This window comes from Alphaproteobacteria bacterium US3C007 (genome assembly GCA_034423775.1).
Lineage (GTDB): Bacteria > Pseudomonadota > Alphaproteobacteria > Rhodobacterales > Rhodobacteraceae > Thalassovivens > Thalassovivens spotae.
The window spans coordinates 1,384,118-1,614,803 of record CP139918.1 but is presented as its reverse complement, the minus strand read 5'-3'; the positions used below and the strand labels follow the sequence as shown (position 1 = coordinate 1,614,803).

215 protein-coding genes, 3 tRNA genes and 1 riboswitch (1 of these 219 only partly in view) are annotated in these 230,686 nt (G+C 51.3%); of the genes, 105 read left to right on the top strand and 113 right to left on the bottom strand.

Translation table 11 applies throughout. The annotated features are described in order from the left end of the window. Positions 1 to 78: 78 nt before the first annotated feature. On the bottom strand, positions 79 to 1,524 hold the full coding sequence (gene pyk / locus UM181_07795; GenBank protein ID WQC64499.1) for a pyruvate kinase: 1,446 nt from the start codon (positions 1,522 to 1,524) through the stop codon (positions 79 to 81). Positions 1,525 to 1,832: 308 nt separating this feature from the next. On the opposite strand from pyk, the gene UM181_07790 reads away from it, so the two are divergent. After that, positions 1,833 to 2,147 (top strand): DUF1244 domain-containing protein, encoded by a 315-nt coding sequence (locus UM181_07790; protein WQC64498.1) that lies wholly within the window; start codon positions 1,833 to 1,835, stop codon positions 2,145 to 2,147. 33 nt (positions 2,148 to 2,180) lie between these two features. Here UM181_07790 and gltX read toward each other — a convergent pair whose 3' ends face one another. Further along, a complete protein-coding gene (gene gltX / locus UM181_07785) occupies positions 2,181 to 3,506 on the bottom strand; it encodes a glutamate--tRNA ligase (protein ID WQC64497.1) in 1,326 nt (441 codons plus the stop codon). A gap of 141 nt (positions 3,507 to 3,647) precedes the next feature. Here gltX and UM181_07780 point away from each other — a divergent pair, with 141 nt between their 5' ends. Continuing rightward, positions 3,648 to 4,901, top strand: a complete 1,254-nt coding sequence (locus tag UM181_07780; protein WQC64496.1) for an FAD-binding oxidoreductase — start codon at positions 3,648 to 3,650, stop codon at positions 4,899 to 4,901. A 27-nt stretch (positions 4,902 to 4,928) separates the two neighbouring features. Here UM181_07780 and UM181_07775 read toward each other — a convergent pair whose 3' ends face one another. The 7 genes from UM181_07775 to UM181_07745 form a co-directional block, all read right to left on the bottom strand. Further along, entirely contained in the window at positions 4,929 to 6,146 is a 1,218-nt protein-coding gene (locus UM181_07775) for a phenylacetate--CoA ligase family protein (GenBank protein ID WQC64495.1), read from the bottom strand. A gap of 108 nt (positions 6,147 to 6,254) precedes the next feature. After that, positions 6,255 to 7,079: an ABC transporter ATP-binding protein gene (locus UM181_07770; protein WQC64494.1), complete on the bottom strand. Its 825-nt coding sequence runs from the start codon at positions 7,077 to 7,079 to the stop codon at positions 6,255 to 6,257. Positions 7,080 to 7,134: 55 nt separating this feature from the next. Next, positions 7,135 to 8,418: an ABC transporter substrate-binding protein gene (locus tag UM181_07765; protein ID WQC64493.1), complete on the bottom strand. Its 1,284-nt coding sequence runs from the start codon at positions 8,416 to 8,418 to the stop codon at positions 7,135 to 7,137. A 76-nt stretch (positions 8,419 to 8,494) separates the two neighbouring features. Further along, complete coding sequence (locus UM181_07760; protein WQC64492.1) at positions 8,495 to 9,571, bottom strand: branched-chain amino acid ABC transporter permease; 1,077 nt, start codon at positions 9,569 to 9,571, stop codon at positions 8,495 to 8,497. 3 nt (positions 9,572 to 9,574) lie between these two features. Next, positions 9,575 to 10,561 (bottom strand): branched-chain amino acid ABC transporter permease, encoded by a 987-nt coding sequence (locus UM181_07755; GenBank protein WQC64491.1) that lies wholly within the window; start codon positions 10,559 to 10,561, stop codon positions 9,575 to 9,577. A 66-nt stretch (positions 10,562 to 10,627) separates the two neighbouring features. Beyond that, entirely contained in the window at positions 10,628 to 11,446 is an 819-nt protein-coding gene (locus UM181_07750) for an ABC transporter ATP-binding protein (GenBank protein ID WQC64490.1), read from the bottom strand. Positions 11,447 to 11,457: 11 nt separating this feature from the next. Beyond that, on the bottom strand, positions 11,458 to 13,428 hold the full coding sequence (locus tag UM181_07745) for an AMP-binding protein (protein WQC64489.1): 1,971 nt from the start codon (positions 13,426 to 13,428) through the stop codon (positions 11,458 to 11,460). A gap of 194 nt (positions 13,429 to 13,622) precedes the next feature. Between UM181_07745 and UM181_07740 the strand changes: the two genes are divergently transcribed. Both UM181_07740 and UM181_07735 read left to right on the top strand, forming a co-directional pair. Continuing rightward, positions 13,623 to 15,539, top strand: a complete 1,917-nt coding sequence (locus UM181_07740; protein ID WQC64488.1) for a PAS-domain containing protein — start codon at positions 13,623 to 13,625, stop codon at positions 15,537 to 15,539. Next, the gene (locus UM181_07735) at positions 15,536 to 16,258 is read left to right on the top strand and encodes a response regulator transcription factor (protein WQC64487.1); all 723 of its coding nucleotides are present in this window, start codon (positions 15,536 to 15,538) and stop codon (positions 16,256 to 16,258) included. The genes UM181_07740 and UM181_07735 overlap by 4 nt, the downstream gene beginning before the upstream one ends. On the opposite strand, the gene UM181_07730 is transcribed toward UM181_07735, so the two are convergent. Both UM181_07730 and UM181_07725 read right to left on the bottom strand, forming a co-directional pair. Then, on the bottom strand, positions 16,255 to 17,046 hold the full coding sequence (locus UM181_07730; GenBank protein WQC64486.1) for an SseB family protein: 792 nt from the start codon (positions 17,044 to 17,046) through the stop codon (positions 16,255 to 16,257). The two genes, UM181_07735 and UM181_07730, sit on opposite strands and share 4 nt — an antisense overlap. Beyond that, positions 17,043 to 17,642 carry a uracil-DNA glycosylase family protein gene (locus UM181_07725; protein ID WQC64485.1) on the bottom strand — a complete coding sequence of 200 codons (600 nt, stop codon included), beginning with the start codon at positions 17,640 to 17,642 and terminating at the stop codon, positions 17,043 to 17,045. Before UM181_07725 ends, UM181_07730 begins: the two co-directional genes overlap by 4 nt. A gap of 36 nt (positions 17,643 to 17,678) precedes the next feature. Here UM181_07725 and UM181_07720 point away from each other — a divergent pair, with 36 nt between their 5' ends. Beyond that, positions 17,679 to 17,933, top strand: a complete 255-nt coding sequence (locus tag UM181_07720) for a hypothetical protein (protein WQC64484.1) — start codon at positions 17,679 to 17,681, stop codon at positions 17,931 to 17,933. A 119-nt stretch (positions 17,934 to 18,052) separates the two neighbouring features. Here UM181_07720 and UM181_07715 read toward each other — a convergent pair whose 3' ends face one another. Both UM181_07715 and UM181_07710 read right to left on the bottom strand, forming a co-directional pair. Then, complete coding sequence (locus UM181_07715) at positions 18,053 to 18,385, bottom strand: hypothetical protein (GenBank protein ID WQC64483.1); 333 nt, start codon at positions 18,383 to 18,385, stop codon at positions 18,053 to 18,055. Between the two features lie 184 nt (positions 18,386 to 18,569). Next, the gene (locus UM181_07710; GenBank protein WQC64482.1) at positions 18,570 to 20,831 is read right to left on the bottom strand and encodes an adenosylcobalamin-dependent ribonucleoside-diphosphate reductase; all 2,262 of its coding nucleotides are present in this window, start codon (positions 20,829 to 20,831) and stop codon (positions 18,570 to 18,572) included. 163 nt (positions 20,832 to 20,994) lie between these two features. Here UM181_07710 and UM181_07705 point away from each other — a divergent pair, with 163 nt between their 5' ends. Then, on the top strand, positions 20,995 to 21,426 hold the full coding sequence (locus tag UM181_07705; GenBank protein WQC64481.1) for a DUF1489 domain-containing protein: 432 nt from the start codon (positions 20,995 to 20,997) through the stop codon (positions 21,424 to 21,426). On the opposite strand, the gene hisG is transcribed toward UM181_07705, so the two are convergent. The 3 genes from hisG to hisS are packed head-to-tail and all read right to left on the bottom strand — an operon-like array spanning position 21,423 to position 24,672. Beyond that, positions 21,423 to 22,115 carry an ATP phosphoribosyltransferase gene (gene hisG, locus UM181_07700; GenBank protein WQC64480.1) on the bottom strand — a complete coding sequence of 231 codons (693 nt, stop codon included), beginning with the start codon at positions 22,113 to 22,115 and terminating at the stop codon, positions 21,423 to 21,425. The two genes, UM181_07705 and hisG, sit on opposite strands and share 4 nt — an antisense overlap. After that, a complete protein-coding gene (locus UM181_07695) occupies positions 22,112 to 23,200 on the bottom strand; it encodes an ATP phosphoribosyltransferase regulatory subunit (protein WQC64479.1) in 1,089 nt (362 codons plus the stop codon). The genes hisG and UM181_07695 overlap by 4 nt, the downstream gene beginning before the upstream one ends. Continuing rightward, positions 23,200 to 24,672 carry a histidine--tRNA ligase gene (hisS, locus tag UM181_07690; GenBank protein ID WQC64478.1) on the bottom strand — a complete coding sequence of 491 codons (1,473 nt, stop codon included), beginning with the start codon at positions 24,670 to 24,672 and terminating at the stop codon, positions 23,200 to 23,202. Before hisS ends, UM181_07695 begins: the two co-directional genes overlap by 1 nt. Before the next feature lie 120 nt (positions 24,673 to 24,792). Here hisS and UM181_07685 point away from each other — a divergent pair, with 120 nt between their 5' ends. Further along, a complete protein-coding gene (locus tag UM181_07685) occupies positions 24,793 to 25,458 on the top strand; it encodes an SDR family NAD(P)-dependent oxidoreductase (protein ID WQC64477.1) in 666 nt (221 codons plus the stop codon). Next, positions 25,452 to 26,981, top strand: coding sequence for a cryptochrome/photolyase family protein (locus UM181_07680; protein WQC64476.1), 1,530 nt, complete (start codon positions 25,452 to 25,454; stop codon positions 26,979 to 26,981). Before UM181_07685 ends, UM181_07680 begins: the two co-directional genes overlap by 7 nt. Positions 26,982 to 27,085: 104 nt before the next feature. Here UM181_07680 and UM181_07675 read toward each other — a convergent pair whose 3' ends face one another. The 4 genes from UM181_07675 to UM181_07660 form a co-directional block, all read right to left on the bottom strand. Continuing rightward, a complete protein-coding gene (locus UM181_07675; protein WQC64475.1) occupies positions 27,086 to 28,513 on the bottom strand; it encodes a 2-isopropylmalate synthase in 1,428 nt (475 codons plus the stop codon). A 78-nt stretch (positions 28,514 to 28,591) separates the two neighbouring features. Next, positions 28,592 to 28,816 (bottom strand): SlyX family protein, encoded by a 225-nt coding sequence (locus UM181_07670; GenBank protein ID WQC64474.1) that lies wholly within the window; start codon positions 28,814 to 28,816, stop codon positions 28,592 to 28,594. A gap of 102 nt (positions 28,817 to 28,918) precedes the next feature. Beyond that, the gene (locus UM181_07665) at positions 28,919 to 29,788 is read right to left on the bottom strand and encodes an inositol monophosphatase (protein ID WQC64473.1); all 870 of its coding nucleotides are present in this window, start codon (positions 29,786 to 29,788) and stop codon (positions 28,919 to 28,921) included. A 405-nt stretch (positions 29,789 to 30,193) separates the two neighbouring features. Then, positions 30,194 to 30,400, bottom strand: a complete 207-nt coding sequence (locus UM181_07660) for a cold-shock protein (protein WQC64472.1) — start codon at positions 30,398 to 30,400, stop codon at positions 30,194 to 30,196. Between the two features lie 383 nt (positions 30,401 to 30,783). Here UM181_07660 and infA point away from each other — a divergent pair, with 383 nt between their 5' ends. Genes infA through UM181_07645 form a run of 3 tightly spaced genes read left to right on the top strand, consistent with a single transcriptional unit; the run spans position 30,784 to position 32,617 of the window. Further along, entirely contained in the window at positions 30,784 to 31,002 is a 219-nt protein-coding gene (infA, locus tag UM181_07655; GenBank protein ID WQC64471.1) for a translation initiation factor IF-1, read from the top strand. Positions 31,003 to 31,007: 5 nt separating this feature from the next. Further along, positions 31,008 to 31,586, top strand: a complete 579-nt coding sequence (locus tag UM181_07650) for a nucleoside triphosphate pyrophosphatase (protein WQC64470.1) — start codon at positions 31,008 to 31,010, stop codon at positions 31,584 to 31,586. Then, complete coding sequence (locus UM181_07645) at positions 31,583 to 32,617, top strand: ribonuclease E/G (protein WQC64469.1); 1,035 nt, start codon at positions 31,583 to 31,585, stop codon at positions 32,615 to 32,617. Before UM181_07650 ends, UM181_07645 begins: the two co-directional genes overlap by 4 nt. A 128-nt stretch (positions 32,618 to 32,745) precedes the next feature. On the opposite strand, the gene UM181_07640 is transcribed toward UM181_07645, so the two are convergent. Continuing rightward, on the bottom strand, positions 32,746 to 33,618 hold the full coding sequence (locus tag UM181_07640; GenBank protein ID WQC64468.1) for a DMT family transporter: 873 nt from the start codon (positions 33,616 to 33,618) through the stop codon (positions 32,746 to 32,748). Positions 33,619 to 33,792: 174 nt separating this feature from the next. Between UM181_07640 and UM181_07635 the strand changes: the two genes are divergently transcribed. After that, positions 33,793 to 35,127, top strand: a complete 1,335-nt coding sequence (locus tag UM181_07635; protein WQC64467.1) for an NAD(P)-dependent oxidoreductase — start codon at positions 33,793 to 33,795, stop codon at positions 35,125 to 35,127. 48 nt (positions 35,128 to 35,175) lie between these two features. Beyond that, positions 35,176 to 36,480, top strand: a complete 1,305-nt coding sequence (gene preA / locus UM181_07630) for an NAD-dependent dihydropyrimidine dehydrogenase subunit PreA (GenBank protein WQC64466.1) — start codon at positions 35,176 to 35,178, stop codon at positions 36,478 to 36,480. Positions 36,481 to 36,485: 5 nt separating this feature from the next. Here preA and UM181_07625 read toward each other — a convergent pair whose 3' ends face one another. Both UM181_07625 and UM181_07620 read right to left on the bottom strand, forming a co-directional pair. Then, positions 36,486 to 37,112, bottom strand: coding sequence for a TetR family transcriptional regulator C-terminal domain-containing protein (locus UM181_07625; GenBank protein WQC64465.1), 627 nt, complete (start codon positions 37,110 to 37,112; stop codon positions 36,486 to 36,488). After that, positions 37,109 to 37,744: a TetR/AcrR family transcriptional regulator gene (locus UM181_07620; GenBank protein WQC64464.1), complete on the bottom strand. Its 636-nt coding sequence runs from the start codon at positions 37,742 to 37,744 to the stop codon at positions 37,109 to 37,111. Before UM181_07620 ends, UM181_07625 begins: the two co-directional genes overlap by 4 nt. Before the next feature lie 254 nt (positions 37,745 to 37,998). On the opposite strand from UM181_07620, the gene UM181_07615 reads away from it, so the two are divergent. The 7 genes from UM181_07615 (at position 37,999) to UM181_07585 (ending at position 45,049) form a co-directional block, all read left to right on the top strand. After that, positions 37,999 to 39,249, top strand: a complete 1,251-nt coding sequence (locus UM181_07615) for a Zn-dependent hydrolase (protein WQC64463.1) — start codon at positions 37,999 to 38,001, stop codon at positions 39,247 to 39,249. A 23-nt stretch (positions 39,250 to 39,272) separates the two neighbouring features. Then, positions 39,273 to 40,733, top strand: a complete 1,461-nt coding sequence (gene hydA, locus UM181_07610) for a dihydropyrimidinase (protein ID WQC64462.1) — start codon at positions 39,273 to 39,275, stop codon at positions 40,731 to 40,733. A 72-nt stretch (positions 40,734 to 40,805) separates the two neighbouring features. Further along, the gene (locus tag UM181_07605; protein WQC64461.1) at positions 40,806 to 41,588 is read left to right on the top strand and encodes an ABC transporter ATP-binding protein; all 783 of its coding nucleotides are present in this window, start codon (positions 40,806 to 40,808) and stop codon (positions 41,586 to 41,588) included. Next, positions 41,585 to 42,502, top strand: a complete 918-nt coding sequence (locus tag UM181_07600) for an ABC transporter permease (GenBank protein ID WQC64460.1) — start codon at positions 41,585 to 41,587, stop codon at positions 42,500 to 42,502. The genes UM181_07605 and UM181_07600 overlap by 4 nt, the downstream gene beginning before the upstream one ends. Continuing rightward, positions 42,499 to 43,347, top strand: coding sequence for an ABC transporter permease (locus UM181_07595; protein WQC64459.1), 849 nt, complete (start codon positions 42,499 to 42,501; stop codon positions 43,345 to 43,347). Before UM181_07600 ends, UM181_07595 begins: the two co-directional genes overlap by 4 nt. 43 nt (positions 43,348 to 43,390) lie before the next feature. Beyond that, positions 43,391 to 44,380: an ABC transporter substrate-binding protein gene (locus tag UM181_07590; GenBank protein ID WQC64458.1), complete on the top strand. Its 990-nt coding sequence runs from the start codon at positions 43,391 to 43,393 to the stop codon at positions 44,378 to 44,380. 417 nt (positions 44,381 to 44,797) lie between these two features. Then, positions 44,798 to 45,049, top strand: a complete 252-nt coding sequence (locus UM181_07585) for a hypothetical protein (protein WQC64457.1) — start codon at positions 44,798 to 44,800, stop codon at positions 45,047 to 45,049. Positions 45,050 to 45,607: 558 nt separating this feature from the next. Here UM181_07585 and xylA read toward each other — a convergent pair. The 5 genes from xylA to gcvT all read right to left on the bottom strand — a co-directional run bounded on the left by xylA (position 45,608) and on the right by gcvT (position 52,967). Further along, a complete protein-coding gene (xylA, locus tag UM181_07580) occupies positions 45,608 to 46,915 on the bottom strand; it encodes a xylose isomerase (protein ID WQC64456.1) in 1,308 nt (435 codons plus the stop codon). Further along, a complete protein-coding gene (xylB, locus tag UM181_07575) occupies positions 46,912 to 48,372 on the bottom strand; it encodes a xylulokinase (protein ID WQC64455.1) in 1,461 nt (486 codons plus the stop codon). Before xylB ends, xylA begins: the two co-directional genes overlap by 4 nt. Positions 48,373 to 48,519: 147 nt before the next feature. Then, positions 48,520 to 51,369 carry an aminomethyl-transferring glycine dehydrogenase gene (gene gcvP / locus UM181_07570; protein ID WQC64454.1) on the bottom strand — a complete coding sequence of 950 codons (2,850 nt, stop codon included), beginning with the start codon at positions 51,367 to 51,369 and terminating at the stop codon, positions 48,520 to 48,522. Between the two features lie 91 nt (positions 51,370 to 51,460). After that, positions 51,461 to 51,820: a glycine cleavage system protein GcvH gene (gene gcvH, locus UM181_07565; protein ID WQC64453.1), complete on the bottom strand. Its 360-nt coding sequence runs from the start codon at positions 51,818 to 51,820 to the stop codon at positions 51,461 to 51,463. 19 nt (positions 51,821 to 51,839) lie between these two features. Then, entirely contained in the window at positions 51,840 to 52,967 is a 1,128-nt protein-coding gene (gene gcvT, locus UM181_07560; protein WQC64452.1) for a glycine cleavage system aminomethyltransferase GcvT, read from the bottom strand. A 161-nt stretch (positions 52,968 to 53,128) separates the two neighbouring features. Beyond that, positions 53,129 to 53,215, bottom strand: a riboswitch (glycine riboswitch). Between the two features lie 105 nt (positions 53,216 to 53,320). Between gcvT and UM181_07555 the strand changes: the two genes are divergently transcribed. Further along, positions 53,321 to 53,884 (top strand): gamma-glutamylcyclotransferase family protein, encoded by a 564-nt coding sequence (locus UM181_07555; GenBank protein WQC64451.1) that lies wholly within the window; start codon positions 53,321 to 53,323, stop codon positions 53,882 to 53,884. A gap of 41 nt (positions 53,885 to 53,925) precedes the next feature. On the opposite strand, the gene UM181_07550 is transcribed toward UM181_07555, so the two are convergent. Then, a complete protein-coding gene (locus tag UM181_07550) occupies positions 53,926 to 54,789 on the bottom strand; it encodes a D-amino-acid transaminase (protein WQC64450.1) in 864 nt (287 codons plus the stop codon). An 18-nt stretch (positions 54,790 to 54,807) separates the two neighbouring features. Then, positions 54,808 to 55,776 carry an N-acetyl-D-Glu racemase DgcA gene (gene dgcA / locus UM181_07545; GenBank protein WQC64449.1) on the bottom strand — a complete coding sequence of 323 codons (969 nt, stop codon included), beginning with the start codon at positions 55,774 to 55,776 and terminating at the stop codon, positions 54,808 to 54,810. Between the two features lie 234 nt (positions 55,777 to 56,010). On the opposite strand from dgcA, the gene UM181_07540 reads away from it, so the two are divergent. After that, positions 56,011 to 56,970: an L-malyl-CoA/beta-methylmalyl-CoA lyase gene (locus UM181_07540; GenBank protein ID WQC64448.1), complete on the top strand. Its 960-nt coding sequence runs from the start codon at positions 56,011 to 56,013 to the stop codon at positions 56,968 to 56,970. Positions 56,971 to 57,161: 191 nt separating this feature from the next. After that, complete coding sequence (locus UM181_07535) at positions 57,162 to 58,124, top strand: acetyl-CoA carboxylase carboxyltransferase subunit alpha (protein ID WQC64447.1); 963 nt, start codon at positions 57,162 to 57,164, stop codon at positions 58,122 to 58,124. Positions 58,125 to 58,134: 10 nt separating this feature from the next. On the opposite strand, the gene UM181_07530 is transcribed toward UM181_07535, so the two are convergent. Together UM181_07530 and UM181_07525 are read right to left on the bottom strand one after the other, a co-directional pair. Continuing rightward, entirely contained in the window at positions 58,135 to 58,785 is a 651-nt protein-coding gene (locus UM181_07530; protein ID WQC64446.1) for a GntR family transcriptional regulator, read from the bottom strand. A gap of 30 nt (positions 58,786 to 58,815) precedes the next feature. Next, positions 58,816 to 59,508, bottom strand: coding sequence for a SprT family zinc-dependent metalloprotease (locus UM181_07525; protein WQC64445.1), 693 nt, complete (start codon positions 59,506 to 59,508; stop codon positions 58,816 to 58,818). Between the two features lie 128 nt (positions 59,509 to 59,636). Here UM181_07525 and UM181_07520 point away from each other — a divergent pair, with 128 nt between their 5' ends. Beyond that, positions 59,637 to 59,963, top strand: a complete 327-nt coding sequence (locus UM181_07520) for a TIGR02300 family protein (GenBank protein ID WQC64444.1) — start codon at positions 59,637 to 59,639, stop codon at positions 59,961 to 59,963. Between the two features lie 83 nt (positions 59,964 to 60,046). Continuing rightward, a tRNA-Ala gene (locus UM181_07515) sits at positions 60,047 to 60,122 on the top strand. Positions 60,123 to 60,525: 403 nt separating this feature from the next. Here UM181_07515 and UM181_07510 read toward each other — a convergent pair. Beyond that, a complete protein-coding gene (locus UM181_07510; protein ID WQC64718.1) occupies positions 60,526 to 60,888 on the bottom strand; it encodes a DUF3127 domain-containing protein in 363 nt (120 codons plus the stop codon). Positions 60,889 to 61,070: 182 nt separating this feature from the next. Between UM181_07510 and UM181_07505 the strand changes: the two genes are divergently transcribed. The 4 genes from UM181_07505 to UM181_07490 are packed head-to-tail and all read left to right on the top strand — an operon-like array spanning position 61,071 to position 61,826. Continuing rightward, positions 61,071 to 61,211 (top strand): hypothetical protein, encoded by a 141-nt coding sequence (locus UM181_07505; protein ID WQC64443.1) that lies wholly within the window; start codon positions 61,071 to 61,073, stop codon positions 61,209 to 61,211. A 37-nt stretch (positions 61,212 to 61,248) separates the two neighbouring features. Continuing rightward, positions 61,249 to 61,449, top strand: a complete 201-nt coding sequence (locus UM181_07500) for a hypothetical protein (protein WQC64442.1) — start codon at positions 61,249 to 61,251, stop codon at positions 61,447 to 61,449. Continuing rightward, entirely contained in the window at positions 61,450 to 61,644 is a 195-nt protein-coding gene (locus UM181_07495) for a hypothetical protein (protein WQC64441.1), read from the top strand. It abuts the gene before it with no gap. Beyond that, positions 61,641 to 61,826, top strand: coding sequence for a hypothetical protein (locus UM181_07490; GenBank protein WQC64440.1), 186 nt, complete (start codon positions 61,641 to 61,643; stop codon positions 61,824 to 61,826). The genes UM181_07495 and UM181_07490 overlap by 4 nt, the downstream gene beginning before the upstream one ends. 1 nt (position 61,827) lies before the next feature. Here UM181_07490 and UM181_07485 read toward each other — a convergent pair whose 3' ends face one another. Continuing rightward, on the bottom strand, positions 61,828 to 62,211 hold the full coding sequence (locus UM181_07485) for a hypothetical protein (protein ID WQC64439.1): 384 nt from the start codon (positions 62,209 to 62,211) through the stop codon (positions 61,828 to 61,830). Between the two features lie 6 nt (positions 62,212 to 62,217). Beyond that, entirely contained in the window at positions 62,218 to 62,610 is a 393-nt protein-coding gene (locus UM181_07480; GenBank protein ID WQC64438.1) for a GFA family protein, read from the bottom strand. A 231-nt stretch (positions 62,611 to 62,841) separates the two neighbouring features. Between UM181_07480 and UM181_07475 the strand changes: the two genes are divergently transcribed. After that, positions 62,842 to 63,012, top strand: coding sequence for a hypothetical protein (locus UM181_07475; GenBank protein WQC64437.1), 171 nt, complete (start codon positions 62,842 to 62,844; stop codon positions 63,010 to 63,012). A gap of 181 nt (positions 63,013 to 63,193) precedes the next feature. On the opposite strand, the gene UM181_07470 is transcribed toward UM181_07475, so the two are convergent. The 9 genes from UM181_07470 to UM181_07430 form a co-directional block, all read right to left on the bottom strand. Beyond that, positions 63,194 to 63,337, bottom strand: coding sequence for a hypothetical protein (locus UM181_07470; protein WQC64436.1), 144 nt, complete (start codon positions 63,335 to 63,337; stop codon positions 63,194 to 63,196). Between the two features lie 215 nt (positions 63,338 to 63,552). Further along, positions 63,553 to 64,245, bottom strand: a complete 693-nt coding sequence (locus UM181_07465; protein ID WQC64435.1) for a metal-dependent hydrolase — start codon at positions 64,243 to 64,245, stop codon at positions 63,553 to 63,555. A gap of 192 nt (positions 64,246 to 64,437) precedes the next feature. Beyond that, the gene (locus UM181_07460; GenBank protein ID WQC64434.1) at positions 64,438 to 65,832 is read right to left on the bottom strand and encodes an FAD-dependent oxidoreductase; all 1,395 of its coding nucleotides are present in this window, start codon (positions 65,830 to 65,832) and stop codon (positions 64,438 to 64,440) included. 6 nt (positions 65,833 to 65,838) lie between these two features. Continuing rightward, complete coding sequence (locus UM181_07455; GenBank protein WQC64433.1) at positions 65,839 to 66,450, bottom strand: cysteine hydrolase; 612 nt, start codon at positions 66,448 to 66,450, stop codon at positions 65,839 to 65,841. Then, positions 66,451 to 68,505, bottom strand: coding sequence for a hydantoinase/oxoprolinase family protein (locus UM181_07450; protein ID WQC64432.1), 2,055 nt, complete (start codon positions 68,503 to 68,505; stop codon positions 66,451 to 66,453). After that, positions 68,502 to 70,166 carry a hydantoinase B/oxoprolinase family protein gene (locus UM181_07445; protein WQC64717.1) on the bottom strand — a complete coding sequence of 555 codons (1,665 nt, stop codon included), beginning with the start codon at positions 70,164 to 70,166 and terminating at the stop codon, positions 68,502 to 68,504. The genes UM181_07450 and UM181_07445 overlap by 4 nt, the downstream gene beginning before the upstream one ends. Before the next feature lie 16 nt (positions 70,167 to 70,182). Further along, complete coding sequence (locus UM181_07440) at positions 70,183 to 71,052, bottom strand: isocitrate lyase/PEP mutase family protein (protein ID WQC64431.1); 870 nt, start codon at positions 71,050 to 71,052, stop codon at positions 70,183 to 70,185. Next, positions 71,049 to 71,555 (bottom strand): 3-isopropylmalate dehydratase, encoded by a 507-nt coding sequence (locus UM181_07435; protein ID WQC64430.1) that lies wholly within the window; start codon positions 71,553 to 71,555, stop codon positions 71,049 to 71,051. Before UM181_07435 ends, UM181_07440 begins: the two co-directional genes overlap by 4 nt. Beyond that, positions 71,556 to 72,827, bottom strand: coding sequence for a 3-isopropylmalate dehydratase large subunit (locus UM181_07430; protein ID WQC64429.1), 1,272 nt, complete (start codon positions 72,825 to 72,827; stop codon positions 71,556 to 71,558). Between the two features lie 121 nt (positions 72,828 to 72,948). Between UM181_07430 and UM181_07425 the strand changes: the two genes are divergently transcribed. Beyond that, complete coding sequence (locus UM181_07425) at positions 72,949 to 73,512, top strand: tautomerase family protein (GenBank protein ID WQC64428.1); 564 nt, start codon at positions 72,949 to 72,951, stop codon at positions 73,510 to 73,512. 13 nt (positions 73,513 to 73,525) lie between these two features. Then, positions 73,526 to 73,918 (top strand): hypothetical protein, encoded by a 393-nt coding sequence (locus UM181_07420; protein WQC64427.1) that lies wholly within the window; start codon positions 73,526 to 73,528, stop codon positions 73,916 to 73,918. Here the strand turns inward: UM181_07420 and UM181_07415 are convergent. Then, a complete protein-coding gene (locus tag UM181_07415) occupies positions 73,915 to 74,679 on the bottom strand; it encodes an aspartate/glutamate racemase family protein (GenBank protein WQC64426.1) in 765 nt (254 codons plus the stop codon). The genes UM181_07420 and UM181_07415 overlap by 4 nt on opposite strands. A 57-nt stretch (positions 74,680 to 74,736) precedes the next feature. Here UM181_07415 and UM181_07410 point away from each other — a divergent pair, with 57 nt between their 5' ends. Next, positions 74,737 to 75,477 (top strand): SDR family oxidoreductase, encoded by a 741-nt coding sequence (locus UM181_07410; GenBank protein ID WQC64425.1) that lies wholly within the window; start codon positions 74,737 to 74,739, stop codon positions 75,475 to 75,477. A gap of 1 nt (position 75,478) precedes the next feature. Here UM181_07410 and UM181_07405 read toward each other — a convergent pair whose 3' ends face one another. The 5 genes from UM181_07405 to UM181_07385 form a co-directional block, all read right to left on the bottom strand. Next, the gene (locus tag UM181_07405) at positions 75,479 to 76,180 is read right to left on the bottom strand and encodes an ABC transporter ATP-binding protein (protein ID WQC64424.1); all 702 of its coding nucleotides are present in this window, start codon (positions 76,178 to 76,180) and stop codon (positions 75,479 to 75,481) included. Next, positions 76,177 to 76,917: an ABC transporter ATP-binding protein gene (locus UM181_07400; GenBank protein WQC64423.1), complete on the bottom strand. Its 741-nt coding sequence runs from the start codon at positions 76,915 to 76,917 to the stop codon at positions 76,177 to 76,179. The genes UM181_07405 and UM181_07400 overlap by 4 nt, the downstream gene beginning before the upstream one ends. After that, positions 76,910 to 77,878, bottom strand: a complete 969-nt coding sequence (locus UM181_07395; GenBank protein WQC64422.1) for a branched-chain amino acid ABC transporter permease — start codon at positions 77,876 to 77,878, stop codon at positions 76,910 to 76,912. The genes UM181_07400 and UM181_07395 overlap by 8 nt, the downstream gene beginning before the upstream one ends. Beyond that, entirely contained in the window at positions 77,875 to 78,753 is an 879-nt protein-coding gene (locus tag UM181_07390) for a branched-chain amino acid ABC transporter permease (protein ID WQC64421.1), read from the bottom strand. The genes UM181_07395 and UM181_07390 overlap by 4 nt, the downstream gene beginning before the upstream one ends. Before the next feature lie 83 nt (positions 78,754 to 78,836). Further along, positions 78,837 to 80,066, bottom strand: a complete 1,230-nt coding sequence (locus UM181_07385; protein WQC64420.1) for an ABC transporter substrate-binding protein — start codon at positions 80,064 to 80,066, stop codon at positions 78,837 to 78,839. A gap of 143 nt (positions 80,067 to 80,209) precedes the next feature. Here UM181_07385 and UM181_07380 point away from each other — a divergent pair, with 143 nt between their 5' ends. The 4 genes from UM181_07380 to UM181_07365 all read left to right on the top strand — a co-directional run bounded on the left by UM181_07380 (position 80,210) and on the right by UM181_07365 (position 83,569). Continuing rightward, positions 80,210 to 81,547 (top strand): MmgE/PrpD family protein, encoded by a 1,338-nt coding sequence (locus UM181_07380; GenBank protein ID WQC64419.1) that lies wholly within the window; start codon positions 80,210 to 80,212, stop codon positions 81,545 to 81,547. A gap of 398 nt (positions 81,548 to 81,945) precedes the next feature. Then, complete coding sequence (locus UM181_07375; GenBank protein WQC64418.1) at positions 81,946 to 82,122, top strand: hypothetical protein; 177 nt, start codon at positions 81,946 to 81,948, stop codon at positions 82,120 to 82,122. A 72-nt stretch (positions 82,123 to 82,194) separates the two neighbouring features. Beyond that, complete coding sequence (locus UM181_07370; protein WQC64417.1) at positions 82,195 to 82,533, top strand: hypothetical protein; 339 nt, start codon at positions 82,195 to 82,197, stop codon at positions 82,531 to 82,533. Between the two features lie 532 nt (positions 82,534 to 83,065). Continuing rightward, the gene (locus UM181_07365; protein ID WQC64416.1) at positions 83,066 to 83,569 is read left to right on the top strand and encodes a hypothetical protein; all 504 of its coding nucleotides are present in this window, start codon (positions 83,066 to 83,068) and stop codon (positions 83,567 to 83,569) included. Here the strand turns inward: UM181_07365 and UM181_07360 are convergent. Next, positions 83,553 to 83,750 carry a hypothetical protein gene (locus UM181_07360; GenBank protein ID WQC64415.1) on the bottom strand — a complete coding sequence of 66 codons (198 nt, stop codon included), beginning with the start codon at positions 83,748 to 83,750 and terminating at the stop codon, positions 83,553 to 83,555. The two genes, UM181_07365 and UM181_07360, sit on opposite strands and share 17 nt — an antisense overlap. 94 nt (positions 83,751 to 83,844) lie before the next feature. Between UM181_07360 and UM181_07355 the strand changes: the two genes are divergently transcribed. Both UM181_07355 and UM181_07350 read left to right on the top strand, forming a co-directional pair. Continuing rightward, a complete protein-coding gene (locus UM181_07355) occupies positions 83,845 to 84,093 on the top strand; it encodes a hypothetical protein (GenBank protein WQC64414.1) in 249 nt (82 codons plus the stop codon). A gap of 121 nt (positions 84,094 to 84,214) precedes the next feature. After that, positions 84,215 to 84,421 carry a hypothetical protein gene (locus UM181_07350; protein ID WQC64413.1) on the top strand — a complete coding sequence of 69 codons (207 nt, stop codon included), beginning with the start codon at positions 84,215 to 84,217 and terminating at the stop codon, positions 84,419 to 84,421. Positions 84,422 to 84,976: 555 nt separating this feature from the next. On the opposite strand, the gene UM181_07345 is transcribed toward UM181_07350, so the two are convergent. Next, a complete protein-coding gene (locus UM181_07345) occupies positions 84,977 to 85,453 on the bottom strand; it encodes a hypothetical protein (protein ID WQC64412.1) in 477 nt (158 codons plus the stop codon). A gap of 191 nt (positions 85,454 to 85,644) precedes the next feature. Further along, positions 85,645 to 86,160 carry a GFA family protein gene (locus tag UM181_07340; protein WQC64411.1) on the bottom strand — a complete coding sequence of 172 codons (516 nt, stop codon included), beginning with the start codon at positions 86,158 to 86,160 and terminating at the stop codon, positions 85,645 to 85,647. Between the two features lie 262 nt (positions 86,161 to 86,422). Here UM181_07340 and UM181_07335 point away from each other — a divergent pair, with 262 nt between their 5' ends. From UM181_07335 to UM181_07325, 3 genes are all read left to right on the top strand, one after another. Then, on the top strand, positions 86,423 to 87,175 hold the full coding sequence (locus UM181_07335; GenBank protein ID WQC64410.1) for a hypothetical protein: 753 nt from the start codon (positions 86,423 to 86,425) through the stop codon (positions 87,173 to 87,175). A 411-nt stretch (positions 87,176 to 87,586) separates the two neighbouring features. After that, a complete protein-coding gene (locus UM181_07330) occupies positions 87,587 to 87,871 on the top strand; it encodes a hypothetical protein (protein WQC64409.1) in 285 nt (94 codons plus the stop codon). A 105-nt stretch (positions 87,872 to 87,976) separates the two neighbouring features. Then, positions 87,977 to 88,534 (top strand): hypothetical protein, encoded by a 558-nt coding sequence (locus UM181_07325; GenBank protein ID WQC64408.1) that lies wholly within the window; start codon positions 87,977 to 87,979, stop codon positions 88,532 to 88,534. A gap of 316 nt (positions 88,535 to 88,850) precedes the next feature. On the opposite strand, the gene ettA is transcribed toward UM181_07325, so the two are convergent. Further along, a complete protein-coding gene (ettA, locus tag UM181_07320; protein WQC64407.1) occupies positions 88,851 to 90,506 on the bottom strand; it encodes an energy-dependent translational throttle protein EttA in 1,656 nt (551 codons plus the stop codon). Positions 90,507 to 90,699: 193 nt separating this feature from the next. Here ettA and UM181_07315 point away from each other — a divergent pair, with 193 nt between their 5' ends. Next, on the top strand, positions 90,700 to 91,302 hold the full coding sequence (locus tag UM181_07315) for a nicotinate-nucleotide adenylyltransferase (protein ID WQC64406.1): 603 nt from the start codon (positions 90,700 to 90,702) through the stop codon (positions 91,300 to 91,302). On the opposite strand, the gene UM181_07310 is transcribed toward UM181_07315, so the two are convergent. Beyond that, positions 91,243 to 92,091, bottom strand: coding sequence for a DMT family transporter (locus UM181_07310; protein WQC64405.1), 849 nt, complete (start codon positions 92,089 to 92,091; stop codon positions 91,243 to 91,245). The genes UM181_07315 and UM181_07310 overlap by 60 nt on opposite strands. Positions 92,092 to 92,144: 53 nt before the next feature. Here UM181_07310 and dacB point away from each other — a divergent pair, with 53 nt between their 5' ends. Next, positions 92,145 to 93,626 (top strand): D-alanyl-D-alanine carboxypeptidase/D-alanyl-D-alanine-endopeptidase, encoded by a 1,482-nt coding sequence (gene dacB / locus UM181_07305; protein ID WQC64404.1) that lies wholly within the window; start codon positions 92,145 to 92,147, stop codon positions 93,624 to 93,626. 6 nt (positions 93,627 to 93,632) lie between these two features. On the opposite strand, the gene UM181_07300 is transcribed toward dacB, so the two are convergent. Further along, positions 93,633 to 94,058 (bottom strand): tellurite resistance TerB family protein, encoded by a 426-nt coding sequence (locus tag UM181_07300; GenBank protein WQC64403.1) that lies wholly within the window; start codon positions 94,056 to 94,058, stop codon positions 93,633 to 93,635. A gap of 127 nt (positions 94,059 to 94,185) precedes the next feature. On the opposite strand from UM181_07300, the gene UM181_07295 reads away from it, so the two are divergent. The 4 genes from UM181_07295 (at position 94,186) to UM181_07280 (ending at position 99,505) form a co-directional block, all read left to right on the top strand. Then, positions 94,186 to 95,766: a lysine--tRNA ligase gene (locus tag UM181_07295; GenBank protein WQC64402.1), complete on the top strand. Its 1,581-nt coding sequence runs from the start codon at positions 94,186 to 94,188 to the stop codon at positions 95,764 to 95,766. Between the two features lie 46 nt (positions 95,767 to 95,812). Beyond that, positions 95,813 to 96,214: a DUF4864 domain-containing protein gene (locus tag UM181_07290; GenBank protein ID WQC64401.1), complete on the top strand. Its 402-nt coding sequence runs from the start codon at positions 95,813 to 95,815 to the stop codon at positions 96,212 to 96,214. A gap of 99 nt (positions 96,215 to 96,313) precedes the next feature. Beyond that, on the top strand, positions 96,314 to 98,587 hold the full coding sequence (locus UM181_07285) for a right-handed parallel beta-helix repeat-containing protein (GenBank protein WQC64400.1): 2,274 nt from the start codon (positions 96,314 to 96,316) through the stop codon (positions 98,585 to 98,587). A 75-nt stretch (positions 98,588 to 98,662) separates the two neighbouring features. Continuing rightward, a complete protein-coding gene (locus UM181_07280; protein WQC64399.1) occupies positions 98,663 to 99,505 on the top strand; it encodes a DUF6206 family protein in 843 nt (280 codons plus the stop codon). A 38-nt stretch (positions 99,506 to 99,543) separates the two neighbouring features. Here UM181_07280 and UM181_07275 read toward each other — a convergent pair whose 3' ends face one another. Beyond that, complete coding sequence (locus tag UM181_07275; protein WQC64398.1) at positions 99,544 to 100,461, bottom strand: DMT family transporter; 918 nt, start codon at positions 100,459 to 100,461, stop codon at positions 99,544 to 99,546. Between the two features lie 156 nt (positions 100,462 to 100,617). Continuing rightward, positions 100,618 to 101,535 carry an ion transporter gene (locus tag UM181_07270; GenBank protein WQC64397.1) on the bottom strand — a complete coding sequence of 306 codons (918 nt, stop codon included), beginning with the start codon at positions 101,533 to 101,535 and terminating at the stop codon, positions 100,618 to 100,620. Positions 101,536 to 101,887: 352 nt separating this feature from the next. Between UM181_07270 and UM181_07265 the strand changes: the two genes are divergently transcribed. Beyond that, positions 101,888 to 102,133 (top strand): hypothetical protein, encoded by a 246-nt coding sequence (locus UM181_07265; GenBank protein WQC64396.1) that lies wholly within the window; start codon positions 101,888 to 101,890, stop codon positions 102,131 to 102,133. Between the two features lie 44 nt (positions 102,134 to 102,177). Here UM181_07265 and UM181_07260 read toward each other — a convergent pair whose 3' ends face one another. From UM181_07260 to UM181_07230, 7 genes are all read right to left on the bottom strand, one after another. Next, on the bottom strand, positions 102,178 to 103,746 hold the full coding sequence (locus UM181_07260; protein WQC64395.1) for a 2-isopropylmalate synthase: 1,569 nt from the start codon (positions 103,744 to 103,746) through the stop codon (positions 102,178 to 102,180). 512 nt (positions 103,747 to 104,258) lie between these two features. Beyond that, positions 104,259 to 105,332 (bottom strand): ABC transporter ATP-binding protein, encoded by a 1,074-nt coding sequence (locus tag UM181_07255; GenBank protein ID WQC64394.1) that lies wholly within the window; start codon positions 105,330 to 105,332, stop codon positions 104,259 to 104,261. Next, a complete protein-coding gene (locus UM181_07250; protein ID WQC64393.1) occupies positions 105,332 to 106,411 on the bottom strand; it encodes an ABC transporter ATP-binding protein in 1,080 nt (359 codons plus the stop codon). The genes UM181_07255 and UM181_07250 overlap by 1 nt, the downstream gene beginning before the upstream one ends. Further along, positions 106,412 to 107,260, bottom strand: coding sequence for a carbohydrate ABC transporter permease (locus tag UM181_07245; GenBank protein WQC64392.1), 849 nt, complete (start codon positions 107,258 to 107,260; stop codon positions 106,412 to 106,414). A 2-nt stretch (positions 107,261 to 107,262) separates the two neighbouring features. After that, positions 107,263 to 108,129, bottom strand: a complete 867-nt coding sequence (locus tag UM181_07240) for a sugar ABC transporter permease (protein WQC64391.1) — start codon at positions 108,127 to 108,129, stop codon at positions 107,263 to 107,265. Between the two features lie 72 nt (positions 108,130 to 108,201). Further along, the gene (locus tag UM181_07235; GenBank protein ID WQC64390.1) at positions 108,202 to 109,737 is read right to left on the bottom strand and encodes an extracellular solute-binding protein; all 1,536 of its coding nucleotides are present in this window, start codon (positions 109,735 to 109,737) and stop codon (positions 108,202 to 108,204) included. 31 nt (positions 109,738 to 109,768) lie between these two features. Then, the gene (locus UM181_07230) at positions 109,769 to 110,821 is read right to left on the bottom strand and encodes an NAD(P)-dependent alcohol dehydrogenase (GenBank protein ID WQC64389.1); all 1,053 of its coding nucleotides are present in this window, start codon (positions 110,819 to 110,821) and stop codon (positions 109,769 to 109,771) included. A 177-nt stretch (positions 110,822 to 110,998) separates the two neighbouring features. On the opposite strand from UM181_07230, the gene UM181_07225 reads away from it, so the two are divergent. Further along, positions 110,999 to 112,915, top strand: a complete 1,917-nt coding sequence (locus tag UM181_07225; GenBank protein ID WQC64388.1) for a sigma 54-interacting transcriptional regulator — start codon at positions 110,999 to 111,001, stop codon at positions 112,913 to 112,915. Here the strand turns inward: UM181_07225 and UM181_07220 are convergent. The 3 genes from UM181_07220 to UM181_07210 form a co-directional block, all read right to left on the bottom strand. Further along, entirely contained in the window at positions 112,902 to 113,777 is an 876-nt protein-coding gene (locus UM181_07220; protein WQC64387.1) for a DMT family transporter, read from the bottom strand. The genes UM181_07225 and UM181_07220 overlap by 14 nt on opposite strands. 354 nt (positions 113,778 to 114,131) lie before the next feature. Next, positions 114,132 to 115,379, bottom strand: a complete 1,248-nt coding sequence (locus UM181_07215) for an L-rhamnose isomerase (protein ID WQC64386.1) — start codon at positions 115,377 to 115,379, stop codon at positions 114,132 to 114,134. An 11-nt stretch (positions 115,380 to 115,390) separates the two neighbouring features. After that, positions 115,391 to 117,493 (bottom strand): bifunctional rhamnulose-1-phosphate aldolase/short-chain dehydrogenase, encoded by a 2,103-nt coding sequence (locus tag UM181_07210; protein WQC64385.1) that lies wholly within the window; start codon positions 117,491 to 117,493, stop codon positions 115,391 to 115,393. A 181-nt stretch (positions 117,494 to 117,674) separates the two neighbouring features. Between UM181_07210 and UM181_07205 the strand changes: the two genes are divergently transcribed. The 7 genes from UM181_07205 to UM181_07175 are packed head-to-tail and all read left to right on the top strand — an operon-like array spanning position 117,675 to position 124,698. Further along, positions 117,675 to 118,478: a DeoR/GlpR family DNA-binding transcription regulator gene (locus tag UM181_07205; GenBank protein ID WQC64384.1), complete on the top strand. Its 804-nt coding sequence runs from the start codon at positions 117,675 to 117,677 to the stop codon at positions 118,476 to 118,478. 30 nt (positions 118,479 to 118,508) lie between these two features. Next, entirely contained in the window at positions 118,509 to 119,498 is a 990-nt protein-coding gene (rhaS, locus tag UM181_07200) for a rhamnose ABC transporter substrate-binding protein (protein WQC64383.1), read from the top strand. Between the two features lie 52 nt (positions 119,499 to 119,550). Then, complete coding sequence (locus UM181_07195) at positions 119,551 to 121,065, top strand: sugar ABC transporter ATP-binding protein (protein ID WQC64382.1); 1,515 nt, start codon at positions 119,551 to 119,553, stop codon at positions 121,063 to 121,065. Beyond that, positions 121,066 to 122,046, top strand: a complete 981-nt coding sequence (locus UM181_07190; GenBank protein WQC64381.1) for an ABC transporter permease — start codon at positions 121,066 to 121,068, stop codon at positions 122,044 to 122,046. Continuing rightward, on the top strand, positions 122,046 to 123,026 hold the full coding sequence (locus UM181_07185; protein ID WQC64716.1) for an ABC transporter permease: 981 nt from the start codon (positions 122,046 to 122,048) through the stop codon (positions 123,024 to 123,026). The genes UM181_07190 and UM181_07185 overlap by 1 nt, the downstream gene beginning before the upstream one ends. Then, positions 123,026 to 123,340, top strand: a complete 315-nt coding sequence (gene rhaM, locus UM181_07180) for an L-rhamnose mutarotase (protein WQC64380.1) — start codon at positions 123,026 to 123,028, stop codon at positions 123,338 to 123,340. Before UM181_07185 ends, rhaM begins: the two co-directional genes overlap by 1 nt. Then, positions 123,337 to 124,698: an FGGY family carbohydrate kinase gene (locus tag UM181_07175; protein ID WQC64379.1), complete on the top strand. Its 1,362-nt coding sequence runs from the start codon at positions 123,337 to 123,339 to the stop codon at positions 124,696 to 124,698. Before rhaM ends, UM181_07175 begins: the two co-directional genes overlap by 4 nt. A gap of 278 nt (positions 124,699 to 124,976) precedes the next feature. Here the strand turns inward: UM181_07175 and UM181_07170 are convergent, their stop codons facing one another. Beyond that, positions 124,977 to 125,513: a peroxiredoxin-like family protein gene (locus tag UM181_07170; protein WQC64378.1), complete on the bottom strand. Its 537-nt coding sequence runs from the start codon at positions 125,511 to 125,513 to the stop codon at positions 124,977 to 124,979. 449 nt (positions 125,514 to 125,962) lie between these two features. Between UM181_07170 and UM181_07165 the strand changes: the two genes are divergently transcribed. The 9 genes from UM181_07165 (at position 125,963) to UM181_07125 (ending at position 134,888) form a co-directional block, all read left to right on the top strand. Next, a complete protein-coding gene (locus UM181_07165) occupies positions 125,963 to 126,199 on the top strand; it encodes an Lrp/AsnC ligand binding domain-containing protein (protein WQC64377.1) in 237 nt (78 codons plus the stop codon). A 38-nt stretch (positions 126,200 to 126,237) separates the two neighbouring features. Then, the gene (locus UM181_07160; GenBank protein ID WQC64715.1) at positions 126,238 to 127,353 is read left to right on the top strand and encodes an ABC transporter substrate-binding protein; all 1,116 of its coding nucleotides are present in this window, start codon (positions 126,238 to 126,240) and stop codon (positions 127,351 to 127,353) included. Positions 127,354 to 127,402: 49 nt separating this feature from the next. Then, the gene (locus UM181_07155) at positions 127,403 to 128,323 is read left to right on the top strand and encodes a branched-chain amino acid ABC transporter permease (protein ID WQC64376.1); all 921 of its coding nucleotides are present in this window, start codon (positions 127,403 to 127,405) and stop codon (positions 128,321 to 128,323) included. After that, complete coding sequence (locus tag UM181_07150) at positions 128,320 to 129,306, top strand: branched-chain amino acid ABC transporter permease (protein WQC64375.1); 987 nt, start codon at positions 128,320 to 128,322, stop codon at positions 129,304 to 129,306. The genes UM181_07155 and UM181_07150 overlap by 4 nt, the downstream gene beginning before the upstream one ends. Then, on the top strand, positions 129,306 to 130,055 hold the full coding sequence (locus UM181_07145) for an ABC transporter ATP-binding protein (protein WQC64374.1): 750 nt from the start codon (positions 129,306 to 129,308) through the stop codon (positions 130,053 to 130,055). The genes UM181_07150 and UM181_07145 overlap by 1 nt, the downstream gene beginning before the upstream one ends. Then, complete coding sequence (locus UM181_07140) at positions 130,052 to 130,738, top strand: ABC transporter ATP-binding protein (GenBank protein ID WQC64373.1); 687 nt, start codon at positions 130,052 to 130,054, stop codon at positions 130,736 to 130,738. The genes UM181_07145 and UM181_07140 overlap by 4 nt, the downstream gene beginning before the upstream one ends. Before the next feature lie 702 nt (positions 130,739 to 131,440). Further along, positions 131,441 to 132,355 (top strand): pirin family protein, encoded by a 915-nt coding sequence (locus UM181_07135; GenBank protein WQC64372.1) that lies wholly within the window; start codon positions 131,441 to 131,443, stop codon positions 132,353 to 132,355. Between the two features lie 14 nt (positions 132,356 to 132,369). Then, the gene (locus UM181_07130; GenBank protein WQC64371.1) at positions 132,370 to 133,341 is read left to right on the top strand and encodes a glutathione S-transferase family protein; all 972 of its coding nucleotides are present in this window, start codon (positions 132,370 to 132,372) and stop codon (positions 133,339 to 133,341) included. A 5-nt stretch (positions 133,342 to 133,346) separates the two neighbouring features. After that, the gene (locus tag UM181_07125; GenBank protein WQC64370.1) at positions 133,347 to 134,888 is read left to right on the top strand and encodes a glutamate synthase-related protein; all 1,542 of its coding nucleotides are present in this window, start codon (positions 133,347 to 133,349) and stop codon (positions 134,886 to 134,888) included. Positions 134,889 to 135,575: 687 nt separating this feature from the next. Here UM181_07125 and UM181_07120 read toward each other — a convergent pair. After that, the gene (locus UM181_07120) at positions 135,576 to 135,845 is read right to left on the bottom strand and encodes a hypothetical protein (GenBank protein WQC64369.1); all 270 of its coding nucleotides are present in this window, start codon (positions 135,843 to 135,845) and stop codon (positions 135,576 to 135,578) included. Positions 135,846 to 136,151: 306 nt separating this feature from the next. Between UM181_07120 and UM181_07115 the strand changes: the two genes are divergently transcribed. After that, the gene (locus UM181_07115) at positions 136,152 to 136,913 is read left to right on the top strand and encodes a MipA/OmpV family protein (protein ID WQC64368.1); all 762 of its coding nucleotides are present in this window, start codon (positions 136,152 to 136,154) and stop codon (positions 136,911 to 136,913) included. Between the two features lie 594 nt (positions 136,914 to 137,507). On the opposite strand, the gene UM181_07110 is transcribed toward UM181_07115, so the two are convergent. After that, the gene (locus tag UM181_07110; protein WQC64367.1) at positions 137,508 to 140,423 is read right to left on the bottom strand and encodes a hypothetical protein; all 2,916 of its coding nucleotides are present in this window, start codon (positions 140,421 to 140,423) and stop codon (positions 137,508 to 137,510) included. Between the two features lie 230 nt (positions 140,424 to 140,653). Then, positions 140,654 to 140,729, bottom strand: a tRNA-Lys gene (locus tag UM181_07105). Between the two features lie 106 nt (positions 140,730 to 140,835). Between UM181_07105 and dapF the strand changes: the two genes are divergently transcribed. The 4 genes from dapF (at position 140,836) to UM181_07085 (ending at position 144,395) form a co-directional block, all read left to right on the top strand. Continuing rightward, positions 140,836 to 141,669 carry a diaminopimelate epimerase gene (gene dapF / locus UM181_07100; protein ID WQC64366.1) on the top strand — a complete coding sequence of 278 codons (834 nt, stop codon included), beginning with the start codon at positions 140,836 to 140,838 and terminating at the stop codon, positions 141,667 to 141,669. After that, the gene (gene mtaB, locus UM181_07095; GenBank protein WQC64365.1) at positions 141,666 to 142,922 is read left to right on the top strand and encodes a tRNA (N(6)-L-threonylcarbamoyladenosine(37)-C(2))-methylthiotransferase MtaB; all 1,257 of its coding nucleotides are present in this window, start codon (positions 141,666 to 141,668) and stop codon (positions 142,920 to 142,922) included. The genes dapF and mtaB overlap by 4 nt, the downstream gene beginning before the upstream one ends. 25 nt (positions 142,923 to 142,947) lie before the next feature. Continuing rightward, positions 142,948 to 143,595 carry a glutathione S-transferase gene (locus UM181_07090; protein ID WQC64364.1) on the top strand — a complete coding sequence of 216 codons (648 nt, stop codon included), beginning with the start codon at positions 142,948 to 142,950 and terminating at the stop codon, positions 143,593 to 143,595. Positions 143,596 to 143,789: 194 nt separating this feature from the next. Beyond that, positions 143,790 to 144,395: a glutathione S-transferase gene (locus tag UM181_07085; GenBank protein ID WQC64363.1), complete on the top strand. Its 606-nt coding sequence runs from the start codon at positions 143,790 to 143,792 to the stop codon at positions 144,393 to 144,395. An 82-nt stretch (positions 144,396 to 144,477) separates the two neighbouring features. Here the strand turns inward: UM181_07085 and carB are convergent, their stop codons facing one another. Then, entirely contained in the window at positions 144,478 to 147,822 is a 3,345-nt protein-coding gene (gene carB / locus UM181_07080; protein WQC64362.1) for a carbamoyl-phosphate synthase large subunit, read from the bottom strand. A 192-nt stretch (positions 147,823 to 148,014) separates the two neighbouring features. Between carB and UM181_07075 the strand changes: the two genes are divergently transcribed. The 3 genes from UM181_07075 to aspS all read left to right on the top strand — a co-directional run bounded on the left by UM181_07075 (position 148,015) and on the right by aspS (position 151,594). Next, a complete protein-coding gene (locus UM181_07075) occupies positions 148,015 to 149,148 on the top strand; it encodes an aminodeoxychorismate synthase component I (protein WQC64361.1) in 1,134 nt (377 codons plus the stop codon). Further along, complete coding sequence (locus UM181_07070) at positions 149,145 to 149,750, top strand: aminotransferase class IV family protein (GenBank protein WQC64360.1); 606 nt, start codon at positions 149,145 to 149,147, stop codon at positions 149,748 to 149,750. Before UM181_07075 ends, UM181_07070 begins: the two co-directional genes overlap by 4 nt. A gap of 68 nt (positions 149,751 to 149,818) precedes the next feature. Then, positions 149,819 to 151,594 carry an aspartate--tRNA ligase gene (gene aspS / locus UM181_07065; protein ID WQC64359.1) on the top strand — a complete coding sequence of 592 codons (1,776 nt, stop codon included), beginning with the start codon at positions 149,819 to 149,821 and terminating at the stop codon, positions 151,592 to 151,594. A gap of 50 nt (positions 151,595 to 151,644) precedes the next feature. Here the strand turns inward: aspS and UM181_07060 are convergent, their stop codons facing one another. Further along, complete coding sequence (locus tag UM181_07060) at positions 151,645 to 152,325, bottom strand: response regulator (protein ID WQC64358.1); 681 nt, start codon at positions 152,323 to 152,325, stop codon at positions 151,645 to 151,647. A gap of 138 nt (positions 152,326 to 152,463) precedes the next feature. Here UM181_07060 and mce point away from each other — a divergent pair, with 138 nt between their 5' ends. Together mce and UM181_07050 are read left to right on the top strand one after the other, a co-directional pair. Next, the gene (gene mce, locus UM181_07055) at positions 152,464 to 152,868 is read left to right on the top strand and encodes a methylmalonyl-CoA epimerase (GenBank protein ID WQC64357.1); all 405 of its coding nucleotides are present in this window, start codon (positions 152,464 to 152,466) and stop codon (positions 152,866 to 152,868) included. A gap of 17 nt (positions 152,869 to 152,885) precedes the next feature. Then, positions 152,886 to 153,185 carry a DUF1467 family protein gene (locus UM181_07050; GenBank protein WQC64356.1) on the top strand — a complete coding sequence of 100 codons (300 nt, stop codon included), beginning with the start codon at positions 152,886 to 152,888 and terminating at the stop codon, positions 153,183 to 153,185. A 21-nt stretch (positions 153,186 to 153,206) separates the two neighbouring features. On the opposite strand, the gene UM181_07045 is transcribed toward UM181_07050, so the two are convergent. From UM181_07045 to UM181_07035, 3 genes are read right to left on the bottom strand one after another with little or no spacing between them, the layout of a single operon-like run. Further along, positions 153,207 to 154,013: an iron chelate uptake ABC transporter family permease subunit gene (locus UM181_07045; protein ID WQC64355.1), complete on the bottom strand. Its 807-nt coding sequence runs from the start codon at positions 154,011 to 154,013 to the stop codon at positions 153,207 to 153,209. Continuing rightward, positions 154,013 to 154,840 carry a metal ABC transporter ATP-binding protein gene (locus UM181_07040; GenBank protein ID WQC64354.1) on the bottom strand — a complete coding sequence of 276 codons (828 nt, stop codon included), beginning with the start codon at positions 154,838 to 154,840 and terminating at the stop codon, positions 154,013 to 154,015. The genes UM181_07045 and UM181_07040 overlap by 1 nt, the downstream gene beginning before the upstream one ends. Beyond that, positions 154,837 to 155,316 carry a transcriptional repressor gene (locus tag UM181_07035; GenBank protein WQC64353.1) on the bottom strand — a complete coding sequence of 160 codons (480 nt, stop codon included), beginning with the start codon at positions 155,314 to 155,316 and terminating at the stop codon, positions 154,837 to 154,839. Before UM181_07035 ends, UM181_07040 begins: the two co-directional genes overlap by 4 nt. A 112-nt stretch (positions 155,317 to 155,428) precedes the next feature. Between UM181_07035 and UM181_07030 the strand changes: the two genes are divergently transcribed. Further along, a complete protein-coding gene (locus UM181_07030; GenBank protein ID WQC64352.1) occupies positions 155,429 to 156,487 on the top strand; it encodes a zinc ABC transporter substrate-binding protein in 1,059 nt (352 codons plus the stop codon). A 1-nt stretch (position 156,488) separates the two neighbouring features. Here the strand turns inward: UM181_07030 and UM181_07025 are convergent, their stop codons facing one another. The 21 genes from UM181_07025 to UM181_06925 all read right to left on the bottom strand — a co-directional run bounded on the left by UM181_07025 (position 156,489) and on the right by UM181_06925 (position 184,941). Beyond that, positions 156,489 to 157,172, bottom strand: a complete 684-nt coding sequence (locus tag UM181_07025; GenBank protein WQC64351.1) for a hypothetical protein — start codon at positions 157,170 to 157,172, stop codon at positions 156,489 to 156,491. A 136-nt stretch (positions 157,173 to 157,308) separates the two neighbouring features. Next, on the bottom strand, positions 157,309 to 159,063 hold the full coding sequence (locus UM181_07020) for an adenylate/guanylate cyclase domain-containing protein (GenBank protein ID WQC64350.1): 1,755 nt from the start codon (positions 159,061 to 159,063) through the stop codon (positions 157,309 to 157,311). A gap of 11 nt (positions 159,064 to 159,074) precedes the next feature. Continuing rightward, positions 159,075 to 159,596, bottom strand: a complete 522-nt coding sequence (locus UM181_07015) for a gamma-glutamylcyclotransferase family protein (protein ID WQC64349.1) — start codon at positions 159,594 to 159,596, stop codon at positions 159,075 to 159,077. A 401-nt stretch (positions 159,597 to 159,997) separates the two neighbouring features. After that, entirely contained in the window at positions 159,998 to 162,085 is a 2,088-nt protein-coding gene (locus UM181_07010) for an ABC transporter ATP-binding protein (protein WQC64348.1), read from the bottom strand. A 60-nt stretch (positions 162,086 to 162,145) separates the two neighbouring features. Continuing rightward, positions 162,146 to 163,339: an ABC transporter permease gene (locus tag UM181_07005; GenBank protein WQC64347.1), complete on the bottom strand. Its 1,194-nt coding sequence runs from the start codon at positions 163,337 to 163,339 to the stop codon at positions 162,146 to 162,148. Positions 163,340 to 163,352: 13 nt separating this feature from the next. Continuing rightward, entirely contained in the window at positions 163,353 to 164,399 is a 1,047-nt protein-coding gene (locus UM181_07000; protein ID WQC64346.1) for an ABC transporter permease, read from the bottom strand. A 94-nt stretch (positions 164,400 to 164,493) separates the two neighbouring features. Then, on the bottom strand, positions 164,494 to 166,164 hold the full coding sequence (locus UM181_06995) for an ABC transporter substrate-binding protein (protein ID WQC64345.1): 1,671 nt from the start codon (positions 166,162 to 166,164) through the stop codon (positions 164,494 to 164,496). Positions 166,165 to 166,562: 398 nt separating this feature from the next. Then, positions 166,563 to 167,390, bottom strand: a complete 828-nt coding sequence (locus UM181_06990) for a mechanosensitive ion channel (GenBank protein WQC64344.1) — start codon at positions 167,388 to 167,390, stop codon at positions 166,563 to 166,565. Positions 167,391 to 167,469: 79 nt separating this feature from the next. Beyond that, complete coding sequence (locus tag UM181_06985; GenBank protein ID WQC64343.1) at positions 167,470 to 168,105, bottom strand: class I SAM-dependent methyltransferase; 636 nt, start codon at positions 168,103 to 168,105, stop codon at positions 167,470 to 167,472. Positions 168,106 to 168,290: 185 nt separating this feature from the next. Further along, positions 168,291 to 169,877 (bottom strand): glycerol-3-phosphate dehydrogenase, encoded by a 1,587-nt coding sequence (gene glpD / locus UM181_06980; GenBank protein WQC64342.1) that lies wholly within the window; start codon positions 169,875 to 169,877, stop codon positions 168,291 to 168,293. Further along, a complete protein-coding gene (locus tag UM181_06975; protein ID WQC64341.1) occupies positions 169,870 to 170,646 on the bottom strand; it encodes a DeoR/GlpR family DNA-binding transcription regulator in 777 nt (258 codons plus the stop codon). Before UM181_06975 ends, glpD begins: the two co-directional genes overlap by 8 nt. A gap of 820 nt (positions 170,647 to 171,466) precedes the next feature. Next, positions 171,467 to 172,774, bottom strand: a complete 1,308-nt coding sequence (hslU, locus tag UM181_06970) for an ATP-dependent protease ATPase subunit HslU (GenBank protein ID WQC64340.1) — start codon at positions 172,772 to 172,774, stop codon at positions 171,467 to 171,469. Beyond that, positions 172,775 to 173,845, bottom strand: coding sequence for a hypothetical protein (locus UM181_06965; protein ID WQC64339.1), 1,071 nt, complete (start codon positions 173,843 to 173,845; stop codon positions 172,775 to 172,777). Next, positions 173,842 to 174,399, bottom strand: a complete 558-nt coding sequence (gene hslV, locus UM181_06960) for an ATP-dependent protease subunit HslV (GenBank protein WQC64338.1) — start codon at positions 174,397 to 174,399, stop codon at positions 173,842 to 173,844. The genes UM181_06965 and hslV overlap by 4 nt, the downstream gene beginning before the upstream one ends. 130 nt (positions 174,400 to 174,529) lie before the next feature. Then, on the bottom strand, positions 174,530 to 174,850 hold the full coding sequence (gene trxA / locus UM181_06955) for a thioredoxin (GenBank protein WQC64337.1): 321 nt from the start codon (positions 174,848 to 174,850) through the stop codon (positions 174,530 to 174,532). A 54-nt stretch (positions 174,851 to 174,904) separates the two neighbouring features. Then, complete coding sequence (addA, locus tag UM181_06950; GenBank protein WQC64336.1) at positions 174,905 to 178,300, bottom strand: double-strand break repair helicase AddA; 3,396 nt, start codon at positions 178,298 to 178,300, stop codon at positions 174,905 to 174,907. Continuing rightward, positions 178,297 to 181,236 (bottom strand): double-strand break repair protein AddB, encoded by a 2,940-nt coding sequence (addB, locus tag UM181_06945; protein ID WQC64335.1) that lies wholly within the window; start codon positions 181,234 to 181,236, stop codon positions 178,297 to 178,299. Before addB ends, addA begins: the two co-directional genes overlap by 4 nt. After that, positions 181,237 to 181,950, bottom strand: coding sequence for a nucleotidyltransferase family protein (locus tag UM181_06940; GenBank protein ID WQC64334.1), 714 nt, complete (start codon positions 181,948 to 181,950; stop codon positions 181,237 to 181,239). Then, positions 181,951 to 182,937 carry a phosphotransferase gene (locus UM181_06935; protein WQC64333.1) on the bottom strand — a complete coding sequence of 329 codons (987 nt, stop codon included), beginning with the start codon at positions 182,935 to 182,937 and terminating at the stop codon, positions 181,951 to 181,953. Next, entirely contained in the window at positions 182,930 to 183,406 is a 477-nt protein-coding gene (gene tsaE / locus UM181_06930; GenBank protein WQC64332.1) for a tRNA (adenosine(37)-N6)-threonylcarbamoyltransferase complex ATPase subunit type 1 TsaE, read from the bottom strand. The genes UM181_06935 and tsaE overlap by 8 nt, the downstream gene beginning before the upstream one ends. Positions 183,407 to 183,555: 149 nt before the next feature. After that, a complete protein-coding gene (locus tag UM181_06925; GenBank protein ID WQC64331.1) occupies positions 183,556 to 184,941 on the bottom strand; it encodes an ActS/PrrB/RegB family redox-sensitive histidine kinase in 1,386 nt (461 codons plus the stop codon). Between the two features lie 85 nt (positions 184,942 to 185,026). Between UM181_06925 and UM181_06920 the strand changes: the two genes are divergently transcribed. Together UM181_06920 and UM181_06915 are read left to right on the top strand one after the other, a co-directional pair. After that, a complete protein-coding gene (locus UM181_06920) occupies positions 185,027 to 185,656 on the top strand; it encodes an SCO family protein (GenBank protein ID WQC64330.1) in 630 nt (209 codons plus the stop codon). A gap of 75 nt (positions 185,657 to 185,731) precedes the next feature. After that, positions 185,732 to 186,286, top strand: a complete 555-nt coding sequence (locus UM181_06915; GenBank protein ID WQC64329.1) for an ActR/PrrA/RegA family redox response regulator transcription factor — start codon at positions 185,732 to 185,734, stop codon at positions 186,284 to 186,286. Between the two features lie 39 nt (positions 186,287 to 186,325). Here UM181_06915 and UM181_06910 read toward each other — a convergent pair whose 3' ends face one another. Then, entirely contained in the window at positions 186,326 to 186,916 is a 591-nt protein-coding gene (locus tag UM181_06910) for an HD family hydrolase (protein ID WQC64328.1), read from the bottom strand. Positions 186,917 to 187,157: 241 nt separating this feature from the next. Between UM181_06910 and ahcY the strand changes: the two genes are divergently transcribed. Beyond that, positions 187,158 to 188,549: an adenosylhomocysteinase gene (gene ahcY, locus UM181_06905; protein WQC64327.1), complete on the top strand. Its 1,392-nt coding sequence runs from the start codon at positions 187,158 to 187,160 to the stop codon at positions 188,547 to 188,549. A 318-nt stretch (positions 188,550 to 188,867) separates the two neighbouring features. Here ahcY and UM181_06900 read toward each other — a convergent pair whose 3' ends face one another. From UM181_06900 to tsaD, 3 genes are read right to left on the bottom strand one after another with little or no spacing between them, the layout of a single operon-like run. Beyond that, positions 188,868 to 189,293, bottom strand: coding sequence for an EVE domain-containing protein (locus UM181_06900; protein ID WQC64326.1), 426 nt, complete (start codon positions 189,291 to 189,293; stop codon positions 188,868 to 188,870). A 2-nt stretch (positions 189,294 to 189,295) separates the two neighbouring features. Beyond that, positions 189,296 to 190,261, bottom strand: coding sequence for an NAD(P)H-dependent glycerol-3-phosphate dehydrogenase (locus UM181_06895; GenBank protein ID WQC64325.1), 966 nt, complete (start codon positions 190,259 to 190,261; stop codon positions 189,296 to 189,298). After that, positions 190,258 to 191,382, bottom strand: a complete 1,125-nt coding sequence (gene tsaD / locus UM181_06890; protein ID WQC64324.1) for a tRNA (adenosine(37)-N6)-threonylcarbamoyltransferase complex transferase subunit TsaD — start codon at positions 191,380 to 191,382, stop codon at positions 190,258 to 190,260. The genes UM181_06895 and tsaD overlap by 4 nt, the downstream gene beginning before the upstream one ends. A gap of 24 nt (positions 191,383 to 191,406) precedes the next feature. On the opposite strand from tsaD, the gene UM181_06885 reads away from it, so the two are divergent. The 4 genes from UM181_06885 (at position 191,407) to UM181_06870 (ending at position 195,025) form a co-directional block, all read left to right on the top strand. Next, positions 191,407 to 192,156 carry a uroporphyrinogen-III synthase gene (locus UM181_06885; protein WQC64323.1) on the top strand — a complete coding sequence of 250 codons (750 nt, stop codon included), beginning with the start codon at positions 191,407 to 191,409 and terminating at the stop codon, positions 192,154 to 192,156. A 36-nt stretch (positions 192,157 to 192,192) separates the two neighbouring features. Further along, positions 192,193 to 193,386, top strand: coding sequence for a hypothetical protein (locus UM181_06880; protein ID WQC64322.1), 1,194 nt, complete (start codon positions 192,193 to 192,195; stop codon positions 193,384 to 193,386). A gap of 10 nt (positions 193,387 to 193,396) precedes the next feature. Continuing rightward, positions 193,397 to 194,908, top strand: a complete 1,512-nt coding sequence (locus UM181_06875) for a heme biosynthesis HemY N-terminal domain-containing protein (protein ID WQC64321.1) — start codon at positions 193,397 to 193,399, stop codon at positions 194,906 to 194,908. A 41-nt stretch (positions 194,909 to 194,949) separates the two neighbouring features. Beyond that, positions 194,950 to 195,025, top strand: a tRNA-Thr gene (locus tag UM181_06870). Positions 195,026 to 195,935: 910 nt separating this feature from the next. On the opposite strand, the gene UM181_06865 is transcribed toward UM181_06870, so the two are convergent. Further along, positions 195,936 to 197,699: an adenylate/guanylate cyclase domain-containing protein gene (locus tag UM181_06865; GenBank protein ID WQC64320.1), complete on the bottom strand. Its 1,764-nt coding sequence runs from the start codon at positions 197,697 to 197,699 to the stop codon at positions 195,936 to 195,938. A gap of 321 nt (positions 197,700 to 198,020) precedes the next feature. On the opposite strand from UM181_06865, the gene UM181_06860 reads away from it, so the two are divergent. Continuing rightward, positions 198,021 to 198,269 (top strand): hypothetical protein, encoded by a 249-nt coding sequence (locus tag UM181_06860; GenBank protein WQC64319.1) that lies wholly within the window; start codon positions 198,021 to 198,023, stop codon positions 198,267 to 198,269. Positions 198,270 to 198,401: 132 nt separating this feature from the next. On the opposite strand, the gene UM181_06855 is transcribed toward UM181_06860, so the two are convergent. From UM181_06855 to UM181_06845, 3 genes are read right to left on the bottom strand one after another with little or no spacing between them, the layout of a single operon-like run. Further along, entirely contained in the window at positions 198,402 to 199,583 is a 1,182-nt protein-coding gene (locus UM181_06855) for a UxaA family hydrolase (protein ID WQC64714.1), read from the bottom strand. A gap of 9 nt (positions 199,584 to 199,592) precedes the next feature. Further along, positions 199,593 to 199,883 (bottom strand): UxaA family hydrolase, encoded by a 291-nt coding sequence (locus UM181_06850; GenBank protein WQC64318.1) that lies wholly within the window; start codon positions 199,881 to 199,883, stop codon positions 199,593 to 199,595. A 15-nt stretch (positions 199,884 to 199,898) separates the two neighbouring features. After that, positions 199,899 to 200,888, bottom strand: coding sequence for an alcohol dehydrogenase catalytic domain-containing protein (locus UM181_06845; GenBank protein WQC64713.1), 990 nt, complete (start codon positions 200,886 to 200,888; stop codon positions 199,899 to 199,901). A gap of 305 nt (positions 200,889 to 201,193) precedes the next feature. Here UM181_06845 and UM181_06840 point away from each other — a divergent pair, with 305 nt between their 5' ends. The 10 genes from UM181_06840 (at position 201,194) to UM181_06795 (ending at position 211,269) form a co-directional block, all read left to right on the top strand. Continuing rightward, positions 201,194 to 202,216: a LacI family DNA-binding transcriptional regulator gene (locus UM181_06840; protein WQC64317.1), complete on the top strand. Its 1,023-nt coding sequence runs from the start codon at positions 201,194 to 201,196 to the stop codon at positions 202,214 to 202,216. A gap of 91 nt (positions 202,217 to 202,307) precedes the next feature. Then, positions 202,308 to 202,667: a YigZ family protein gene (locus UM181_06835; protein ID WQC64316.1), complete on the top strand. Its 360-nt coding sequence runs from the start codon at positions 202,308 to 202,310 to the stop codon at positions 202,665 to 202,667. A gap of 216 nt (positions 202,668 to 202,883) precedes the next feature. Beyond that, positions 202,884 to 203,543 (top strand): transaldolase family protein, encoded by a 660-nt coding sequence (locus tag UM181_06830; protein ID WQC64315.1) that lies wholly within the window; start codon positions 202,884 to 202,886, stop codon positions 203,541 to 203,543. Between the two features lie 288 nt (positions 203,544 to 203,831). Further along, a complete protein-coding gene (locus tag UM181_06825; protein ID WQC64314.1) occupies positions 203,832 to 204,812 on the top strand; it encodes a tripartite tricarboxylate transporter substrate-binding protein in 981 nt (326 codons plus the stop codon). A gap of 83 nt (positions 204,813 to 204,895) precedes the next feature. Continuing rightward, positions 204,896 to 205,387, top strand: a complete 492-nt coding sequence (locus UM181_06820; GenBank protein WQC64313.1) for a tripartite tricarboxylate transporter TctB family protein — start codon at positions 204,896 to 204,898, stop codon at positions 205,385 to 205,387. A 1-nt stretch (position 205,388) separates the two neighbouring features. After that, a complete protein-coding gene (locus tag UM181_06815) occupies positions 205,389 to 206,903 on the top strand; it encodes a tripartite tricarboxylate transporter permease (GenBank protein WQC64312.1) in 1,515 nt (504 codons plus the stop codon). Between the two features lie 159 nt (positions 206,904 to 207,062). Next, positions 207,063 to 207,728, top strand: a complete 666-nt coding sequence (locus UM181_06810) for a response regulator transcription factor (GenBank protein WQC64311.1) — start codon at positions 207,063 to 207,065, stop codon at positions 207,726 to 207,728. Then, positions 207,725 to 209,113, top strand: coding sequence for a sensor histidine kinase (locus UM181_06805; GenBank protein WQC64310.1), 1,389 nt, complete (start codon positions 207,725 to 207,727; stop codon positions 209,111 to 209,113). The genes UM181_06810 and UM181_06805 overlap by 4 nt, the downstream gene beginning before the upstream one ends. Next, complete coding sequence (locus UM181_06800; GenBank protein WQC64309.1) at positions 209,083 to 210,117, top strand: ABC transporter substrate-binding protein; 1,035 nt, start codon at positions 209,083 to 209,085, stop codon at positions 210,115 to 210,117. Before UM181_06805 ends, UM181_06800 begins: the two co-directional genes overlap by 31 nt. Before the next feature lie 120 nt (positions 210,118 to 210,237). Next, the gene (locus UM181_06795) at positions 210,238 to 211,269 is read left to right on the top strand and encodes an AbrB family transcriptional regulator (protein WQC64308.1); all 1,032 of its coding nucleotides are present in this window, start codon (positions 210,238 to 210,240) and stop codon (positions 211,267 to 211,269) included. A gap of 6 nt (positions 211,270 to 211,275) precedes the next feature. Here UM181_06795 and UM181_06790 read toward each other — a convergent pair whose 3' ends face one another. Next, entirely contained in the window at positions 211,276 to 211,530 is a 255-nt protein-coding gene (locus tag UM181_06790; GenBank protein WQC64307.1) for a hypothetical protein, read from the bottom strand. 294 nt (positions 211,531 to 211,824) lie between these two features. Between UM181_06790 and UM181_06785 the strand changes: the two genes are divergently transcribed. Continuing rightward, positions 211,825 to 213,531 carry an adenylate/guanylate cyclase domain-containing protein gene (locus UM181_06785; protein ID WQC64306.1) on the top strand — a complete coding sequence of 569 codons (1,707 nt, stop codon included), beginning with the start codon at positions 211,825 to 211,827 and terminating at the stop codon, positions 213,529 to 213,531. 6 nt (positions 213,532 to 213,537) lie between these two features. Here the strand turns inward: UM181_06785 and UM181_06780 are convergent, their stop codons facing one another. The 4 genes from UM181_06780 to UM181_06765 form a co-directional block, all read right to left on the bottom strand. Next, positions 213,538 to 213,918 (bottom strand): hypothetical protein, encoded by a 381-nt coding sequence (locus UM181_06780; GenBank protein ID WQC64305.1) that lies wholly within the window; start codon positions 213,916 to 213,918, stop codon positions 213,538 to 213,540. Positions 213,919 to 214,092: 174 nt separating this feature from the next. Beyond that, positions 214,093 to 214,539, bottom strand: coding sequence for a DUF4396 domain-containing protein (locus UM181_06775; GenBank protein WQC64304.1), 447 nt, complete (start codon positions 214,537 to 214,539; stop codon positions 214,093 to 214,095). Between the two features lie 275 nt (positions 214,540 to 214,814). Continuing rightward, positions 214,815 to 215,231, bottom strand: a complete 417-nt coding sequence (locus tag UM181_06770) for a cyclic nucleotide-binding domain-containing protein (GenBank protein WQC64303.1) — start codon at positions 215,229 to 215,231, stop codon at positions 214,815 to 214,817. A 311-nt stretch (positions 215,232 to 215,542) separates the two neighbouring features. Next, positions 215,543 to 217,141 (bottom strand): phosphoenolpyruvate carboxykinase, encoded by a 1,599-nt coding sequence (locus UM181_06765; protein WQC64302.1) that lies wholly within the window; start codon positions 217,139 to 217,141, stop codon positions 215,543 to 215,545. A 483-nt stretch (positions 217,142 to 217,624) separates the two neighbouring features. Between UM181_06765 and UM181_06760 the strand changes: the two genes are divergently transcribed. From UM181_06760 to UM181_06730, 7 genes are all read left to right on the top strand, one after another. After that, entirely contained in the window at positions 217,625 to 218,383 is a 759-nt protein-coding gene (locus UM181_06760) for a sulfite exporter TauE/SafE family protein (GenBank protein WQC64301.1), read from the top strand. Between the two features lie 1,185 nt (positions 218,384 to 219,568). Continuing rightward, a complete protein-coding gene (locus UM181_06755) occupies positions 219,569 to 220,711 on the top strand; it encodes a Xaa-Pro peptidase family protein (GenBank protein WQC64300.1) in 1,143 nt (380 codons plus the stop codon). Positions 220,712 to 220,803: 92 nt separating this feature from the next. Beyond that, positions 220,804 to 221,505, top strand: coding sequence for an arylmalonate decarboxylase (locus tag UM181_06750; GenBank protein WQC64299.1), 702 nt, complete (start codon positions 220,804 to 220,806; stop codon positions 221,503 to 221,505). Positions 221,506 to 221,509: 4 nt separating this feature from the next. Continuing rightward, positions 221,510 to 222,781 (top strand): sarcosine oxidase subunit beta family protein, encoded by a 1,272-nt coding sequence (locus UM181_06745; protein WQC64298.1) that lies wholly within the window; start codon positions 221,510 to 221,512, stop codon positions 222,779 to 222,781. An 11-nt stretch (positions 222,782 to 222,792) separates the two neighbouring features. Continuing rightward, complete coding sequence (locus tag UM181_06740) at positions 222,793 to 223,077, top strand: sarcosine oxidase subunit delta (GenBank protein WQC64297.1); 285 nt, start codon at positions 222,793 to 222,795, stop codon at positions 223,075 to 223,077. After that, positions 223,074 to 226,031 carry a sarcosine oxidase subunit alpha family protein gene (locus tag UM181_06735; GenBank protein ID WQC64296.1) on the top strand — a complete coding sequence of 986 codons (2,958 nt, stop codon included), beginning with the start codon at positions 223,074 to 223,076 and terminating at the stop codon, positions 226,029 to 226,031. The genes UM181_06740 and UM181_06735 overlap by 4 nt, the downstream gene beginning before the upstream one ends. Continuing rightward, a complete protein-coding gene (locus tag UM181_06730) occupies positions 226,024 to 226,587 on the top strand; it encodes a sarcosine oxidase subunit gamma (protein ID WQC64295.1) in 564 nt (187 codons plus the stop codon). Before UM181_06735 ends, UM181_06730 begins: the two co-directional genes overlap by 8 nt. A 450-nt stretch (positions 226,588 to 227,037) precedes the next feature. Here UM181_06730 and UM181_06725 read toward each other — a convergent pair whose 3' ends face one another. Continuing rightward, a complete protein-coding gene (locus UM181_06725; protein ID WQC64294.1) occupies positions 227,038 to 228,060 on the bottom strand; it encodes an alpha/beta hydrolase in 1,023 nt (340 codons plus the stop codon). Positions 228,061 to 228,162: 102 nt separating this feature from the next. Between UM181_06725 and UM181_06720 the strand changes: the two genes are divergently transcribed. Next, on the top strand, positions 228,163 to 228,756 hold the full coding sequence (locus tag UM181_06720; GenBank protein WQC64293.1) for a TetR/AcrR family transcriptional regulator: 594 nt from the start codon (positions 228,163 to 228,165) through the stop codon (positions 228,754 to 228,756). A 108-nt stretch (positions 228,757 to 228,864) separates the two neighbouring features. On the opposite strand, the gene UM181_06715 is transcribed toward UM181_06720, so the two are convergent. Continuing rightward, a complete protein-coding gene (locus UM181_06715) occupies positions 228,865 to 230,160 on the bottom strand; it encodes an FAD-binding oxidoreductase (GenBank protein WQC64292.1) in 1,296 nt (431 codons plus the stop codon). A 316-nt stretch (positions 230,161 to 230,476) separates the two neighbouring features. On the opposite strand from UM181_06715, the gene UM181_06710 reads away from it, so the two are divergent. Continuing rightward, positions 230,477 to 230,686, top strand: the 5' end (the start) of a protein-coding gene (locus tag UM181_06710; GenBank protein WQC64291.1) for a hypothetical protein. 417 nt of this gene lie beyond the right edge of the window; the window shows 210 of its 627 coding nt (coding positions 1-210); it begins with the start codon at positions 230,477 to 230,479; its stop codon lies off the right edge, out of view.

Sequence of the window (230,686 nt, the reverse complement as noted above, 5' to 3'; positions counted from 1 at the left end):
GGCATGCCCTTTCGGCCGGCCACGTTGAAGAGATTGCCGTATAGGGCGCTCCTTCTATAAGCGCAAGTGCAAATCGCGCTATTCTGGATCGGTGGAATAAATCATCCGTTCATTGCACGGCGCCACGCGTAAAATATTCGTGGTGCCCGGAATATTGAACGGCACACCGGCTGTTACAACCACCTGATCATTTTCTTCGGCAAACCCTTGTGACAACGCTGCCCGCACGGCGCTGACCACCGCTTCCTTGAAGCGCTCTTTGGGGCCTGAGCGTACACAATTGGTACCCCAGCTTAGCGCCAAACGCCGCGACGTTCCGATTTCTGACGTCATCGCAATAATGGGCACACGCGGACGCTCGCGCGCGGTTAACAGCGCGGTTGTGCCCGATTGCGTATAGCAGCATATCGCCTTCACATCAGTTGTTTCGGCAATTTCCCGCGCCGCGGCGACAATCGCATCTGCCACCGTATGGCGTTTGGCTTTGCGCGAGGATTCCAAAATTTCAGTATAAGTTGGATCGCTTTCCACCTCGACCGCGACATTGTTCATTGTGGTCACGGCCTCGATCGGATAGCCACCGGCCGCCGATTCTGCTGAAAGCATAATCGCATCCGAGCCTTCGTAAATCGCCGTGGCCACATCAGACACCTCGGCCCGCGTGGGCATTGGGCTCTCAATCATCGATTCCAGCATTTGCGTGGCCACAATCACCGGTTTCGCCGCTGCGCGACACTTGCGCACCAAACGCTTCTGGATCGGCGGCACATTCTGCACCGGCAATTCCACTCCAAGATCTCCGCGCGCCACCATTATGCCATCAGAAACTTTCAAAATTGCGTCAAATTGCTCAACCGCCGAAGGTTTTTCAATTTTTGACAGCAAGGCCGCGCGACCCCGCACCAATTCACGCGCCTCGGTTAAATCTTCCGGGCGCTGCACAAAAGACAAGGCCAACCAATCCACGCCCAAATCGCAGACGAAATCTAAATCGGCGCGATCTTTTTCTGATAAAGCTGCCAAAGGCAGAACCACATCCGGCACATTCACGCCCTTGCGGTTTGAAATCGTCCCACCGTTCAACACCAGACAATCGGCAAAATCAGCGCCGCATTCTTCGACTTTCAATTTGATTTTTCCATCATTCACCAGCAGATGAGCCCCCGGCTTCAGCGCCGAAAAAATCTCTTCATGGGGCAGTTGTACGCGGTTTTTATCTCCCGCCGCCGGATCAAGATCCACCCGGAATCGATCTCCTTCGACCAAATCTTCAGCGCCTGAGGCAAATTCTCCGACCCGCAATTTTGGGCCTTGTAAATCGGCCAAAATGGCGATCGGGCTTGAAAGATCATCTTCAACCTTGCGGATGATTTTATGACGCTCGGCGATCTCGGCATGCGTGCCATGGCTCATATTCAACCGAAAGACATCTGCTCCTGCTTCATGTAAAGCGCGGATCATGTCATAACTTTGCGAGGCAGGCCCCAGCGTGGCTACAATTTTTACATTGCGCAGGCGTCTCATGATGTATTCCCTTCAATCCCTTTGGCGTCTCTTATAACGTTGCGAGCCGCCAAGCCGCCAGCAAGAAATTAAGATCAGAGATCCAGTTTGAGGCAAGCTGTTAGCGTTAACATTTCTGCTGCGCTTATGGCGAATAATTTCAACAATCACAACCGTTATCCTTGCTGCAACCCGCGGCCAACGCCGCATTCAAAAGGCGGATCGCTTTAAAGCGCTTGCGAGCCAAGCGGGAACTAAGTTAGGAGATTGGCAACGAAATAACAGAAATCGCGCGCATTTATGCCGCGTCTTTCGCAAAGGAAATGACCATGGATGATCAAACGCAGCTTGAATTAGACGCCGCCGCCTTTCGGGCCCTGCGCGCACATTTGATGGAAAAGCGCCCGGATGTTCAAAATATTGACCTGATGAACTTGGCAGGGTTTTGCAGAAACTGCCTGTCGCGTTGGTATCAAGAGGCTGCCCAAGACCGGGGAATCGAGATGTCAAAAGACCAAGCGCGTGAAGCGTTTTACGGCATGCCGATGGAGGTTTGGAAAGCCCAGCATCAAACCGAGGCCAGCGCTGAAAAACAAGAGGCCTTCACGCAAGCTTTTGTAGAAAACGTCAAAGCCCCCGATTAATCAGGCCTGTCACACATGCCAAACCTTATCCAATCAAGGCTTGGCTTTGATAACTTGCAGCAAAGGCAGCACGGCCGACATATCTGGCCCATGGCTTTGCCCCGTTAAGGCCAAACGCAGCGGCATAAACAAGCCTTTGCCCTTGCGCCCTGTCGCTGCCTTTACTTCTGCCGTCCAAGCAGACCATGAATGCGCGTCATATGGGCCATCGGGCAAAAGAGCCATCGCTTGCGCCACGAACGCTTGATCCTCGGGATGAATCACCGGCGTTGCGCCGTTTGAAAACAGCTCCCACCAGCCGGGCAGATCATGCAAGGTAGTGATATTATCGCGCGTCACCTGCCAGAATTGCGCGGCCAGTTCAGCGGGAACGCCCAAGCTTTCGATCTGGTCAGCCACTTCTTGCAGCGGCAGCGTTTGCAGATAACGTGCCGTCAACGGACGCAAATCCTGCGCGTCCAATTTTGTCGGCGCAGACCCAAACTGCGCCAGTTCAAACCCTGCAGCCACGGCCGCCAAATCCGTTTGCAGCTCGACCGGTTGGCTGGATCCCAGCCGCGCCATCAAACTGATCAAAGCGGCAGGGACGATGCCATCGGAACGCAAATCACGCAACGCCAAAGTTCCAAGCCGTTTTGATAAGGCTTCGCCAAGCGGGCCTGTCAGCAACGAGTGATGGCCAAATTTGGGAATATCCCCACCAAGGGCCTGCATCATCTGAATTTGCGTGGCCGTGTTGGTCACATGGTCAGATCCGCGCACCACATTGGTGATCTTCATTTCGATATCATCTACAACTGAGGCCAAGGTATAAAGATATTGACCATCGCCGCGGATCAAAACCGGATCAGACACGCTGGCCGCGTCGATTGAAATATCCCCCAAAATTGCATCGGTCCATTCAATCCGCTGATGCTCTAGCTTAAAGCGCCAATGCCCCTGCCCCCGTTCTGCGCGCAGCGCCGCTTTTTCAGCTGTGCTTAATCCAAGCGCCGCGCGATCATAGACTGGCGGCTTGCCCATATTCAGCTGTTTCTTTCGCTTCAAATCCAGCTCAACCGGGGTTTCAAAACATTCATAAAGGCGCCCGCTATCTTTGAGGCGCTGCGCCGCTGCATCATAGGCGGCCAAACGCTCGGATTGGCGCTCGATACGATCCCATTGCAAGCCCAACCACGTTAGATCTTCTTTGATCGCCTCAACAAAGCTTTCCTTTGAGCGTTCGGGATCTGTATCGTCAATGCGTAAAATAAAATGCCCGTCATCTTTGCGCGCAATCAGGTAATTCATCAAAGCAGCGCGCATATTGCCAACGTGCAAATATCCGGTCGGGGAAGGGGCAAAGCGTGTGATGGTCATTTTGATCTCCTGTTGAGGGTCGTTTTTCATAGCGCCAAGGATTTGTCCAGCAAAGGCGCATTTTTTATAGAAGGGCGAAAAAACCATTGCACCCTGAAGAGAAATCCGAATTAGTCGGAACAAAGATAAAGGGAAATGGCAATGGGGCTTCCGATTGTGGTAATCGGCGCGGGCATTTGCGGCGTGTCCAGCGCGCTTTGGTTGCAACGCAGCGGCCATAGGGTGATTTTAATTGATAAAACAGCGCCCGGAATGGGGGCTTCATTTGGCAATGCTGGGTTGCTGGCGCAATGGGCGGTAACGCCCGTCACCACGCCGGATCTTTGGCAGGCGCTGCCAAAATACGCGCTTAATCCGGCCAGCCCTTTATTCATCAAATGGCAATATCTACCCAAATTGGCGCCTTGGCTTTGGAAATTCCTGCAACAGGCCAATGACAGCAGCGCCAAAGCTGCCAGCGCGGCTTTGGGCCCGCTTTTATTGGATGCTGTCGACCAACATAAGGCGCTGTCGCAAGGCAGCTCGGCCGAAAGCTGGATCGCTGACAGCCAATTCTGCTACGCGTATCGCGATCACAAAGCCTTTCAAAAGGATCGCTACGCGTGGGATTTGAAACAAGCGGCCGGTCTGGTGCCCAACGTTCTGAGCGGCCCCGATGTGCAAGATGCCGAACCGGCTTTGGGCCCCGCCATTCAATGTTTGGCGATCTTGAAAGGCCAGGGGCATATTCTCAACCCTTTGGGATATGTCACGGCTTTGGCCAAAGCCTTTGAAGCGCAAGGGGGCGTGTTTCGCCAAACAAGCGTCACCGGTTTTGAAAAACAAAACGGGCGCATACGATCCGTTTTAACCGAAGGCGGCCCGATTGACTGTGACAAAGCCGTGATCACTGCCGGTATTTGGTCAAAAGAGTTGATGGGAAAATTAGGGCTGCATATCCCCTTGGAAACCGAGCGCGGATATCACGTGATGTTTAAAAACCCATCACAGATGCCGCGCAATCCGATGATGATGACAACTGGAAAATTTGCGGTGACCCCAATGCAAGACGGGTTGCGCTGCGCCGGTACAGTCGAGTTTGGCGGGATTAAACTGGGGCCCAGCAAAGCGCCAATTCAATTGCTGCGCCGCCGCATGGCCGAGGCTTTTCCACAGATGACCTATGACAGCAGCGAAGAGTGGATGGGCTTTCGCCCGTCAACCCCAGACAGCCTGCCGCTGATCGGTGAGCTGGCCAGCAGCGGGATTTACACCGCCTTTGGCCACCAACATGTTGGGTTAACCGCAGGGCCTAAAACCGGGCGCTTGATCGCAGATTTGATCACGGGGCGTTTGCCAAATATTGATATGCGCCCCTATGATCCGGCGCGCTATGCGGCGATTGCGACGCACTAAGCCAGCCAGGCGCGCGCGCCAGTAATGCTACTCGTATACGCGTTGATCTTCGATCACCAAACCATCGCGCGGTAAGCTGCCAGGGGCCACAAGCTCAACATTGCCCGTCAGCTTAAGATGACTTTTCACCAATCCATCAAAATCAGAGGCCGCGGATAGGGTGGTTTCCAGCTGCACGATCATTTCATCCTTAGCACCGTTTCGCCGGGCAATGATGCGCGCGCGATCCAAAGCATCATGCGAGGCAACCAATGCCGCCACTTGTTCGGGGCGCACGAACATACCCTTAATTTTGGTGGTTTGATCGGCGCGGCCCATCCAACCCTTTATCCGCAGATTGCTGCGCCCGCAGGGTGATTTTCCGGGTAATACGGCGCTAAGATCACCCGTTGCAAAACGAATAAGGGGATAATCAGGGTTCAGCACCGTCACCACAACTTCTCCCACTTCGCCATCCGCAACTGGAGTGCCAGTACCGGGCGTCACGATTTCCACCAGCACGCCTTCATCAACAATCATACCCTCTTGGGCGGATGATTCATACGCGATATTGCCAAGATCCGCCGTTGCATAACATTGCAAACAGGCGATGCCGCGATCAGTATATTCCTGGCGCAGCGCGGGAAATAACGCCCCGCCACCCACAACCGCTTTGCGGATTGATAAGCTTTCCCCCATCTCATCGGCTTTATCCAAAATAACCTTCAAATAATCCGGAGTGCCCGCATAGGCGGTTGTGCCAATATCAACCGCAGCGCGCACCTGCAGATCGGTTTGTCCGACGCCCGCCGGTAAAACCGCAGCCCCGACCGCCCGCGCGCCATTTTCAAAAATCATTCCGGCAGGGGTTAAATGATAGCCAAAACAGTTCTGAACGATATCCCCCCGCCCAATGCCAGCCGCATGCAAAAACCGGCCCATGCGCCACCAATCATGCCCGGTGCCGCCAGGTTCATAAAGGGGGCCCGGGGATTGGAATATGTGACTGAATTCATAGAGGGGTTTTTGGACAAATCCGCCTAAAATATTTCCCGGCTTTTGCGCATTGCTTAATTCTGATTTTCGCAAAACTGGCAGAGTCGCCAATGCCTGTACATCCGTAATCTCGCTGGCCGTCACCCGCTCGAACCGATCCGCATAGCCCGGCAATTGCTTGGCATGGGCAATTTGTGCGGGCAAAGCCTCTGCAATATAGGCGGCACGCTGCTCTGATGTTTGGGTTTCAAGGCCGTCGTAATAGCGCATGTTTACACTCCAGATCCTGGCCTGCTCTTTTCGGCAGGCCCAATCATGATAATTTTTACCAAACCGCACATTGGCTGGCGGCCCTACAGTTACCCCTTAAAATTGAGGTTAGTTTAACCACCGCTTGCGCCGCCGATAGCTGCGCACATTGCGAAAGGATTTGCGGCCCTCATCCGACATGCCCAGATAAAATTCCTTCACATCAGGGTTTTCGCGCAATTCCGCAGCCGGTCCATCCATGACCACACGGCCAGATTCTAAAATATACCCATAATGCGCATAGCGCAGCGCGACATTGGTATTCTGCTCAGCCAGAAGGAAGGTCACCCCTTCCTTTTCATTTAAATTTCGTACAATTTGAAAAATCTCTTCCACCAATTGCGGCGCCAACCCCATAGACGGCTCATCCAGCAAAACAGTTTCAGGTTGCGACATCAAAGCACGGCCAATTGCACACATCTGTTGTTCGCCACCAGACGTGTAGCCAGCTTGGGATTTGCGGCGCTCTTTCAAACGCGGGAAATACGTATAGACCATATCCAAATCGGCTTGGATATCGGCTTTGCTATCGCTGCGCGTATAAGCGCCAGTCAACAGATTTTCTTCGACGGTCAAATGCTCAAAACAATGCCGCCCTTCCATCACTTGAATCACGCCACGCTTAACCATATCCGCCGGATCTGCGCCGTGAATTTCAGCCCCGCGATAGCTGACAAAGCCTTTTGTCACTTCGCCGCGCTCAGAATTTAAAAGATTTGAAATCGCTTTCAAAGTGGTGGTTTTGCCGGCCCCATTTCCGCCAAGCAACGCCACGATCCCACCTTTTGGAACGGCAAGCGACACACCTTTCAGAACCAAAATTACGTGATTATAGATCACCTCTATATTGTTCACGTCCAAAAGCACTTCTGACTTTTCAGTTTCAACAACCATTGTGTCACCTTTGTAAAGAATGAACGGCTGCAATACCTGCAGCCGTTCAACTGGTTTAGTTACATCTTTCGGAGATGTTATTTTCTTTGGCGAACGCTTGTGAATCCGCTTGGATTAGCGGGTTGATCAAACCCATATCCGCCTCAAGATAGCCAGAAATCAGCTTCCATTTTCCTGCGCTTGCATCCCATTGCGACACAGCGCCAAGGCCGGGCCCACCATGGTTTTCGCATGATACAGAGAAGGCCGGACCAACATTGGCCAATCCATGCTCCGCCATCAGCGCGTCGGTGATGTCCAACGCTTCCATGCCTTTGATCATATCAGCCTGAGAAATATCTGCCGTTCCAGTGATTTCCTGCGCTTTCACAATCGCCATATGGGTCAAAAACGCCATGTAAAGCGACCGATTATACATCACGGTGCCCAGATTATCCCCCGCTCCTGCTGCCTTTCCGGCATCAACAACGTATTTTTGGATATCCGCATAGATGTCAAAATCGCTGCCTGTGTCATTCATCACCAATGACTTATAGCCATCTGCAACATCCCCTGCTGGGATCACATCATGTTCTGCGCCAGCCCACCAGTTTCCGATGAAGTTTTCCATCGGGAAGCGCACATTTGCCGCTTCTTGAATGGCAACTTGGTTCATCACGCCAAAGCCCCACATGATCACATAATCAGGGCGTTCACGGCGGATCTGCAACCATTGTGACTTTTGCTCTTGGCCAGGGTGATCAACCGGGATCAATGTCAGCTCGAACTTATGCTTTTTAGAAAGCTCTTCCAGCGTACGAATAGGCTCTTTGCCGTAGGCTGAGTTGTGATACAGCAACGCGATATGCTTGCCGTCAAGGCTACCAGAATTTTCATTCAGCAGATAATTCACCCCAGCTGATGCCGCCGTCCAGTAATTTGCTGGATAATTGAAAATATTGGAAAATATCTTCCCGTTTGCGGCAGATGTCCGCCCGTACCCCATGCTGTGCAGCGCGATACCATCCGCTGTTACTTTGGGGATTAGCTGATACGTAATACCGGTGCTTAAGGGATGATACACCAAAGAGCCTTCCGCTTTGGTTGATTCATAACATTCCACACCTTTTTCGGTGTTATATCCGGTTTCGCATTCCAGCAAACGAACCGGAACACCGCCAATACCACCATCGCGCTCATTCAGCAGCGTTAGGTAATCAGCATATCCATCCGCCAATGGAATACCGGCAACCGCGTAGGGTCCAGTACGATATGACATCCACGGCAAAACCAAATCTGCAAGGACCGGGGTTGCCATAGCTATACTGCTTGCTGCAGCAGCTAGAAGTTTAAATTTCATCGGTTTTCCTCCCATTTTTATCCGACGTTGGTCTTTTAGAGGCGAGAGCCTCAATGGTAATTTCTCCTTTGAACGCTTAATACGGAAACGGCCAAAGTCTCAGTTTTTCTTTTGCAAGCCGCCATAATTGAGCGATGCCATGCGGCTCAACCACCAAGAACAAAATGATCAAGCCACCGACGATCATAAACTCAAGATGCGTGGCAAGATCTGGTTGCCAGCCCAAACCGGCTACAAACAGATTTTTCAATAAGACCGGCAAAAGTACGAGAAATGCAGCGCCTGCAAAGCTGCCAAAAATTGATCCAAGCCCGCCAATAATGATCATGAACAGCACCAAAAAGGATTTATTGATCCCAAAGGCTTCGCCCACTTCAACAGCCCCCAGATACACCCCAAAAAACAACGCCCCGGATATGCCAATGAAGAAAGAACTAACCGCAAAAGCCGAAAGTTTTGCGCTGAGCGGGTTCACTCCAATGATCTCGGCCGCAATATCCATATCCCGGATCGCCATCCATTTTCGACCGATCGAGCCTCGCGTCAAATTGCGGGCGACAATGCCACAGACGGTTAAGATGATTAAGCAAAAGAGATAGGTCGCCCAGCTATCGGCATTGGCCCCGGTGACGGGTACGCCAAAAAATGTGCGCTCGGGCGCATTGATCTGCCCTGAGGCTGAATAATTATAAAACCAAGGAACCCGGTTAAATATCCAGACGAGGAAAAATTGCGCCGCCAATGTTGCGACGGCAAGGTAAAAGCCTTTGATCCGCAGCGAGGGCAGCCCAAATAACACACCCACACAAGCGGTGATCGCACCTGCCAGCACGACGTGGATCATAATACTCACATCTGGAAAAGCCGTCATTAATTTATACACCGCATAGGCGCCTACCGCCATAAACCCGCCAGTTCCCAGCGAAACCTGCCCACAATAACCTACCAAGATATTTAACCCAATCGCGGCAATCGAATAGATCAGGAAGGGTAGGAAAATTGCATTCACCCAATAATCATTTATCCAAAACGGGATAATCAAAAAGGCTACGATCAAAACAAAATAATACCGGTAACGGTCAAATTTGATCGGAAAGGTTTGGTTGTCTTCTTTATAGGTGGTTTTGAAATCACCGGCTTCGCGATACAACATGATTTAAACCCTTTCGATAATTTTTTCGCCAAATAGGCCTTGTGGCCGAAAGACGAGAAACAACAGGGCTAAAACATAAGCAAACCAATTTTCAGTTGCGCCCCCGATCAACGGGCCAACCAGAAACTCAAACATTTTCTCGCCCACACCGATGATCAAACCGCCCACGATCGCCCCCGGGATTGACGTGAATCCCCCCAGCATTAACACCGGCAAGGCTTTCAACGCGATCAAAGAAAGCGAGAATTGAACCCCGGATTTTGTGCCCCACATAATTCCGGCAACCAGAGCCACAAATCCAGCCAGCGACCAGACCATTACCCAGATAAAATTCAAAGACACTCCAACCGACAAGGCCGCCTGGTGATCATCGGCCACGGCGCGCATCGCGCGGCCCTGTTTCGTATATTGAGAGAAGGCGACCAATGCCAAAACCAGAATAGCGGCAACGATGGTTGCAAAAATATCCAGATTGTCGATGAAAAAGCCGTAATCAAATATATTATACGTCGCTTCATCTATCCAAAGATTGATCCCTTGGGGAATGCCAACATCTAGCTTTTTAATCTCTCCCCCCCACATCAGGTCGCCAAAACCTTCCATGAAATAGGCCAGACCAATCGTTGCCATGAATAAGATAATCGGTTCCTGATTGACCAAATGTTTGAAAATGATTTTTTGAACAAGCCAGGCGAGCAAGACCATAATCGCAATGGTCAGCAAAATTCCGATAAGCGCGGGTAAATGCCAACCGAAATGATGGATATCGGTGCCAAACACAGCGTTGATCAAATGGCTGAAGGGCACTTGCCCGTTCATCATGCCCACCAAGGTCATGGCTGAAAACAGCGCCATAACGCCCTGAGCGTAGTTGAAAATGCCCGATGCTTTGTAAATCAACACAAACCCCAGCGCCACTAAAGCATAGAGAACGCCCGCCATCAGGCCGTTCAAAAACACTTCCATTCCAAAAATCACCTGTTCTGGCATCAGATTGTCCTTTCAGACTGTGCAAAGTTACACATCGGTTTCATGGCATCCAATCGCGCGCAGGTCTCAATCATGGCTCACCCCTAAATACGCATCAATCACGTCTTGATTGTTGCGCACCTCATCCGGTGTGCCATCGCCAATTTTGCGCCCATAATCCATCACGACCACGCGATCAGACAAATCCATCACCACGCCCATATCATGTTCAATAAGCGCAATCGTAGTGCCAAATTCGTCATTCACATCCAGAATAAAGCGCGACATATCTTCTTTTTCTTCCACATTCATGCCGGCCATCGGCTCGTCAAGCAGCAGCAGCTTTGGCTCAGAGGCCAGCGCACGGGCCAGCTCTACGCGCTTTTTCAAACCATAAGGCAAACGCGCCACAGGGGTTTTGCGGATCGATTGAATTTCCAAGAAATCAATTACCTTTTCACAGATCTCTCGATTTTCCAGCTCTTCGCGCTCGGCAGCACCCCACCAAAGCGCTTGTTGAAACACGCCCGATTTCATCTGCGTCAACCGGCCCGTCATCACATTGTCCAGCACCGTCATCCCTTCGAACAGCGCAATATTTTGAAATGTGCGCGCGATGCCCTGCCGGGCCACTTCATAAGGTTTCACCGCAGGCCGTTTTTTCCCATGAAACCAAACTTCACCGTCTTGCGGATGGTAAAATCCAGAAATCACGTTAAGCATTGATGATTTACCGGCGCCGTTGGGCCCTATAATTGCGCGGATCTCGCCTTCAAGAATATCAAATGAAATATCTTTGATCGCCACCACGCCTCCGAAGCGCAGGGTGATATTTTTCATTTCCATCATGACACCGCCGATTTTACGCCCATCAGCCGTGGTTTGCGTTACCTGACTATCCAACACCTCTGCCCGCCCTATTCTGCCGCGATGCGGCCCGAGACCGCTACGGTTTTGACATCTCGAATTTCCAGAGTGGCCGAAATTTTACCTTTTCGCCCATCTTCATAGGTGACCTCTGTTTCGGTAAACACATCCTGAGCGCCGTTATAAAGCGCCTCAACCAGATCCGAGAATTTTTCTGAAATCACCTTGCGGCGCACTTTGCGCGTGCGGGTCATTTCCCCATCATCCGCATCCAGCTCTTTATGAAGCACCAAAAACCGATGTACTTGGCAGCCCGATAACATCGCATCCTGCGCAACTTTAACATTCACCTCTTCGATATGGCCCTCGATGACGCGCAGCACCTCTGGGTGGCCCGCCAATTCCTGATAGCTTGAATAGGCAATATTATTGCGCTCGGCCCAATTTCCAACAGCGGCCAGATCGATGTTCACGAAGGCCATGCACCGATCTCGTCCCGCACCAAACACCACGCATTCCAAAATATTTGGGTAAAATTTCAGTTTATTTTCCACATATTTCGGCGCAAACATTGAACCATCAGTCATTTTAGCAACGTCTTTTGCGCGATCAATAATTCTAAGATGACCATTGTCAGGATCAAAGAAGCCCGCATCCCCCGTGGCCACCCAACCTTCGGGATCTTTCGTTTCGGCCGTACTTTCAGGGCTTTTATAATATTCGACAAAGGCCCCAGGCGATCGATAGAACACCTCTCCACTCTCCGCGATTTTCACTTCAACATCCGGCGCGGGCACCCCAACCGTATCCGAATAAACTTGCCCATCAGGTTGGACAGTTACAAAAACCGACGCTTCCGTTTGCCCATAAAGCTGCTTCAGATTGATCCCCATAGAGCGGAAGAAATCAAATATTTCAGGCCCGATAGCCTCGCCTGCGGTATATCCAACGCGCACCCGGCTAAGCCCAAGCGCGTTTTTAAGTGGGCTGTAAATGACCGCATCACCAATCAGATAGGTCAAGCGATCCAAAGCCGAAACCGCGTTGCCATCCAGAATATCCTGACCCACCCTGCTGGCGTGCGCCATGAAATATCGGTACAGGCCTTGCTTGATGCGGCTTGCATCCTGCATCCGCAACACCACCGACGTGAGCATGCTTTCAAAAACCCGCGGCGGCGCAAAATAATAGCTAGGTCCGATTTCACGCAAATCAGACAGAACCGTTTCCTGGCTTTCAGGGCAATTTATGCACAAGGCCGCATAATAAGATTGCCCGACCGAGAAAATGAAATCGCCCACCCACGCGATCGGCAGATAAGACAGCAAGCTATCGGTTTCCTTCAGCCCATCAAATTCACAGGCATTCTTTGCCGAAATAATGATATTTCGGTTGCTTAACACAACCCCTTTGGGCTTACCCGTCGTGCCTGATGTATAAAGCATCACGCATGTTGTCTCAAAGGTTTGCGCCTCAACACGGGAATCGAGCTCTTTTTGCAAACCGTCAGCCGCAGCCAGACCGCTTTGCTGCAGCGCTCTTAAATCATGCAATCTGCTGTGATCGTATTTGCGCATGCCCCGCGCATCGAGATAAATGAGATGTTCAAAATCCTTTAAATCATCTTGAATTTCAAGAACTTTATCAACCTGCTCTTGATCGCCTGCAATCACAAACCGCGCGCCACAATGTTCTAAAACATACGACATTTCTTCGGCCACAGCGTCTTGATAGAGCGGCACGGGCACAGCGCCCGCCATTTGAACGGCCACAAGTGATCCGTAAATATAGGGGCGATTGCGCCCGATCACAGCAACATAATCGCCCTCTTTGACGCCAAGCTCAATCAAGCCCAATGCCATATTCGTGATCTCGCGCTCGGCCTGCGCCCATGTCCAGGTTTGCCAAATACCCAATTCCTTCTCCCGCAAGGCAGGGCGATCAGGAAACCGGCTGGCATTTCTGCGTAGCAAATGTGGCAAAGAGCGCAGATCATCAAGCGCCTGTGACGTCTGTGTCAAAATGTTTATCCTCCCTTGCGAACAGGGCTGCGGCTTTTGCCGTCTTTTCTGTTCAAACAGAACCCTGCGCGACAATCGTTTCTTGATAATTTCTGAAATCTTACAAATTGTTTCAATCAGTAGTTTTTTTTGAGCAGCCCCTTGTTTTTTCGCATGTTTCACGTTTCCCTTTGGCGTAACCGAAGGACATCACCATGGAGCAGCGCTTTACCGATCCCAATGCCATGACGCAGGCGGGGCTAAATTTGATTCAACAAGCGCTGTCGATCTATAACAAAGATCTTGAGCTTGCTTTGTGCAATCAACGCCACGGGGAAATGTTTAACCTTCCTAAATCCCTAACAACACCGGGCGCTAAATTTGAAGACACGATCCGCTATTTGGTTGAAAGCGGAGAATATGGTGATGTTGAAAATGCGGAAGCCTTTATTCAGGAAAAGGTTGATATCGCAAAGGCCTTCGAGCCGCATTACGTAGAACGTATCCGCGCCAATGGGCAAGTGATCAGCATCGAAGGCGCCCCTTTGCCGCAAGGCGGTTGGGTCACCGTCTACACCGACATAACCCAAACAAAAAAACAAGAAAACTTATTGCGCCTGCGCTCTGAAGAGCTTTCAGACCAGCTTTTATCCTATTCAGAGGAACTGGCCGCGAAAAATCGGCAATTAGAGTCCAGTATCGCAGCGCTCGAGGAAGCCAAGCGCGAACTTACAGAAATCGAATCGCGCACTCGCCTGACAAGCGAAATGATTCCGGCCCATGTGGCGCATGTGGATCGCCAGGGGCGCTATCGGTATTCCAATCGGCGTCTATCTATGGTGTTGCCGGACAGACCGAATGACATTATTGGCCGGCCTATTTCCGAGGTGCTCGGCGCGCCCACCTATAATCAAATTTCGCCAAAATTACGCGAAGCGTTTTTGGGAACTCCAAGCGTGCTGGAATTCACCGATGATCTCAGCGCCAGGCGCATTCGCGTGGCCTTCACGCCTGATGTAAAAGAAACGGGCATCGAAGGCGCTTATATCCTGTCGATGGATATCACCGAGGAAACGCAAGCGCGCAACGCCTTGCAACAGGTCGCCAAACGCGAACTTGCCGCTCAGCTGACCAGCGGTTTGGCGCATGATTTTGCAAACCTCCTTACCATTATTTTGGGCGCACAAAGTCGGCTCACCAGCCGCGTGCATGATGCAGAATCACTGGCCTTGATCGAGGCCACCAAAACTGCGGCAACCCGCGGCGGAAGCCTGCTGAACACGATTGGCGACATGACAGGAACCCGCAATTTAAACCCGACACCAACGCATATTGAGGCGCTTCTTGAAAAACTGCTTCCATTGGCTGAGGCTGCGCTGCCCAAAAGCATCATTTTGAAAATCCACAACACAGTGCCGGATGAAGCGTATTTTCTTGATTCTGGGATGCTTCAGGATGCGCTGCTCAATCTAATTCTAAATGCCAAAGACGCTTGTGGCGCGGGAGGGCGGATCAAGCTTTCAATCCGCCCTGTGGCGGATATCTGGCTCGATTTTATCGTCACGGATTCAGGATCTGGATTTAGCGCAAAAGCCTTAAAGCACGCCTTAGACCCGTTTTACACGACCAAAGGCCTTGATGGGAACGGGCTTGGTCTGACCATGGTTTATGATGCCGCCAAGCTCGCCGGGGGTGATTTGCGGCTTAGCAATAGCTTTTCTGGTGCCCGTGCACAATTGCGCTTACCGCTGCGAAAAGTGCCCGCAATGCCCCATAAAGCGATGGTCTTGATTGTTGAAGATGATCCCAGTTTGCGAAAAGATATGCGCGTCATGCTGACGGATCTTGGGCATTTGGTAATTGAAGCCAGCTCGGTCAGCGAAGCCTTAGACCTGTGCCAAAACTTGCCCGATATTGCGCTGATTTTATGCGATTTAAACCTTGAGGGTGATGAAAACGGCACCGCGCTTGCCAAAGCGCGCCCGCACCCATCGGCTGAATTGATTTTCATGACATCGCTGCCGATTGCAGATCCATTGCATCAAGATGCTTTGACTTTAGCGCCCGTTTTGTCCAAACCGTTTTCACAACGCACCCTTGAAACGATTTTATCCGGCGGGCCCTCTTTATGACTCTTCCTTTGGTGTCTATTCTCGATGATGAACCTGAAATCAGAGCCATGTTGGTCAAAGCCTTAGAGGATGCCGGGTTTCGCACCATTAGTTTTTCGCGCGCCACCGAATTTGAAGCCGCGCTGAAAACGGCCACACCCGATGTCTGTTTGGTAGATCTCAGCCTGCCTGACCGCGACGGGTTAACGCTGGTGCATCGCTTGGCGCTTGAAAAAGGGGCGGTGGTGATCATTATTTCTGGGCGCGCGCAGGTTCAAGATCGGGTTACAGGTTTAGAGTTGGGCGCGGATGATTACATCATTAAGCCGTTCGATCCGGCCGAAGTGGTGGCGCGCATTCGCGCCCGCCTGCGCCAAGATCGCACCGGCGCGCATACAGGTACCAGCGCCTATTTTTCAACTTGGGTGGCGCATTTCGATCGCTATAGTCTGGAAGATGAAAATGGGCTTGAAACCCCCTTTTCACACGCTGAATCCGAAGTGTTACGAATGTTTTTACAAAGCCCCAAGCGCTTGATAAGCCGCGCCCAAATGCAGGAAACGCTGGGCGGCGGGGCCAGTGAAAGTTTCGATCGGGCGATGGATGTTCGGATCTCGCGATTGCGCACAAAATTGCGTGAAGACCCAAAAAACCCGCAGCTGATCAAAACCATTTACGGGGCCGGATATATTTTTTTAAGCGATGTCAAATGGGTGACGCAGAGCCCCAAGCCCGCTTAACGCAAAATCGGCGGCTTGGCGGGGTCGCGGCCCGGCGCTGATGGGTTTTGCGCCACCGCTGGCTCTGGCTGCGGTAAATCAAACCTAAGCCCATGCGCCGATAAGGTTTTATACACTTTATCCTCTGAGGTGAAAAATCCCACATCGATGCTGCCCGCCTCGATACCAGAAAAGGTCAGCGCCTCTTGCGCCGCCGTTGTCAGCGCTGGCTCGGCCCCGGCAACCGCGTCAATAAACGCCAAAAGATGGCCCCTTTGATCCCCCGCATAGGTCACAGAGGTCAGCCAAACCTGTTTCACCAGACCCGCCGCAGACACCAATTTGCTATCCAAACTTTCCAAGACCGCTTGCGGAATATCGGAGGGCGTATAAAACGCCATAGGCTGCAGCGAGACTTCCTCGGCTGTTTGCGCCAATGTTTGCGACAACCAGCCAATCGCCTCGGGCGGCAAAAGCATTTGCGAGGGGGCCACGTCTAAATTCACCCCAAGGCCAAGCTTTTGGTCCACCAGCATCGCGATAACCGCGCGCCCGGAAAGCGCCACATAGGGTGAAATTTGGCCGGTAAATTCTGACAGCCGGTCTTCACGGTCAAAAACCAAAACATAAGAATGCTCTTGCAGATCGAAAATCTCTGGCTCTACCGCTTCTCCAACCGGCGGCTGCGTCAGCAGCAAAAACAATTCGGCATCCGCCAGCCGCTCATAAAAGCCCAATAGCGCCGCATCTTGGTCAGATGCAGATTGCATCTTGGCATGCGCCCGATCAAGCGGCGTTTCAACGCTCATCGCATCAGCTCCTTCACGCGCCGCTGCAACTCGGGCAGCAGATCGGCTTCAAACCACAGGTTTTTCTTGAGCCACGCATTATTGCGCCAGGACGGGTGCGGCAAGGGTAAAATTGCCGGTAGGTCGCGGCGCCACTGCGCCATCACCTGCCCCAAACTGGCCTTGGTGTTCAAATGCCATTTCTGCGCATAGCCCCCCACCAGAAGCTGCAGTTCGAGGTTTGGATAACGGGCAAGCATTTGCGCGCGCCACGTGGCCGCGCAGATTTTGGGCGGTGGCAAATCGGCGCCTTGCGCGGAATAGCCCGGAAAGCAAAACGCCATTGGTAAAATCGCAATACGCTCTGGATCATAAAATTGGTCGGGCGCAAGCCCCATCCACGCCCGCAATCGATCACCCGAGGGATCGCTAAACGGAACGCCCGAGCGATGCACCCGCGCGCCCGGCGCCTGCCCTGCGATTAAAATTTTCGCGCGCGGATTGCCCTGAAAAACCGGCCTTGGCTGATGCGCATTTTGCGTTGCGGCGAATTGATCTGCGCAAAGCCTGCACTCAAGCAGCGCCTCAATTTTGAAATCTTCCGTGTGTTTAGCCATGCTGTGTTGTAATTTGCAGCGCCGCGAAAGGCCAGTTTGAAAAAGGCGTTAGGCGGGCTTGCAACCGGCGGGCTGGTGGGCGGCAGCGGCGGCGCGCAAGCGCTGGGCGGGATGAAGGTAAATATTTACAATCAAGCCTCGCATACAGAGGTCGAGTCGCGCCCCAGCGCCGATGGCCAAGGCTTGGAGATCACCATTTTGGATGTGGTAAAGGGTGGCATAATGGCGGGGCAATTGGATCGCCCGATGCGTCAGCATTTCGGGGCCAGTCCAAAACCGCAGGGCGGTTAAACCGGCTGCCCCCCAATTTTATACAAATAGGCTTGCGCATCATTATTGTAATAAGGCGTATTATAGTCTTTGCGCCGGATCTGCCCCCTTGGCATTTGCAGCTGCATCCATTCAAGCACTTACACATGCGTATCCGCGCCGCGTTTGATCAGATTAAATTGAATATAGACATGGATATCGCTGGAATGGCCCGTGCCCAGAAACGCGCGGCCCCAGCTTTTCACGCCTTCGGAAATATTTTTATCGCATTTCACGCGGGTTTCGGATTCTTCGACAATCGTCGCGCCAATCTTAGCGCAAGTGACAGCAAAGGTTTCGGATAGCGATTTTCGGCTTTTGTTTTTAAAAATAGCCTCGGGCCAACCGGACGGCGTAATGGCCAAAGGTTCGATTACCTCTTTTTCCTCGCAACCCATTAATGCGCAAAGCGCCAAGATGAAAATATACCGCATAAACCAACACTCGTTAAAAACGCATCAGTTAAAGCAAAGAATAATGGCCGTTTTAGGGCAGGGCAAACCGGCGCTTTGATATTAGCGCGCCTGAACACAGCGCACTGGGCCGTGAGTTTGCGCATTGCTGATTGGCAGAACCGCGCTAACTCGCCTCAAACATCAAAGCGAGAACCACAGTAACTCAGCCACATTTGGAATAGCCGCAACTGGCGCAGGTCATGCAGCCTTCCACCATGCGCAAATCATATTGCCCACAGCTGGAACAGGCTTTGCCCTTGCCCGAGGCCCCTGCCGGCATCACGGCCTGCGGATCTTGCTTGAGCCCCAGCCCTTCGCCTTCCAAAAATCCGATCGCCACCATATGGGTTTCCAAAACGCCGCCAATCGCCGCCAGAATCGAGGGGATATATTTGCCCTTGATCCAGGCGCCGCCGCGCGGATCAAACACGGCCTTCAGCTCTTCCACCACGAAAGACACATCGCCCCCGCGCCGGAACACGGCGGAAATCATCCGCGTCAGCGCCACCGTCCATGCAAAATGCTCCATGTTTTTCGAATTGATGAACACTTCAAACGGGCGTCGGTGACCATTCACCACCACATCATTCACCGTGAGATAAATCGCATGCTCGCTATCGGGCCATTTCAACTTATAGGTCTGCCCTTCTAAGGCCTGCGGGCGGTCCAGCGGCTCGGACATATAGATCACCTCGGCGCCCTGATCGGTTTCGGGCGTGGTCTCGCTGCTTTCAGACACGCTTAGCACCGAGCCCGTCACCGCGTTGGGTCGATAGGTCGTGCAGCCTTTACAGCCGCTTTCATAGGCGGCGCTATAGACTTCTTTGAACGCCTCAAAGCTGATATCTTCGGGGCAATTGATGGTTTTCGAGATTGAGCTATCCACCCATTTTTGCGCCGCCGCCTGCATTTTTACGTGATCTTTTGGGGCAAGGGTTTGCGCGTTGACAAAATAATCGGGCAGATCGGCATCACCGAATTTATCGCGCCACATTTGAACGGCGTAATCCACAACTTCTTCTTCGCTGCGCGATCCGTCTTTTTGCAGCACTTTGCGCGTATAGGCATAGGCGAAAACCGGCTCAATCCCCGAACTGATATTGCCGGCATAAAGGCTAATAGTGCCGGTTGGGGCGATGGATGTGAGCAAAGCGTTTCTAATGCCATGCGTTGCAATTTCGGCGCGCACATCCTCATCCATTCCCTGCATCGCGCCCGAGGCCAGATAAGGATCTGCCTCAAAGAGCGGAAACGCGCCCTTTTCCTTGGCCAATTGCACCGAGGCCAGATAGGCGGCGCGCGCGATCGCGTGCAACCAATCTTCGGTTTGCCGCGCCGCTGCCTCGGAGCCATAGCGCAAGCCAAGCATCAATAACGCATCGGCCAAGCCGGTCACCCCAAGCCCGATCCGGCGCTTATTGCGCGCCTCAAGCGCCTGCGCCTCAAGCGGAAAATTTGAGGCATCCACCACATTATCCATCATCCGCACAGCGGTTGCCACCAGATCCTGAAGCGCCGCCGCACTTAATTGCGCGCCGCGTTCAAAGGGCGCCTCTACCAGGCGCGCCAGATTGATCGAGCCCAGCAAACAGGCCCCATAGGGTGGTAAAGGTTGTTCTCCGCAGGGGTTTGTGGCTGCGATGGTTTCGCAATAGCTCAAATTATTGGCCTGATTGATCCGATCTATGAAAATCACTCCTGGCTCGGCGAACTCGTAGGTCGATTGCATAATTTGATCCCAGAGCTTGCGCGCCGAAAGCGTTTTGTAAATTCGCCCCTCAAACACCAGATCCCAGTCATCATCCGCCTTCACCGCCGCCATAAACGGATCCGTCACCAGCACCGAAACATTGAACATGCGCAACCGTGCCGGATCCGATTTCGCAGCAATAAAATCTTCAATATCGGGGTGATCACAGCGCAATGTGGCCATCATCGCGCCACGGCGCGATCCCGCGCTCATAATGGTGCGGCACATACTGTCCCAGACATCCATGAACGAGAGCGGCCCCGATGCATCTGCAGCCACGCCCTTGACCAAAGCGTCTTTGGGGCGGATCGTGCTAAAATCATACCCGATCCCTCCGCCCTGCTGCATGGTCAGCGCGGCTTCCTTGAGCATATCAAAAATACCACCCATATCATCGGGCACCGTGCCCATCACAAAGCAATTGAACAGCGTGACTTTGCGCTGCGTCCCGGCGCCAGCGGCAATCCGCCCGGCGGGCAAAAATTTAAAATCTTCCAAAGCAGCGTAGAATTTTTCCTCCCAAATACCGGGCTCCGCCTCAACGCGGGCCAGATCCTTGGCAACGCGCCGCCAGCTTTCTTCAACGCAAGCATCGATCGGTTCATCATCCGCCGTTTTCAAGCGATATTTCATATCCCAAATCTGTTCGGCAATCGGCGCAGAAAATCGGCTCATATCAGATCCTTTGGCTTATGTGCAGCCGCGCCTTCCAAAAGGGCAACGCGGCGGATGACTATCACTCACGGGGCCTCTAGCCTAAAGCGGCATCTGCGTCAGGTCAACTTGCCAAATCATCTGAAAAAGTTAACTTACGGTTCAGGTAGTTTTGGGAAATCAAATGGCAGGTTTAATCCATCTGGTAAAATTGAGCGTTGGCAGCGAAGGCGTTGAGGATCTGCGCGCCTGGCAGGCCACGAAGCGCGCGCAAGCTGAAGATGGAGCGCCCCGCCATGTCACGCGGATGTGGCCCAAACGCGAGGCGGATTTGCTCAAAGGGGGCTCGATCTACTGGGTCATCAAAGGGCAGCTGCAATGTCGTCAAAAAATTTTGCGCCTGGATGAAATATATCGCGAAGACGGCATCAGGCGCTGTGCCATCGTGCTTGACCCCGAGATTATCCGCACCCATTTGGCGCAAAAGCGCCCCTTCCAAGGATGGCGCTATTTAAAACCCGAGCAGGCGCCAGCCGATTTGCCTGGCAACCGTCAAGACGAAGAGGATTTGCCCGTCGAATTGGCGGGGGCTTTGGCCGATATCGGAGTGTTTTAAAGCTGCAAGCGGGCTTTCAATGCCTCTAACACCTCAGCCCTCTGCGGGTTCAATAGCTCGCCGCGGGCGCGAAACAGCGTGGCCTGCGATTTCAGCACCAACCCGTCTTGCAGAATGCGCAGGTGATTGGCCCGCAGCGTTTCCCCACTCGAGGTTATATCGGCGATGGCCTCCGCCGTTTGATGCTTTATCGTGCCTTCTGTGGCGCCTTGACTGTCCACCAAACGATAATCAGCCACGCCAGCACCGCGTAGAAATTCCCGCACCAAACGATGATATTTTGTGGCGATCCGCAGCCGAAATCCGTGGGTTTGGCGAAAGGCCGCGGCCGCGCCATCAAGATCATCTACCGTTTCCACATCCACCCAGCAATCCGGTACAGCGATGATCAGATCGGCATGCCCGAAGCCCAATTCAACCAGCGGTTCCACCCGCTGCTCCCAATTGACCAGCTTTTCGCGGATAAGATCGGTTCCGGTTACACCCAAATGGATGCGCCCAGCTTGCAACTCGCGTGGTATTTCGCCTGCGGATAACAAAACCAATTCCAACCCGTCGATACCGTGCACTTCGGCGGCATATTCGCGTTCGGACCCGCTGCGCGAGAGCATAATGCCATGTGCCCCGAACCAGGCAAAAGTTTTCTCCATCAGCCGCCCCTTGGAGGGGACTCCCAATCGCAAACTCATTCTACACCTCGCAAGGCAACCACCAAATCTGGGCGAATGACCCCGCCAACGGCTGGCATTGTAACGCCCTTGCCAAGTTGCTTGGTTAAAGCATCATATCGCCCGCCACTGGCGATAGCGGAGAGACCCTTTTGTCCATTTTGAGCATAAAACCCAAAGACAAACCCGTCATAATATTCCATGGAGCTTCGCCCATAGCTGGTCTCAAACGCCAATGACGATACATCCACACCCTTTGCATCAAGCGCGTTCAAGCGCCGTGAAAACCCTTCAACCGCGGTTGAAATCGCCGGCATATCAACCACTAGATCGCGCAACTGCGCCAGCGCATAGGGACAGCTTTCTTTGATTTTTAACAACGCTTCCAGTAAATCCACTTCAGTTTCAGACAAAGCCGGGGTCTCAGCCTCGTGGCGCAATGCCTGTATTCTATGTTCAATTTCCCCTTTGCCGCGCAAGCCAATTTGGGGGCCGCATTGCGCAAATGGATCCGAGGTGAACAGCTTTTGTTTTTGCGCTTTGCGGTCAGCAGATGCCGAGGCAAAACGTTTCAAAAGCGCCCGAAACCGTTGCGGACGCCATAAATGGCGCATCAAGGCGGCTTTGCGCGCGGCTGTTGTATTCAACCCCCGCACAGCCGCGCTGAGCAGGTTGATATCGCCCGTGGCAATCCGAAGCGGCAAATCAGACAGCGCTTTTGCAATCGCCAAAAACACTTCGGCATCAGCGACCGCAGGATCCCCCTGTTCGAACAGCTCATAACCCACTTGAATATATTCATTCGGCCGCAAGGCATCGCTTTCCTGCATCCGAAACACTTTACCAGAATAGGTGTAACGCGCCGGCATCAAAGCATTCGCCATATGTTGCTGCACCACTGGCACGGTGAAATCAGGCCGCAACACCATATCGCCGCGCAAGGGATCAGGCGTCACATAAGCGCGGCTTCGAATATCTTCTCCATATAGATCCAGAAGTATTTCCGCCGGTTGCAGCACCTGCACTTGCGCATCTTGTGCCCCCAGCGCCTGAAAATACTGGTGTAGCCTTTGCGCTTCTTGCAAACTGTCTTGCGCGCTCTGCATTACCCTTGCCCAGCTAGAATTTCGCGGATCTTCGCCAGCATATCGCCGCGCGCAACCTCATATTGACTGGGGCGGTCTTTCCATTCATCCAACGTGGCATTTTTGGCAATCTGCGCCCCCAGCACCAAATCTTTAACCTGTACAACGCCGCGCTCCCGCTCATCCTGACCTTCAATAATCGCAATCGGTGCGTCGCGTTGATCGGCATATTTCAACTGATTGCCAAAGTTTTTGGGATTGCCCAAATAAACTTCGGCGCGCAAGCCCGCACCGCGCAATTCTGCTGCCAAAGCCTGGTAGGCAGACATCTTGTCCCGATCCATCACCGTCACCACGATCGGCCCCCGCCCAGCGCTGGAAAGCCGCCCTTTTGCGCGCAGCGCGGCGAGCAAACGATCCACCCCGATCGATACGCCCGTGGCCGGCACCGATTGGCCGGTGAAGCGTTTGACCAAATCGTCATAACGCCCGCCGCCAGACACGGATCCAAATTGCCGCTTACGGCCCTTTTCATCCAGTATTTCAAAGGTCAGTTCAGCTTCAAAAACCGGGCCGGTATAATAGCCCAAGCCACGCACCACCGAAGGATCAATTTCGATTTGCTCGGGCCCATAACCAGAGGCTGTAAACAGAGCTGCCATTGTTTCCAGTTCAGCTATCCCCTCTAACCCAATCGCTGACGCGCCGATTGCCTCGCGCAAATTGCGCAAAGTTGCCCCCCCATCTGCGCCTTTTGACGTTAAAAAGGCCACCACTGGAGCCGCTTGATCAGCGCTTAATCCTACCCCGTCAATATAGGCTCCTGACGCGTCTAACCGGCCCTTTCCAAGCAGCTCTTGCACACCTGCAGCACCGATCTTGTCAAATTTATCGATTGTGCGCAGAACGGCATCCCGATCCTCACCTTCGATCAACCCTGCCGTTTCTAGAACCCCATTTAAAATCTTGCGATTATTCACCCGCACGAGGTAATCCCCACGCGGAATGCCAACGGTTTCCAGCGTATCTGCCAACAAGCTGCAAATTTCGGCATCCGCCGCCACGTTTGCTGAGCCCACTGTATCAGCGTCGCATTGGTAAAATTGCCGAAACCGCCCGGGGCCTGGCTTTTCATTGCGCCAAACCGGGCCCATCGCATAGCGCCGAAACGGGCTTGGCAACTCATTGCGAAACTGTGCGTAATAGCGTGCCAAGGGCGCCGTCAGATCATACCGAAGGGCCAGCCAATCCCCTTCTTCTTCCTGCCAGGCAAAAACTCCCGCATTCGGGCGCTCTACATCTGGCAGAAATTTGCCCAAAGCCTCGACCGTTTCCACCGCGCTGGTTTCCAGCACTTCAAACCCGTAGCGGTGATAAACCTCTGCAATTTGGCCCAGCATTGCATCGCGTTGCGCCACCTCGGCGCCTGCATAATCTCGAAACCCTTTTGGGGTTTGCGCCTTGGGGCGCGGGGTTTTCTTCACTTTGGCCATACCGTCCATCCTGATCTGGGCGTTTGATGCGCGGTGTAGCCCAGCCTCTAAGAATGAGCAAGCCAAAGGCCGCGCTTTGCCTACCCTTGAACTGCCCGTTGGCTCTTCTAGTTAATAGCTATGAAATCGATACTTTTAATTGGAAATAGCGGCGGTATAGGCCATGCGCTGCAAGGCACGCTAGAAGCGCGCGGAGCAAAGGTTACGGGCCTGTCCCGGCGAGATACCGGCTTAGATCTGAGCGATGAGGCAAGCATAGAGGGGCAGTTATCCGCCCTAAGCGGGCCCTTTGACGCAATTCTCGTGGCCAGTGGTGCTTTGGAAATAAACGGCGCACGCCCCGAAAAAGCCTTATCTCAGCTGACTCAATCGGCGCTTGTCGAACAGTTTATAGTGAACGCCGCTGGCCCTGCATTGATTTTGAAACACGCACCACGCCTGTTGCCAAAAGACCGCCCAAGCCAGTTTGCGGCCTTATCCGCAAGGGTTGGATCGATCGGGGATAATAAAATCGGCGGATGGTATTCCTATCGCGCGGCAAAAGCCGCATTAAACCAAATCATCCATACCGGCGCCATCGAGTTGGCCCGAACGCATAAACAGGCAGTTTGTGTCGCCCTGCATCCAGGCACAGTGCAAACGCCCTTCACCGCCAAATATCTAGGCCGGCATCCTTCGGTTCCTGCAGCCCAAGCCGCTCTTAACCTCTTATCCGTACTTGAGGGTCTTGGCCCCGATAAAACAGGCCAGTTTTTTGACTGGGCAGGAAAACCAGTGCCATGGTGAAAAAGCTCGTTGTTATTCTGGGCGATCAGCTTTCGCATAATCTTGCGGCCCTAAAGCAAGCGGATAAAGCCAACGATTTAATCGTGATGGCCGAAGTCAGTGATGAAACCGGTTACGTGCCGCATCATCCTAAAAAGATTGTGCTGATCTTGGCCGCAATGCGCAAATTTGCGACGCAACTCAGGCAAGAGGGTTGGCACGTTGCGTATACGCAACTGGAGGATGCCCAAAATAGCGGCAGCCTGAGCGGCGAGGTTTTGCGCCAAGCCGCTTTGGCTGGCACGGATCAAGTGGTTGTGACCGAACCCGCTGAATGGCGGGTTATCCAAGCCTTTGAGGCGCTGCCCTTGCATGTGACCCTGCTGCAGGATGATCGCTTTATCGCCAGCCATGCTGAGTTTGATCGCTGGGCAGAAGGGCGCAAAGCCCTGCGGATGGAATATTTTTACCGCGATATGCGCCGCAAAACCGGTTTTTTAATGGAAGAAGGGCTGCCAGCGGGCGGCAAATGGAATTTCGACCATGACAACCGCAAAGCAGCGCCGAAAGACATCACCTATGCCGGGCCTAAAAAATTCGAACCCGATGCGCTTACGCAGCAGGTAATCGATCTGGTAGACCGGCGCTTTTCAGGCCATTTTGGAACCACCGAGGGGTTTTGGTTTGCCACAGATCGCAGCCAGGCCTTGCAAGCATTGGATCGCTTTATTCACGATGCTTTGGTAAGTTTTGGCGATTATCAGGACGCGATGCTGAACGACAATAAATTCTTATATCACGCGTTTTTATCGCCTTATTTGAATATTGGATTGCTGAGCCCGATAGAGGTGTGCCAGGCGGCTGAAGCCGCCTGGCAGGCGGGTTTGGCGCCGTTAAACGCCGTTGAAGGGTTCATTCGCCAGATCATAGGGTGGCGCGAATATATGCGCGGGATCTATTTTCATGAAGGGCCAGATTATACGACGCGCAATGCCTTGAACCATTCTCACCCATTGCCCAAGTTTTACTGGGACGGCGCAACAAAAATGAATTGCCTTTCAAAAGCAGTTGCTCAAACTCACAGCGAAGGCTACGCGCATCATATTCAACGCCTGATGGTGACTGGCAATTTTGCGCTTTTGGCTGGCATTGATCCGCACGCGGTCCATGAATGGTATCTTGCGGTTTATGTAGATGCGTTTGAATGGGTCGAGGCGCCCAATACGATCGGAATGAGCCAGTTTGCAGATGCCGGCATTATCGCTTCAAAACCTTATGTCAGCTCGGGCGCCTATATCAATCGCATGTCAGATTATTGCAAGACATGCGCGTATAAGGTCGCGCAAAAAACTGGCGAATCCGCCTGCCCGTTTAACCTGTTATATTGGGATTTTCTTCTGCGGAACGAGGAAAAGTTTGCCAAGAACCCTCGGATGGCACAAATGTACCGCACATGGGCACGCATGGATGAGACGCGCAAAGAAACCGTGCTCAGCGATGCCGCAGGCTTTTTAACGCGCCTGCGCAAAGGGGACCATGTTTAACGCAAATATGGTGTAGCAGATCCGAGCCTGCGCCACCCTTTCGAAACAATGGGTGCGCGCTGCCTGCTTGATGATGAAGCACGCCGCGATCTTATAGGGAAGGTTTAATTTTCTTCCTCGACAACGCCGTCTTTATCCGTGGCAACCAAGGCGCCATTTTTCCATTCGCCCGTTTGCTCTTGGCCCGTTGCAAAGGTGATCGTGCCTTCCCCTTGCCGCTTGCCCTTTACAAAATTGCCTTCATAGACATCCCCATTGGCATAGGTTGCCACACCGTTTCCGGTGATCTCGCCATTTTGCCAATCGCCTTCATAAGTAAACCCATCGGCAAGCGTTATTTTGCCTTTGCCGTTGCGCTTCCCGTCAACATAATCGCCCTCATACACCATACCATCGGCAAATGTGGCCTTGCCGGACCCATGCCGCATACCCTCTTGCCACATGCCATCATAGGTATAGCCATCTGTATAGGTCATCACCCCCATGCCATGATTTTTTGCATTCTGGAACCCGCCTTTATACGTGATGCCATTGGCGTAGGTGGCCAGCCCCTCGCCCTCAATCACGCCTTGACTCCATTCGCCCTGATAGCTTGAGCCATCCGGGTAGTCGATTTTACCAAGACCGTTTGCCAAGCCTGCTTCAAACGCACCGGCATAGACCGATCCGTCGGGATAAATCACTTTGCCATCGCCTTTGATTTGGCCATCTTCCCAATTGCCATTATATTCATAGCCATCGGTGCCGATAAATTGCCCCAACCCTTGGCGTTGGTCGGCTTCAAAATTGCCATCATAGATATCGCCATTGGCGTAAGTTACCCGGCCCGGGCCCTGACGGCGCCCAGCCACCAGCATACCTTCATAAATATCGCCATTTGGCTGAATAAGTTTGCCAAGGCCTGTTATTTCGCCATCTTTCCAAATGCCATCAAAAATCAAACCTTCTGACATTTCCAACACGCCGCGCCCCTCGCGCGCCCCGCGCACGATCGCACCTTTGTAAATGGCGCCATCGGGATACGCGATTTCCGCGGTACCTTCCTTTACACCATCTACCCAATCCCCTTCATAACGATACCCATCCGGGTTCGTCATCACACCGCGACCATGATGCATGGCGTTTCGAAAGGCGCCTTCATAAATTGATCCATTGGCATAGGTTGCGATGCCGGATCCGGTTATTTTACCGTCAGCCCAACTGCCAGAATAGGTACCGCCATCGGCAAAGGTGATCTTACCTTGGCCCTCGGGCTTACCTTTGGCAAAGCTGCCTTCATAGACCGACCCATTTGGAAAATTTGCCACGCCTTCGCCCAATATTTCACCATTTGTCCAAGTGCCCGTATATTCATAGCCATTGGGCAGGCGATAGGTTCCGGTGCCATGCTGCAAGCCATTCTTAAAAGTTCCCTCATAGACGCCGCCATCATCATATTGTTTGGTCACCACGCTGGCGTTCTGCGCCACAACAGGGCTTAACAACGCCAATTGCGCGCCAAACAGTGAAACCAATAGGAACTGATATTTCATAACGAGTACTGCCTTTTATCCCTTGTGGACATGTGGAACCTAAAGGACCAACAAAGATCTGACAAATAAAATTTGCATTTAATAATGCGGAGGTGGCGCATCCGCGATCACTTCCGCGCCTTGCGCCTCACGCTCTGCTTCGCGCGCCGCGAGCATTTCAACCATACGAGCCAAGCGCGCCAAATCTTTTTGATGCTGCGCCACCATATCCGAAAGATCCTCATTGGCCTTGCTGATATGGGCCAGATGCACTTCTAGCCCTTCCAAACGGGCCGCGAATGCGGCAGCTTCCTGTTCCATCATATTCCTTTTTTCGCATCATCCATTTTTATATTTTAGCCGCGCGGCACCGCTAACAAAAGGCCCTTCGGCACGCGGGCGAAGTATTTTCGCAGCTTACAAGCATCATGGCGTGAGTAAAAACGCAAACAGCTCTTGTAATCTATTCCATGTTGCCCGATCGCAAGCGGCCAGCAAATATCCGTCTTTATGGGCAGCAGAATATTCCCGACCATCAAGCATTTTCACATAACCACCGGCTTTCTGGCATATCAAAACCCCTGCAGCATGATCCCAAGGCTTCACGATTCCGGCCAGGCAAAAATCGAAACTCCCTTGCGCCAGAAGACGGTATTCATGGCAGGAACAGCGCAAATTTGACATATTCCCAAAATGCGGCAAGCAAGCAGCAAGCCGTGCCTGTTTCGGGGCAGGCACTTGATAGAGATGGATGAAACCATTTAGCTGGTTCAGCGCGCCCCCGACTGAGGTTTTGAGCGATTTTTTGGCGCCGCAAGAGGCCACAAACCCCGCGCCTTCCACGCCCTGCTCAGCGATCATGTAATCATCTTGCAACGGATCATAGAGCAGGCCGAAAATAGGCTGCCCAAACCGCGTTGCGGCAACTATTACGCCAAAGGTCGCCAATCCGTTGGCATAATTCCACGTGCCATCGATAGGATCTATAATAAAGCATAAAGGGGCAGATTCGATATTATCCAAAAGCCCGGGGCTGCGCGCAACGGCCTCTTCCCCGATGATAAGTGCATCAGGGAACAAAGCTGACAAAGCCTCTGTGATCAAAGCTTCAGAGGCCAAATCAGCCGTTGTCACCAAATCCAACGCATCGGATTTTTGCGCAATCTGCTCTGGCTGCAAAGCGCGAAAATGAGGTAGGATTTCCTGCTGCGCCGCAAGCCGTATTGCTTGAATAATCCTATCCGCGATCTGCCGAGGAAAGGACACGCTATCGCTGCGATCCGATTTTTCAGACATAAACGAGCCCTTCCATATTTAATACGACAGCTGTCTTCATTTGTAACATGCGATGGGCTGGCGCTAAACCTCAAACAGATGGGGCATTCAAAAGCCTCTTCGTCAAGGTCGCGATGTCGATGAAACTATAGCATCCCTGAAACCCGCGCTAGACCACGCCCTCACAGCAAGTTTCTCTGGGCTGTATGTTTCTATGCGGAGCTGCATTGAAACTAAATGAAAAACATAAAAACCATCCGGAGCCAGTGGCAAAGAACCCCGAAGCCAAGCCGTCTAATGATAAAATGATGGGCGTAAATATTGAAGGTTTAGCTATATCTACCAGCGCCGGAAAAGCGACGTTTTCAACCTTCAGACTGTGCACGAGCGCCCTAACGGGCGCTCGGAATTCTCATCACTCTGCGCTTATGCGACAGAGATGTTCACCGCTGCCTCGCGGCCATCACGGCCGGGTTCGATGTCAAAGGTCACTTTCTGATTGTCGGCCAAGCCGGTCAGTCCTGACCGTTCTACCGCAGAAATATGCACGAAAACATCTTTGCTGCCGCCATCGGGGGCGATAAAGCCGTAGCCTTTGGTGTTGTTGAACCACTTTACTGTCCCAGTTGCCATTGGGTCATCTCCTAAATTATCTGCCCACATCATGCGGCAGCTCGGCTCAGTCAGAACAAGATCGAAAGACTGGCCGTTTGGAGCAGTAGGTCGATAGAAATAACGTCGCGTGGCGTGTATGCTGGGTTTTTTGTAATAAATCAAGGGCTTTTCCATATGGCGCGGCAAAGCACCTAATGCAAAGGCGCCGGTTGCGGTAAAGCGACAGGTCATTATGGGAAAACGCCGATAAACCCGTCCTCATGCCCAAAATAGGCCTGAATACGATGCGCTTAGGCAACATATCTGCGGCAGATGCGATTGAAGGCTTGAATTAAAGGCAAAATAGCTTCATGGGAGAGCGGCGCTTGTTGCTAGGGCGTAACGGATTAAAAGGAGAGACCATGGCCAAGGAAGATACGCTCGAATTTCCAGGTGTCGTTAAGGAACTCTTGCCTAATGCGACGTTTCGGGTCGAGCTTGAAAACGGCCATGAGATCATCGCACATACGGCAGGAAAAATGCGCAAGAACCGTATTCGGGTTTTGGCAGGTGATAAGGTACAAGTTGAAATGACTCCTTACGATCTGACCAAAGGGCGCATCAACTACCGGTTCAAATAACAACCTTGCGGCTTATTCTTGGATCTGCAAGCCCGCGCCGCAAAGAGTTGTTGGCCCAGATTGGCCTGCGCGCGGATGCGATTATGCCGCCCGATGTGGATGAAACGCCGCTGAAAACCGAGCTGCCGCGGGCCTATTGCCGCCGCATCAGCTTGCTTAAAGCCCAGGCGATTGCAGCCGATCCAAGCGATATGATTTTATGCGGCGATACAACCGTGGCGCTTGGGCGGCGGATCATGGGAAAGCCGACAGACCGCGCAGAAGCAGACCGGTTTTTATCCGCACTTTCTGGGCGCCGCCACCGCGTGATCACCGCAATCACTCTACGACAAGGTGAAAAGATTTGGCAAAAAGAGGTGCAAAGCGCAGTCAAAATGAAGCCCTTGTCACAGCTAGAAAAACAGGCCTATTTAGACAGTGATGATTGGCGCGGCAAAGCCGGCGGCTATGGCATTCAAGGGCCGGCGGCGGCCTTTATCCCTTGGATCAGCGGGTCCTTCAGCGCCATAATGGGCCTACCACTCGCCGAAACCGCAGCGTTGCTGCAAAGCGCCGGTTACCCGGTATATCAGGGCATATCATGATCGGGCGTTTGATTTTACTTGACCATTTAGGCGGTCGGCCGGCGGCCGCAAAACTGCTGGATGGGCGCTTAGAAGACCTTTTATTTGAAGGCATCGGCCCCGCCCCCGGCACGGTCTATCGCGCAATTGCGGACCGGCCTGTGAAAGGCCAAGGCGGTATGTTCCTGCGCACCCCCGATGGCTCGGCATTTTTGCGCCAGATTAAAGGATTGGCCCCAGGCCAAGCGCTGAATGTACAAGTGACCGGCTATGCAGAGCCAGGGAAAGCCATTCCGGTGACCACCAAGCTCTTGTTCAAAAGCCGCTATGTTATTGTCACGCCAAAGGCACCCGGATTGAACGTTTCGCGCAGCATTCGCGATGAGGAACGGCGCGAGGCTTTGCAGGCCCTGATACATGACGCGTTGGGGCCTTTGGAGATGGGAATGATTTTGCGATCAGCCTGCGCCGAGGGTAACGATACAGATATTTTAGACGATGCCGAAACCATGCTGGCGCGCGCTCAAGAGATATCAGAGCAGACGTCAAGTACCCCGCTATGCTTGGCGGCCGCAGATGGCGTGCACCTGCAAGCCTGGCGGGATTGGTCAGAGCCGGCCGAGATTATTACCCATGATGGCTGTTTTGCCGATTACGGCGTGCTGGATCAGCTTGGCGACCTAGCCAAAGCCGACACCCCCATCGCGCAGGGGCGTTATTATATCGAGCAAACCCGGGCTTTTACCGCCGTGGATGTGGATACAGGCAGCGATGGATCACCCGCAACAGGATTAAAAACAAATCTAGCCATGGCGCGCGATTTACCGCGCCAACTTCGGCTGCGTGGCCTTGGCGGACAAATCGTGATTGATCCAGCGCCCATGGCGAAAAAAGACCGCCGGCAAGTTGAAACGGCGCTGAAAGCCGCTTTGCGCGCCGAGCCTATTGAAACCAATTTCGTAGGCTGGACAACGCTTGGTTTGATCGAATTGCAGCGCGCGCGGGTCCGCGCCCCGCTCAAGACTTCACAGCTAAACGCCTGGCTCAGCTAAAGCACCCCGCCCCCAACGCGTCAAAAAACAAGGCGCAGCCATGCTTCACTGCAGTATGCTTCACACTGGACAAAGCGCCCGTGCGCAGTCTTGACATACCCCCCTTTTGCGCGCCCGGCTAAGCCGTTTCACGGTTTCGCCTGCCCCTTTTGCCGGCCTGAAAGAAGCAGGAAAATCAAACTGATCAAAATTAAGCTGCCGCCCACCATCATATATGGCGCAATTTTTTGTTCCAAAAACTGCAGACCAAGCAAGGCCACCCAAAACGGTGTTAAAAATGTATAGGCGGTCAGTTGGCCGCTCGACAAATAGGCAGAGGCGTAATTTAAACAACTGAAACTGCAAATACTTGCGAAAATAGCCAGATATACCAAAGACCAATAAACTGGCACCCCCAATTGTGTCACATCAAGCGCCAAAATCGGGCGCGGCGCTGCGATAAAAATCAATAGGGTTGCCGCCACCATCACGCCGAAGCTGAACACCAGCGCAGATTCTCCACGACGCAGCTTTGGCACCATCACCGCATAAAACGCATGCGCCGCTGTGCCCAGAAAAAACAGCCCCTCGCCACGCTCAAGACTAAGCGCCAGAAGGTTGGAAAGCTCGCCTCTGAACACAACAATCAAGGCGCCCCACGCGCCAAGCAGCAAAGACAGCAGCAGCGGCCACCCTGCACGCTTGGCAAAAAACGCACGGTCCAAGCAGATTGCAATGAAGGGCATCAACGTGAAAATGCTTGAAGTCGCTACCGGCGTTGCAGTTTCCAGCGCCTCGAACATAAAAATAAAATAAAAGGAAAAGCTGCCCCCCAATAGAAGGTAGCGCCACAAAAGACAAAAATCAGCGCTTCGAAACGCGCCACGCCAGGCTAAAAACGCGCCCAGTAGAACAGAGGCGAGCAAAAACCGCAGAAAAGTCAGCGCGATTGGATCGATCTGATAGGCGATCACTTGCCCGATCGGAAACGACCCGGCAACCAAAAGCGAAAACAAAACCATGCTCGCATGCGCGTATAAAGTGGTTTTGTGCAAATTTAACCTTCATTCCGTTTTCGCAGTAACTGCGGGCAGCATAGCCCAAATCAGCTTTGATTCTTCAATTTTTTTACCAATTGATAAAATTTTTATTATGTGCCACCATTCAGCACCCGTTAGACTTAAGGAAAGAGCAGCATGTCACACTCGCATTCTGAATCCGGCATTGCAACACATCGCCTCAGCGCGGAGGCCTATCACCAGAACTTTTCTGATCTGCATCCCGCTTTGGATGGGCACGAGGCGCTGGTGGCCGCAGATCGCTGTTATTTTTGCTATGACGCGCCCTGCATAACCGCTTGCCCCACCGATATTGATATTCCCCTATTCATTCGCCAAATCGCCACTGGCACAGCGGATGCAGCGGCGAAAACCATATTAACGCAAAATATCCTTGGGGGTATGTGCGCCCGAGTCTGCCCAACAGAAACGTTATGCGAAGAGGCCTGCGTGCGCGAAGCCGCAGAGGGAAAGCCGGTCGAGATCGGGCGTTTACAACGCTATGCGACAGACAGTCTGATGGATACAGGCACCCACCCGTTTAAGCGGGCCGCAGAAACTGGCAAAACAATCGCCGTGATTGGCGCTGGACCCGCCGGGTTGGCCTGCGCGCATCGCTTGGCGATGCATGGCCATAACGTTAGCCTGTTTGACGCCCAGCAAAAAGCCGGTGGTTTGAACGAATTTGGCATTGCCGCCTATAAATCGACCAATGATTTTGCGGCTGCCGAAGTGGATTGGTTGCTTCAAATCGGAGGCATTCAGCTGCATCTGGGCCAACGGCTTGGTCAAGAGCTACAATTACCGCAGCTGCTTGAGGATCATGACGCCGTTTTTCTGGGTATGGGGCTTGGCGGCGTGAACGCGCTTGGGCTGCCCTCAGAGCAGATTGACAACGTCGAAAATGCGGTCGAATTCATCCATGAATTACGCCAATCAGAGAACTTGGCCGCGCTTGAAATAGGCCGCAATATCGTGGTGATCGGGGGCGGAATGACCGCGGTGGATGCTTCGGTGCAGGCAAAACTGCTGGGGGCAGAGCATGTCCATCTGGTGTATCGACGGGGGCGCGCACAAATGAATGCCTCGCTGTATGAGCAGGATTTGGCGGCCACCAAAGGCGTGAATATTATCGCCAATGCAGAACCGGTCGCAGTGCATGGCAATGGCACCGTGCGCGAAGTTGAATTCGCCTATACGCGAAGTTCAGAAAAGGGCCTTGAACGCACAGGTGAAACCTTTCGGCTGGCCGCAGATCAAGTATTCAAGGCAATTGGGCAAACTTTACATGACGCCCCGGCAGACCTAACACTTGAGGGGCGAAAAATCGCGGTTTCCCAAAATGGCCAAACCTCACATCCTAAAGTTTGGGCCGGAGGGGATTGCGCCGCGGGCGGCGATGATCTGACAGTGACCGCAGTGGCGCAAGGCCGCGATGCCGCCGAGAGCATTCATCAAACGCTTATGGGCTGACGCCCCGAGACGCCGCTTTTAACAGGCGGCAAGGAAAGGATATACACGATGGCAGACTTAACCAGCAATTTTATTGGCATCAAATCTCCCAACCCTTTCTGGCTGGCCTCAGCGCCACCGACGGATAAAGAATACAATGTCCGCCGGGCGTTTGAAGCCGGCTGGGGGGGCGTGGTTTGGAAAACCCTCGGCTCAGAGGGCCCTCCGATTGTGAATGTCAGCGGGCCGCGTTATGGCGCGATATGGGGCGCGGATCGCCGCCTTCTGGGCCTCAATAATATTGAACTGATCACCGACCGGCCTTTGGAAATCAATCTGCAAGAAATCAAATCGGTGAAACGCGATTATCCGGATCGCGCCCTGATCGTCTCGTTGATGGTGCCATGCGAGGAAGAAGCGTGGAAAGCCGTTTTGGCGCATGTCGAAGATACCGAAGCCGATGGGCTAGAGCTGAATTTTGGCTGTCCGCATGGTATGGCCGAGCGCGGTATGGGATCTGCCGTGGGCCAAGTACCCGAATATGTGGAAATGGTCACGCGCTGGGTCAAACAGCATAGCCGGATGCCCTGTATCGTAAAACTAACGCCAAATATTGCCGATATTTGCCAACCGGCGCAGGCCGCCATGCGCGGTGGCGCGGATGCGGTCAGTCTGATCAACACCATTACCTCGATCACAGGTGTGGATCTGGACGTCATGGCCCCAACCCCAACGATTGACGGCATGGGCACCCATGGTGGCTATTGCGGGCCTGCCGTGAAACCGATTGCGATGAATATGGTGGCGCAGATCGCCCGTCATGCAGATACCCAAGGCCTGCCAATTTCAGGGATTGGTGGGGTTACAACTTGGCGCGATGCGGCTGAATTTATGGCTTTGGGGGCGGGCAATGTACAAGTCTGCACGGCTGCAATGACCTATGGGTTCAAAATCGTGCAAGAGATGATTTCGGGCCTGTCTGAATGGATGGATGAAAAATCGTACACCGCGGTAGACGACTTCATCGGCAAAGCCGTTCCCCAAGTCACCGATTGGCAATATCTCAACCTCAATCATGTGACCAAAGCGCGGATCAACCAAGAAGATTGCATTCAATGCGGGCGCTGCTACGCGGCGTGCGAAGATACCAGCCATCAAGCGATATCGATGAGTGCCGATCGGGTGTTTGAGGTTAAGGATGATGAATGCGTGGCGTGTAATCTCTGTGTGAATGTTTGCCCTGTCGAAGATTGTATCACAATGGAAACGCTTCCCATTGGCGCTTTGGATGAGCGAACCAACCGGGTGATCACACCAGAACCTTTGAATTGGACACAACATCCAAACAATCCAAGCGCGCAGGCGGCAGAGTAAAAGAATTAAGGGGTCAGGAGTTTTTGAAACACCTGATCCAAAAAATCTTCTGACCCATCATGCGGTTGCGCGATATTAGAACCGCGCACCAAGCGAATCTGGGCTTCAAAATCGGCATAATGCTGGGTCAGCGCCCAAATCGAAAAAATCAAATGAAACGGATCCAACTGAGTGAGCTTGCCATCCTTCATCCAAGCTTGGATCACGGCGGCTTTTTCATCAACCAAATCTCGCAGATCCCCTTGTAAAAAAACCTGCATACGCGGCGCACCTTGCACGATTTCATTGGCAAATAACCGGCTCTCACGGGGAAAGTCGCGCGACATTTGCAACTTATGGCGGATATAGCGCATCAATTCGGTTTTGGGATCGCCCTGCGGGTCAATCGCGCGCAGCGGATCCAGCCAGGTTTCCAAAAGCTGGCTCAGCAACGCCAAATGGATCGCTTCTTTGCCATCAAAATAATAGAGCACATTGGGTTTTGACAAGCCCGCCTGACGCGCGATTTGATCCAGTGTGGTGCCCCGAAACCCATAGGTTGAAAACACCTCGAGCGCTGCATCAAGAATGATCATGATATTGCGTTTTTGAATCCGCGTTTGCGGCTTTGAGGGAGAGGTTGTTTTGCTCATAAGCTCTGTTTGGGTGCCAAGCCGTTCCAAATCACCTCAAACACCGTCTCGCTGGCCGCCTCCCATTGCGCCTCGCTAAGCGGCGCATCCGCGTTCAAGGTTTCTATCTGATGCCCAAAATCAGCATAATGCTGCGTTGTCGCCCAAATCATATACATCACCCAACGCGGCTCCACCGATCGAATTTTTCCTGCTGCGATCCACGCTTGAATACTTTCGATGCGCCCATCCGTCCAGCTGCGCAACTGCGTTTCTAGAAAATCCTGAATTATAGGCGCGCCTTGCATCACCTCATTGGCCCAGACTTTTGATCCATAAGGATGCCGGCGGCTGATTTGCATCTTTTCATAAATATAGAGTTTTAACGCCTCTTTCGGTTCATCCGAATTTTCAAAACTACTGGCCGCTTGCAACCAGATCTCAAAAATTTTCTCAACGACACAGCGATATAGTTTTTCTTTTGAATCAAAATAATAATGCAGATTGGCTTTGGGAAGGCCCGCCTGATCCGCAATCATTTGCATGGTTGCGCCGCGAAATCCGTGCTGCGCAAAGATACGCTCGCCCGCTTCCAGAATCAGCCGTTCATTTTCCGCTCGAATATGCGCTTTTGCCGCTTTCAAAATAAGCACTTTCTTAATCTGGAGCCCAAGTCATTCGCTGCAAAAGAAACAATCTTGACTAGATGGTCAACCGTGTTACGCTCGAGTTTAACAGAGCAATCGCAAATTAAAAAGTCTGCGAATTACCAACCGATCGGGGCTTTGGCACCAGCAAGCGTTTGTTTGAAACACGCCAAACGATACGCATGTTGCGCGACCTTGATCATAGATGTTCGAAACGGCTGTGATGTGCGAAACGCGCAGCATGGCAAAAGGAGGCACAGATGGCCGCACCCGGAGAAAACCTAAAGATCAATGGCGACCGGCTTTGGAACAGCCTGATGGATATGGCTGAAATTGGACCCGGGGTCGCGGGTGGTAATAATCGCCAGACCCTCACCGACGAAGATGGCGAGGGGCGCCATCTGTTTCAAAAATGGTGTGATGCAGCAGGCTGCAGCATGGGCGTGGATCAGATGGGAAATATGTTTGCCATGCGCCCCGGAACCGACCCCGATGCTTTGCCGGTCTATGTCGGCTCACATCTGGACACGCAGCCCACGGGCGGCAAATATGACGGGGTGTTAGGTGTTTTGGGCGGTTTAGAGATTATTCGAAGCCTCAATGATCTTGGCATTCGCACGAAACACCCGATCGTTGTTACCAATTTCACCAATGAAGAAGGCACCCGCTTTGCGCCGGCCATGCTGGCCTCGGGTGTATTTGCTGGTGTCCATACGCAAGACTGGGCCTATGCCCGCACCGATAGTGATGGCAAATCCTTCGGCGATGAGCTCACCCGCATCGGGTGGCGCGGTGAAGAAGCGGTGGGCGCGCGCAAAATGCATGCGTTTTTCGAATTGCATATCGAACAAGGGCCTATTTTAGAAGCCGAAGGCGTGGATATCGGCGTGGTTACGCATGGTCAGGGCCTGAGCTGGACGCAAGTGACCATTACCGGCAAAGACGCCCATACCGGCTCTACTCCAATGCCAATGCGCAAAAACGCCGGGCTTGGTATGGCGCGGGTCTTGAATTTGGTCGATGAGATCGCGCTGAGCCATGCCCCTGATGCCGTGGGGGCAGCGGGCCATATTGATGTGTTTCCCAATTCACGAAATGTGATCCCAGGGCAGGTTGTGTTTACAATCGATTTCCGCAGCCCCGATTTAACGGTCATCGAAGATATGGAAACCCGCCTGAAAACCGGAGCGCAGCAAATTTGCGATGATATGGGGCTTGAAGTGGCGTTTGAAAAAGTTGGCGGATTTGATCCGGTGGCCTTTGACGAGGACTGCGTCAGCGCTGTGCGCAACGCCGCAGAGCGCTTGGGCTATAGCCACAGGAATATCATTTCGGGTGCCGGGCATGATGCCTGCTGGGTCAATCAAGTGGCCCCAACCGCTATGATCATGTGCCCCTGCGTCGATGGGCTCAGCCATAATGAAGCCGAAGATATATCAAAAGACTGGGCAACAGCGGGCACCGATGTGCTGTTTCATGCGGTTGTCGAAACTGCCGTCATAACAGAGTAGCCGCGCGCAAAAGGAGAACCAAGATGAGCAAAGTGATCAAAGGCGGAACCGTTTGCACGGCCGACCGCGCCTGGAAGGCGGATGTCCTTATCGAAGGCGAAACCATCAAACAAATCGGTGAAGATCTGGCCGGCGATGAATATATCGATGCAGCTGGCGCCTATGTGATTCCTGGCGGAATTGATCCGCATACGCATCTTGAAATGCCCTTCATGGGCACAACTGCCGCCGAAACCTTTGAAACGGGCACATGGGCCGCCGCCGTAGGCGGCACAACGATGGTGGTGGATTTCTGCCTGCCAGGGGCAGATGGCTCGATCAAAAACGCAATCAATGAATGGCACCGCAAATCCGCGCCTCAAATCTGTTCGGATGTAGGCTATCATATGGCGATCACCGGCTGGAATGAAGAGATCTTCAACGGGATGAAAGATGCGGTTGATATGGGGGTCAACTCGTTCAAACATTTCATGGCCTATAAAGGCGCCCTGATGATTGAAGATGATGAAATGTTTGCCAGCTTTAAACGCTGTAAGGAAATCGGAGCACTGCCGATGGTGCATGCCGAAAACGGTGATTTGGTGGCCGATATGCAGCAGCAAATGCTCGAGCAAGGTATAACAGGGCCCGAAGGCCATGCCTATTCCCGTCCGCCTGAATTCGAAGGTGAAGCCGCAAATCGCGCGATCACCATCGCGGATGCAGCCGGCGTGCCGCTTTATGTGGTGCATGTCAGCTGCGAGCAGGCCCATGAAGCGATCCGGCGGGCGCGCCAAAAAGGCATGCGCGTCTATGGCGAGCCGTTGGCACAATTCCTAACCTTGGATGAAAGCGAGTATTTCAAGGGTGATTGGATGCATTCGGCGCGGCGCGTGATGTCACCGCCATTTCGTAATAAAGAGCATCAGGCCAGCCTTTGGGCCGGCTTACAATCAGGCTCTTTACAAGTTGTGGCCACCGATCATGCCGCCTTTACGAGCGAACAAAAACTGATGGGCAAGGATAATTTCTGCTTGATTCCAAATGGCTCAAACGGGCTGGAAGAGCGTTTGGCGGTTCTATGGACGGAGGGCGTTGAAACCGGACGATTGACACCCAGCGAATTCGTGGCCGTCACCAGCACCAACATTGCAAAAATTCTGAATATCTATCCAAAGAAAGGTGCGATTGTAGAGGGTGCAGATGCCGATATTGTGGTTTGGGATCCAAAAATTTCCAAAACCATCAGCGTCTCAAACCATCATTCCATCTTGGATTATAATGTGTTTGAGGGCTTCAATGTCAGCGCCCAATCGCGCTTTACGATCAGCCGCGGCGATGTAATCTGGGCCTGGGGCCAAAACAGCCAACCCAATCCTGGCCGCGGCCGCTTCGTACCCCGCCCTGCCTTCCCAGATGCCAATGCGGCCTTAAGCAAATGGAAAGCCCTAACAGCCCCAAAACAAATCCATCGCGATCCAATGAATATTCCAGCCGGGATTTAAAAAGCGAGGAGAGCCCGTCGAAAGACCAGCGAAAGGACAATATGTTTTTGCCACAAGTAGAAACCCCCTAAAATGGCGCAGGAAATAGTGATCTCCGCCAAAGATTTATCCCTTACATTTGCAACGGGGGATGGTGCTGTTCATGCGCTGAAAAACGTGAGCCTTGATGTAAAAAAAGGGGAATTTGTCAGCTTTATTGGCCCATCAGGCTGCGGCAAAACCACGTTCTTGCGGGTAATGGCGGATCTCGAACAGCCTACTGGCGGCAACATCACCGTCAATGGCGTGTCGCCAAGCGCCGCGCGCCAAGCGCGCGCCTATGGCTATGTGTTTCAAGCCGCAGGCCTTTACCCTTGGCGCAGCATTGGCGGCAATATCCGCTTGCCGCTTGAAATCATGGGGTTTAGCAAAGCCGAACAGGCCGAGCGGGTAAAAAACGTGCTGGAACTGGTCGAACTGTCCGATTTTGAAAAGAAATTTCCATGGCAATTGTCAGGCGGGATGCAGCAGCGTGCCTCCATCGCCCGAGCCTTGGCTTTTGATGCCGATATCCTCTTGATGGATGAACCTTTCGGAGCGCTGGATGAAATCGTGCGGGACCATTTGAACGAGCAATTGCTCAAACTTTGGAAGCGCACGCATAAAACCATCGGATTTGTCACCCATTCGATTCCCGAAGCGGTGTATCTATCCACAAAAATCGTTGTCATGTCACCGCGCCCGGGGCGCATCACGGATGTGATCGAGAGCAGCCTGCCAGAGGAACGTCCGCTGAATATTCGCGATTCAGAAGAATTTATCGCGATCGCGCAACGGGTGCGCGAAGGCCTTCGCGCGGGGCATGACGCAGAATGACACAAAAGCTGCTGCCCATTCTAACGGTTATATTGGCTTTGCTGGCCGCTTGGTATGTGGCCGTGGTGCCGATGAATATAAAATCTGCTCTCACCACCGCCGAGCGCACGGGAGCTGACGTGGTTCCGGCCGGTGCAAAAGAGCGGCGGGATCTCTCGGCTATTGGGCTTGTGGCGACGAATAGTTTCGCCATCGCGGCAACCTTTTCGCAAGACCGCCCGCGGCTTCCTGCGCCCCATCAAGTGGCCAGCGAGCTTTGGAAAACCACGGTTGAGAAAAAAATAACCTCGAAGCGAAGCCTGGTGTTTCATGCATGGATCACCCTGAGCGCTACCTTGCTTGGCTTTGCAATCGGCACCGGCATGGGTATTTTGCTTGCCGTGGGGATTGTGCATAGCCGGGCGATGGATATGAGTGTGATGCCTTGGGCAATCGCCTCGCAAACCATTCCGATTTTGGCCATTGCACCGATGATCATCGTGGTGCTGAATTCTATAGGCATCCAAGGCCTACTGCCGAAAGCCTTTATCAGCGCCTATCTGAGCTTTTTCCCCGTGGTCGTTGGAATGGTGAAAGGATTGCGCAGCCCTGATCGGATGCAGCTTGATTTGTTGAAGACTTATAACAGTTCTGCGCCTCAAAGCCTGCTGAAATTGCGCCTGCCCGCCTCGTTGCCTTATCTTTTTGCATCGCTAAAAATTGGAATTGCCGCCAGCTTGGTTGGGGCGATTGTTGGCGAATTGCCCACTGGCGCCGTGCGCGGCTTGGGGGCCCGCCTCTTGGCCGGATCCTATTATGGGCAGACCGTGCAAATCTGGTCGGCTTTGTTCATGGCCGCGATTGTAGCCGCCAGTTTGGTGGCGCTGGTTGGAGTGGTTCAAAGACTCACGTTGAAAAAAATGGGAATGTCATGAGCATTGTTTTTTTCAGCATTGTGGTCTGGATCGCGGCTTGGACGCTCAATGTCAAATTGGCCAATGGCACCGCCTCCGGCACGCGATTGGTCAAAGTGATCGTACCAACGTTGTTTGGCCTGACCTTATTGCTGGTTTGGGAAATGCTGGTGCGCGGCCTCAACGTGCCTTTGGTGATTTTACCACCACCCTCCTTGGTGGTCGACACTATGGCAGATAATCTGGCAATTCTTTGGAAAGACTTTGTACAAACCTTTCTCAAAGGCGCTCTGCGCGGATATCTGATTGGCTGCAGCGCCGCGATTCTCACCGCATTTCTGGTGGACCGGTTTGATTTTTTAAGCCGAGGGCTGTTACCCGTGGGAAATTTTATCGCGGCGCTTCCAATCATTGGTACCGCGCCAATTTTAGTGATGTGGTTTGGCTTTGACTGGCAATCGAAAGCCGCAGTGGTGGTGGTCATGGTGTTTTTCCCAATGCTCGTGAACACCGTCGCCGGATTGCGCGAAACCACAGCCATGCAACGTGACTTAATGCACACATACGCCGCGCGCCCGGCGCAATCGTTTTTAAAATTGCGGCTACCCGCCGCGATGCCATTTATGTTTAACGGGTTAAAAATTTCAACCACGCTAGCGCTGATCGGCGCCATTGTTGCCGAGTTTTTCGGCTCACCCGTCGTGGGAATGGGGTTTCGAATTTCCGCCTCTGTCGGGCAATTGGCGCTTGATATGGTCTGGGCAGAAATCGTTGTCGCTGCGCTGGCGGGAAGCGCGTTTTATGGCGCCGTCGCAATAATAGAAAAGGGGGTCACCTTTTGGCACCCCTCGCAAAGAGGCTCGTAGCAGAGAAAATGATAAACGACCAAAACCAACTAGGAGAAAAACGATGAAAACCATTCTATCAAGTGCCCTGGCGCTGATGGCTGCAGCCGCAGCCACCACCGTGCAAGCCGCCGATGATGTAAAGCTGCAATTGCAATGGGTGACGCAGGCCCAATTTGCTGGCTACTACGTGGCGTTGGACAAAGGGTTTTACACAGCGGAAGACCTGAATGTCACAATTTTACCAGGTGGGCCCGACATCGCCCCCCCGCAAGTTCTGGCTGGCGGCGGCGCTGATGCGATGCTGAATTGGATGCCCTCTGCCTTGGCCGCGCGCGAAAAAGGCCTACCCGTGGTGAATATTGCCCAGCCCTTTAAAAGCTCAGGTTTGATGCTGACCTGCTGGAAAGATACAGGGATCAAAAGCCCCGCCGATTTCAAAGGCAAAACCATCGGTGTGTGGTTCTATGGCAATGAATACCCATTCTTAAGCTGGATGAGCCAGGAAGGTATTTCCACCGAGGGCGGCGATGATGGGGTTACCGTGTTGCGTCAAGGCTTCAACGTTGATCCGCTGTTGCAACGCCAAGCCGATTGCATTTCCACCATGACCTATAATGAATTTGGACAGGTTTTGGATGCCGGTGTGTCCGAAGATGAGCTGATCACATTCAAATATGAAGACCAGGGCGTGGCCACATTGGAGGATGGCATTTATGCGTTGGAAGACAATCTGCAAGACCCTGCTTTTGCGGATAAGATGGTGCGCTTCGTACGCGCTTCGATGAAGGGCTGGAAATACGCAGAAGCCAACCCGGCTGAAGCGGCAAATATCGTGCTGGACAATGATGAATCAGGCGCCCAAACCGAGGCACATCAAGTGCGCATGATGGGAGAAATTGCAAAACTCACCGCCGGCTCAAACGGCACGTTGGACCCCGCCGACTATGAGCGCACAGTCGCAACCTTGATGGCAGGCGGGTCAGATCCGGTGATCACCGCCAAACCAAGCGGTGCTTGGACACACGCAATCACCGATAAAGCCCTTAAGTAAAACCTGAAAACACGCGGCCAGAAATGGCCATGCAAAGGTTTTTCACTTCGGCCAGCTGCGCAGTTCATAACGCAGCTGGCCATTTTTTATCACATATAACGGCCAAGCAAAGGGGGCAGCCGCACCGCGTATGATGCGCGTTCGTGCCTTCTCTTCTCGGGCGAATTTTACGCCTGCCCTGCGCCGATCAAGCATCTCAACACGCGCAGCTCTACAGTCCTGATCCCGCCGCCAGCGAAAAATTTTCATTTTTCTCATCCCGACAGGTTTTCTGCCTTATTTTTGCTTTTTTCTTCTGTAAAGCTCAGTTTGAGAGGCGTCTATTTTAGCCTCGTTCTAGTATTTTTTTTGTTTTTTAGGGTGACCAGTTTGAGACATTACACACAATTAATTCATTTGCGCGCCATGATTAAAGATATGGAAAAGAATGAGGGTCTGCATACGCTTTCCCAAACCGAGCGCGATATCTTATATGCAGCAACCGACGTAGCCGGTGAAGATGGAGAGTTTGTGGCGCATGATCTTGCCCGCCATACTTTGGCGCGCGATATTTCGCACGCCACGTATCATCGTGCATTCAAATCGCTTTTGGGCAAAGGGTTTATGAAACCCGCTCGCGGTTTCAAAACAAGAAATTATGTTTTGCAGGAAGTGCGAGCACAAGGCTGATGGCTTGGGCTCTGCCCATGAGCTGCAAAAAGGCTTTGACGGCGGGCGATCAAGAATGAGGTTTTTTCAAAACAGGATAGGCCGGTTTTCGCCCAGAGCCGGCTTAAGCATAACGTTGGAGAAATTGCAGCATAATACAAAGCATTAGGTGATGGATGTGTTCAGCAAAAGCGCATTGAATTGGGAGGCGTACGAGTCGGTTAGCTTCATATTTGCGGAGGGTCTGAAATACTTTGGAGCACTGAGCACTGAGCACTGAGCACTGAGCACTGAGCACTGAGCACAATTTTACGACAGATCAGGCTGTGTAAGTACCCTTGGATCAAGTTTTGCTTTTTTTCGAACAATCGGACACCATCCTAAAGGAGGTGGTAACTGCAATTTATCAGGCACATCCTTACGAAGAGCCCGTAATTTTCATTCAGAACTGCCTCAGAACACTGCATATACGAGGCGCCGATATCGACAATCCCAACAGGTTTTGGAACCGGCAGGATGTTGGCTGGGTGCCAAAAGCGTTTAATCAGAAGCATTAGCAGTTTTAAGGCGCCCTGCGATTTACACAAACCGGTTGACGTAATTTTCCAAAACCTCTTGTCGCCCTGATTTCGGTTCTGGGTTGATACCCTCGTTCAAAACACGCGCGGTGATTTGATCAAAATCACTGGCCAGCATGTTTTGCGCCTCTTGCGTTTGCCAGTCCGCATAGCGCTGTTTCAAGGCCGTTTCCAATCCGCCATCTTCCAACATCGCCGCGGCGGCTTTCAAGCCGCGCGCACAAATATCCATCGCGCCGATATGGCCGGCCAGCAGGTCTTCAGCCGTTAGGGATTGGCGCCGTAATTTCGCGTCAAAATTCGTACCGCCCGTGCCGAAACCACCGCTTTTTAGTACATGATAATAGGCCAGCGCCACTTCGGGAACATTATTGGGGAATTGATCCGTATCCCAGCCCGACTGGTAATCATTGCGGTTCATATCGATCGACCCCAGCATGCCTTCGGCCGCCGCCACAGCCAACTCATGTTCGAAAGAATGCCCCGCAAGGATGGCATGGCCTTGCTCGAGATTGAGTTTCACCTCATTTTCAAGCCCGTATTTGCGCAAAAAACCGATACATGTGGCCGCATCATAATCATATTGATGTTTCGAGGGTTCTTGCGGTTTTGGTTCCACCAAAATGGTGCCTTTAAAACCAATTTTATGTTTGTAATCGACAACCATGTTCAAAAACCGCCCCATATGGTCCAGTTCTGCGCCCAAATCGGTGTTCAACAGGGTTTCATAACCTTCGCGCCCCCCCCACAAAACGTAGTTTTCTCCGCCAAGTTTATGCGTGGCATCGATGCAGGATTTGACCGTTGCCGCCGCAAAAGCGAACATATCAGGATCAGGATTGGTGGAAGCCCCGGCCATCCAGCGCCGATGGCTGAACATATTCGCAGTGCCCCAAAGCAATTTCGGCCCCCCCGCTTGCATTTTAGCGCCAATATAATCGGTGATCTCGTTCAAACTTGCCAAATTATCGGCAAAATTGCCTTGATCGGGGCGAATATCCGCATCGTGAAAACAAAAATAGGGCTGCCCCAAAAGCGCAAACATATCAAAAGCGATATCGGCTTTCAGACGCGCATTTTCCATCGAATTTTGTGGGTGCCACGGCCGCTCAAACGTCGGGCCACCAAAGGGATCGCCGCCTTCCCAGGCAAAACTGTGCCAATAAGCAACCGCAAAGCGCAAGTGATCTTCCAGCCGCTTACCCAGCACCACTTCGTCGGGATTATAATGTCGAAACGCCATCGGGTTCGTGCTGTTCGAACCTTCATATTTTATGGGCGAAAACCCTTCAAAAAACGCATGTGTCATTGCAACTCCTTCACATATTCAAACCGGGTCGCGAAATGGCGATAGGCTTTTTCATATTCTGTTTGTAGCGCCGCATTTGGCAGGATGCGGTGGGCAATTTCGGGTTTTGTCATCACCTGTTCAGGGGCCTGTGTGGTGATTCCCACGATGGCAAGGCGCGCCGCGCCAAGCGCCGCGCCAAACTCACCCGATTTGGGCAGGTCAAGCGGCACATTCAAAACGGTTGCCAGCGTTTGCAGCCAAAAATCAGACGCTGTGCCCCCGCCAATCGCCAGAAGGGATTGTGGATTCGCACCGGTTTTTCGCAACGCCTCAAGACAATCACGCAACGCAAAACTGACACCTTCCAAAACCGCTTGCGTCATATCCTGCTGAGAGGTGCGATGCCCAATCCCTGCAAAGCCTCCGCGGATTTGCGCATCATTATGCGGCGTACGCTCCCCCGAAAGATAGGGGTAAAATTTCACATCTGAAGGGCCTGTAAGCGTCTTACCCAAGGCCTGCGTCATCTTTGCAGGGCTGCAGCCCGTTATATTTGACAGCCAGTTCAAACTATCCGTGGCCGAAAGGATGACCCCCATCTGGTACCAGCGATCTGGCACCGCATGGCAAAATGTATGCACCGCCGAAGCCGGCAGAGGTGCGTAGCCATCGCGCGCGGCGAGTAAAACGCCCGAAGTCCCCAGAGAAACAAAACCATCGCCCTCATCAAGGGCCCCAACCCCGCAGGCGGCCGCGGCATTATCTCCCGCTCCGCCGACAACTTGCACCGCTGGTGATAAATGCAATTCGGCGGCGCGCGCGGAATGCAGCTTAGCCGCGCAAGCACAGCCTTCGACCAACCGTGGCATCTGATCCAATTTCATGCCAGAGGCCGCCAAAAGCGCCGGCGACCAATCGCGCGCCCCCACATCCAACCACGCGGTACCGGCGCTATCTGATAGATCTGCCACAGCTTCACCGGTTAACCAAAAACTGAGATAGGCGGCGGGCAGCAAAACGCGCTTTATTTTGGCAAAGATCTCAGGCTCATGCCGCGCAACCCACATTAATTTTGGCGCGGTGAAGCCGGGAAAAACAATATTACCGGATAAGGCGCGCAAGTTTTCCACAGCATCTAATGCGGCGGCCTCGGCATGGCTGCGCGTGTCATTCCATAAAATGCAAGGTCGCAGCACAGCGCCGTCGGCGTCAATCAAAGTCGCGCCATGCATATGCCCAGCCACGCCAATACCAGCAACGCTGCGATATGCTTCTGGGAAAGCTTGCCGCAACGCACCCAAGGCAACTTGGCACGCTGAAATCCAATCTGCGGGATCCTGTTCGCTAAAGCCATTGGCCGGGTTTGAAACGCTATAATGCGCCTCTCCTTCGCCGAGGATTTCACCCGATTTCGTGACTAGCAACGCCCGAAGCCCCGACGTACCCAAATCAATCCCAAGAAAGCATGCGTCCATCTGCGCCCCCAGATAAGTCTCAGCTTATGGAAACCACGTTCCCAATCAGGGTTCAAGTCTCTAACTGCGCCACCATAAATAAGACTCGATGCCGCCGCCAAACAAACAGTTCAGCGGCGCCAAGCGCGGGCTTAGAAAATCAAGGCCTTATTCTGCCGCTTGCGCATAATCTGACATTGGCGGGCAGGTGCAAACCAGATTGCGATCCCCGTAAACATTATCGACGCGGTTCACCGGTGGCCAATATTTATCAACGCGGAACGCGCCGGGCGGGAAGCAGCCTTGCTCGCGGCTATACGGGCGATCCCAATCGCCAATCAGATCATTCGACGTATGCGGTGCATTTTTCAGCGGGTTATTCGTCGGATCCATGCGGCCTGCCTCGATCTCGGCAATCTCGCTTCTGATCGCAAGCATCGCATCACAAAAGCGATCCAGCTCGGCTTTTGTTTCAGATTCCGTCGGCTCAACCATCAGCGTGCCCGAAACCGGCCAGCTCATCGTTGGCGCGTGAAATCCGCAATCGATCAGGCGTTTGGCAATGTCGTCCACGCTCACATCAGCGCTATCGGCAAAGGGCCGTACATCTAAAATGCATTCATGCGCCACACGGCCCGTTGGACCTTTATACAAAACATCAAACGCGCCTTCGAGCCGTTTGGCGATGTAATTGGCATTTAAGATCGCGACCCGCGTAGCTTGGGTAAGGCCTTCGCCACCCATCATCAAACAATAGGCCCAGCTGATTGGTAACAATGACGGCGAGCCGAATGGTGCTGCAGAGACCGGCCCCACCTCGCCTTCGCCCTCTGGATGCCCAGGTAGATGCGGCGTTAAATGCGCTTTCACGCCAATTGGGCCCATGCCCGGCCCGCCACCGCCATGGGGAATACAAAAGGTTTTGTGCAAATTGAGATGGCTAACATCACCGCCCAAATCCCCCGGGCGCGACAGGCCAACCATCGCGTTCATATTCGCGCCATCGATATAGACCTGGCCGCCATGTTGATGAATGATCCCGCAGACTTCATGCACGGTTTCTTCAAACACGCCATGGGTTGAGGGATAGGTGATCATGCAACCTGCCAAATCCTGGCTGTGCTGTTCCACTTTGGCTCTAAAATCTGCAACATCAATATCGCCGTTTTCAGCCGAGGCGACCGGCACAACCGTCCAGCCCACCATTTGGGCGCTGGCCGGGTTAGTGCCATGCGCTGAGGTTGGAATAAGGCAGATATTGCGATGCCCCTCACCGCGCGACCGGTGATATTCTGCAATCGTTAATAGACCCGCATATTCCCCTTGCGCGCCTGAATTCGGCTGCATTGAAATCGCATCATAGCCGGTAATTTGGCACAATTTATCCGATAGATCCGCAATCATTTCTTCATAGCCCAGCGCCTGGTCTTTTGGCGCAAACGGATGCAGCAAGGAGAATTCGCGCCAGCTTACCGGCATCATTTCAGCCGCTGAATTCAGCTTCATCGTGCAGGAGCCTAAGGGAATCATCGCCCGGTCTAGCGCCAGATCACGATCGGCCAAACGGCGCATATACCGCATCATCTCGGTTTCCGCGCGATTCATATGAAACACATCATGTTCCAAATATTTACTGCGTCGATGCAAGGTTTCTGGCACCCTATAATCGGGGCTTAAATCATCATCTGCATGGGTGATTCCAAAGGCCCTCCACACCGCTTCAGTGGTGGCGCGGCGCGTCCGTTCATCCAGCGAGATGCCCACTTTATCCGTGCCCACGGCGCGCAAATTAACCCCTTCGGCCACTGCGGCCTGCATCACCGTTTTTTGCAGTACCCCGACATTTACGGTGATCGTGTCAAAAAACGCCTCCGGCTCTACTTTGAACCCCGCAGCTTCCAAGCCTTTGGCCAGCCGCACGGTTTTACGATGGATCCGCTGCGCGATCGCTTTCAGGCCTTCAGGGCCATGAAACACCGCGTAGAAGGACGCCATCACCGCCAACAGCGCTTGCGCTGTGCAGACGTTTGATGTGGCTTTCTCGCGGCGGATATGTTGCTCACGGGTTTGCAAAGACAGGCGATAGGCTTTGCCCCCATGGCTGTCGATCGATACGCCCACAATGCGCCCGGGCATGGCCCGTTTATAAGCTTCTTTGCTGGCCATATAGGCCGCGTGCGGCCCGCCATAGCCAACCGGCACGCCAAAGCGCTGCGTGCTGCCAACGGCGATATCGGCATCCATTGCGCCCGGCTCTTTCAAAAGCGTCAACGCCAGCGGATCTGCGCAGATTATTCCGATGGCTTTTGCCGCATGCAAATCAGCAATCGGTTGCGTGAAATCATGCACATGCCCATAGGTGCCCGGATATTGAAAAATCGCGCCAAATACCTGATCCGCAACCATACGTTCAGGCGCATCTACAATCACCTCAATCCCCAGAGGTTTGGCCCGGGTTTGCATCACGGCTATATTTTGCGGATGGCAATTTTCATCCACGAAAAACGCTTTGACTTTTGATTTGGCAACGCGTTGCGCCATTGTCATCGCTTCCGCGCAAGCCGTCGCTTCATCCAGCAGCGAGGCATTGGCAATTTCAAGCCCGGTCAAATCGGTGACCATGGTTTGAAAATTTAACAATGCTTCCAAACGGCCTTGGCTGATTTCTGGCTGATAGGGGGTATAGGCCGTATACCATGCCGGATTTTCTAAAATATTCCGCTGGATCACCGGCGGCGTAACGGTGCCGTAATAGCCCTGCCCAATCAAGCTGCTAAGCACTTTATTTTTTGACGCGGTCAAGCGCATGTGATGCAAAAGCTCGCGCTCAGATTTGGCCTTGCCAAAATCAAGTGGCTGGCTTTGGCGGATCGATTTGGGCAGCGTATCATCGATCAACGCATCCAGCGTATCGCACCCAAGCAGCCCAAGCATGTTCTGCATTTCCTGCGGCGATGGGCCAATATGGCGGCGATTTGCAAAGTCATAAGGCAGGTAGTCAGTTGGGGTAAAAGGCACGAGACACTCCAGTTTTCATAGGTTTCAGCAGCGGTGCCAAAACAGGTGAGGCACCACGAAAATTCATCGCGCGCAGACCGCGCGCAAGACCTCAGCCGATCAGCTTATTATACGCGGCCTCATCCATATATTCATCCATTTGGCTGGGATTATCCGCTTTGACTTTGAAAAACCAAGCGGCGCCCAATGGATCATCATTCACCATCGATGGTTCATCCATCAGGGCTTGGTTCACCTCGACAATCTCGCCATCCAGCGGAGATAGGATATCAGAAGCAGCTTTTACGCTTTCAATCACCACCACTTCATCATCCTTTGAAACGGTGGTGCCTTCTTCGGGAAGCTCAACAAACACCACATCGCCCAATTGCGTGCTGGCATGCTCGGTGATGCCAACCACCACCACATCATCTTCAACGCGCAGCCATTCATGCTCTTCGGTAAATTTCATCGTTATCTCTCCTCAGTTTTTATCGTTTAAAATTGGCAGCCACAAATGGCAGGTCCACAACTTCAATCGGCAATCGTTTGCCGCGCATCTCACCGTATAAAAGCGTTCCAACCGCGGCATGGGTAACGGGCACATAGCCCATCGCCACCGGGTGATTGAGGCTTGGCGCAAACCCGCCCGAGCTGATTTCGCCGAGCGCCGCGCCGCCTTCAGCGCTGTCATAGAGCGCCACGCCATGGCGCATCGGCGCCCGGCCCTGCGGTTTCAAGCCCACGCGTTTGCGCACGATGGCCTGTGGAAATTCGGCCAAAATACGCGCTGCGCCTGGAAAACCGCCCGCGCGGGCACCGCCAGAGCGGCGGACCTTTTGAACCGCCCAGCCCAACGACGCCTCAACCGGACTGGTTTGTGCATCGATATCTTGCCCGTATAAACAAAGCCCGGCTTCAAGGCGCAGCGAGTCGCGTGCGCCAAGACCGATCAGCGCAACATCGCGATTGTCCAACAGCGCATTTGCCACATCGTGAACCGCGCTTTCTGGCACAGAAATTTCAAACCCATCCTCACCGGTATAGCCAGAGCGCGATACCCAGCATTCAGCGCCCGCCAAGGGCAAGGTTGCCACATCCATAAAAGCCATCAACGCAAAAGCAGGGTGATGCTCGGCCAAAACCGCCTGCGCCAACGGGCCCTGCAAGGCAAGCAAAGCCCGGTTGGATAATTCTTTAAGCGTGACCTCCGGCTCAAGATGCTGGCGCATATAGGCAATATCGGCCTCTTTGCAGCCCGCATTGACCACCATGTAAATGTGATCCTCGCGATTCGCGAACATCAAATCATCGCGCAGACCACCTTCCTCATTGGTCAACAGCCCGTATCGCTGCCGCCCCACAGGCAAGCCCAGCACATCCATCGGGATCAGTTTTTCCAACGCCATAGCGGTGGCCTCGTAACTTGATTCGCGCAAAATCACCTGCCCCATATGGCTGACATCGAAAAGCCCGGCCTTGCCGCGCGTATGAAGATGTTCTTGCATCACCCCCATCGGGTATTGCACGGGCATCTCATAGCCCGCGAACGGCACCATTTTGGCCCCGTGTCTGACATGTAAGTCATAAAGCGCTGTGCGCCGTAATTCTTCGGTCATCGCAACCTTCTACGTGTTGACCGGCATATCATCTGCGTTGAAACGACCGGCATCCTGTGACGCATAGGCAAAACTGCCCATACCATGATGCCCCCTCTGTCCTTTTGCCTGAGATCGCTATCCCTTCGGCCGATGCTTGCGCATCTCTCTCCAGAGTTCTGTTGTTCAGAGCGGTCCTGCTGCCTGAGAGTTTCCGGGGGCGGTTGCTCCTTCGGCACTGGTTTATCCAGTTCTCCCGTTCTGATGAACATACCATAATCCAGCTACGGTGACAGAACAAGCATTTACTTCACACGCGCGGCCAGATCTAAACGGATTTTAAACTTGCAACCGCAAATGGCAAAGGTACGCGCATGATACAAGATTGTGTTTTTGGATATGGCAGCCTGGTAAACGCATCGACGCATGATTTTCTTGCTCCAAACCCCGCGAGGCTCAGCGGATGGCGGCGATATTGGTGCCAAATAGAAGCAACAGATCACGCATTTTTAAGCATTCGCCGCAGCGAGGGCGATATTATTGACGGCTTATTGGCACGCGTCGAGCCGCAGCAATGGCCCGGTTTGGATGCCAGAGAAGCGGGTTATGATCGTTTAAGCTCTCTCGCCGCGATCTATAAGGGCGACCACGCAGCCCATGAGAGCGCCTGCGCGGTTTATGCCGTGCCCCCAATCACATCCCCCACCCGCCCCTGCACCGTACCGATCCTGCGCAGCTATCTCGATGTTGTTTTACAGGGCTATTTGACTGTTTTCGGTCTGGATGGAGCCAAACGTTTTATGGCAAGCACAGATTGGAATTGCGCCGTTTTGGATGATCGCGCCGCGCCGCTTTATCCCCGGCATCAGCACATCAGCGCAGCTGAAAATTCGGCGATCACCGCTCTGCTACACAGCTTTCAGCTGACCCTTCTTTAGCTTGCACACCTGTTTTTGAGCGCAGCGCGCGCTGAGCTGCGCTAAATCGCCTGTTTGAGGCTTTCTTCCAAATAAATCTCACGCAGCCGCGCCGCGATTGGTCCGGGCATGCCCGCGCCCAGCGTTTGCCCATCGATTTCAACCACGGGCATCACAAAAGTACTGGCCGAGGTTACAAAAGCCTCATCCGCGCTTTGCGCCTCATCGATGGTAAAATTACGCTCCACCAGCTCCATTTGCGCTTCTTCGGCAAAGCGCAAAACAGCGCTGCGTGTGATGCCGTGCAAAATATCATTTGACAGCGCCCGCGTGATGATCTGACCATTTTTCACGATATAGGCGTTGTTGCTGGTGCCTTCAGTAACGAAACCGTCTTGAACCATCCATGCATCATCAGCACCCGCTTTTTTCGCCATCATTTTTCCCATTGACGGGTATAGCAATTGCACCGTTTTGATATCGCGGCGGCCCCAGCGAATATCATCGATGCTGATCACTTTAATTCCGGTTTTTGCCGCAGGACTATCGGCAAGGCCTGGTTTGTTTTGCGTGAACATTACCAAGGTCACGGGTGTTTCTTCTGGATCAGGAAAGGCAAAATCGCGATCGCCCGCCGAACCCCGCGTTACCTGCAAGTAAATCATCCCTTCTTCGATCCCGTTGCGCGCAACCAATTCACGATGCACGCCAAGCAACTCATCAATCGGCATTGGCATTGCCATATCCAGCGCATCTAATGAGCGTTTAAGCCGTTGCGCATGGCCTTCAAAATCGATCAATTTACCCTGTAAGACCGAGGTCACCTCATAAACACCATCCGCCATTAAAAAGCCCCGATCGAAGATTGACACGGTTGCCTCTTGTTCGGGCATATAAGCCCCATTCACATAAACAATCCGGTTCATCTTACTCTCCTTTTCGGGTTATCCCCAAAGATCAGCTTGCGGGGGATGCAGGCCTTTTTCATCATAAATTAAAGCATTTTGTCGGTCTTCTGCCAAAAACAAAGACCCGTCAAGATCAATCATATCCGCGCCTTGGGTCAACAAAGTCGCAGGAGCAATTGCCAATGAGCTTGAAACCATGCAGCCGATCATGATGCCAAACCCTTGTTTTTGCGCCGCCGCGCGCAACGCCAAGGCTTCTTGCAGCCCCCCGGTTTTATCCAGTTTGATATTCACCATGTCATATTTGCCTTTCAATGCCGCAAGGCTGCGCCGGTCATGGCAGGTTTCATCTGCACAAAGGGCAATCGGGCGCGGCAAATTGCGCAAAGCGTCATCATCGCCTGCAGGCAAAGGCTGTTCGATCAATTGCACCTTCGCAGCCTGTAAATCCGGCAGCAAAGCCAGATAGCCGTCTGCGCTCCAGCCTTCATTAGCATCAATGATAATATCGGATTGCGGCGCGGCCTTGCGCACAGCCTGCAGGCGGGGCAGATCCGTTTCAGCGCCCAGTTTGATTTTCAACACCGGGTGATGGGCATGTTTCAGCGCCTGTTGAAACATGGCGTCTGGCGTATCAAGCGAAATAGTCAGCGCCGAAATCACCGGTTGTGGCGCCGCTATGCCTAGCAAATCCCAAACCCGGCAGCCTCGCTGTTTGGCCTGCAGATCCCAAAGCGCGCATTCCACCGCATTGCGCGCGGCGCCGGGGGGCAAGGCCTGCGATAAGCCTTCAAGCGCTATATCGTTGGGCAATGCGCGGATCTGTGCCAGAACCGAGGCCGGCGTTTCGCCATATCGTGCATAAGGCAGGCCTTCACCGCGCCCCGATACGCCATTCTTCTCAACATTTACCGTGATCACCTGCGCGCTGTCTCGTTGCCCACGGGCGATACGAAACACCCGCGACAAAGGAAACCGGTCTTGATGCGCTGTCATCACCTGCATTGATGCGCCCCCTATCGCGCGCCCAAAGAATAAAAAATTTCGCCCGCTTTTGCCAGCCAGGATGCAGTTCTGAACCCATATTTAAGCCATATAAATAAAAAAATGGAACCGCATTCCACCGCGATCATTCCCATTATGCTGCATCTGCAAAATAAGCTTGCAATTTAAAAAGTAACAAAATAACCAATACGGCGTGTAATTTGAAATATCATTACTTTCTGTGAGGTTCATATCATGTCATTTCGTTTGCAACCGGCCCCCGTAGCCCGCCCCAATCGATGCCAGCTTTTTGGCCCAGGCTCGCGCCCGGCGCTGTTTCCAAAAATGGCCAGCAGCGCGGCAGATGTGATCAACCTTGATTTGGAAGATTCAGTTGCGCCCTCGGATAAAGACAGCGCGCGCACCAATGTCATAGACGCTCTTGCTAACGTGGACTGGGGACAAAAAACTCTATCTGTGCGGATCAACGGCCTTGATACGCCCTATTGGTATCGCGACGTGGTGGATCTGTTGGAACAAGCCGGACCGCGGCTTGACCAGATTATGATCCCAAAAGTTGGGAATGGCGCTGATATTTATGCCGTTGATGCTTTGGTCAGCGCGATTGAAACGGCGCGGGGCCGCGAAAAGCCAATCGCCTTTGAGGTGATAATCGAAAGCGCTGCGGGGATTTCAAATGTAAAAGAAATTGCCGCTGCCAGCCCGCGGTTGCAAGCCATGTCGCTTGGCGCCGCAGATTTTGCAGCCTCGATGGGGATGGCCACAACTGGCATTGGGGGCACACAAGAAAATTATTACATGCAGCATCAGGATCAACGCTATTGGTCAGACCCTTGGCATTGGGCCCAATCCGCAATCGTTGCGGCCTGCCGCATGCATGGGATCTTGCCCGTCGACGGGCCGTTTGGAGATTTTTCCGATGATGCCGGTTTCATTGCGCAAGCCAAACGCTCTGCCACTTTAGGCATGGTTGGAAAATGGGCGATCCATCCCAAACAAATTGCCTTAGCCAATCAGGTATTTACCCCGTCCGAAGACGATGTCAGGGAAGCCCGCGCCATATTAGACGCTATGCAAATTGCCAAATCCAATGGCGAAGGGGCAACGGTTTATAAAGGCCGGTTGGTAGATATCGCGTCGATCAAGCAAGCCGAGGTCATCGTGCACCAAGCCGAAATGATCGCCGCGTTTTAAAGCCACAGTTTAAGACCACAGTTTAAAGCCATTGTGCCGTGCATATGCCCGCTTCGGCGCGGCCGCGCTGAGAGCACGCAAATGCTTGAAACTTAGCGCAGGAGAATGCTAAAGCTCAACGCAGCGGGTCTGGGCTGTCTGATTGATTGCTTTTGGCGCGCGACGTACCTGCGCGGCTTTAGGAGAGCTGAATGACCCATTACCTCGAATTTGAAAAACCTTTGGCAGAAATTGAAGGCAAAGCGGAAGAATTGCGCGCATTGGCGCGCCAAAATGAGGAAATGGATATAGAAGACGAAGCCCAAGCGCTTGATGCCAAGGCCGAAGCCTTGTTGAAAGATCTATATAAAAGCCTAACCCCCTGGCGCAAATGTCAAGTGGCCCGGCATCCGGAGCGGCCCCATTGTAAAGATTACATCAAGGCCTTGTTCAGCGAGTTCACGCCTTTGGCCGGCGATCGGAATTTTGCCGATGATCATGCCGTGATGGGAGGTTTGGCGCGGTTTGAAGACATGCCTGTGGTGGTGATCGGCCATGAGAAAGGCAATGATACGAAAAGCAGGATCGCGCGTAATTTCGGCATGGCACGCCCAGAGGGATATCGCAAAGCGATCCGGCTGATGGATATGGCTGATAAGTTTAATCTGCCGGTGATCACCTTGATCGACACTCCGGGGGCCTATCCTGGCAAAGGCGCCGAAGAGCGCGGACAATCTGAAGCCATCGCCCGCTCAACGGAAAAATGTTTGCAAATCGGCGTTCCAGTGATTTCCGTGGTGATCGGAGAAGGCGGATCGGGCGGCGCGGTGGCCTTTGCCACAGCCAATGCTTTGGCGATGCTAGAGCATTCGATTTATTCTGTGATCAGCCCGGAAGGCTGCGCCTCAATCCTCTGGAAGGACTCGGAAAAAATGCGCGAGGCGGCAGAAGCCTTGCGTCTAACGGCGCAAGATCTCACCAAGCTGGGCGTGAATGATCACGTCATCTCTGAGCCAATGGGCGGGGCGCATCGTGATCCCGATGCCGCGCTTGCCAATGTTAAGACGACGATTGCCAAAGTTCTGAAAGATTTAGCCGGCAAAGATCGAAACGCTTTGATCAAACATCGGCGCGAAAAATTTTTAGCGTTGGGATCCTCGCGCCTCAGCGCTTAAGCCTTAAGCCTTAAGCCTTAAGCATCCTTAGGCCTTTGGTGACATCCGAGCGAACTGCAATGCGCAAACTGGGCTCATCACCCGATTTTAACGCTTCCAAAATAACGCGGTGAAAATGGGGCGGCTCTTTGCGACGCAGGCGCCCGTATAGCGCGCGCATCGTGGGCCCCAATTGCAGCCAGACCGTTTCCGCCATCGCCAGCATAGCCGGGGCCTGCGCGCGCAAATAAAGCGTGCGATGAAATTCTAGATTGGTGCGAATATAAGCCACCGCATCTTCTTCGATAACGGCCGCAGCAACGAATCCGTTGATTGCCTCCAAACGGTCAATCAGCGCCAAATGCGCCCGCGGCAACGCCCGGCTCGCCAGCTCAACCTCGATCAAGGCGCGCAGCGCTGCAAGCTCTTCAATCCGCTCATTGCTCAATTCGGGCGTTGAAATACGGCCCGATGCCGAAATCGACAACGCCCCTTCAGCCGCCAAGCGGCGAATGGCCTCACGCGAGGGCGTCATGGACACACCGAACTCTTGCCCCACCCCGCGCAGCGTCAACGGCGTACCCGGACTGACCTGACCGTGCATAATACGGCTGCGAAGCCCGCGATAAACGTGCTCATGCGCGGAGGCGCCCGCATCAGTTTTTTTAAAAGCGTTCCTCATAGGGTTGTGTGATCACAAATAATCCAAAGGTCAATCAACAAATTGAAAGCGATGCAAACTGGCGCCCTGCGCCTTTAACCAAGCGCGCGGCGCCTCATACTCACCATATAAATCACCAACCTGATCCCAAAACTGCGCTGAATGATCCATAAATTTCAAATGCGCCACCTCATGCGCCGCCACATAAGACAATACGTCAAAGGGCGCCAAAACCAACCGCCAGGAATACATAAGGGCTTTATCTTGGGTGCAAGAGCCCCAGCGCGACCTCGTATCGCGCAAACTTAACCGCGCATATTCCATACCAAGACGGGCCGCAAACTTATCCGATTCTTCCACCAGATGATCGCGCGCCAAAGCCTTTAAATAGCCCTGCAACCGCGCGGCAGGTTTGGGCTTGTCAAAGGGTACCTGCACAACGCCACCACCATGAGAAACGCGATGGCTGGCGCCGCTGGCGATCTGATGCTCAACACCCAGAATGGGCAGGCTGTTGCCCAGCGCAATCGCGCTTGGCCCAGGCAGTTTATCTAGGTTCTGGCGCAGCCAGGATTCTCTTTCCGCGATAAAGGCTTGTAATTGGCGTTCTGGTACTTTTGGCGGTGCGGTTAATGTGATCCGCCCGTCTAGCGAGGAGACCCGGAGGCTCAGCCGCTTAGAGCGTGCCGATCGTTTCACTTGAATAACAATATCGGACCGGCCAGACAGTATTATCGCGCGCATATTTGACCCGTTTTTAACGAAAGATGACCTTTGTACCGCTTTTCGGGCTTAAAGCCTTTGACACGATGGCTTGGTTATGGCAGTTGCCCCAGATATTTCGCAAGATAAAAGTTTAGAAAGAAGAGCACATGCCAAAAGAAGAATGGGGTGTAAAACGTGTTTGCCCCACGACAGGCAAACGGTTTTATGACCTGAACAAATCGCCCATCGTCAGCCCCTACACGAATGAAGTTGTAGAGCTGGATCAAAATAAAAACCGCATGATCGCAGCAGATGCCGCAGATATGTCGACGGTGCGCGATAAAGAAGCAGAGCTTGAATCAGAAGATATCGTTCTGGAAGAAGACGCCGATGATGTAGAAGTTAATCTGGCGGATGACATCCTAGAAGATGACGAAGAAGATACGGTTCCTTTGGAGGAAATCGCAGATATGTCATCGGATGACGATAGCTGACATAAAGAAAATAGCATGGGGCGGAATTTAACCTTGATAACGCCCCCTGCTTTGCCTAGACAGCATTTAAACCTGTTTTAAACGGGGCCTTAGCTCAGCTGGGAGAGCGCTACAATGGCATTGTAGAGGTCAGGGGTTCGATCCCCCTAGGCTCCACCAAAACAACTATTTACAAAAAAATTAATGTTGCGCGCGAAGCGGTTAAGATCTTTGGGGTGGCTTGGTTGATATTCCACAGCAACACCCGGTTCATCTTGCCCATTATTATGGTGCAGGCGGCCCATCGAACAATTTGCCCCGACCTCGAGGGCGCGGCAGAACACCGCCCTCACTTTTCTTCAATGCTGCAAAAAGCAGCTTGCGCGCTTGATTAAAAACGCTGCCCGTGTGATCGCATCAATTTCAACACATCCGATCATCAGAGCGCACGGTTCAAACCGCCCATGTAACCAAGGCTTGGACACAGCCCAGCCCTCAAAAAAACATAAAGCAAATCCACTTTGCGACAGCGCACTATTGAAAGCGGCGCTGCCTTCTCTCTGCGGATGCGAGGATAGGCCCATCAAAAGGGAATTTCATCATCCTCAAAAGACCCGCTGCCAGATTGCGCTGGAGGGTAAGCATCTTGATTGTCAAAGCGTCCCGGACCGTCAGCACCCTGACCATCTTTGGATACTTTCCAGGCTTTCACATCCGTGTACCAACGGCCATTATATTCCCGGCTTTCAAGATCGATAGAAACTTCTACTTGGTCACCCTTGTTAATATTGAACTGGTCAATTTTATCACCCCAAGCCATAAAGCAAATCTTTTTGGGATAATTAGCGTCCGTTTCCAAAACATATTCTTGTTTGCGCCATTCACCATTGGCCGATTGCCCCGATTTTAAGGGCAATAATTCAACAATCTTTCCTTTAATTTCCAACGTCACACCTTTTGTAAAAGCTTCAAGTTCCAGTTTTTCGCAAACTTAATTTGATTGCCTAAGATACACAACGCCAGAGCGATAAATGATCCAAAATCTTATCGCTGGCGTATTCTATGTAAGATGTAGCAGGGGTCGAGGGTGAAAACACGCGCTTTGGAGCAAAGCTAAGCCCTGAGAAAATGGAGATGAATATGAGTTGCAATTGTGGTCGTTCGCCAACCGGAAAATGTGTTGGCTGGCACAAGCTGGATGAAGATCAGTACCTTGAAAAGAAAGCCGCCTGGGACGCGAAACAGGCTGCAAAAAAAGACGCGGCTTGAACCGACCAATCGCATCGTCAACCTTAAGGGAAATAGTATGAACGCATATAGCAACATCAAAAGCACAGAGGTGGTTCTGCAGCATTGTTTTAAAAAAACAAAGAATACAGACAGAGAGCAAGCGATGCATTACGGGCGTTTATCTGGCTATTTTGACGAGACAAATGGACTGACACGCTCCGGAGAATATTTGGCGCAGTTTTTACAATTGGACCTAGCGCATGAGAGAGCGGGTTAAATGATTCCAACCGATTCTTTCCGTGGGTTTTCAGGTCGCGATCAAACGCCTTGCGATTGCGGAATGTGCGCACCAAATACCATCGATTGGAGCGCGCTGACAAGCACCGAGAAAATGGTGAAAGCCATGCTATTAAAAGCCCAAATAACCGCCGAGTTAGAGGTCAACGCGCCCACCAAGACAGGAGATTTATGATGTTGAATTACACACTATTGAATGAACGAAACGGCGATGCTTTTGATATGGCCTTTAAAAGCGAGCAAAAACTTCAGCAATATCTCGATGCGAACGAAAACTTAAAAATCGTTGGCAGCAGTAAAGCCTATCTTCCAACCCGCCATATCAGAATGAAAAGCGAGCAGCAGATAGCCGAATGAACTAGTCGCTCCAGACGCGCTGCAAATCAGCCTCAAGATTTTCCCAAAACCCGCTACAACTAAGCGCGACGCATTGCTCAAACCATTTTTGAGAGAACTCTAAAGCCAGGTTTTGCTTTTCTTCAAATCCGGTCACCACCCGTGCTTCATAGGCATCCATGATTATTTCCCAGGCGGCAGGGCTTCCCAGTTCTATGCGGTTATAATAGCTAAAAGGTCTCGCGCCGTTTCTTTTTTCTATAACAAATTTTGCAAAAGCTTCTGTGTTATTGCACGTCTCCAAAGCCAGTTCTAACGCATGCGCGCCTGCAACAGCTTTGCTTGACACGCATAGCGGCAGCGACAGAGCGAGCGCCATCAAAAACCAGATGATTGGAGTAGGCATATTTTCTTAGCGATCTTCCATCTTTTCTAACATCGCCATCAGACGCTCTGCGATACCGCTATCCTCAAAACTTTCTGAAATGCATTGATCTGTTCCAAGAAATGGTAGCTTCTCTGATGTCCAGATTTCGGCTTTTGGCGACAGGTCTTTTGCTGTGTTAAACAGCCCTAATGGAATGCCAACCATGCCTTCCATCACTTCAGGCGCAGGATGGGTTTTACAACGAACATGACACTTTTTACAAAAATGCGCCGTATTCAAATAACCACTGCCACCTTCAAACTGATAGATATCCGTTTCACCGGATTGCGTGATCTCCGTAACCGCATATAAGCAGCCTAACTGATAGCTGCCCGATAATTTCCGGCAATTCATACAATTGCATTGAATAATCAACATTGGGTCTAGGTCGCTTTCGAATTGAAACTGACCACAAAGACAAGAACCTTGATGTTTCAACCTTTTTCTCCCTTGATTTTGTGCAATAATAACCCAAAGGAGACCTTTATGAAATCAGAATTAACAATGGCCCCGGTTGAAAATACATAAAAGTAACATTAAGCACCCGTCACAGCGCCCCGCATCCCACCACGGGCCAAAACCCCGCCCGAAAACCTGCGTGTAATTATAATGAGCGAAACCGCGTTGTGTATTTCTATGTCAGTGGGTACCTCTCATTTGCGCAATCCTCCCCTGCTCTCGCCTCACGAAGCCCGCCTGCGCGTTGCGCAGCTCAAGGCTAAAGTCAGCAATGGTGAAGATCCAGCAGCAACTCTGCCGCGCAAAACTGTTGAAACCTGACATTAAGGGTTTCAACAAATGCCGCTGAGACTGAAGCTTGGTAAAGCTAAATAGAAGATCTTGAGCCATGCCTCAAAGCATAAACACGAAGAACATATGCATTCGAAGAAGATGTTACGCGAGTTGGGCATTCAAAAAACCCTCTTCCCATCACAAATCACAGGGCGCGCGATAGGTAAATTTACGTCCCCCCATAGTCACCAAAAATCAAAGCCCAGCCATCAGCTGCCAGCCAAAGCATGCAAGCGGTTTCACGTTTTTTGACGATCTGGCAGGTGAAAAGATCATCACCCACAATCCAGCCAAAAATACCTTTCGCCGACATAAACGCAGGGCCTCTGCCCAGCGCAAAGCATTTTAATCACCTCCGCAATTGCAAAAGCTTGGATGGTGAGAAAATGAACTGAGCAAAGACGATCCGCATGTCTTGCAGTTTAAGAGTATCCGCATTTTCAGCATGACCCAGCCGTCTTATTTAACACGTTATAATAGCTATCTAAGCGACCAGTAATTGCACATAAAGCGCGCACTGCGGGAAGTTTAAATATGAATAGGAACCAATAGCTCGGGCTCAATCACCCGCGCATTTGGAACCGCCTTAATCAAATTATCCGCAGATTGCTCAAGAACTGGGAACGTTTTGTAATGGCAGGGAATAATAGTTTGAAAATCAAAAAATTTTGCAGCTGCATAGCCTGCGCGCTTCATATCCATGGTGAAATACCCGCCCGCCGATAAGATGCCGATATCGGGGGCGTGAAGATCATTAAAAATCTGCATATCAGCCATCACATCCGTATCACCAGAAATATAAATCGTGTGCCCTTCAGCAGAGATCATAAATCCACATTCGCTTCCAACACAGTGAGGCCCACCTTGCCCAGAAATTGTTGAGCTGTGCACCGCATGCACCATCGTTACAGCAACATCTCCCAACATCACTGTTCCACCCTTATTAAACCCGATACCTTCGATTGCTTCGGTTTTCACCCAATGACTGATCAGATCAACTTGCCCGACAATAGGTATATTTTTAGCCTTCGCGATCGGCAGCGTATCGCAGATATGATCGAAATGTGCATGCGTTAGCAAAATATGGGTGGCGCCCTGTATCGCCTCTGCATGCTTTTCTTCCGGCAAAATGGGGTTTCCAGTGAGCCACGGATCAATCAATAAAACCTGCTGCGCGATCTCTATTTTAAAAGATGCATGGCCCAACCAAATAATCTTCATTTTTGCGCCCCTTGCATGAAAGTTTAAGATGTAAGGCTGACTGGTTTTTATTTTTTTTGCAATTGTTTTTAAGGGTAAAAATCGACGTTCAAACTCAAAGATAATAAATGATGCTCAAATGCGTACTCTCTTCGAGATCCGCGAATACACTATGCTAATCGGAGACCCGTTTCGATGGTAACGGCTAAGTTTTTAAACACGCCCTCCTGCAAAGCGCCCTGCAATCTCACCAAGGCTCAACGCGGTTAACAATCCATTGCCCGACAAATAGCCCGATACATCCGGGCCTGACACGCCACAGGCAGCTCCGCCGCAGGCAAAGATATTTTCAAACGCTATACCATTTGGCTTTTGAATCTGAGCGCGCGCATTCACCTTCAACCCGCCTTGCGTGTGAAAAAGCGCTCCAGTCACTTTAACCGCGTAATAGGGCGGCTTAAGCATTTTTTCGGGTTTAAAACGACGCCCGAAGGGATCAGGAATTTCTTGTGACGCATAGCTTTGGCATTCTTTCAATGTATGCTCCAACGCCACGCGGTCTATTGCCAGCATTTTTGCAAGCGCATCGCAGCTCTCGGCGCGCAAAACCGCGCCATTTTCTTCAGCCTTTACAAAATCATCAAAGCCCCGCCCCAACTCCAAAAGCCGCTGGTCAAATATGTTAAATGCAACTTGATCAGGTTGCCCAATTACCGATACTGCTTGCTCGGAATAGCCTTGATGTTCATTTGAAAAGCGCAGGCCATTCTTATTGATTTGAATTCCACCTTCCATCATCAAAGCCCATGTCACCAAAATGCCATGCGGATGTGCAACCGATCCATGGCCCTGATACCCTGACAGATGCGCAAGCTCAGCCCCCAAAGCTGCACCCCAAATGATCGCTTCCCCCTGATTTCCGGGATGGCCAAAATACAATGCATCTTTCATCTCAGGAATATGCTCTGCAATCAAATCTGGATTGCCGCCATACCCGTTACAGGCCAAAATCACAGATGACGCCGCGATATGTTCAACATCCTTATTGGGCCGTTGGCATATAGCGCCCAACGCCATATCATTTTGATCCACAATAAGATCCGTGATGAGAGCATCAGTTACAACCAAAATATCTTTAGCGGTAACGGCAGCTTCAAGCCGGTTTACAAGCCCAATCCCAGTGGTTTCAGGCACCGCATGCATCCGATGATTGCTATGCCCCGGATAAAGAAAGTTATCCAAAACATGGAAAGGTATATTATAGCTGCCAGAGAGCCAATCAATCGTTTTAGAAATTTGCTGAACGATTTGTTGGACATAAATTGGATCCGCGCTGTGATGGTTTTTGTTCAAAATATCACTACAGAAAATATCTTCGCTGTCATCGATCTGTTGCGCCTGCTGGGCACGGGTCCCGGCTGCGGGAATTAGCCCAGATGACAGCGCGGTTGAACCCGACAGGCGCGTTTCACGCTCGGCGATCAGAACCGTCGCGCCCGCCTCCTGCGCGGCAAGAGCCGCCGTCAGGCCCGCGGCGCCGCCGCCAATGACAAGGCAATCAACATCTATATCAGATGGAAACGCGTTTCTTCTGATAATGCCGGACACTGGTTTTCATCCTTCAAATAAATTTATGGCATCCCGTATAGAGATCACATCCCCAACCGTGGCGAGTGATGCGATCGAGATATCATGGGTTTCGGCACTAAAGGCGGCACACCCATCCTCTAATGTGATGGTGTGGAAATCACGCACATGCGCCTCTCGCACTGTTGATGCGACGCCGCCATTGGTAACAATTCCACAAACCATTAAGGTTGTGATCCCCGCGCGATTAAGCGCAAACTCCAAGCGCGATTGATAAAACGCCGAATAGGCTACCTTTTCGATCGTGATATCCGCAGGCTGAAGCTCATCGACCAAACTATGCCCCCACCCACCGGGCTTGAAATCACCCCGCGTGAGAAACGGCCTTAATTTTTTCAGATGCGTCGAGATAAAAGGCGCGCCTTGTTTTCCGGGCACCAAAGTAAACTGCGTGGAAACGATCCAACCGCCAGCGCTTCGTACAACATCGAGCAAAGGGCCAATCTTTTCGGGCAAAGCTGCAATCGCCGAACTAGAGGTTCCAGAGCGCCCATAAGCCCCTTCAGGGTGCAAAAAATCGTTCTGCAAATCGACGATAAGCACTGCCGTTTGCGAGGGAATAAATTCATGTTGAGACATTTAATCCTCCTCTGATTTCATAATAATATTACCAAAATCATCAACCTCTGCACTCAGACCAGGGTCGACGTAAATCGTTGCATCTGGCTGCACCAACAGCGCGGGGCCTAAAATTTTGCTGCCCTGAGGCAATAAAAGGCGGTCGTAAATACCCGCGTCATGCCAGGCACCATTTGCAAATATCTTTTGATCTGCCAAGTAACAGGCTGCAACGCTTTCAGCACGTTTTCCGCGTGCCAGCATTTTAATATCAATCTGCGGACGCTTCCCAATCACCGACAGGCGCAGGTTTAAAATTCGAATTGGGATTTGATCCAACAATCGGCTATAGGTTTTGAGATAGGTTGCCTCAAACGCGGCTCGGATAAGGTCCGGGCTTATGGGTTTATCGCTGGGGATTGGCACCGCAACAGCGTGGGTTTGCCCCATATAGAGCATATCCAATTCGATCACGCTTTCTGTTGCCACCAACTGCGCTTTTGATTTTTTGATGATCGAATGCCCCATCTGCGTCATCGCCTGGATCAGCCCACTTATCTCCTTGCAATTAAGGCCATCCAGCATCGTATTTAACGTGCGCACTTCATCATGGCGCAGGTCAGACATCACGCAACCCAAGGCCGAGTTTACGCCCGGGTAGCGGGGAATAACCGCCGCTGCTAAACCGATATCTTGCATAAGGGCCCCTGCATGAAGCGCCCCGCCGCCCCCGAAAGGCATGGCAGCAAATATTTTCGGATCATGACCGCGCTCAATCGAAATCAGCCGTATCGCGCCCGCCATTTTGGAATTGGCCACTTTAATAAGCGCTTCTGCGGTTTCTTCGACATCCATCCCCAATGGGTCAGCGATATGCGTTTTTATCGCGGCCACGGCGGCGTCACGATCCAAAGCCTCGAGCTTGTTGCCGATCGGTTTGCGCGCATCAATGCGGCCCAAAACCAAATTTGCATCTGTAACGGTGGGTCGTTCATTTCCCAAGCCATAGCACGCCGGACCGGGATCAGAGCCCGCGCTATCGGTTCCTATTTCAAGCAGGCCTGTTTCATCGATATGCGCGATTGAGCCGCCCCCTGCCCCAATCGTTGACATTTCAATCATCGGGGTTCGGATAACCATTCCAAAATCAATACTGGCTTGAGATGTCAGCATGTTTTGGCCATCGGCCACCAGCGATACATCAAATGACGTACCCCCCATATCGCAGGTAATCACATTTTCAAAACCAGCAGCCTTGGCAATTTGTCGCGCCGCCACAACACCTGCAGCAGGGCCCGACAGCGCCGTGCGCACCGGAAGCGCTTTGGCTGTATCAACCGACATAATCCCGCCATTAGACTGAACGATTAATATTTCAGAGCCAGCGTCATCCTCTGCAATGCGGGTTTCCAAACGCGCCAGATAATTGGCAACAACCGGCTGCAGATAGGCGTTCAAACTCGCCGTAGAGCAACGTTCAAATTCGCGAATTTCAGGAAGGATTTCTGTCGCCACACTGACATAATCATTGGGCCAAACCTGCCGCAAAATCCGTGCAGCTTTGGTTTCATTATCCGTATTTGCATAGCCATTGATAAAAAACAGACAGACAGAGTCACAACCTTGAGCAATCAAATCCTGCGCCGCCGCTTTAATTGAAGCTTCATCCACATCTTTCACAACCGTACCATTCGCCAAGGTACGTTCGGGCACTTCCAGACGGCATTTGCGTTCAATGACCGGCGTAAATTGCCCCCAAAGCCCCCAGGTTGAAGGGCGATCGCGCCGCCGCATTTCCAGAACGTCGCGAAACCCTTCGGTGGTTATGATGCCGGCCTTTGCCCCCTTGCGCTCTAACAAAGCGTTGGTTGCAACCGTGGTTCCGTGAATGATCGTGGATACAGAACTGAGATCATGATCGGTTGCCGCCAGAATACCGCTTAGAAATCCGTTGGATTGATCGCCCTTGGTAGAGGGAACCTTTTCAACTCTGACGGCGCCAGTCGCCTCATCAAGCGCCAACGTGTCGGTGAATGTGCCGCCAACATCGACACCAATAACGATTGATTTACTCATGATTTTTTTCCAGAAACGTAACCTTGCGCAAGATCATTGCGTATCAGCTCTTCAGGGCGCTCTTGCGCGTTACCATAGCCACCTCCACCCGGAGTTTCCAAACGAACCCGTTGACCTCTGCGCAGTTTCACGCCCGTGATTTTTGAGGCCAAAGGCGGCGTTTTATCGGGAAAAGCAGTCTCTTCATCAGCGCTTTGGTAAGCAAATTTATTCATCGCCCCAGCGCCTCCTCCAACGACTCCAGGAGGCGGGAATTTACCACGCTCGCCAAACAAAAACACCGTGGCACTTTCTTCCAGCAACTCAATTTCATAGATGGCTCCCAACCCGCCACGATGCTTCCCAACGCCGCCCGAATCCGGACGAAGCGCCCATTGCGTGAAGGCCACGGGATAGGCCGCTTCAAGGATTTCCAATGGCGGGATCGTTGCGGTTGAAATGGGCGCATTACCATGGTTCAGCCCATCTCCTTCTGGGTGCCCACCATGGCCACCGCCAAAAAACGAAAACATCACCCAACGCGCGCCGTTTGAGCGATGCCCCGCCATAGACAAGGCATTGATGGTTCCATAGGCGCAGCCATTCACCCGCTCGGGCGCAATATGCTCGAAAGCACAAAACAACACATCAATGAGGCGTAGGATGGTTTCCGTGTAGCCCCCAACAGGCTTTGGCGCTTTCACGCTTAAAAAACTATCTTCGGGTATGATAAACTCGACGGGCTGTAAAACGCCCGCATTCGCCGGCACATCGGTAAAGATGTGTTTCAATGCTACATAGGTTGCGGCAATCGTTGTTGATCGGGAAATATTCACTGGCCCTGCACAGGCCTGGCTCGAACGGCTGAAATCCACCGTGAGGCGTTCGCCATCAATGCTCAGATCAACCGCCAGTTTAAGCGCCACATCATGCACGCCATCATTGTCAAGAAAGTCTTCGACAGAGATCGTACCATTTGGCAAAGCCTGCAAATGGTCGCGCATCATACGATTTGCACGCGATTTAAGAAGGCCCAGCGCGGTTTGTATATCGGTTTCGCCATATTGATCAAGCAGGTCGTTCAACCGTTGATGGCCTAAATCAAGCGCATTGATTTGGCCGTTAAGATCTCCATAAAGTGAATTTGGCAAGCGCGAATTGGAGGAAAGAATATCCACAATATCTGTGTTCAAAACTCCGGCTGAAAAAAGTTTTACTGGGGGAATCAACATGCCTTCTTGAAAAGATTCCGTGGCTTCTGGATTGTAATTTCCAGGAACATTGCCGCCCACATCATGCCAATGCCCAACCGAAGCCAAATAACAAAAGACGGTTCCATTTCGATAGATCGGCTTGACCAGTCGAAAATCAGACAGATGCGTCCCCCCCTCATAAGGATCGTTGAAGATGAACACATCCCCATCGCTTAAATTACCATCGCGCGCAACTTTTTCGATCACCGCCTTGACCGCAAAAGCCATCACTCCAACAAAAATCGGTAGCCCAGACTTGCCTTGTACCAAGGTTTCACCGGTGATCGCATCGTAGATGCCATGGCTGGCATCATGCGCTTCAGCGATAATCGGGTTAAACGCAGATCGAAACAAAGTGGCATCCATCTCATCGGCGATTTGCTCAAGCCTGCCCTTCAAAATCGCAAGGGTGACCGGGTCTAAACTCATATCCGTCATAATATGTTCAAATATTCCCTTGATCTTCGTATTTGCGCCCGAGCTCAATCAGGTCTTTGGTGCCGAGTAAATCGTTCAGACCGTTAAAGTCGTGCATTTTATCTGAAAATTTCTGATTATTTCCATGGGTCAGCAAGCCAGTGTAATAGGCCTGCAAATGATGCGCAATCGCGCGCACAGCCCCGCCAGGAAATATGGCTATTTTATAACCGAGCTTTGCCAGTTCACTGGCGGAAGAAATCGGTGTTTTACCACCTTCGACCATATTGGCCAAAAGGGGGATCTGAGCTGAAAATTCTGCGCATATATGCTGCATTTCTTGAAGCGATTGGGGGGCTTCGACAAATAAGATATCGGCCCCCGCCTCTTTATAGGCCCAGGCGCGCTCAATCGCTTGGGCAAACCCCTCAACCGCGCGCGCATCCGTGCGTGCAATGATCAACGTCTCCTCACTGGCACGGGCGTCAAGCGCAGCCTGAATTTTCCCAACCATCTCTTGCGTTGAGACCAGTTTTTTCCCATCCAAATGGCCACATTTCTTTGGAAAAGACTGATCTTCAAGTTGAATCGCATGCGCGCCTGAACGCTCAAAACTACGCACCGTGCGCTGAACGTTCAACGCATTGCCAAAACCTGTATCTGCGTCGACAATTATCGGAATATTTATGCGATCGGTGATTGCGGCGATCGTGTCATTCACTTCAGAAACGCTGATCAGGCCAATATCAGAGGTTCCAAATCGCGTATATGCTAGGCTGGCCCCCGATAAATAAAGAGCCTGAGCGCCCGACTGGCTTGCGATCAAACCCGACAAAGCATCATACACACCTGGCGCAATGATCAGACCGTCTTTTTCAAGCGCGTCGCGCAAACTCATTGGCCGCTCTCCTCACGTTGAAACCGCTTCTCCAGATGTGGCACCAGACCACCATCCAAAATGAGGCGTTTCAAAAAGTCTGGTAAAGGGTTCAGCGGAATATTCGCGCCTCGCCCTTCTAGGCTCAATGTAGCCGCGTGAAAGTCAAAATCCACATCTGCTCCATCAACCAATTCTGGCAAACCCATAAGCGCTGCATCTATTACCAAGACAGGCAATCCCAAATTAATCGCATTTCGATAAAAAATACCCGCAAAACTGGGGGCAATAACCGCAGCTATCCCCAAATATTTCAAAACTTCAGCGGCTTGTTCACGCGAAGATCCAACCCCCATATTGGCATTGGCCAACATCACATCGCCAGGCCGTACAGAAGCGGCAAATTCAGGCCGCACCGCCTCAAGGCAATGGCGCGCCAGCTCTTCCAAGGGCTTTTTCATATAAAAGCCCGGCGCCAAAACATCCGTATCAATCGTTGTGTCAAACCGCCACAAGCGCGCCATCTATCCGCCCCCCATAACCTGTCTGGGGTCACTCAATCTGCCCGTGACGGCCGAAGCGGCGACCGTGTAAGGAGAGGCCAAATAAACTTGTGAACTCGGCGCGCCCATGCGGCCTTTAAAATTACGCGCCGTCGAAGATAGACAAACTTGGTTCTCTGCCAAACGATCTTCTCCATAGCCAGCGCAGATACCGCAGGAATTGGCTAAAAACTCGGCGCCAGCATCCTGCAAAATTTGCATTATTCCATCCTGCGCGGCGCGATTTTGATCGCGCAAACTGGCCGGCGCAACTTTCAACGTCACATTTTTTGCAATACGCCGCCCCTTTAAAACCTCTGCGGCTGCAGCCAGATCTACATATTTGGCACCCGTACAGGCCCCAATATAGGCCACATCAAAGGAAATATTACGAAAAGCATCTGCCGCATCAGCGTTTTCAGGGGAATGCGGAGCCGCAATTTGCGGCTCTAAACTGGCAGCATCAAATTGCATTACATTTTCAGCGCTTTCCGCCGCCTCTATCTGAAAATCGCGCCAATTTGCAGGCACCGTGCCACCCGCGGCCTGTACAAAAGCGACGGTAGCTTCATCTGGCGCAATTAAACCGGCTTGCGCACCCAGCTCTGCCGCCATGTTAGATAAGGTCATCCGCTCTTGCATAGAAAGCGCTTGAATGGTTTGCCCAGCATATTGGATGGCCTGATACCGCCCGCCCCCCATACCGATTTTACGACACATTGCCAGCATCATGTCTTTCGCCGTTACATAAGCGCTTAACTGATTGCGCCATGACATAAGGATCGTCTCTGGAACCTTGATCCAAATTTCGCCCGTTGCAAGCACCCCGGCCATTTCAGTCGCACCGATGCCAAACATATAGGCGCCAAAGGCGCCACCGGTGGGTGAATGGCTATCCCCCCCAACGCAGAAAAGCCCTGGAGCCAAATGCCCTCGCTCGGGCAGAACAACATGGCAAATGCCCTGCTCATCATAAAATTTATCTATAGATTGGTCTTGGACCCATTGTTTTGTCAAAGCTTGAATGGCTTGCGTTTCCGCATTATCCGCCGGCACATAATGATCCGTCACCACAACGATCTTATCTTTATCCCAAACCTGCCGCTGCAATCGATCTAAAATCGGTTTGACCCGCCGCGGACCGCCGGAATCGTGGATCATAGCCAGATCAACCTCGCAGATCACAACATCATCAACGCGCAGCTTTGACTGGCCAGAGGCCCTAGAAATAAGCGCTTTTGCTAAAGTATCCATTCAAACTGCCTATCACAAAATTGTCACATTGCTATAATCTTCTTTGGCCTTCTCGGCTGCTTACTATTAAGATACGGCGATTGCTCGGATTTCAACGGGCAAAAATACAAAGGAAGATGGAATGCCGCTTATAGAATGTACGTTGATCGAAGGCTATGATGCGCCGACGCGCCGTTTGGTTTGCGAACGAATAACCGATGCGGCCTGTTCTGCCATTGGGGCATCACCTGAATTTGTAATCGTAACGGTAAAAGAAGTTGCGCCCGAAAATTATATGCGCGGGCGCAGCCCCAAAAAGCCCGCCGCCGCGCCAAGACAGCCCGATCAAATTGTAAGGGCGTTTCTTGCGGCAATGGAAAAGCGCGCGCTGGATGAGGCAGTTGGCTGGCTGGCGGATGACGTCAAACTGATATTCCCAGGCGGGGTAAGTTTCAGCCATCCTGACCAAGTGGTGGCTTGGGCAAAAACGCGATATCAATCCGTTTCCAAAACAATAGAAAGCATGGAAACGGCTTTTGAAGGTGAAAGCGCATCCGTATTTTGCTTTGGAACGCTTCAAGGCACTTGGCTGAATGGCGAAAGCTTTGCGGGCATTCGTTTCATCGACCGGTTCGCCTTACGCGGTGGCAAAATTACAGAGCAGCAGGTCTGGAATGACTTAGCAGAGAACAAGCATCAACATTAGGGGCGCTAACGCAATGGCCGAGACAATTCTTCAGAAACGCGTGTTGGACTATTTTCGTGGTGTCGACCAAGAAGATTTGGCCCTTATATTAACAACATTATGCCAAGACTGTCTATTTTCGGTCGAAACGCATGGAATCGTGCTAAAAGGGCATCAAGAGATTAGCGGAATGTTCCAGCGGCTATGGTCCAAGCATGAATGGGTGCGCCATGACCAGTTTTCATTTGTAGAAAATGCAACGAATGCCGAAATTGCCACCCGGTTCAGAGTCACCAATATGCTAAAAACGGGTCAGCTGGTCTATAAATCCAACTGCAACTTTTTCACGCTTAAGGATGAAAAGTTTCACACTGTGCGCGTTTATATGGCCGGCGAAAACACGCTGAACCATGCTGATGCGGATTAGTGATTAAATTCACCGGCAGCGTCCATCATTGCCTGCACCATAGCATCGCGCGGTGCTGGCGATGTTGGATAGGCGCGCGCGCTTTGCATAAGCCCCAAACCCAGCAAGGTTTCCACCAGTTTATAAGTCAATGGGCCGGGATTGATCACCGGGATATCTAACGCATCAGCAAGATACGCATGGGCTTGATGCATTGTGGTTGACCCCAGCAAAATAACATCAGCGCCGTCTTGATCGATCGCTTGCTGCGCAGCAGACAATAATTTTGAAAAAATCTCTTCTTCTTTACCTTCTAATAAGGCTTGATTGTCCGGAGCCACGTCGATCGATCTTATCGAGGCCATTTGCGTCTGAAGACCCAAGTCTTTTGCCGTTTTTTGGTAAAGATGATCCCATTTTTTCCACATTGTCAGAATTGAAAACCGCCGCCCCAACATCAGGGCGGTTAACATGGAAGCCCGTCCGGGCCCGACAACCGGGATCGATAAAATCGAGCGTAACGCAGCCACTCCGGAATCGCTCATCGTATCCACGCAAACGGCATCAAACCCATCCTCTACAGCGCTTTGACCAGCTTCCAGAATTGCCACATCCGCAAGCACCATATCAGCCTCTGAAATATAGTTTTTAGGCGCAGCTTTCACCGCTTTGAATGTAAATGCCATTTGCTCAGACATTTGAACCGCTTCGAGCTGTTGTTTACGCAGGGCCAAATTGTCTTTTGACATTGGAAACGGAACAATCACCAAAATTTGCTTCATATATTCATACCACTGTGCAACTCTTCTACAGGCTTTACTCGATCTAGGACGCCACCAATGATATCGCTTGTCAATAGACGTCTGTTTATAACCGGGATGGGAAGTGGCATCGGCCTTGCCAGCGCGCGCCTTGCCAAAAGCCTTGGCGCGCATGTTTCAGGGACTGTTTTCAACAAGGCACAACGTGACGCAGTTGCGCCGATAGTCTCTGCTGATCACTGCTTTGAGCTGGACGTCACCGATCAAAACGCATTGCACAGCGCGATACGGCAAGCCGCAGAGGCATCCCAGGGCCTAGACGGGATTTTATCTTCAGCTGGTATGATTAAACTGCTGCGCAGCGAAGAGACCAGCCCGCCAGATTGGGCCCGCATTCTGGATGTGAATTTGAATGCGAGCTTTCAGCTTGCCAAATGCGCTATTCCCTATTTGCGCCAAAATAAAGCAAGCGCTATTGTTATGATCTCAAGTCAAATTGGCCTCGTCGGGCATAAAAATGCAGCGGCATATGCCGCCTCAAAATCTGCAATTAATGGTTTGGCCCGAGCGATGGCGCTTGAGCTTGCGCCAGATAACATACGCGTAAATGCCATTGCACCGGGCCCAATCGCAACCGATATGACAGCCGCGACGCGCGCCAACAAATCCCGCTTCGAAGCCTTGACGCAAGCAATACCTTTGGGCCGTTTTGGACGCGCCGAAGAAATCGCCAACCTGGCGGCATTTTTACTTTCCGACGCGGCCTCTTTCATAACCGGTCAGGTGATTGTGGCAGATGGCGGGTTCACCGCGCAATGACTTACAAGCCCAAATATGACCTTTTCAAATCACTGTTTTCGCGTAAGTCAGCAGCAGGGCCGGACATAGCGACCGTACCCTCTGCAATCACATAAGCCCGATTTGCAATCGCAAGCGATTGAATGACATTCTGCTCCACCAATATCACGGCGAGACCGCTTTCATTGATCTGTTTTATCAATGTGAACATCTGCTCCACCAATAAAGGAGAAAGGCCCAAAGATGGCTCATCCAATAGCAGCACGCGCGGCTCTCCCATCAGACCGCGCGCTATGGCAACCATCTGCTGTTCGCCCCCCGAAAGCGTACCCGCGGTTTGGAATAGGCGCTCTTTGAGTTTAGGGAAAACACCCAGAACCCGCTCAAGATTGCTGGCCCGATTGGGCTTGCCCCGGCGATAACTGCCTAATTCGAGGTTTTCTTTTACGGATAGGTTGGGAAATAACTTGCGCCCCTCGGGGACATGTATCAGGCCCATATCAACGATCTCAACCGGGTCGCGCCCCGAGATTAAAACATCATCGAAATAGATCGAACCAGAGCTTGGTTTGATCAAGCCCGAAAGTGTGTTGTTCAGAGTGGTTTTTCCAACACCATTGCTGCCTAGAACCGCGACAATTTCCCCCTCACCCACATCAAGCGTGATATCGCGCAACACCTGCAGCGGGCCGTAGCCTGCGTTTAAACCTTCAATCCTGATCATGCTGCACCCTCGCCAGCCATCGCCGCGGCCGCCCCATGGCCCAGATAGGCCTCAATAACGGTTGGGTTCGATGCCACCGATTCTGGCGTGCCCTGCGCAATCAGTTTTCCATCATTCAAAACATATGTTCTATCCGATAAGTTCACGACCGCTTTCATCACATGCTCGATTAAAAAAATCGTCACGCCTGTATCGCGAATACCCTTAATGACGTCGACAATTTCGTCTATCTCCGTCGGATTAAGGCCCGCCATAACCTCATCAAGCAGAAGCAGCTTTGGTTTGGTGGCTAAAGCCCGCGCCAGTTCCAGGCGTTTGCGGGCCGCAACGGTCAAACCATCTGCTTTTTGATGCAGTTGCGAGGCCATGCCAACAATGTCAGCCACGCGTTCCGCCTCACGTTGCGCTAAGGCTTTATCACCGGTTCGAGAATAGGCCCCAACCATAATATTCTCAAGCGTATTCAACGCCGCGAATGGCTGGGTAATTTGAAACGTTCGCACCATGCCTCTCTGGCAGATTTTATGCGGTTTCAGATTTAAAATCGACCGCCCATTCAGCTGCACGTCACCGCCATCGGGCTTCAAGAAACCTGCAATACTGGCGAATAATGTGGTTTTGCCTGCACCATTGGGCCCAATCAAAGATACGATCTCACCTTCAACCACCGATAAATCTACCTCGGAAACGGCGATCAAACCACCGAAGCGTTTTGTAAGTTGCTTTACCTCAAGCACCACCATCCTCCTTTTTGCCGCGGCTTCTGCGAAAAAGCCCTACCAAGCCGTTTGGAAGATACGAGATGATAAAAATCAAAATCACACCGTAAACGATCAGACTCAAACCCGGGGTGTCAATAAAATGCCGGGCAACTTCGTTCACAACATGCAACACAACTGATCCGATAAGCGGGCCAAACACCGTGCCCAGCCCCCCCACGATGCTTACAAGTAACATTTCAACCGATAAGGCGATAGAATAGGAAATTGGCGGGTCAAGATATAAATATTTCTGGGCATAAAATGTTCCCGCGGCGCCGCCCATACCCCCCATAATCATAATCGCATAGAGCTTGCATTTAAGCGTATCAATGCCCAAAGCTTCCGCGGCCTCTTCATTCTCCCGGATCGCAATAAGCTGCGCGCCAAAACGTGACCGTTCCAACCACAGGGCAATTGCCAAAGAAATCACCAATAAGAAAAGCGAGAAATAGTAAAACCCCGTGGGAGACACAAATTGCAAATTCATCAACCCGGGCGCATAGGTGAGGAAAAGCCCAACACCTCCGCCCGTAAATTCAACCGAATTTGCCAAAACGCGCAAAAGCTCGGCGAAAGCCAGCGTGATCAACGCAAAATACGAGCCGCGCAGGCCTGATCGGAAACTTAAATATCCGACCAGAAACCCTAAAAATGCCCCCATTAAAACCGCCACAAAAATACCAATAAGCGGCGGAATACCAAACGTGACCAGAAGAATGGAAGATGTATACGCCCCGGTTCCAAAGAACATGACACCACCAAAAGAAAACTGACCTGCATACCCCCCTAAAATATTCCAAGACTGCCCGATATAGGCGGTAAAGAAAATCAGCGTCAGAACATCGAGGTAAAATTTGCTCGAGATGCCAACTGGCGCAAGCGCCGCTGCCAGCAGAAGCAACCCGAACAGCAACGTATTTTTGGCGTTAAAACTCATGCCTTGCTCCCAAAAATACCTGTCGGTCTAAAAATTAGGATCAAAATAAAGATAAGAGAAATTCCAATCTGCCCAAGGCTTTCACCCAGAAGCAGCCCCCCTACAGATTCGGTTATTCCAATAATAAAACCGCCGAGCAAAGCCCCAACGATACTGCCCATACCCCCCAAAACAACGATGGTAAAAGCGATAATGACAAAGACGTTTCCGGTATAGGGGTCTACGTAGAAAATTGGCAGCAACATGCAACCGGCAGCGCCCAAACAGGCAATACCAATGCCGAATGTAACGGCAAAAACATGCTCGACATCTATCCCAACCAATCGGGCGCCCTCGCGCTGTTTCGCAACAGCGCGTATTGCCTTTCCCAAATCTGTGAGGGTCATCAACATCCAAAGCAATCCACAGATCACAAGCGAGGCAATGAAAGAAATCAGCTTGGGATATGACAAGTACAAGAACCCTAAATCGAGCGAGTCATAACTGTAAGAAAGGCTTATCGTTTGTTGATCACCCGTGAAGAAAAACAACGCTGCGTTTTCAAGTATAATCGATAAACCCAGCGTGATCAGCAGGATATTTTGATCTTTGCCGCCGGAAAGCTTCCCGATTCCCCATCGATAAATGACATAGCCAAAAATAAAGCTCGCCGGCGTCACAATAAGGATCGCCACGTAAGGATCGATATTCAAGATTTTAAACAGAAAATAAGCGGAATACAGCGCCAGCATCAACATCGCACCATGGGCGAAGTTAATAATGTGCAGCACACCGTAAATCAGCGTTAAGCCCAAAGCGACCAGCGCGTAAATAGCGCCAAACATAAACCCATTGATGATGCCTGCTGGAAGCAGTGAAAGACTGGTTGATAACATCTAATTTCTTTGCTCGATGACGGTTTGTTGTGGGGGGGCAGCCTTTAATTCACAAAAGGCTGCCCCCATTTCATACCACTCTTTTAACTACGCGGGAAAACCGCAGAGGCGGACGCGTATTCAGAGGGCGCGATGATTTGCACATCGCCCTTCTGCGCCTGAATGGCCACCGCGCGCGAACCCATATTTTGACCATCAACCATTTTGGTCGATCCATAGGGCATAAAATCAATATCCAGCGTTGAGCTTGCCAAAGCTGCATTCACAGCCTCTTTATCGGTGGAGCCTGCACGCTCAAACCCATCGGCAAGGAACATGATTGACATGTAAGCGCAATACACCTCGAAGGTGAAATACTTACCATCTGCCTCGGTGCGCGCACGCATCTGTTGCCCCGATGCCGAGCTCGGATCGTACCAATGGTTCACATCGATCATATTTTCTGCAATTTGAGGCATTTCATCCACAAACTTGAAGTTAAAACCGCCTCCAAGCACAGAATAGCTGGCCATAAAATCAACCCGCTGTTGACGCAAGGTTTTCGCAAGTAGGATATATTCACCAGGATAATTGATCGGCATGATGATATCCGGCTTGGCCGATTTTAACCGCAATGCGATATTATCAAAATTTCGCGTTGGATTGGCATGTTTGATCGTTTCAATCACCTCCAAACCATGACTGGCAAGGGCTTTGGTCACCAGTTTGGCTGTTCCTGTACCAAATTCTGATTCCTCATGCACGATTGCAACCGTTTTGGCAGGTGAGCCTGCGGCTTTGTTAATCTCGGCAAGATTAACGGATGCATCTGCCGCAATCCGGCCATATCCATCCGCCATTCTAAAGACATTGCTCAGACCGCGCTGCACCAATTTATCCGACACACCAACATCAACCGAGAACGGTATATTATATTTGGCCGCCGCTGCAGAGGCCGCAAGTCCAACGGCTGATTGATAACAGCCTTGAATGGCGTGCACGCCTGCCTCGTTCATTTTTTCAACTTCGGCGGCGCCGATCTCTGGTTTTGTCTGCGAATCTCCCAAAACCACTTCTAATGCCGCACCGCCCATAGATTTTATACCGCCCGCGGCGTTGAGATCGGCAATTGCCATTTGCGCACCATAGCGCAATTGTGCGGCCGGATAGGCAGCCCAGCCCGTTGCGGGATGGATCAAGCCAATTTTAACGGCACCAGCGGCACGCGCGATTTGTGGAGCTGATAAACCTGCTGCGGCAAGTGCAAATGTTGCCGAGGCCCCTTTCATAAATTTACGGCGCGAGCCTGTAAATAAATCCTTTGATTTAGTCATTAAACCCTCCTGTCGGTTTTACATGAGCCATTACTTGGCCCTTATACTTTGATTAAACACGTAAAACTCTTCTTGTGTCCAAACAATAATGATAAAATAGCACGCAACGCAGATAATCAAATTTGTAAAGTTGGAACAAACTTATGCCAAATCACCTGCACGCTTTTGCTGATTTCCTTACGCAAACAAAATTCGATGATATTCCTGAACCGGCTGTAAAACGGGCAAAACTGATTATAGCCGATTGCATTGCGGCCATTGTAGGCGGCAGTGCTGAGGCCGAAAATCAAGCCCTGGAAACCTCAATCATGCGCCACGGATGCGCGCGTATCTTAGGCGGCTCAAACTTCAGCGATGCACAATCGGCAAGCTTGATGAACGGAACAGCGGGCACCGCGCTTGAGATGGATGAAGGTCATCAATTTGCACGAGGGCATCCTGGTATGCATGTTTTCCCAGCATTGCTTGCCGCCTCCGACACCGCGGACGCGCCGGTCACAGGGCAAGAATTTCTTCAGTCGTTTATCCTTGGATATGACATTGCCGCGCGGATCGGTCTTGCAACGAACCTGAACCCCCATATGCACCCGCATGGCACCTGGGGCGTTATCGGCGCTGCTTCCGCGATTGGCGTCTTAAATCGCTTAGATAGACAAAAAATTATCGAATTGATCAATATTTCCTCAAGCTTCAGCTTGGCGACCAGCCGAAAAACCATGCTGGAAGGTGGCACGGTTCGCAATTCTTACACTGGTATTTCAAATCAAATGGCGCATTTGGCGTATCAAATTTTACAAGCCGGTTTCAGTGGGGAAAAAGATGGAATCGGCTCTGTTTTTGGCAATATTGTTTCTTCCAGCCTTGATACCGCCGCAGCTTTGGATGCGCTAGGAACGCGATTTGAGGTAACCCGCAACTATTTCAAGCTTCACGCATGCTGTCGTTATAATCATGCAGCTTTAGACGCGCTCTGGCTCTTGATGGAACAATATTCAGAGCTTCAAAATCCCGAAAATATCGCACATATCGATGTTGAAAGCTATTTTCTGGCTGCCGAACTGACCGATCCTAAACCGCGCAATATGCTGGCGGCACGGTTTTCTGTTCCCTTTGCTGTAGCCACAAGTTTAATCAATAGATCTTCAAAAGTTCAGAGCTTTACCCAAGACATGCTTGAAAAGACTAAAATATTGGATCTGGCTGCAAAAATATCAATTAAAGAAAATTCCGATATGTCAGCGCAATTACCCGATTATCGCCCAGCCAGTATTTGCATTACGATGCAAGATGGAAGCACCTATCGCGCCAGTGTAAAAACCAACCGTGGGGATTGGCGAGATCCCTATTCTGAGGCCGCTTTAAAAGAAAAATATAATAGCTTAACCGCCCGCCGTTGGAGCCCTGCAAAACGTAACGCTCTTTATACTCGCATTCTAAATTTGGAGCATGCCTTGGACCTGAAAGAAACATTCACCCTTTGAAACAGGCATCAATCTGGCTTTTGCGTTTAGTATCTTAAGCGATGGAAGAGCATACAGTTGAACAGCTCTGATCAGGCATTACGTTGGCAGCCGTTGAAATAGAGAGAGTGCTCTGCATGGCGTTATGAATTTTCGTTCGGACGTATTTTACGGCAACACCAAACCATCAAGGAAAACAAGACGGAGCTGGAACGCCGCGAAAAAATCTTTTGGCGTCTTCTTATTGCAAAGGCCGCAGCATGCAATTTTGAAACAAACGCCCGCCCGAATGATAGCTCAGATGTAAAGCACGCAGCTATCGCGTTCTAACACGCAAATCGCTTATCCCTGAAACAGAGGTAGCAACTGGCACGAAACCGTATTCATGAAAACACGTTTCTGTTAGGTTTGACGCACCGATGACTGATATGAAGCGCTGGACCAAACTGCAAAAGCTGCGCGCTTTATCTCAACCAAAAAGCGCAGCGCCGCTGGCAGGCATGCGCTGGCCTATGTTGGATATTTTATGCACTAAGCGCGCAGCATCGGCTTTATCTGGCATCAACCAATCGGTGAGATCAGTCACTCGCGTATAGCCTGCTGAGTAATCCTTTTATTTTGGATACATTGGGTTAGGGTTTAAAGCATTCATCGAATAGGAGACCACTATGAGCATTCATGACGAGCTTTGCGCTTGCTTTCAAAGCTATGATCCGCAAGTTTTTCAGGACCTTCACCATGAAAATTTTATGATGGTTCGAGAGCTTGAGCTTTCCACCCGCGATGAACATTGTGAAATCATCAACGAGCTAGCCGTCAAACCAGATTGGGATTGGCATTTAAAAGCTGAGGTCGTTCACGAAAATGCTTTTTGTATTGAATGGCGTTGGAGAGATAGAGATGAAATCGTTACTAATGTTGGTCTTAAAAAAAATGGTAAACTCTGGAGATCAATCATAAGCAGAATACCTATAAGCGACACCCCCAATCCACACATTTATCGATAGCTTTCTATATCTTCTATTTCCAGCAAAACTAAAAAAGGAAAATGAGGATGCGTTCATCCATTGCCCGCATTTTGCAATTTAATTTTCAAACTGCAGAAGATTAAGGTTTTTGGGTTGTGAAACATGAAACTTAATCCAGCGCGCTTTCAAAAGAGGCGATCCAGCGTCAGCTTATTAAGGCAGATGAAACTTCATAGGTGACATGAAATATTTATCGCAATGAAGCGGGCGCAGACATTATTTTTGGCAGGCTTTCAAAATGGTCTGCTACAGTAAAAACAGTTCAAACCTGAGAAAGCTTCAATCTTACGGGAGAGGTTGTTTTTTCTGAGCCAAAATATTAACGCTGCTGAGCGACAAAGGCACCCGTCATCGCAGCCACGACAATCGCGGCAAGCATTTTATCATGGGTAAGCCATAGGATCTGTTGAGTGAAGAAAGAAACATACTCATGCCTTACATAACTTTGCGAACATGTATTGCGGCGGCTTGTCTTTTGATCTTGGCAGGCTGCACCAACATAGAAAAAACCGTGCAGCAAACAAGATCAGATATAAAGCAACGCTTCGCTGTTTCGGAACGTACTGCGATAGAAACATTGGCCGCCGCTAAGGCAAACAGCGCATCACTCGGTGCATTAGAGCAAGCATCGGTTGCCCAAATCGTGTTTCCAAAAGCTTTGAAAGGTGGCTTTCTATTCGGAGCAAATTATTCAGAGGGATTTGTTGTAAAGGATCGAAAAGCGATTGCACGTGTCCGAATGACGGGTGGAAATATTGGGCCGCAGATAGGGGGGCAACAATATAGCCAAGTTTCGTATGTAATGACGCAGAACCGGCTAAAATCAATTTTGAATGGTACGAATTTTGAAATTCTAGGCACGGTAAGTTATGCCGCACAAGGCGTTTCAAAAACGCAGGTTGTCACCACACAAGCTCGGTTAAGTGAAATACACACGCATATATTCAACCAGACAGGATATCTGGCCGGTATCACCTTTGATGGAATAGTTTACAGCGTTATCCAGCGCTATTGACTTTTCGCGCGCCATTGCGCCAGGATTCTAGTTCAACCGCACTGGCCCGCCTTGTGCAGTTCTCCCGCGCCTTCCAGTCTTCTTCTGCGCCCACCAAGTTTTTATACAGGGCCAGAGCATCAGAAATTTCCTTGCCATTTTCCAATAGCTTAAAAATTGTTATATCATCAGCTTTCAGCAATGCCCGTTCAGACAATTTCGCCTTATCCTTTTATTTTAGAACTTGTTGTTTTCGCCAAAACCGGTATAAAAAAGCCTGATTTGAAAGGTATGTCTTGATACAAGTTTCTGAAGAAACCGTAGAAATTTATGTTTCTAACCTACGCGGCCGGCTCAATTATGAGACAAAAAAGGCCGCCAAGCTCGGCTTTTTCACACTTCACGATTACGTCAGAGACAAACTGACTAAGGAAGCTGAAGCATTGGAAAAACCGCTGCAGGTAACGCCGACCAAAAAGCGGATTAAATCAAAGCCGATAAAAAAGATAACCGCGCCCGCAAGTTCATGTGGCTGTTGCCCTTAACAATACCTTTTCTCTCACCGCTGACTCAGCCAGTATCGTAATATCGTTTAAATTTGAAAGGTCGTATTTGACCGGTTTTCGGGCCGACCTATTTTCCAAACGACGGAGGTAAAGATCAAAAATGCATTACTGGGCGTACTATATTTCAATTTTCATTATGGGGCTTACGCTCTTAATTCACCTTCAGTTGATTGCAGCACCGGCGATATTGGTGCCAATCGGATTTCTTTTGGCTATCGTTTTTATAGCCAGTGGAGTAAGTGCAGCCATGAAAACTGACGTTGATTTAGATTTTATGTTTCATAAAAACCCGGATAAAAAAGACTAACAGCATTAGCGCTCCTGTGAGATTCGATCGAAGCTGTATTTGCGCCGGTCAAAGCTTCTTAGAAAATGGGTTTGCAGCGTGATCAGGCCCATATCACTTGGAAAATATCCATACCGTCAGTTGCGCGCTTTGTGCTGCTCTCAACGCCCTGCATAACCTTCAAAGGTCAGCTGGCAAACGTGCCGCTGATAAAATTGACCGCAACCCAGATGGCTAGAACGCCCAATGCGTTTTCGACATCCCCCAAAACGCCTGAGCTAGAGGTAAAAACCCTCTATCAGGTGCAAGAACTTATCAGCAGGCATAGGAATATTTGGGGTTTCCAGTGACCTTATAAAGGCTTTTTTACAGCTGTTAGCAGGGCCCATGCTGTGGTTCCCTTGAATAATCGTAAATATAAGAAGTTCAAAAAATGCCAAAAACAAGGAGGGTTGTCGTTGATCATCTGGCGGGCAGATATGACGCTAAATGAGAAGCGGACAGCACATCACCGAATGACCAACCTTTTATCAGGTCCCCAACAATAAAGCGGGAATTAAAAAGCATAATCCCGCTTCAACGCTGAGATTGAATGGCGTTTGTAATCTGTTTGATTTTTTCGTTGATTGACTTAGTGTCTGTAGGCCATTCATTCTTGGCAATTAACACACGAATCTCATCTGCCACTTGGATATTCACCTCGGCAGGCAATTCGTTCATCATAGTGATCGTATCTCTGCGAATGCCAGAGAGTTCTAGCGATACCGACGCCGGTCCAGATTTTGGCCCTGAATTGGCATTTAACAGGCCAACCTCTGGAATATTATCGTAGCTATCTGAAATTTTGGACAGCGATGCTCCTCTGGATTTTCCCGCTTCCATGGACGCCGTCACTTTAAGGTAGTTTTTCGCGATGAGCTCTTGAGATAGAACCACATCAGCAGATTTTTCACCTTTAGTCCCGGTGGTTTCATGCGCAACCACCGGCGCTTTAGGCGCGGTGTTTCTGGCTTGTAGGGCGACTTGCGCAGCTATATTTCCATCTATCTTCATAAAAGAACGTTACGCTAAATAAAAAGCGCTGTCGACCAACTGTTAAGCCCAAAAAGCCACCGTCCTTTGATCATGAGATGTGTTTTTGTTTCGCCCAAGAAAGATGGCTTTTATTGCCTTTAGCCCAAGTCGACGACACGCAGCAAATAGCAAGGGGGTTTGCAATCATTACCCCGAGCAAGATGGATTGTTTATCCTCGTTGATCCAAATTTTCCAAAAGCTCTCCTATCCGCTCAACCGTACCATTATGGGCATAGGATTGAATCGCAGTGTCTGGCTGTTTTTCCCATGGAAATCTATGATCTGTAAACAATTCTACATTCGGTTTGAATTCATAAAATGCGCGTAACATACCCGAAAACACATACACCATCCCTTCAAGTAAATCTGGCTTAGTGCACACATTCATGCCGCATGAGCTACAAAAAGTCAGGTTCAGTAAATTTCCACTGCCGCCTTTATAGCTAAAGGTTTGAAAGGCTCCCGACAGCTCAACATCAAGCTCAGTGTAAACAAACATTTTGGACGAACCGTCAAAAAGAACCTTGCAATCGGTGCAATGACACATGAAATGCATCATAGGATCATTTTTGAAACTTATTGCTGTCTCTCCACAAAAGCATTTTGCTTCTTGTATATCGCTAGGCATTATTAAAACCTCCCAGTGTGAGTATTTGCGATCGCTCGTTTCGTTATTTTCGCCCATGACAATGGCAGGCTCTAAAAATCATGGCAATGGTGATTTGGTCGGAAGGTATTTTAAACGCTCGATGCGTGGCCCTTGATAAACAGGCGCCAACCCTAACCTGATCACCCATTATTGTACCGCAACAATGTGGTTATATCTTCAACGAGCTTTCATCACATAGGCAAAAGAAAGTCGGGCGCTGCCTTGATCAAGTGCTCTTTGCGAAGATAGGCTTCAAGGTGAATGAACTGTAGATTACGAGCGCGGTAGATAACTTTAAATGACACATAAAATCGATGCCTGGGCACGTCGACAGCTGGCAGATTACCAAAGCAACAAACCAGGCACTATATTCAAGGATGAAGGCTTTCACATAACCATCAATGAGGCCTATGCCATCCAAGACACCATGGTCAAATTGAGGCTACAAAAAGGTGAGACAATAGCCGGTTACAAGGTGGGATGTACCGGACCTGGCATAACAAAACTTTTTGGCATGCAGGGGCCAATTCGCGGGACTTTGTTCAACCAAGAAATTCATCAAAGCGGCGCCACGCTAAACCTAAATCAATTTGATAATTTAGCTATTGAAGCTGAAATGGCTTTTCAGACCGGAGCAGGCGGCGTAATCACCTCCGTCTTCCCAGTGATTGAATTGCATAATTTCGTTTTTCGCGCTCCCAAAAAATCTCTGTCAGAACTGATTGCGAATAATGGTCTGAATAAAGGAATAATTCTGCCCGATCAAAATTGGAAAGGCCTGCCCAACATATATGGCGAGAAATCGGTTCTATCGCTAGAAGTGAATGGCGCCGAAATCGATGCTGGTAACATGTGGCCGATGGACGGGGGACCCAGATCTTCATTGGAGTGGCTCACCTCTCATTTGGCAGAGTATGATTTGAAGATGGCATCCGGAAATATAGTTCTGGGAGGAACCGCCCTTGGCATGCATTTGGTACAATCTGGAGACCAGATTGTCGTAAAAATTGGCGGAAAGACAGCCGTACAATGCCGAATCAGCGTCCGCTAACCTATCCAATGGCATTCTTCCGCTGGGGCAAATTTCATCGCAGGCATTGCTCACATTGGCATGAAACAAGCCCCGTGCCTTGTATCAAAAGTTCAGTTTAAATGCATATTTGTCAAGGCAAGCCTTGGCGTTTATTTATTGTTTAAAACATCTTCGCCGCCGGCGGCCTTATAAACAGCGCACCCGCGTTAACCGCGGCGGCTGATAAGGATCGCAAACGCACGCCACCGCCCTCACTTTAAGACTATAACATAACGCACCGCTATCGGGGGACGGAGCCGGATCTGATAGCGCAATCATTTATAGATTTTCACAAAATATGCGTATTTTATAGCTCGTTTTGATAATTTCTATTTTATTAATCGTTTTTTTGTTATAATAAGGCAGCGTAACTGGTCAAAGGAACCTATCATGTCATCGTTAACCCATTTAGCGAAACTGAGAGGCTTAATGCTGGATATGGAAAGCGAAGTTGGGCTCACAGATGTGTCTCACCTTGAGCGTGATGTGATGCTCGCATGCGTCGAATTAAAAGACGCAGCACCGATTGTGAAAACCAAAGATATCCTTGCACATCGGTTTTTAGAATCCTCATCTCGCCCGTCTATTTTCCGCGCGTTGAAGTCTCTTATTGATCAAGATCACCTGGCTTATAATGGCAAGGGTCGCGGTGGATATATAATACAGTCGCAATAAAAAGCCATAATTACAATGCCTTAAACAAAGTTAAAAGGTAAGGATGTCCTTACTTTTAACTCAATGGTGAACAGCATATACTCACCGCATCGGAGGGATATCTCTATGCGCGCAATTGAGTTTTGCATACCGTCGCTGGCATATATATTTGGATTTTTATTGACAACCCACATCGTACAGCCCGTGCAAGATTGGGCGCTGGGTGTAGAGGTTTTCGGCAGTCTATTGTTTTTTCCGCATGCTGTGCGCGTTCTTACAGCGTGGCTTTATGGCTGGAAATCGATTTTCTTACTGATGCCCGGCGTTGTTCTGGGCCATTATATGATATTGGGGTTGCCGGGCTTTACCAGCGGCGCCGCGATCGGAATCATTGCGGGTCTTGTAATCGTTCCTCTCACATTCGAATGTTTCAAACGCTGCGGCTTTGATTTTTTTGCAACAGCGATGCACGTTCCGAAATTCATACCCGTTTTCCTTGTTGGATCCTTTGCCAGCATATTCAACGCCGCAATTTTTAACGGGTTCACGGGAGGACAAAGCTTCGCCACGCTGATCTTCGTGATTGGGGATATCGGAGGCTTGTTTGTAGTCTGCCTGTTCTTGATGCTCATAATGCGCCGGCAAAGAACGGCTGCCGATTCTCAAAGAGATGTTGCAGGCTAGCGCCTATCTGGCGCAATATAATCGGGCGACACCCAGAGGCGTCTTAACAGGCGCCCCTGAACGGTTTACTCGCTTGCGCCTGAAAACCAGTCTGCAGGGTTCACATTATAATCAGACATCGTGTTACACCCACCCAGACCACAGATTACAGCGGCCATAATTACAAATTTTTTCATCAGCTCTTTCTCCATTTTACCTCTCATAGTAAAACAAGGTCAGCCGTCATGTTCAATATATTTGTCAGAGAAACAGCCTAAAATTTAAAAGTTATTCTCTCAATTTCAGACTTTACTGATCAATGTAAAATTATTCGCTATTATCGAGAAAACTTTTTATGCTTTATCCGCTTCGGCTTTAAAGCGTCCGCGCCCAAACGCCGCTTCTTATCCTCTTCATAATCGGCAAAGTTTCCTTCAAACCATTCCACATGCGCCTCGCCTTCAAACGCCAAAATATGCGTGCAAATCCGGTCTAAGAAAAAGCGATCATGCGAGATTACAACCGCGCAGCCTGCAAAATCGACCAGAGCGTCTTCTAGCGCGCGCAAGGTTTCGACATCAAGATCATTGGTCGGTTCATCGAGCAGCAATACATTGCCGCCTGATTTTAGCAGCCGGGCCATATGAACACGATTGCGTTCTCCTCCAGACAGCAACCCGACCTTTTTTTGTTGATCTCCCCCTTTAAAATTAAACGCCGAACAATAGGCGCGTGAATTCACTTCGGCATCGCCAAGATGGATGATATCTTGGCCATCAGCGATCGCCTCCCACACGGTAGCATCGGCTTTCAAATCATCGCGCGACTGATCAACATAAGATAACTCAACCGTATCCCCATAGGTAATAGCACCCGCATCCGGCGCTTCATGCTGCGTGAGCATTTTGAAAAGCGTTGATTTGCCGGCCCCGTTCGGACCAATCACGCCCACAATACCCCCCGGTGGCAACGAAAACTCAAGATTTTCGATAAGCAGTTTATCACCCATGGCTTTGTGCAAACCATCCACTTCGATCACTTTACCACCTAGCCGCGGCCCGTTTGGAATAACGATTTGCGCGCGGCTAATTTTCTCGCGCTCGGATTGATTTGCCAGATCATTATAGGCGTTGATCCGGGCTTTTTGTTTGGCTTGCCGGGCTTTTTGACCCTGGCGCATCCATTCCAATTCGCGCTCAAGCGTTTTTTGCCGGCTCTTATCCTCGCGTGCCTCTTGCGAAAGGCGTTTGGCTTTTTGTTCCAGCCAGCTTGAGTAATTTCCCTCATAAGGAATGCCGCTGCCGCGATCCAGCTCGAGAATCCAACCGGTGATATCATCCAAGAAATAACGATCATGCGTCACAATCAAAATTGTACCCTTATAATCGATCAAATGCTGCTGCAGCCACGCGATGGTTTCTGCGTCTAAATGGTTGGTAGGTTCATCGAGTAGCAGCATATCGGGCGCCTCGAGTAGCAACCGGCACAGGGCCACCCGACGCCGCTCCCCCCCCGACAACGTCGCCACATCAGCCTCATCATCTGGACATCTCAGCGCCTCCATTGCCACATCGATTTGGCTATCCAAATCCCACAGATTTTCTGCATCGATCTTATCTTGAAGATTGGCCATTTCATCCGCGGTTTCATCGGAATAATTCATTGCCAGCTCATTATAGCGTTCCAAAATGGCTTTTTTCTCGGCGACGCCCAGCATGACGTTATCGCGAACGTTCATCTCTTCGTTCAATTTAGGCTCTTGCGACAAATAGCCGACTTTCGCGCCTTCGGCCGACCAGGCTTCGCCTGTGAAATCTTTATCAAGCCCCGCCATAATTTTCATCAGCGTTGATTTACCCGCGCCGTTCACTCCAACCACACCAATTTTTACACCGGGCAAAAATGACAGCCGAATATTCTCAAAGCATTTCTTGCCCCCCGGATAGGTCTTTGAAACACCATCCATGTGATAAACATATTGATACGCGGCCATCTCGATTGCTCCTTAGGGCGATAATTCAGAATGGTTAGATACCCAAATGGGGGCGCGGGGGCAACGCCTCAGGTTAAATTTTAAACTCTGCAGACACCGCCGGATCGGCGGGGATGACTTCTGCGCTTAGGGTGGCTATTGAAGAAGAATATGATCCGTGCCCCCGCACGAACCAGAAAGACGCGAGCAGAATATGGCAGCACAACGCATCATTGGCCTTTTGGGTGGCTCTTTTGACCCTGCGCATGCGGGGCATGTTGAAATAACGCGGCATGCGCTGCGCCGCTTCGGGCTTGATCGGGTTTGGTGGATGGTCAGCCCTGCCAATCCGCTCAAAACAACGGGGCCAGACCCGCTTTTATCCAGAATACGCGCAGCAAAACGAGTGATGGAGCACCCAAAGGTTGATGTCACCGGCATTGAAAGCGACCTCGGCACCCGTTTTACATCCGACACGATTGCCGCCTTAAAACAACGCTTTGCACAATATCGTTTTGTTTGGCTGATGGGCGCCGATAACCTGAACCAGTTTCACAAATGGCACGCATGGGAAACCATTATGAATTCGGTGCCCATCGGCATATTGGCGCGGCCCGGCGATCAGATGGCGCCGCTCAACGCCCGCGCCAGCAGAATTTATCGTGCGGCCCGCCTGCCAGGGTATCAAAGCCAACTTTTAGGCCGCCAAAGCGCGCCTTGTTGGTGCTATCTTCCCATTCCAATGACAGATATCTCCTCAACCCGGCTGCGCCTTCGGGCGGCTCACTCGACTGGCCGAGAGGCCGCCGCAGAGTAAAATAACCGCAATGCCGGTCCAGCTGAGCATATTCGGCCAATCGTCAAAAACCACTGCGCCGCTGATCGTAGCGATAACGATCTGGAAATAAACAAAAGGCGCCAAACGCGTGGCCGGCGCCAAAGCATAAGCCATTATTAAAAGCAAATTGCCAGCCATTGAGGCAATCCCGGATGCCGCCCCCAAAAAACCCAGCTCAAGGGTTATGCCCGGCCAGTTCCAAACCGCAAAAGGCAAAAGAACAAATGCCCCATAGGCCAATTGAGTGGCTGCAATCTCCACGGGTGGCGCAATCTCGGACAGCGCGCGAGACAAAGCCAAAAAAACCCCATAACACAGCCCCGCCAACACGGCAAAAAGAAGGTTTGGATCAAATTGTCCCTGCGGCTGCGATACGATCACAACCCCTATAAAGCCGCCTGCAACCAAAGCCAAACGTAGCCCGCCAATGGGCTCTTTCAGAAAAAGAACAGCTAGGATATAGCTGATCAAAGGGCCGATGAAAAACACCGCATACACGGTGGCAATTGGAACAGTGGAAAGGGCTGTTAGAATGGACGTAATACCGCAGACCAATATGCTGGCCCGCGCGATAATACGCCAATCCAACAACAGTTTATATGCGGCGCGGCGTACAAAAAAAGCTAATATGAGGGCGCCAACCGCAAACCTGCTCCAAGCGGCGAAAAACGGTGAAAGAGCGCTTTGGTCTGTCATCAATTTACCCGCCGTATCCCCCAAAGGGATCAACGACATCGCGACCAGCATAATCAAAATCGCCCTATGCATTACACAACCTTATTTCGGATTTAAAACGCCCCAAGCAAAGAATATGTGTAGATATGAGCGATAAAATAACAAGGCGAAAATTCGCAGTATGGCTGGCAGCTTCACTTTTGGCCTCACCAGCCGCCGCAACGGCGCCTCTGCGCAGCTTACGGCCCAAACCGCGCCCTGCTCCGCAACCTTTTGCGGCCTTGCGCAGCGCTTTGTCCACACCCAGCATCAGTGGCAAGCGCGGCTGCGCAGTATGTGATCTGGCGCAAGGCGGGTTGATCGAGAACCACCGCGGAGAGGATACGTTTGCACCGGCCAGCGTTACAAAAGCGATCACCGCGCTTTATGCGCTCGATACGCTGAGCAAGGATTTTCGCTTTAACACCACACTTGCCACGGCCGGCCGCGTGAAAGATGGCGTTTTGACCGGCGATCTTATTTTGCAAGGTGATGGGGATCCAACGCTTACCACTGATGCTTTGGGAAAATTGGCCAAAGCGCTGGCTAAGACGGGCTTAAAAACAATAACGGGCCGTTTTCTTTATGCCACTGGCGCTTATAAAGAGATATATCAGATCGATCCCCAGCAACCGGCACATGTGGGTTATAACCCAGCCCTTTCCGGCCTGAACCTGAATAACAATCGGATATTCTTTGAATGGAAGTTAAAGAATGGGCGCTATCAAACATGGCTTGAAGCGCGCGGCTTGAACCACCGCCCCGCAGTGAGCGGTGTCAAGCTGGTGATTGAAAAGCGCGGCGCGCCAGTGTTCAAATATTCTACGAGATCTGATTATGAAGAATGGAATGTTGCCCGCAGCGCCCTTGGCAAAACTGGTGGGCGTTGGTTGCCGGTTAGGCGCCCCGCGGCCCATACGGCTGAGGTCCTGCGCAGTCTTTTAAAGACACAAGGCGTCGCGCTGCCCAAAGCCGAAGCGGCCGATATGCCATCTGCTCAGACCGTACTGGCAAATTATCAAAGCGATCCCTTAGCAGAAATCATCAAAGATATGATGAAATATTCTACCAATATCACCGCCGAAATGCTGGGCTTGGCCGCCACCCGCGCCAGAGGTGGCAATATTGGGCAATTAGAGGCCTCAGCGCGCCACATGACCCGGTGGGCAAAAGCCAGATTAGGCATGCAAAATAGCCTATTCATTGACCATTCGGGGCTCGGAGCTGCGTCGCGGGTGACCCCCAATGATATGGTAGGCGCGCTGCAAAAAGCGCTGCTAATATGGCCAGAGTTTCCAAAATTGATGAAGAAAATCAAACCGCGAGATGCCCGTGGCAATCTTGATCGCGCATCCGGGGCGCTGATCCTGGCGAAAACCGGTACGTTGCATTATGTCAGCGCCTTGGCGGGCTATGTCACGGAAGGGGTTGTGCGACCCTATGCCTTTGCCATTTTCTGTCAGGATCTTGAGCAGCGGCAAAAATTATTGGCCTCAGCGCGAGAAACCTCGCGAAATGCGCGTTACTGGAACAGACGGGCCAAGCAATTGCAGCAAAACGTGCTGCGCAAATGGTCACAAAAACTTTAAATTGCGCTAGGCAGTGACGTGGCGCGCGCGCGCGCCGCGCTCGATCGCGGCGGCGTGCAAGCGATCGATATTCAGCTCATATCGCATTTCTTCCAAAAGCCGTAATTCAGGTTCACGAATAATGCCATCCGCCGCCGCTACATCGCAACATAAAGCATAGGCGGTTTCAAATAGTCGATCCGGTAGGTTTTCGCGAATGAGGCCAAAAAGCATATCCAGCCCCTCTTCTTTTTCAAAAAGATTAAATACCACCTGCGACATCAGCGTGAACCGATCCACGTCATAATCGGCAAAAATCGGCAAATGATTCACAGCCGATTGAATTTTGACCAGCTCGGCGGTTAAAATGCGACCATCCGAAGCCGAGATAGCCATCATCAATGTCACTAGACAATCCTGTGAGGTTAAAACTTTTGGGATATTTTCAGCCATTATCTGATCCTACAGCAACAGGTCTTTTTTAGAGAATATTGACCTATTGGTCCAGTCGCAATAGGAAGCCGCAACCCTCAGCAGGAATTTGGGACCAGACCTGCTGGCAATCTCGGAGAATGAACCAATGTCAAATATGCGTGACCTCGCCCTAAGTGCGAAAGCTTGGCCTTTTGAAGAGGCACGCAGGCTGCTCAAACGCTATTCCGCAGCGCCACCGGAAAAAGGCTATGTGCTCTTTGAAACGGGCTATGGGCCTTCTGGTCTTCCCCATATTGGTACGTTTGGCGAAGTGTCGCGCACCACAATGGTGATGCATGCATTTCAACAAATCAGTGACATACCAACCAAGTTAATCTGTTTTTCGGATGATTTGGACGGTATGCGCAAAGTTCCGGGAAATGTGCCAAACCCAGAGCGTTTGCATGCTCATATGCAAAAGCCGCTGACCTCTGTGCCCGACCCGTTTGGAGATTATGAAAGCTTTGGGCACCATAACAATGCCATGCTGCGCCGGTTTTTAGACACGTTCGGATTTGACTATGAATTTTACTCAGCCACAGACTTTTACAGATCAGGGCAATTTGACAAAATCCTTTTGCGCGCGGCGGAAAAATACGACGCGATTATGGAGGTAATGCTCGCCTCATTGCGCGAAGAGCGGCGCCAGAGCTATTCAATATTTCTACCAATACACCCAGAAACGGGTCGGGTGCTCTACGTGCCGATGAAGGCGGTTGACGCACAAGCAGGCACTGTGACATTCGATGATGAGGACGGGCGTGAATTCACCCTTCCGGTGACCGGTGGCAATGTGAAACTTCAATGGAAACCTGATTTCGGCGCCCGCTGGGCAGCGCTGGGCGTTGACTTTGAAATGTATGGCAAAGACCATTCGACCAACACACCCATTTATGACAAAATTTGCCGGCTCTTGGGCGCGCCCGCCCCCGAACATTTCACCTATGAGCTTTTCTTAGACGAGCAGGGGCAGAAAATTTCTAAAACCTCAGGCAATGGAGTCTCTATTGACGAATGGCTGCGCTATGCCACCACCGAAAGCCTGTCTTATTTTATGTATCTCAAACCAAAAACCGCAAAACGGATGCATTTTGACGTGATTCCGAAGGCCATGGATGAATACCAGCAGCAGCTGAAAGCCTTCCACACACAAGAGCCGGCGGCGCAATTGAACAACCCCATTTTCCATATTCATGGGCAGAATGCGCCAAAGCCCGATATGGCCGTGTCTTTTAGTATGTTGCTCAATCTGGCTGCGGTTGCCAATGCAGATGAAAAAGACCAATTATGGGGCTTTATTCAGCGCTACGCCCCGGATACCTCAGCCGCCAGTCATCCCGGTCTAGATCAAGCCGCGGGGTTTGCGGTGCGGTATTATAATGATTTCGTCAAACCCACCAAAACCTACCGTGCGCCTTCTGATCTTGAGCGCAGCGCGCTTCAGGATTTACGCGATCAATTGGCAGCTTATCAGGGGCCGCTTGACCCCGAACAGCTGCAAAGCATCGTCTTTGCCTGTGGCCGCGAGCGTTTTGAACCGCTGCGCGCTTGGTTCAAAGCCATTTACGAGGTGCTATTGGGCGCCAGCCAAGGCCCACGGTTTGGAGGGTTTATTGCCCTTTACGGCCTTACAGAAACCGTGGCTTTGATCGACCACGCTTTAAGCGGCGGATTTGTGAAAGATTGATTTTATAAATCTCTGATCTAACTTTTGCGCAAGAGAGGAGAAATATATGCGACTAATTTCATTTATATGCGCCCTGTTCTTTTTGGCAGCGCCAATCTTCGCCGGTGATAAGGAAGATATCCAAGCCACGATCTCTCGGCAATTAGAGGCATTTCAGCTCGATGATTTTGCAGAAGCCTTCAGCTATGCAAGCCCGTCTATCCAATCCATCTTTGGGGGGCCTGCTAATTTTGAATCGATGGTCAAACGCGGCTATCCTATGGTCTGGAAACCTGGGAAGGTAACCTTTTTAAGCGTTGACCCTTATCACCATGGTATGGCCCAGAATATCCAAATTTTTGATCGAAACAAAAAGGCGCATTATCTGCGTTATTACATGGTCAAGCTGGGAGAAAACTGGAAAATTTCCGGGGTGGAAATCTTACCAAGCTCAGATTTCAGCGTGTAACCGGCAGCCCAGCGCGCGTTGCGCGCGGACCATCTTAACCCAAAAACCCTAACACGGCTGCACGCAACCATGTGAAAAGGGAAGAATATGGGTTTGGGCATGATCGAGGCTGCCAGATTTACGCCACCTACCTTTGCGGAAGGGCTAAAGAATTGGTCAAGCGGCGATGGGGTAGCCGGCGATCACAGATACGATCTAAGCTCGGATGCCAGCTTGGTGACGGGCGATAGCGATTTTGGCGTCTGCCTCGAGCTGCGAAAATCGATCGAAGTGCAAAAATTGCGCAGCTTCACACAAACCCCAATACTCAAAGAAACCTATCTCAGGATAAGATGTAGGGTTAAGGTGGTCAGCGGGCATTTTCCGGGGGTCCGCATCGCGGGCTGGGCTGGTGCCGCTTCGGGCGCGCATATTGCCCAAGTCACCCAAATAGGCCCCTCGGTGGTGCCCACAGACTATAGCCAATTGTTGAACGTCAGCGCTATTATTGGCCCTGGTCTGCGCGACGGGGTGGATATGGTTTGGGGCACTGATCCCGATTATGGCCATTTCGGGCTTGACCTGACGGGTCAGAATGGTGGGATTATCCGCATTGAAAGCTTGCAGATCGAAGATGTCAGCGCCTTATTCATGCTTCACAGCACAAATATCTTGGATATCCGCGATTACGGCGCCATAGGCGATGGCGAAACCCCAAATTATGATGCATTCACTGCCGCGGATGACGCCGCAGCAGGGCGTAGATTATTGGTGCCAGAAGGACAATTTTATATTGAAAAGGGTCTGACCCTGCGTTCGAAATTGTTGTTTCGCGGTACGGTTAAATTGCCCGTATCAGCACCGTTTGTGCTGCAGAATAATTTCGACTTCACCACCTATATTGATGCGTTCGGTGAAGAAGAGCTTGCCTTCAAAAAAGCCTTTCAAGCCCTTTTGAACAGCGGCGATCATGACGCCTTGGATCTGGGGGGGCGCACCATCGGCGTGAATGCCCCGATCGATCTTCAAGAAGCCGTTTCTACGCGGCAGGGATATGCGGTGCGGCGGGTTATTCGAAACGGAGAGTTATATGCCCGGCGCAATACAGCATGGGAAAACGATATTGTCATCTCACGCGGCACCTACTCGCCATCCGATCCCAAAAAGCTGCGCAATCTCAACAATAGTGCGAATATCCAAGCCGGCTCACTGGTTGAAGGCAATGGCGTTGGCCGTGAAATCTATGTGACCTCTGTGGATATCAATACCAGCGAAGCAACGCTTTCAGAAGCGCTTTATGATGCCGAAGGAACGCAAGATTTTACCTTCACACGCTTTAAATACATGCTGGATTTCAGCGGCTTTGATCAATTGCAGAAATTTATGCTGCAAAACGTCAACCTCAAATGCAATAGTATCGCCAACGGTATCATGCTGGCACGGGCAGGTGATACGTTTCATATCGCTGATTGCGTGATTACCAAACCCCGCCATCGCGGTCTCACCTCAACCGGCTGGGGCTGCCAAGGCATGTTGATTGACCACTGCCATTTTATCACCGCAGAATCCTTGCTTGCTGCACAAGATCGGGTGAGCATCGCGTTGAATGCCAATGCAAATGATATCAAACTGCGCGATAACCGCGCGTCCCGATTTCGTCATTTCGCCATTTTAAGCGGTTCAAATAATATCATCAGCGGCAATCATTTTTATCAGGGCGACGAAAGATCAAACGGCATTCGGCTGGCTGGAATTGCCCTGACGCAAACCAACACGACCAGCACCATCACGGGCAATTATGTCGATAATTGTTTTATTGAATGGACCAATGAACATGACGCCAAGCCTGATTATACAACCGGATTTGGCTTTTCGGCGCTCACTATAAGCGATAATATTTTCTTATGCAGCAATGTCGCGCCATCCTTTTCCTTTCTGGTTCTTAAACCCTATGGCCAGCGCCACGGCCTGTCGGACCTGAGCGTGAATGGCAATAACTTCCGTGCCATCAATGGCTCTATTGACCGGATCGAGGCGGTCGATACCAGCCTATCTGATCTTGACCGGGAGCGGTTTTTTCAAATTCAATTTCATGGTAATAATTTCAACAACATTACCACCCAAAGCGCCAACCCCTTGCGCTTAACGCATCATCAGAACAGCGCCGCCACCCTTTGGGCCATCGACACGGCGCAGCGCCTGCCTTTTCAAGCCCAGTGCCTGGATGCGGATACGCTGATCGCAAAAAGTCCTATCCTGACGCCGTCTGGAGCGCGCCGACACGCTTTGCCTTATATCGAGCTGCAATACGGATCCGATAAAGATCAGGCAGCCATCGTTTGGCCCGAGGCGGTGAAAGGCAAACTGGGGCTCCAACTGCGCTGTGATCGTTAACCCTGCAGCTCTGGCCATCCCGCCCGCGAACGCGTATAGCGCCCTTACGAAAACAAGATGGTAAAGGGGCACAGGATGGTTGATCAAGACGCGCTAAAACAACTGATCCGCGCCGATAGCGCCGCGCGTGGCACCACCATCTCAAAACTGGGCTATTTTTGCGCGCCATTCCAACCCCGTACGGGGCCTTTCCGCAGCAAAGTCATCAAAATATACCAAAGCCTGTCCGACCATGGCGCGCTGGATCAGCTTGCAAAAAACCATACCGATTATGTCGCCATTCTGCATAAAACCGGGGTTGGCCTGCCAGAGACAGAATTTTTATTGTTAGAGATGGATGGGCGCCGCTTTCCAGTGATTGTTCAAGAAGCGCTTGACAGCAACGCATTGATGCGGCCGCTGATGATCAATGCCTCACATGCACAAGCGTTGCAGATGCTGAACGCGGCCGGCCAAGTGATCGCCAGGTTTTGGAATAATTTAAGCCCGGAAGATGGGCGCGTCGGGTTTCACCCCTCAATCCGAAATTTTGCAATCGTTCAGGGCAAAGCGGTTTTTTTTGATACGTTCCCCCCCCTTATTCACTACACGCGCGATGACATGGGCAAGCTACTCTTACAATTTTCTGAAAACCGCCTGATGCGCTTGATGGGGCCAATTTTGCAACGCAAAGTCACCGGCATCCAAGATGAATGGTATTCGCCGGCCGAAACATTAATCGGGCTGGTGGGAAGCGCCTGCCGCTTACGCCCTGCCGAAGCCGCGGCATTTTTAGATTGGGGCCGCGCATTTGCCGCGGATGAAATGGCGCAATGGTCAAATGAAATTCATGATGGTCTCACCAAGCCTCCCCGCCTGCCCGGCTATTGGACAGGGTTTCGCAAGCTGTTAGGGCTGCAGGGCGAGCCTAATATTTGATCTACATCGCAGCTGGGGCGCGATAAAAGATTTTGGCCTTAAGCCTTTTTAGTTTGCGATAAGATCACCCCAAATGCCAGAATAGCAGCGCCAATCACCTGCGTGATTTGCAAACTCTGGCCAAAAGCCACCATCACGATCATAACGTAAAATGGCGCAGCGTTCAGATGGAAAGAAGCAATTGCGATCCCAATTTCGCCAACACCTTTCACCCAAAGCAATTGCGAAATTCCCACTCCTAAAAGCGCGTAAATACACATTGGAATGAGATGCTCAGCGCTTGGCAGGGGAATATGCGCCCCTGCCCATCCAAATATCCGCCCAAACCCCCATAAGAACAGCGTAAAACCCCACATGCCAAACGTGGTGACGACAGTGCGCGCAAGCGGCGAGGTGTCGGGCAGGTTTACAACACTCGCCCTCGATCCCCAGGCAAAAAACGACACGGAAACCAACCCGACCATCAGGCCCCAACCCAAATTAAAACCAGTAAGCCCCGCCCCAGTGGCAACACACCCCCCCATCAAAACCAACACCAACCCCATAGAAAACGGAAGAGTAAGCCGCCGTTTATCTAAAATTATCTCAATAGAAACAGCAGAAATCGGCATCGCTGCAGCCGCCAAAGCGGCGGTGATCGGATCGCTTATTGCCTGCGCATAAATCAATAAGGTTGAACCAATTCCAAAGCCTGTAAAGCCAATCCAGAAGCCTTTCGCCCATGGTAAATCGCGCAGCCCCTGCGCGCCTAATAGCGCAATAAACAATAATAGGATTAGGCCAAATGCCAGCATGTTCCGGATCAAAATCAACCCCAAAACACCCCAATCCTGCAACAGCAGATCGGCGGCGGGAAAGGCCAAAGAAAACAGAAAAATAGAGCCTACACAAATCCCGTTTCCGCGCAAAAGTTTAGCGCGCGATACGGGGGTTGAAACGGAAGACGCTAAGCGCATAAATCAGATCACTCAAAATGGGTGGATATACAAACCTGTATAAAAATTATGCTCGATTATGCGCTCGCATTACCGACATTAAAGTCGTTTTCCATCGCATAAAGCGATACAGATTGACACAGCGCCCGCGCTTTTTAACGCGCAAAAGACTGCGCGTTATTCCATACGTTTTTCGCGTTGAACATGGCGCATTAACGCATCTGCTTGTTGCGATGAGAGGCCGAATTCTTTGCGCAAAGCCTCTAAGGATCGGCTTTCTACAGCGTCCACCACGCCATCTTGCAGCGCTTCACGGATTTGATCTTCGAAAATCATCTTCCGACGGGCGATTTGATTGCTAAACGCGTTGGCTAAAATACCCGTTAAAAGCGCCACAACGGATACGCCCATCAAAGCGGTAATGATCGAAATCACTTTTCCAATCCATGTCACGGGGCTGACATCGCCATAGCCCACGGTGGTCAGCGTGATCAGTGACCAATACATTGAATCCGGAATAGAGCCGAACTTGTCGGGCTGGGCTTTGGTTTCGGCGAAATAAATCAAAGAAGAGGTCAGAACGAAAGCAATCACCAAAAGATAAAGAGCGGCAATAAACGATTTACGCTCTTCATAAATGGCGCTGAACAAATCTTCGATTGCCGTATTGTAATTTGACAATTTAAAAATGCGCAGCAAACGCAAAGTTCGCAAAACGCGTAAATCCAGCCCCGGAAACAAAGCCTGCAAATAAAATGGAATGATTGAAACCATATCGATCAATCCGCTAAAGCTGAAAATATAACCCAGCCGGTAACTGCCAAATAGCTTTGAGCCGGGATCAGAGCGTGCTGCGCAAGCCCAAACGCGCAGTAAATATTCCACCGAAAAAATCGCCACGCTAAACACTTCGAAAAAGTAAAATTGAGACGCATAGGTGACTGAAAAATCACTGACCGATTCCAGCGTTACGGCCATTATGTTCAAAATCACCAAAGCTGCGATCAAATAGTCGGTAATTTTACTGTATAAATCGCCCAAACGCCCCGGTTCTAAGACCTCAAGCGCCCGCTGTTGAATACGGTTATAGGTCATTGAATTTGCTCACGATACAGCATCATTTTTTCCTAGGCGGTTTCTTTAAATTTCGCCCTTGATACCCTTGATCTGCCTGCTGGCGCAAGATTTTTGCCCCAGAAAGCACAGATCCGATCACGCCCAGATATGTTTTAGGGCTCTAGACCCGTTCAGTGCACCGCAATAACACCCTACCTAACCACGACTTGCCAGCTGATATTCGCTCAGGAAGATAACCGGCTTCACGGCGGCCTACCGCAGCGAAAACTGGTTCAAATTTTTAGACAGAAACCCCGTAACTTTTCACCAAAAAGCTTGACCTATAGCGGCGCTGCATCATCTCAACCATATGGGAATAAAGGAATATAATATGAATACGAAGAGTTCACACGCAGCCGAACAAAACGCCATTTATGAGGCGGCGATGCGCTCAATTGAGGCATCACAAAATCGGCGTTTGGCCAACGGCTATGCCGTGGTTGGCGGGGCAATTGCCTATGGGCAGGGTGCATTGGGGCAAGGCACTTTTGGAAAAATCTCGCGCCTGGCCAAGGTATTTTGCATCTGCTTTGCGTTCGTGCTCCCGAATATCTTATTCATAAAATATGTCTTATAGGCAGATATCGCATTTAAAAAACGGGCCTTTGGGCCCGTTTTCTTTTAGCTATAATCTTTATAATTGATCTCTTTATGATCCTCGCCAATACGATCTCTGCGCACCAATAACCGATTCAAAGCGTTCAGATAGGCCCTGGCACTGGCAACCACAGTATCGGTATCGGCGGATTCTCCGGTGGAAATATTACCATCTTCTTCCATCCGCACGCTGACAGTGGCTTGTGCATCGGTGCCTTCGGTCACCGCGTGTACCTGATATAATTGAAGCCGCGCAGTATGCGCGTATAGCGCTTTGACGGCATTGAAGGTTGCATCAACCGGTCCATCCCCGGTGGCGGTGGTCGAAACCTCTTGACCCTCAATTGACAACGTCATCACCGCTTCTTGTGGGCCATCCGTTCCGCAGGTAACGCGCAAAGATTTCAATACTAAGCGGTCATTTTCGGCATCTTCCCCCGCGCGCATCAACGCGATGAGATCATCATCATAAATTTCTTTTTTCCGATCAGCGAGTTCCTTGAAGCGCACAAACACGTCTTTCAACTGGTTATCGCCCAGCTTATATCCCAGCTCTTCTAATTTTGAGCGCAATGCCGCGCGCCCTGAATGCTTGCCCATCACCAAGTTTGTCGCCGCAAGCCCAACATCTTCGGGGCGCATAATTTCGAACGTTTCGGCATTTTTCAGCATTCCATCCTGATGGATGCCGCTTTCATGGGCAAAGGCATTCTTGCCCACAATGGCTTTGTTGAACTGTACGGGAAACCCAGAAACCGTGGCCACGCGGCGCGAAATATTCATCAATTTCGTACTGTCGATATTGGTAAAATAGGGCATGATATCGCGGCGCACTTTTAACGCCATCACCACTTCTTCCAGCGCCGTATTACCGGCCCGCTCACCCAAACCGTTGATCGTACATTCGATTTGGCGCGCGCCACCCGCCACCGCGGCCAAGGCGTTGGCTGTCGCCATACCCAGATCATTATGGCAATGGGTCGCAAATACCACCTGCTCTGCGCCGGGCACGCGCGCCAAGAGCATTTGAATCAACTCGGCAGATTCCACGGGCGCCGTATACCCAACCGTATCGGGAATGTTGATCGTTGTGGCGCCAGCCTTAATGGCAATTTCCACCACGCGGCAAAGATAATCCGGCTCGGTGCGGGTTGCGTCCATGGGCGACCATTGGATATTATCGCACAGGTTGCGCGCATGCGTCACCGTTTCATGGATCCGATCCGCCATTTGGTCCATATCCAATTGCGGGATCGCCCGATGCAATGGAGAGGTTCCAATGAACGTGTGGATCCGCGGCTTTTCTGCATTTTTCACCGCATCCCAGCAGCGATCAATATCGCCAATATTGGCGCGGGCCAGCCCGCAGATCACCGAATTGGCGCTGCGGCGCGCGATTTCGCTGACCGCGCGAAAATCACCTTCAGATGCGATTGGAAATCCCGCTTCGATGATATCAACACCCATCTCATCAAGCAGTTCAGCGATTTCTAGCTTTTCATCATGGGTCATTGTTGCGCCGGGGCTTTGTTCGCCATCGCGCAGGGTCGTATCGAAAATAACAACGCGGTCTTTTGGGGGAATATCTGTCATATCTGGGTCTCTTTATTGTCTACTAAGCTCGGGGTGCGATATGAACTGCCTCCTCTGAGCGGACGCACCAAATACCGGCACGCTCAGAGGCAGCTTAGTAGATTTAGACCAAGCAGCCCTTTTAACCGCGCATTGCGTAAATTGATATTTTGGCCCAAAACGTTCATGCCCCAAATATACAAACTAAATCTTAAATGAAAAGGAACAAAATCAAACCGCGGGTTTTCAGATGCAATCAATAAACTTTATCTCAGTTTACGCATTGAAAGGGCAAGCCACGCAGAGCAAAAAAATATCCCTACAAACGCCCACATTTCCCGTCAGGCCTGCTTTCAAACTGTCCGGCAAACCGATAGCCTTGCTCTGCCGCGCACGCGCTCAAGGCTTGCGCTAAAACAGGCGCGTCATGTCGTATCCCAGCGCCGTTTAAAAGCGCCTCAAACCTACAAAGCAGTTTCCAACACGAGAACCAGTTTTTGGCGTTTGAAAGCTTTTGGCGCGCGTTTTGGACCCTAGATCAAGATATCATCAGCATAAACGCAGCAATTTTCAGCCGGAAGCAGCAGCTCAACATGCTCTGCGGGCACTTCGATATCGCGCTCAACCTTGACCTTAATCACAAACTCGTCAAAGGCCGCGGTAACCAATTTATGATTGCCCAAATCTTCCACCCGCTGCACCTGCGCGGTGATCGTATTGGGCCCCTTTGCCTGAGCGATCTGGATATATTCGGATCGAATACCCAATTTCAAATCCGCAGAGCCAGTTTTTGAAAGGTCCGTTTGGGTTGCAATCGTTGCGCCGCCAAAGGCAACCGATGTACTGCCATCTGCTTTGCACGCAAAAAAGTTCATCGCTGGCGCGCCGATAAAATAACCCACAAAGGTTGTTTTGGGGCGCTCAAACAACTCAGCAGGCGATCCAACTTGAACGATACTACCGGCATCCATCACGATGATGTTTTCGGCAAATGTCATGGCTTCATTCTGATCATGCGTCACATAGATCAGCGTTGAACGGTATTTCTGATTGATTTCTTTGAGTTGCCGGCGCAGGCGGAATTTCAGGTCCGGATCAATAACCGTAAGCGGTTCATCCATCAACACCGCTGCAACATCATCGCGCACCAGTCCACGCCCCAATGAGATCAGCTGCTTTTGATCCGCGGTCAATCGGCTGGCCGATTTTTTCAGCAAACCCTGCAGGCTTAACGCCTCGGCCACTTCCTGAACTTTGGCGTCAATCGCGGGGCGTTCATAATTCCGGCAGACCAAAGGGAAGGCCAAGTTTTGTTCAACCGTCATCGTGCCGTAAATCACCGGAAACTGAAACACTTGCGCAATATTACGCTCAGACGTGGATAGTGTGGTCACATCCACACCATCAAAAAGCAGTTTTCCCTCTGAGGGTTGCACGATACCCGACATGATGTTCAGCATGGTGGTTTTACCACAGCCTGAGGGCCCTAAAATTGCATAACGGCCGCCATCAACCCACGTCATATTAAACGGGTTCAACGCATAGGTCTTATCCACCGCCTGAGGGTTGTAAGAATGCGCAATATTTTGCAGTTCAATTTTAGCCATTACTTCAGTCCGCCATAGGGTGAGGATTTTAATCTTCCATCCGTTGCAAATGCATAAAGATGGGCGGTATCAAATTGCGCTGTCACGGTCTCGCCAATATTGAAATTTTGAACCGAATCCAACAGACCCACCACCTGCACATGCTCATGCTTGAGATGTAGGAAGGTTTCCGAGCCACTGATCTCAGACAGCTCAACAGTGAAGGGAAATCCACCCTCTGCCAAGCTGATCGCCGCGGCCCTCAAACCGAAGGTATAGGGGCCCTGCGGCAGCGCCTGGCAATGCTGAGGCAAGTCGAATTGAATTTCCGAGCTTAAGATAATCTTGCCATCGGCCACGGTGCCTTCAAACAGGTTCATCGCCGGATCATTGGTGATTTGCGACACTTTGGTCGAGTTGGGGTTCTCAAACACTTCTTTGGCGCTGTCCTGCTGCAGGATGCGCCCTTCATCCATGACCAATATCTGCCCGCCAAGTTGCATCGCCTCAACCGGATCTGTCGAAGAATAAATCAAAATAGAATTTTCGGAAGCTTTCGCGCTAAAGATGTTCCGGAACTCTTCGCGCAATTGTTCGCGCAATTTATAGTCCAAATTCACCAAGGGCTCATCCAGCAACACAATATTGGCCTCTTTCACCAAAGAGCGCGCCAGCGCCACCCGCTGTTGTTGGCCGCCCGACAAAGCTTGGATTTTGCGGTTTTCGAACCCGTCTAACCCCACTTGCGACAGCGCTTTCATCACCCGGTTGTTGATTTCACCGGGTTGCATGCCGCGCTGCTTCAAAGGGAAGGCCACGTTCTCATACACGCTCAGATGTGGGTAATTGATGAATTGCTGATACACCATTGCCACTTCGCGCTTCCACACTGGAATGCGGCCGAAGTCCCGGCCATCCAGAGTTAAACTGCCGCTTTCAGGCGCGATCAATCCCGCAATGGTTTTGAGCAAGGTGGTTTTACCGGCCAAAGTCCGGCCGATGATCGTGTAGATTTCACCCTTAGACATTTCAAAACAAACGTCATTCAAATGATGTTCCGTATCCGGCTTTAGACACAGGTTTGAGGCAATGAGTGACATTTATTTCAATGCTCCTGACAGGTTACCTTTTGACAAAAACCGCTCAACGATAAAGGCCACCACGATCAATGGGGCAACGCTGACCAAAGCGGCCGCCGACAAGCTCCACCATGGGGTGATCGATGAATTCAGCGCCACGATCGCAACGGGTAGAAGCTGCACTTCTGTGAATGTCAAAATGAAGGAAAAGAAGAAATCAGTCCAACCGAAGATCATGCAAAACATGCCCGCGACGATGATCCCGGGGATCGAGTTTGGAAGCACCACTTTGTAAAACGCCTGGTAGGGATTGCATCCATCAATCAGCGCGGTTTCATCGATTTCGCGCGGCACTTTGTTGAAAAAATCAACCATGATCCACACCGCGATCGGCATCAGCAGCACGATATAAACCAAAATGAGGCCCAGCAACGTATCGAGCAACGAGAATTTGCCCAACATAATAAAGAACGGGATCGCCAAAACAACAGGGGGCATAATACGCTGCGAGATAAAGAAGAAGGTTATATCGCCGTTGCGAATAGGGCCCGCTTTAAAGGTAAACCGTGATAAAGCATAGGCCGCCAAAGTGCCCAAAATAATGCTGATCAAGCTGCCCGCGCAGGTCACAAACACGCTGTTAAAGAAAGGCTCAACAATATCCACGCCGCCCTGTGCCGGTGATTTCCAAAGCGCCCGCCAACCTTCCAATGTGGGCTCAAAATCCACCCAAGGAATGTAGGTGGCCCCATTGGTGACCGATTGGAAATCTTTAAATGAGGTCGAAATGGCCCATAGGAACGGCGCAATCACAAAGACGGACCACAGGGTAACAGCAAGATATTTAAGAGTGGTGTAAAAGAAACCCATGATTAATTACCCCGTACCATCAGTTTCACCAAAATCTTTGCAATGATCGTAAAACTGATGATCATGATGATCAGATAGGTCAAAGACAGCGCTGCAGAATAGCCAAATTGGAATTCGCGCAAGCCTTTGATGAAAATATAAAAACTAGATGTCTCGGTTGCCGTGCCCGGCCCGCCCGAGGTTAACACATAGACCGTATCCATAATTTTCGAGGCTTCAATCAGCCGGATAATAATCGCTCCGATCGAAATTGGCGCCATCAATGGAAAGGTCACGTAAACAAAGGTTCGGATGGGCCCTGCGCCATCGATTGAGGCGGCCAAAAACGGCTCTTTCGGCAGCGATAAAAGACCCGCCAATAACAGCAGGAACATAAACGGCGTCCATTGCCAAACCTCAACCAAAACCACTGTGAATTTAGCAAGCAGCTCGCTACTGAGCCAAAGTGGCGTCATCCCGAACAAACTAAAGAAATCATTCACCGGTCCAAGCGATTCATGGAAAAAAGTACGCCAGATAACGGTCATAATCACCGGTGTCGTCATCATCGGGATTAAGAACAAAACCCGGAAAAATCTCTGAAATACAATGTCTTTCCAAACCATGAGCGCCAATGCAAACCCGATCACATATTGCAGAAATACGGTGGTGAGTGACAGCAAGCTCAAGCGGCCAAACGCCTCCCAAAACCGCGTATCATCGGTGAACAAGCGGATATAATTCTCTATGCCAATAAAATCTAAACCAGGGTAGAAACTGTCCCAACTTGAAAGGCTTAAGCGTACTGTAAACCCAATTGGAAATATCAAAATGCCCAGAAGGACCAAAAGCCCCGGAAGCAAAAACATATATTTATGTTTGAAGTTCATTGATCATCGCCCTGTTTTATAAGAAGCGCCCCAGAAAAGGGACGCTCCAATACTCTTAAGTTACTATAAAGCTTACTCTGCGTCTTCCAGCGCAACACCAATAGCATAAGCTTCGCGAATTGTATCGGCTCCGATACGTTTCACAATTTTTGTCCACTCAGCGGCCACTTCATCCAAAGCTTCTTGCGGTGACAATTGCCCCGCCAAAGCTTTCGATGTGCCCGTTGCGATGGCGCTGTTGAATTGGAAGACACCTGGCACCCGCAATGGGAACACACGGTTAGTGCTGCCTTCTTCCATTTCCATCAGAGTATCCGCATATTGCTTGGCAATTTCAGGATCCCAACCTTGACGCTCAACATAAATCTCAGGCACAAAATCAGATTTCTTGAACGGGTTCACACCGAAGCGACCAATCGCAATATCGGCTTGGTGGTTGGCGTCATTGGCAAAGAAGCACAGATAGTCAAACGCCATCTCGTGGTTTTTGCTTTTCTTGGCAACCGCAGCTGTCCAACCCCAAACAATGTAGGGCGCTTGGTTATACGTATCTTCCCAAGCTGCGCTATTGCGGTTCCACACCCGGTTTGACCCCGGCAATGGTGCTGCGCCCACTTTGTTCTTGATCGGGCTATCATCTTGCATCGCTGCCACAAACGCATCATCCCATGAGAAGCTGAACAATGTCTGTCCACCGCCAAATGAGTTGATTTCATCGCCAAGGCCAAAGTTAATGCCACCTGGTGGCACATATTTGGTTGCTTCCACCCAATCTGTCAGTGCTTCCACAAAACCCGGTCCATTGACCAATGGTTCCATGGTTTCCAGATCAAAGAAGAAACCACCCTTAACCCGCGGGTTCTTTGAATAGGCCACTGACCGGCTGAAAAACGCCGCGAACATCAGATCGTCTTTCTTCATAACTTCGGCTGAACCATATTCCAGTTCGCCGTCATTATCCCAATCCCAACCATTGAAGAATGCAGCCATCTCGCCATATTCTTTCCACGTTTGCGGAATGCGTAATTCATTGCCCGTTTCGGCTTTATATTTTGCCTGATATTCAGGGTTGTCTATCACGTCTTTGCGGTATTTTAGATAATGACGATCCCCATCGATTGGAAATTGGATCATTTCACCGCCCCAAGAGTTCACATCAATATGACTCTGCGTAACGTCTTGCATTTGCGCCATGTTGACATATTTCGCCGGCACGGGCTGCAAATATTGCTTCCAGTCGCGGATAAAGTTGGAAAAGCCAAACACGATATCATACGGCGACTGACCGGCTTGAAACGGAACCATCGCCTTTGAATAAAGATCCCCTGCCGGCGTGTGAATGACGTTCACCTCAGCGCCTGTCAATGCGCTAAACTGCTCAGCGTGAAGCGCTGTTGGCTCGCCCATAACAGGCACGGCATGGGTGTTGATCGTCAGCTTTTGACCGCTGTAATCTTTCTGCGACATCGACTCATAAGAGCATTCGCCCGCGATATCACCCGTGTTTTTGATATGCGGAAACTGATCGCTCCACTTATCCGCTTGCGCCGTACCAGCCAGCAGGGCTGCGCCCGCCGCCAATAGGCTTATGCTCATTTTTGTCTTCATTTTACTTCCTCCCAGTAGGTTTCGTTTTTAATTAAGGTACAAGGACGCCCCGCCCTTTTACCTTGCCGTTATTCAAATCTTGCAAAGCCAGATTTGCATCTTCCAAGCTGTATTCCTGCGTTGCCAAATGAACCTGACCCTTATCTGCCAAAGACATCAATTCGGTCAGCTCAGCCCATGTTCCGACCAAATTACCGATGATATTCTTCTCGGTCGTGATCATCTCAAACGCGCTAACATTGATATCTTCGCCATATCCAACAACATAATAGCTGCCCATCGCCCGCGTCATCGCAAGGCCTTTGGCGGTTGTGCCGCGCTCGGCCACAAAGTCCAAAACTGCTTCGGCGCCCAACCCTTTGGTCAGCTCCAACACCTTTTCAACCTCATTGCCATCCGCCTTGACGAGCGCATCCGCTCCGCAGCTTTCCGCAAGCTTCAACGCCATATCAGAGGGGTCAACAACGATAATATCTGCCGCGCACATGGCCCGCAAAACCTGAATGCCGATATGGCCCAAACCACCAGATCCGATCACAACGCATTTCTCACCCGGCAACAGGTGACGCGATGCTTTCTTCGCTGCGCGATAGGCTGTGAGGCCCGCATCTGCATAGGCCGCCACTTCCTTTGGAATCAAAGTCTGCGGCAGTTTCACGATGTTGCGCACAGATGTTTTCAGCGCCTCTGCGTATCCTCCATCGCAGTCAACGCCCGGGAAAGATCCGTTCTCTCCGTGCATGTCATGACCACGGCGGCACGCCAGACAAGTGCCACCGGTGATTTTAGGGTGCACGATGACGGGGTCGCCTTTTTTAAGCCCCTCGACTTCACTGCCCACATCTTCGATCCAGCCCGCATTCTCATGACCCATAATCAATGGCAGTAATTTACGGTCAGCATCGGTTGCCTCGCGCCAAACGCCCTCAATAATGTGAAGATCTGTTCTGCAGACCCCTGCGCCGCCGATGCGCACGATGACATCGCTGGCTTTTTCGATTTTCGGATCGGGAACATTTTCCAGATCCACCCAAGACGATGCTGTTAGATCATCGTCGTATTGCTTCAGCACCTGCGCTTTCATAATATGCCTTTCATTCTCAGAACTCCTGCTGAATATTGCTTGGTTTTTCAGCTAAACAATCCATATAATTGTTCAAATATGTGCAGGCCCGCCTAATTTGTGTTCAGTTTGTGAACAAATGGCCAATTTGAGGCATCCGTTATTTGGCGCTATTATAAATGAAGAAGGGAGGTGGATATGAGCCAATTGGGCAATCGTTTCAAAGATGAGACCTTGACGCAAACCGCGCTTGGAACAGAGATTAAGATCTCTCAAGCCTCGCTTGCAGCCAGTTGGCGGCGCAGTTCTTCTTTTGGATTAGACCCAAATGGAAAGCCCGTTGATGCAGTGAAATCAGAAACAGAGTTTTTAGAAATCACCCAAAAGAACGAATATATAAAACAATTTGTCGCGCCGGAATTGGAGCTTTTATACAATCAAATCGCGGGGACCAATTTCATGGTTGCCTATGCCGATAGCAGCGGAGTGGTTTTAGATGCGCTGCTGGATGAAGAGTTCAAAACCAGCGATGCGGGCCGCGCGGTCATCCCTGGTTCAATTTGGACAGAAAATTACCGCGGCACGAATGCCTTGGGGCTGTGCCTGCATACGGGCACCTCGCAAATCGTTGCCGGCCGCGACCATTTTTTTCGAAAATTAGGCGATCTTTCTTGCTTTGCAGCGCCGATATATGGCCAAAACAATGAAATTGTGGGCATGATAGACGCAACATCGGATGCTTCATCGCGCCAACAACATACGCTGGCTTTGGTGAAGCTGGCATGTAAGAATGTGGAAAACAGATTGTTTATTGATGAGTTCCGCAACTCATCGATCATCAGCTTTCACGCGCGCCATGAATATCTTTCCACCACCAGCGCCGCTTTGCTGGCCGTGGATGAACATGGCTTTATCGACGGTGCAAATATAAATGCTAAAATTATGCTCAATGGGCTTAACCTGTCGCATAAGCGCCATTTTGGTGATATTTTCGCGATCCCTTATTCGAGCATCGCCAATCGGTTAAATTCGAATGAAATCATCCGCATCCACGATGCGATGGGATCGGCCGTTTTTATGGCGATGAAAGAGCCCACCACAAAACGAATTATTGAAATTAATCCAAAAGGCGCGTCGCTCTTAACGACATCCTCAGCCGCGCTGTTAGATCAAGGCGGTCGGACACTTACGCCAGATGATAAACCGCAAACGCGTTGTTATATCTCCGAAGATTCGGGCTTAAAGCGCCATTTAATGCGGGCAGAGCGGGCATTAACACATGATTTGCCGATCTTTATCGAAGGGCCCAGGGGCTCTGGGAAAAAGGCCACCGCGCAAGAATTACATGAAACATATCTGCCCAAACGACCTTTTGTCGAAATAAAATGTAATTTATTAACCGCAGAAAACCACGAAGAGCTGTTGTTTGGCCCCGAAGGCAAGCTGGCTTACTTTCAGCCAAACGGGTCAACTTTGGCGCAGAATAAGCTGCGCAAAGCCCAAGGTGGCAGCCTGTTTATCAGCGGCATTGAAAATCTGCCGCTGCCCGTACAAAACACGTTTGTTCAAATCTTTGAGGCGCGCCAAGAATGTGAGTTGGGCGATTATGAACATAAAATTGCGGCGGTATTTGTGTCGAGCAGGTTATCCCTGCAAGACTTGCGTACAGAGCATGATATGGATCCCGAGTTTCTAGACAGCATTTTCGGCGCGCAGATATTGTTGCCCAGTCTAGCGCAAAGAATGGATTTTAGAAAGCTGGCGGCAGAGCTTTTGAAAGAGATTTCGCCCGAGCATATATTATCAAAACCGGCTCTTGACCTTTTGGAAACGCGGGAATGGCCTGGCCATATACGCCAGCTGAAAAAAATGCTGCAAGTGCTGGTTGCCAATTCCGCCACCACGATCATCCGCCCCGAGGCCATCGAAGGGGACCAAAATATGTCGGGTGGTGAAATTATCCCTTGCGCCCCTTGCGCGCAATCGCCCATGCGCAAAGAAAGCTGCGTTTTAATCCAGAAAACCTGGATGGATTCAGGCGGTAATATCAGTCTTGTGGCGCGCAGATTGGGTGTGTCGCGCACAACGATTTATAAACATATCAAAGGACTTTAGGCGATTTAGCGGTTTTAAGGAACAAACTTCCATTCGAAACCAGCAAAGCACCAATCACAACACCGCCTCCGGCAAGCGCCCAAAAGCCCGGATTTTCCGAAATCACCGCCCAGACCAGCAGCGGCGCCAATACAGATTCAAGTAAGATCAAGAGCGACACTTCCGGAGCACTGATATAACGCGGGCCAAGCGTCAGGAAGCAAGTGCCCAAAGCGATGAAAACACCGTGCGAAATATAAAGCATAATATTCGTCTCGATCTCAAGCCCAGAGCCAAGCGTGGGAAACAGCACGAGCGCAGACCCCAAATAAGCGATTGGAATCGCTGGAATCATTGAAACATGTTTCAATCGGCGCAGCATTGTAAGCGCCCCAGCATAGGCAGCAGACACATAGACCGCCCAAAGATCCCCCGTCCAATTCGCCAATTCGTTTTCACCCGAGCCATAAGCGATGATCGCCAACCCAACCCCCACGAAAACTATCGTCAGACCAGTGCGCCTTGAAATATGTTCGCCCAAAAACATGCTGCTGAAAATCGCCGAAAACACCGGCATAGAGGCAAAGATAAACACAACATTCGCAACGCTGGTTTGACTTACCGCCATTACAAAAGCCGGAGATGTCGAACCGATCAAAAAACAATAAGCCCAGCCGAGCTTTCCCATCAATAAGATATTGCGAAAGCTCGGTGCGCCCTTAAACACAAGCAAACCGGCCGAAATAACAAGACCAGAGATTAAGCTTCTCCAAAACGCCGTCACCAGTGGCTCGGCTGTGATCAATCGTACAAAAAGCGAATCCGGTACAACGCATAAAACGCCCAGAAACGTGTAGAGTAAACCTTTATGAGTGTCCGTCATGGCGAAACGCTGCTGCCTTTTCATATGCCGCGTTACTATCACTGCCTTTGCTTAATTAGACCAGTCTTTCTTAATGTCCCAAGAGTGAACTGCGCAGATACAATAGAAGATCTTCTCTAAGAATTGGTCAGGATTGCAAAAAACGCATCGCATAGCTTTGAAAACACGGGCATCCGAGCCTGCTTCATTTTTCAGCGGCCACGCCGCTCTATAAAAGCTCAGCCTTTAGGGAGCAGGCTTTTATGCGATATATGCGCTGAAAGCTTCTTGTTTCAGGCATCTGACGCGGTTGCCGGCCTCACCTATGACACCGCGCCTTAAAAGCCTAAGTTTTTTGCCACCAACAGCAGTTTATCATCCGTCCCTCCCTGAAACAGAACTTTGATAGGCCGCTAAGCTATCCATCAACTGCGCGCCCACTGGTACGTTCTGCCGTGCACAAAATTCATTCCAAACTGCAGAAAAAGGTAGATCCTTCAGCTCTTCTGTCAGGACCAACCTGCCCGTGAAATCCAAATTATGTTCAAGCGATTTCAGCCTTTTCTGGGGCAATAACAGCGCCCGAAGAAGCGCTTTTTGCATATTGCGTACACCCACAACCCAAGCCGCAGTACGGCTGATCGTGGCATCAAAGAAATCAAGGCCAATATGTGTGCGTTCCAAAAGATCCGTAAAAACCAACTCTTGTGCCATTTGCAAAATTTCGTCAGTCAGCAAAATCACATGGTCGCTGTCCCAGCGCATCGGCCGCGAAACATGCAGCAAAATCTCCGGAACCGATAGCGCGACTGCGCTAAGCTTATCGGCAATATTTTCCGTGGGGTGAAAATGCCCCATATCCAAACACAGCGCGATCTTGCGCCGGATGGCATAACCAAGGTAAAATTCATGACTGCCCACGGTCATTGCCTCAACGCCAATTCCAAACAGCTTTGACTCAACCGCATCAATCAGGCGGCTTTGGTCAAATTTTTCGCTAAGCATCGTATCTAGCGCCTTTTCAAGCCGCTGCCGCGCCGCCATACGATCAACAGGAATATCTTTGGATCCATCGGGCACCCAAATATTGTTGATCACAGGCGAGCCTAAAGCCTGCCCCATTTGCGCGGCAATCTCGCGCGTGCGCCGCCCATGCTCGATCCAAAACTCTCGAATCCCTGCGTCGGGGTGCGAAAGCGTTAAATTATCATCTGCCTTCGGATGGGCAAAAAACGTTGGGTTAAAATCAAGCTTGATATCACTGTCTTTCGCCCAATCGACCCAAGGTACAAAATGCTTATATTCAATTTCATCGCGATCGGGCGTGTCTTCCGTATCCATGTAAAACGCATGTAAGTTTAAACGATGACGGCCCGGTATCTGCGAGAGCGCAAAATCCAAATCCGCACGCAATTCCGCAGGATTACGCGCCCGCCCTGGAAAATTACCCGTCGCTTGAATGCCACCGCCCGACGCGGCGGTCAGCCCTTCGAAACCGCGCACATCATCGCCTTGCCAAGAATGAATGGAAATCGCCACCTGCGCCAGCCGCGCGAGAGCAGCTTCTGCATCAACGTTCCAATTGGCAAATATCGCGCGGGCGCTCTCATATGTCGCAGTCATTCTATGCTCTCCTAACGTGTAAAGGCCTCTTTATTTCCAGCATCAACGTTCAAAATATTACCTGTTGATTTTTCTGACAGGTCAGACGCGAAAAAATAAGCCGCCTCGGCAATATCTTCAGGCAGCACTGATTTCTTCAGTAAAGATCTGTTTCTGTACATTTCTTCCAGACCATCCTTATCCGTTTTATAAGTTAAGGCGCGCTGTTCGAGCCAGTCTCCCTCCCATATTTTTGATCCTTTTAACACGGCGTCAGGGTTAACCACATTCACGCGGATACCAAGATCGGCCCCCTCTAGGGCCAAGCAACGGGCCAAATGAAGTTCTGCTGCCTTTGCAGTGCAATAAGCGCTTGCATTCGGGCTGGCCGCCAATCCGTTTTTGGAGGCCACAAAAACCACCGCGCCGCCCAAGGATTGCGCACGCATCGTGATAAAGGCTGCCCGACTGACAAGAAAATACCCTGTCGATAAAATATCAAAGTTTTTATTCCATAACTCAAGCGTTGTCTCCTCGATTGGAGCCGAAGACGCAATGCCCGCGTTTGAGACAACAATATCCAAGCCTCCGAATTCTAAAACCGTTGTTTGAAAAGCTGCGGCTATTTCAGCCTCGCTGGTGACATTCATAACCACGGCGCGCACCACGTCCTGCCCATATTGGGATTTCAATCGGTCCGCTGCAGCGCTCAGGCCATCACCGTCAATATCGGCCAACATCACGCAAGCCCCTTCGGACAGATATTTTTGCGCTGTTGCAGACCCGATGCCACCGGCTGCCCCTGTTATCAACGCAATCCGCCCCGCCAAGCTTTTTGGCTTTGGCATGCGTTGCAATTTGGCTTCTTCCAAAGCCCAATATTCAATATCAAACGCCTCTTGTTCCAACAAACCGGTATATTCCGAGACAGAAGACGCCCCGCGCATGACGTTGATCGCATTCACATAAAACTCGCCGGATATGCGCGCAGTTGCTTTGTCTTTGGCAAAGGTGATCATGCCCACCCCCGGCAGCAAATACACGATTGGATTGGGGTCACGCAGCGCTGGGGAATCGGCATGTTTACAGCGCGCATAATAGGCTCGGTACGCGTTTCGATAATCATCGATCTCTTGTGGCAATCGATTGATTACTAGCTGCACGTCCTGCGCATTGGGGTTAAAATCAACCACCAAGGGACAGATTTTTGTGCGCAAAAAATGATCTGGGCAAGAGGTTCCAAGCGCCGCCAGCTCTTGCAGCTGTTGCGCGTTTACAAATTCAAGCACTTCTGGACTGTCATTGAAATGGCCCACCATATGCTGGCTTTCGCAAATCAAGCCTCGGATAGCTGGCATGATCTCGGCGGCCACAGCGCGCCGTTTCATAGGCGGCAAGCTCTCATGCACGGCGCCCCCAAAGGCAGGCTGGCTATCTGCCTTGCTTTCAAACCAATCCATGGCCTTTTGGATGATTTCCAACGTCAGACTATAGCAGGTTTTCGCATCATCATCCCAAGTGAACAAACCATGGCTTTCCAAAACGACACCGCGCGCGTTTGGATTTTCTAGACAGAAATTTTCCAGCCAGAGACCCAACTCATATCCGGGCCTTTTCCACGGCAACCACCCGATATCATCCCCAAATATTTCTGCGGTTAACGCTTTTGAGTTTTTGGAGGCCGCAATTGCGATAATCGCATCTGGATGCATGTGATCGACATGTTTCTTGGGCACATAGGCGTGTAAGGGCGTATCGATCGAGGCTGCGCGCGCGTTCAAGTTAAACGTACAATGAGGCAAGAATGCTACCATTTCATCTTCGAACTCAACGCCACGATACAACGCTTTCAACGCTCGCAACTTATCCATATAGAGCGCGGCAAACCCGTCCATTTTGATAGATCCGACATCTCCACCTGACCCCTTGACCCAGAGCACCTCGATCGCGTCATGGGTCAACGGATCGTGTTCAAGTACCTTCGCGCTGGTATTGCCGCCGCCATAATTGGTAATCCGCTTATCAGACCCCAATAAATTTGAGCGATATAGAAGCTTTTCGGGCTCTGTCATGTCCAGCGCGACCTTGTCATCCCAAAGATGCTCAAGCTGCAATTGCGCATTGTTCATGGTCATAGGACCCTCCTTAAACAAAATTTAGCCCATATCCTGTATAAAAAGCTGCATATACTGCGGCAGATTGTCAATCCTAAACAATCAAAAATGCGCAATTTTTGATAATTTATGACTGAATATGAAATTTTATGATTGACAAAATGGGTCTGTATACGCCAGCATTTTAAGCGAGAGGTACAAAATGCATGAACGAGAACGCCATCGCGTGATATTGTCAGCGGTTCAAGACCGCCCTGTGGTTACCGTGATTGATATGTGCAGCCTGACCGGTGCCTCGGAAGCAACCATCCGCAGAGATATCGCAACATTACACATTGAAAAAAAGCTGCGCCGCATCCGGGGCGGGGCAGAAGCTTTGGCTCCGCCACAATCTGTCGGGCTGGCAGGGCGGCCTTTCGATGTCAACAAAACGTTCCAAGTCGCGCAAAAGCAAGCCATTGCCAGCGCTGCTGTAAATCTCTGCGCAGATGGCGAATCCATTATCATAAACGGTGGCACCACCACGTTCCAAATGGTTCATACGCTGGCCACACGCAGAATGCAGGTGTTTACAAATTCTTTTCCAATCGCTGAGCATTTGCTGAAGCATTCGAAAAACACGGTCACAATATCCGGTGGCACGCTTTACCGAGAACAAAACATCGTTTTGTCCCCTTTTGACAATGATGTGACACGAAATTTTTACGCGCATCGTATGTTCATGGGGGCGCATGGGTTGGGTACGATTGGGTTGATGGAGGCGGATCCACTTTTGGTGCAAGCCGAACAAAAATTGATCGGTCAGGCAGATGAATTGGTGGTATTGGCCGATAGCAGCAAATTTGCAAAACGCTCAAGCCTTGTGCTGTGCCCGCTGACGCAAATCCACACCGTTATTACAGATGATGGCATCCCTGATAAAGCCGCCTCAATGCTTGAGGCCGCAGGCGTGTCACTTCACGTGGTCTCAAAAGAGGCTGCAAAATCACAGGGGGAAGCCTCTTAAAGACCGCCAACACACATAAGGGAGGAAAACATGCGTGTTCTTAAAAGTTTACTAACAACTGCGGCTGTTGCAGCCACAATGATCGGGTCAACCGTTCAAGCCGGGGATATGAAAATCGCTCTGGTTGTCAAAGCCTTGGGTATCGGGTTTTTTGAAGCTGCCGCAAAAGGCGCCGAAGAAGCTGCCGCTGAATTGGGCGGCGTTGATATTATTTACACCGGTCCAACAGACACAACCGCTGAAGGCCAAATCGAAGTCATTAACAGTTTGATTGCCCAAGGCGTGGATGCCATTGCAATTTCCGCCAATGATCCAGACGCGCTGGTTCCCTCGCTTAAAAAAGCGATGTCACGGGGCATCACAGTGATCTCTTGGGATTCGGGCGTTGCCGCAGAGGGGCGTCAAATGCACCTCAACCCCTCAAGCAACGCGTTGATCGGCAATACGATCATCAAATTGGCTTCAGATCACATGCCCGGCGGTGGCGATGTTGCCATCCTATCTGCCAGCGCAACGGCCACCAATCAAAACATCTGGATCGAAGAAGCCAAGAAGGTGTTGCCAAATTATGCTGGGGTCAACCTCGTTGCCACAGTATATGGCGATGATCTTTCAGATAAATCCTATCGTGAGGCCGAAGGTCTGATGGCCACATACCCAAATCTGAAAGCGATTATCGCGCCAACCACGGTTGGTATTCTCGCAGCATCACAAGCAGTGACCGATGCTGGAAAAATCGGGGAAATCAACGTTACGGGCCTAGGCTTGCCATCCGAAATGGCGGGCGCAGTGGCATCAGGCGCAACCAAAAGCTTCGCGATTTGGAACCCGATTGATCTGGGTTATGCCGCAACCATGCTCTCCTACAATATTGCCAAAGGCGCCGATGCAAAACCAGGCGCAGCGGTTGGTATGGGCAGAATAGGCGAAGCGGTTTTGAATGAGAGTAATGAAGCCGCGATGTCGGATCCCTTCACCTATGACGCCTCAAATATCGATCAATTCAAATCGATATTCTAAGGCGAATTGCTTGGGGCAGCGCCAGCTGCCTCAGGCCCTATAAGATATAAAAATGCGCCCTGAACTCACATCAAATCAAGCCATCTTAACGCTTTCAGGGGTCTCCAAATCTTTTCCCGGTGTGAAAGCGTTATCAGATGTTCAGCTTCAGCTCTATCCGGGCCAAGTGATGGCGCTTGTCGGCGAAAACGGCGCGGGCAAATCAACAATCGTTAAAATTCTTACTGGGATTTATCAGCCTGAAGAAGGCGAAATCCGATTTAATGGCGCGCCGATTCGGCTTAACAGCGCACAGGATGCTTCACAGGTCGGCATCACAGCGATCCACCAAGAAACTGTTTTGTTTGACGATCTCTCGGTCGCGGAAAATATATTTCTTGGACATGCGCCACGCAGCAAGCTGGGCCTTATTGACCGCAAAGCCCAAACCCAAGAGGCACAAAACATTTTGCGCAGCATTGGCGCCGAGTTAAATCCTGAGGCACGGCTCGGAGATCTGGGTATCGCCTCCAAACATCTTGTTGCGATCGCCCGAGCGCTTTCAATCCAAGCGCAAGTTGTAATTTTGGATGAGCCAACAGCCGCCCTATCGCATAAGGAAATCAACGAACTTTATGATTTGGTAGAGCTGCTAAAAACGCAAGGAAAAGCCATTTTATTCATCAGTCATAAATTTGATGAAATCTTTCATATTGCGGATCGTTATACCGTTTTTCGCGATGGTGCTTTTGTGGGTGACGGAAAAATTGCAGATCTGAACGAAGATGATCTGGTCAAAATGATGGTGGGCCGCTCTGTCGATCAAATTTTTCCACCGCGCCAGCATCAAAAAGGTAAGCCTGTTTTAGAGGTGTCTGGCTGCGCCCATCCCACCGAATTTGAGAATATCAACTTCACGCTTCATGAAGGAGAAATTTTGGGGTTTTATGGCCTAGTGGGCGCTGGAAGATCCGAGTTTATGCAAGCGCTATTTGGGATTACCAAACTTTCGCAAGGCGAAATTACCATCGATGGGAAACCCCACCCGATCCATTCGCCTGCTGACGCGATAGAGGCCGGAATTGTCTACGTGCCCGAGGACCGGGGACAACAGGGCACCATAAGACCGCTGCCGATTTTTCAAAATGTTACGTTGCCCTCTTTAAACCGAACCTCGCGCAATGGTTTTTTGCAACTTGCAAATGAGTTTGCACTAACGCGAGAATATACCAAACGCTTAGAGCTACGCGCAGCCTCGCTTGACGTTCCGCTGGCGACACTTTCGGGAGGCAATCAGCAAAAAGTGGTGATCGCAAAATGGCTGGCGACCACCCCGAAAATTATCATTCTTGATGAGCCCACGAAAGGCATCGATATCGGTTCAAAAGCCGCCGTACACGCTTTTATGGCGGAACTGGCGGCGCAGGGTTTGGCGGTTATCATGGTCAGCTCCGAAATTCCCGAAATTCTTGGCATGTCGGATCGCGTGATTGTGATGCGCGAGGGGCGCATTGCAACGGAAGCGGCGGGCAATGGGCTAACGCCAGAAAATCTTGTCAGATATGCAGCCGGATTAAAGGAGGCTTAAGTGAAATCAATATTTTCATCCCGCGAAGCCATCCTGTCTGCCGCTATTTTAATCGCGCTTGGCTTAATCGCCACTCGGTTTCCCGCCTTTATCGAGCCCAAAAAATTATTGGCGGTGTTTAACGACACCTCTCCCCTAATTATTTTAGCCATCGGCCAAATGATCGTGATCTTAACAAAATGCATCGATCTCTCGGTCGCAGCCAACCTTGCCCTTTCTGGGATGATCGTTGCGATGACAAATGGCATGGCGCCCGATCTTCCGATTGCCATCTTGATTTTGATTGCAATCGGAATTGGAACTTTTTTGGGGGCGCTGAACGGCCTTCTTGTTTGGAAATTAAGCATTCCATCAATCGTGGTGACATTGGGCACCATGACCATTTTCAGGGGCATTATATTTGTTATTTCAGATGGGAAATGGGTCAATGCGCATGAAATGACGCCGGCCTTCAAAGCGGTGCCGCGCGAGGTTATTTTTGGGCTTCCAGGTTTGAGCTGGTTTGCCATATTCGCGGTTATAGTTTTCACAATCTTATTAACGCGAACACCGCTGGGGCGTATGTTTTTTGCTGTGGGATCAAATCCAAACGCCGCAGTTTACGCAGGTATAAGCGTCGGCAAAACGCAATTCTGGGCCTTTGTGTTTTCTGGCGCGCTATCTGGATTGGCCGGCTATCTTTGGGTGGCGCGCTATTCGGTAGCCTATGTTGATATTGCGATTGGTTTTGAGCTTGAAGTGGTGGCCGCCTGCGTGATTGGAGGGGTGGCGATATCCGGAGGGATCGGATCAATCGCCGGCGCCGTGTTGGGCGCGCTGTTCCTTGGTGTGATCAAAAATGCCCTGCCGGTTATTGGCATCAGCCCATTTTGGCAAATGGCAATATCGGGATCAGCCATCATTGTTGCGATTGCCCTAAACACGCGCGCACTGCGCAAAAAAGGCCGGGTGATCCTTAAATCAGCGGAGGCCCAAGGATGATGACGCAAGCGCGGGACATTCCAGACCGGTTGCAAAACCCATTTCTAACGCAAATTAAAAGCTGGGAAACGCTGCTTTTGGCGGTTGCTATCGGTATTTTCATCGCAAATTCCTTTGCCTCTCCGCATTTTTTAAATGCTTGGAACCTCAGTGATGCGACATTCAATTTCACCGAAAAAGCGATGATCGCTTTTGCAATGGCGTTGTTGATAATTGCTGGCGAAATTGATCTAAGCGTCGCCTCAATTATTGCGCTTGCCTCAACGGCGATGGGCGCAATCGCGCAACTGGACGTGTCGACCACGACATTGGTGATAACCGGCCTTCTTACCGGTGTGGCCTGCGGCGCATTTAACGCGGTTTTGGTTACGGGCTTTGGCCTGCCCTCGATCGTTGTAACCATCGGAACCATGAGCCTGTTCAGAGGCATCAGCTACATCGTTCTGGGGGATCAAGCCTATCGGGGCTATCCCTCAGATTTTGCCTTTTTTGGACAGGGCTATGTGTTCTGGGTGATTAGTTTTGAATTTGTGCTCTTCGCTCTATTGGCGGTGATCTATGGGATCCTACTTCATTGGACGAATTTTGGCCGCGCGGTTTATGCGATTGGGAACAATGCCACCGGCGCGCTATTTTCGGGCATTCGCGTGAACCGCGTTAAATTTATCCTATTCCTGATGACCGGCGCGATGTCAGGCTTGGCGGCGGTCTGTCTCACCTCGCGCTTGGGCTCTACGCGGCCCTCAATCGGAATGGGAATGGAACTGGAAGTGGTGACCATGGTGGTTTTGGGCGGGGTCAGCATATTGGGCGGATCTGGCACAATTACCGGGGTTATCATCGCCGCTTTCGTAATGGGTCTGGTTACGTTTGGATTGGGTCTGCTGAACGTTCCTGGGATCGTTATGTCGATTTTCATCGGCCTTTTGCTGATTGGCGTGATTGCCTTGCCACGCTTGTGGCAGATCTGGAGGATGTGATGGAGAAATTCGCCTTTAAAATGCGCCTAAACCCCGGCCAAAAAGAGGAGTATAAGCGCCGCCATGATGAAATATGGCCAGAATTACTCGTTCTTCTCAAAGAGGCTGGTATATCCGATTATTCGATCTTTCTGGATGACGAAAGCGAGGTTTTATTTGGCGTTTTATGGCGTGAAATTGATCATAAAATGGATGATCTACCCGCGCATCCCCTGATGCAGCGCTGGTGGGCTTATATGGCGGATATCATGGAAACCAGCCCAACTAATGAACCCGTCGCGCGGCGCTTAAGCGACCTATTTCATATGCCATGAGCCATATCGCCGTTATTGATATCGGGAAAACCAATGCCAAGCTTGCGCTGGTCAACAGCGTCGGCCTTCACGAAATAGCGGTAATCACCCAGCCCAACCATGTGGTTGACTCGCCGCCTTGGCCGCATTTCGATCTCGCTGGGATTTGGGTTTTCATCCAAAACGGATTGGCCCAATTTCAAAAACAATACGGCATCGACGCGATCAGTGTTACAACCCACGGGGCCTCAATTGTGCTGATCGGGCAAAATGGCGAGGCCTTTCCGATGCTGGATTATGAATATTCCGCCGTCAATTCTTTGTCTGACAACTATGCTCAGCTGCGCGCAGACTTCTCACAAACCGGATCACCCCACCTGCCGAATGGCTTGAATATCGGGGCGCAGCTGCATTGGATGCTCACCACTGACCCGATGATCCGAAAACACCTTGCTAGCATTGTCACCTATCCGCAATATTGGGGCTACCTGCTCACCGGAGAGCGCGCGAGCGATTTTACAAGCCTGGGCTGCCACAGCGATTTATGGAACCCCTATGCGCGCGATTTTGCCACAACTTTGGACGCGCTTGGCCTTCGAAGCTGCTTTGCCCCGGTACGCCGCCCAGATGAGATTTTGGGCGAGGTTAAACCTGCCTTGGCGCAAAAGCTCGGGCTGCCGGCACATCTACCCGTCATGGTTGGCATTCATGACAGCAATGCCTCGCTATATCCGCATCTTTTATCTCAGAGCGGCAGCTTCTCGGTGGTGTCCTCGGGCACTTGGACCATCGCCATGGCCATTAATGGCTCAAAACTGGCGCTAGATCCAGATCGCGACAGTTTGATCAACGTGAATGCGCTTGGGCATCCCGTGCCAACCGCCCGTTTTATGGGGGGGCGGGAATTTGATCTTATTCAAAAGGGCCGTATCTATGCACCCACCAAATCCGATGAGCAATCGGTTCTAGAAAAAGGCATTTTCCTTCTGCCCGCCATTGAGGCTGCTACTGGGCCATTTCAAGGCCGTGTGACAACTTGGTCTGTTACAAAGCGCAGCGCCGGCGAGGAAAGCGTGGCCTTATCTTTCTATCTAGCCTTAATGACGCGCACCTGCTTGGACTTGATTGGCGCGCGCGGGCCGGTGATTGTAGAGGGCCCATTTTCAAACAATGATGAATATCTCCGGATGCTCTCAGCGCTTTCGCCAGATGGCCTGCTGACCAGCGTTTCGCATACAGGAACAAGTATTGGTGCGGCCATGTTATGTTTGCCGCAGCACAAACAGGCCGCAACCGCGCAGACCTATGCTTGCAAGGATGAGCCAGCGTTGCAAGCCTATGGTGCAGCTTGGCGGCTAGCGGTTGAGTCCGGCCTCTAGCCTCGCGCGCCAATCGGAGCATCCGCGCCTTTTAAAACGGTGCCCGGAATTGCATTTTAGGTTTGGCAAATCTATCGCATCAGCCTGTGTCGTGAAGCCTATTCTGGCCGCAAAACCGGCGGAACACGGGAAACATAAGGACAATTGCTTATCTGCCCACATAGGGCCCCACCGCCTGCGAAACTTTTGGCAATTATCCTGTCGCGCAAACGCCAACTTAAATAAATGCCTACAAATTGATCCGTTTAAACCTTTGAACGCTGGCCTCTATTGCAGCGTCAAACAGGCCCGGTATATTCACCGCGCGCCGGGTAATTATTTGCAATCACAAAATCAAGCGCGCCGATCAGCTCTGAAAAATGCGGCCGTACAAAGGGCATCGTTTGAACCGACGCATAATAGAGCGTCTGATCAGGTGAAACCATGAACAGACCAGGCTCTGCAAACAGCTTAGGCTCTTCTATACCGATCGAAGTTTTACCGCGTGATGTCGAGATATAAAGCCCCCAGTCACGGGCGATCGACAAAGGCAAATCATAGCCAAAGCGCAAACCATCGACGCCAATTTTCTGCGCCATTTGCTCGGTACGCTCTTGCCCGTCAGAACTGATAGCGATGGTGCCTACGCCGCGCTCGGAAAACGCCTTGACCAAGGCCTGAAACTCTTTGAGATAGGTTGCGCAAAGCGGACAATGCAATCCGCGGTAAAAGCATAGCACGGTTCCACGTTGGCTGGTTTCAGATGAAAGATCAAACGGTCCTTGATCAAGCGTTGGAACGCTTAGATTGGGTGTTTTTTGACGGGGAACAAGCATGTAAGACCTTCTTTTTGGAATGCTTCTCTTTATAAGCCGCTTCGCTTCATAACAAAACCTAATCTTTTGCTTATGCCCCGCCTGATCGGCCCACCTTTCGCGAACGGCAGCGCACCCTCTTAAAAAAAACCGAAACAAACATAAAGATATGCCTCTGCAATAGGCCTAAGAAAGCTATGGTTTGATCAGAATAAGACAGCCAGCACCCACCTCATGCCGCCAAAAGGGTGATCTTTAATCTTCAACCTGCATTTCAGCCCCGCGCGCTACTGCAACACGCGGCGCTTACTTTCGCGCAAGCCATCTGAATTTGCTCCGGTCTTTGCCGGCCAGCACGGGGCCGATCATAGCGATGGACCTCTTTAAAACCTTGCACTATCATGAAGGCTCGTCCGCAAAATGGGGGCCTATAAAGCCCATCACCTTGAACGCTTGTAGGAGAGATAAGAATGACATGCGTTTTTATACAAATAAGATGCGCACCGGGAAAAACCTATCAAGTGGCGGATGCGCTATCCCTCAAGGAAGTCCATTCTGAAATGTATTCCACCAGCGGCGATTTTGACTTGCTGCTGAAAATCTACGTCCCAGAGGGCAAAGATGTTGGGCGTTATATCAATGAATTAATCGGCCCCATAGAGGGTATCCAGCGAACGCTGACAACGCTGACCTTTTCAGCATTCTAATTGACCATATAAGGGAGAAAACAATGAATAAATTTCTGATGGCAACGGCTGCGCTTGCACTCGGTGCAACCACCGCAGTTGCGGATGTAAAAATCGGTATGATCACAACCTTATCAGGCGGTGGCGCCGGCCTTGGAATTGATGTTCGCGATGGGTTCATGTTGGCTGTTGCACAATCTGGCCGCAGCGATATCGACGTTGTTATCGAAGATGATCAGCGCAAACCTGATATCGCAGTCCAACTGTCGGATAAAATGATCCAATCCGAACGGGTTGATATTATGACCGGGATCATCTGGTCAAACCTTGCAATGGCCGTGGTGCCTGCCGTGACCAATCAAAACGTGTTTTACCTTTCGCCAAATGCGGGCCCGTCACCTTTGGCAGGTCGGGGTTGCCATGAAAATTACTTCAATGTGGCATGGCAAAATGACAATCTACACGAGGCGGCTGGCGCCTATGCCAACAGCGCTGGGTATAAAAATAGCTTCATCATGGCCCCCAATTACCCCGCCGGGCAAGACGCCTTGACAGGGTATAAGCGCTTTCACACTGGCGATCTGGCTGGAGAGGTTTTCACCAAGCTCGGGCAAACCGATTACGCGGCGGAAATCGCGCAAATCCGCGCCAGCGGCGCTGACAGCGTTTATTTCTTTTTACCCGGTGGCATGGGGATCTCTTTCTTGAAACAATATGCGGATAGCGGCATTGATATCCCGGTTGTGGGCCCGGCCTTCAGTTTTGACCAAGGGATCCTACAGGCCGTGGGAGCCGCCGCTTTGGGCGTTGTAAACACCTCACAATGGAATAAGGATATCGACAACCCGACCAATGCGGCCTTTGTTGAAACCTTTCAGGCGGCCTATGGGCGCTTGCCATCACTTTATGCCAGCCAAGGGTTTGATACGGCCAATTTGCTGATTTCGGCGCTTGAAACAGCCCATCCATCCGATGCGGATAGCTTCCGCAACGCGCTGCGTGCGGCAAATTTTGACAGTACGCGGGGGAAGTTTTCTTTTGGGCCAAACCACCACCCGATTCAAACGATATACGCGCGCGAAGTGATCCAAGAAGGGGATGTCTTCACCAATAAAATCATCGGGGTGGCCTTCGAAAACCACTCGGATGCTTATGCGGGCGATTGCAAAATGTAAGTAGCCTTTAGCGCGCCTGCTTGTAGGCGCGCTAAACTTTGGGGTTCCAATGTCCGCAATCCTTATTATCGAGCAAATTCTGAACGGCCTGCAATTTGGCGTTATGCTGTTTTTAATGGCGGCCGGTCTTACCTTGATTTTTGGCGTTATGGGATTGATCAACCTCGCGCATGGATCGCTTTACATGGTGGGGGCCTTTGCCGCTGCCAGCATGGCCGGCCTGACCGGCTCTTTCTTTATCGGCCTGCTTGCGGCGCTGATTGCTGCCGCACTAGCCGGTGCAATTATCGAAATTGTCGTGATCAGACGGCTGTATAAAGCTGCGCATTTGGATCAGGTACTGGCCACTTTTGCCCTGATCCTGATCTTCTCGGAAGGCACGCGCTGGCTGTTTGGATCCTTTCCCCTGTTTTTAGAGATACCCAAGCTTTTATCAGGGCCAATTTCACTACCGGGTGGCATACAATATCCGCTCTACCGCCTGAGTTTAATCGCGATTGGCTTGGCGGTGGCACTGGGGCTATGGGCCCTCATTGAAAAGACCCGGATCGGCATACAAATCCGCGCCGGCGAAAATGACCGCGAAATGATCGCCGCGCTTGGAGTGGATATTTCAAAACTCTACACGCTGGTATTCGCGCTTGGCGCGGCCTTGGCCGGCACTGCCGGAGCTTTGGTTGGCGCCATCCAATCGGTGCAGGTCGGGATGGGAGAACCGGTGCTTATTTTAGCGTTTGTGGTAATCGTGATCGGCGGCATCGGTTCGATCCGAGGGGCGTTTATCGGTGCGCTCTTGGTTGGCCTCACCGATACGCTTGGCGGGGTTTTTCTGCCCGAGCTGTTGAAGCTGTTCATGGAAACGGGCAGCGCGCAGAAAACCGGATCGGCCTTTGCTTCTATGGGTATCTATATTTTGATGGGCGGCGTTCTGATTTGGAAGCCCACCGGATTGTTTGGTGCCCGCGCATGAGGCTACGCGAGCCATATCTGAACGCCGCGGTTCTTCTGGGGCTGATTGCGCTGCCGCTTGCCGCGCTGCTAGCAGATGCGCCTTTTACGATCACATTGGCCACCCGCGCAGTGATTCTTGCGCTGGCGGCGGTGGGCTTGAATATTGCGTTGGGAATCGGGGGGCTGGTGAGCTTCGGACATGCGGTATTCTTTGGTATTGGCGGTTATGTGATGGGCATTTTGGCCAGCCATGCGCAAACCTATACCCCGTTAGATCTGGGTTTCGTCTCGATAGAAGGCACAAAATCCATGCCCGTGATTTGGCTGTCTGCCATGCTGATTTCGGGCATTATCGCTTTTTTTATTGGCCTGCTTTCGCTGCGCACCTCGGGCGTCTATTTCATTATGATCACCCTCGCCTTCGGGCAATTATTCTACTATTTCAGTATTTCTTGGCCCCAATATGGCGGAGAAGACGGATTATCGATCTATATGCGCAACGATTTTCCAGGGTTAAATACGTTAAAGCCCCTGCAATTTTTCTGCCTATGTTTTGGTTTATTATGCAGCGTGCTCTTTATACAATCCAAGCTGCAATCTGCGCCTTTTGGGCTGGCGCTGAATGCCGCGCGGCAAACGCCGTTGCGCGCGCAAGCCGTTGGAATTGAGCCGCTGAAACTGCGGTTGCTGGCCTTTGTGATTTCGGGTGCGATCACCGGGCTTGCTGGTGCTTTATTTGCAGATCTCAACCGGTTTGTATCGCCCACAATGTTCAGCTGGCAGCTTTCAGGAGAATTGATCGTGCTGATCATAATCGGCGGCGTCGGACGCTTGATGGGCCCTGTAATTGGGGCCTGCATGTTCGTAGCTTTGGAACATTTCTTGGGCGGGTTGACCGAGTTTTGGCACGTCTATCTGGGCCTGATCCTGCTCTGCATCGTTTTATTCGCGCGCGGCGGGCTGATCGGATTATTAACCGGCAAAGACGGAGCCAAAGTGTGATGGCCCAGCCAGTTCTTGCCACGCATAAGCTACAGAAAAGCTTTGGCGCCTTGCTCGCCACTGATCGCGTGTCGGTGACGCTGATGCCAGGGGAAATTCACGCGGTGATTGGCCCGAACGGGGCAGGAAAATCAACCTTGATCAAACAAATATGCGGCAGCCTACAGCCGGATAGCGGCTCGGTGGATTTGCTGGGCAAAGATATTTCTCAGCTTGGGACTGCGGCGCGCGCGCGCCAAGGCTTGGCCCGCAGTTTTCAAATTTCAGAACTTGCGATGGAAGACACGGTTCTTCAAAATGTTGTGCTTGGCGGGATCGGAGCCACGCGTGCAACCTGGCGGTTCTGGAGACCTGCTTTGCACACTCAGGCACTGATCGCGCGTGCAGAATCGGCTTTGGCGCGCGTGAACCTTTTGGAACAAAAGGATACGATCTGCGCAAAATTAAGCCATGGGCAACGCCGCCAATTGGAAATAGCTGTGGCCTTAACCCTGGCACCAAAAGCCTTCATCATGGATGAGCCGATGGCAGGGCTTGGCGGCGAAGGCTCTAAAACAATGACCAAATTTCTGGATGGATTGCGCGGCGAGGCGCCGATCCTGCTGGTCGAGCATGATATGGATGCCGTTTTTGCGCTGGCCGATCGGATCAGTGTGCTGGTCTATGGAAAAATCATCGCCACCGGAAGCGCCCGCGAGATCCGCGCCGATCGCGCGGTGCGCGAAGCCTATCTAGGAGAGGCAGAATGAGCCTGTTAAGGGTAGAAAACCTGCGCGCCTCTTATGGCAGCAGCCAAGCGCTTTCAGGGGTTGACCTAAGCATTTCTGAGGGCGAAGTCACCGCGCTTATGGGGCGCAATGGAATGGGAAAATCTACTACGGTGAAAGCCATTTGCCGGATGATCAATTCGCAGGGCGGTTTGACGCTAGAGGGTCAAAACCTGCATCTGCTTCACAGCCATCAAGTGGCTCGTAAAGGCATTGGGTTGGTTCCAGAGGGCCGCCGCTGCTTTACCAATCTAAGCGTAGGCGAAAATCTAATCGCCGCGTCCCGACCCGGCCATTGGACATTGAGCCGGATCGCAAAACTCTTTCCCCGCTTAGAGGAGCGCCGCGACCAATCCGCCGCATCCCTCTCGGGCGGCGAGCAACAGATGCTGGCGATCGGGCGGGCCTTGATGACCAACCCCCGGCTTTTGATCTTGGATGAAGCCACTGAGGGTTTGGCCCCCCTGATCCGACAAGAAATCTGGGCGGCTATTTCACACCTAAAACATCAAACCGGCTTGGCTATTTTACTGATCGATAAATCGCTCAAAGAGCTGAGCGCTATCTCGGATAACGCGGTGATAGTAGAGCGTGGCAAAACCGTGTGGTCCGGGCCAATAGCCCATCTGACGCGCGATATCACCGAAAACTATTTGGGCGTATAACGCCTTTGCAAAAACACGCAAACCCACGAAGGTCGCGGCCTTTTAAAAGCCCCGCCAAAGGCTAAAATCCGCTCGCAACCCAAACGCTCTGGAACGGGCGGATCCCGCAAGGTCACGGCCCCTTGCCAGCTCTTCGCGTCTCATGAGCGCCCCAGCCCATATCGGATCGCCGGGCCCTGCCCATGCTGCGCGCTCAATCTGATCACAAAAGGCGCGTTGATCGAGCTGGGTCACAAAATAAGACAGGCGAAACTGGTCAGATATTTTATACTGTTGACATCAGTTTTGAAAAATCGGCGGGCAGCTATGCCCAGACCCGTCAAAGAACAGCAATGTAACCGGAAAACTGTCTCATGATGGGCAGCTCTATTCCCTTAGAGAGCGCGCCCGTCATAGAAATCCGAGGCCATGCGCTTCGCATTCACGTTCGATTCATACGGCCGCAGGCTCAAAAACCCGCAGCTTTTTCTGCGAACCGTTATACAATGGTCAAAAAATATGCGCTCAGTGCCCGACTGGCGGGACCAAAACCGGTAAAGTCGAGCGCCCTTTAAGCGCTTGGATCATGATAATATCTCAAAATTGCAGAGACACCCCAGAGTGCATTATCTGAATTAGCCCTTATCGTTCTTATTTTTAGAACTCGATTTCTGTTCGCAAGCGTCTATTTCTATATTGCAGTACACGTTCAAGGAAACTTCTATGTCAATTCGACCGGCTATCTCAACCAGCGCAGCCACACCAACTCGGGAAGGGGCAGGCGTGCATTTGCATCGCGCCTTTGGCTTTAATGAGCCAGAAGCGCATGATCCCTTTTTACTGTTTGATGATTTTCGCAACGAACACCCCGCCGCCTATGCAGGCGGCTTTCCCTGGCACCCGCATCGGGGCATTGAAACCATCACCTATGTGTTGAACGGATCCGTTGACCATAGCGACAGTTTGGGAAACACCGGCACTTTGGGCGCAGGCGATGTGCAATGGATGACAGCCGGATCTGGGATCATGCATCAGGAAATGCCCAATGGAAATTCCAAGGGGCAAATGCACGGGTTTCAGCTTTGGGCAAATTTGCCGGGTAGCCTAAAGATGACAACGCCGCGCTATCAAGACGTAGACGCAAAAGAAATTCCCGAAATTATCGATGATGATGGCAGCGTGGTGCGGATCATAACAGGAGAGTTTTGGGGCAAACAGGGCCCTGTTGATGGGATCGCTGCAGACCCGCTTTATCTGGATATCAGCATCCCAGCGGGGCGCAAAAAAGTTCTAAAAGTCGATACGTACCGCAATACATTCGCCTATATATTTGAAGGCGCTGGGAAATTTGCCGATGCCTCAACGCCCCATGGGGTCTTGCTGGAAAAAGAGGTGATGGGCGAAGAACTGAATATCCGCGATTTATCTGGCAATCGAACATTGGTGCGCTTTGGCACGGGCGATGAGATTGTTGTAAAAGCCGGCCCCCAAGGCATGCGCTTTTTACTGGTGGCCGGCTCGCCCATTCAAGAACCCGTGGCGTGGCATGGGCCGATTGTGATGAATACGCGCGCAGAATTGCAGCAAGCTTTTAGCGATTTACGCAATAACCAATTTATCAAACCACAAGATCATTAAAGTAAGGAAATCAAATGGGGTTGTTGCAAGAGGGAAAATGGGTCGACCGGTGGTATGATACAAAAAAAGAGGGGGGGCATTTTGTGCGCAAAGAGGCGCAATTCCGCAACTGGATCACCGCGGATGGCGGTGCTGGGCCAAGCGGCGCCGGCGGCTTCAAGGCAGAGGCGGGGCGCTATCACCTTTACGTATCTTTGGCCTGCCCCTGGGCGCATCGAACGCTGATTTTTCGCGCGCTGAAGGGTTTGGACGCTATGATTTCCGTCTCTATCGTTCATTGGTATATGGCCGAGAATGGTTGGACGTTTGAGCCCGGCGCTGGCGTCATCCCAGACAGCGTGAATGGGGCCAAGCTCATGCATCAGATTTACACCGCGGCCGATGCGCAATATTCAGGCCGCGTGACGGTTCCGGTGCTATGGGACAAAAAAACCGCTACGATTGTCTCAAATGAATCTTCTGAAATCATCCGAATGTTCAATTCGGAATTTGATGCGCTGGGCGCACAATCCGGCGATTATTATCCCAACGCCCTACGCCCAGAGATCGAGGCCCTGAATGCGCGTATATACGCGACGCTGAACAATGGCGTGTATCGCTGCGGCTTTGCCACTACGCAAACGGCTTATGAGGCCGCCATCACGCCTTTATTTGATACGCTTGACTGGCTAGAGGGCATTTTAGCCAACACCCGTTATCTTACCGGCCCGGATATCACCGAAGCGGATTGGCGGTTGTTCACCACATTGATCCGGTTTGATCCCGTCTATGTGGGCCATTTTAAATGCAATCTGCGCCGCATTGTTGATTACCCCAACCTCTCAAACTATTTGCGTGATCTTTACCAGCAACCGGGCATTGCTGAAACGGTGAATATGCAACATATTAAAGAGCATTATTATGCCAGCCATGACAGCATCAATCCATCACGCGTGGTCCCCAAAGGGCCCACTATTGATTTTTCCCAACCACATAATCGAGGTTAACCGGAATGAGCGATCAATCTGTGCCCCTCATTGCGGCAAAACATCCGATCAAAACCCAATTAGAGGCTGGTAAAACCTATTTCTGGTGCCGCTGTGGCCGCTCGGCCGCGCAGCCTTTTTGTGACGGATCGCATCGCGGCACCGAGATAAAGCCGCTTAAATTCACCGCACAGACCACGCAAAGCGCCGCGCTTTGCCAATGCAAATCAAGCGGTAATGCACCTTTCTGCGATGGCAGTCATCGCATATTAGGCGATCTGAAAATGGGTGATTTCGCGCCTTTGCCCGCAGCCAAAGGTGCAATGCCCGAACCGATGGCAACGCCCGAAGAACCAACAGTTGCAAGGATCCACGCGCTTGCGCGCGATGGCCTTGCGCAGCTTGGCCATCACGGCGAAATGGGATCGATGGGCGTGCCCCGCACTGCGCTTCCCAGTTGGGATGATATTCAAATACTGACTGCGCAAATGGCCAAAAAGCCGCTTTTGGATGAGGCTCCCGTTGCCACCTCAACGATCATTGGGCCAAAAGCAGATAAGCCGCTCCAGCTTGATATCCCCTTGTTTATTTCCGACATGAGCTTTGGCGCCCTCTCCGAAGAGGCTAAAATTGCATTGTCGCGGGGTGCTGAATTATCCGGCACCGGTATTTGCTCGGGTGAAGGGGGCATGCTGCAAGAAGAGCAAGCTGAAAATACGCGATATTTTTATGAATTGGCTTCGGCCAAATTTGGATGGGACCCAGCGCTTGCTGCGCAGGTGCAGGCGTTCCATTTCAAAGGTGGACAAGGGGCCAAAACCGGCACGGGCGGGCATCTTCCAGGGGAAAAAGTAGAGGGTAAAATCGCCCAAGTGCGCGGTTTGCAGCCGGGTCAAGACGCAATTTCCCCCGCCACATTTCCCGATCTGCGAACGCCGGCAGATTTTCGAAAATTGGCTGATGAAGTGCGCGAACGCTCTGGTGGCATTCCAATCGGGTTCAAGCTATCCGCGAACCATATCGAAGAGGATATCGATTTCGCCTTGGAGGCAAACGCGGATTATATCATTCTTGACGGGCGCGGCGGCGGAACGGGCGCAGCGCCATTGATCTTTCGGGATCACATTTCGGTTCCAACCATTCCAGCTTTGGCCCGGGCGCGCCGTCATTTAGATGCGAAAGCCGGCCGCGATGTGACCTTGGTGATTACCGGAGGCTTGCGCGTTGCTGAAGATTTTGCAAAAGCGATGGCGTTGGGGGCTGATGCGATCGCGCTGTCAAATTCGGCGATGCAAGCGGTGGGCTGTGTGGCGGCAAGAATGTGCAATTCAAACAATTGCCCCGCCGGGATTGCCACCCAAAAGCCCGAATTGCGCAAAAAGCTGGATGTGCAGGTCAGCGCGGAAAGATTGGCCCGTTTCTTGGGGGCAAGCGTGTCTTTGATGCAAGTTTTGGCACGCGCTTGCGGCCATTCAAGCTTGGCCGAGTTCCGCCATTCCGATCTTACAACTTGGAAAAAAGAGATGGCTGATCTGAGCGGTGTGACATTTGCCGGTATCAATTCATAGCTGATCGAAGGCGCTTAACTTTTGCAAGCACCGCGTTAAGATGTACGTTTATAATAAGCGTATACAGTAAGCGGCGATTGGCAGAGAGGCTTATACCGCAGGGGAATGACAGGCAGGGCATTCATCGCTGCCGATGGCGTTGAGGTTTTGTTGCCCAAGTGCGCGCCAGACCAACAGGGCAATGCTGATCCCTGGCGCCTAAACTCGACGTAGCCGCGTGAATGACTTTGCAGATAACCTTCACAAAATGTTTTGAAACGGGTCGTATTGGCAAATAATAGCAGCAAGCTGCCGCGGCCTCATACGGATTACGCGGGAATGTCTCGGCTATTCGCAATTGTTTGCATTGCGATACAAATGATCACCGTCTCTCATTCTGTTCTTTTGATTAAGTCTTGATATATAGTAGCGAGACCTTCCATGTTCCGCGCAATGATCTTCGCCCGTTTGAAGCCTATGGCGGGGGCTAGAGCTTGATCCGAATGTAGCGAAAGCAGCATCCGGTTGGGCGTCAGCGTTACTCAGGCCAGCTATCTCAACAATTCAGCGACCTGTGTCACGGCTCGGGGCTGATCCTGTGCGACTTATACTTCATTTGACGGCAAAGCAGCTGAACTATTTGCAAATCAGTCTAAGAAACAACAAGCCGTTTCTTTGATCCGATGCTTTTCTCTATGAAACCGGCGGTTAACGATTTGAACGCTCTAATGTTTTCTGTTGAGCGGCGAACGAAATGACGACTTTGATTGGTGCAAGCACATGAACCAACAAAGCTGAGGCCAGCCCTTTGGCCACAAGCTCTTCTTGCATGGAAGCTGCACACTTGCAGGAGAGTGCTTCACCCCATATCGTGATGCTTTCAACACCCGTTGAAACCATTTTCAAATGCGTCTCTCGATGTGCCAGAAAGTTTTGATAATTTTTTGCAATCGGTACCAATTTCGGGTCTTTTATCATAAATGTATTCCGCACTTTCAAACAGAATTATCGCTATCGTTTAGCTTAAGTCAGCTGGTCGCGTTGCTCAGTTCAATAAGCGTAAACCTGTTTTCGAACTGCTCATATTTTTCCCCTTCTCTGACGCTCACACTTTCTTCCTCTCCTAGCGCTTGAGCTCTAACGGAGAGGCGTATCCATAAGTCGCAGAGCCCTTGTGAGGTTCGCGCACAGGTATCAATATGAATATGAATATGAATATGAATATGAATTTTTTACATCCTCTTGGAATTCTGAGTATTCACATTAGTTTCAAATTATTAACCGATGGGAGATCAAAAGGTGTTTAGAGCAGTCATACGTTTTATTTGTGCGGTATCCATTTGCTTTGCTGGAGGTGTGTCGGCAGACCCGTCTTCAAAATTCTCTCTGGGTGCTGCTTATATAAATGGTAACTCCATTTACACCGGTGTTGGATCAACCTCGCGCTTTATGCCCTCGATCGCCTACGAAAACGATAAAGTAAAAATCGATTTTCGAGAAGGCGTATCTTATAAATTCATAGACACCCAAACCTTCGGAATGCGCGCAGCAATCGCCCCCAATTTCCGTCCCTATAAGAGCGCAGATTCAACTTCACTTTCGGGAATGGATCGCAAAATGACATTTGACGGAGTGATCATGGGTTCATTTGATATCGTTCGGGGTTCCACACTCAAGCTGAAAATGGCCCGCGAAGTCACCAATGAATTCAATGGCACGCTCGTTGATCTTGCGTTCAGCCAGTTTATCCCAATTGGCGGTCAGCCTGTAATCGTTTCATTGGGATCGAAAAACTACGATAGCAAACGCGCAGAATACTTTTTTGGTGTAAAGCCCTCTGAGGCTACGGGAAGCCGAGCGGCATATGCTCCCGGCGCGGCGGCAATCACTTATCTCTCTGTGAATACGTTTTTCAATATCACTTCTAATATTGGTGCCTTTGCAAACATCACTACAAATCTTTTGCCCAGCAAAATTAAAGACAGCCCGATTGTCAGCAAAAGTTCTAATACCGCTGCCATCTTAGGGGTTGCGTACAATTTTTAAACGTATCGCGCTTTCTTCGTCTGCTCCCGCATAACCTTTAAGCCATATCTTGAAGGGCAGTTGGTCGCGATTATTATACCTCTCTGAAAGGTCTGCCAGTCTTGAAAAGCTGGCCTGCTTTGCTTTTGCGTGTTTCCTTACATTCACGGAGAGCTGGCTTTCGCTACAGGTGGCCAGCCGCAGCGGAAGGCGAACCTTCATAACAGAAACCGCCAAAAAGATTTCTCTCGTAGGCGGTTCTTTGAGGGATATTCAGATGATGGCAGGGCATTCATCTCTTCAAACGACACAGCGATATATTGATGCCGATAGTGAAGCTCAGACAAAAGTAGTCAGTTTATTATAGCGACGCGCGGAGAACGGATATCATCACCTTCAATCAATCGTCAGCCGTTATATTAAAAACGCTAAGCGATATTTAAGAAACGTAAGCGTGGGGAAGTTTCCTTAGGAATATGTACCCCTTCTAAAAGACGTTTATTTCTCTATTATACTTTAATTTTTAATATTTAGCAGGGGTTTTAGTATGTTTTACTAATGATCTTTATTACTTAAAAATTCGTCCACCATTTCAATAGTTAAAACCGTTTGGTCTTAAATTATGTCTAAAGCAATTAACCAATCGTCTTGTCCTGGACCATAGGCGACATCACTAGGAATAAAATTAGACGTAGACGTAGACGTAGACGTACCTAACTCCAATAGCGCGTCAAATTCTTGTTGATTTGTAATTGAAACAGTTTCCGAGTTCCCATTCAAACTCCAAGAAAAGCTGCCTACATATTCACCGTTAATATCGCGTGTATGAGCGTATAAAGAGTCATAAACCGAGCCATCAGCGGAAATAACACGCTCCAAAAAAACCTCCAAAGAATTATCAAATAGTGGTATATTTTGTTCTAAGAATTCAATATCTATTGTCGAAGTATCTCCTGAAAATGAAACGATGCTGAAGCCTTCCATTCCGGGCTCTACATTCTCACCATAAGAATAGGAGAGGCTAATTGCATCCGTTGAAGAAATTTTTAACTCTTCATGACCGATAAATGTAACTTTGTTTGTATCAGAAAGTGGTGTATTTTCATCATAAGTGGAAATATCATAAGCCAAAACTGAAAACTCAAAAGTGTTATCTGCAGAATTGGAGGCGGCTTGTGAGGTAGAATTTGAAGGTTCGAAAGTAAGCCAATCGTCTTGCCCTGGACCATAGGCAACATCATCAGGAATGTTTTGTTCGGTATATCCCGCCACAGCTGCCATCTGAGAGTCAAATTCTTGCTGGCTAGTTATTGATAAAGCTTCACCCCCTAAGACCCACATAAAACTACCCACATAGGCACCATCTTCAGAATTAGCATGAACAACCATAGTATCCCAAAAAGACCCATCTGGGGCTGTGTTACGATCAATCATAACATCCATAGGGCTCCGACCTTGGCTATCCAATTCAAATAAGGGAATTTCCTTATCCATGAACTCAACGGTTAAGGCGTCTGAATTCCCACTGAATTCAAAAGCACCCTGATCATTTGTATATGCGTATTGTAATTGCGGCTCCTCACTAAACGTGAAAATCAATTCTTCAGTGCCGATAAATGTAACTTTGTTTGTATCAGAAAGTGGTGTATTTTCATCATAAGTGGAAATATCATAAGCGATAACCGACTGTGTAGTTCGTAAATGCGGAACTTCGGCAATCAAATTTTGCTTAACAAAAAATGTAATTTTATCACTTCCTGAACCTGGCGTGCTCAATTCTTCGCCAGCTGCAGTAGCTAACTGATTTGGAACACTATCCATAATCGACAAGATATTAGACATGCTATTCGCGGAAGTTAAATTTTCGACTGAAAATAAATCATTAATGTTTTGTACCGCGGTAACTGATGACGTTTGGATTGCGGAAAACGTGTTTGTAACCGCGGTAGAATGGTTATTGCTTGAAATGATATAATTACTGACCTCCGAAAGCAAACTAGCATTGGTGAGATCCACTTTGAAATCAGAGCTTTCAAGAACTTTCTCTTCAGTTACGCTTGCGAAAGCCGCGAAAGAGGCTTCAAAAGCATCATATTCGCTTACTCCAGCCCCTTTCAAAACTGAAGCGAAAGATGATGAAGTTGCTACAATTTGAGAGTTTGTAGAAATTATTTTTGTTTGATCAACAGTTGAGAAAGAGCCATCAAAAGGATTATCTTTTAAAAAATCAAAGGAATCTGGCAAGGAAAAAGTACTCTTTATTTGAGCATCTGTAAGATCTGTTTGATCAATTAAAGTAGTAATTGGAGAAACTACTGATGAGCCTTTGGGAGCAGTCAATTTCAGTCCAGCCAATACTTCATTTGAGATACGGTCTATTGTGAGTTCGTCAGTTAAGGCAACGATACTTTTATTAGATGTATCAACATTAAATGTTACGTCACCCTGCTCATCGGTTCGTCCACGTAACTCACCCTCATCAAGCTCTCCGTTCTCATTAGCATCGATGAAAACGAGAGCATTCTCCAAAGGACCATCGTAAACATTAATGACGCTTTGTATAACCTCCGAGGAACCACTTGATGCCGTTAAACTGCCAGCAGCGCCCCCTAAAAGCCCTAATCCACCCAAAATACCCCAGATGGAAAATGCACTGGTGTCTTCTGATCCACCTGATGCGCCTAGTCCTGCATTTTGGTATGACTCAGTATCAGGGTTCCAGAAAACTTCGGGGTGTTGAGAATTTTCAATAACCCAATTTTTATTTATTTGAATTACGCCAGAGGTAGCAGAAACTACCGCATATTCAGGTACTAAAATTACTTTGCCATTATCTAAAACAATTTCAAAACCACCGCCTTTATAGTGAGTTGATCTGTCTGTGAAATTGTACTCTACAGACGGCTTGCCAGTTAACTTGTAAGGCGATGTTTCATCATAGTGCCCGAGATAAACATTATCTGGAAAATTCTTTCCCGATGGAATGAGATCCGTAGCATATTTTTCTAAAAAATTTAAATTTACCGTTAGGTAACCGTCCGAAAAGTTAAAGTGCCTTCCCTGAATTATTATCTGTGCTCCATTATCCTTTAAAACCTCTAGAGTATTTGTATTAATTAACGTAATTGAACTAATTCCAGATACGTTCGCTACTATATTTAGCCCCTCATCTTCTCCTAAGTCTTGGTAATAAGACCCTAGAGCCACCTCGCCATCGACAAAACTTTTGGGAACTAAATCTGGAGCGTTTTGCTTCAAAAATTTTGTGGAAATCAAGAGAGAGTTTTCTGTTCGGAACAACTCAGTTTGCGGAACACGTATCCAAGAAGCATCAATAAGTCTTATCCAAAAATCATTATTTTCATCCACATAAAACCATGCAACTTTAGGGCTATGTGGAATTAAAAATGTTTTAGTTTCACTCGCCGATAGCTCAGACGTTGAAACTGCCGCAAATACGCCGAGCAGAGTAAACCCTAATCGCCTCTGGGTTCCCTCAGTTTTTTCAGTTTTGATAAGATTAATTTTCATCTTTGGCTACGGCTAGTATCACTATGAGAACGTAATACGGTTTTAGACTTTAAAGAAAGACTTTTTTATTTATCAAAATTACAGCAAAGTCAGCCAATTGAGCACAGCCTTAAAACGACTCTACACCAATAAAATTCATTCACCCAAAGCTTTACAACACTTTATAACTTCTACTATAAATAAATAGATCCATTAAAAGTCATCTAAGATATTGATATCATGAATTAAAATGGTGAGCCGTGATGGGTTCGAACCATCGACCTACTGATTAAAAGTCAGTTGCTCTACCAACTGAGCTAACGGCCCACTAAGCGGCTTACTTAAAAACACCGCGAGGTGTGGTCAACCCCGAAAACAAAGAAAAACTCGCAATCTATGGATTCATTGCTCTGAGCGAGATATATCCTCGCTCATGAACAAATCTCTTACCCCTAACTGGCCATTTTTAAAAATGCACGGTCTTGGAAATGACTTTGTGATCCTAGATTGGCGCAAGGCCGCTTTAGATTTGCCTGCCACATTGATTACCGGTTTGGCCGACCGCCATCGTGGCGTAGGCTTTGACCAGCTCGCCGTCATAGAAAGCGGCACTGGCGATGCCCATTTAAGGTTTTTCAACGCCGATGGCTCGGTTTCGGCAGCCTGCGGCAACGCCACCCGCTGCATCGCCCGATATTTGATGGATGAGCTTGAAAAATCCAGCTTGCATCTCACAACGGATCGCGGCGCCTTGCGCGCGGAAACATCCTCCGATGGTTCTGTATCGATCAATATGGGGCAGCCGCTGCTCACATGGCAGGATATTCCGCTTTCTGAAGCGATGGAGACGCTTGTTTTGCCGATCAAAGGGGATCCAAGCGCGACAGGTATGGGCAATCCCCATTGTACCTTTTTTGTGCCGGATATCGCCGCAATCAACCTAGAAGCGGATGCAGCACCGATTGAACATCATCCACTTTTCCCCGAACGCACGAATGTGCAATTTGCGCAGGTGATTGGCAAAGATCACATTCGAATGCGCGTCTGGGAACGCGGCGTTGGGGTAACGCTTGCCTCAGGCTCTTCGTCTTGCGCCACAGCCGTGGCGGCCGCGCGCCGCGGCTTGACGGGGCGCAGCGTTAAAATTGACGTTGATGGCGGCAGCTTACAGATCGATTGGCGCGAAGATGGGGTCTGGCTAACGGGGCCGACCATGCATGTCTTTTCAGGTCGTTTAACCCGTCAATTTCTGGACAGCCTGCGATGAGCCAAACGCCAAAAATCACCACATTGGGCTGCCGGTTAAACGCCTATGAATCAGAAGCAATGCGCGCCTTGGCCGAAGACGCCAACGTGGGCGATGCGGTGATTGTGAATACCTGCGCGGTCACTGCTGAGGCGGTTCGCAAATCACGTCAGGAAATACGGCGGTTGCACCGCGAAAACCCGACCTCAAAATTAATTGTGACCGGATGCGCCGCGCAAATTGATCCAGACAGCTTTGCACAGATGCCCGAAGTAAACGCCGTTATCGGCAATAATGAAAAAATGCAGCCGGCGACATGGTCGACTATGGCGGGGGATCTGATCGGGGATACCGAAAAAGTCAAAGTCGATGACATTATGTCAGTGACCGAAACCGCGGGTCATTTGATTGATGGCTTTGCCACACGGGCAAGGGCCTATGTGCAAGTTCAAAACGGCTGTGATCACCGCTGCACGTTTTGTATCATTCCCTTTGGACGCGGCAATTCACGATCCGTACCCGCCGGCGTGGTGATCGAGCAAATCAAGCGGTTGGTGGATAAAGGCTATAATGAAGTTGTTTTAACCGGCGTTGATCTCACGAGCTGGGGGGCCGATTTACCCAGCGCCCCAAAACTGGGCGATCTGGTGATGCGCATCTTAAAGCTTGTTCCCGATTTGCCACGGTTGCGGATCAGCAGCATTGACAGCATTGAAGTGGATGAAAATCTGCTGACTGCGATCGCCACTGAATCGCGCTTAATGCCGCATTTGCATCTTAGCCTGCAACATGGCGATGATTTGATTTTAAAGCGCATGAAGCGGCGCCATCTGCGCGATGATGCCATCGCATTTTGCGAAACGGCGCGCAAACTGCGCCCCAATATCACGTTCGGCGCAGATATCATTGCGGGTTTTCCAACCGAAACCGAAGCGCATTTTGCCAATTCGCTGAAACTGGTGAAGGAATGTAATTTAACTTGGCTGCATGTTTTCCCTTATTCCAGCCGAGAGGGCACGCCAGCGGCGAAAATGCCGGCAGTGAAAGGCCCAGATATAAAACACCGCGCCGCCAAATTACGCGCGCTTGGTTCGCAAAAAGTTGCAGCACATCTCAAAGCCCAATATGGCAAAACCCATTCAATCTTAATGGAAAACCCCTCAATGGGGCGCACCGAACAATTCACCGAAGTGGTGTTTTCAACACCGCAAGCCGAAGGGTGCATAATATCCGCAAAAATCATCGGCATGCGGAACCAACAGCTGGTCGCCTGATGACCCCCAGATGCACCGCGCTCAGATGACCCTGCCCATTCTATATAGTTTTCGGCGTTGCCCCTATGCCATCCGTGCCCGGCTTGCGCTGCAGATCTCTGCCATTTCTACAGACCTGCGCGAGATCGTTTTGCGCGACAAAGCGCCCGCTTTTTTATCCATTTCGCCGAGCCAAAGCGTACCCTGCCTGCAGCATGAAAATTTTGTGATTGATGAAAGCCTCGATATTATGATTTGGGCGTTAAGGCAAAATGACCCACAGGGCTGGCTAAAAATGCCCGATGCAGGCTATGCGCTGATTGAGCAGAATGACGGAGCGTTTAAAGCCGCATTAGACCGCACAAAATACCCCAACCGCTTTCCCCAAGATGATCCGCTAAAAAATCGCCAGATCGCCAGCGAATTTTTGCAGCTCTTAAACGAGCAGCTGCAGGCAGGGTTCTTATTCGGGCCCACCGCAACTCTGGCAGATAGCGCGATATTGCCTTTCGTACGTCAATTCGCCTTTATCAATAAACCCTGGTTCGACGCCCAGCCATGGCCCTATGTGCAACGCTGGCTAGAAGGTTTTCTAGGCTCTGATGCATTTCATCTTGTGATGCAAAAATATCCCAAATGGCAATACGGCGATCCCCCAACGCTGTTTCCAAGCCTGCAAAAACACCACGTCTAAATAACCGGATATGGTTTAAAAAGTTTTGGTCCCAGCGGGCCGAAAAAAATAACCCAACGCGGCGTATCTACGCCTGTGGAGACGCTGACCTAATCTTGGCTGCCCAGTCAGTAGGAAAAGCGCAAATAGCGCTGGAAAAGCAGTCAGCCGAGCGCTAGCTTGCTCTCAACTGATCACGTAAAGGCAAATTTACAATGCAATTGATTTTCTCGGCCGCCTCGCCCTTTGCCCGCAAAGTCTATGTATTGATCCATGAAGCCGGACTGACAGAGAAAATCGCTTTAAAAACCGTGCAAACCACGGCCTTTAACAGCGCCGCAGATTTGAAAGCAGCAAACCCGCTCGCCAAACTGCCCACTTTGATCACCGAAGATAGCGGGGCATTGTTCGATAGCCGGGTGATTTGCCGCTACTTAGATGATTTTGCAGGCAGCAATTTATATCCCAAAGAAACGTTGTGGGATGTGCTGACCCTAGAGGCCTTAGCTGATGGCATAGCAGAATCGGCCGTTTCGATGGTCTATGAACTGCGCCTGCGCGCCGCGCATGAGCAATCGCATAGCTGGATCGAAGCCCAATGGGCAAAAGTTGAGCAAGCCCTTGATGCATTAAATGCCGGGGATTTCTCTGCGCTAGATGGGCCGCTGAATATGGGGCAATTGGCGTTGGCCTGCAGCTTAGGCTATCTTGATTTCCGCCATCAGGCGCGGGCTTGGCGCGATGGGCGCGACCAATTAAGCGCCTGGCATCACCGTTTTTCACAGCGTAAATCGATGCTTGATACCCAGCCTGACGGCTAATCCAAGCCGCGAGTAAGGCGCAGGCTGCCCCCAAAGCCGATCTAACCGCGCAAACCTGCGCCCTGCGAAAATTGCAGCCGCCCTAGCCTTGCAAAGATTTGACGTTTAATGCACCTTCCTCGCGCGCTTGCATCGCCAGAGCCGCCGCATAAGAGGCCGCAGCCGTGGTGTAATAGGGGATCTTATCGAAAAGCGCGACCGCACGGATATCACGACTATCCTCCACAGCTTGCGCCCCTTCGGTTGTGTTCATCACCAAAGAAATCTCTTCGTTTTTCAGCATATCAACGATATTCGGGCGTCCCTCATACATCTTGTTCACAACATCGCAGCTGATCTTATGCTCCGATAGGAAGGCCGCGGTGCCCCGCGTGGCGACCAAAGCGAACCCAAGCCCAACCAAGATCTGCGCTGTTTCCACCATCTGTTCGGTTTTATCAGCATCTTTGATCGACATAAACACGCGCGTGTCTTGCCCCGACTTGGGCCGTGGTAAATCCATACCAGCGCCCATCTGTGCCTTTAAAAATGCACGCGCAAAACTTTGATCCCAACCCATCACCTCACCGGTCGAGCGCATTTCGGGCCCCAAAATTGTATCTACACCGGGGAAGCGCGCAAACGGCATCACCGCTTCTTTGACGCTATACCAAGGCATATCGGGATCGGCCAAGGTCATTGGATCTGCGATCGGCACCGATTGTTCATAAGAAGCTTCGCCATAAGGCGCGCGCAGTGGAAAGTTTTCCATCGGCTCTCCCGCCATCAGACGCGCCGCAATTGAGGCAATGGCGCTATCGGTGGCTTTGGCCACAAATGGCACAGTGCGGCTGGCGCGCGGGTTAACTTCAATCAAATAAATCTCGCCATCTTTTACCGCGAATTGTATGTTCATCAGCCCCACAACACCCAGCGCCAGAGCCAAGGCCTGGGTTTGCTTTTTCAATTCCTCAATAATGTCAGAAGAAAGAGAATAGGGCGGCAAAGAACAGGCGCTATCGCCTGAATGCACGCCGGCTTCTTCGATATGCTGCATAATGCCCGCCACATGCACGGTAGTGCCGTCACAAAGCGCGTCTACATCACATTCAACAGCACCCGCCAAATAGCTGTCAAGCAAGACAGGGCTATCGCCAGAGACCACAACCGCCTCTTTGATATAGCGTTCCAATTGTCCCATATCGCGCACGATTTCCATCGCCCGGCCGCCCAGCACGTAAGACGGACGGATCACCAAAGGAAACCCTAGCCCTTGGGCAATTTCAATCGCCTGTTCATTCGTGCTGGCAATGCCGTTCTTGGGTTGCTTTAGTCCCAGATCTTGCACCAGTTTTTGAAACCGCTCGCGATCTTCGGCCAAATCAATCGCATCCGGCGTGGTGCCCAAAATCGGAATTCCTTCAGCGTCCAGCGCTTTGGCCAATTTCAAAGGGGTTTGCCCGCCAAACTGCACGATCACCCCGTGCAAAGTGCCCATTTCTTGTTCAACACGCAGAATTTCCATCACATGTTCGAATGTAAGCGGCTCAAAATATAGCCGGTCTGAGGTATCATAATCAGTAGAAACCGTTTCAGGATTACAATTCACCATGATGGTTTCATAGCCCGCATCGGTCAGTGCAAAGCAAGCATGACAACAGCAGTAATCAAATTCGATTCCCTGCCCAATACGGTTTGGGCCACCGCCCAAGATTACAACTTTTGAAGCCTCGGTCGGGCGCGCTTCACATTCCACATCGCCCATCATCGGGGCTTCATAGGTGGAATACATATAAGGAGTTTGGGCTTCAAATTCAGCCGCGCAGGTATCAATCCGCTTGAACACGGCCGTCACCCCCTTCGCATGGCGCAGCTGGCGTATCGCGGTTTCGCTCTTCCCCGTCAAATGGGCAAGACGGGCATCGGTAAAGCCGAACATTTTCAACTCGCGCAGAGCCTCTGTATCTTGCGGAAGCCCATTTGTCTTCACGGCCTCTTCCATATCAACGATTTCGCGGATCCGCGCCAGAAACCAAGGGTCAAATTTGGTGACGGCAAAAATTTCATCATCGCTCAACCCATGGCGCATCGCTTGCGCAATCGTGCGCATCCGATCCGGCGTTTGCAAACTGATCGCGCGCACAACCGCAGCTTTTTCGGGTGCCCCTTCGATCTCAACCTCATCAAAACCGGTGAGACCGGTTTCCATAGACGCCAACGCTTTTTGCAACGATTCATGAATCGTGCGGCCGATTGCCATCGCTTCTCCGACAGATTTCATCGCTGTGGTCAGCGCAGGCTGCGAACCGGGAAATTTCTCAAAGGCAAAACGTGGAATTTTGGTTACAACGTAATCGATTGTCGGCTCAAAGCTTGCAGGCGTTACGCGGGTGATATCATTGTCCAGCTCGTCAAGCGTATAGCCAATCGCCAGTTTGGCGGCAATTTTTGCAATCGGAAACCCGGTTGCTTTAGAGGCCAGCGCAGACGAGCGAGACACGCGCGGGTTCATTTCAATCACCACCATGCGGCCATCTTCGGGATTGATCGCCCATTGCACGTTCGAGCCGCCAGTCTCCACCCCAATTTCGCGTAACACGGCGATCGAATGGTTCCGCATGATTTGATATTCTTTATCCGTCAACGTCAGCGCTGGCGCTACGGTGATCGAATCGCCCGTATGCACGCCCATCGGATCCACATTTTCAATCGAACAAACGATAATGGCGTTATCCGCTGTGTCGCGAACCACTTCCATTTCATATTCTTTCCAACCCAGAAGCGATTCATCCACCAAAATCTGGTTCACCGGCGAAGCATCCATGCCCGTGCGGCAATAATATTCAAAATCATCGCGGTTATAGGCCACGCCGCCGCCTGTTCCGCCCAACGTAAAGGCTGGGCGAATGATCGCGGGCAATCCAATTTCATCCAAGGCCTCATTGGCCATGCGAACGCCGGCGTTCAAATCGGTTTTACCTTCGGCATCTTTCGGCGCGGTAATAATCGTGGCTTTGGGGTTTTCGATCCCCAACCGATCCATCGCTTCGCGAAATAATTTACGATCTTCAGCCATTTCAATCGCATCACGCTTCGCGCCGATCATTTCAACGTTGAATTTGTCTAAAACGCCCATTTCCTCTAGCGCCAAAGATGTGTTCAACGCAGTTTGCCCACCCATCGTGGGCAATAACGCGTCGGGGCGTTCTTTTTCGATTATCTTAGCAACCACATCTGGGGTGATCGGTTCGATATATGTGGCATCCGCCAAGCCCGGATCCGTCATAATCGTGGCCGGATTGGAATTGACCAAAATCACCCGATACCCTTCTTCTCGCAACGCTTTACAGGCCTGCGCCCCTGAATAGTCAAATTCACAAGCTTGTCCGATAACAATAGGACCGGCTCCGATGATCATGATCGATGAAATATCGGTTCTTTTGGGCATTATAAAACCTTTGATAAAGCGGCGAAACAGCCGAGCGCTGCCAAGCAAGACGCGGCAAATTGTTGTGGGTTATAGAGATCACGCTGCAAGGTGCAAGTGCCTAGGCAAAAATACCATTATTTGCAGTAAAAGTGTCTGTCTTCTTCGGTAAACTGGTCCTATGAGGAACGTAAGAATAGCAGCGGACGTGACATGAAGATTCGGTTTGACACAGGCGATGCGCAACAACCGCGCAGTTTTGACCACCCGATCAGGGTGATTTGCGCTGCCTCCCCCTCAGCGCTGCCAAACGCGCTGGCAGCTTTGGATGCGGCGCTTTCACAAGGGCACTGGATCGCGGGCTACGCCAGCTATGAAATGGGCTATGCGCTCGAGCCGCGCCTCAACGCGGCAATGCCGGAAAAGCGGCAATGGCCTTTGCTGTGTTTTGGCGTTTACAAAGGCCCAACAGCGCGGCGACCCGTCTTAACCACAGCCCACCGGGCCGCGCAGCTTGGCGCCTTTACCCCGCAATGGCAGTTTGACGAGTATGAAAAGGCCTTTTCCACCATCCAACATTATATCGCTGCGGGGGATATTTATCAGGCCAATCTTACCTTCGGGCTAACAGCGGAATTCCAAGGATCGGTTGCGCGTTTGTTTGACGATCTCAGCGCTTACCAAGCGGTAAAACACGGCGCCTTGGTCGAACAAGAGGATGGCCGGGCGATCATATCGCGGTCTCCAGAATTATTTTTTCGCACAGACGCGTCAGGGCAGATCGAAACCCGCCCGATGAAAGGCACACAGCCGCGCGGCATCACGAAACCTGAAGACCAGAAACGGCTAAACTATCTGCAATCTGACCCGAAAAATCGCGCAGAAAACCTGATGATTGTAGACCTTCTGCGCAATGATATTTCGCGCATTTGCGAGGCAGGATCGGTGAAAGTGCCTTCGCTTTATCGCGTGGAAACCTATGCCACCGTTCATCAGATGACCTCGCAAGTTTTGGGTCAATTGCGCAAAGACCAAACACTGTCTGATATTTTCAAGGCGTTGTTTCCGTGTGGCTCTATCACCGGTGCGCCAAAATTGCGGGCGATGCAAATTTTGCGGGATTTGGAGCCCGAGCCGCGTGAAATTTATTGTGGCACGATCGGCTGGGCCGCGCCGGATGGCAGCTCTGAGTTCAACGTTGCGATCCGCAGCCTGATGATCGATAACCAAAGCGTTCAATTAAACGTTGGCGGCGGCGTGGTCTATGACAGCGATGCCGCCTCAGAATATGAGGAAGCTCTGTGGAAAGCCCGCTTCGCAACCACATTCCAAAAAACTGCCGATTGATTGAAACCCTGCGGATTGATCCGCAGCGCGGGGCGGTGGATATAAAACGGCATTTAGACCGCATGTGCCTAAGCGCGCAAAAATTGGGATTTGTTTTTCAGCGCGGCTTCATCACCGAAAAACTTCAAACAATCAAAACCACCAAAGTCTTGCGATGCAGGCTTACCATTGACCAAGCCGGAGCCGTTGAAATAACCCAGGCGCCGCTTGCCCCCACGCAGCCCGAATGGCAGGTTGCCATCAGCGCGCAGCGGTTAACTTCCTATGATCCCTGGCTGCGCCATAAAACCACCCAACGCCAGATCTATGATGACGCTCGCGCTGCGCTGCCACCCCATATCGATGAGATGATCTTTTTCAACGAAAAAAATCATCTCTGTGAGGGCACGATCACCAATGTTTTTCTCCAGCTTAAAACCGGAGAATGGGTGACGCCCCCAATCAGCAGCGGGTGCTTGCCCGGCGTGTTACGAGCCCGCAAACTGGCAAAACGTCAAGTGCGGGCAAAAATAATCACCGCTAAAGATTTGGAAAATTGCCAGTCGTTTTGGCTTGGCAACGCGCTTAGAGGCGAAATCAAAGGCAAACTGCTTCTGGGATGACTTGACATCAGCCCCACAACCCTGTGTATCGACACAAGAATTGATCTTTGCTTGGAAAGGCCAAAGCCATGCACGTCTATCGCAGCCATACATGCGCCGACCTGAATAAATCAAATGTCGGAGAGACCGTACGTCTTTCAGGCTGGGTGCACCGCGTGCGTGATCATGGTGGGTTGCTGTTTATCGATCTGCGCGATCATTATGGCATCACGCAGGTGATGGCAGACCCGGACAGCCCCGTGTTTGCAGAAATTGAAAAGCTGCGCAGCGAATGGTGTATTCGCATTGATGGCAATGTCATGCTGCGCGATGAAAGTCTGATCAACGACAAAATTCCAACGGGTGAGGTTGAGGTATTTATTCGCGATCTGGAAGTTTTGGGGCAAGCTGAAGAGCTGCCGCTGATGGTCTTTGGCGAGCAAGATTATCCTGAAGAAACGCGCCTGCGCTACCGCTATTTGGATCTGCGCCGTCAAAAGTTGCAAGACAATATGAAGCTGCGCTCAGATGTGGTGGCCAGTATCCGACGCAAAATGTGGGACCGTAATTTCCGCGAATACCAAACCCCGATCATCACAGCCTCAAGCCCGGAAGGCGCGCGCGATTTTCTGGTGCCAAGCCGACTGCACCCGGGCAAGTTCTATGCATTGCCGCAGGCGCCCCAACAGTTCAAACAACTGATCATGGTCTCGGGCTTTGACAAATATTTTCAAATTGCCCCCTGCTTTCGCGATGAAGATCCGCGGGCGGATCGCTCTCCAACTGATTTTTATCAACTTGATCTTGAGATGTCATTTGTCACGCAACAGGATGTGTTTGACACGATTCAACCTGTTTTACGTTCGGTTTTTGAAGATTTTGGCGGCGGGCGCACGGTCGATGCCGATTGGCCTCAAATCTCTTATCGCGATGCAGCGCTTTGGTATGGCTCGGATAAGCCAGATCTGCGCAACCCGATCAAAATGCAGCGCGTTTCTGATCATTTCCGCGGGTCGGGCTTTGCAATTTTTGCAAAATTATTGGAACAAGAGGGCACTGAAATTCGCGCCATCCCCGCACCCGGGGGCGGCAGCCGCAAGTTTTGTGATCGAATGAATGCGTTTGCGCAAAAAGAAGGCTTGCCTGGCATGGGCTATATTTTCTGGCGCAGCGGCGAAAACGGCATGGAAGCGGCGGGGCCTTTGGCCAAAAATATCGGGCCAGAACGCACAGAAGCGATCCGGCAGCAGCTTGGCCTGGATGTGGGGGATGCTGCGTTTTTCTTGGGCGGAAAACCAAAAGCCTTTGAGGCGGTTGCCGGCCGCGCCCGCAACGTAATTGGCGAAGAGCTTAATCTAACCGACAAAAATCGCTTCGCCTTTGCTTGGATTGTTGATTTTCCGATTTACGAACAGGATGCGGAAACCGGAAAAATCGATTTTGAACATAATCCATTTTCGATGCCGCAAGGCGGTATGGAGGCGCTTGAAGGTGATCCTCTTGCGGTTTTGGGCTACCAATATGATCTGTCTTGCAACGGGTATGAATTGGTTTCTGGCGCGATCCGAAACCACAAACCCGAAATCATGTTCAAAGCCTTTGAAATCGCCGGCTATGATGAAAGCGAAGTGCGCAAAAGATTTGGCGGCATGGTCAACGCGTTCCAATTTGGCGCACCGCCGCATGGTGGATGCGCCGCCGGGATTGACCGTATCGTGATGCTGCTGGCCGATGAGGCAAATATCCGCGAAGTGATCATGTTCCCCATGAACCAACGCGCCGAAGACCTTATGATGGACGCGCCAAGTCAGCCGATGGCAGATCAATTGATGGAGTTGAACCTGCGAGTCATCCCGCAAGACTAAAGCGGCAGAAGCGCCATCAATATGCAGCGCACGATGTTAACAATCGTGGTTTATAGAATTGCGATCTGGCCAATGCGGTGTTCAATTTTTGCGCAGAGCTGATCAATATCGCCGGTTTTTATGGCCTCTCGCATAAAATCATCGCCGCTGGCCGCGCACACCCCTGCTAAAAAACTGCGGATAAAGCCTTCTTCCTTGGCAGAGGGGTAATCTTTCAAACTGATCAGCGCCTGCACTAAATCATCGCGAAAGGTAATCAAATCAGGCGTGACCGGCGCATCTTGCAGAACAATCGGGCCTTTGGGTTTTTGCTCGATGGGCAAAAGCTGCAAAATCGTTGATTGAAAGCAAGAGAGGTTTTCAAAAGGTTTTGCAAGAAATCCATCCGCGCCCGCTTGCAAGCTTTGATAATGCATCAGATCATCCCCGCTGGTGCCCAAAATCACACCAATGCGCGGAGATGCGCCCGCCAATTCTGATATCAACTGAAGGCCGGATCCATCCGGCAAACCAACGTCGATAATGACGATTGTGGGGAAGTAAACGTTCAAATGCCGGCGCGCCGCCGCCAAACTATCCGCGCGGCGCAATCGCGCACCGCTGTGCAAACACATCAAACGCGCCGCTTCACAGATAAAACGGCTATCTTCGACAATCAGAACTGTTTTTCCGATTAAGGGCCGAGTGTTGCGCCCCATTGGCGTCAGTTCTACCAGATCCAATGAATTCATGCACGCCTCCTGCGATTCTGAAACCATCCTGCCTCAGGGTGGCTAATAAGCGGTTAATTCAAGTCAGAACGCGCGGGCGGCTCTTGCACCGCCGCCACTCTCAGCGCATAAGGTTGCGCAATCGATAGGAGAGCTCAGATGATCGGACGCCTCAATCATGTGGCCATCGCCGTCCCCGACTTAGAACGCGCTGCAGAGCAATATCGCAGCACCCTAGGGGCTGAGGTTGGCCCCGCCCAAGATGAGCCTGATCATGGCGTCACCGTGGTATTCATCACGCTGCCAAACACCAAGATCGAGCTGCTTTATCCTTTGGGAGAAACCAGCCCTATTCAAAGCTTTCTTGATAAAAACCCAAGCGGCGGAATCCACCATATCTGTTATGAGGTGGACGATATTAGAAAAGCCCGCGACCAACTTATTGAGGCTGGCAGCCGGGTTTTGGGCAAAGGCGAGCCAAAAATCGGCGCGCATGGAAAACCTGTGCTGTTTTTACATCCCAAGGACTTCAACGGCACCTTGATTGAACTTGAACAAGTGTAGCGAATAGGAAACCGAATATGTCTATAACCTCTGCGCTGGTTCTCTTTGCCGTTCTGTGGTTTTTAACCTTTCTGGTTGTGATCCCTATTCGCCTCAAAACGCAGGGCGATGTTGGCACGGTCGTGCCAGGCACGCATGCCGGAGCGCCGGAAGATCACAATTTGAAAAAGAAGGCTTGGATTACCACAGCGATCGCCGCGGTGCTTTGGGCCGTGATTACATCGATCATCTTATCCGGTGCGATCACCATACGTGATCTGGATGTGTTCAACCGGATGGGCCCTGCCACGACAAACGAAAGCCCTGCGGATCAATAACAGCGCGATGCGCGGCGTTACTTAAGACAAACCACGCCCGCGCAAGGCGCCTAGCAATGTTGATGTAAAGAACAACGCCGCCGCACAGCAAATAATGCTGGGGCCGGTTGGTGTATCCCAATGCAATGAGGCCGCAAGACCGCCAAGCGTTGCACAAGCACCAAACGCCGCCGCGATCAAGGCCATCGCTTCAGGTGTATTTGCAAAATTACGCGCCGCAGCTGCTGGAATAATCAACAAAGCCGCGATGAGGATGGCTCCGACAATTTGAATGCCCAACGCCACAATAAGGGCCAAGGCCAGGGTCAATACCAATTGCTCACGCTTGGGGTTAATCCCTTCAGCCTGCGCCAAATCGCGGTTCAAAGTGCAGGTCAGCAAGGCCGACCAGCGCCACCCAAGCAACCCGACCACGAGGAAAAGACCAAGGCCGATCCACAGAAAATCGGACCAAGCAACCGATAGAATATCCCCGAAAAGATAGGCCATCAGATCGATCCGCACATCCGAGAAAAACGACACCGTCACCAAGCCCAAAGCCAACGTTGAATGCGCCATCACCCCAAGCAACGTATCTAATGTTTGACCGCGGGCCTGCAGCGCAGAAATCGCCAGCGCCATTGCAAGCGCAATCAGCAAAACGCCAATAAACACCGGCAGTGCAAACGCCAAAGACAGGGCCACACCCAAGATTGAGGCATGCGCTGTGGCATCGCCGAAATACGCCATCCGCCGCCAAACCACAAAACAGCCAAGCGGCGCAGCCGCCAAAGACAATGCCACACCCGCCAAGATCGCCCTTACCAAAAAGGCGTCAAACATCTCCATCAGGCCAGCTCTTTGGCATTGGCATCGGGCGCAACCTTTGGCCCCGTAACTGTCGCAACCGGCCCGCGCGGGTGATCATTATGGTGATGATCGTGGTGATCGTCATGCTCATGGTCATGGTCATGGTCATGATCGTGCTCATGGCGGTAAAGCGCCATCGCACCATCTGTTGAGGCCCCAAAAAGCGTTTGATATTCAGGGCTCGAGGCAACCTGCTCTGGGCTTCCTTGGCAGCAGACATGCCCGTTCAAACAAATCACCCGATCAGAGGCCGCCATCACAACGTGCAAATCATGGCTCACCAACAGCACTGCGCAGCCAGTATTTTGCCGCACCGTTTCTATTTGCCGATAAAAAGCAGCTGCTCCAGAATGATCCAAACCTTGCGTCGGCTCATCCAAAATTAACAGCTGCGGGCGGCATAACAGCGCGCGCGCCAATAAAACGCGCTGAAATTGTCCACCAGACAGCTGTGATAACTGCGCCTGCGAAACATGCCCCAGCCCCGCCTGCGCCGCCGCCGCCTCAAGATCTTTGGCCGGCACCCGGCGTGGCAGCGCCATAAACCGGCTGACAGTCAGCGGTAAGGTCGCATCGATATGAAGCTTTTGCGGCACATAGCCAATGCGCAAGCCAGCTTGCCGGGTTAAAGCGCCTTTCAGCGGAGTTATTGAGCCAATAAGGCTGCGCAGCAAGGTGGTTTTTCCTGACCCGTTGGGGCCAATAACAGTGAGGATTTCGGCCGATGAAATGCTGAGATCAACGTTTTGCAGAACCGTTCGGCCATTCAACGCAACGCTCAGGTTTTTTGCCGTAATCAAGCTCATTCCGGTTGATCAGTCAGACAATTGGGACAAATTCCTTCGGCTTCGATCACCGCTTTTTCGATTACAAACCCTGCCGAGTTCGCCACATCGCTTAACGGGCCGCGGGTTTCATCCACGCGCGTTTCGGCAACCGACGCGCAGCGCCGACAAATCAAAAACGCTGGCGAGTGGTGCAACCCAAGATGCGCGCAAGCAATAAAGGCGTTCAGCTTTTCAATTTTATGCGCAAAGCCGCGCGCCACCAAAAAATCAAGCGCCCGATAGGCCACCGGCGGCTGATGCTTAAAGCCATCTTCGCGCAACTGATCCAGTATTTGATACGCCCCCATCGCCCGATGCGCCTGCAAGAGCAACTCTAACACCCGCTTTCGCACTGGGGTGAATTGGACGCCCTCTTCAACGCAAAGCGCATCCGCGCGGGCCACCCCCTCGCTGATACAGGCGGCATGATCGTGTTTGTGGAATCCTAAATTCATCCTGCCTGTGTACTAAAGTAATTTGCGCATTCCAATGCCAATTCCTCTTGATATGTTATTCTGTAACAAATAAAGAGTGAACGATGTTATAATATTACAAAGAAAGACTCCTATGCGCCGATTACCAATTTTAGCCACCGCTCTGCTTGTCAGCGCTAGCGGAGTGCGGGCAGATGTGCCAAATATCGTCGTGGATATCCCACCAGTTTTCAGCCTTGTCAGCAGCGTGATGCAGGGCGTAGGCACGCCAAAGCTTCTGCTGCGTGGCAATGATTCTCCGCATAATTTCGCGCTACGCCCTTCGCAAAGGCGCGACCTTGGACAGGCTGATATTATTTTTTGGATTGGTGAAGGGTTAACCCCTTGGTTGGAAAAGGCGCAAGCCTCTCTTGCACAGGCGCCTATCGCGGTGGCCTTAGGCGAACAAGCGGGCGTGGTTCAATTATCATTTCGCAAAGGGGCCCTGTTTGAAAACCAAGGCGAACATGACGAACATGACGAACATGACGAACATGACGAACATGACGAACATGACAGCCCCGGTAAAGTCAACGGGCATGCAGAAAATAATCATGCAGAAAAGCACAAAAACACCGCAGCGCATGACGGGAATGATCATCAGGATCATGCAGGCCACGACCACTCTGGGTTAGACCCACATTTCTGGTTGGATCCAGAAAACGCAATACATTGGATCTATAAAATTGCGGATATATTATCGCAGACAGACCCCGAGAATGCGGGCGCTTATTATGCAAATGCCGCAAAGACCAAAGCAAGCTTAGAGCTGTTAAACAAAAATATCGCGCAGCAGCTGGCGCCGCATCACGCGGAACGCTTCTTAATCGTGCATGATGCCTTCCAATATTTTGAAGCGCGCTTTGGGCTTGCCGCGCAAGGTGCAATTTCAGATGGGCACGCCGCGCCGCCGAGTGCCGCGCGCATCTTGGCAATTCGGGATCTCATGCAAGATCGAAAAATCAGCTGTGTGTTTGCCGAGCCGGGATATAACGCGAAGCTTCTAGACAATTTAATCAACGGAACTTCAGTGCGCTTGAAACAGCTGGATCCGCTTGGCGCAGGCCTGCCCTTGGACCACAGGCTCTATGAGGCTGTTTTGCAGAATATTGCCGATGCGATGGTGGCCTGTTTCACGAATAATGAAGGGTAACTCAACCTGAGCCCCGCGCCTCATCAGCAGGGGCGGGCCGGTCAGGCTGCACGGCGGGGGCGGGCAATGTCTCTTGAAAGGCCCAGCCGCTCGCCTGCAGCAACTCGGCCAAATTACGCGCCTTACGTTTGAAATAATCCGTCGCATAGCTGGATCGCTTGCGATTGATGTCCCACCTTTTTGCGTAGTCTTTGGCGCTAAGCCGATCTTTAAACCCCAACCGTTGAAATGCTTCAAAAACGATCACGGGAGCGCTTTGCTCTTTGCCAAAAACGGCCCGCGTTTTCATATTATGGGCGGTGATTAAATACTGAATCAAAATGCATAATAAATCATCCCGATAGAAACTCTCTTTCTTCCCCCGCGGCCATTTCTTTTCAAATCCGCCCATCAACAAAAGCGAAAATTCATGCGCTGCTGCTCCAACTGACACCCTATCAGCTGCCATCCGCAGCACATATCCACGCGCCAAAGCCCAAATATGGCGATCTTTATGCGCCCAATCGATCAGCTCTTGTTCTAAAGGTTCGGGCAGTTTGATGTACAAAGAATATCCTTGCGGCGCCAAGCCATCAATGAAGTGCATCGCGCGGTCCGACCAAGGTTCAAACATCAGCTGACCTTCGATCACATGACCTGACAGCCTGATCAATTGTACGGTTTCTTGAATCAGCTTTTCGTTCATTTCCATCCTGCGACACCGCGCGCGCCGTGCCAAGCGCCCGACCTGGCCTTGATCACTTCACCTTACACCATGACCTTGCGAGAACCGTGCCAAACGCCCGCTGGCCCACCCTCACCGGCGGGAACCTGCCACCTGTTTATTGTTTAAGCCCTGCTTTCTGCATGCCCTGCAACACGGCCTCCACCACAAAATCAGGAAGCAATGGGGCGTAATCTGCCAATGAGGTTACATCCGGGCGCAACTGCAAAAATGCTTCCAAACCCTGCTGCGCATCAGCCAATCGGTCTAAATTACCCAGCGCAGCCACTTTAAACCCCAAAAGCAAATTATTCTCCGGATCGTTTTCAACCGCGCGGGTTATTTTATCCAAAGCCTCATTCATGCGCCCCAAAACCATCAGAAGGCTGACCTCAAATTGCGGCCATTCACGCCACTCAGAGGGGTCAAGCGCTTGGGTTTTCAAAAAATAATCATAGGCCAATTCAATATTGCCAGCATAAGCTTCGGTCAGGCTTAAGGCCCGCGTTGCCGCAGAATTATTTGGGTTTATGCCAAATGCTTCATGGGCGTAATGTCGGGCATTATCCAAATCATTGAGCTGAAAATAATAGCTGGCCATCATCGCAAGTGCCCCAGCATTCGACGCTTCTTTTCCCACAACATAAGAAGCAATTTCAAAGATCTGAGCAGACAGTTCTGCGCGCCTTTCTCTGTTATGCGGCTTGAACCTTTCGCGAAGCAAGACTTTGCATTTTAACAGATAGGGATCCAGAAAATTTACCGATGCTTGAATCGCTTGATCGCATAAAGACAAAATACCCTCTGGTGCATCACGCCGGTGATATTTTTGCAGGGCCTGTAAATACAAATCCCACGCGGTGAGGCTTTCCGGCTTTGATAGCTCAGTATTTTCGCGAGATTGGCGGCGAATTTCAGGATCAATCGCCCGGGCAACCGCGATCGAAATTTCATCTTGAACTTCAAAAATATCATCCAAAGGGCGATCCCAACGTTCAGACCATATCGTGCGATCTTTTAAGGCATCGGTTAAACTGGCGCTGATCCGCACCTTATTTCCAGCTTTTCGTATACTGCCCTCAACCAAGTACCGGGCGTTTAACTTATCGGAAATTTCGTTCGCAGTGAGCGAAAGACCTTTCACCGAAAAGCTTGAATTGCGCGAAACCACCGGAAAGGTTTTCCATAGAGCCAAATGGCTGATGATATCTTCCGTCACCCCATCGGCAAAATATTCCTGTTCTGCATCCGTGCTCATATTTTTAAACGGCAAAACGGCAATCGAGGGCGGTGCGCCAGCCTCAACGGGTTCGATTGCAGGCGGCGTTGGCGCGATCTGGCGCGGCGCCAACCCGCCAATGGAAACGTCAAACGCGTGCACGTTGGTATTCTTAACCTGCTGCGCCCCAATATCTTGAAAGCCCAAATCCACTTTCTGGCTAACAAAGTCATGAATACTTTTTGACAGGCACACGCCACCGGCTTGCGATAACGCCTCTAAGCGGGCCGCCACATTCACCCCATCCCCATAGAGATTGGTGCCTTCAATAATGACATCCCCCATATTTAGGCCGATGCGAAATTGCATCTGCGCCGCGTTAGGAACCGAGGCATTGCGCGCTTTGATGAGCTTTTGAAATTCTACGGCACAAATAACCGCCGAAACCGCGCTTGGAAATTCAGCCAGAACAGAATCTCCGGCCGTGTTGAAAATACGCCCGCTATGCTCTTCAAACAAATTGTCCAGAATCTCTTTACAGCTGCGAAAACTGCGCAGGGTAAGTTCCTCATTCTGCGCCATGAGCGTGCTAAACCCGACCACATCGGTTACGAAAATCACGGCAATTTTTCGAAGAATTTCACTTTCAGACATTTTAAAACCCTTTACACGCGCTGCTTTTTGGCCCGGCGTTTTACCCATAAATAGACGCGAATGGCAAAGATTTCTGATAAAATTGGATAATAGACGGTTTTTTTACGCTGCAGAGCTTCGATATAGCCGGCGCTTAAATTATTCTGTCGCGCGGCTTTTAGCAGGATCCGCATATAACGGCGCGAGGTCGGCAGATCATCATTCACCTCGTTTTTACAGCGCAAAGTTTGGGCCAAAACCGTCTCACCGGCGAAACGGATCGGGGCTTCGATCACCTCATAATTCTCGCCCTCTGAGGCGATCACCCGCGCCATATCGCTCTCGGTAATTTCGTGAACAACCCCTTCGACCCGACCACCTTTACAGGGCTTTATATTGGCAAAACTCGGTTCAATAAAGTTTGGCCCAACCAGCCCCATCACCAAGGCATAATCGTCAAGATAGCTGGATTGGCTCCGCAGCGGGGTGATATTGCGCACGCCAGAGAGATATCGCGTCGACATGTTCGATCCATATCCAAAGTAAAATGCCATTCAGAACACCCCGAAATAATTATCTCAAAGTGAGTGATAAATTTAAGCCCCGTCAAGCATGCAATGCGTTTTGACTTTAAAGATTTCTTATTTACTGCCAGAGCAAGACCTTTCGCCGGCTCCAGATGCACGTCATCGCCTAAAGTTGGCCCGCAGTTAAAAAAACAGCGCCTATATATATGCGATGCAAAACTGTATTTAAGCCGTCATGCTTGAAAACGTCTTAAGCCCATTAATCGCTTTTTGACGGTCAATATTTTATATCATCGCCGGGACGGTTATTTTAACCTTCAGCAAGACCACAACCGCCAGATGCCATTTCGACAAAGCCGCCCTGCGCTTCAAACAGACCATCGCAAAAGAAACGCCGCGGTACAAACTGGCAGACACCGTGAAACCGGCTATTCTGCCGCAAGTTTAATCACAGGTTCCATTCTTTGCAGCATCGCATCGCTGAGGTGGCATTTTATGTGATGGTCATTGTCCAAAATTTGATTTTTTGGAATTTCTGTTTCGCATAAATTATCTGCCACATGCACCTTCCAATGGCATCTGGTCTGAAATGGGCATCCGCTGGGTGGATCCATGGCAGAGGGAATATCGCCCTCAAGCACGATGCTCTGCTTTTCAACGCTCGTATCGGCAATTGGAACCGCCGAAAGCAAGGCTTGCGTATAGGGATGATAGGGGGGCGAAAATACTTGCTCTGTGGTCCCAAGCTCAACCACATGCCCCAAATACATCACCATGACCCGATCACTGAGATAGCGAACGATTGACAAATCGTGGCTGATAAAGAGCAGCGTCGTTTTCTCGTTGCGCTGGATCTCCATCAAAAGATCCGTAACCGCCGCTTGAACTGAAACATCCAAAGCCGAAACCGGTTCATCGGCAACCACAATCCGCGCGCCGCCCGCAAACGCCCTTGCGATCCCTACGCGCTGCTTTTGACCACCCGAAAGCTGGCGCGGCATCCGCTGCGAAAAAGCCCGGGGCAGTTTCACCAGATCTAAAAGTTCAAGCATACGGTTCGAACGCTCTGAATCGGATGAGCCGTATTTGAAAACCTCAAGCGCGCGCATAATTTGACGGCCAACCGACATAGAAGGGTTCAACGTGTCAAACGGATTTTGGAAAACCATTTGAATATCTGCAACTGTTTGAGTGCTACGATCTTCAATTGCAATTTGCTGAATATCGTTTCCGTCTAATAAAATTTGGCCATCTGTCGCCGTTTCCAGACCCATGAGAACTTTGGCAAAGGTAGACTTGCCGCAACCAGACTCTCCCACAATCGCAAGAGTTTCGCCTTCACGCGCCTCAAACGAAATTGACTCATTCGCTTTGACAACGCGCTTTTCCCCTGCGCTGCCAAAAAGCGCATTGGCAGCAACTTCATAATATTTCTTAAGCTTATCAATTTTGAGGATCACATCCCCAAGCTCTGACTTAGAATTTGCGCTTGAAGCACTGGCAGGTTGCGACCAGTCGATATTTTGAACTCTTTTGCAGCGGCTTAAATGAAGCGCATGACCTTCGATTGGGACCATATCAATAGCCGAACTATCACAGACCCCCTCTTGGAAATAGTCGCAGCGTGGCCCAAAATTGCACCCTGGCGGCCGTTCATGCGGCAGTGGAAAATTTCCAGGAATAGCCACCAATGGACGGGTTGTTTTATTTGCCCCTGGCAGCGGAATAGATCGAAAAAGGGCCTGCGTATAAGGGTGCTGCATTTTTTCAAAAACATCTTTAATTCTGCCGGTTTCCACCGCTTCACCAGAATACATTACGCAGATGCGGTCACAGGTTTCCAAAACAAGCCCAAGGTTATGCGAGATGAACAGCATGGATGTGCCATATTTTTTGCCCAAATCTTTCACCAGCTTGACAACCGCCGCCTCAACCGTGACATCAAGCGCGGTGGTGGGTTCATCCAAAATAAGCAAAGCCGGTTTTGACATCAGCGCCATAGCGATAACGATCCGCTGCTGCTGGCCGCCAGACAATTGGTGAGGATATGATTTAAGGATGCGCTCAGGGTCGGGCAGCTTAACATCTTTGACAACCTCGAGCGCCCGTTTATAAGCTTCTCGCTCGGACACCCCTTCGTGGATCATCGGCACTTCTGTTAGCTGCTTGGAAATTTTCAGCGCCGGGTTCAATGAGGCCATTGGTTCTTGATAGATCATCGCAAGTTCATTGCCGCGAATATTCCGCAACTCCTCCGCGCTCATCTGAGCAAGATCGCGGCCCTTAAATTTGATCGTACCGCCAACGATTTTGCCATTCACACCAAGATCCTGCATCACGCCCAATGCAACCGTAGATTTCCCACACCCAGATTCTCCAACCAAACCCACGGCTTCACCAGGTTGAACAGCAACGGAAAAATCCATCACGGCTGGAATTTCGTTTAATCGGGTAAAAAAGGATATGGAAAGCCTATCGATTTCCAAAATCGGACCGTCAAAATCTGTTTTATCCATTTTTCTTTGCCTATTCAGTTGACGCGTTTAAGTGCGCAATTTTTGACGAGTTTTAACTTTCTAATCCTTCAGGCTTTCCTCGCGCAGACCATCGGCCAGCAAATTCAAGCCTAACACAAGACTCAGCAAGGCAAAGGACGGAACCAAAGCCGCATGGGGATAAATGGAAAGCAATTTTCGACCATCATTGATTGTTGCCCCCCAGTTGGGATCCTCAGGCGACAAACCAAGACCGAAAAAGCCAAGCGTTCCAAGTAAAATAGTGGTGTATCCAATGCGAAGGCAAAAATCTACGATCAGCGGCCCGCGCGCATTTGGAAGTATTTCCCAAAGCATGATATACCACGCACCTTCACCCCGCGTCTGCGCCGCAGCAACGTAATCTCGGGTTTTGATATCCATGGTTAAGCCTCGGATAATCCGAAAAACAGTTGGTGAGTTTACAAAAACCACCGACACAAAAACGGTCAGCAATCCCGCATCCACGTCAAACAGATCTATCGCGTTAAAGAACTCAATTTTACTGCCCGTTTCATTGATCAACGAAACATATAATAGCCCTAATATGGCCAGTCCCACGCCCAGCAAAGCATTCCGCTTCGCGGGAACTGTGTGATAACGCGAATAGATCAATACAGAGTAAAAAATTAATGGGAACACAAACAAAACAATCGCCATATATTGCGGCAAACCGGTCAGTCTGATTTCCGGAGTGACCAAGAGATAAAACAGCAATATGACTGGAAACGCCAAAATCAAATTTGCGACAAAAGAGATCGATGTGTCGAGCCGCCCCGCATAATAGCCGGCAGGAATACCCAATGTGATTCCAACCATAAAGGCAAATAACGTGGCCAAAGGTGCAATCACAATAACGATCGTAGAACCGGCGATCACGCGGCTGAAAACGTCTCGGGCTAAATGGTCGCCTCCCAATAAAAAATGCTTGTAACTGTCATCTTCGGCGCCCCTTAGGGCAGTGCCGGGAACTTTATTCTTCATACCTGAAAATTGCGCCAATGGATCTTGCGTAATTATCAGATCCATTGCACCTGAGAAAAATCCTGTAAACACCCAGAACATTACAATCGCAAACCCGATCATTCCAATAACCGAGTCAAAAAGCTTTCCATATAGGCCCAGCGATCTTTTATATCGCATAGAGATAACAAAAAGCACCACAAGAGAAATCCAGACCGGCCCAAGCTGGATGATCATGCCCAAAAATATTTCCGTCCACGATAAAGAAGTCATTGCAGGGTCCTTTTCACGTAACGCTTATGCGTGGATTCAAATAAACGTAACCGATGTCAGATATGAGCTGCGTGACAAGAACCACCACGACAGAGACCACCGATACCCCTAAAAGAAGCTCAATATCATTATTCCCGGCAGCCTGCACCAAAACCCAACCAAAGCCTTTGTAATTAAAAAGTGTTTCAACAATTACAACGCCGTTTAGTAGCCAAGGAAATTGAAGCATAATCACCGTGAACGGCGCAATTAAAGCGTTTCTCAGCGCGTGTTTCAAAACAACATTCGGGAATGAAACGCCTTTTAAACGTGCGGTTCGGATATATTGGGCGGTCATCACTTCGGTCATTGAGGCCCTTGTCATCCGCGCAATGTAGCCCATTCCGTAGATCGCAATCGTTAAAACCGGCAATAAAAAATTCTCAAGATTAGGGTTTTCCATCGCCGAGGTTGCGGTTCCTTTGAACCATTTCAGCCCTACGGCGCTGGATGCAAAAATAGATATTAGGATCACGCCTGAGACATATTCGGGGGTCGCTGTGGTCAAAATCGCAACCGTTGACAGCGATCGATCGGTTCGGCTGCCTTCGCGCATGCCGGCCAGAATACCCAGAATAAGCGCACTTGGCACCATAAGCGCCATGACCCAAAACATTAACGTACCGGTCAAAGCAAGCCGAGTGCCAATGATCCCCGAAACGTCATCTTTAAAGCGCGTTGAATATCCCCAATCGCCTTGTAAAATCCCACAATATTTAGGAGCATCACTTACGGAAATTTCAGAGCTGATGCATCTACCGCGCACTTCTCCATCCGTGCCTTCGATCACATATCCCGGCAAGACACCTAGCCACTGACCATATTTTACAGGCACGGGTAGCAAGTACCCACGATTGAGCAAGTAAGATTGAACGGCCTCATCGTTCATCCGAAAGTTGCCTTGGGTTTTGGCAAGCTTTTCTAAGTTAGGATATAGGTTTGTTAAGAAAAATACGACAAAAGTTAAACATAAAGCCGTGAATAGCATGACTGCTAGACGCCGCAAAACAAATAGTGCCATTCCTAATCCTGTTCTATCTGATTAAAGTTTTAATCTTTACCGTACACGTAAAAAGGCCGCACTTCTTCTAAGTGCGGCCTGATAAATTTAAGTTTTACGCTTTAAAGCCCCACTTATAGTGATGTGGGTGGTAAGCGATGTGCTGCTCACATTGAAGGTCAGGTCGATGGCTTCTGTACAAAGCGCGCCAATATGGCTGAATTGTCACACCCTCGTCAGCGATCAGAGCTTGGCATTTTCCTGCAATTTTGCGCCGTTCATCCGCATCGGAAATTGCATTCGCCTCGGCTAAAAGTGCGTCAAACTCTGGGTTATTCCAGGCAAATTCATTCCAGGCCTCTCCAGATCTATAGGCTAAGCCCCACACTTGTGTTGCAAAGGGGCGATGGTTCCAGTTTGTTGAACTGAAGGCATATTTTGTCCAATCATTCCAGAAAGTAGAGCCTGGCAAAATTGTTCTTTTCACCTTAAAACCGGCATCCCTAAGCTGCGCTGCAACCGAGTCGGTTGTGTTTTTTCGCCAATCATCATCTATCGATGTGATTTCATGCTCATACTCTTCCATGCCAGCTTCTTTCATCAAAGCCATGGCTTTCTCTGGATCATATGGCAACCTTACGACGCTTGGATCATACTCCGGATGCATAGGCCCAGCGTGGGAATTGTCCGCAGGGGAACCTTTCCCCGCATAGCCCAATTCTAAGCACAGTGCATTATCAACAGCCATAGCAATCGCCTGTCTAACGCGTTTATCTGCATAGGGTGTGTTGCCGTCAGCATCTTGGGCGACCTGGTTTGGCCGGATAACGATTGTCGATCCAGTCGCAATAGTAGAGTTTTCCCAGCCTATCCCCGGTACGATGTCGACATATTCTCCTACAGTTTCATAAAATACATCAACTTCATCGCCTTCCGCCGCGGCAATCCATGCTGACGGGTCAGTTCCATAGTCGATAAATTCAATACGATCCAGCGGCACGGTTCTCCCAACTGAATAGCCCCACCACTCATGCGCTTCGTTTTTCACCAGCGCAGCTTTGACGCCTACCTCATAACCATCTGGCATGAATGGGCCGGTTCCAACTGGATTTGTTCCCATTGTGTCAACAGAAAACGTTGAATGCACAACGGCTGCGGGATAATCAGCCATTCCTGCAATAACAGTGATGTCAGAAGCCACGCATGTCAGTTCAACCGTGTGGCTATCAATCACTTTGATTGCCCCTGCAGCGGCTGTCCCAGTGTCAGGATCAATAAGGGAAGCCATACGGCCAGCCATTGAATTGCCTTCAACTGATTTATCACACCAACCCTCAATATTACGCGCCACATCTTCGGCTGTAAAATCGTCGCCGTTATTCCATTTCACACCTTTGCGAACGTTCAGCGTATATTTTGAAGCGTCCTCATTTGCGCTCCAGCTTTCCAATAGGTTAGGAGTTATTGACCCGTCGTTATTGTACTCAACCAAATATTCCAAATAGCCGCCGGTAAAATGTGCCAATTGCGTCCAGTCAAAAGTACGCGGATCTTTTAACCCAATAACATCCATCTGCATGCGCATTGTTCCGCCCTGCTGCAAATGACCACCCGCCTGAGCAGGCCGCGTTAGCCCCCCTAACGCATAGGCAGCAGATGCTGTAAGCCCCAAGGCGGTTGTTCTGGATAGGAACTCACGCCGGCTGAGCTGACCTTTCTGAAACTCTTTCGCATACATTTTCGTTGCGGGATGCACTTTTTCGTAATTATTATTTATTTTTGTCATCTTAAACTCCCTAGACATTTATTCCTGTGATCTGGTTGGACAATTCAACCAAGACCAGCTTTGTATTTTAGACGCTACCTAATTCAACGCCACATTGATATAAAAAACCGACCCTTTGCGGTTGATTGGCGCATTATACAGCCCCTGCGCGCGCTAGATTTGATCCACCAAACCGGAAATCAAACCGTTTTCAACCTCTGCAACAATAGTCATGGCGCGCCAATATCAACGCCCCAGAGCGTTTAAGAGCGCAAATATAATTTCAATCTTAAGCAGCACCAACGCGGTTCGACGCCCAGCGCTGTACTATTCGCCTCATAACCCATCAGCTTCATCTAAAGGCTTGGCATTCATAAAACTGCCACCGACCCGCCAGACCATAAATTAAGAAAGCCGCTTTATTCTTGTGAACCCTGCTGCACAATCGTGGTTGTAGGGAAGGGAATTTCGATCTTTTGTGCATCAAAGTTGTCTTTCACCTGGCGGTTTAGGTCCAGACGCAAAGTCCACAAATCGCTTGAATCGCACCAAATACGCACCACGAAATCAACCGAACTTTGGTTTAGGTTGCTCACTTTAATGACCGGCGCTGGATCTTGGTGAATACGCTTATCGGCAGCGATAACCTGCGCCAACACCTCTTCGACCTGTTTTAAATCGCTGGCATAGGCAACGCCAAAGGTCACATCCAATCGCCGTGTTCCATAGGCAGAAAAATTCGTGATCGGAGCGCCCCAAACTTGGCCATTGGGAACGATGATCTGTAAGTTATCCGGGGTTCCCAATTCGGTGGTGAAAATAGAAATCTCTTTCACCGTACCCGATTGCCCGGAAACCGAAACATAATCGCCCCTCTTAAAGGGCCGAAATACAATCAGCATAATCCCTGCAGCAAAATTAGACAAAGTGCCCTGCAGCGCCAAGCCAACCGCCAAACCCGCCGCCCCCAGAAGCGCTACGATTGACGTGGTCTGAACGCCAAAGCTATTTAAAACAAAAACACTTCCGACAGCAAGAACGACCACTTGTGCAAATTTGCTGAGAAACACAAATAACGTGTCATCAAGTTGCTCATAGCGAAAGCCCAGTTTGGCAATCCAAGATTTCACAAACCGCGAGGCGAATAGCGTGATTACAATCGCTGCAATCGCAGCCGCCAGATTGCTCAAAAACGCCGTTACCGGTTCGGCCATTAAAATTCCGCTTAAATCCGCTATCTCCGTCATCAACCGCTCCTTTTGACAAGCCTATAAGAGCCTTAAATTCCGTTAGAAACAAGCCCAAGTTTGCCGTCAGATCGCTTCTTCAAAGCGCCTTATTTTGTGGCGAGGCGCGCCTTTTCCAAAAAGACCATTGAAAGTTTTGGACCTTGCCCGCAGGGGTGATATGCGCTTGCTGACACTCTTCCAGAAGCTGGAAATTTACCGAAAACCGCTTTTTGAGAGCCTGAATATTATATCGCTGTACGGGCAAACCGGAACATTTAAGCGGCCCATCTTGCGCGAATGTTGCGCAGATGAAATACCCCCCCGGCACAACCGCATCCGCCAGAATACGGGCGTAGGCGGCTTGTTCCTCTTCACGCGTTAAAAAATGAAAAACCGCCCGATCATGCCACAGCATAAATTGTTCACTGGCAAACCAAGTGCGGATATCCGCCTCAATGATTTTGAGGCTATCGCCCGCGGGGCCTAGGCGTTTTTTGGTTTTTAAAATCCCGCCAGCGGCAATATCCAACGCGGTGATGTTGCTATATCGGGCCGCTATCATCCAATCAATCAGGCAAGAGGCACCGCTGCCTATATCAATAATTGGGTCAGATTTGGCGATGCCCGCGCGCGTGATAAAATCATCACTTAGCGCTGGCGCGGTTTGAAACCAGCTGGTTTGTTCAGCTGGCTTGTTCTGCCACACCTGATCCCAATGGGCTTTTTCCGACATGTGTTTTCACCCTAATACGCTGCGCAAGGGCCAATTGGCCGGCGCTATCCCCTCACGCATTCGTATCCTGAATTGGGTCGGCTGGAAAGCATTTGCAGTTTTACAGCGGCGGGGTTGCGCCGCGCAGCGCATAACAACCGCATGGACTTGCCGCGTGATAAGCCTGCGGCGGCGGCGTTTAGCAGCTAAGCAACCGGCGCCTTGGCGGATAGTGCCGCGGCAATATACCCCTCAATCGCCTGCCGCTGATCAGGCGAGACCCGCAACCCAAGCTTTGAGCGGCGCCATAGAAAATCATCCGCCCCATGGACCCATTCCTGCGCAATGGCCCAATCCAGTTCACGCTGATAAATGCCGCTGCCAAAATCATTCCCCAGCGCTTCCGCCGAGGCCGCCTCGGCAAAAATCTGCTGCGCCTCGCTGCCATATTGCCGGATCAAACGGCGAATGGTGGACGCCTGCAGAAATGGCAAAGCCTCTGCCAAATCGCGGCGCAATTGCGCAACACCATCGACCGGGAAATCACCCCCTGGCAAGGCCACACCAGCAGTCCATTTGGCGCTGGTTGAACCAAATTCTGCATCCACCAACTCCAGCGCAGATTCCGCCAAGCGCCGATATGTGGTGATTTTTCCACCAAACACGTTTAGCACGGGCCCACCGGCGCTGCGATCCACCCGCAACACGTAATCACGCGTGGCCGCGGTGGCTGAACTGGCCCCATCGTCATAAAGCGGGCGCACCCCGGCGTAGCGCCAGACCACATCCTTTGCAGTGACCTCTGCAGCAAAATACTGATTGGCGAAATTCAACAAATAGGCTTGTTCTTCTGCAGAGCATTCGGGTTTTTGCCCTGGATCAGAATGATCAGCATCGGTTGTACCAATCAGCGTAAAATCCTCTTCATAGGGGATGGCAAACATAATGCGCCCATCCTTACCTTGAAAAAAGTAGCTTTTCTCGTGGTCGAATAACTTTCGGGTCACGATATGGCTGCCGCGCACCAAACGCACCTTATCGCGGCTGTTCAAGCGCAAGGCGCCGTTTATCACCGTTTCAACCCAAGGCCCGCCCGCATTTACCAGCATTTTAGCGCTTAGGGTTTGCTGCGCCCCATCTTGGCTTTGCAGCTGAACATGCCACAGCCCATCCGCATAATGCGCCGCAACAACTTTGCTGCGCACATTAATCTTTGCGCCGCGCGCCGCCGCATCACGGGCGTTCAGCACCACCAAACGCGCATCCTCCACCCAACAATCCGAATATTCAAACGCCTGTTTCAAAAAGGGTTTCAACGGCGCACCTTCAGGATCTGTTTGCAAATTCAGACGGCTTGTTCCCGGCAGAATTTTTCGTCCCCCCAAAGTGTCATAAAGAAAAAGAGCCAAGCGCAATAACCATGCAGGCCGACGGCCCTTCATCCATGGCATGATACGCGCCAAAAACCGCGAGACGGGGGTTTCGCTGTCAAAGCGCATCGAGGCGTCATAGGGCAGAATAAACCGCATCGGCCAACTGATATGAGGCATCGCGCGCAGCAAGGTTTCGCGTTCGATCAAGGCCTCGCGCACCAAGCGGAACTCTAAAAACTCAAGATAGCGCAAGCCACCATGAAACAATTTGGTCGAGGCCGAAGAGGTGGCAGAGGCCAGATCATTCATTTCAGCCAATGCAACGGAATAGCCGCGCCCCGCAGCATCACGGGCGATCCCGCATCCATTGATACCGCCACCAATCACAAAAAGATCCACTGGATCGCGTGTTTCAGACATATGTTTGTTCCTGTGTAATATGCAAAGCGGTTGAGGCCGCGTTAAGGCGCTGAACGAAAGCCTTCGGCGGGGCTGACTCTAAAACGATATGATCCAATTGATCCACATCGCAGATTTTATACGGCGCGGGCACGCCAAATTTCGACCCGTCCGCCACCAGAATTTTACAACGTGCATGGGTTAAGATTGCCCGCGCCACCTCCACTTCATGATGATCAAAGTCTAGGATGGCGCCCTCTTCATCCAAAGCCGAAGCTCCAATAATCGCAAAATCCACTTTGTAATGCGAGATCGCGCGCGCCGCCTCGCTACCGATGATCGCGCCATCGCTCATGCGCACCTCACCACCGATTAAATGCAAGGATTTCAAACCTGATCCGCGAAAAATAGGCACCATATTCACGTTGTTCGACAACACCGTCAAATCGCGGTGCTGGCGCAAGGCTTCTGCCACCAATTCGGTTGTGGTGCCGATATTCAGCGCCACTGAGGCGCCATTGGGGATCAGCTTCGCGGTTGCGCCCGCGATCGCTTGCTTGGCCTTCAAATGCACCATGCGGCGATCTTCATAAGCCATCACCGAAGCTCCGCTGATACGTTTTGCGCCGCCATGCGTACGCAGCGCTAGGCCGGCATGGCACAAGACGCCCAAATCACGCCGTACTGTTTGCGTGGCGATGTTCCAGTCTTTCGCCAACAGCTCAACTTCTACCTCTCCTTGCTGGCGCAAGAGCGATAAGAAAGATTCTTGGCGGGATGTGAAGACCATACGCAGCGTTTAACTGACCATATGAACATTTTGCAAGCTCAAATGAACAAATATACCGAACTGATACTGATTTGCTTTGGCTAAAAGTCACCAAAGCCGCAGAGCCGCGCCATCAGAACCACACGCGCACGCTGTTTATCGCGCCGCAAAAAATGTGGCCTCAGCCCCACCAGCCTTCAGCAAGCAAAATAAATAAATAAAAACATTTGATTCCGGTTTTTTAAACGTAAAAGAGGTTCGCCCACCTCTAAACCGCCGGTCGTTGCGCAGCTTCAGGCTGTGCAGGGGCGATGAGCGCTCGCCCGCAAAAGAGGCGACTTTTCGAAAAATCTTACCGAAAAAATAGGCGCTGACTAAACTGCGATTATTATGGTGCTGGAAGCGATCAGAAAAGGCTGGTGCGTCTCATCAGGCCAATTCAATCGAACCAGAAAGGCTTTGATCTGTTTTCGCGTTTATTGGCAGCCGCGCAACCCGGCGCTTATTTTGGCGGCGTAGCGGCTGATTTTTGACCGTCTCAGGCTGAACGGGTCTTGGCACGAAGCAACGCGCAGTCATGCCCTGTACGACACCTATAATCTGGCCTCACCCTTTCTTGGCAATCGCACTGACATTTCCGCGTATATTCAGACCGCGTTCAATCTTGATTGCCCGCTCAGACGGTCCAACCATCCAAGCACTATGCGGGGCGATACTGCCCATACGCACCGCTCTTTTGAAGATGCGCGGGTTCACACAGCCGTGGTTTTCACGCAGGACAGCACGTATGCATGCCCGCTTTCAACGGATCAAAGCGCTCTGCAAGGTCAAACCAGCAGCGTTACAAAACATAACGGCTAAGATCGGCACTTTTGGCCAGATCACCCAAATTATCTTCCACAAATTTAGCCGTGACCTCAACGGTCTCACCGGCGCGGTCAGGGGCGGCAAACGACAGCTCTTCAAACACCCGCTCGATCACCGTATAAAGCCGCCGCGCACCAATATTTTCCACCGACAGGTTCACTTGCGCGGCTATTTTTGCCAGCGCGGCGATCCCCTCTTCGGTAAAGTTAACCACAACACCTTCGGCCCCCATCAGCGCGGTATATTGCAGGGTCAACGCATTATCGGTCTCGGTGAGAATACGCACAAAATCTTCTTCGCTGAGCGCGCGCAATTCAACCCGGATGGGCAATCGGCCCTGCAATTCAGGAAGCAGATCCGACGGTTTGGCCACATGAAACGCGCCCGAGGCAATGAACAAGATATGATCGGTATTGACCGGGCCATATTTCGTACTGACCACGGTGCCTTCGATCAAAGGCAGCAAATCGCGTTGTACACCTTCGCGGCTGACATCACCGCCACGCGCATCGCTGCGCGCGCAGACTTTATCAATTTCATCCAAAAACACGATGCCATTTTCTTGCACCGTTTCGATCGCAGCGCGGGTAACACTGTCATCATCTAGCAGTTTATCCGCCTCTTCCCCAACCAAAAGATCATGGCTATCAGACACTTTGATTTTGCGCTTCACCGTGCGTTGACCAAACGCTTTGCCAAACAGATCGCCTATATTCATCATCCCCATCTGGCTGCCGGGCTGTCCGGGAATATCCAACATGGGTGTGGGCGTGCTGGTATCGGCAACGTCAAGTTCGATCTCTTGATCATCCAGCTCGCCAGCGCGCAGCTTTTTGCGAAACATTTCGCGCGTGGCAGAACGCGCATCGGATCCGGCAATGGCTTCTATTACCCGATCTTCCGCCGCCTGAGCGGCCTTTGCGCGCACATCATCGCGCATCTGCGCGCGCGTCATCGCGATGGCAGAATCAACCAAATCGCGGATGATTTGCTCGACATCTCGCCCCACATAGCCCACTTCGGTGAACTTGGTTGCTTCAATTTTTATGAAAGGGGCTTTCGCCAGTTTGGCAAGCCGCCGGCTTATTTCGGTTTTACCCACGCCGGTTGGCCCGATCATAAGGATATTTTTAGGATAAACTTCATCGCGCAAGCTGGCATCAAGTTGTTTGCGCCGCCAGCGAGAGCGCAGCGCCACGGCAACGGCGCGCTTCGCATCGCGTTGCCCGATAATATAACGGTCAAGTTCTGAAACAATTTCACGCGGAGTTAAGTCAGTCATTTAATCCTCTGATCGATAAGGGGGAAGGTTAGATTTGCCGGGAAACTCTGGCAAGGCACGCAACACTGCGCCGCGCATTTGCACCCACCAAGTGCCCAATGCCGTAAATAGCACGCCGAGTATAAACACAATCGATACCCCGCCAAATGCCTCTCCCAGCGCTTGGTTTGTGATCCAAACAATCACGGCGATAAAATAGAATAAGCCCGCTGTTAAAAAAGAACGGCGATCAATAATCAACGCAAAAACGGTTACCAATAAAAGCAGACCCGCCATCGAAAGATAACCAGTTGTCCCGCCCAATTTATAAAGGGAGAAAGCTGCCGTATTCACCAAGGCCGGCGCGGCAAGAATATGCAGCCAAAATCCAGTTGCCGAAAATCGACCCAAGCGGTGCGGATCCTGCATGTCAAACCAAAGCCCCAGCGCCATCATTGCAAAGCCAAGACCAAGCGAGGCATAGGCCACCGGTGCACCGATGCCTAAATTGAAAAACATTTCCGGAAAATTTGCGGGCGCAAGGGAGATATCGGTTAGGTCAAGCGCCACGCTATAGCTCAACAGCATCGCGAACAGGCCAAACAAAAACATCGCAAACGGCAGTTTGAAAACTTTAAAATATAAAGCCATGCCCCCCATACCAAGCGCTGCCAGCGCCATAAGAGGCGCTTTTTCAAAGCTTCCAAGCTCGAAAAAACCAATTGAAAACACCGCGCTGCCATTCACCGCGGCGCCCAGCGCCAAAGCGATGCTGGGCAAGCTCATCCGGCGTATCAGCGTGAAATAGCGCGCCAGGCCTAGGCATAAAACCAAACAACAAAAATGCGCAAACATCCAAGATACAGACAGTCCAATCAGTCCCAGCGCACCGCCCCATAACAGGCTTAACCCCAAAGTGACAAAAATTTCCGAAAACCCTCTAAAAAATTCAAAGGGCTCATCATCGCGCGACAACGCGGCGCGAAACCCAAACTCTGTTTGAAGATGTACCGAAAGACGTACCGCCTGGGCTTCATTTAAAATACCCGCCTGAACGGCTGACCGCAACGTTTCAGGCGGGATAAGGGTCATTCTGAAAGATCCTCGACCGTCAGTTTGCCATTCGTGTAGACGCAGATATCAGCGGCGATCGCCATCGCCTCGCGGGCAATTGTTTCTGCGTCTTTATCGCTATCCATCATGCCACGCGCTGCCGCCAAGGCAAAATTGCCACCCGAGCCGATCGCCGCAATATTATGCTCTGGCTCAAGCACATCACCGGCGCCCGTGATCACAAAAAGCTTTTTGCCATCGGTGACGATCAACATCGCTTCCAGCTTTTGAAGATATTTATCCGTACGCCAATCTTTGGCCAGTTCAACCGAAGCCCGTTCTAGCTGTCCAGGCGCGGCTTCCAGCTTTGCTTCAAGCCGCTCCAAAAGCGTAAACGCATCAGCGGTTGAACCCGCAAAACCTGCAATCACGTCAAAACCGCCGGGGGATAAGCGGCGCACTTTGCGCGCTGTGCCTTTGATCACCGTTTGCCCCAACGAAACCTGACCATCCCCCGCGATCACCACTTTGCCCGATTTTTTAACGCCGATAATCGTGGTACCATGCCATCCGGGAAAATCACTTTGGCTCATACGCCTCTCCTTTTTACGCTCTGCGCTATCCGTGATATGCGCTGCATTAACGCGCATGCATAAAGTTCGGGTTTGGTGCGAAAAAGGGCACCAAAGGTGCCCAATTCGACATCACAGCATCTCAGAGAGCTTAAATGCTATCTTCTATCCAGCTTTGCAGTGCGGCTTTCGGTGCAGCGCCAGCGCGGTTCGAAATCACTTCGCCATCTTTGAAAATAAACAACGCCGGAATACCCCGCACCCCCATGGAGGCGGCGGAATTTGGGTTTGTATCCACATCGACTTTGGCGATTTTAATTTTGCCGGCCATTTCAACCGACAGCTCTTCCAGCGCCGGACCGATTTGCTTGCAAGGGCCACACCATTCCGCCCAAAAATCAACCACGACAGGAACGTCAGAGTTTTTTACTTCGCTGTCGAAAGTCTCGTCTGTGACGGCAACTGTAGCCATTTTCGTATCTCCTGAAACCACATTTCTGATAGCGGGAACCTAGGCATCGCGCCCCTAAAGGTCAAGGGATGGCTCGGAAAATACGTTTGCCAAGAGCGCGTCCGGCAAGGGCATCAAACGCGCCTGTTTGGTCCAGAGCAGCGCCGGGATTATCTGATGGTCAGGATAGGTACGGGCGATAACCGCAGCATAAGCGGCCATCTGACGCAAAAGTCCCAATGGCACCTCTGCCGGGCTTTCTGGAACTTGCGCATTTGATTTAAAATCAACCAGCCAAACAGCCGCCTCTTGCACCACCAAACGATCAACAATGCCGTAAACCTGCTTGTTCTCAAGGCCCGCCACTGGGCCTGACAAGGCCACTTCTGCAAGCGCATCAAAACCAAATAAAAATTGCAAATCGGGGGTCTTTAAAACGCCCAGAACTTCCGCTTTAAGCGCCTCAAACGTCTCTGCAGAGGCGGGCAAACCTGCCTGATCCAAAATTTTAGAACACATATCGGGCCAGAGCGCAGGATCAAGACTTGGCAGCACTTCAAGCAATTTGTGAATTTGCAGTCCCCGTAACTTTGCGTCTTCATCCGTCTCCTCAGCATCCGACTGCAGCGATTTCTCACCCCCCAAATCAGAGGGGCTTAACGGCTTTGGTTGGGCCGGGACCGGCGGCGCCACCTCATTGAAGAACTCTTCCAAAACGAGGCTCGGCACGCTTTGTTCTTCTTCGACCTCTGCGCTACACGGGCCCCAAACGCCATAGTCAAAACGGCGCCCCATACCCGTTGGAAAACGCTGCGATTGCGCCGCAAGAGCCTCAACCCCAAGGCTGATTTTTTGATACCAAGCCCGTTGGTCCGCCCCCAAATCCCCCGCAGCGGCCACGATCAGCCATTTTTCCGCCCGCGTTATCGCCACGTATAACAAACGGTCGCGCTCTTCCTCTTCCGCACGCAGCTTGCGCTCGCGCAATTCGCGCAATCGCGGCGGCATTTCGGCGCGAGGCACTTTCCAAAACGCGCCATCTTGGGCGACCAATAAATCATCGTGCAACCGCGCGTCACGCTTCGCCGTATCGGGCAAAATAACGATGGGAGATTCCAATCCCTTGGCGCCATGCACCGTCATCACGCGGATTTGATTGCCATCTTGATCGGCTTGGCGTTTGATCTCCAACCCGTCAGATTGCATCCAAACCAAAAACCCTGTCAGGCTGGGAACCTCGCTGCGCTCATAGGCCATCGCCTGCCCTAAAAGCGCGTTCAGCCCATCTTCGGCTTCTTGACCCAAGCGACCCAAAAGCAGCTTGCGGCCCGCGTAATGCGTCAAAACGCGCTCGAGCAATTCATAGGGGCGCAAAAAATCAGCCTGTAGCAACAAATCATTCAACATCGCAATCAAATGCCCATGCTGATCGGTTGCCGCGCGCAAAACCTGCCAGAGAAACTTTCTGCCGCGCCCCTGCGCCAAAGTGAAAAGCGTTTGCTCATCCCAGCCGACCAAGGGCGATTTTAGCACCACAGCCAAGGATAAATCATCTTCCGGCGTGGCCAGAAAAGCCAAGAGCGCCAATAAATCTTTTACCGCCATTTCAGCGCCCAGTTTCAAACGATCCGCGCCCGCGATCGGTAGGTTTTGGGCTTTGCAGGCGCGAATAATTTCTTGAAACAAATCAGAACGGCGCTGGACAAGAATCAGGAAATCCGCGGCGCGCACTGGCCGCATATGATAGCGGCCGGTTTTTCCAATTTCTTCGGGTATCGCCACCTTCTGGGTGATCATATGGTCAATTTCTTCGGCAATATGGCGCGCCAATTGCACCAAATGATTGTCTTGATCCGGTAGGTCAACAGGGCGCTCCCAAGAGCGATCTTTTTGCTTTTCCACCGCCTCAAGCGCGGGCCATAGATCCACCCGCCCCGGCATTTTAGTTTTAAAGGCCAAATGCTGTTCGCCGGCAGCACCCGACACGCCCGGTGCCGGCGCAAATAACTTATCTACCAATGCCAAAATTGCCGAAGACGATCGAAATGAATGCGCCAGGCTGGCGTCAAATAGCGGCGTGTCAGTGGGTTTCAACCGCGCCGCAAAATCTGCTTTCATCCGATCAAACTCAGCCGGGTCTGCGCCCTGAAAGGAATAAATCGATTGCTTTTTATCCCCAACCACAAAAATCGTTCGGCCGCGATTTGACCGTGCGCCTTGGCCGCTGGTGAATTCTTGGGCCAGTTTTTCGATCACCTGCCACTGAATGGGGCTGGTATCCTGCGCCTCATCCACCAAAATATGATCAATGCCACCATCCAAGCGGTACAAAACCCAATCTGCAACAGCTTGATCCGTTAACAACCCGCGCGCCTTTAAAATCAGATCGTCAAAATCCAACCATCCCCGCGCCTGTTTTTCACGCTCGTAAGCCGGCAGAAAAACCGCAGCAAACGCATAGAGCACGGCGGTTTTCTGGGCTGCCATAAGCCCCAGCCGTTGATCACGGGTATCTTCAACGCGCGCCATTAAGGCGTGAAGCGCAGGCAAATGGGGCTGCAACGCGCCGTCTCTCAGCGCTTTGGTTGGAAAGGCGTCAATTTTTGCGGAAAACGGCGTATTTTTTGTTGTACCCTCACCCCAAAGCAACAGCTGTTCCAACAGGCCAAGCGCCTCAAGGCTTGGCGCAGACAATTTGGCGAGCTTTTCGCCATTACGCTGATCGGTGGAAGATCCGGTACTGAGAACACTGACCAGCGTGCCAATCAAACCCCAGGCATCCTGTGTGAATACCCCTGCGCACAGCGCTTCGCCGGTAAGAGTCACGGGAAGATTCAATCGCCCCCAGATCTCTGCTTTGGCGCTGCCCTGCGCAAATAACTGCCGGTGTTTCAAGACAGAGGCGATCAGGTCCATAACATCCGTTTCGTTACAATAAGCGGCCACTGAACCGATTACCGACTGCTGATCCGAGGCGGAAATGTCATCCAGAATGCTGCCCGCCAATAAGCGACTCGCGCGTTCATCCATCTCATGAAATTGCGGGCTCACACCCGCCTCCAGCGGAAACCGCCGCAACAGCGCCGCGCAAAAGGAATGAATGGTTTGAATTTTCAAACCACCAGGCGCCTCAATGGCACGGGCAAACAGGGTTCTGGCTTTGCGCAGCATCGCCGCGTCAAGTTCGGTTTCAAGACCCAATTGCTGCAACTCATCGCGCAGCGCGGCATCGGCGCGCATCGACCATGCCCCAAGCCGCTCAAAAAGCCGGTTTTGCATTTCGCTGGCAGCCGCTTTCGTATAGGTCAGGCATAGGATATGCTCGGGCAATACGCCATTTAACAACAAGCGCGCCACCCGATCGGTTAACACTTTGGTTTTGCCCGAGCCAGCATTGGCCGATAGCCATGTTGATATTTCGGGGCGCGCCGCAGCAAGTTGGCGCGCGCTGGCGGGATCACGCGCGCTCATCTCAATACCTCTTGACGGGCAGGCGCGCTGAGCGACCATTCGCCATAACGCGACAATTGATCATAGGGTGAATAATCTTCAACGCGAAACAAAGCACGGCGTGCCTGAAACCCTGTCTCTTCGCTTTGATAGCTGGCAATTAAATGTTTGAATTTTTCCCAAGCTTGCGCAAGCGGTTCTTTGTCAAACGGTGCGGCTTGATATTTTTTCGCCGCCCCCAGACCGATAAACGCCGCCTCAGCAACCTCGCCGGGTTGCAGATTTTCAAATCCCCCCTGCTGCGCGATTGCGGCTAGCAAATAAAGCTGCTTGTCAAAAACCTTTTGTTGATCGGGCGTGGGCACCGCGCCGGTTTTATAATCATAGATATAAAGCCCAGCCTCCTGCGAAATATCGATGCGATCCACAATCGCGCTGAGGGTAAATTGCAGCTCGGGCAGCAACACAGCCCCGCGGCCTTCAAGCGCAAGCGGTTGGCCGCGCGCTTGGCGAACCTCTTCTTCGGCGATAACCCAATCTGCCATTGCCCGCAGACGACTGCGCCAGAACGCCTGATGCGATGGCCAAGGCACTTGCGCGCACAGCAAAGCTTCTGAAATTTCAACAAACCGAAGGCGCCGATCCGCCGGCGCGCAATCAGGCCAGGCTTTGATGAACTGCTCCATCAACGCATGATATATCACCCCGCGCAACCGCGCATCCGGGACAGGCTCAATCGGCTCTAAAGGTCGCAAGCCCAAAACATGCTTGGCATAAATCGCATAAGGATCGCGGATCAGCGTTTTGATTTCCGTCACCGAGAGTTTTTGAGGGCGCATCGCTTTTGGCGGCGCCGGCGCCGGGCGCAACGCCACTGGGGCTGGGTGCCATGACTCGAAGCGTTCAACGCGTTTTAGATAGGCATCCCCGCGCGCACGCATCGCCGAAAACGCCTGTACGCCGCCATTTTCAGGCAATCCGTTTAACAAATTGGTCAAGCGGTTTACCCAACGCGCGGGGATTGTTTGAGCCTCATCATTGCGCACTGAGCGGGTCAGCCAAACTTGCCCTGCAGCAATCGCTTGTTGAAAATCATGCGCAGATAGCCCAATCCGACGCTCGGGAAGCAACAATCCCGCCTCATGGCGCAGGCGCCGGTTCAACCAAGGGTCCGGGGGCGGCACTTGCGGCCAAACCCCCTCATTCAACCCCGCCAAAATCAACAAATCTGCGCCCTGAACCCGCGCCTCTAACGTACCCCAGATTAAGATCTTAGGATGCGGAGCATCGCGATCGCGCACTTCATTTTGCGCAAGAACGCCGTTGAACACCCCCGCGTAATCAAACGGCAAAACCGCGCCAGCCGAGGCCGCCGCCGCTTCCAACGCCTTGACCGTTTCGCGGGCTTGGCGCCCGGCCTTTTGCTGCCACAACCCCCCAGCCTCGTCATCCTCATCGGGGCGCGATCCTCGGCAAATCGCTTCAGCATATGTCAAATGTTGCGACAGCAGATCCGCAAATGGCGCAGAATCCGCCGGCCAATGCGCTGCGCAGATTTCAGACACCCAGCCAGCCCATGACAGCGCCATAGGATTATTCTGTTTTTGCGCCCAGGCATGCAAGCCAGCGCTTTGCGGAAACGGGATCGCTTTGGCGCGCAAATAAAGCTCTAAATCGCGGGTCAGCAATAAATGTTCATTTCGCGCGCCCCCGCTATGCGCTAAAGGGTGTTTTAAAAGCGCCAAAAGCGTTGGCGTGCTGACACCCTGCCCCAATATGCCAAGCGCTTGGCGCAACAAACGCCCCGGAGGGCTAAGGTGTAACGGCATGCCCGCGCTGTCATCCGGGATGATGCCCCATTGGCTGAGGGCGGCGCTAACTTGCCGCGTTAGACCCCGATCTGGCGTGATCAAAGCCGCTGTAAGACCTTCTTCCGCTGCTTCGCGCAGCCGCATAGCAATCGCCATGGCCTCAAGGCGCGGGCTAGGCGCTTCCAGCAAGGTCATGGCACTTGTGGCACCCGCAATATCGTGCAAAGCCGGCCCCTCGGACAGCCAGCAATCGGTAACAGGCGCGGGCCGCAACGCCAAAGACACCAAAGCGCCCCGCGCTGGAACCGGCGCTTTCATCCCTGCCCAGCGCGCCACTTGCTGCGGCTGAGCCGCCAATGCCGAAAGCAATTTCACAAAACGGTATTGCGGATGATCTTCGCTGTCCAACGCATGCGCCATGTCAGCCCACGCCGTCAGCGGCATATCAAAATCAAACCCGGGCAAGAGCAAGGCCCCTTGCGGCAGCGCGGCCACAGCTTTCATCAAAGACAGCGTTGTTCCACGCGATCCGGTTGAACCTGCCAGAATGACCGGCGAGGGGATCGGTGCAGTTTGCCAGCAGGCGCTTATCTGTTCGACCATCTGCCGCTGCCGGCTGACCATATCAGGATGCGCGGCCCGCCCTGCAAGATACTCGGCTGCGATGGTTAAAAAAGCATGGGTGCGCTGCCAATGCCCGGATTGATCGCTCACGTTTAACCCTTTTAGGTCTGCAACGCCCACGCCTTCATCCTGCATTTCTTCGATCAGCTGGGCGAGGCTATCGGTTAAATCGAACAGGGCAGAGCGCGCGGCCAGATCGGGCTGCTGAACAAGCAGCTTTTCGACCAACGCCAATAACTCGAAGCGGCTGCTCAAGGCCGGCGGCGCTGCGGGCAGCATAATCTGCGGCGCCAATCCGCTTAAATCATTTAAAACATGCAGTTTAGGGTGCAGAATATTTTCCTTTGCGGCGAATAAATCAGACACTCTACGCGCCAAACGCTGGGTGTTCACGATGATTTGCACGCGCGCCAGATCGGCCGGTGGGGCCATGGCAAACTTTGCGCAAAGCCCATCCACCAAAGCGGCGGCAAAATCAGCACCGGGGGGCAATCCAAAAAGCGTCTGATCTTTAAAATTCACCTAATTTGCCTTTGGCATATGGGAATGAGACAGCATGTTTTGGGCGCATGCCAGCCCTTCAGGATGGCCAACATCGCACCAGTTGCCCCGATACACCGCGCCATACACGCTCTGGCGCTCTATCATCTGGGCCCATAAAAGATTGAGCGAGAAGGCGCGTTGTTCAATGGCCATCAATCCATCCGTTTTTATGATTTGAACACCAGTGTAAACCAAGTTGCCTCCGCGCTGCAGACAGCCATTCTTTGCCAGCGAAAAATCGCCTGCCCCGCTATGGCCCTGCGCATGGGTCCGCTCAATGCACAGCAGCAGCGCCTCCATCCGCTCTGGCCGCCAGCGCGCGCGCAAAGCGGCAATCGGATTTTCACCCTGCCAGATCGCATCTGAATTTATCGTTACCACGGGGCCCGCTCCCAATTGCGGCAACGCCGCTTTTAATCCGCCCCCCGTCTCAAGAATATCCGGCAGTTCAAGCCGCGTTTGCACGGGCGCGTCGCGCAAATGATCCGCAAGCATCTGATGCTTGTAATGCAGATTAACAAGGATCGTCTGAGCGCCGCTTTCGCGCGCAATATCAACCGCATAATCGATCAACGCCCGCCCTTTTACAGGCACCAAGGGTTTGGGTTTATCTTTTGTCAGCGCCCCCATGCGGCGCCCGAAACCAGCAGCAAAAATCATCACGGGAAAAGGGGTTTTGGCCATCATGTGCATTTAAACCGTCCAATTTAAATTTGCAGGGCTGGGAAATTCTGCATCGATCAAAGCCTTAAGCCCTTGCAAACCCGGAGCGCGTAAATTGCGTTGGATATAGCGCCAGACCCGGGGCATATGCACCAGATAATTTGCTTTGTTTTCTTGCAGGGCCAGCCGCGCGAAAACCCCCAAAATACGCAGATTGCGTTGCACCCCCAAAACCGCATAAGCGCGCTGAAAGGCCCGCGCTTCTAGGCCCGCCTGCGCCACAAAATACGCGATCAAACCAGCCTCCATACTGGCGGGAATATCGCGGCGCACATCCTGCAAAAGCGACATAAGATCATAGGCGGGGTGGCTTTGAAACGCATCTTGAAAATCCAAAATACCCACACAGGCCGCACCGCGGCGCGCCGGCAAATAAAGAAGGTTTTCCGCATGGCAATCGCGCAGCGCCAGAACTGGCGCGCTTTGCAGCGCAGCCGCGAGCAAATCGGTAAGCGCAGCAAGCAGGGCGGATTGATCCGCCTCAACGCGTGCTGAGCCTTTATAAAATTCAAAAGCGGGCGTGATCATGACAGCCAAATCCTGTGCATCGGGCTGCGCTAAAAAGGCCGGAGGGTCGCTTGCCTGCACCGCAAGCAGCATATCAACCGCCTTTTGATAAATTGGATAGGCGCTTTGCGCGCCCTTTGCCCAAAATCCCGACAATAAATCATCGCCCAAATCTTCAACAAGCAAAGCCCTCAAATCATGATCCGCGCCATAAATTTGTGGAGCGCTGAGATCCTGCGCAAACAAATGTGACGCAATCCGTTGAAATCGCTTTGTTTCACCCACCGCACTGCGCCGCGCATCCATCAAAATGACCGAGCGTTCATTCTGCGATAAGCGGTAATACTGGCGCTGAGACGCATCCGTTTTCAGCGCTACAATCTGCGCATTATGCCATTTATGCTGCCGCAAAAACGCTTGCAACTCGGCGGATATACCCAGATCATTCATCGCTCAAACCCTGCAACCGTGGCGCCCAAATAGACGCCGAACCCTGCAATTTGAGATGCCGTTCACTGTCGCTTGCACCGCTGGAAAACGCGATATTTAACGGGCTATATTGAGATAGATCCCCCAGCCGATCCGGCCATTCAATCAGAGAAATCGAGGTTTCAAACGCCTCTTCTAACCCCAATTCAACCGCCTCTTGATGCGAGGTTAAGCGATACAGATCTGCGTGCCAAATCTCACCGATTTGCGTGTCATAGGTTTGTACCAGCGTGAACGTTGGTGAGGGCACTTCTTCAGGAATATCTTGTACCGATTGGATCAGGCTGCGCGCAAAAAAACTTTTGCCAGCGCCGATATGCCCCTCAAGCAGAAGGATATCCCCGCATCGCAAGCTTTTGCCAAGCGCGGCTGCGAAGGCTTGCATATGCGCCTCAGAAGGCATGTGAAATTCGGTTGTAAATAAATTCATAAATCTAAGATGACATCGCCAGTTGCGCGAAACAAGACAGATCGTGCAGCCCGTGAAGCCTTGGTTGTGTGCAAGGCAAGCTTTGAAAGGCCGCGCAAGCCCCCAAGGCTTTAAGCGGTAATCGCAAACACTCCGCCAGCGTCAAAATGCTAAATCTTCATAGCGCGGTTTTCGCCCAGCGCAGCGGTGATTTGTTCAACCGCAGCCCTGGGCCACTGAATTTCCACAATCGCGCCGCGCGGCGTTGCTTTGGCTGCCGGTCTTTGCTGAGGATCATATCCATTGGCAAAGCTTAATTCTGCGCCGGTTCTTTCAAGCAATGTTTTGGCGATAAAAACGCCGAGGCCCATCCCTTCATAGCTTTGCCTGTTATCACGCGCCGCGCCTGTTTTGCGATGCCGCAAAAAAGGATCGCCGATGCGCCCAAGCATGTGAACGGGATAGCCCGGCCCATCATCCAAGATCCGCACAGTGATCATATCGGGGCTCCAATAGCTTTCCACCCAAACCTCTGATTTGGCAAAATCAACCGCATTTTGCACCATATTGCGCAAACCGTGAATGATTTCCGGGCGCCGCAAAGCCAGCGGCTGGCCAAGCCCGGCGCCCTCGATCGGTTCAAAAGACATATTGATTTTCACGCCCCGATCCTTATGCGGCTCGGCTGCCTCACGCAGCACTTCGCTTAAGGGCGCGCTGCGCAAATGCAAATCGTCTTTTCCCGCGCGCCCCATCGAGCGTAAAATATCGCGGCAGCGATTGGCCTGTTCTCGGATCAAGCTTGCATCTTCTTGCAGTTCCGAGCCATCAGGCAAGGCCTCCATCAATTCTGCACTGGTCAATTTTATCGTCGCCAAAGGCGTGCCCAGCTCATGCGCTGCTGCCGCCACCACACCGCCCAAATCGGTAAGCTTTTGTTCCCGGCTCAACGCCATTTGCGTGGCCAATAAAGCGTTTCCCATCGCGTTCATTTCATTCGTAACGCGGCGCGAATACACGCTTAAGAACACCAACGCGATCACGATTGCGATCCAATTTCCAAAGACAAATAACTCTGGAATGCGCAAAAATGCGCCCGCTTGGGTGCGTAGAGGCAAATGATACACCGCCAAAATTGTAACCAAAACGATCGTGGTGCCACCCAGAATGAAATTTGATCGCAGTTTCAAAATTGAGGCAGAAACCGCAACCGGCGCCAAAAGCAAAATGCTGAACGGATTGTGCAATCCACCCGTGAGATAAAGCAAAAAGCCCAATTGCAGCAGATCAAACATGGTCATCATCATGTTTTCAAATTCTGACAGACGTTTGTTTTCAGGAAAGCTGACCATGGCCACCAGATTGCCAATAGCCGACACCGCGATCGCAAGAAGGCAAAGACCCAGCTCAAGCTGCAGATTATATGCCTCTTTGGCAATTAAAATCGCCGTCAACTGGCCCGCAATCGCCACCCAGCGTAGCAGAATTAAAGTGCGCAATCTAATCCAATTGCTGCGGCGTTGATCTGAAAATAAATTGACGTCGTGTTCAGTCATCATCTTCCTGCCGGTTGACGTGGGTTGTTAGGAAACATAGATCCCATAAAGGCCAAGCAATGGCAATTACTCTAAGGAATCCCTTATGCAGAACCGTTTCACAGTGGTGTTGGGCGCCGGGTTTGCCCTGTTACTTTTGTTTTCTTGGCTGGCGGTCTCCACATTGTTCATGCCCCGTTCAAGCGATCGTTTCGCGCAATGCCGCGCCAGCGTGATTGCGGGTGGCAGCGAACAGATTGGGGGTGCGTTCACGCTAGTAAACCAGCACGGGCAGAGCATGTCGCAAGACGATGTCAGCAAAACTCCGGCTCTGCTTTATTTTGGATATACGTTCTGCCCCGATATCTGCCCAATGGATACGATGCGCAATGTTGAAGCCGTGGATCTGCTGGAAACGGCCGGACAAAACGTAACGCCCGTTTTTATCACCATCGATCCGGAGCGAGATACACCCCAAGTCTTGGCAGAATTTGCCGAGGTGATGCATCCAAGACTGATCGCATTAACAGGCAGCGATGCCCAAATCAAAACCGCAAGTAAAGCGTTTCGGACCTATTACAAAGCCCATGACCAAAACGATCCGTATTATTTGGTCGACCATTCAACAATGAGCTATCTGCTGCTTCCCGAGCATGGGTTTGTCGAATTTTTCCGCCGTGATTTACCCGCCGAGCAAGTGGCCGAGAAAATCAGCTGCTTTTTGAACGCAGCTTAAACACTGGTATTATTTGACCAAGGCGGGTGGCCGCATTAGATGTAAATCAAAGGCAACCGCTCAGGAGGCGACCGCGTGTCAGAACGAACATATCAGGATCTGGGCGAAGACCCTTCGCTTTTGCTGGTTGATGATGATGACCCGTTTCTCAAACGGCTTGCGAAAGCCATGGAAAAACGCGGCTTTGAGGTTGAAACCGCCGGATCAGTGGCCGCTGGGCGTGCAATCGCAACGGCGCGATCTCCAGCATATGCGGTGGTTGATCTGCGGCTGGAAGACGGCAATGGCCTAGATGTTGTGGAAGTGCTGCGCGAAAAACGCCCCGATTGCAGGGTTGTAGTTTTAACCGGATACGGCGCCATAGCCACCGCAGTGGCCGCAGTGAAAATTGGCGCCACCGATTATTTATCCAAACCCGCGGATGCGATTGATATCACCAATGCGTTATTGGCACGGGGGGATGATTTGCCCCCACCGCCGGAAAACCCGATGAGCGCGGATCGCGTACGCTGGGAGCATATCCAACGGGTGTATGAGCTCTGCGACCGCAACGTCTCGGAAACCGCCCGAAGGCTGAATATGCATCGGCGCACCCTTCAGCGTATTTTGGCCAAGCGCAGCCCGCGGTAAAACCACCCCGATTTGGCGCAGTAAAGCAACCCGCGCTGCCTATAATTTCGATATAAGGGTCTGGTATTTGGAAATATAATCCCGCTTTACCAGATTGGGTGGCCGCAGTTTAACCGTGAAAGCTGGCACAAGATCCATTGGCATTTTGCCAAAGAACCGGTTGGCTTCTTGTTGTGAAAATCCGGCAATCTGGGTGGCCTCAAGCCAGGCGCTGCACTTATCGGCCTTTTTAATCTGCGCTTTAATTTTGGCCGGCAGTTTTGCGGGTAGCCCAAAACGGATATGAATAGCGGCGGTCAGGCGCTCGTCCAAAGCTTCATAGCCTGCGCCAACGGCCGCTTTAACCGGCGAAATCATATCCCCTATCACGTATTCCGGTGCATCATGCAACAAGGCTGCGAGCTGCCATTTGGCCTCGATTTTGGGAAAAAGCCGTTTGGATAACTCTACCACCAACAAAGAATGTTCGGCGACAGAATAGGCAAACTCGCCCTGCGTTTGGCCGTTCCAGCGCGCCACAAAGGCCAAGCCATGGGCGATATCTTCAATCTCAATGTCAACTGCCGTTGGGTCAAGCAAGTCCAATCGCCGTCCAGACAGCATTCTTTGCCAAGCGCGTGGTTGTTTCATGGGGTCCTCGAATAATCAGAAATAATATGACATGCGGGCTTTTTGCTAACAAGGGCTGCGCGTCATCTGCCACCGTTTCAAATCCAAAAAGGTCAAAATTGCCGCGTCTAAAGCGCCATGCATAAAAAAAGGCGTTTGTGGTTCCTAGGCCAATTGCCGCAGGTCTCACCGAGAGCCTCTGCACATTCTTGAAGCTTGCAAATGCTTGTGATAGGCGACCCCAAACCTTTAGGAGATGCCGATGAGCACGGATTATATCGTAAAAGACATTGCGCTGGCAGAGTTTGGCCGCAAAGAGCTGAACATTGCTGAAACCGAAATGCCGGGCCTGATGGCGCTGAGGGCCGAATATGGTGAAAGCAAGCCATTAAGCGGGTCGCGCATCGTCGGCTCTTTGCACATGACCATTCAAACGGCGGTGTTAATCGAAACGCTGGTTGAATTGGGCGCTGATGTGCGCTGGGCCTCTTGCAACATTTTCTCCACCCAGGATCATGCAGCGGCCGCGATCGCAGCCGGGGGCACACCCGTCTTCGCGGTGAAAGGCCAAACGCTGACCGAGCATTGGGATTATCTCGACCGGTCTTTCATGTTTCCAGAGGGCGCGAATATGATCTTGGATGATGGCGGCGATGCCACGCTATACGTCTTACTCGGCGCCCGCGTTGAAGCCGGAGAAACAGACCTGATCGCCGTGCCCACATCAGAAGAAGAAGAAGCGGTTTTTGCACAGATCAAAAAGCGTATGGCCGAAACCCCGGGTTGGTTCACCAAACAACGCGCAATGATCAAAGGCGTATCCGAAGAAACCACAACCGGCGTGCACCGGCTTTATGAATTGGTCAAGCAAGGCCAATTGCCGTTTCCGGCCATCAACGTGAACGATTCGGTCACAAAATCAAAATTCGACAATAAATATGGCTGCAAGGAATCCTTGGTGGATGGGATCCGCCGCGCCACAGATACGATGATGGCGGGCAAGGTCGCCGTTGTGTGTGGATATGGCGATGTTGGAAAAGGCTCAGCCGCCTCATTGGCCGGGGCTGGCGCGCGCGTCAAAGTAACAGAGGTTGATCCGATCTGCGCCTTGCAGGCCGCTATGGATGGGTTCGAAGTGGTTGTTTTGGAAGATGTTGTGAACAGCGCTGATGTGTTTATCACCACCACGGGCAATAAGGACGTGATCCGCATCGAGCATATGCGCGAAATGAAAGATATGGCCATCGTGGGCAATATCGGCCATTTTGACAATGAAATCCAAGTGGCCAATCTGAAAAACCACAAATGGACCAATATCAAAGACCAAGTGGATATGATTGAAATGCCGTCGGGCAGCCGTTTGATTTTACTCTCCGAAGGGCGCTTGTTGAACCTTGGCAATGCGACGGGCCATCCCTCATTCGTGATGTCTGCCTCTTTCACCAACCAAGTATTGGCCCAAATTGAACTTTGGAGCAAAGGCGATAATTATAAGAATGACGTTTATATTCTGCCAAAACATCTGGATGAAAAAGTAGCGCGCCTGCATCTGGAGCGGATCGGCGTGAAACTGACCAGATTGGAAAAAGATCAGGCAGATTATATCGGCGTAACCCCCGAAGGCCCGTTCAAACCAGAACATTACAGATATTAAGCCATCGCTTAAAAATACCGGGTGGCCCGGTTAAGAAAAGCGGCCACCCGAAACAAGCCTGCCACAGCACTTTCTCAAAATTTAAACAAATGCTTTATAGTAAAAGTTTGTGCCAAACGCGCATACCCGCTAGGTTTGTTGCATGTTCGCGTCAGGATGGCCGAACCCGTTTCTGAAACCGAAGGTGCTGTGGGAGCGCATTGGGGTGACAGAGGGTTCCGCCCAACGGCGGAGCCCTATTTTTTCAAAAGCCAGACCAGCCCAACACAGCGTGCTGCGGTTTCAATATTTATCATTTTGCCGGGGTGACACCGCTGATTAACCTGGTGGATTTAAACCAGATATTTCAAGAATAATTCGCCACTCTTCAACGCGCACGGGCTGCACCGATAGCCTTGGATTGCGCACAAGCACCATATCAGCCAGCGCCGGAAGCGCTTTAATCTGATACAATGAAACCACATTGGGCAAACCTTGCAAAGCCTTTATCGTTACGCATTGCCATTTTGGATCATCCGTCGTGGGATCTTGCTGCGCCGCATGGATCACCTCAACCAGCCCGATAATCGATTTTTCTTCTTGGGAATGATAAAAGAATCCGCGATCTCCGATTTGCATTTGGCGCATAAAGTTTCGGGCCTGATAATTGCGCACGCCATCCCAAACTTCGCCGGCCGCGCCCTTTGCAATTTGGTCCTGCCAAGACCATGTGCTGGGCTCAGATTTAAAAAGCCAAAACGCCATGCTCATTCCTGTTTTTGAGGGCGCGACATCAAAAGATCTACCGCCTGTGCGACCTCTATTTTATCCTCGGACAACTGAACCACCACCTGCGTAATCGGCAAATCAATTTGTTGGACTTTGGCCAAAGCCAAGGCGGCCTTTGCGGTGGCCACGCCCTCCACTGTGATCAAAGGGTCAAATTTTTTCTGCTGCCCCAGCGCGTGACCATAGCGATAATTACGCGACTTATCCGACATACAGGTTAAGCTTAAATCGCCCAAACCCGACAAGCTTTCCATAGCGTGATCTCGCGCGCCCAAAGACGCTGCAAACCGTTGCATTTCAACATATCCCCGAGCCATCAGCGCGGCACGAGCGCTGTCCCCCAAACCGGCCCCAATCGTAACCCCGCACGCGATGGCGATCACGTTTTTCAACGCCCCGCCCAGCTCAGCTCCGATCACATCCGTGCTGCGATACAGCCGCAAACTGGGGGTTGAAAGTTGCGCTTGCAGGTACAGGCCCGCAGCAGCATCCGCGCAGGCCAAGCTTAACGCCGTTGGCGAACCTGCAGCCAGATCCGTTGCAAAGCTGGGGCCGGTCAACACCGCAGCCTGCGCATTTGGGGCCTGCGCTTGCAGTAACGCAGAGGCCCCTTTCCCGGTTTCCAGATCGATGCCTTTGCAACAGCTTACCAGATATTTAGGGGAATTCTTTTGGGGCAACGCGGAAAGAAACCCACCAAGCTGCTGCATTGGAACAGCCAGCAGAACAATTTCGGCAGCGGCGCATTTGGCCAAATCAGCGGCAATTCCAAGCGCCTCGGGAAACCCCATATTCGGCAATCGTTTTTGATTGCAGCGCGCGGTTTGCATGTTCCGCAACTGCGCGGCATCTCGCGCCCATAACGTAACCCCGGGCCTGTGCTTGGCCAAGGCGATCGCCAAAGCCGTTCCAAACGCGCCAGCACCCAAAATCGAGACCCTCATGCTTTTGGGCCTTTTTTGCCTGCGCCGATCAAACTTGGTTGCCGGGTGTCCAACGGCCATCTAGGGCGGGCGGATAGGTGCATATCATCGCGCCGTCCAAGGCGGTAGAGCTCTGCGGCTGCATAGGCGATCATCGCCGCGTTATCGGTACATAGCGCTAGAGGCGGCGCCACAAAGCGCACCTGCATCGCCGCAGACACCTGCTGCAAAGCCGCGCAAATCTGCCTATTCGCCGCCACGCCCCCAGCCACAGCCAAGCATGGTTGCGCCGGTGCACAGGCCAAATAGTCTGTCAAAGCGCGTTTGGTTTTTTCCGCCAAAACATCCGCTACCGCGGTTTGAAAGCTGGCGCTTAAATCGCACTGATCCTGTGGGTACAGCCCCCCCTGTTCGGCCAAAAGCGCATCACGGCTGCGCAAAACCGCGGTTTTCAAACCGGAAAAAGACATATCGCACCCCGCCCGATCCAAGAGCGGGCGCGGAAACGCAAAGCGTTTGCAATCGCCAGTCACCGCCGCATTTTCAATGGCAGGGCCACCAGGCTGCCCAAGCCCAATCAAGCGGGCCGTTTTGTCAAACGCCTCACCCGGGGCATCATCAATGCTGCCCCCCAAGCGGTGATACTGGTCCGGACCGGAAACAATCAAAAACTGGCAATGCCCGCCAGACACCAACAGCATCAAATAAGGAAAGGCAATTTGATCCGTCAGCCGTGGGGTGAGCGCGTGCCCCGCCAAATGATTCACCCCAAGCAAAGGCTTATCTGCCCCCAAAGCCAAGCCTTTGGCACACATCACACCCGACAACACCCCCCCGATCAATCCCGGGCCCGCTGTCACTCCAATCGCCGTCACATCTTGTAAATCGCACCCGGCTTCCTCAAGGGCATTTGCGACGCAGAGATCCAGGCGCTCAGCATGCGCGCGGGCCGCGATTTCCGGCACCACGCCGCCAAACGCCTCATGCAAATTTGACTGGCCCATCACGATCGATGATTTGATTTCAACCCGCCCCTCGGGCGGGCAGGAAACCACGGCCGCCGCTGTATCATCGCAGCTGCTTTCAAGCCCTAGGAAAAGTGCCGGCCGAGCCGAGATGTTTTCATCCATTGTCTCAAACATGTTGGGGGGGTAACATTCTAATCCATGACAAACAATATCTTGCCTCAACGCCCAACGCTCCTGCTGACCCGGCCCCAAAAAGACGCGCAGGCCTTTGCGCAAGAGGTTTTATCGCATCAGCCCGCCGCACAGATCTTGATCAGCCCGGTTCTTACCATAACGCCCATCGGCACCCTGCCAGATTTATCCGCCTATGCCGCGGTGGTTTTCACCTCTCGACATGCGGTCGCGTGTTTTGCCCACGCGCCTATCCCCAAGAAAATGACCTGCTTCGCCGTGGGCGAGGCCACCGCGGAGGCGGCAAAAAAATTGGGTTTTTCAGTGATAAACAGCGCAGGAGCGGCGCAAGATCTTATCCTATTGGTGCAAAAGACAGGGGCAGCAGGGCCAGTTATTCACCCGCACGGGCAGCATGCCCGGGGCCAGATTGCTACGACCCTCACCAAAAAAGGCATCCCCTGCGCCGAATGCGTGATTTATGACCAAATTGAAACGCCGCTCAGCATTCAGGCCCGCGCTTTGCTCACCCAGCCGCAAGCGCTGCTGGTGCCAGTGTTTTCGCCGCGCTCAGCGCGGCTTTTGCAGCGCTATGGCCCGCTTCCTAATGGCAGCGAGATCATCGCGATCAGCCAAACCGTAGCGGCGTGTTTTTCTACGCAGCCGCATATCAAAACAACCGTCGCATGTCATCCAAATCGCGGCGCGATGCTTAAGGCTGTTTTACGCCGATTTCAGGATATGATGTTGATTGACCCTACGATTAAAGGCACATAATGGCGCAGAAAAATAAAGGAGCAAAGGCCCTATTCGATGGCAGATAACACCGAAAATGCGGCAAATGAACCTGTGCCTAGCGCAGATCAACCGGATAAAAAGACCGACGACTTCTCCGAAGAATTGCCCCAAGGCCCGGGGTCTGAAGCGCCTCTTAATCCCGCCGCTGCCCCGAAGGCCGATGCCCCCAGACCGACGCCAACCGCGGCTGAGGCAAAGCCCAAAAATCAAGGCTATCCCTCGCGCGTTACAACTGCGATTGCGGGGGCGGCAGGGGCAGCTGCCGTGATCGCTTTGGCGTTTTTATCGGGCGTTTTTATCACCCCATGGACGATGCCACCCAGTGCAGATCAAAAATTTGGGGCAGAGATCGCGGCGCTGCAAAGCGATCTGCGCAGCCTTAACACCGCGACAGGCAGGCTGCGCGCAAATGCAGGTCAAATGGCTCAGCAAATCAAAGATTTGAGCAATAACACTGCAAGAATTACGCTTGAAACGCAAAATCAACAGGCCAACGCAACGCTGCGCGCGCTGCGCGATGACGTACAAAATTTACAGACCGCCTTTGGCGCTTTAAACGCCGTCAACACAACTCCATCTGCTCCGGCAGTGGCGCTGAGTGAGCTTGCAAGCACGCTCGACGCACAGCAAACACGCATCAACGCGCTACAAAAAGCTATTGATGATTTGATCAGCAGAGACAAACACAGCACCGAGCAGGCGCAAAATCAACACCAAAGCCGTGAACTTACGCATTTGCTAGCTGCCCTCGAAGACGCGCTGCGCGACAACCGCCCCTATCGGCAAATCTTAATCAAAATCAGCGCTTTAAGCGATCTGGCGATACCGCCGGCGCTTGAGCTTGGCGCCGATCAAGGCGGGGTAGATTTAGAGCAATTGAAGCAGCAATTTCCGTCAGCGGCGCGGCGGGCCTTGGCCGCCAGCGATCCCGCAGAGCCCGCTAATCTCAGCGCGGCCCGGCTGGGCGCGTTTCTAAAGCGACAATTGAATGCGCGATCGCTGGCTCCACAAACGGGCGCAAGCACGGATGCAATCTTATCGCGCGCAGAAGCGGCTTTGGCCTCGGGCGACCTATCCGCCGCATTGGCAGAGATTGCGGATCTGACGCCCGCACCAGCGGCCCAAATGGCAGCTTGGAAAGCGCTCGCAGAGCAGAAACTGGCGCGCCAGAACGCGCTGCTGTCTTTACGCCGGTTGATTGAAGGGTAAGATAGCCATTATGTTAATTTCACTGACAAAGATTTTATTATTTCTGGTCATTGTGGCGGCCTTAGCGCTTGGGGTTGCGTATCTGATCGATGGGCAGAACCTGATCCTAGGCAATGTGCAAGCCATCGTGGCGGGCACGGAATATACGCTCACACCGCTGCAGGCGGTGCTTGCGCTCTTTTTATTCAGCGTTTTGGTTTGGATTGGGTTGAAAATATTCGGGCTGCTTATCGCCGTTTTGAAATTTATCAATGGCGATGAAACCGCCGTCACGCGCTATTTCTTTCGCAACCGCGAACGCAAAGGCTATCAAGCGCTGTCCGAGGGGTTGCTGGCGCTGGCCTCGGGTGAAGGCACGCTTGCCTTGAGCAAAGCGGTGAAAGCAGAGCGCTACCTGAACCGCCCTGCCTTGACCAACGTGTTGGCCGCTCAGGCCGCAGAATTAACCGGTGATCAACGTAAAGCGGAAGAGATTTACAAGCAGCTCATTCAAGAACCCAGCACCCGCTTTGTTGGTATTCGCGGCATTATGAAACAAAAATTAGCCGATGGAAAAACCGATATCGCGTTGAAACTCGCGGAAAAGGCTTTTGCGCTGAAGCCAAAGCACGTTGAAACGCAAGACACGCTTTTGGCGCTACAAGCCCAATCAAAAGATTGGCAGGGCGCGCGCCATACGCTTGGCGCCAAGCTGAAACATGGCGCTTTGCCGCGCGATGTTCATAAACGCCGGGATGCGGTGCTGGCGCTTTCGCAGGCCAAAGACGTGCTCGGGCAGGGTCAAAGCATTGAGGCCCGCGAAGCCGCGATTGAAGCCAACCGCCTTTCTCCCGATTTGGTTCCCGCCGCGGTGATGGCCGCGCGCAGCTATCTAGACGCGGAAAAGCCCAAATATGCCTTAAGGGTGATCAAGAAAGCCTGGCAAGCCCAACCGCATCCAGATTTGGCGAGTATCTTCGCCGAACTGGCCCCAGAGGAAACACCGCAGCAGCGCCTCAAGCGGTTTTCAGTGCTGGAAAAACTTGCCCCAGCGCATCGCGAAACGCGGCTGGCGCTTGCCGAATTGCACCTATATGCCGAGGATTTTCCAGCAGCAAAACGCGCCGTGGGCACCTTGCTAGAGACCGAAGCTGATGCAAGAGTGCTTACCATTATGGCAGCGATTGAACGCGGTCAGGGCAGCCCAGACAAGGTGATCCGAGGCTGGTTAACCAAAGCCTTGGCCGCGCAGCGCGGCCCGCGCTGGGTCTGCGATAGCTGTCATGGGGTCAACACTGTTTGGTCCGCAACCTGCCAGCATTGCGAAGCCTTTGATACGTTAAGCTGGAGGCCCGCCCCCATAGAGGATCTGAGCACATCAAACGGATTGGATATGGTGCAACTTTTGATGGCTGAGGCAAATCCCGAGACAGCTGAAGGAGGCAAGCCAAATCCAGAGAAAGCGTTAGATGTTGACACTCCAGCCCCTGAAAGCGCGGCAATCGAGCTATCTGAACAAGCCCAAGAAAAGCCTATAAATTGAGCTTTGCCTGATCTGATATATTCCTGTAAACCGCTTTTAGGGCCGGTGTAGCTCAGTTGGTAGAGCACGTCATTCGTAATGATGGGGTCGTAGGTTCAAGTCCTATCACCGGCACCATAATTGAATCTAACGCATCGTAATACCTCACTATTTTGACTTTGACAGTGAGCCGTAGACCATGCTGGTAACCAAATCTAATAGCTACACGTTCCAAAAAGACGGCGTTTGGTATTTCTCCCGTAGAGTTCCCGCAGACTTACGACGGCATTACAGAACGGGTAGGATCGCCTACTCGTTAAGAACCAATTCCATCAAGGATGCTCGTGTTCGGGCTATGAGCGATGCCGCTAAATTGGATCGACATTGGCATATCCTGAGAATCTCTTCGGATGATCTACCAGGGAAGCATCTTCTCGCTGATGCTGTTAAGGCAGATGTCATTTATACACCGAAAGATGACCGCCAGCATTATAAAACCAACCGGATTTCCTTTTGGCTTGGAACACAATCCGCACGTGAGGCCATTGCTCTGGCTCGGACTGCTAGTACAAAGCTTGAATCCTAACGGCATTCTCTTAGGCTCGCTTACGCAGAAATGCACGCTCAGCACTTAATGTCTTTTAGAGGTAAGAATAGCGGTAAACACCCCGCAATAGCGGAGCCCATAGATTTGAGCCTGACTGAAATTTGTGAGATGAACCTGCGCCTCAAAGGGGTCAAACAAGACCAAGACATTCCACAATGTTGTATAGCGGCCGTCAGGCTATGCCGTGAGAGTAACCACGAATAAACCTTAAGGCACTCTTTTGCAAAGATGCAGCAACTGTGAACCACAGCCTTAGCGTTACAAAGATACATCTCGCAGGGCAGACGCTCGAAGATCATCGTATGGCTCGCGGCAAAAGCTAACTTTAAGCAACTGCGAGCCTGATCTGCGGATGGACTTTCGATCAGGTCAAGATCGCTCATGACAGCTAGTAAAGGCATTATATTTTACCAAGGCGCTCCTACGGGCTGCATTGATGGCTTAACTGACTGATACCATATCTTCGATAGACAGAAGCGTTTTTGCAAGCGCTGAAGAAATCTCATCATTCTGATACAACTGGGTCGCCACAAACTTATCAATTTCCATGCCGCTATCCGTTTTCGCCAATTCAAGTTTATCCTGAGCCAATTCATCATTGTTTAAATGGCTGTAACAAGCGGCTGCGTAAAACAGGCTGGTTCTGGTTTCAATTTGCATATGTTTAAAAGATTCCAACGCTCCTGAATAATCCTGCAGCAAATAATTGCATACGCCCTGCGTCTCGAACATCAAATCAGATCCGAACGGATTAATGCGGAGTGCCTTATTGATCTGCTCCATAGCCTCTTTAGGTTGGCCCAGATAGGATAGGAGAACAGAGTAACGCGCCAAATGAAAAGTATCACTTGGGCAAATTTCGATAGCTTTTTTATGATGAAAAATAGCCTTTTCCATATCGCCTTCAAACATCAGTTTAATGGCGCCTAAAATCCGATGCGCTTCGGGGTCGTCCGGATCGATTTCCATCGCCCGGTTCACCGATGCAAACGCATCTTCCATCCAATTTGGCGGCATGTCATCGGGAAACCACTCGGAATTATTTGCGAGCGAGCATGTTTTCCATGCATATGCCCGCGCATAATTTGGATCAACCTCGGTGGCTTGGGTGAATAAGCTTAGCGCCTTTTTATTATTTTCAGCCGAAATTGAACTTTTGCGATGAAACTCTAAACCCTGCAAAACCAAATCATACGCTTCCATGACATCCGGCTTTTTATTCGCAAGCTTTTTGACCTGATCGCTTTCTACTTTCCCTACCAGCTTAGCAACAATGGTTGCGACGATCTCATCTTGTACATCAAAAATATCGTCCAGCGTGGTATCAAAATTCTGGCTCCAAAGCCCCGTTTCATCCTCTGCAGACAGCAAAGAAACGCTGATCCGCATTTTTTGCCCCATCTTTCTGACCTTGCCTTCCACCAAATAACGCACGCCCAACTCGGTGCCAATTTCGGTCAGAGATTTATCTTTGACCGAGTAAGAAAAACTGGCATTGCTGGCGATGACAAGCAGGCTTTTATAGCGGGACAAAGCCGAAATTAAATCTTCGCTAAACCCTTCGCAAAAATAGCCCTGCTCTTCATCATTGCTAAGATTTTTAAACAACATCACCGCCACAGAGCCCGCTCCAGCCTGCGAAACGGCAACTTTGGGCTCTGAATCTGCACTCAGCAACCCGCGCGTTGCGCCTTTGCATTTCAGAACGTTATAAGCGCGCACGGGCCGAGTGATATTTTTTAAAGTCAACTCACCGGCATCTTCATATGAAACTTTGACCTTCATTTGCACAAGTTCAAAAATGCTCTCTGAAATGCATAAACCATCCGCAATCGCCTGCGCTTCTAGCCGCGCCGCCACGTTGACGGCATCTCCAAACAAATCGCCATCTGATATAAGAACTTCGCCCATATTCAGGCCTATCCGAAAGCTCATTTTATCTGCATCATCTGACTGACCATTAAGCGCCACGGATTTATTCTGGATTTGAACGCCGCACTCTACCGCATCAACCGGGCTTGGAAATTCTGCGAGCACGCTGTCGCCCGCTGTATTAAAAATGCGGCCGCCTTTTTGTTCAATTAAGCCGTCAATTATTTTACGTCGGGCTTGCAAGTTCATCAATGTGCGATCTTCGTCGAGCGACATCATTTTGCTAAATCCAACAACATCCAATGCGAGTATAGTTGTAAATTTGCGTTTCATAGTAGCACTCCCGTTTTCCGCCGACCCTATTGAGCGGTATGATTTACCTAAAAGCAAGGCTGTTTAGGCGAACACGTTTTGAATTACCTTGCGTCACAGCGCGCGTAATTTCCCTGCTCTGTATTCAATCAACATATTTAAATGACATTTTTAAATTGAGGCACATGCCCCAAGAAGCCACGCGTAGTGCCTTGAAAGATCAGCATAGAGCGTCAAGCACCCGATACGGCCCACTCATTGCCTTACCTTCGATTGCACGAGTCTTTTATTTTTCAGGTGATTAAATCAATATCGCCGCGAAATATTTTTAAGCTAGAAGCCATGCCATGCTGGTTAAGCAGCACAAAATATCAAGAGCGGAACGCCGCGTTATCGAATTTCATCGCGCTAGCTTTGGCTTTGGCTTTGGCTTTGGCTTTGGCTTTGGCTTTGGCTTTGGCCGATTACAGAGTCACACCCCCGATTAAAACCCCAAAGAGGCAGAATACGGCGATTGCAACCCACCGCCGTCGGCGCAACGCGCGCGAGTGTTACGCAACCGCAAAGCAGGTTTTGCGAAATCATGCTTGAAAAGGGGGGGGGGCAGAAAAGCCGCGGCGAAATAGCCTAATTTGGGCTTTTTTCGAAAAAGTCCGGCCACAAGAACGATAGATACTGTTGAAAAACCTGGCCCGCCACGAGGGCGGGCCAAAGTCTAGTTTCTTAAGCGCTGCGATACAATTTGGTCATCGAGAATTCACGATGTCCAAGCGCCTCTGCTGCCGTATTGCGCCCATTGGCGGTGCGGCGGATCATTTCGATCAGCGCATCACCCGCTTGATCAATCGTCATATCGCGGCGCAAAATACCCGATACATCCACATCCACATGCTCGCTCATCGTACGAATTGTGCGCGGGTTGGCGGTAATTTTGATCACTGGAACAATCGGGTTCCCGATCACATTGCCCTGACCCGTTGGGAATGTATGCAACACATAGCCACCGGCGGCCATCAAGGTCACGCATTCAGCCGCGGCTGAAGAGCTGTCCATGAAATAGAGACCCTTGCCAGCTTTTGGCGCTTCGGCGGGTTCCAAAATATCAATGAATTTTGAAGTCCGGCCGATTTTCTCTAGATTGCCCAGCGCTTTTTCTTCGATGGTGGTTAAGCCGCCCTCAATATTGCCTTTGGTCGGCTGGCTGTCTGAAAGATCATCGGTTTGATGCGCAAAAATCACATCATCCTGATAGGCTTTCCACATTTTATACCAACGTTCGCCAACCTCTTCATTCACGGCGCGTTTTTGGCAAATATGTTCGGCACCAGTGATTTCTGACGTTTCGCCAAAGCACCCGTAAATGCCTTCTGGCAACAATTTATCGTACATATTCCCAACGGTTGGGCATGATCCCAAACCAGTGGTGGTGTCAGATTCGCCGCATTTGGTTGAAATCCACAGATCCGCGATCGAGCATTCTTCACGCTGCAATTCAGAAGCGAAATGCACCATGTCTTTCGCGGCGCGCGAGGCATCCATGATGGTTTTCAAATCGCCATTTTGCTCAATTGAGAATCCGACAACCGGTTTGCCAGTTGCGGCAATGCCATCCACAACGCGCTTGGTCCAACCCGGCTCAATACCGATAACAACAACAGCGGCCACATTCGGGTTGGCGCCCGTGCCGATGATAGTGCGGAAATGCAATTCAAGATCTTCACCAAATTGCAACCGGCCATAGGCATGTGGGATGGCCAAAGTGCCTTTGATGTTATTCGCAACGGCTTCACATGCCGCATTTGAAATATCATCCAGTGGCAAAATCAACACGTGGTTTCGCACGCCAACACGCCCGTTTTCGCGGCGATACCCTTGGATGGTGATGTTTGAAAGTTCGCTCATGATAGGGGCTCCTTACCAGCGTTTCGTTTTACAATTATGCGTATGCAGATGATGGCCTTTTTTAACATCATCGGTCATCACGCCTATATCTTCGCCATATTTGAAGACAGTATCGCCTTTGGTCATATCTTGCAGGGCAATTTTATGGCCAATCGGGGCCGCTTGCTCTGAGGCCAACCGAAAGGTTGAGTTGTCATGCGTAACACAGACCAACATATCGGTGCCGGCTTCCAAACCTTCAACAACAACGACCCCGACGCTATCGCCTTGCTCGTGAACCAAAAGATGGGGGATTTCTGACATTGTGGTTTCCTTTTATCAGGGTTTCAAAACTATTTTCGGGGCCTTTATGGCACCTTTGCGGATATCGTGAAAAGCTTGTTCACCCGCAGAAAGCGCGCAGGTTTCAAACCAATCTAACGGGCCCAACTGGCCTGCAAACATGGCTGCAGCAGTGGCTCTGAAATCCGCCGCCGTATAGGTATATGTTCCGATGAATGAGAGCTCTTGCAAGGTGGCGCGCCGGATATCCAAGCCACCTTCGCTGGATCCAAGCCCGATATGCATAATCACCCCGCCAGGGCGTACCACTTGCGAAGCGCTTGCGCGGGTTTGGGTAAAGCCGACACCGTCAATCACCAGCTCAAACGGCTCTGTTTCTGCCAATCCGTCAGGGTGCAGCACGGTGACCGGCAGCATCTCGGCCAAATACGTGCGACGCAGGTCATTGGGTTCCACCAGAGTAACATTTGAAATGCCTTGCGCTTGCAAACACAGCGCAGACCCTACGCCAATTGCACCGCCCCCAAGCACAAGCGCGCGAGCCTGCTCTGGCGCCGTATGCAAGGCTTTACGGGCCAATCGAACGGCGTGCCAGCCACAGGCGATTGGCTCGGCAAGGCTGGCCGCCAACAGCGAAAACCCATCCGGCACGGTGACCAAATTTTCCAACGGCATTGAAATATACTCGGCAAACCCGCCCTGCCGCGGTGGCATGGAAATGATCTGGCGATCCGGACACAGATTATCGCGGCCCTCTAGGCAGGCGCGGCACGTCCCACAAGAGACCAACGGGTTCACCGTGACGCGGCGCCCTGCCTCGGGCCCTTGGGCGATCGTACCAGCCACTTCATGCCCCAAAATGAGCGGCGCCGGGCGCCGTTCATCATGGCCCAAAAACGCATGCATATCCGAGCCACAAATACCAACGCCTGCAACTTTAATCAAAACCTCTCCGCGTTCGGGCTGCGGATCCGGCATATCCTGGAACGACAAAACCTCTGGGCCCATATAGACAAGTGCCTTCATGATGTAATCCTCCCATTGGCCGCGTTGTTGCACGCTTTTGCCTTTTAGCGCCGCGACTTATCCGCTGGCTTAAACTTTTCAGATCTAAGCCTTTCATTGACGAAGAGCGCAATAAAGCGCAGCGGCAACGACTCACTCAATCTTGATTTGCCCCGTATGTAAGCGCTTACATTTTGGTTTACAATCCTTAATTTGGAATTTATCACGGAAATAAGAAAATTCGTTAAGATGAGACAAATCCGTCAACAAGGCGCGTTTCGATGAGCCTGTTCAACAAAATGCCCAACGCTTAGAAAGACAGGCTTGTGTCGCACACCCCTCTTCCCACCCTTCAAGACGTTGCAGATTTGGCTGCCGTTTCAACGGCCACCGTCTCGCGCTGTTTGAACAAGTCCGGGCATGTCACGGAAAAGACCCGTCTGAAAGTGCAGCAGGCTATACAAACGCTTGGCTATTCGCCCAATTTTGGCGCGCAGGCCTTGGCCGCCAAACGTACCAATACCATTGGGGCAATCATTCCCACGATGGAAAACGCGATTTTTGCCCGAGGCATGCAGGCTTTTCAAGAAACTTTGGCCGAAAATGGCATCACGCTGATTATCGCCAGCTGCTCGTATCGCCCTGAGTTAGAGGAAGAGCAAATCCGATCTCTCGTGGCGCGCGGAGCCGATGCTTTATTATTGATTGGCCAGTCGCGGCCCGATGCAACCTATCAATTCTTAGCGCGCCGCAATATTCCCTATGTTTTGGCATGGGCTCATAAAAAAGACAGCGAGCATTGCTATATCGGCTTTGACAACCAGGCCGCCGCGCAAACAATCACGCGTCAAGTCTTAGAGCTTGGGCATCGCAACTTGGGGGTTATCGTCGGTTTGACGCAAAATAATGACCGCGCGCGCGATCGCATCACCGGCATTGAGCACGCCATCGCAGATCATGGCGCCAAAACTGCCCCGCTGCAGGTGATTGAGGCAGAATATACCTTTCAAGAAGGGGCAAAAGCCTTAGACCAATTGCTGGCCAACCCCACCCCCCCAACTGCGGTTATTTGCGGAAATGATGTTTTGGCGGTGGGCGCGGTAAAACGCGCCAAACAATTAGGGCTCGCGGTTCCAGAGGATTTATCCATTACGGGGTTTGCCGATATTGAAGTGTCTGAACTGATTGATCCTGAACTGACAACCGTGCATGTGCCGCACCGCGAAATGGGCATTGCCGCCGCAAAATCGCTAATTGCCATGCTGAAAACCCAAACCCCCGTGGAAAGCCATTTGCTGGAAACCCGGATCGTCAACCGGCAATCTCTTGGCCCGGTAAAACCGCATTAGCCCCCAGAAATTGAGCATTGAAGGCCAAAGAATCCCACCGCGCACGCCCTCTTCTATGGCCATCACCGCAGCGCCCGGGTAAGGTTTGAGGATGCAGATCTTTAATGCCATTCTCACCGATCGCGGATCAAAATATTCCGTATCCGGCGCGCCGGTTAAAACTAAGCAAGAGGCCCTTTTGATAATCAAAGCGCTGAAAAAAAATAAAAAATACGCCAAAGCCAGCCATAACAGTTGGGCCGCAGTGCTGCGCGAGGATGGGCCGATAAAGCATGATGATGGGGAAGCCGGCGCGGGCATGGTGATCTTGCGCATGCTTGAGCGCGCTGAACTGGTTGATCATGTCATTGTGGTCACGCGCTGGTTTGGGGGCACGCCTTTGGGCGGCGATCGCTTCCGCCGCATACAAGATTGCGTAACCCATTATCTTGACCACCGCAGCACAACCTGAAGATATCTAGTTCCGTGAAAAACAAAACTGACCGCTGCAGCGCTGCGCGGCCCGACAATCTGCTCTGCCTCGCCTGTGAGCATTTAAATTGCGAACATCCCCTTATATCAGATGACGCGCCCGCTGTTTGTTACGAACAGCTTTTTTAAAACAACGCGGCCGCCGCGCATTCTAAATCAACGTGCAAATCAACAAGGGCTAGGGTAAACACGGAAAATGCGACTTTATTTGGACACGGCAAACACGCAAGATTGGGCTCAGCTCCTGCCCCTTGGGGTGTTTTACGGCATCACAACCAACCCCCTCTTGGCGCAACGTGCAGGGCTAGATTATGCACAGTCAGATTGGCGCGGGTTGCTCGCGCATGCCAAGGCGTTGGGCGCGCAAGAATTACATCTGCAAGCGTTTGGAGATCCCAGCACCTATGTAAAATGGGCCACAGAAATTTACAAAATCGCCCATCAAGAAGAGATCACCGCCGTGATCAAAATTCCACTTGTGCGGCCCGCGATTGCGCAGGTGCCCAATCTCAAAGCCTTAGGTGGGAAAATCCTGATGACCGCCTGCTATGATGCGGTTCAATGCCTCACCGCAATCGCGCTTGAGGCAGATTATCTGGCCCCTTATCTTGGACGCATGCAAGCCAAAGGCATCGATGCCTTGGCGCATCTTAACGCAATGAACATGATCAGTCAGGGCAGCGGCTGTGAGGTGCTCGCGGCCTCGATCAAATCGCTGGAAACGCTGCGCCAGGTTGCGCAGGCCGGTACCCCCTGCGCAACGTTATCTCCCGATTTGGCCCGCGCGCTGTTCGACAATATAAACTCAACCGAGGCGCATCACGCCTTCGAGGCCGCCTGCCAATCCAACAAATAAAAGCCCATAGCCTTTTCCATTGACCAGGATCGCCCTCTAATATCTTGCAACCGCAATCATCTACGCTGCACATTCTTTGCGCAACTAAGCTAGGTTTCACACTGTTCAAAACGGGCTGAGATGCCAGCATAAAACTATTTCAAAGGTGAAATTTATCGCAAGCTCATACCGAACCATAAATCGCATTTGCCAAAAATAATTCACAGATGTCAGGTTCATGTCAGGTTAACACGAAATACTCCGCGCGTTCGGGCAACGAGGCCCAAAAGGACATGGGAGGAAATATCAATGACTATTAAACTGGGCCGCCGGGCCCTGATCGCAGCGGCGTCAGCCGCTTTATTGGCTGGCCCTGTAACGGCAGGCGGGCATCAAGTTGTAGACAGCATTCACTTTTTGATACCGGGTGGTGCAGGTGGCGGCTGGGATGGTACAGCACGCGGCACAGGCGAAGCACTGACCAATGCCGGCCTTGTTGGCTCTGCATCATTTGAAAATATGTCAGGCGGCGGTGGCGGAAAAGCCATTGGTTATCTGATTGAGAATGCCGATTCAAACCACGGCACCTTGATGGTCAATTCGACACCAATCGTGATCCGTTCTTTGACGGGCGTTTTCCCGCATAACTTCCGTGATCTGACATTGGTCGCAGGCACAATTGGCGATTATGCAGCAATGGTTGTGGGCAAAGACAGCCCGCTGAACAATATGAATGACCTGCTGGCCGCATACAAAGCGAACCCGCGCGATACAGCCATCGGGGGCGGCTCTGTGCCTGGCGGTATGGACCACCTTGTTGCGGCGATGGTCATGCAAGCGGCCGGCGAAGATCCAACAGCTGTGAAATATATTCCATATGATGCAGGCGGTGATGCGATGGCGGCGTTGCTGTCAGGGGAAATTAACGCTTTGTCGACTGGATTTTCTGAAGCCGTTGCCTTGGCCGAAGCTGGCGAAGTTAAAATTCTTGGTGTGACATCTGATGCGCGCGTGGATGCTTATGCAGACGCACCAACTATGAAAGAGCAGGGCATTGATACAGCCTTTGTCAATTGGCGGGGATTCTTCGCGGCCCCTGGTTTGCCAGCAGATAAGCTTGCAGCCTATCAGGATGCGCTGAGTAAAATGTATGACACGCCCGAATGGGAAGCCGTGCGTGCGCGCAACGGTTGGGTCAACATTCACAACAATGGCGATGACTTCCGCAGCTTTTTGGAAGGTCAGGAAACCGCCATTGGTGATCTGATGCGCAAACTGGGCTTCCTGTAGGTCAGGTTTTAATACTGTAATTGGCCCCTTCACCGGGGCCAATTTTTTTTCTTGTTACATTCAATATAAAACGAGGGAAGCTGATGGCTTTAGATCGCTGGATCGCCTTAGTAATTTTGGGAGTTGCTTTGGCCTATGGCTATGCGGCATTTTTCTTGATGGACCACCTCTTGCCGCCATTCATGCAGCGCAACCCAGTCTGGCCGTCAACTTTTCCGAAAATCCTATCGGTTCTGGCAATATTGGTTGCTATGAGTATTTTGCTGGGTGTGGAAAAGCCCGCTAAAGAAGAGACAAAACTCGATATCGATTACCGACGATTACAAGATTACAATTCAGGACAGGCTATTTTACTGCTGGTGATGATGGTGCTTTATGCCTTCACGCTGCGCCCTTTGGGATTCTTTATATCAACAATTGGGTTTTTAAGCCTGTCTTCAATCATACTTGGCGAACGCGGTTTTATAAAATTACTTGTGATCACGGGCAGCGCCACATTTGTCATTTGGTACTTGGTCGAGCAAGTATTGGGCATATTCTTGCGGCCACTGCCCGCATTTTTAATGGGACTTTAACATGTTAGAAGGTTTATTAATCGGTTTAGAAACCGCTTTTTCAATCCAAAATCTTTTAATGGTGATTGGCGGCTGTCTGATAGGCACCTTTATCGGTATGCTGCCAGGGTTAGGACCGATGTCGATCATTGCAATCATGATCCCTGTTGCCGTTACTTTAGGCGATCCCTCCGCCGCCCTGATTTTGCTGGCAGGGGTGTATTACGGCGCAATTTTCGGAGGCTCAACTTCATCGATTCTGCTGAATGCTCCTGGCGTTGCTGGCACCGTCGCCACCAGTTTTGACGGCTATCCTATGGCCCGGGCCGGTATGGCGGGTAAAGCGTTGACAATTGCAGCCATTGCTTCTTTTGCCGGCGGCACGCTCGGCGCCATTTTACTTATGATTTTCGCGCCAGCCCTTTCCTCAGTGGCCTTATTGTTTCACTCTGCTGAATATTTTGCGCTGATGGTGGTTGGCCTGGGGGCGATTGCCGCTTTTGCAGGGTCCGGACAAGTGTCAAAGGCGCTTTTAATGACCATATTGGGGCTCATCATGTCGACCGTGGGCGAAGGGGCGCTGTTCAACATGCCGCGCTTCACGATGGGGCTGATGGATTTACAATCGGGCTTCAGCTTCATCACGCTTGCAATGGCTATTTTTGCCCTGCCAGAAGCTTTGTTTCTGGTCATGAATCCCAGCCGCGCAGCGCAAGGCGACAGCGCCAAAATTGAAAATCTGCGCATCAATAAAGCCGAAGCCCGCGCCATTGCCCCTGTGATCGGCCGGCAATCCTTACAAGGCTTTTTCATCGGCGTTCTGCCTGGCGCAGGGGCAACAATTGCCTCGTTTCTGGGTTATTCGGTCGAGCGCAATTTGGCCTCTGAAACAGAGCGCCGCGAGTTTGGTCAAGGTTCTATTAAGGGGCTGGCAGCGCCTGAAGCGGCGAATAATGCCGCCTGCACCGGCTCTTTTGTGCCACTTTTAACGCTTGGCATTCCCGGTTCGGGCACAACCGCAATCCTGCTTGGGGCCCTTTTGGCTTTGAACGTTAATCCCGGCCCGCGCCTGATGACGGATGAACCGCAAATTTTCTGGGCGGTGATCATTTCTATGTATATTGGCAATCTGGTGCTGCTCGTGTTGAATCTGCCACTCATTCCCTATATCGCCAAGGTCCTTGCGATACCGCGCAATTATCTGATCCCGTTTATTTTGTTTTTTACCCTGATGGGCAGTTATATTGGGCAGAATAACGCAACTGAACTGTTAATCCTTGTCGGGTTTGGACTTTGCGCCACGGTTCTGCGATTTGCCAATTATCCGCTGGCGCCTTTGCTGATCGGGTTCATTCTCGGCCGGATGCTGGAAGATAATTTCAGCAGATCTATGCAGCTGTATGACGGGATGGCTTTTGTTTTGGAGCGCCCAATGACGCTGGGATTGTTGGTCTTGGCGGCGATTTTGATTATTGTCCCTAGCTATCGAGCGCGGCGCGCTCGCATTGCAAAAGCAGGCATTGCGGATGGAGATTGAGCGCAAGGGCTAATTTCACTCATCTCGCATATCAAGCGCGGATGCTTTCTTTAACCACGCAGCGCGCATATTTTGCCAGCTTATTTGATTTTGACAAATGCTCACAGCTGTTTAACGTTTGATCCAGCGCCAGACACAAACTGAGGCGATGCGAATAAAATGAAAGTCTTAATTGTCGAAGACACGCAAAAACTAGCGGAATCGCTTGCAGAGCATTTCATCTTAGGCGGGCATGGAAGCGATATTGCAGGCTCTTTGGAAATCGCAGAAGAGCTGTTGGCGGTCACACATTACGATATCGCCCTGTTGGATATTATGCTGCCAGATGGCAATGGCGGCGACTTTCTCCGCCGCTTGCGACGACGCAAAATCATGGTGCCAGTCATCGTTATGACGGCACGCTCGGAAGTGTCGAACAGGGTTGATTTACTCGATATTGGGGCGGATGATTATATTATAAAACCGTTTGATTTTGTAGAATTAGAAGCCCGGTGCCGCGCGGTGTTGCGCCGTCATATAGGTGCTGAGCAAACAGAATTAACCGTTGGTGACATCACCTTAAACCCGCTCACGGCGGAGTTGCGCACTCCGATAGGGCTGCATATGCTGCGCAATCGAGAATTGCGTTTGCTCGAAATCTTTATGAATGCACCGCAGATTATTTTCACCAAAGATCAACTCACCGACCGGTTGCTCACAATTTCTGAGGCGGTAACCGAAAATGCGATCGAAGTGTATATTGGGCGTATTCGCAAAAAACTGACCGGGTGCGACGCAAGTATAGAAACAATTCGCGGCCTTGGGTATAAATTGGTCACCGCATGAACGCGCGATTGCGATACCCTTTATCCTTGCGATGGCGGCTTTTATTGCCGCTTGTGGTCACCGCCGTGATCATTTCTATTCTTTTATTCGTCACCATGCGCCAAGTCACCAAACAGGCGGTACAAGCCACCCAAGATGCCTTGCTCTCCACAGCCGTTAGCTCGATCTTGCAGCAAACCAGATCGCGTGACGGCAATGTTGATATTGATCTTCCTTATGATATTTTCACGATGCTGGGCGCGATCAGCCAAGACAAAGTTTATTACCGCGTTGATCTGGATGGTGTGTTTTTAACAGGCTATGAGGATTTAGCGCCTTTGATGGATGGTCCGCTTTCGGATCGCCCCCGCCTAACATCGCAAAGCTTCAAAGGCGAACACGTGCGCCAAGCCACCATCATGCAAAGCTTTTTGATCGATGGTCAGGCAAAAATGCTGCGCGTTACCGTGGCCCAAACACAATTGTTTCAAGAAGCTATTCTGCGCGAAATATCGCGCAATGCTTCGATCATTGGGCTCAGCTTCTTTGGCTTTGCGATTTTCATGGCGCTTTTGGTTACCACGTCTTTTTTGCGTCCGATCAACCTTTTGGCCGGGGCTGTCAGCCGCCGGGGCCCGCATGACTTGCGCGATGTCAAACACCCGACTCCCCCGGAATTGGCGCCTTTGCTCACCTCATTAAATGGCTTCATTGGACGCCTTCGCAGCACGTTGGGGCAAACCGAGACCTTTATCGCAGAGGCCGCACATCATATTCGCACGCCCCTCTCCTTGGTGAAATCAGAAAGCCAATTGGTGTTGCGCAAATCGGTTGATCCAGACACCCGCAAACATTTGCACAACGTCATCACCTCGGTTGATGAAAGTATCCGATCGGCCAGCCAATTGCTGGATCATGCGCTTGTGCTTTACCGCAATGAGCAAGCCCAAAAAGACCGCCTAGATCTGCCACTCATTTTAACTCATGTGCTCTCTAGCATGGTCCCCACCGCAGATCTTAAAGATATCACGTTGAATATCGATATTGATGACAGCCAACCGCTTTGGGTGATGGGCGATCGCGTTTTGTTAGAGGTGGCGCTGCGCAATCTGCTGGATAATGCTATCAAATATTCCGATCCTGACATGCAGGTGACTGTAAGCGCCCAGCGGCGCAAAGAATTTGCAACCATCGCCATCACAGACCAGGGCCGCGGGATAAAGGGGCTTGATGTGTGCAGCTTAAATAACCGCTTTCGCCGCGGCAGCAACGTGGATGATGTGATTGGATCAGGCTTGGGCTTAGCAATCACATCAGAAATTTGCACCGCCATGGGCGGGGAATTGACACTAACAAACAACAAAGGAGCTGGCGCATGCGCCGTTTTACAATTGCCTGCCTGTTAAGCCTATGCGCGCTTGCATCCAGCGCTTTCAGCTTTGAAATCGAACTGAGCACGCGTTTTGGAGATGCCCAAAGCCCCACCCAATTGCGCATCTTATCTTCAACCGATCTAGACCGGTTCCAACCCGTGATTTCAGAATTTCTAAACCGGAACCCAAAATTCTCAATCACCTATGTCACGGCTTCAACCAGCGAAATTTACAAAGCGATCGCGCTGGAAAAACAAAAATTTGATCTGGTGATCTCTTCGGCCATGGACCTACAAATTAAACTGGCCAATGACGGGTTCACCCAAACGGTGCCAAATGCCGAAACCAAAAATGTTCCGGCCTGGGCCCGCTGGCGGCATGAAGTGTTCGGCTTTGCGCTTGAGCCGGTGGTTTTGCTTGTGTCGCGCCACGACTTTGCCGATTTAGAGCCACCAAAAACCCGGCGCGATTTATTAACGCTGATCCGCAATAACCCAACGGTTTTTCAAAACCGCATCGGTGCCTATGATCCGCATATTTCGGGGGCCGGATATTTATTTTCCACCCAAGATGCCCGCCAGTCAGATACGTTTTGGCGCTTGGCCGAAGTGATGGGCCGCGTGGGCACAAAACTCTATTGCTGTACCAGCCATATGATCCGTGCGGTAAATACGGGAGAGTTGGCGCTGGCCTATAACGTCTTGGGCAGCTACGCCAACGCCACGTTGCCTGCGGGCAGCAATGCAAAAGTTATAACCTTGCAAGATTATACGCATATCTTATTGCGCACCGCCGTGATCCCAAGCAGCGCCCAGAACTTTGGCAGCGGGCAAGCCTTCTTAAATTTTCTTGTCAGCGATGATGGGCAAAAAATCTTGGATCAAAAGGCCAAATTATCCGCGTTGAACAATTCGGATATCGCCCAGCTTGCCAATCGCAAACCGATCCGGCTTGATTCCGGGTTGCTGGTTTTTCTAGACCGCTTGAAAAAACAAAGTTTCCTAAGCGAATGGGATGCGGCATTGATCCAAAATTGACCTATAGTTCGCGCAGGCCCGGCAACCCTATGCAAAAAACAAACTCCCTTTTCCGCGATCGAGCGCGCCGCATGCAAGTCAACCCCGCATCCGACTAATTTTCAGAAAGCAGCCCATATTTTGCAAAACGCATCGCGTATTTATAGCACGCTCTTAACCTTGCTCATTGGCCTTGTCGGCGCTGTTATGTTTCACGTCATCGGCTTTCCGGTGCCCATGCTGACAGGGCCGGCGGTGCTGGTCAGCTGCGCCGCTTTGCTGGGGTTGCGCATGCAACTTCTCGGCCCGCTTAAACCCCTGTGCTTCACGCTTTTGGGCATTGTGATTGGTTGTACTGTAACCCCCGATGTGCTGCGCGCAGCGCTTGCTTGGCCGCTCAGCTTCAGCATTTTGGCCGTATGCGTAGTTTGCACCACCCTTTTATGCCGCTGGGGGCTGTATCGGCTGTTCGGATTTGACTGGGCAACGGCCAGCCTTTGCGCGCTACCAGGGCATTTAAGCTTCGTGCTGGCATATTCCGAAGATGTGGCCGCAAACACATCCGTGGTTGCCGTTGTCCAAAGCATTCGCGTGCTCTTTCTCAGCTTAGGAGTGCCCGCCATTCTTGCCATATTCTTTGCCGCGCCAGACTTTGCCGCCGCGCCGCTTCCCACGCTTAACCTCAAAGAAACCCTGACGCTGGCGATGCTGGCACTAGGGGTTGGGGGCGTTTTTCAACATATGCGCTTGCCAGCAGGGTTTTTGCTGGGCGGATTGGTGATATCCAGCCTGGGCCAATTGAGCAGCTTGGTTGATGGCCGCTTGGCAGACCCACTTGAGGCCGCCGCATTGATCGCATTAGGCGCGTTAATCGGCAGCCGCTTTAATGGCATCCAGCCCTCAATGTTAAAATCAGCTTTTTTTGCGGGCTTGTTCCTGACCTGCCTGTCTATCGTGGTGGCGGCTCTGGGCAGCTTATGCGCTGTAGCTTTGCTGGATCTTGATCTGGCAATCTTACTTATTTCTTTCGCCCCGGGCGGAGTCGAGGCGATGGCTGCTATCGCCGCGGAAATGGGGTTAAACCCTGCCTTTGTGGCAGGCCATCACGTTTGGAGATTGATCATTCTGACGCTTCTGATTTCTGCCCTAGGCCTGGTCAAACCGCAACGCTAGGCCACATCATGGTTCTTCTTCTAACAAACGTTCAGCCTTTGGATTGGCAAATTGCAGAATTTGGCGTGACGCTTTCAACTCGGCAAGCATTTGCTCAAGCAAATCCAAAATGCGCACCACGGCCAGAAATAAAACGCCTGCCACCGCCACCGTAAAACCATACCCGACGATCTTATCTTCCTGACTGGAAAATCCCAAAAGGATCGACAACATACCGCCGATAATAAGCAAGGTTCCTATAATCGCGATCACCCATTTCATTTCATCATATCCTTATGCAGACCAGTGGCACCGTTTTTCTGCCCATGTTTCGGCTGCTTCGCGACAGCTTACTCTATCTGAAAGGTTACCCCTATGGGTATATCGCGGCAAGCGTCACAAAACGTTTTTTCCAGGATTACCGCCCCCAGCTGGTCAAAAAGCGCCGGCAGTTGATTTTATAGTGCCTTGAGCTGGGCGCTATCTTTTAAAAATATCAAATCAGGGTATCCCAACCGAAAAATTTCGGGCAGTCTTGGCTCAAAGCAGATCACCTATCAAGGATATATGCCGCGAATGAGCCGCCTAAAACCCCCAGTATTTTTGGCCGTTCAAGCCCTTATCATGGGCCTCATTCCGCTGGCTGTAAGCGGCTATTTTTTGTCAAAGCCGGATGTATCTTTCTTGAATATATTTGACATAAACGGCTCGCTCGGCGCGATCAGCGTGGCCGCAATTTTAGCCATTTTGAACCCCGTGCAAAATATGCAGCGCCGCCCGTTTGAACGGTTTCTTTGGGGATTATCGCTCTCGCATATTTTCATCTTTTTGATTTGCGTTTCAGCGGCGATCACGTTGGCAAACCGACCTGGTGATATTGGGCCGATTATTGCCTATAGCATCTGTGGATATATTTTTTCGCTGGTGATTTACCTACTCTCAAAAGTGTTTCTGGAAATCACCCGGCCAGACGATCAGACCAACAGCCGCAGCTTTCTAATCTGCTCGGGCACAATTTTAAGCACCTTGGCCTATCCGCCTCTGTTCATCTTCACGCTTCAAGCTGATTTAGGTCTGCCGCTCTTCAACCCGGTTGCGCTGCTGCGGGCACTTGAGGTGCGCTTAACGCCGGATCTATTTCTTTTTTCGGTTTCCACCGGAAGTTTTTTGATCTTTTTAGGGCTATATGCATGGCATAATCGCGGCGTTTCGCTCCCAAGATCGCGGGTATTTTTAGCGCATATATTGCTACTGATATATGCAATAAACGCAAATTTTTACATCATATACGCTTTGTTAACCGCCGCAAATCTGGCCGAATTCCTTCAAAGCTGCTGGAGTAATGCAATTGGGTTTATCGCCCTGTACCTGGGGCTTTATCTACTGCACAGGCTCAATTTCAAAAGCATTGCTTCGCTTCAACGAACACGCTTTATGGCAAAGCTTGGGCTCGCTTTGGCGGTTGGAGCACTTGCGTTTTTTTCATTTGCCACGATTGTTCCCGCCTCAGTTATGATCTTTCCTGTCTTGGGGGTTGTCATCATTGCTGGATTTTTGGCCTATGTAAACAATTTGGAAAGCCAAATTCTAAACCGCACGGCGCAAATCAATCTTGAGCGCAAAAAATCAGATGCGTTACTGGCAAATATTCTGCCCAAATATGTGATCAATGATCTGAAAGAAAAAGGCTTTTCCGAGCCACGCAGCTTAGAAAATATTTCGGTTATGTTCACAGATTTTGTCGGGTTTACAAAAATATCCCAAGAAATATCGGCCACAAAGTTGATTTCAGAACTCAACGATATTTTTAGCGAATTCGACCGGATTACGGAAAACCATGCCTCCGAACGGATCAAAACGATCGGGGATGCGTATATGTGCGTCAGCGGGCTTGAACACTCAGCCCAGTCGCCACAACGCAATTTGATTTCAATTGCTCTGCGGATGATTGCTTTTTTGGAAAACCGCAACCAGCAGAATGAACTAGAATGGCACTTGCGGCTGGGGATTGCGTCGGGCGATTCAGTGGCGGGTATTGTGGGTCAAACAAAATACCTTTTCGATCTATTTGGAGACGCGGTGAACACCGCCGCACGGATGGAAAGCTATTCTGAGCCACAATCCATCAACATAGATCAGAAAACCTATCTGGCATTGGCCGATGCACCCGATTTGTTATTCATCAAACGCCCAATCACCTTCGTCAAAGGCAAGGGCGATATGCAGATGTATTTTGTGACCAGCGCCCACACGGCAGATCCGGCAATTGTCGAAACTGCATAACCCCGTTTACTGGATGATTATATCTTCAGAATATTTTTGCCGCGCGGCCGAGCTAATTTGAACACTGACCGAACTGGTATCCGTTGCGCCAGAATTCTCTGCGCGCAATTTGGCGACTTCTTCGCTTTCATTTTTCAATCTGCCCAAGGCTGAAGACAGGCGTTGCCCAATCGCGGATTTATGGCCCGCTGCCGCCGCATCAGGCGATCCACGCATTGCAGCCTGCGCCGCTTGGGCTTTCACATTGACCATCACCGATTTAAGTGGACCCGCAGCAGCTTGTTGCAGCGGTTGCGCAGGTTTTCCCAACTGACCAGCCTCAGATTGCTGAAGCCGCCCCAACGCATTGGAGAGCCGTTGACCAACCGATCCTAACCCATCTGCCATTTCAAAACCTTATCTTGAAGGCGCAATGTAGCCATCCCCCAACGTCTACCTTACGGCAAATCTCGAAAATCTTTAAGGAATTTCTAACCCCCCCGCCCAGCGGGCCTGCCCGGAATTTATCGCCCAATCCTATCGGTGCTGAATCTAAACACAGAAAACAGCTTATAAAAATCACTAATGGCAGGATTTCCCCAGCGCTTTGAGCCGCCAGTAATTATAGGGCAAAGGGGCCAAAAAGCCGGCCAAAAGCATAATCGGCACTACGAAAAGGGTAAGTTTTGCGCCACCAGTAATCGCCACATCCACGAGGTTCATCGCGGCTTCCATGGCCACCATAGAAATCAATGACATGCCCGCCGCGGTCTTTAAGGCCAGATTAAGCGGCATCTGGCGCGCTAGAATGACTGTTTCCAACAGGATTGACGTCAAAATGCCGTTTATGATTGCCAAAAGCATTATATTGAACACGGGCCAATCAATGCCCGTCACCTGAAAATAGAAAATCGTTCCAAGATCGCCGATAGAGCATCCCAATAGGCACCAAAGCGTATTAAAAGACGCCTTGCGCCATGTTGGTATGCATGACCAGCTGATATTTAATTTCTGCACGATGGCATTCATGTTTTTTCACCCCAAGGATGCGCCGTGAACAGCATAAGAGGGATTGCTGCACGGGCCGCGGTCTGTCTGTCTTATACTCTATACTTCTTATCCGGGGAACAAAAACAGATAAGGCCACCAAAACGCGTTACATATCGCACCGATACAAGCGATCAGGCTTAACCAAATAGATCAACGCGGCGCGCGGTACAAAACACTGAATGCTGAACACTCCCGCCCCTTCATTTTGGCGGCTGACACGCCCCAATCAGCAGGTAAAGGGCGCAAAACACCCATTAAATTTGGCGTTTATACCGCTCTAGTTCTTGTTCAAGCCGGATGCTGTTTTTTTGCACCCGGTCAAGCGCTTGCCGAAGTTCATCTTTTTGGCGATTGGCTTCGCGCAAGCGAATACCCACCGATCTGAAAATTCCCCGAATGGCCGGATCGGCAGTTTTAAACTTTTTTTCAAGCGTTTTTTTGGGAATTAAAATCAGCGTACATTCGGTGCGCGTTACGGCGGTCACGCTGCGAAAGTCATCAATCACCAAACCCAATTCGCCAAACATCTCACCGGCGCCCAAAGTGACAAGCCGAAAATTTTCGGCCGTCATCAAATCCACTTTGCCAGATTGAATCAGATAAGCGCCTTTTGAAACATCGCCCGCATCATAAATCGTGGCCCCTGCGGGCAGTTCCTGCTGTGATGCCATAATGGGTAGCTCCAAAAACATATCATACGTTCGCGCTGAAGTTTTTTAGCGCCTTGGCGCAATATGCACAACGGCGTTTGTTTTTTGCAGATGCGGGCGCTGCAAAAAAACCATGGACACAAAATGCACCTTCATATTTTAAGAGCATTCACGCCGTCTGATTGGTACTTTGGCGGGTCGCAAGACGCAGTATCGATCAACCAGCCGATAGAAATCTACTCCAGATGCGCATGGGGGCGAAGGCTCTGACGCAGCCCGCTGCGGGCCCGCAGAAACGGGCGCGCAAGTGGCCGATAAGGGTTGTTTATCCTTTAACTGATCGAGGCGGCGCGCACATCATCATCGATAAAGGGTACAAATTTTGCAAAGTTATCCGAGAACATGTTAACCAGTTTTTGAGCTTGCTGATCATAGGCCTCTTGATCGGCCCATGTGCTGCGCGGATCCAAAAGGCCGCTGTCAACGCCCTGCGCCAACATCGGCACTTCAAAGCTAAAGTTTGGATCCTTTCGAAAGGGGGCATCGAGCAAGCTGCCATCAAGCGCCGCGGTCAACAGCGCCCGCGTGGCTTTGATGGGCATCCGTGATCCGACCCCATAGCCACCGCCAGTCCAACCCGTGTTCAAAAGCCAGCAATGGGATCCATGATTGGCGATTTTAACTTGCAACAGCTTGCCATAAACTTCTGGGCGCAGCGGCATGAATGGCGCGCCAAAACAGGTTGAGAAAGTGGGCTCAGGCTCGGTGACACCCCGCTCTGTGCCCGCAATTTTTGACGTAAACCCAGATAAAAAGTGATACATTGCCTGCGCTGGCGTCAGCTTTGAAATGGGCGGAAGAACGCCAAACGCATCACAGGTCAGCATGATAATATTTTTGGGATAGCCGCCCAGCCCGGTTTCCGACGCGTTTGAAATATAGTTTAACGGGTAGGAACAGCGCATATTCGGCGTCAGTGAGCTGTCTTTAAAATCCAGCTCTTTGGTCTCGTCATCATAGACCATATTTTCGATCACTGTGGCAAATTTTTGCGTGGTTGCATAGATATCAGGTTCGGATTCGGGCGTTAAATCAATGGTTTTTGCATAGCAGCCGCCTTCAATGTTAAAGGTACCCCGCGCCGACCAGCCATGCTCATCATCTCCAATGAGAACCCTGTTTGGATCAGTAGAAAGCGTTGTTTTTCCCGTTCCCGACAAGCCGAAAAACACCGCTGTTTCTTCGGGGTTGCCAACCGCGTGGTTTGCCGAGCAATGCATCGACATCACGCCTTTTTCTGGCAACAGATAATTCAGCAAGGTGAAAACTGACTTTTTGTTTTCACCCGCATATTCGGTGCCGCCGATCAAAATAACATTTTGCTCAAAATTGAGCACGACTACGGTTTCGCTGCGGCAACCGTGGCGCTGTGGATCTGCCTTAAAGCTCGGGCAATTGATCACGGTCCATTCTGGTGCAAACCGATCAAGCTCTTCCAGCGCCGGCCGGCGTAATAAGTGGCGAATGAATAGGTTGTGCCAGGCCAATTCGCTGACAACGCGCACATCCAGCCGATGTTCGGGATCCGCGCCGGCAAACAAGTCTTGCACATAATAGCGCCCGCCCTGCATGTGCTGGCGCATATCTTGATAGAGCAAATCAAATTTTTCGGGCTCCATTGGCGGGTTGTTATCCCACCAAATTTTATCAATCACATTCGCCGTGCGGACCACAAATTTATCTTTCGGGCTGCGCCCCGTGAATTTACCCGTCGACACCAATAAACTACCACCTTGGCCCAACTGCCCCTCTCCTGCTGAGACAGCCAATTCCATCAAGGCGGGTTCCTGAAGGTTATAATAAACAGCGCCAAGCCCAGTGATACCCTGTTGCTCTAACGTGTTGTTATTATTTACCCGACCGTGCTTCATTATCGCTCTCCTAATGGGACTGCAGTGTTGCGCCATACAGGTTCCTAACACCATCGCTTAACCCAACGGAAGCTGCGATTTGAAGCGTTAGCGCAAACACAATCGTGTTAGCGCAATCACCTTGAAGACCACGCGCAGATCTGCAGAAAATTCATGCAAATTTGAAGAAAGTCAGCAAGAAACAGCGTTCAAAAATGTGACTTTTCATCAGGGGGGCAGACCAAGCGAATCATCTTGGAGCCCAAATGCAGCCAAAGCCCGCGCCTCCCGCGCATGGCATCAAGCAGCTTGCATTCCAACCAATTTTCGGGTCACAAATCCGCATGCAAAAGACACGCTACACCGCCCAAAATACCGCAAAATTATAGGGATTACCCGCAATGCGCGCGCCGCATCTTATCCAATCTTTTTTGGCACCTACGTCAGGGGCCATAAGATCAGCTCTCGGCGCTGACCCTGATCCGGGCCCGCAGGATCTTTAGCATGGAATCCGGCCTGATATTTTGGAGCCTTGCCACCTTAGCCGCGGTGTTTGTCGGGCTTGGCAAGGGTGGCTTGCCGGTCGTCGCGGCTTTAGCGGTGCCAAGCTTGGCGCTGATCATGTCGCCGATCGCCGCCGCGGGCTTATTATTGCCGGTATATATCGTGTCCGACGTGTTTGCTTTGGCCGCTTATCGGCGAGATTTCAACAAGCAAGTGCTTAAAATCGCCGTAATCGCGATGAGCCTTGGCGTTTTGATCGGCGGCTTAACCGCGCATTTGGTCATTGAATGGATGGTAACCGCCTTGATTGGCCTGATGGGGGCCGTGTTTGCCCTAAAACTGCTTATGGAACCCAAGCAAAAAGCTCAGGCCACGCAGCCCATTCACCAAGCTTCGGGCTATTTCTGGTGCACTATTGCGGGATTTACCAGCTTTATCAGCCATAATGGCGGACCGCCCTGGCAGATATTCACTTTGCCTTTGAACTTGCCAAAATCGATCTTCGTAGGCACTTCGGTGATCGCGTTCAGCTATTGCAACCTGATCAAGCTGATCCCCTATCTGTGGCTGGGGCAAGTGAATCTAGATAGCGTCTTCATGTCATTCTATCTGATGCTGCCCGCGTCAATCGCGGTGTTTATCGGCGTTAAACTGGTGCAACGCATTCCGGAATTGCTTTTCTTTAAACTGGTGACTTGGGCCTTGATGATCATTTCTTTAAAATTGATATGGGATGGGATGCGCATCGGCTTGAGCTAAACCCAAAAGGGGCAATAATTGCGCAGATCCAGATTATCCTTTACGCTTTGGCGACCGGCCCAGTCTGGCAGGCACCCCATAGGCCTCAACGCGCATCTGAACGATAAGGGGCTTACTATGCGCGGCAACCCAACCAGATAAATGCAAAGAAATAGCAGAGAACCGTATTGAGAATGCCCGCGTTGAGAAGGATGGAATGCTCAAAGCAGAGGCTGCAAAGAACTTCGCTGGCGCGCCTGCAACCAACCCACATCTTTTGCTTCTAGGGTTTTGCCGCTTTGCCACAAACGTACAAAGTGGCGCGTTGACCTGCGCGGCATAAGATCGGGCACGCTCAGCCTGCGCGATGGCCAACTACAAACGCCGCTGATGCCCCCTGTGGATTATGTCACGCGCTATCACTACCGCGATTTATTTTAGAAATGACGATAATTACAGCGACGCGCTGCTCTGTTTGATCCAACCAAAAAAAAACGCGTTCAAACGTTGATCGTTCAAAAAGCTAGCGCCGATGCTAACCACTTTGATCCGTATCTGAACGGCGAAAGTGAAACCGTATTTTTAAATGTATAATGAGCAGTAGATCGTTTGATCATCCCTTGGCTGTCTGGATATTTTGGCGAGCCCGAAAAAGTCGAAATCAGGTCGGCGCAAGCCCATTTGTGGCCTATAGGTTGCTTCGAAATGGCGTAGATACGCACGCTTGGCGCCTGCGATCTGCTTTCCGCCCAGCGCGCAGAACAGGACGCGAGCGCGATCTTTGACGATCAAGTTGATCAAACAGCGCGCAAACGGGGCATAGCCTAAGCTGCCATGGCTGTTGCCAACTACGCGGCGCAATTATGCGCGGCTCGGGCGCTAGAATGGATGATCCTACTGCAAATGGCGCTGGCCATGGGGCGTTTCCTGTTAACCAGCAAGAATTTTGCGCGAATATTGCACAAATAGGGCAGAGCGCCGATTAAAATCAGCGTCTGCTAGCTAGACGTGGGTGGGTATAAAGATGACTTTGATTGCCCCAGCGGCATCTCAGCAGCATTTGGAGATTTCTTCAAAAGTCAGCGATGCTAATTTAGGATAATTTTTTACTTCCAAACCACCGTTTCAGTAATTAACGTATCGCCGTAATCTGGTATAAGTACCGGTCAAAACCCGCCTGCTCTCAGCCTTGAAAAGGATGCGCATATGTTTCGTAACCGATTGACTCTGTTTCAAAATAAATTGGCGGAAAAAAATATTGATTTGGCATTTATAACGGATGAGGATAATGTTTACTATCTCACGGGCTATTATGATTATTTGCATATGGAATTTGGGCGCCCGACCATATTGGTCGTTCCCCAAAACGGCCCCGTGGTTTTAATCACACCAACAATTGATTTAAACGCCGCGCAATCGGCGGCCCAGGTCGATCGAATTGCCCCTTGGAATGATGGGATGGGCAATGAATGGCGCGAAGAATTGCCCAAAGCGATCAGAAACACCACAACCATAGCCGTCGAACCGGATCATATGCCCCCGATGGTGCGCGCCTATGTGAGCGAAGTGATTGACACGCAGAGATTAGGCAATGCAACGGCTCTGCTCAGCGCCATGCGCATGATCAAATCGCCTGAAGAGCTGCAACTTGCCCGCCACGCAGGCGAAGTGGCCACCGCGATGATGCTGGCAGGGCGGGGCGCGATTGCAGATGGGGTGCCAGAATTCGAAGTGGCAATCGCAACCTCGCAAGCGGGAACGCGCAAAGCCGCAGATCTGCTGACGCGGCATTACGCCGATACCGATATGTCGCCCAACACCCATTTTCTGCAAATCATGGCTTCGGGCGAGTCCATCATCAAAACCCACCACCGCGCCTCAACGCGGATTATGCACAAGGGTGATCCCGTATTCCTCTGTTTTTGCGGTATGACCAATTTTCATCGCTTCAAGCTGGGTTTTGATCGCACCTTCTGGATTGGCGATGCGCCAAAAGATCAAATCGCCGTATATGAAGTGGCGGTGGCCAGCCAAAAAGCCGCGCTGAACGCGCTGCGTCCCGGCGTCACCGCAGAGAGCATTCACGCCGAATATGCCAATGTCATCCAAGAGGCCGGCTATGACTATCCTTTCCGGTGTGGGCGCGCGACCGGCTTCAGCTTTCTGGAAACGCCGCAGCTTGTGACGGGAGATAAAACGATTATCCAGCCCGGTATGGTTCTGGCGATTGATGGATCGGTCTCAGTTGAAACCTTCAGGGCCCAAGTTGGAGATAGCGTGATCGTGACAGAGGATGGCTGGGAACCGTTGACGCAGCATTCCAAAGCCGTGCAGGATGTGATTTTATAATGTTTCGATCTGGCGAAACCGTGTGTTCACAAAAACGGCAGCCTGAGCTGAATAAAGGGCGCCATCCTCGGGCAAAACTAGGCTTTATTCTAATGTCGACCGATCTTGCTGCCGAAGCCGATTTTTATGATATGGTGCCCTCTGGCGTGGCTGTGCACATCACCCGCCTGAAAACCGAGGATTACACCACCACGGAAACGCTCGCGCGCCATATTGATCATATGGCCGAGGCCGCAGCGCGCCTTCAGCCTGATGTCAAACCAGAGGTGATCAGCTATAGCTGTACCTCCGGCTCCATCGTGTGCGGCGAAGAACATGTTTTTCGCCAGATTAAACGGGGCGCGCCTTGGGCCCAGCCCATGTGCATTGTAACAGGCGTGGTGGATGCCTTGCGCGAAATTGGCGCTCAGAAAATTGTGGTGGGCACCCCTTATCTGGATGAAATCAACACTTCAGAAGCCGAGTTTTTGCTGCAAAAAGGCTTTGATCTTCTGGATATTCAGGGGCTGAACCTCACCACCGGGATCGAATTTGGCCAAGTGACACCCGCCTATTGGAAGCAATTTGCGCAAGAGCTGGACCGCCCTGATGCCGATGCCGTTTTTCTCAGCTGCGGCGGCATCCGGGCCTTGGAAGTTGCACAAGAGATAGAAGATGCGATCGGAAAACCCGTGATCACATCAAACCAAGCGCAATTCTGGTCTTGCTTGCGGCGCGCCGGGATCATGGACAAATTGCCCGGTTTTGGGCAAATATTTCAATATGCCGGATCCCATCTGGCCCAAACAATGTGATGCTATGACCCGCTTTTCCGCATGGACCGTATTTAAAGAAGGCATGAGAGGCCAAAAAGGCTGGGCCCGCCAATGGCGTGATCCGGATGTTAAAAAACACTATGATATTGTGATTGTCGGCGGTGGGTTGCACGGCCTTGCCACGGCTTATTATCTGGCAGAAAACCACAAACTTAAAAATATTGCGGTTCTTGAAAAAGGCTGGATCGGTGGCGGAAATGCCGGACGGAACACAACAATTGTACGCTCAAATTACGCGCGGCCGGGAAATCGGGAATTCTATGAAGATTCGCTGAAACTTTGGGAAAACCTGAGTTTTGAATTGAATTATAACGTGATGTTCTCGCAGCGCTCGCATATCACCCTTTTGCACAGCCCGGGCGCAATTGATGCGGTTGCACGCAATTACAATATTATGCGCAGAACCGGCGCACCGGATGTAGAATTATGGGGATTAGAGTCGCTTAAGAAAGCCATTCCGCATCTAAATTATACCGATAATGCGCGGTTTCCAATCTTAGGGGCGGCGGTGCATAAACGCGCCGGAACCGCGCGCCATGACGCTGTGGCCTGGGGCTATGCACGCGGCGCGGATAGCCGAGGCGTTGATATCATTCAAAATTGCGAGGTAACCGGGATCACCCGCGCGGGCTCAAACGTCACCGCGCTGGAAACCACGCGCGGCACGATCCGCGCTGGCAAAGTGGCTTTGGCGGTGGCCGGAAGCACCTCACGCCTGTGGCAAATGGCCGGTCTGGGCGGATTGCCAATCGAAACTCATAAATTGCAGGCCTTTGTAAGCGAGCCGCTGAAACCGCTTTTAGATCAAGTTGTGGTGTTCGGGATAGGCGGGGCGCATTTTTATATTTCGCAATCGGATAAGGGCGGAATGGTCTTCGGAGGCGACCTTGACTGGTATAAATCCTATGCGCAGCGCGGCAATCTGCCGATTGTGCAGGATGTGACCGAAGCGGCGATGTCGATCTTGCCTTGTTTGGGGCGGGTTAAGCTGCTGCGGCAATGGGCCGGCGTGGTCGATATGTCGATGGATGGTACACATTTCATCTGCAAAACGCCGCTCGACAACCTCTATCTGAACGCAGGTTGGAATTATGGCGGGTTCAAAGCAACCCCAGCCTCAGGGTGGTGGTTTGCCGATTTGATTGCCCAAGACCGCCCCCATAAAATGATCCGCGATTTTGATCTAAAACGCTTTGAACGCGGGCTGCATATTGATGAACGCGGGGCTGGATCAGACCCCAAGTTACACGGATAAGGAAGCAACGCATGATCCGAATTCCCTGCCCTTTTTGCGGCACCCGCGATCACAGCGAATTCAGCTATGGCGGCGATGGATCCATTGTCTATCCTGCCTTGGATGCCCCGATGACAGACTGGCATGAAGCGGTATTCCTGCGCGATAATCTCTGCGGTGTGCAAACCGAAACTTGGCAGCATCTGCAGGGTTGCCGCATGTGGTTGCGGGTTGAACGGGATACGATGACGCATGAAATTCACTCGGTTACGCCCGCCCATCCTGGCATGGCCGCTGCGCTGGAGAGCGATCAATGAGCGCGCGCCGTCTTGCAACCGGCGGTCGGATTGATCGCTCTAAGCCGGTGAAATTTACCTGGGATGGCCAGGAATTGCAGGGATTTCAGGGCGATACGCTGGCCTCTGCACTGATGGCGAACGGGCAGCGCGTTTTGGGGCGCAGTTTTAAATATCACCGCCCGCGCGGCGTGATGTCCGCGGGCGTCGAAGAATCCGGCGCGATAGTCACGCTGGGCAGCGGCAATCGGGCAGAGCCAAATGCCAAAGCCACGCTGCAAGAGCTTTATGCCGGGCTTGAAGCCTATGGCCAGAATGCATGGCCCAATGTGCGCCATGATTTTGGCGCGGTTTCGGGGCTGTTCAGCCGATTTTTCGCCGCGGGCTTCTATTATAAAACCTTCATGGGGTTGCCGCCCTTTGAATGGGGGCGCGGCACCGGTATCTGGATGAAATATGAAAAGCTGATCCGCAAAGCCGCGGGTATGGGAACAGCCTCGCGCGCCGCCGATCCAGATGCGTATGATCACGCGCATGCGTTTTGCGATATATTGGTTATTGGCGCCGGCCCGGCAGGATTAATAGCGGCGCTGACCGCCGCCAAGGCGGGCAAAGACGTGCTTTTGGTGGAACAAGATTTTGAACTGGGCGGAGATCTTCTTAACTGCGCAGATGACACATCCGAAGCGCGGCGCCAATCGCTGATTCAATCCGTACAAAAAGCCGGTCTTCGCATAATGACTCGGACCACAGCCTTCGGCCTTTATGATCACGGAACGGCGGGCCTGCTTGAAAAGGTGAATGACCATCAAGGCCCACCTGCCCGGTATCAGCCCAGACAACGGATTTGGACCGTGCGGGCACAGGCCACGATATTGGCCACCGGAGCGATTGAACGGAGCATCGCCTTTGGCGGTAATGATCGCCCGGGCGTGATGTCGGTGAATGCTGGCCGCGCCTATCTCAACCGCTACGGGATTTTACCCGGGCAGCGGATTGTAATCGCAACCAATAATGACAGCGCGTACCGCGCAGCCCGAGATCTCTCTAAAGCTGGCGCTGAAGTCACCCTGGTGGATGCACGTGCCACCAACACACCGTCTTTGCCGGATGGGTTGCGCCACGATAAAGGATATGCACCCTTGCAAACCTTTGGCAGGAAAAACCTGTCCGCCGTGCAATTGGCTGAACGCGACGAAACAGTCTGGCACGCCGCGCAAAAATTAGATTGCGATTTGCTTTTGGTATCGGGGGGCTGGTCACCGGTGGTAAACCTATCCTCCAACCGCGGCGCGGCACCGGGCTGGAACTCAGAAAATGCCTGTTTCTTACCAACACCCGCAACAGAGCCGCTGTTCTCTGCTGGTGCGGCCTGCGGGATCTGGCAACACGCAGCTTGTGAAGCTTCGGGGGTTGCTGCCGCACAATCTGCGCTGGGAGAGCCTGCGCATCCTCCCAAACCCGGCGGGTGGGAAAACCCCATTCAGCCTATTTATGAAGTGCGCCTGCCAGAACAGAACGCAAAATCATTTGTGGATTTTCAGCATGATGTTACCAGCTCAGATCTACGGTTGGCGCATCAAGAGGGGTTTGTTTCTGTCGAGCATATGAAGCGGTATACAACGCTTGGCATGGCCACGGACCAAGGCAAGATGGGCAATGTGATCGGGCTTGCTTTGATGGCCGAAGCTCTGGGAAAAACCATACCCGAGGTCGGCACAACGCGGTTTCGCCCCCCCTATACCCCCGTCGCGATAGGCGCTTTTGCAGGGCGGCAGGTGGGCGCCCATTTTAAAGCGTTGCGCCGAACGCCACTGCATAACTGGAACCTCAAGCGCGGTGCGATCATGACCGATGCAGGCCTGTGGCACCGGCCTTGGTACTTTCCCAAAGCCGGCGAAACCATTGAAACCGCCTATATCCGCGAGGCGGGTCGCGTGCGCGAAACCGCAGGGGTTTGCGATGTCAGCTCGCTTGGAAAAATTGCCGTGCAAGGGCCGGATAGTGGCGAGTTTTTGAACCGCGTTTACGTGAACGGCTTTGGCAAACTGCCCGTAGGCAAGGCCCGTTATGGCGTGATGCTGCGCGATGATGGGATGGTGATGGATGACGGCACCACTTGGCGGCTTGGTGAAGATGACTATTTAATGACAACGACCACCACGAATGCTGGTAAAGTCATGGTCTGGCTGGAAGAGCTGCTGCAAACGCGCTGGCCCGAATTGCGCGTGCATCTGACCTCTGTTTCAGATCAATGGGCTGCGGTGTCTGTTGCCGGCCCCAAAGCGCGGCAAGTGATTGCCGATTGCCTGATCGACGCAGCCGTTATTTCGGCGGAGCACCTGCCTTTCATGGGCGTTACTAAAGCTGCGTTAAAAGGGGGTATTTCGGCTTGGATCGCGCGGATCAGCTTTTCCGGCGAATTGGCCTTTGAGGTTTTTGTCGAGGCTGGATATGGCGAGGCGATGATGGATCTGATCGACGGTGCCGCGAAGGCCGCCGATGGATGCCTCTACGGGTTAGAAGCGCTTGGCACGCTGCGCATCGAAAAAGGCCATGTGACCGGAGCGGAGCTTGACGGCCGCGTGACGCTGGATGATGCCGGTTTGGGTAAAATGGCCTCACGCAAAAAAGCATTCATCGGCGATGCACTGCGCCAGCGCCCCGAGTTAAACCGCGAAAACCGCCCCCAATTGGTTGGTATTTTTCCCAAAAACCGGTCGCAAAACTTTAATGCAGGCGCGCTTTTAATCAGCCCCAGCGATGAGGAGGGGTTTGGCGAAGGATGGGTAACGGCCGTAACCCATTCCCCCGCTTTGGGGCATTGGATCGGGCTGGGTTATATTTCGGGGGGGCAACGCCTTTGGGCCGATAAGCCGGTTACAGCAACCGACCCGCTGCGTAAAAATGATATAGCGGTTGAAATTGTTTCACCGCATATGTTTGACCCGACGGGAGAGCGGATGCATGACTAGCCCCCTATCAGCCTTAAATAATCGCGCGCAATTGGCGGCAGCGGCAACGCCGCAGATTCGTTTGCACGAGGTTCATCCCTTTTCACTGATACAAATCTCTGCTTGGCCGGATAGGCTGGATCGGGTTGGACACCTGGCCGCGACAGCCGCCGGGTGCAGCGCGGTGGCGCGCCCTGGACGATCGCTGACTGGTGGCGGGCAACATTTGCTGCGCGTAGAACCTTTGAAGTGGTGGGTGATCTCAGAGCGGGAAAATATGCACTTGCCTGACATAGATCGTCAATTGGGCACGGTTTTGGACCTATCGCATTCGCGAACTTGGCTGCGCTTGAGTGGCGATAAAACCCCGACATTGCTCAACCATTTTCTGCCGATTGATTTGCGCGAAAGCGCCTTTGCGACGGGGGCGGTGGCCTCAACCGCTCTGCACCATGTTGGCATTACGCTTTGGCGCGAAGCAGGTGCATATTCTCTGCTCATTCCGCGCAGTTTTGCCCTGTCACTCTGGGAGCTCGTGACTGAAACGGCGAAGCAATATGGTGTAGCAGTCAACTGAGTGGCGGATAATCACATCAAATACGGGCAGGTCAGCCTGCACGCCAAAGGGCTTAAATACACTCTTAAAGGGCATATATGTCGTTCCGCGCCAGCACGCTTGCGCCTGTATAAATGAATATCTCTTAACCCCATTACCTTTGGAGGAAAAACCTTATTGCGATAACCGATCACCCGAAGTTGGATGAGATATGGGTGGAAGCCGTGTCAACGCGTTCGCGCCGGTAAAGAGCGCTGGGCTGCTTGAGTGACCATTTGCGCCATATGCGCCGTGCAGATCAAAGCAAAAACTTTTGCGCATGCGTTTTGAGCGGTCTGGTCTTTACAGTCCGGCGCAAGGAACCGGGCCAATGAGTCTATGATACTGGAATATTCAAAGCCGCCGCAGAGACGCTATGGCACAAATCTGCTGGGCCGCCTCGCCCGAAAGGCGAGGCCAATTTTATAGGTGTTAGCGCGTTTGTTCAGAAAGAAATGCAAGCAACGCATCTGGATGCGTATTGAAATACTGGTACCCATCAAACCGTTGGCCTGTACCAAACGGCGTGTCTTGATCGGGGCCAATCCAAACGATGCTATGCGCCGTTGGCGTTGCATCGATAATTTCTTGAATATCGTTCTGCCCGGTCTTTTGGTTGAACGTGTAAACGTCATTTTTCACCTGCGCATAGAGCACGGGCACCGTAAGACTTGGAACATAATCAAGCGCTTCGGCAAATCCAAACCCGAATTCTTCTCGCTGCGCGTCCAGCACACGCCCAACCAGATCCAATCCGGTTTTGGCGCGAATGAAGCGATCAGTCATATTGTAAGACAATGTCGGTTGGTTGGCGATTAACCCTTTAATTTGCGGGTTCGAAAACAAGTCTGGTTCTTTTTTCCAGGCCAGAAAAGTTGCATTGGCACCCATACATTGGCTGAGAAATAAAATATCATCATCGCCAAACTGCGGATGCGCAAGCACATAACGCAAAGAGGCGGCAACATCCTGCCACTCAGTGACCCCCGCGCCAACCAGTGCTTCGCTGCCGATCGCCTCTGCGCCGAGGCCACCATCGCTTTCGCCTTGACCGCGATGATCATACATGACGATGTTGTAATTGGCGTCATGCAAATGTTTCACCATAGGCAGAAATTCCGCGGCAACACCGTCAAGCCCGGTATCTGAACCATAGCGCGTGGTTGTCAGTGGATGGTTCACGATCACCGTCTTATCCGATGGGGTCGGGCTTGGTATTTCCCACGCGCTCAGCCGAATATTATCCTTGGTAAAAATATCGACATCGCTATAGAGCATCGCATAATCGCTGGGGGTTTTGGGAATTGCTAAACGCTTGGGGGCCACGCGCATTTTCACAATCTGGCTGACCAGCACCCGGTCTCTCAGATCAAACGGATTTGCAAACCATATAAACGCCGCAACGCCGATAAAAGCTGTGAACCCCGACAACACCCAGATGAATATTTTTTTCATTCCTTACACTCCGGAAATATTGACACTGTCAATATGGGTAATAGGTGGCTTGTAGAGTGTCAATTTAAAATTTACACTGTAAATATAATCATAGGAAAGCTAATGGACGCTGCCCGCAAATATCACCATGGCAACCTCAAAGAAGCCTTTCTTAAGGCCGCCCGTGACCTGCTTGAACGCGACGGTCTTGGAGGATTATCTCTGCGCAAATGCGCCGAAAAAGTGGGCGTCAGCCATGCAGCTCCCAAAAACCATTTTGGCAATATAGCGGGCTTATTAACAGCCATGGTTACAACAGGATATGCAGAGCTCGCAGTGAAGATGACGGCAGATGCCAACACAAACGCTGATCGCAAGCGACGGCGAGACCAGGCGCTTTTGGGCTATGTCGCCTTCGCGCAAGCCAATCCCGCGCTCTATGATTTGATGTTCTCGCGGGACCGTTTGGTGCAGGATGATCCCGACCTGCTACAACAGGTCAGAGCCTGTTTTGTGATATTGGCAGATTGTTCGGCTGAGCTTGGATGGCATCACGGATCGCTAGACGACAAAACGGGAAAGGGCCAAGTTGCAATGTGGAGCCTTGTGCATGGCTATGCGCAATTGGTCACGGCAGGGCGTTTCAAGAAAGACAATATGAAAGGCCTATCAATTCTGGATATCCTGCCAATAATCGAACAGGATGGCCAAAACTAAAACCACCGCAAAACATCACCAATTGCCCCCTACACAATCTAGTCAGCTGAAGTTGAATGTAAGTATGGCAAACAATATCTGCACTGGGGCGCGGCACAGATCCCCCAACTATGACCTGCGTTTGATCCAATCTTTGAAGCCAAAATACCGATGCATCGCGGGTAAAAACCAGGGATTGCCATCATATAACGGGATCCGTGGCGGGGGTGGACCCCAAAATGCACTAGGTTGATTGCCCGTACCCATCGCGGTTGAGGCAATTTTTTTCCCCAGCCAGCGCGCCCAAACCGTTCCAGACCCAGCATAGCCAGCTGCATAAAAAATACCGTCACTTTCAAAAAGCGCAGGTAATTCGGCCCGCGTAAACCCTACATTTCCCAGCCAGCAATATGCGATAGAACAGCCTGAAAGCTCTGGAAAAATTTGTGCCAGCTTCTGGTGGAGATACGCCACTGACCGCGCGCTGGGCCTGTGCCTATCAAAGCTACGCGACCCCAAAAGAATACGATCGCGCGCGGGCGTAGGCCTGAAATAACTATACAGTTTCGCCGTATTTCCATACATCCGCAATTTTGGCATCAGATCTTTCACCGTTTCCGTGCCCAACGCTTCTGTCACGATAATACAACTTTGCGCAGGCACAAGACGACGACGCAGAAATTTACCAAACTGATATTTGGTACCCGTATAAGCGTTGGTGGCAATAATCACCTTTCCGCCGATAACGTTGCCCCTATTCGTCACTACAGTTTTCTTGCCTGAAGACGTGCCGGTAATCTCTTCAACGCAGGTTTGTGCGTGAATGACCGCCCCCGCAGCTTGCGCAGCCTTCAAAAGGCCTGCAAAAAATTTACCGGGATGAAACCCGCCGATTTCTTCACGCACCATGCCGCCAAAAAACAAATCCGTTTTAATTTCACTCTGCTGGTCAGATTTTGGCACCATAAACGCCTTATGGCCATCTATTGTGTTTAGCCTATCCGCTTCGCGGCACTGATTTTCATAGTCTTTTGAACTCATTGCACCGGTAAAGCGACCCGTCATCTGCAGATCGCATTCAATCTGTTCTTCGGCACAAAATTTGGCAAGATCAAGCCGGGCTTCGATACCTTCGGCATAAACCGCATCCGCATAATCTACTCCGCTTTTTGCGCTGAGAGCGCTATGCGATAGCCTGATTTGACCACTGCAAATCCCACCATTGCGCGTAGAGGCTGCAAAGCCAGGCACGCCGCTGTCCAGCACCCGCACTGAATGCCCCTGCCGAGCGATCGTTAGGGCAGCAGAAAGCCCCGTATAGCCCGCGCCCACAATCACATAATCAGCCTCTAAAGGCAGGTTCACCTCGCCAGACGCCTGCCAGAGCCCCTGCTCAATTTCCCACCAAAACGGACTGTGTTTCATAATATGCCTCACCGTGCTGAAAACACACCAAAATGACAGGAGGCGAAAGTCAAGCAAAACCGCAGTAGCGCAACCATGTGTGAACAGTGCAACGCAAAATCCCAATGGCAGAGGGTTGCGCGCGATAAATCCAATAAACCCGCAAAAAAATTCTAAATTATGCGCGCCCCGCACAAACCAATAAGCCCATTTTTAGGGCATATATCTGCGCAATAAAAAGCTAGGCTGAAGAAATATATCTCAAAATCATATTTTAATAGCCAAATGCACAGATCTGCTTTTAACCTAATCGGGTAGATCTATTTGGGAGGGACCTATGTTTTTATCAAGAAGAATAAGCCTGCCATTCACCGGCAAACGCGAAATCGCAGCCGATCGCCTGCGCAATGCAGCCGGCATTATGATGCGCAATGGCGCTTTGGCGGCTTGGACGCAGCAAGTGCTGGGTGGTTATTATAGCCCCGGAACGCTGCTTTTGCACACGGCCTTTGAATCGATGGAGCACAGTATGACTGTGGGCCAAAAT

What these genes read in the sequence shown, in the direction of transcription:
- UM181_07230 (WQC64389.1), bottom strand. Translation starts at nt 110,821, where the DNA reads ATGAAAGCGCAGGTGCTGAAGCAATACGACGATGATCTAACAGCATCG.
- UM181_07260 (WQC64395.1), bottom strand. Translation starts at nt 103,746, where the DNA reads ATGACAGATATTCCCCCAAAAGACCGCGTTGTTATTTTCGATACGACC.
- hisG (WQC64480.1), bottom strand. Translation starts at nt 22,115, where the DNA reads ATGAGTTTGCGATTGGGAGTCCCCTCCAAGGGGCGGCTGATGGAGAAA.
- tsaD (WQC64324.1), bottom strand. Translation starts at nt 191,382, where the DNA reads ATGTTTGAGACAATGGATGAAAACATCTCGGCTCGGCCGGCACTTTTC.
- UM181_07635 (WQC64467.1), top strand. Translation starts at nt 33,793, where the DNA reads ATGTCACACTCGCATTCTGAATCCGGCATTGCAACACATCGCCTCAGC.
- UM181_07345 (WQC64412.1), bottom strand. Translation starts at nt 85,453, where the DNA reads ATGAAGATAGATGGAAATATAGCTGCGCAAGTCGCCCTACAAGCCAGA.
- UM181_07390 (WQC64421.1), bottom strand. Translation starts at nt 78,753, where the DNA reads ATGTTATCAACCAGTCTTTCACTGCTTCCAGCAGGCATCATCAATGGG.
- UM181_07665 (WQC64473.1), bottom strand. Translation starts at nt 29,788, where the DNA reads ATGTCTGAAAAATCGGATCGCAGCGATAGCGTGTCCTTTCCTCGGCAG.
- mce (WQC64357.1), top strand. Translation starts at nt 152,464, where the DNA reads ATGATCGGACGCCTCAATCATGTGGCCATCGCCGTCCCCGACTTAGAA.
- UM181_07300 (WQC64403.1), bottom strand. Translation starts at nt 94,058, where the DNA reads ATGGCTGAAAATATCCCAAAAGTTTTAACCTCACAGGATTGTCTAGTG.
- UM181_07775 (WQC64495.1), bottom strand. Translation starts at nt 6,146, where the DNA reads ATGCGCTATTACGACGGCCTTGAAACCCAAACATCAGAGCAGCGTGCC.
- UM181_07425 (WQC64428.1), top strand. Translation starts at nt 72,949, where the DNA reads ATGCCGCTTATAGAATGTACGTTGATCGAAGGCTATGATGCGCCGACG.
- UM181_07090 (WQC64364.1), top strand. Translation starts at nt 142,948, where the DNA reads ATGACCCTGCCCATTCTATATAGTTTTCGGCGTTGCCCCTATGCCATC.
- UM181_07340 (WQC64411.1), bottom strand. Translation starts at nt 86,160, where the DNA reads ATGGGCGAAAATAACGAAACGAGCGATCGCAAATACTCACACTGGGAG.
- dgcA (WQC64449.1), bottom strand. Translation starts at nt 55,776, where the DNA reads ATGCAGGTGATGACAGCGCATCAAGACCGGTTTCCTTTGTCGCGGGTG.
- UM181_06925 (WQC64331.1), bottom strand. Translation starts at nt 184,941, where the DNA reads ATGACTGAACACGACGTCAATTTATTTTCAGATCAACGCCGCAGCAAT.
- UM181_06790 (WQC64307.1), bottom strand. Translation starts at nt 211,530, where the DNA reads ATGAAATGGGTGATCGCGATTATAGGAACCTTGCTTATTATCGGCGGT.
- UM181_07060 (WQC64358.1), bottom strand. Translation starts at nt 152,325, where the DNA reads ATGAATTCATTGGATCTGGTAGAACTGACGCCAATGGGGCGCAACACT.
- UM181_06910 (WQC64328.1), bottom strand. Translation starts at nt 186,916, where the DNA reads ATGAAACAACCACGCGCTTGGCAAAGAATGCTGTCTGGACGGCGATTG.
- UM181_06865 (WQC64320.1), bottom strand. Translation starts at nt 197,699, where the DNA reads ATGAAACGCAAATTTACAACTATACTCGCATTGGATGTTGTTGGATTT.
- UM181_07530 (WQC64446.1), bottom strand. Translation starts at nt 58,785, where the DNA reads ATGAGGAACGCTTTTAAAAAAACTGATGCGGGCGCCTCCGCGCATGAG.
- UM181_07165 (WQC64377.1), top strand. Translation starts at nt 125,963, where the DNA reads ATGACATGCGTTTTTATACAAATAAGATGCGCACCGGGAAAAACCTAT.
- gltX (WQC64497.1), bottom strand. Translation starts at nt 3,506, where the DNA reads ATGACCATCACACGCTTTGCCCCTTCCCCGACCGGATATTTGCACGTT.
- UM181_07680 (WQC64476.1), top strand. Translation starts at nt 25,452, where the DNA reads ATGGTGAAAAAGCTCGTTGTTATTCTGGGCGATCAGCTTTCGCATAAT.
- UM181_07625 (WQC64465.1), bottom strand. Translation starts at nt 37,112, where the DNA reads ATGAGCAAAACAACCTCTCCCTCAAAGCCGCAAACGCGGATTCAAAAA.
- UM181_07715 (WQC64483.1), bottom strand. Translation starts at nt 18,385, where the DNA reads ATGCGGTATATTTTCATCTTGGCGCTTTGCGCATTAATGGGTTGCGAG.
- UM181_07660 (WQC64472.1), bottom strand. Translation starts at nt 30,400, where the DNA reads ATGGCAACTGGGACAGTAAAGTGGTTCAACAACACCAAAGGCTACGGC.
- UM181_07685 (WQC64477.1), top strand. Translation starts at nt 24,793, where the DNA reads ATGAAATCGATACTTTTAATTGGAAATAGCGGCGGTATAGGCCATGCG.
- UM181_07405 (WQC64424.1), bottom strand. Translation starts at nt 76,180, where the DNA reads ATGATCAGGATTGAAGGTTTAAACGCAGGCTACGGCCCGCTGCAGGTG.
- UM181_07085 (WQC64363.1), top strand. Translation starts at nt 143,790, where the DNA reads ATGCAATTGATTTTCTCGGCCGCCTCGCCCTTTGCCCGCAAAGTCTAT.
- UM181_06935 (WQC64333.1), bottom strand. Translation starts at nt 182,937, where the DNA reads ATGAATGATCTGGGTATATCCGCCGAGTTGCAAGCGTTTTTGCGGCAG.
- UM181_06850 (WQC64318.1), bottom strand. Translation starts at nt 199,883, where the DNA reads ATGTCAGAAATCCCCCATCTTTTGGTTCACGAGCAAGGCGATAGCGTC.
- UM181_07590 (WQC64458.1), top strand. Translation starts at nt 43,391, where the DNA reads ATGAAAACCATTCTATCAAGTGCCCTGGCGCTGATGGCTGCAGCCGCA.
- UM181_07140 (WQC64373.1), top strand. Translation starts at nt 130,052, where the DNA reads ATGAGCCTGTTAAGGGTAGAAAACCTGCGCGCCTCTTATGGCAGCAGC.
- UM181_06875 (WQC64321.1), top strand. Translation starts at nt 193,397, where the DNA reads ATGTTAATTTCACTGACAAAGATTTTATTATTTCTGGTCATTGTGGCG.
- UM181_07780 (WQC64496.1), top strand. Translation starts at nt 3,648, where the DNA reads ATGGGGCTTCCGATTGTGGTAATCGGCGCGGGCATTTGCGGCGTGTCC.
- infA (WQC64471.1), top strand. Translation starts at nt 30,784, where the DNA reads ATGGCCAAGGAAGATACGCTCGAATTTCCAGGTGTCGTTAAGGAACTC.
- UM181_07415 (WQC64426.1), bottom strand. Translation starts at nt 74,679, where the DNA reads ATGAAGCAAATTTTGGTGATTGTTCCGTTTCCAATGTCAAAAGACAAT.
- UM181_07015 (WQC64349.1), bottom strand. Translation starts at nt 159,596, where the DNA reads ATGGCATTTTACTTTGGATATGGATCGAACATGTCGACGCGATATCTC.
- UM181_06830 (WQC64315.1), top strand. Translation starts at nt 202,884, where the DNA reads ATGCGACTTTATTTGGACACGGCAAACACGCAAGATTGGGCTCAGCTC.
- UM181_07585 (WQC64457.1), top strand. Translation starts at nt 44,798, where the DNA reads ATGGAAAAGAATGAGGGTCTGCATACGCTTTCCCAAACCGAGCGCGAT.
- UM181_07220 (WQC64387.1), bottom strand. Translation starts at nt 113,777, where the DNA reads ATGACGGACACTCATAAAGGTTTACTCTACACGTTTCTGGGCGTTTTA.
- hslU (WQC64340.1), bottom strand. Translation starts at nt 172,774, where the DNA reads ATGACTGACTTAACTCCGCGTGAAATTGTTTCAGAACTTGACCGTTAT.
- UM181_06885 (WQC64323.1), top strand. Translation starts at nt 191,407, where the DNA reads ATGACAAACAATATCTTGCCTCAACGCCCAACGCTCCTGCTGACCCGG.
- UM181_07535 (WQC64447.1), top strand. Translation starts at nt 57,162, where the DNA reads ATGACCCATTACCTCGAATTTGAAAAACCTTTGGCAGAAATTGAAGGC.
- UM181_07790 (WQC64498.1), top strand. Translation starts at nt 1,833, where the DNA reads ATGGATGATCAAACGCAGCTTGAATTAGACGCCGCCGCCTTTCGGGCC.
- UM181_07770 (WQC64494.1), bottom strand. Translation starts at nt 7,079, where the DNA reads ATGGTTGTTGAAACTGAAAAGTCAGAAGTGCTTTTGGACGTGAACAAT.
- UM181_07225 (WQC64388.1), top strand. Translation starts at nt 110,999, where the DNA reads ATGAGCCAATTGGGCAATCGTTTCAAAGATGAGACCTTGACGCAAACC.
- UM181_07120 (WQC64369.1), bottom strand. Translation starts at nt 135,845, where the DNA reads ATGATAAAAGACCCGAAATTGGTACCGATTGCAAAAAATTATCAAAAC.
- UM181_06780 (WQC64305.1), bottom strand. Translation starts at nt 213,918, where the DNA reads ATGGCAGATGGGTTAGGATCGGTTGGTCAACGGCTCTCCAATGCGTTG.
- UM181_07730 (WQC64486.1), bottom strand. Translation starts at nt 17,046, where the DNA reads ATGAGCGTTGAAACGCCGCTTGATCGGGCGCATGCCAAGATGCAATCT.
- UM181_06990 (WQC64344.1), bottom strand. Translation starts at nt 167,390, where the DNA reads ATGACGGAGATAGCGGATTTAAGCGGAATTTTAATGGCCGAACCGGTA.
- UM181_07455 (WQC64433.1), bottom strand. Translation starts at nt 66,450, where the DNA reads ATGTCTCAACATGAATTTATTCCCTCGCAAACGGCAGTGCTTATCGTC.
- UM181_07605 (WQC64461.1), top strand. Translation starts at nt 40,806, where the DNA reads ATGGCGCAGGAAATAGTGATCTCCGCCAAAGATTTATCCCTTACATTT.
- ahcY (WQC64327.1), top strand. Translation starts at nt 187,158, where the DNA reads ATGAGCACGGATTATATCGTAAAAGACATTGCGCTGGCAGAGTTTGGC.
- UM181_07265 (WQC64396.1), top strand. Translation starts at nt 101,888, where the DNA reads ATGAATACGAAGAGTTCACACGCAGCCGAACAAAACGCCATTTATGAG.
- UM181_06730 (WQC64295.1), top strand. Translation starts at nt 226,024, where the DNA reads ATGACTAGCCCCCTATCAGCCTTAAATAATCGCGCGCAATTGGCGGCA.
- UM181_07290 (WQC64401.1), top strand. Translation starts at nt 95,813, where the DNA reads ATGCGACTAATTTCATTTATATGCGCCCTGTTCTTTTTGGCAGCGCCA.
- gcvT (WQC64452.1), bottom strand. Translation starts at nt 52,967, where the DNA reads ATGACCGAAGAATTACGGCGCACAGCGCTTTATGACTTACATGTCAGA.
- pyk (WQC64499.1), bottom strand. Translation starts at nt 1,524, where the DNA reads ATGAGACGCCTGCGCAATGTAAAAATTGTAGCCACGCTGGGGCCTGCC.
- UM181_07615 (WQC64463.1), top strand. Translation starts at nt 37,999, where the DNA reads ATGGCCGCACCCGGAGAAAACCTAAAGATCAATGGCGACCGGCTTTGG.
- UM181_07285 (WQC64400.1), top strand. Translation starts at nt 96,314, where the DNA reads ATGATCGAGGCTGCCAGATTTACGCCACCTACCTTTGCGGAAGGGCTA.
- UM181_06900 (WQC64326.1), bottom strand. Translation starts at nt 189,293, where the DNA reads ATGGCGTTTTGGCTTTTTAAATCTGAGCCCAGCACATGGTCTTGGCAG.
- UM181_07370 (WQC64417.1), top strand. Translation starts at nt 82,195, where the DNA reads ATGAGCATTCATGACGAGCTTTGCGCTTGCTTTCAAAGCTATGATCCG.
- dapF (WQC64366.1), top strand. Translation starts at nt 140,836, where the DNA reads ATGAACAAATCTCTTACCCCTAACTGGCCATTTTTAAAAATGCACGGT.
- UM181_07170 (WQC64378.1), bottom strand. Translation starts at nt 125,513, where the DNA reads ATGCTTGTTCCCCGTCAAAAAACACCCAATCTAAGCGTTCCAACGCTT.
- hslV (WQC64338.1), bottom strand. Translation starts at nt 174,399, where the DNA reads ATGAGCCAAAGTGATTTTCCCGGATGGCATGGTACCACGATTATCGGC.
- hydA (WQC64462.1), top strand. Translation starts at nt 39,273, where the DNA reads ATGAGCAAAGTGATCAAAGGCGGAACCGTTTGCACGGCCGACCGCGCC.
- UM181_06920 (WQC64330.1), top strand. Translation starts at nt 185,027, where the DNA reads ATGCAGAACCGTTTCACAGTGGTGTTGGGCGCCGGGTTTGCCCTGTTA.
- UM181_07205 (WQC64384.1), top strand. Translation starts at nt 117,675, where the DNA reads ATGCATGAACGAGAACGCCATCGCGTGATATTGTCAGCGGTTCAAGAC.
- UM181_07490 (WQC64440.1), top strand. Translation starts at nt 61,641, where the DNA reads ATGATGTTGAATTACACACTATTGAATGAACGAAACGGCGATGCTTTT.
- UM181_07075 (WQC64361.1), top strand. Translation starts at nt 148,015, where the DNA reads ATGAAGATTCGGTTTGACACAGGCGATGCGCAACAACCGCGCAGTTTT.
- UM181_07440 (WQC64431.1), bottom strand. Translation starts at nt 71,052, where the DNA reads ATGAGTTTGCGCGACGCGCTTGAAAAAGACGGTCTGATCATTGCGCCA.
- UM181_07185 (WQC64716.1), top strand. Translation starts at nt 122,046, where the DNA reads ATGACGCAAGCGCGGGACATTCCAGACCGGTTGCAAAACCCATTTCTA.
- UM181_06715 (WQC64292.1), bottom strand. Translation starts at nt 230,160, where the DNA reads ATGAAACACAGTCCGTTTTGGTGGGAAATTGAGCAGGGGCTCTGGCAG.
- UM181_07245 (WQC64392.1), bottom strand. Translation starts at nt 107,260, where the DNA reads ATGGGTTTCTTTTACACCACTCTTAAATATCTTGCTGTTACCCTGTGG.
- UM181_06965 (WQC64339.1), bottom strand. Translation starts at nt 173,845, where the DNA reads ATGACCCTTATCCCGCCTGAAACGTTGCGGTCAGCCGTTCAGGCGGGT.
- UM181_07255 (WQC64394.1), bottom strand. Translation starts at nt 105,332, where the DNA reads ATGGCTAAAATTGAACTGCAAAATATTGCGCATTCTTACAACCCTCAG.
- UM181_07710 (WQC64482.1), bottom strand. Translation starts at nt 20,831, where the DNA reads ATGAGCCGATTTTCTGCGCCGATTGCCGAACAGATTTGGGATATGAAA.
- UM181_06975 (WQC64341.1), bottom strand. Translation starts at nt 170,646, where the DNA reads ATGGTCTTCACATCCCGCCAAGAATCTTTCTTATCGCTCTTGCGCCAG.
- UM181_07485 (WQC64439.1), bottom strand. Translation starts at nt 62,211, where the DNA reads ATGCCTACTCCAATCATCTGGTTTTTGATGGCGCTCGCTCTGTCGCTG.
- UM181_06810 (WQC64311.1), top strand. Translation starts at nt 207,063, where the DNA reads ATGAAAGTCTTAATTGTCGAAGACACGCAAAAACTAGCGGAATCGCTT.
- UM181_07640 (WQC64468.1), bottom strand. Translation starts at nt 33,618, where the DNA reads ATGGTTTTGTTTTCGCTTTTGGTTGCCGGGTCGTTTCCGATCGGGCAA.
- rhaS (WQC64383.1), top strand. Translation starts at nt 118,509, where the DNA reads ATGCGTGTTCTTAAAAGTTTACTAACAACTGCGGCTGTTGCAGCCACA.
- UM181_07035 (WQC64353.1), bottom strand. Translation starts at nt 155,316, where the DNA reads ATGAATTTAGGATTCCACAAACACGATCATGCCGCCTGTATCAGCGAG.
- UM181_07250 (WQC64393.1), bottom strand. Translation starts at nt 106,411, where the DNA reads ATGTCACTCATTGCCTCAAACCTGTGTCTAAAGCCGGATACGGAACAT.
- UM181_06725 (WQC64294.1), bottom strand. Translation starts at nt 228,060, where the DNA reads ATGAAAAAAATATTCATCTGGGTGTTGTCGGGGTTCACAGCTTTTATC.
- UM181_07450 (WQC64432.1), bottom strand. Translation starts at nt 68,505, where the DNA reads ATGAGTAAATCAATCGTTATTGGTGTCGATGTTGGCGGCACATTCACC.
- UM181_07150 (WQC64375.1), top strand. Translation starts at nt 128,320, where the DNA reads ATGAGGCTACGCGAGCCATATCTGAACGCCGCGGTTCTTCTGGGGCTG.
- hisS (WQC64478.1), bottom strand. Translation starts at nt 24,672, where the DNA reads ATGGCCAAAGTGAAGAAAACCCCGCGCCCCAAGGCGCAAACCCCAAAA.
- UM181_06745 (WQC64298.1), top strand. Translation starts at nt 221,510, where the DNA reads ATGACCCGCTTTTCCGCATGGACCGTATTTAAAGAAGGCATGAGAGGC.
- UM181_07010 (WQC64348.1), bottom strand. Translation starts at nt 162,085, where the DNA reads ATGGATAAAACAGATTTTGACGGTCCGATTTTGGAAATCGATAGGCTT.
- trxA (WQC64337.1), bottom strand. Translation starts at nt 174,850, where the DNA reads ATGGCTACAGTTGCCGTCACAGACGAGACTTTCGACAGCGAAGTAAAA.
- UM181_07695 (WQC64479.1), bottom strand. Translation starts at nt 23,200, where the DNA reads ATGCAGAGCGCGCAAGACAGTTTGCAAGAAGCGCAAAGGCTACACCAG.
- UM181_06805 (WQC64310.1), top strand. Translation starts at nt 207,725, where the DNA reads ATGAACGCGCGATTGCGATACCCTTTATCCTTGCGATGGCGGCTTTTA.
- rhaM (WQC64380.1), top strand. Translation starts at nt 123,026, where the DNA reads ATGGAGAAATTCGCCTTTAAAATGCGCCTAAACCCCGGCCAAAAAGAG.
- UM181_07740 (WQC64488.1), top strand. Translation starts at nt 13,623, where the DNA reads ATGGAGCAGCGCTTTACCGATCCCAATGCCATGACGCAGGCGGGGCTA.
- UM181_07670 (WQC64474.1), bottom strand. Translation starts at nt 28,816, where the DNA reads ATGATGGAACAGGAAGCTGCCGCATTCGCGGCCCGTTTGGAAGGGCTA.
- UM181_07325 (WQC64408.1), top strand. Translation starts at nt 87,977, where the DNA reads ATGCGCGCAATTGAGTTTTGCATACCGTCGCTGGCATATATATTTGGA.
- UM181_07330 (WQC64409.1), top strand. Translation starts at nt 87,587, where the DNA reads ATGTCATCGTTAACCCATTTAGCGAAACTGAGAGGCTTAATGCTGGAT.
- UM181_06800 (WQC64309.1), top strand. Translation starts at nt 209,083, where the DNA reads ATGCGCCGTTTTACAATTGCCTGCCTGTTAAGCCTATGCGCGCTTGCA.
- UM181_07435 (WQC64430.1), bottom strand. Translation starts at nt 71,555, where the DNA reads ATGGCGCGCTTGTGGCGGTTTGACACAACGATTGATACGGATGTTTTG.
- UM181_07280 (WQC64399.1), top strand. Translation starts at nt 98,663, where the DNA reads ATGGTTGATCAAGACGCGCTAAAACAACTGATCCGCGCCGATAGCGCC.
- UM181_06895 (WQC64325.1), bottom strand. Translation starts at nt 190,261, where the DNA reads ATGAGGGTCTCGATTTTGGGTGCTGGCGCGTTTGGAACGGCTTTGGCG.
- UM181_07470 (WQC64436.1), bottom strand. Translation starts at nt 63,337, where the DNA reads ATGTCGGCGAAAGGTATTTTTGGCTGGATTGTGGGTGATGATCTTTTC.
- UM181_06750 (WQC64299.1), top strand. Translation starts at nt 220,804, where the DNA reads ATGTCGACCGATCTTGCTGCCGAAGCCGATTTTTATGATATGGTGCCC.
- UM181_07315 (WQC64406.1), top strand. Translation starts at nt 90,700, where the DNA reads ATGGCAGCACAACGCATCATTGGCCTTTTGGGTGGCTCTTTTGACCCT.
- UM181_07380 (WQC64419.1), top strand. Translation starts at nt 80,210, where the DNA reads ATGCCAAATCACCTGCACGCTTTTGCTGATTTCCTTACGCAAACAAAA.
- preA (WQC64466.1), top strand. Translation starts at nt 35,176, where the DNA reads ATGGCAGACTTAACCAGCAATTTTATTGGCATCAAATCTCCCAACCCT.
- UM181_07500 (WQC64442.1), top strand. Translation starts at nt 61,249, where the DNA reads ATGAACGCATATAGCAACATCAAAAGCACAGAGGTGGTTCTGCAGCAT.
- UM181_07235 (WQC64390.1), bottom strand. Translation starts at nt 109,737, where the DNA reads ATGAAGACAAAAATGAGCATAAGCCTATTGGCGGCGGGCGCAGCCCTG.
- UM181_07410 (WQC64425.1), top strand. Translation starts at nt 74,737, where the DNA reads ATGATATCGCTTGTCAATAGACGTCTGTTTATAACCGGGATGGGAAGT.
- UM181_07540 (WQC64448.1), top strand. Translation starts at nt 56,011, where the DNA reads ATGTCATTTCGTTTGCAACCGGCCCCCGTAGCCCGCCCCAATCGATGC.
- UM181_07145 (WQC64374.1), top strand. Translation starts at nt 129,306, where the DNA reads ATGGCCCAGCCAGTTCTTGCCACGCATAAGCTACAGAAAAGCTTTGGC.
- UM181_06835 (WQC64316.1), top strand. Translation starts at nt 202,308, where the DNA reads ATGCAGATCTTTAATGCCATTCTCACCGATCGCGGATCAAAATATTCC.
- UM181_06995 (WQC64345.1), bottom strand. Translation starts at nt 166,164, where the DNA reads ATGACAAAAATAAATAATAATTACGAAAAAGTGCATCCCGCAACGAAA.
- UM181_07765 (WQC64493.1), bottom strand. Translation starts at nt 8,418, where the DNA reads ATGAAATTTAAACTTCTAGCTGCTGCAGCAAGCAGTATAGCTATGGCA.
- UM181_07130 (WQC64371.1), top strand. Translation starts at nt 132,370, where the DNA reads ATGGGGTTGTTGCAAGAGGGAAAATGGGTCGACCGGTGGTATGATACA.
- UM181_07025 (WQC64351.1), bottom strand. Translation starts at nt 157,172, where the DNA reads ATGAACGAAAAGCTGATTCAAGAAACCGTACAATTGATCAGGCTGTCA.
- UM181_07395 (WQC64422.1), bottom strand. Translation starts at nt 77,878, where the DNA reads ATGAGTTTTAACGCCAAAAATACGTTGCTGTTCGGGTTGCTTCTGCTG.
- UM181_07375 (WQC64418.1), top strand. Translation starts at nt 81,946, where the DNA reads ATGACTGATATGAAGCGCTGGACCAAACTGCAAAAGCTGCGCGCTTTA.
- UM181_07000 (WQC64346.1), bottom strand. Translation starts at nt 164,399, where the DNA reads ATGGCACTATTTGTTTTGCGGCGTCTAGCAGTCATGCTATTCACGGCT.
- UM181_07110 (WQC64367.1), bottom strand. Translation starts at nt 140,423, where the DNA reads ATGAAAATTAATCTTATCAAAACTGAAAAAACTGAGGGAACCCAGAGG.
- UM181_07210 (WQC64385.1), bottom strand. Translation starts at nt 117,493, where the DNA reads ATGACCATGAACAATGCGCAATTGCAGCTTGAGCATCTTTGGGATGAC.
- UM181_06820 (WQC64313.1), top strand. Translation starts at nt 204,896, where the DNA reads ATGGCTTTAGATCGCTGGATCGCCTTAGTAATTTTGGGAGTTGCTTTG.
- mtaB (WQC64365.1), top strand. Translation starts at nt 141,666, where the DNA reads ATGAGCCAAACGCCAAAAATCACCACATTGGGCTGCCGGTTAAACGCC.
- UM181_07505 (WQC64443.1), top strand. Translation starts at nt 61,071, where the DNA reads ATGGAGATGAATATGAGTTGCAATTGTGGTCGTTCGCCAACCGGAAAA.
- xylA (WQC64456.1), bottom strand. Translation starts at nt 46,915, where the DNA reads ATGACACATGCGTTTTTTGAAGGGTTTTCGCCCATAAAATATGAAGGT.
- UM181_06940 (WQC64334.1), bottom strand. Translation starts at nt 181,950, where the DNA reads ATGCACATGATGGCCAAAACCCCTTTTCCCGTGATGATTTTTGCTGCT.
- UM181_07725 (WQC64485.1), bottom strand. Translation starts at nt 17,642, where the DNA reads ATGGCTAAACACACGGAAGATTTCAAAATTGAGGCGCTGCTTGAGTGC.
- UM181_06775 (WQC64304.1), bottom strand. Translation starts at nt 214,539, where the DNA reads ATGAATGCCATCGTGCAGAAATTAAATATCAGCTGGTCATGCATACCA.
- xylB (WQC64455.1), bottom strand. Translation starts at nt 48,372, where the DNA reads ATGGACGCATGCTTTCTTGGGATTGATTTGGGTACGTCGGGGCTTCGG.
- UM181_07195 (WQC64382.1), top strand. Translation starts at nt 119,551, where the DNA reads ATGCGCCCTGAACTCACATCAAATCAAGCCATCTTAACGCTTTCAGGG.
- UM181_06735 (WQC64296.1), top strand. Translation starts at nt 223,074, where the DNA reads ATGAGCGCGCGCCGTCTTGCAACCGGCGGTCGGATTGATCGCTCTAAG.
- UM181_07495 (WQC64441.1), top strand. Translation starts at nt 61,450, where the DNA reads ATGATTCCAACCGATTCTTTCCGTGGGTTTTCAGGTCGCGATCAAACG.
- UM181_06720 (WQC64293.1), top strand. Translation starts at nt 228,163, where the DNA reads ATGGACGCTGCCCGCAAATATCACCATGGCAACCTCAAAGAAGCCTTT.
- addA (WQC64336.1), bottom strand. Translation starts at nt 178,300, where the DNA reads ATGAGCGCGCGTGATCCCGCCAGCGCGCGCCAACTTGCTGCGGCGCGC.
- UM181_06770 (WQC64303.1), bottom strand. Translation starts at nt 215,231, where the DNA reads ATGGCATCACAGCAGGAACTGCCCGCAGGGGCCACGATTTATGATGCG.
- ettA (WQC64407.1), bottom strand. Translation starts at nt 90,506, where the DNA reads ATGGCCGCGTATCAATATGTTTATCACATGGATGGTGTTTCAAAGACC.
- UM181_07420 (WQC64427.1), top strand. Translation starts at nt 73,526, where the DNA reads ATGGCCGAGACAATTCTTCAGAAACGCGTGTTGGACTATTTTCGTGGT.
- UM181_07040 (WQC64354.1), bottom strand. Translation starts at nt 154,840, where the DNA reads ATGAGCTTGATTACGGCAAAAAACCTGAGCGTTGCGTTGAATGGCCGA.
- UM181_07240 (WQC64391.1), bottom strand. Translation starts at nt 108,129, where the DNA reads ATGAACTTCAAACATAAATATATGTTTTTGCTTCCGGGGCTTTTGGTC.
- UM181_07755 (WQC64491.1), bottom strand. Translation starts at nt 10,561, where the DNA reads ATGCCAGAACAGGTGATTTTTGGAATGGAAGTGTTTTTGAACGGCCTG.
- UM181_06860 (WQC64319.1), top strand. Translation starts at nt 198,021, where the DNA reads ATGCCATGCTGGTTAAGCAGCACAAAATATCAAGAGCGGAACGCCGCG.
- UM181_07760 (WQC64492.1), bottom strand. Translation starts at nt 9,571, where the DNA reads ATGTTGTATCGCGAAGCCGGTGATTTCAAAACCACCTATAAAGAAGAC.
- UM181_07550 (WQC64450.1), bottom strand. Translation starts at nt 54,789, where the DNA reads ATGAACCGGATTGTTTATGTGAATGGGGCTTATATGCCCGAACAAGAG.
- aspS (WQC64359.1), top strand. Translation starts at nt 149,819, where the DNA reads ATGCACGTCTATCGCAGCCATACATGCGCCGACCTGAATAAATCAAAT.
- UM181_07275 (WQC64398.1), bottom strand. Translation starts at nt 100,461, where the DNA reads ATGCGCTTAGCGTCTTCCGTTTCAACCCCCGTATCGCGCGCTAAACTT.
- UM181_07030 (WQC64352.1), top strand. Translation starts at nt 155,429, where the DNA reads ATGCGCCGATTACCAATTTTAGCCACCGCTCTGCTTGTCAGCGCTAGC.
- UM181_07475 (WQC64437.1), top strand. Translation starts at nt 62,842, where the DNA reads ATGAGCGAAACCGCGTTGTGTATTTCTATGTCAGTGGGTACCTCTCAT.
- UM181_07005 (WQC64347.1), bottom strand. Translation starts at nt 163,339, where the DNA reads ATGACTTCTTTATCGTGGACGGAAATATTTTTGGGCATGATCATCCAG.
- UM181_07175 (WQC64379.1), top strand. Translation starts at nt 123,337, where the DNA reads ATGAGCCATATCGCCGTTATTGATATCGGGAAAACCAATGCCAAGCTT.
- UM181_07050 (WQC64356.1), top strand. Translation starts at nt 152,886, where the DNA reads ATGTCTATAACCTCTGCGCTGGTTCTCTTTGCCGTTCTGTGGTTTTTA.
- UM181_07675 (WQC64475.1), bottom strand. Translation starts at nt 28,513, where the DNA reads ATGAAATATCAGTTCCTATTGGTTTCACTGTTTGGCGCGCAATTGGCG.
- UM181_06785 (WQC64306.1), top strand. Translation starts at nt 211,825, where the DNA reads ATGAGCCGCCTAAAACCCCCAGTATTTTTGGCCGTTCAAGCCCTTATC.
- UM181_07020 (WQC64350.1), bottom strand. Translation starts at nt 159,063, where the DNA reads ATGTCTGAAAGTGAAATTCTTCGAAAAATTGCCGTGATTTTCGTAACC.
- UM181_07115 (WQC64368.1), top strand. Translation starts at nt 136,152, where the DNA reads ATGGGAGATCAAAAGGTGTTTAGAGCAGTCATACGTTTTATTTGTGCG.
- glpD (WQC64342.1), bottom strand. Translation starts at nt 169,877, where the DNA reads ATGTCTGAAACACGCGATCCAGTGGATCTTTTTGTGATTGGTGGCGGT.
- UM181_06985 (WQC64343.1), bottom strand. Translation starts at nt 168,105, where the DNA reads ATGTCGGAAAAAGCCCATTGGGATCAGGTGTGGCAGAACAAGCCAGCT.
- dacB (WQC64404.1), top strand. Translation starts at nt 92,145, where the DNA reads ATGAGCGATAAAATAACAAGGCGAAAATTCGCAGTATGGCTGGCAGCT.
- UM181_06740 (WQC64297.1), top strand. Translation starts at nt 222,793, where the DNA reads ATGATCCGAATTCCCTGCCCTTTTTGCGGCACCCGCGATCACAGCGAA.
- UM181_07135 (WQC64372.1), top strand. Translation starts at nt 131,441, where the DNA reads ATGTCAATTCGACCGGCTATCTCAACCAGCGCAGCCACACCAACTCGG.
- UM181_07645 (WQC64469.1), top strand. Translation starts at nt 31,583, where the DNA reads ATGATCGGGCGTTTGATTTTACTTGACCATTTAGGCGGTCGGCCGGCG.
- UM181_07295 (WQC64402.1), top strand. Translation starts at nt 94,186, where the DNA reads ATGTCAAATATGCGTGACCTCGCCCTAAGTGCGAAAGCTTGGCCTTTT.
- UM181_06880 (WQC64322.1), top strand. Translation starts at nt 192,193, where the DNA reads ATGGCAGATAACACCGAAAATGCGGCAAATGAACCTGTGCCTAGCGCA.
- UM181_07735 (WQC64487.1), top strand. Translation starts at nt 15,536, where the DNA reads ATGACTCTTCCTTTGGTGTCTATTCTCGATGATGAACCTGAAATCAGA.
- UM181_07215 (WQC64386.1), bottom strand. Translation starts at nt 115,379, where the DNA reads ATGACTGCGACATATGAGAGCGCCCGCGCGATATTTGCCAATTGGAAC.
- UM181_06825 (WQC64314.1), top strand. Translation starts at nt 203,832, where the DNA reads ATGACTATTAAACTGGGCCGCCGGGCCCTGATCGCAGCGGCGTCAGCC.
- UM181_07310 (WQC64405.1), bottom strand. Translation starts at nt 92,091, where the DNA reads ATGCATAGGGCGATTTTGATTATGCTGGTCGCGATGTCGTTGATCCCT.
- UM181_07430 (WQC64429.1), bottom strand. Translation starts at nt 72,827, where the DNA reads ATGGATACTTTAGCAAAAGCGCTTATTTCTAGGGCCTCTGGCCAGTCA.
- tsaE (WQC64332.1), bottom strand. Translation starts at nt 183,406, where the DNA reads ATGAATTTATTTACAACCGAATTTCACATGCCTTCTGAGGCGCATATG.
- UM181_07045 (WQC64355.1), bottom strand. Translation starts at nt 154,013, where the DNA reads ATGGAGATGTTTGACGCCTTTTTGGTAAGGGCGATCTTGGCGGGTGTG.
- UM181_07600 (WQC64460.1), top strand. Translation starts at nt 41,585, where the DNA reads ATGACACAAAAGCTGCTGCCCATTCTAACGGTTATATTGGCTTTGCTG.
- UM181_07385 (WQC64420.1), bottom strand. Translation starts at nt 80,066, where the DNA reads ATGACTAAATCAAAGGATTTATTTACAGGCTCGCGCCGTAAATTTATG.
- UM181_06760 (WQC64301.1), top strand. Translation starts at nt 217,625, where the DNA reads ATGGAATCCGGCCTGATATTTTGGAGCCTTGCCACCTTAGCCGCGGTG.
- UM181_07155 (WQC64376.1), top strand. Translation starts at nt 127,403, where the DNA reads ATGTCCGCAATCCTTATTATCGAGCAAATTCTGAACGGCCTGCAATTT.
- UM181_07555 (WQC64451.1), top strand. Translation starts at nt 53,321, where the DNA reads ATGATACAAGATTGTGTTTTTGGATATGGCAGCCTGGTAAACGCATCG.
- UM181_07125 (WQC64370.1), top strand. Translation starts at nt 133,347, where the DNA reads ATGAGCGATCAATCTGTGCCCCTCATTGCGGCAAAACATCCGATCAAA.
- UM181_07270 (WQC64397.1), bottom strand. Translation starts at nt 101,535, where the DNA reads ATGACCTATAACCGTATTCAACAGCGGGCGCTTGAGGTCTTAGAACCG.
- UM181_07335 (WQC64410.1), top strand. Translation starts at nt 86,423, where the DNA reads ATGACACATAAAATCGATGCCTGGGCACGTCGACAGCTGGCAGATTAC.
- UM181_07525 (WQC64445.1), bottom strand. Translation starts at nt 59,508, where the DNA reads ATGCGCGCGATAATACTGTCTGGCCGGTCCGATATTGTTATTCAAGTG.
- carB (WQC64362.1), bottom strand. Translation starts at nt 147,822, where the DNA reads ATGCCCAAAAGAACCGATATTTCATCGATCATGATCATCGGAGCCGGT.
- UM181_07480 (WQC64438.1), bottom strand. Translation starts at nt 62,610, where the DNA reads ATGTTGATTATTCAATGCAATTGTATGAATTGCCGGAAATTATCGGGC.
- UM181_07350 (WQC64413.1), top strand. Translation starts at nt 84,215, where the DNA reads ATGCATTACTGGGCGTACTATATTTCAATTTTCATTATGGGGCTTACG.
- UM181_07160 (WQC64715.1), top strand. Translation starts at nt 126,238, where the DNA reads ATGGCAACGGCTGCGCTTGCACTCGGTGCAACCACCGCAGTTGCGGAT.
- UM181_07705 (WQC64481.1), top strand. Translation starts at nt 20,995, where the DNA reads ATGGCAGGTTTAATCCATCTGGTAAAATTGAGCGTTGGCAGCGAAGGC.
- UM181_07465 (WQC64435.1), bottom strand. Translation starts at nt 64,245, where the DNA reads ATGAAGATTATTTGGTTGGGCCATGCATCTTTTAAAATAGAGATCGCG.
- UM181_07520 (WQC64444.1), top strand. Translation starts at nt 59,637, where the DNA reads ATGCCAAAAGAAGAATGGGGTGTAAAACGTGTTTGCCCCACGACAGGC.
- UM181_07445 (WQC64717.1), bottom strand. Translation starts at nt 70,166, where the DNA reads ATGAGTTTAGACCCGGTCACCCTTGCGATTTTGAAGGGCAGGCTTGAG.
- UM181_07595 (WQC64459.1), top strand. Translation starts at nt 42,499, where the DNA reads ATGAGCATTGTTTTTTTCAGCATTGTGGTCTGGATCGCGGCTTGGACG.
- UM181_06845 (WQC64713.1), bottom strand. Translation starts at nt 200,888, where the DNA reads ATGAAGGCACTTGTCTATATGGGCCCAGAGGTTTTGTCGTTCCAGGAT.
- UM181_06815 (WQC64312.1), top strand. Translation starts at nt 205,389, where the DNA reads ATGTTAGAAGGTTTATTAATCGGTTTAGAAACCGCTTTTTCAATCCAA.
- UM181_06755 (WQC64300.1), top strand. Translation starts at nt 219,569, where the DNA reads ATGTTTCGTAACCGATTGACTCTGTTTCAAAATAAATTGGCGGAAAAA.
- UM181_06765 (WQC64302.1), bottom strand. Translation starts at nt 217,141, where the DNA reads ATGAAGCACGGTCGGGTAAATAATAACAACACGTTAGAGCAACAGGGT.
- gcvH (WQC64453.1), bottom strand. Translation starts at nt 51,820, where the DNA reads ATGAAATTTACCGAAGAGCATGAATGGCTGCGCGTTGAAGATGATGTG.